We start from the raw sequence: 224,694 nt of genomic DNA, 5'->3' as shown, positions 1-224,694 counted from the left end.
TGCTCATCGGCTTCGACGACATCGCCGAGGCTCGCCGCTCGAGCCCGTCGCTGTCGACGATCGCGCTGTCTCGGGACGGCCTCGCAGCGAACGCGCTCGAGCTTCTCAGCGAGCAGTTGGAGGGCAAGCACGGCGAGCGTCCAGCGCGGCACCGTCGCACCGGATTCGAACTGAAGATCCGCGAGAGCACCTCGCCCGCCTTATGCGGAGAGCGACGAATCGTCAGCCCTCAGCGGACGACAGCCAGACGCAAGAACGGCTGAACCCCCGAAACTGGGAACTCAGCCGTTCTTCCTGTCTTGCGACATCTCACGGTGGACCTAAGGGGATTCGAACCCCTGACCTCCTCGATGCGAACGAGGCGCGCTACCAACTGCGCCATAGGCCCGTGAACCTCCGTTAGATTATCACGATCTTCGAGGTCCGATTCGCCATTGGCTCAGCCGGCGGCTCGACGAGCGAGCATCTGACGGACGTGGTCCTCGATCTCTGCGTCGTCGACGAATCCCATGCGGGAGTAAGGAGAATCCGCCGCTGCCGGCGTTTCCCGCGGCGCGAGTCGGACCGGTTCCGCGGGTGCCATGCTCGCGGCGCGCTCGCGCAGCTCGGCGAGGCGCTCCGCACGTCGCAGCTCCTGGGTGGCCTCGATCTCGGCCCGCGCGACCTGCGCACGCGATCCGGCCAGCGAGGTGAGCGGTTCGGGCAGCGGCCTCGGAGTCCAGGACGCGGTGCCCTGATCGTGGAGCGGAGGCGACACTCGTGGCGCACTCGCTTCCGCGACGACGGCCGGTCGTCGCGCGGCGCGGGAGGCGACGCGCGCCATCCGCTGCAGGACGATCAAGGCTGCCAGCGCGAGAGCGCCGCCGACCCAGGCGAGCATCTGGACACCGGTCGTGACGATCTGCCATGCGCCGACACCGGCGACCGCCAGACCGATCAGCATCGCGATGAGGGCTGTCACGCGGACGCGACGCCGTGCGCGCGCCTGCTGCAGGGCGGGGTCGGCCTGCGCCGCGGCGAGTTCTTCGCGCAGGCGCACGAGTTCGGCGGCTTCCTTCTCGGACTGCACGCGTTTGGCGAGCTTCTGCTGCGCCAACGCGGTGCGGGCGTTGAGCTCGAGACGGACCTCGTCCGGCGTCTCACTCGTCTCGGCCAGTACCCGGAGCGCCTGATTCAGGCGAACGGCGTTCCGTTCGGCCGCGTTGTACTGGTAGCGTCCGCGCCAGCTGGGGAGCAGGTAGAGCATCCACAGGAGCACGGCGACGAGGACGATCACGCCCCCACTCAGCACCGGCCCATCCATACGCTCAACGGTAAGGGCACGCACCCCCGCGGCCGCGGAGTACGAGCGCGTGTCGCCTGCGAATCAGATGGACAGACGATCCGATGGCGGGATCGCCGCCGCATCCTGGGGGGCCTGCCCCTCGACCCACCGGGCGAGCACGCCGCGCGGTACGTCCTCCCTGGTCAGAGCGAATGCGTAGTGGTCGCGCCAGTCCCCGTCGATGTGGATGTACCTGCGGCGCAGTCCCTCGTAGCGGAAGCCCAGCTTCTGAACCACCCGCAGACTCGCCGCGTTCTCGGGCCGGATGCAGATCTCCATCCGATGCAGCCCGTACTCCATGAAGCTCGCATCCGTCGCGAGCGCGACCGCGGTCGGGGTGATGCCCTTGCCGGCGAACCGCTCGCTGACCCAGTAGCCGATCGTCGCCGAGCACAGCGATCCGCGCGAGACTCCCCAGATGTTGAGCTGGCCGGCGATCTCGCCGTCGTACAGCATGACGAACGGGTACCCGGCTCCGTCACGGTACTGCTGCAGCAGGCGTCGGATGCCCACGCGCATGTCGAACGACGCGGTGCCGTTCGGCACGGTCGCCTCCCAGCGCTGCAACCAGGAGCGATTGCTCAGCAGCTCCTGCTGCAGGGTGCGCGCGTCACGGGTGCGGACGAGTCGAAGTTCGACCTTGCCGTGCCGGTGCCCCGTCAGCAGTTCCATCGCACGTCTCGCTCCGCCGCCTAGAGGCGCTCGGCGAACTCCTTCAGCCACGGACGCAGGTCCGCGCCGAGGTCTTCACGGTCGGTCGCGAGCTGGACGATCGCCTTGATGTAGTCGACCCGATCACCGGTGTCGTACCGGCGACCGCGGAAGATCACGCCGACGACGCCCGGTCCGCCGGGACGCGTGGCCAGCTCCTGGAGAGCGTCGGTCAGCTGGATCTCGCCGCCCTTGCCCGGTTCGGTGTGCTCGAGGACGTCGAACACGCTCGCCGGGAGAACGTATCGTCCGATGATCGCCAGGTTGGACGGCGCGTCCTCCTGCGCGGGCTTCTCGACGAGATCCGTGACCCGCACCACGTCGTCGCGGTCGGTCGGCTCGACCGCGGCCGCGCCGTACATGTGGATACTGGCGGGGTCGACCTCCATCAGTGCGATGACGGCCGCGCCGGTGGCTTCGTGAACTTCGAGCATCGTGGTCAGCAGCGCGTCGCGCTCGTCGATCAGGTCGTCACCGAGCAGCACGGCGAACGAACTGTCGCCGACGTGCGTCTTGGCACGGAGGACCGCGTGGCCGAGCCCCTTGGGCTCGCCCTGACGGACGAAGTGGATGTCGGCCAGGTCGCTGGACTGCACGACGCGGGCGAGCCGCCCTGTGTCGCCCTTCTCCATCAGCTTGACCTCGAGTTCCGGCACGGAATCGAAGTGGTTGGAGATGGCGTTCTTATTGCGCCCGATGATCACCAGGATGTCGTCGATGCCCGCCGCCGCCGCCTCTTCCACGACGTACTGGATCGCCGGCTTGTCCACGACCGGCAGCATCTCCTTCGGCATCGCCTTCGTCGCGGGGAGGAAGCGGGTGCCCAGTCCGGCAGCCGGGATGACAGCCTTGATCATGTGTTTCGCCATTGGGCCAGCTTAGCGGGCACGCGCTGAAGGCCTTCCCTGGTCGGCCGTCTAGACTCGGGACCATGTCGACCGACATCGAGCACGCGAAACGCGCGCTGCGCGCCGAACTCCGCGAGCGACGTCAGCTCCTCTCCGATGCGCAACGGGCCGCTGCCGCATCCGCGATCGCCGACCGCCTGGACGAGCTCGTCGATCGGCTCGGCGCCCGCTCCATCTCCTGCTTCCTGTCGACGACCACCGAACCCGGCACTCGCGAGTTCGTCGAGCGGGCGGTACGGCGAGGCATCCGAGTCCTCCTTCCCGTGTCCCGAGCGGACGGCCTGCTGGACTGGGCCGTCGCGGACGACTCCCCCGACGTGGCCGAAGGTCTCTTCGGTCTGCCGGAGCCGACCGGCGAGGTGCTCGGCCCGATCGCGGTCAACGATGTGGACCTCATGATCATCCCCGCAGCCGCCATCGACGAGACCGGGATGCGGCTCGGCTGGGGTCGCGGCTACTTCGACAAGACCATCGGTTCCATGGAGAGATGCCCGCCGGTCTACGCGGTGATCTATGATTCCGAGGTACTCGAAACCCTTCCGCGGGAGGTGCACGACCAGCCCGTCACCGGCGTCGTGACCCCCACCCGGACACTCACGCTGTCGCCTGCGCGACGCTGATTCCAAGGAACAACCATGCCCACCTATGCCTATGCCTGCACGCGGTGCCGCCACCAGTTCGACGCCGTCCAGAGCTTCTCGGATGCCGCGCTCACGGTGTGCCCGGAGTGCGGCGGCGCCCTGCGCAAGCAGTACGGATCGATCGGCGTCACGTTCAACGGCTCCGGCTTCTATCGCACCGACTCGCGCAGCGGAAGTGGTGCGAAGTCGGAATCGTCGGCATCATCGAAGACGGAATCGTCGACGAGCGCCAAACCGGCACCCGCGACGGCACCGGCCTCGAGCTGAGGCCCGAACCGAAAAGGGGGGATCCTCGTGATCCAGGGATTCAAGGAGTTCATCACCAAGGGCAACGTCATCGACCTCGCGGTGGCGGTCGTCATCGGCGGTGCGTTCACCGCGATCGTCAACGCCGTGGTGTCGAGCATCATCAACCCGCTGGTGTCGCTCTTCTTCGAAGCAGACGCCGCCGGCAACTTCGGTCCGACCGTCACCAACATCTACGGCAACGAGGTGACGTTCCCGATCGGCGATCTCATCTCCGCGATCATCAGCTTCCTCGCCGTCGCCCTCGTGGTGTACTTCGTGTTCGTCCTGCCGATGAACCGCTACAAGGAGCACCAGGCCGCGAAGAACCCGGCCGTGGAAGAGGAGACTCTCCCGAGCGAGCAGGAGCTGCTCATCGAGATCCGCGACCTGCTGCGCAAGAACAACACCGTCTGACTTCCGGTGGCGAGCGGCGCGCGTCAGTAGTGCGGCGGGACGTCCTGCCGCAGACGCGCGTCGTTCGGGCCCTGGTCCTTCACCGGCGCGGCAGCCGCGGCATCCTTCGCCGCCACATCCGGGGACGGATCAGTGCCAGGCGCGGGCGTGAGCCGCGCACGCCGAGACCCTGCGACCCGCTCGACGCGCTGACGCGGCTGGTCAGCCATCGCCCCGCTCGATCGGCTGCGTGTCCAGGTCCACCCGCTGGGTGTCCGACGAGATGCCGAGCACCTCGGCGATGCGGTTCGCCGCGGTCGCAGGGTCGCTGTACAGGTCGAACGCGTGCACGCGGACGTAGTGCCATCCGAGACGCCGCAGCACATTCGGTCGCAACCGAAGCGACTCGCGCAGGGACTCCCCCCGCGACTCGGGGTCGGATTCGATGACCACGGCGCGGCCGTTGTGCTGTGCGACCAGCGGCAGCAGTCCGCGGTAGTCCACATCGACGGATGCCCCTGCTCGGCGCAACTCGCGGGCGAGCGCCAGAGTGAGCGGGTCGGCGAGGTCCTCCAGACGCGCCTCGCGGGACCGTCCCGCGAGCCCGCCCAGGATGGACATGAGGGTCGCGGCACCGTGCTCGAGCCGGCCGTCGTCGAAGGACGAGGGGCGGATCGAGGACACCAGGACCATCGAACGTCGCGCACGCGTCATTCCGACCGTCAGCAGACGCTCGCCATCCGGACGGGACAGGTCGCCGAAGTCACTGAGGACCCGGCCGTGCTTGGTGAGGCCGAACCCGAGCGAGAAGATCACTCGGTCGCGGCTCTCGGCCACGGACTCCTCGAGCGTCAGCACCGCGAACGGCTCGGCGGTGTCCCGCGACACGAAGGCGGTGACGTCGCTGCGACCGGCGAACGCGTTGGTGACCGCGGCTCGGACCCGCTCGGCATGCCGCGCGCTCGCGGTCACGACCATGAGCGATTCCGTCGGACGGTGGACCGCATGCTCGACGACGAGCGTCACGACACGGGACACCTCGGCATCCGGACTCTCGACCGCACCGGAGATCGGATCAGGTGCCCCGACGCCGCCCTCCACGTAGTCGACGGTGAGGCTGCCGCGTCCGAGGTACGAACCGGCCCAGGGCAGGGACTGGATCTCACCGCCGTAGAACGCGTCGTTGATCAGTTCGGCGAGATCCTCGCCGCCGGCACGGTAGCTGCGCGTCAGCGTGGCGACCGGCAGCAGCTCGGCCAGCCGCTCGAACACCGACACGGAGTCGAACGGAACCTCCGACTCCCACTCCTCCTCGCCCGCGACAGCGACACGGAACGGCGTGGGTCGCTGCGTGACGGGATCGCCGAACGCGACGACCTGACGGGCCCGGCGGATCGCCGGCGCCGCCTCGGCGAGGTTGATCGCCGCGGCATCCACCAGGAGCACTGCATCGAACTCGACGCTGTCCGGGATCTCGGGGACCTGATAGGGCGATGAGATCCAGGCGGGGGCGAGCACGGACATCAGGGTCGGCGCAGCACTGACGATCTCCGCGGTCGTCGGCACGCCCTGGGTGAGCGCGCGACGCAGGTTCTGCGACTCGGTCGGCTCGTCGACGATCGCGATCTTCCACTGGTTGGCCAGCTGCCAGGCCAGCAGCGGACCGGCCATGGCCGCGTGCGCCTCGTCCACGAGACGGAAGTCGCGCTCGAGACGATCGACGACCGCGGTGTTGGCGCCCAGCAGCGACCGATCATCCTGCAGCGACCGCTCCAGCAGCGACTGCCACCAGGCGAACTCGAGCTCGTCGGCGACCCTGTCCTCGGCGACGTGACGCACCGACAGCTCCGCCAGCAGCGGCGCGAGGCCGAGCCGGGCGAGATCATCGCGGATCGCGGCGCGCTCGACGAGGTTCTCGAACACGTCGGACTTCGCCGCGAGACCGGCGAGCGTGCGCACGAGACGTGCCAGCGGAAGGGTGGCCAGCGGTTCACGGCGTCCGAGCGCGGCATCCAGCTCGGCGAGCTCCGCCTGGACGCGCTGCCACGAGACGTAGACGTCGGACAGGCCCAGCGGGATCTCGGGTGCGACGCCTGCGTCGACGAAGCGCTGCCACTCGGTGCGCTGCTGCTGGATGCGCAGCAGAGCCTCGTGCATGTCGAGGATGTGCACACCGGGGCGGACATACTCCTTGGCGAGCTTCTTCAGCCGTCGCCGGTTAGCCCCGGACATGCCGGGTGCGTCGCGTCGCGAGCCGTGGGCCTGGATGAGCTCACCCAGCGGACGTTCGAAGACGGTCGGGCTGAACCGATCGAGGGAGTCGCGCATGCCTTGCAGGAGCCGCAGGTACTCCCCCAGTTCGTCGATCGTGGCGAACGGGCGCATCCGCGTCTGCGCGATGAGCTCGTATCCGCGCTCGAGCAGCGCCGGCACGCTCGTAGAGCTCAGGCGCCCTGCCAGATCATGGGCGCCGCGTGCCGCCTCGGTGGTCTCGAACGTCACGCCGTACCAGGGCGAATCATCCGGGCCGAAGCGGAACTCGCCGAGACGCGCCGCCTGCACGAGCTTCCCGGCCGCCGCGCTGCGGTCGCCGGCGAGTCGGGCGAGCGCATCCGTGCCGAGGCGCGCCGTGGTCGACGGAGGGTGCTCGAGGGAGGCGAGTCGGGTGAGCTGCCTGGTCGCGTCGAGGACCGACGCCCCGGTACCGGCGACCGGGCTCGTGAGGGCGTGCCGATAATCGCGCAGCACCGTGCGCAGGCGCACCAGAGCGTCGTCGACCTCGCCTGCCTTGGGCGCGACCGCCTTCTCGTTGCGACCGATGGCGTGCACGAGATCGCGACGGATCGAGGCGGGACTGACGGCGAGGCTGTCGAGCCCGATGCCGTTCAGGCGATGGCGGACGCCATCGAGCGTGGAGCGCCGCGCGGAGACCACGAGGACGCGCTTGCCCGCACGGATCAGTTCGCCGAGCGCGTTGATGACGGTCTGGGTGCCACCGGTGCCCGGCAGGGTCGCGATCGCCATGGACTGGCCGGCCGCGATGCGGGCCAGCACGGCTTCCTGCTCGGAATCGGCATCCAGCAGGAGATTGTCCGAGGCGGGCGCCCGATCGTCCGGGCTCGTCACGGGGGGAACAGGGCGTTCGGCCGTGAAGCGTTCGCGGTCGTCGACGTGACCGGCGAGCGCGTTGAGCACGGGGTGGTCGAGGTTGCGGCTGTCGGCCGCCATGGCCGATGCGACGTCGGCGAACACCGACACGACAAGTCGCGGCTGCACCGAGAACGTGTCGATCGAGCGGGTGAGCGCCCGAAGGCTGTCGATCACCGGCTGCGGCTTGAAGATGCCACCGTCGTAGGCCAGCGCTGCGAGTGCATCCGAGTCGATCGTGATGCCGAAGTGCTCGCGCGCGATCCGCACCAGCTGCGGGTTGACCGAGAACGACCCCTGGAGCTTGAGCTCGAAGTCGGAGTGGTGACGGCGGATGGCGAGCGGCCGGAGCAGCACGGGCGCCGAGAACGGGACACCGCCGATCCGCCAGCCGGCGAGTCCGACGGCGAGGTGCACGGCCTCGATGCCGCGGACCGTGCGCAGTTCGGTGTGCTTGGCGGTGATCCGCTCGGCGGCCAGTCGTGCCGTGCGCAGACCCACCTCGTCGCGGAAGAGGTTGGACAGCAGCGTGGACCGCCCGGTGATGAACTGCGGAAGACTCCCCGGATGCGCCTTGGAGATGTCGATCCCGCCCTCGACGGTGTCGTGGTAGCGCACCAGCGGCGATGGTCCGCCGAGGTCGGCGGCTTCCGCTCTGAGGCGCGCACGCTCGGCGTCGGCGGCATGCGGTAGATCGACGCCGGTCGACGACTCGCCCAGCGCGCCGAGCGTCACTGCGGCCGTCGTCTCCGCGTCATCCGCAGACTTGTCCGTTCGTCGCCACACATATCACAGACTAGGCGCCGGGCGGCAGGAGATCCGGTATGCCAGGCGGGTTTGCGTCGGATTGGTGGTCCGAGATCCCGATCGGATGCCGTGGCCACTCGCTCTGCACAGCCGACGCAACCGTTCCCGTTGTCCCCGATCCCGGCTTTCCGCGACCGGCACCGCGGCGGGAGCGAGCAGGATGGAGCCATGGACTTCCGCTACGACTTCGTGCCGACTCCGCTGGGCGACGCCCTCGTCGTGTTCTCCGACGACGGCGTCGTGAGCTTCGACCTCTCCGAGGGGCAGGACCCGACCGTCCCCTGGCTGCTGGAGGGCGTCGCCCGGCGGCTGAACGCCGTTCCCGACCACGACCCCGGTGCAGCCGATGAGCTCGCCCATCTCGTCTCGGACTACTTCGACGGCACACCGATCCGCTTCGACGAGCACGTCCGGCTGGACTGGCGGCTCATCGACGGCTTCCATCGGGACGCCCTGCAGACGATCTGCGAGATCCCCTGGGGTCAGACGCTCGCGTACGGCGAGGTGGCCGTCCTCGCCGGCAGTCCCGGTGCGGCGCGTGCCGTGGGCACCGCGTGCCGCCTGACTCCGTTCTCGATCATCGTTCCCGTGCACCGCGTCGTGCGCTCGGACGGATCGCCGGGTCAGTACGGTGCGCATCCCGAGCACAAGCGCTACCTCATCGATCTCGAGACCTCGGCCGTCCCGGCCTCCACCGCGTGACGAGGACCCCGGCCGGTAGGCGGCCGGGGTCCTCGTCCACGTCCCCCGCACGGGCGTGTCAGTTCATACAGCTGTTCAGTGCTCGACCGCCTTCTCCGCGCCGAAGCCCGTGAGCGAACGGACGTCCATCTCGGCAGCCAGTGCGCGCGACTCGACGCCCCGCGACGTAATCGTTCCGAGCCAGCCGAGCAGGAACCCGAGCGGGATCGACACGATGCCCGGGTTGTTCAACGGCCAGATCGCGATGTCGATCGACGGGATCATCGCGGTCTCGGATCCCGAGAACACCGGCGACAGCACGATCAGCAGGATCGCCGATCCCAGACCGCCGTACATGCTCCACACCGCACCGCGGGTGTTGAACCGGCGCCAGAAGAGCGAATACAGGATCGTCGGCAGGTTCGCCGACGCCGCGACGGCGAACGCAAGAGCCACCAGGAACGCGATGTTCTGGCCCTGAGCCCCGATGCCGCCGAGGATCGCCAGGATGCCGATCACCACCACCGTGCGACGCGCGACCTTCACCTCGGCGTTCGGGTCGGCGTCGACCGGCGTCCCGTCCGCCTTCTTGCGACCCTTCTGGATGACGTTCGCGTAGATGTCGTGCGCGAACGACGCTGCGGCCGTGATGGTGAGGCCCGCGACGACTGCGAGAATCGTCGCGAAGGCGACGGCGGAGATGAAGCCGAGAAGCAGCGGACCGCCGAGCCGCTCCGCCAGCAGCGGCGCAGCCGAGTTCACGCCACCGGGAGCGGCCGCGATCACCTCGGGCCCGACGAGGGCTCCGGCGCCGTAGCCCAGGATGAGCGTCAGCAGGTAGAAGCCGCCGATCAGCCAGATCGCCCACACGACGGAGCGACGCGCCTCCTTCGCGGTCGGCACGGTGTAGAACCGCATCAGCACGTGCGGCAGGCCCGCAGTGCCCAGGACCAGCGCCAGTCCGAGAGACAGGAAGTCCCAGGGGTTGGCGCCGTACTGCAGTCCCGGTGCGAGGATCGCATCGCCCTGTGGCGACGCCTCCACGGCCGATTCCAGCAGCGTGTTCAGGCTGAAGCCGTTGAGCGCGAGCACCCAGATCGCCATGGCCAGAGCACCGGCGATGAGAAGGACCGCCTTGACGATCTGCACCCACGTCGTGCCCTTCATCCCGCCGATGAGGACGTAGACGATCATCAGCGCGCCGACGACGGCGATCACGAGTGACTGCCCGATCCTGGCGTCGATGCCCAGCAGGAGCGACACGAGGCCGCCCGCGCCGGCCATCTGCGCCAGCAGGTAGAAGAAGCACACCGCCAGCGTCGTGATCGCCGCTGCCATCCGGACCGGACGCTGCTTCAGCCGGAACGAGAGCACGTCGGCCATCGTGAACTTGCCGGTGTTCCGCATCAGCTCGGCGACGAGCAGCAGAGCGACGAGCCAGGCGACGAGGAACCCGATGGAGTAGAGGAATCCGTCGTAGCCGTTGACCGCGATGGCGCCGCAGATCCCCAGGAAGGATGCCGCGGACAGGTAATCCCCTGCGATCGCGAAGCCGTTCTGCGGTCCGGTGAAAGAGCGTCCGGCGGCGTAATAGTCCGCCGCCGTCTTGTTGTTGCGACTCGCACGGATGACGATGAACAGCGTCACCGCGACGAAAGCAGCGAAGATCGAGATGTTGAGAATGGGATTGTTCGCCGCGGCCGGCGCGGTCTCGAAGGGAAGGATATTCACGACTGCGCCTGCACCTTCTCAAGTTCGTCACGGATTTCGGCCGCGACGGGATCCAGACGTTTATTCGCGAACGCGACGTAGGCCATCGTGATCGCGAACGTCGACACGAATTGTCCGAGTCCGAACAGCAGACCGATGGTGATGTCTCCCCATACGCGCTGCCCCATGAATTCCGGGGCGAAAGCCGCGAGAAGCACGTAAACGAAATACCAGATCAGGAAGAGGGCGGCGAGCGGGAAGATGAACGACCGCTGCGTGCGTTTGAGACCTTGGAACTTCGGCGATTCCACGACGGCGATGTAGTCGATGGGTCCGGCCGATTCTGGGGGGATCCGGTCAGTCATGGGGCCTCCTTGCCACATGGGGAAACCCACACGGAGGCATCCGCGCGGGTGGTAGGGTCGACGCTACGAAACGGGGCACGGAGCCGTCACCCCCGAAAGTAGGTATCCCCCCAGTGTCGACCGAGACCGATGCGGAGCTCGTCGCGCAGGCCGTGCGCGAGCTGGCCAGGCGTACGCGCTTTCCCGTCGCGTTCGGCGGATTGATCGAGGACGGCGAAGTGTCCGTGACGAGCATCGTCGGCAACCGCACCCACGCACTCGAAGGACTGCGGGTGCGTCCGGAGCGCGGGCTGGGCGGCCGTGCCATGACCGAGCAGCGGCCGCGGATGACCAGCGACTACCGCACGTCGCAGCAGATCACGCATGACTACGACGGCTTCGTCCTCGGCGAAGGACTGCGCACGCTCCTCGCGATCCCGATCGTCGTGGACGGCCGATCGCGCGGCGTGCTGTACGCGGGGGCATGGGAGCAGTCCCCGGTCGGCGGCGTGACGACCGCGCCGGCGATGAGCGTTGCGGACGCGATCAGCACCGAACTGCGTATCCGCGACGAGGTCGGTCGCCGACTGCAATCGATGACGCCGCCGCGGAACGGGTTCTCCTCGTCGCACCGCGAAGAGCTTCGCGAGAGCTTCGCCGAGCTGCGCAGCATCTCCGCCTCCGTCGCGGACGAGGAGCTGCGGTCGCGGCTGAGCGATCTGGAGAAGCGGTTGCTCCACATCGCCGGTGAGGCCGTCCCGACCACGACCGGTCCGATTCCTCGTGTGCATCTGTCACCGCGCGAAACCGACGTGCTCGCGTGCGCGGCCCTAGGGGCGACGAATGCCGAGATCGCCACGCAGCTCGGATTGCGTGAAGGCACCGTGAAGGCCTATCTCGGTACCGCGATGTCGAAGCTCGACGCATCGACGCGTCATGCCGCCGTGGCACGGGCACGGCGTATGGGCCTGCTGCCCTGAAAAGCGCGATTCCTTGTCATCGGGTATTGCGCTCAATACACTGAACAAATGGCCCGACGAATTGTGCATCAGCTGGTTGACGACATCGATGGAACGCTTCTCGAGGTGGGCGAAGGAGAGACCGTTCATTTCTCTTTCAACGGCATCTCGTACGAAATCGACCTGACGACGGAGAATGCAGAGGAACTGCGTTCGGTTCTCGAACCTTATATCGCCGCGGGCCGGCGGTCGTCGGTCGGAGGTGCCGCGCGCTCCGGCGCCACGCGCAAGCGCGCCGGCGCGAAGAATTCCGACACCGCGGCGATCCGCGAATGGGCGAATTCGAACGGGCACAAGGTGTCCGAACGCGGGCGAATCCCCGAGACGGTGCTCGAGGCGTACCGCGCCGCGCACTGATCCCGGCGGCGGCGGGAGACTGCTTCCATGCCCCGCCGCTGTTCCCCTGCGAAGGACCCGAGGCGACGCTACGCGGACGGCGCGGCGTGCGCGCCCTCCGTCGCCCAGGGTTCGTCCCGCAGCGTGATCTCATCCGTCATGTCGCGCAGGAATCGCGTCACCACCTCGCGCTCCGCCGGAGTGAGGCGCGCGGCCGCATTGAACCTCTTCGCCTGCTGACGCCCCACGGTCTCCATCGCCGCCCTGTGGGTCTCCGGAGTGATGGTGATCGCCAGAGCGCGACGGTCGGTCGGGTGCGACGAGCGCACGATGTGCCCGCCCCGCTCCAGGCGATCCAGCAGCTTGGTCGTCGAGGCGCTCGAGATCGACAGATGCTGGGCGATGCCGCCCGGCGTCGCGATCACATCGCGGTGCGTGCACACGATGAGGTAGTGCAACGCACGCATGTCCGTCTCGTTGAGCTGCATGAAGCGTCGCGACGCCTCGGAGAGCCGCTGCTCCGCCTCGCGCAGCGAACCGAGCGCCTTCATGATGCCCGTGATCTGCCGCACGTCGTCCGCCGAGACGCCGGAGCGATCGACGAGCATCTGCCGGGGGTCGGACGAATCCACGTCGTAGATCGCGGAGTTGTCCATGCCGTCGCGATTCGCCGGCGAGGCGTGAGCAGGCGCTTCGCCGGTGCCGTTCGCGTGATCTTCCATGGACACCTCGCTACTTTACACCCGGAGATTCTTCATGCTAGCTTTATTTCTCGCTAAGCTAGCAATAAACACGACTAAGGAGAGGACCCGGTATGGAGCTCGTGACTCTCCTCGCCGAAGACGGCACCGCCATCGGCACCGCGCCGAAGGACGCCGTGCACTCCGACGCCACACCGCTGCATCTCGCCTTCTCCTGCTACCTTTTCGACCGAGACGGACGGTTGCTGGTCACCCGTCGGGCTCTTTCGAAGCGCACCTGGCCAGGCGTCTGGACGAACAGCTTCTGCGGACATCCGCGACCCGACGAGAACATGCTCGACGCGGTCGTGCGGCGCGGAACGGAGGAGCTCGGAGCCCGTCCGGTCGAGGTCGTCAGCGTCCTTCCCGCATTCCGCTACCGCGCGATCGACGCGAGCGGCACCGTCGAGCACGAGCTGTGCCCGGTCCACGTGGCGGTGGTCGACGATGCGATCGCACCGGATCCCGCAGAGGTGATGGAGTGGGCGTGGGTGCGACCGGCCGATCTGCGCGACGCCGTCGCGAACGCTCCCTTCGCCTTCAGCCCCTGGCTGCGGGAGCAGTTGCCGCTCCTGCACGAAGCCGGAAGGATCTGAGGATGACGGCAACCATGGTCCGCGAGGACCTTCACGCCCGGATCGAATCGAGGGTGCGCAGCGTGTTCGACGATCGCATCGCTCGAGCAGCACCGTACGGCGCGGAGTACATCGATCTGTGGCGCGCGTCAGCGGAGCAGGTTCTGGGCGGCAAGCTCCTGCGCCCCCGCCTGCTGGTCGCCATGCACGATGCCCTGCTCGACCACGATGGGCTGCTCGACACGGACACCACCCCGTCCCGCGCACACCTCGACACCGTCGTCGGGATCGCCGCGGCGGTCGAGATCCTGCACTACGCGTTCCTGCTGCACGACGACGTCATCGATGGCGACGCGCAGCGACGAGGCAGACCGAATCTCATCGGCGCCCTGCGCGAGGGTCGCTCGGAGCTCGATTCGAGAGCGGCTCAGCACTGGGCGAGCACGGGTGCGATCCTGATGGGCGATCTGCTGCTGTCCGTCGTCCACCGGATGTTCGCGCTGGCCGATCTCGACGAGACCGTTCGAATCCGGCTGCTTGATCTGTTGGATCACACCGTCAGCGAGACCGTCGCCGGCGAGTACGCCGACGTCGCGCTGAGCGATCGGGTGGTCGCACCGGACCTGCCGACGATCCTCACGATGACGGCGCGCAAGACCGCGACCTACACGTTCGAGTTCCCGCTCCGTGTTGCTGCGGTACTGGCCGGCGCCGCACCCGAGACCGAGATCGCGCTCTCGGCGATCGGACAGCACCTCGGAGTCGCCTTCCAGCTGCAGGACGACGCACTGTCGGTGTTCGGAGACGCCGTCGAGCACGGCAAGGAGCCGTACTCCGATCTCCGCGAGGGCAAGGAGACCGTGCTGATCGCGTACGCCAGGCTGACCAGCGCCTGGAGCTCGATCGAGCCGCGCTTCGGCGATGCGACGCTCTCGACGGACGAAGGGGCCGCGATCAGGGAACAGCTGCGGCAGTGCGGTGCGGACGCGTTCGTGCAGCAGCTCATCGACGAACAGCTCGCCGCGGCGCGGACGGCGATCCTGGCCGACGCCGCTCCCCTGCCTGCTGCGGCACGCGACACTCTCCTTGCGCTCGTGGGCCGCATCGAAGGGCGCCTGTCGTGAATGCGGCAGCGCCGGAAGAGGACGCTTCGGCCCTCGCCCGCTTCACCCGGACGGCCGAGAGCGCGACGACCGGCGTCATCCGGACGTACTCGACCTCCTTCGGCCTCGCGACCCGGCTGCTCGGACGCCGCCACCGTCAGCACATCCGCAACGTCTACGCCATGGTGCGCATCGCCGACGAGATCGTCGACGGCGTCGCCGGCGAGGCCGGCCTCGATGAGTCGGCTCAGCGCGCGGCGCTGGACGCCTACGCCGACGACACCCATCGCGCCATGCGCACGGGGTACAGCAGCAACATCGTGCTGCACGCGTTCGCGCGCACGGCCGCGCGCTGCCGCATCGGCGAGGATCTGACCGAACCGTTCTTCGCGTCCATGCGCACCGATGCGACGTCCGCGCCCGAAACGGGCGACGGCGTACGAGCGTACAGCCCCGAGGCGCACGCGCAGTACGTGTACGGCTCGGCCGAGGTCGTCGGACTGATGTGCCTGCGCGTCTTCCTGCGCGACGCGCAACCGTCCGATGCCGATCTCGGTCGATTGGAGGCGGGCGCCCGCCAGCTCGGCGCCGCTTTCCAGAACGTCAACTTCCTCCGCGACCTCGCCGACGACACCGAACGGCTTCAGCGGGGGTATCTCAGCGGGACGGGGCGGCTGACGGACGAAGGGCGGGACGAGTGGGTCCGCACGGTCCGCGCCCAGCTGGAGGATGCCCGCGCCTCGATTCCGCTGCTGCCCCGTGACGCACGCGCCGCGGTCCGCAGTGCACTCGCGCTGTTCGAAGCCCTCACGGCACGCGTCGCCCGCACTCCCGCGGCGACCCTGTACGAGCGGCGTGTCCGCGTGCCGGATCCGATCAAGATCCTGCTGGCCGTGCGTTCCGTTCTCGTGACATGGATGGAGCCGCGCCGATGAGCCGGGCGATCGTCATCGGCGCAGGCGTGGCGGGTCTGGCCACCGCAGGGCTGCTGGCGCGCGACGGCTACCGGGTCACGGTACTCGAACGCAACGGCCGCACCGGGGGTCGCGCGGGAACGCTCGACCGGGACGGCTTCCGGTTCGACACCGGTCCGTCGTGGTACCTCATGCCGGGCGTCTTCGACCACTTCTTCGAGCTGATGGGCACGACCACGGCCGAACAGCTCGACCTCGTCACCCTGGACCCCGCCTATCGGGTCTTCTCGGAGCCGGACGCCGACGGAGCGGCACCGTCCGTCACGGTCCCCGCCGGCGTCGACCGCGTCCGCGCGCTCTTCGAAGAACTCGAACCCGGCGCCGGGGCGAGGCTCGACGAGTACCTGTCCTCCGCGGCTGACGCGAACGAGATGGCGGTGCGCCGCTTCCTCTACAACCCGTTCACGCGACTGTCCGAGCTCGCGTCCGCCGACGTGCTGCGCCGACTGCCGCGACTCGCGACCCTGCTGACCCGACGGCTGGATGCCTTCGCCGCTCGGCGGTTCCGGCATCCGGTGATCCGTCAGATCCTCGGCTACCCCGCCGTGTTCCTGGGAACGGATCCCCGAAGCGCGCCCGCGATGTATCACCTCATGAGCACGCTCGATCTCGACGAAGGCGTGCAGTATCCGCAGGGCGGCTTCTGGCGCATCACCGAGCGCATCCGGGCTCTGGCGGAGGAGGCCGGCGTCGAAGTGGTCACGGACGCCGAGGTGACCTCGATCCTCACCGAGCCGTCCGCCGGTCGCGAGCGAGCGTACGGCGTTCGCTGGCGCGACAGCGCCGGAGCCGAGCACCTCGAACTCGCCGATCTCGTGGTGTCCGCCGCTGACCTCCACCACACCGAGACCCGGCTGCTGCCGGAGCGGCTGCAGAGCTACCCTGAGCGCTGGTGGCGTCGCCGAACGAGCGGCCCCGGCGCCGTGATCGTCATGCTGGGCGTGCGCGGATCGCTGCCCGCTCTGCCCCACCACTCCCTGTTCTTCGCCCGGGACTGGGATACGAACTTCGACGCGATCTTCGGCGATGCGCCGCGCATCCCCGAGACCGCGTCGCTGTATGTCTGCAGGCCCTCAGCGACCGATCCGGGTGTGGCCCCGGCCGATCACGAGAACCTCTTCGTCCTGATCCCCGTGCCGGCGGACGTGGAGATCGGATCCGGCGGCGCCGACGGCACGGGCTCGCCGCCGGTCGAACGAGCCGCGGATGCCGCGATCGACGTGATCTCGCGATGGGCGGGAATCGACGATCTCCGGGACCGCATCGTCGTGCGCGAGACGCTCGGGCCGGCCGACTTCGCGCACGACTACCACTCCTGGCGCGGCGGGATGCTGGGACCGGCGCACATCCTCTCGCAGAGCGCGATGTTCCGCGCGCAGAACGTCTCTCGCAAGGTCGACGGCCTGTACTACGCGGGCGCGACCGTGGCCCCTGGCGTGGGTGTCCCCATGTGCCTGATCAGCGCCGAGCTCGTGCTGAAGCGAGTACGGGGCGACCACAGCTCCGGCCCGATCGCACCCGTGCCCGCGCCGGCGAGGGAGGTGCGCTGATGGGGATCGTCTACCTCCTCGCCCTGTTCGCGAGCCTCGGCTGCATCCTGCTGGTCGATCGGCGCTTCCGCCTGTTCTTCTGGAAGGATGCCGTTTCGGCACTGGTCGTGACCCTCGCAGGTCTCGCGTTCTTCCTGATCTGGGATGCCGCCGGCATCGCGCTCGGGATCTTCCTCCGCGGCGACAGCCCCCTGGCCACCGGCATCCTGCTCGCCCCTGAACTGCCGCTCGAGGAACCCGTCTTCCTCGTGTTCCTGGTGGTCTGCACGATGGTGCTGTACACGGGCGCGGCCCGGCTGCTCGAGCGCCCACGAGCGGAGGATTCCGCATGACGTACGCGGTGCTGTCGCTGATCTTCCTCGGCCTCGCCGTCGTCCTGGCCGCGGTGGCGGTGCTCATCGGCCACCGACGGCCCCGATTGCGGGCAGTCGGACTGTGCATGGCGGTTCTGCTGCTGCTCACGGCGATCTTCGACACCGTCATGATCGGTGTCGGCTTCTTCACCTACACCGACGCGCATCTGCTCGGCGCACGGATCGGGCTCGCGCCCGTCGAGGACTTCGCGTATCCGATCGCCGGCGCCGTGCTGCTGCCGTCGATCTGGGTGGCGCTGCGCGCGCGTCGCGATTCCCGCGCCTCACGGAGCGAGGCGGATCGATGAACGCCGTCCGCACCCTTCTGGTGGCCTCACGACCCATCAGCTGGATCAACACGGCCTTCCCGTTCGGCGCCGCCTACCTGCTGACGACCCGCGAGATCGATCTGGTGTTCGTCATCGGTGTGCTCTACTTCCTCGTGCCGTACAACCTCGCCATGTACGGCATCAACGACGTGTTCGACTACGCGTCGGACCTGGCGAACCCGAGAAAGGGCGGTATCGAGGGCGCGCTGCTGCCCCCACGGCTGCATCGCGCCACCCTGTGGACCGCCGCGGCGACCAACGTGCCGTTCCTCGTCTATCTGTTCGCCGCAGGCAACGCGGCATCCGCCGCCTGGCTCGCTGTGAGCGTCTTCGCCGTGGTCGCCTACTCGGCGCCGCCGATGCGCTTCAAAGAGCGGCCGGTGCTCGATTCGATCACGTCGAGCACGCACTTCGTGAGTCCGGCGCTCGTCGGCCTCGCGATCGGCGGCGCGGTGATCTCCGTCGACCTCGTGCTCCTCATGCTCGCGTTCTTCCTGTGGGGCATGGCGGCGCATGCGTTCGGTGCCGTGCAGGACATCGTCCCCGACCGGGAGGCGGGAATCGGTTCGGTCGCCACCGTGCTCGGCGCCACCGTCACCGTCCGGCTCTCGATCATCCTGTGGCTGGCAGCCGGCGCGGCCGTTCTGCCGACCGGATGGCCGGCGGCGCTCTCCGCCGTGCTCGTGATCCCGTACATCGTCAACGCCGCGCCGTGGTGGAACGCGACCGATGACACCGCGGCATCCACCAACCGCGCCTGGCGGCGCTTCATCGCTCTGAACTACGCGGCCGGTTTCCTCGCAACTCTGGTCCTCATCCTCGCCTGGCTGGGCTGAGGCGACCCGACGCCTCCCCCGCGACTTCTTCGAAAGGCTTCTCATGTCCCGCACGACCGACCCTGCACCGGCGACCCGCGCCCGTGTCCGCAAGCGCTCATGGGCGCGCGTCCTCATCCCCGTCGCGCTGATCCTGGTGTGGCTCGTGGGTGCGTCGCTCGGCGGCCCGCTGTTCGGGAAGGTCGACGAGGTCTCCTCCAACGACCAGACCAGCTACCTCCCGGCGAGCGCGGACGCGACCGCCGTGCAGCAGCTGCTCGGCGAGTTCAACGACACCGATGCGATCCCCGCCATCGCCGTGTTCGTCGGCGAGGACGAGCTGTCGGACGCGGATGTGGAGCAGATCTCGGATGCCGTGGCCGCTGCGCCGGAGGTGGAAGGCGTCGGCGACGACGTCTCCCCCGCACTCGTGTCCGAGGACGGGCTCGCCGCTCAGGCGTTCATCCCCGTGCTGAGCGAAGCGGATCTCGGTGAGACGGTGACCGCTCTCGAGACCGAGCTCCAGGAGGCGGCGCCGGACGGCGTCACCGTCTACCTGACGGGACCAGCAGGTTTCAGTGCGGACCTCGTCGCGGGCTTCGCCGGCATCGACGGCCTTCTTCTCGGCGTCGCGCTGCTCGCCGTTCTGGTCATCCTCGTCCTCGTCTACCGCTCCTTCCTCCTGCCCGTCGTCGTGCTCGCGACGAGCCTGTTCGCCCTGTGCGTCGCGCTGCTCACCGTCTGGTGGCTCGCCAAGGCGGAGATCCTGCTGCTGAGCGGGCAGACCCAGGGCATCCTCTTCATCCTCGTGATCGGCGCCGCCACCGACTACGCCCTGCTGTTCGTGGCGCGTTTCCGCGAAGAGCTGCGGTCGACCAAGGACACCGGCACCGCGGTGCTCGGAGCCTGGAAGGGATCCTTCGAGCCGATCCTCGCCTCGGGCGGGACCGTGATCGCCGGGCTCCTGTGCCTGCTGCTCAGCGACCTCAAGTCGAACAGCACCCTGGGACCGGTCGCCTCGATCGGGATCGTGTTCGCGATGCTCTCCGCGCTGACCCTGTTGCCGTCGCTCCTGCTGCTGTTCGGGCGAGCGGCGTTCTGGCCGCGCCGACCCGCGTTCGAGCCGGAGGTCGTCGCCGCGGAGAACGGGATGCCCCGGACGGGACTGTGGGTCCGTCTCGCCGGCCTCATCAGCCGTCGACCGCGAGTCATCTGGATCGTCACGACGCTGGTGCTGATGGCAGGAGCGCTCGGCGTGACGCAGCTGAATGCCTCCGGCGTCCCCCAGTCCGACCTCGTGCTCGGCTCCTCGCAGGCCCGCGACGGCCAGAAAGTGCTCGGTGAGCATTTCCCCGGCGGATCGGGGAGCCCGGCGTATGTCGTCGTGGCGGAGGATTCGCTGCAGGATGCCGCGGACATCCTGCTCGGGAACGACGGTGTCGAGTCGGTCTCGGTGACATCGGCCGATTCCCCGAGCGGCTCCGCCCCGGTCACCGAGGACGGCATCCAGGCCGTCGGCGCACCTGGCACGCCGACGCCGGAGCCCACGACCGTGGACGGTGATGTGCTTCTGCAGGCGACGCTGTCGGATGCCGCAGATTCGGATGCCGCGGCATCCACGGTCCGAGAGCTGCGCACCGAGCTCGACGGCCTGGGTGCCCAGGTCGGCGGCGTCACGGCGACGGCGATCGACACGAACGATGCGTCCATCCACGACCGCAACCTCATCATCCCCGTGATCCTCGTCGTGATCATGCTGATCCTCATGCTGCTGCTGCGCTCGATCCTGGCTCCGGTGCTGCTGATCCTCACCACGGTGCTGTCCTTCGGCACCGCGCTGGGGGTCTCGGCGCTCGTTTTCAACGGAATCTTCGACTTCCCCGGCGCCGACCCCGCCGTGCCCCTGTACGGATTCGTGTTCCTCGTCGCCCTCGGGATCGACTACAACATCTTCCTGATGACGCGCGTGCGCGAGGAGTCCGTGAAGCACGGAACGCGCGACGGAATCCTGCGGGGCCTGGCGATCACCGGCGGAGTGATCACCTCAGCAGGACTCGTGCTGGCGGCGACGTTCGCCGCGCTGTCGGTGATCCCCATCCTGTTCCTGGTGCAGTTGGCGTTCATCGTCGCGTTCGGCGTGCTGCTGGACACCTTCGTCGTCCGATCGCTCCTCGTCCCCGCCCTGGCCTACGACATCGGGCGCGCGATCTGGTGGCCGTCGAAGCTCGGGCGCGGCGAGCGCTGAGCAGGATCAGACGGTCCGCACATCCGACGCGGTTCGATGGTGCGCTGTGCGCACCTCGAAACATCGCCGAAACGGCGATGACCCGCCTTCGCAAAGCGAGCAGGACAGGATGGTCGGCATCCACCAGGAATGATGGCCCGTGTGGGTGACGCGGGCCGAGGACGACCGGAGCCGCCATGCCCCACCCCACCCGCCGCGTCGCCCTGCTGCACCTGCGCACGCGCCGCCCCTATGCGGCCCGCTACCAGGCCGAGCTGGATGCGCTGAACACCGCCGCGGCCGAGACCGTCGCCGGGCTGGGGTGGGAGCCGCTCCTGGTGCCGACCGCCGAGCTGCCGACGGCGCGGACGCACGCGGCCGCCCGGTGGGCGGACCTCATCGTGCTGATGGGCGGGGAGGACGTCGATCCGCGCTTGTACGGCACCCGCGTGGACTACCCCGGCTCGGGGCATCACGAGCCGCGAACCGACAGCACGCACATCGCCGTCGTCCTGGAGGCGATGCAGCGCCACAAGCCGGTGCTGGGCATCTGCCGCGGGATGCAGGTGATCAACGTCGCCCTCGGCGGGACTCTCATCCAGCATCTGCCGACCTCGGACCGGCATCGCGGCTCGGTCGCGACCGATCCCTTCGTGCGCTCCCGTGTGCGTCTGGTGGCGGACACGGATCTCGAGGCGGACGTGGATGCCTCGCGATCCGTGCTCTGCACGCACCATCAGGCGATCGACGTGCTCGGCGCCGGATTGCGGATCGCCGCACGAGCTGCGGATGGTGTCGCGGAGGCCGTCGTGCACGATTCGGCACCGATCACGGGTGTGCAATGGCATCCGGAGCATCCCTCGGCGGCGGCTCTGCAGCTCACCCCTCTGCTGCGCCGACTCGAGCGGCAGGCGCAGCGCGCACCCGCACGCGCGGGCCGATGAGCGGCCGCCTGCGATAACGTTCAGGAATGCAACACAGACGCCGCCGCGCTTCATGACCGCGGTCGACATCGTCGGCACGATCGGCGAACTGATCTCGTGGATCGGCATCATCGCCGGAATACCGCTGGCGATCATCGGACTCATGATCCGCGTGGCCGAAGGCTCCTACGCGCCTGTGAGCGTCACGATCGTGGACGGGATCGACGACCACCAGTTCGCGCTGTGGAGCACGGGTGGACGCACCTGCTCGCGGGTCCTCAGCCTGCATGAGCAGATCGCGAGATCCGAAGAGACATCGGTCATCGGCTATGTGTCGACGCGGGACCCGGAGCGCATGCGGCTCGACAGACGCTCGCCCGCTGTGCGCATCTGCTTCGTCCTGGCGGCCGTGATGCTGTCGGCGGCGGTGATCGGCTTCGCAGCCTCGCTCCTGCCGCTCGTCGCGTGACGGGTCGCCCGTTTCGCACGTTTGACCTCGTTTTATCACGTTCATGCATGTTCCTGGGCTAGCCTGGGAGCATGCACACGACTCGCCCCGGTATCGACGTCCCCGACCGCCGAGGGCGCACCGGCCTCGACCAGCAAGGACGGGAGCTCGACCGCAACCCGGACGTCGTGATCCGCGATGTCGAGCTCGTCTCCGACGGATGGCATGTCCTCCGCCGCACCACGATGGATTACCGGCGACGAGACGGAAGCTGGTCGACGCTTCAGCGCGAGACCTACGATCGGGGCGACGGCGCGACGATCCTGCTCCACGACGACGCCCGTTCCACGGTTCTGCTGACCCGGCAGTTCCGGTTCCCCGCCTACGTCAACGAGCATGCGGACGGCATGCTCGTCGAGACCGCCGCCGGATTGCTGGATGACGACGATCCCGTGACTGCGATCCGACGCGAGGTCGCCGAGGAGCTCGGCGTCGACGTCGGACCGGTGCGGCACGTGTTCACGGCCTACATGAGTCCCGGTTCGGTCACCGAGAAGGTGCACTTCTACGCGGGCGCGTACACGCCCGGCGACCGGACCGGCGACGGGGGCGGCGTCGTCGCGGAAGGCGAGGACATCGAGGTCGTCGAGCTGCACCTCGATGACGCGCTCACGATGATCCGTGACGGACGCATCGTCGACGGCAAGACCATCATGCTGCTGCAGTGGTGGGCGCTCGAACGCGGCTAGTGCTCGCACAACCGAAAAGCAAGCCCCTCCTGCACTCCAGGCATCGAGTCCTACCGTGCGATCAGAGCGACGGCGACGAGACGACGGGATGCCGATGCCTGCAGACGAGACGGAACGCGCGTCGATGCGCACGGCGTTCTGGGCATGGGCCGCGATCACGTTCGGGGGCCTCGCCGCCATGATCTGCCTGCCGCTGATGGGGAGGTGAGCCGAGTGCGCTATCTCCGCAGCACGAGCCTGAGCCTCGTCTTCCTCGCGATCTTCGCACTCGCGCTGATCGGCCAGTCGGTGACCGGATTCCTCTACAACAACGAGGAGCTCACCCATCACGGACAGCCGACGATCTCGTACGGCGAGTTCATCACTTCCTCCGAGTTCATCGTCGACGTCGCCGAGAACTGGCAATCCGAATTCCTGCAGTTCTTCCTCTTCATCCTCGCCACGATCTGGCTGATCCAGGTGGGGTCGCCTGAGTCGAAGAAGGCCGGCGACGAAGGGGTCGGCACGGACGAGGAGCAGCTGATCGACCAGCACGCGGAGGCGGACTCGCCCGCGTGGGCGAAGGTCCGAGGCGCTCGACTGTGGCTCTACTCGAACTCCCTGCTCCTGGTGATGGGGACCATTTTCGTCCTCTCGTGGTTCGCGCAGTCGCTGGCGGGACACATTGTCGCGAACGAGGAGAACGCGATGCACGGGATGCCGCCGGAGACCTGGCTCGATTACGTGGCATCCTCCGAGTTCTGGAACCGCACTCTGCAGAACTGGCAGTCCGAGTTCCTCGCGGTCGGCGCTATGGTGGCGTTCTCCATCTACCTGCGCCAGCGTGGGTCGGGTGAGTCCAAACCCGTCGGCGTCCCGCATCACGTCAGCAGCGTCGAGTCCGATTAGTCATCGGGATCGCGCATCGGCGTCGCCTGGCGGAGCGTCTTGCGCATGAAGACCTGCGAGGTCCCGTCCCCCTGATCCACCGTCTCGGTCACGCGATACCCGCAGGACTCGTACAGCCTCAGATTCGCCTCACTCAGACTGCCGGTGAAGAGCTCGGCCTCCGGCGCCCGCGAATCCCGCTCCGCCGCCTCGAGCAGAGTGCGTCCGATCCCCTCGCCCTGCAGGTCCGGAGCTATCGCGATCCGCCCGATGAGCAGCAGGTCCGCCGTTTCCCGCACACGGATCGCCCCGACCAGCCGCGGACCCACCCGAGCCACCCAGCCCTTCGCCTCGGCGAGTTCGGCGCGCACCTCATCGAGCGTCTGGGTCAGCGGCGGCATGTCCGCCGTACCGTAGATCAGGGCCTCGGAGACGAATGCGGCGCGCTGGATCGTCAGCACCTCGCCGGCGTCTTCGGGCGTGATGCGTGCCACGTCGATGTCCATGCACGCAGGATACGTGCAGTCGGGTTCGGCGCCGGAGGGGGTTGATCGGCGCCGACCGAGGCCGCTAGGTCCTGGGGCGCCCTGACAGGGCGTTCCAGACCCGATGCGCACGGCCTAGCCTGGTGAGAACGGCGAACTCCGCCATAGGAAGGGACGCGATGAACCTCACCGACCTGCTCCAGGCGCTCGACACCGGCCAGACGATCGTCGGCGGCTCGAGCCTGCACGAGGTGATGCACGAGACGAGCCAGGAGGCCCTGCGCATCAGCGCCGAACTCAACGGCCGGTACCACGAGCCCGCCCGGGTGCGAGAGCTGCTGTCGGAACTGATCGGATCCCCCGTGGACGAGTCCGTGACGCTCTTTCCCCCGTTCTCCACCGACTTCGGCAAGAACATCACGCTCGGCAAGCGGATCTTCATCAACTCGGGATGCCGATTCCAGGACCAGGGCGGCATTCGCATCGGCGACGACTGCCTGATCGGGCACAACACCGTGCTCGCCACCCTCAATCACGACCTCGACCCGGCCAAGCGGGCGGATCTGCACCCCGCGCCGATCGTGATCGGGCGCAACGTCTGGATCGGCGCGAACGTGACCGTGCTCCCGGGCATCACGATCGGCGACAACGCTGTCGTGGCCGCGGCATCCGTCGTCACCAGGGATGTCCCCCGCGACGCCGTCGTCGTCGGCTCCCCCGCACGCGTCGTCCGAACGATCACGACCGGAGAGCGGGACTTACCTTGACCGCGCCGGCGATCTAATCTGACACACATGTGCCGCAACATCATCCCCCTGAACAACCTGGAACCGCCGGCGACCGACGAAGAATGCCACGACGCCGCCCTGCAGTTCGTGCGCAAGATCTCCGGTACGAATGCGCCGTCACGGGCGAACCAGGACGTGTTCGATCGTGCGGTTCAGGAGATCGCGCGATCGGCACGGCTGCTCCTGGACGGCCTCGTGACCACGGCCCCACCGAAGAATCGGGAGGAGCAGAAGCAGAAGCGGCAGGCACGCTCGGCCGAGAGGTACGAGGCGATCCGCGTCTTCCAGCAGGCCAAGCGCGCTTCACGGACCGACGACGGACCGGTCGAGAAGCGGATCGAAGGCGCTGCGTCGACGGGACGTCACGCCTGAGGCGGCTGCCCCGACGCGGTCGGCATCACCGCAGACCGGTGGCCTCGATCCGGAACCCGGGCATGCCGTACTCGATTGACCTCGTCCACGCCGGCGAGAGACCGCGTACCTCCGCATGCGCGAGCTCGTGCAGCTCGCTCCCCATCGATGGTGCCCCTGGAGGGACTCGAACCCCCAACCGTTTGCTTAGGACGCAACTGCTCTTCCATTGAGCTACAGAGGCTGGCCCGACCAGTCTACCCAGCCTCTCGAGCGCTCCTCACGCGGCGAGTGCGAGGTACGGCTCCCACCGCGGATCGCTGCGCTCCGTGCCGCGCACCGTCCAAGCGGTGTTGTGCGGCGGGCGCGGCGTGAACCGCAGCTGCCACCCCATCTCCTGCGGAGTGCGGTCGCTCTTGACGTTGTTGCAGCGCAGGCAGCAGGCGACCAGGTTCTCCCAGGAGTCCGCTCCCCCGCGCGACCGCGGCAGGATGTGGTCGATCGTGGACGCCGCTTTGCCGCAGTACCCGCAGCGGTGCGCATCGCGTCGCAGGACCCCGCGCCGGGTCACCGGCACCCGTCTGCTGGAGGGGACGCGGACGTAGCGGCTCAGAATGATGACGACCGGGCGATCGAAGCGGCCGTGGCTCGCCCAGACGGGGTCCCCCTCGACGTGTTCGATGACGGTCGCCTTCTCGTTCATCACGAGCACGAGCGCTCGTTTGAAGGACACCACCGCGAGTGGCTCGTATCCGGCGTTCAGGACCAGTGTGCGCATCATCATCCTCTCGATACGCCGGGACGGCTTCCCGGCACTCTCGACTCACACGAGGCCGCGCGGGCGGAGGAATTCTGCTCACAGGGACGAGAAAAGGCGCTGTCTCTAGAGACAGCGCCTTTCGCGCACGGCTGCACCGTGGCATCCCTGCGGGCAATGCCGAAGCACCAGAAGGCCGAGCGCATCCATGGTTCGGATGCTCGGTATTCGGTCCATCAGCGACTCCCGCCTGTGCGACAACGGGATCAGGCTAACCCATCCGGCTGTGTACCGGCGAAAACGGCCGGTGAACAGCGCGGGGCGTGTCGACGACGGATCAGGCCGGAGCGCCGTTCGCGTTCAGCCATCCGATCGGCTCGACCAGGCTGCCGCCGATGCGCACCTCGAAGTGCAGGTGCTCGCCGCGGGACTGACCGGTGTTGCCCATGAACCCGATCAGCTGGCCGGCCTGGACCGTCTGGCCCACCTGCACCTGGCGCGATCCGTAGATCATGTGGCCGTACAGCGTGGAGACCTGCTGGCCGCCGAGCACGTGATCGATCACGACGCCGACGCCGTAGCCGAAGTAGCTGTCGCTCGAGATGCGGATCTTCCCGGCTGCGGCCGCGTAGATCGGCGTTCCGCTGTCGCCGACCATGTCGGCGCCGTTGTGGCTGCCGCCCAGTGTGCGGCTGACGTAATAGCTGCCGCCGACCGGGTTGCGGACCTCGCCGGACCCCGGCGCGACCAGGGCCACTCCGGCGGTGCTGTATCCGCCGCCGGTGTTGCGGGACGACGCTGCCGCCTTCGCGGCGGCCTCGGCGCGGGCTGCTGCGGCCGCTGCGGCCTTCTTCTGCGCGATCTCCTCGGGCGTTGTGGCCGAGTAGTTACCGCGGTTTATCGGGGCCGCCGTGGCCTCGGATGCGACGACGAGCGACTGCGCGTCGTCCACCGCGATCTGCTGAAGGGTGGTCGCGGCTTCGGTCGTGGGCGTCGTCGACGCGTACGCCGGCAGCGCGACAGCTGCGACCAGGGCGCCGACGGCGCCGAAGATGGCGATCGAGCGCATCGACTTCTTCACGGACAGCTTGCGCCCGCTTCGAGCCACGCCGCGACGGGCGGGGGCGCGATCTTCAGATGTCTTCTCGGGCGATTGGATGTCTGTGGCCAAGATCAGTGATCCTCCTGCGCCTCGGCGCTCGGGTTGCGCTGGCTCGTCGGCACTCTGCTATCGGGGCACGTGTAGCTTCGGGCACTGTGCGATCGTCTCCCGCGAAGACGACGAGCCGGTGAGGCGATCTTCGCGGTCATCGCCTGCGGGCTTCCTTCGCGGGCGACTTGACCGAGGTTACCGGAAGATAACGATTCTGTCACCCTGCGAACCTGGCAATCCTCCGAAGGCGGGCTCGACCGCATCCGCAGGCCGCAGGATCAGGCCTCGTCACGCACCAGGAAGATGTGCGACGCGAGCTCGACCGGCAGTTCGAGTCCCTCTTCATTGCCGTCCATCTGGATCAGCACGTAGCCCTCGTTGTACCGGTAGGTGCCGTGCGCACCGGGGACGACACCGGCTTCACGCAGCTGCTGGAGCAGCTCGGGGTCGACCTGCGCGGGCTCGGCGAGACGGCGAACCGTGCCGTCGGTCGATTCCTCCGCGGCATTCAGCTTCTGCACGAGTCCGATCACGCCCTCGTCGAACGTGCGCGCGGGGACGTCGCCGAGCTGGTCGAGCCCGGGGATCGGGTTGCCGTAGGGCGACTCGGTCGGGTGCCCGAGCAACTCGACCAGCCGGCGCTCGACCTGCTCACTCATGACGTGCTCCCACCGGCACGCCTCGTCGTGCACGTACGCCCAGTCGAGGCCGATCACGTCGGACAGGAGGCGCTCGGCGAGCCGATGCTTGCGCATCACGTCGACGGCCTTGCGACGACCGGCATCCGTCAGCTCGAGCGTGCGGTCCTCCGACACGACGACGAGCCCATCGCGCTCCATGCGGCCGACCGTCTGCGACACCGTGGGACCGGAGTGGCCCAGGCGCTCGGAGATGCGAGCGCGCAACGGCACGATGTTCTCCTCCTCGAGCTCGAGGATGGTGCGGAGGTACATCTCCGTGGTGTCGATAAGGTCGGTCATCTGCCCCTCCGAAAGTTCTTAGGCAAGCCTACATTCCCAATCGATGATCGGCCCCGTCACGGGGCGAAACCGCCGACGACCGCGGGCCTAGAATCGACGCATGGCGATCGAGATTCCCCGTGACCTCCTGCCCGTCGACGGCCGCTTCGGCTGCGGTCCGTCCAAGGTGCGCCCCGCGCAGCTGGAGGCGCTCGTCGCATCCGGTTCTTCGATCCTGGGCACCTCGCACCGGCAGGCGCCCGTGAAGAACCTCGTCGGAGGCGTCCGCGAGCAGCTCGCCGAGCTGTTCCGCCTGCCGGACGGCTACGAGATCATCCTCGGCAACGGCGGCTCGACGGCGTTCTGGGACGCTGCGGCGTTCGGACTGATCCAGAACCGCTCCCAGAATCTCGTCTTCGGCGAGTTCGGCGGGAAGTTCGCCAAGGCAGCGGCCGCACCGTGGCTCGAGGCTCCCGATGTCCGCAACGCCGAGCCGGGGTCGCGCACCTCCACCGAGGTCGTCGACGGCGTCGACGTATACGCCTGGCCGCACAACGAGACCTCGACCGGCGTCTCCGCCCCCGTCGAGCGGGTCGCCGCCGATGGCGCCCTCACCGTCATCGATGCCACCAGTGCGGCCGGCGGCATCGACTTCGACGTCGCACAGGCCGACGTGTACTACTTCGCCCCGCAGAAGAACCTCGGATCGGACGGCGGACTGTGGTTCGCCGCGGTCTCCCCCGCCGCGATCGAGCGGATCGAGAGCATCGCGGCATCCGATCGCTACATCCCGGAGTTCCTCAGTCTGAAGAACGCCGTCGACAACTCGCGACTGAATCAGACGCTCAACACCCCGGCGCTGACGACACTGCACCTGCTGCACAGCCAGCTGGAGTGGATCAACGGCAACGGCGGTCTCGCGTGGGCCGGCGCCCGCACGGCGGAGTCCTCCCAGGCGCTGTACGACTGGGCCGAGGCGTCGGCTGTCGCGACGCCGTACGTGGCCGAAGCCGCCCACCGCTCCCCCGTGGTCGCCACGATCGACTTCGATGACAGCGTCGACGCGGCCGCCGTCGCGAAGACGCTGCGGGCGAACGGCATCGTCGACACCGAGCCGTACCGCAAGCTCGGCCGCAACCAGCTGCGCGTCGCGACGTTCGTCTCGATCGAGCCCGACGACGTCCGTCAGCTCATCCGCTCGATCGACTACGTGCTCGCGCACTCCGAGGCGTAGAGCCCGCAGGACGCCGAACTGCCCCGCATCTCATCCGAGAGGCGGGGCAGTCGCGTTCAGGCGGGAGGCTCGGAATCACTCCTCGTCGTGGGAGTCCTCGTCGTCGGAGTCCTCGTCGTCGGAGTCCTCGTCGTCGGAGTCCTCGTCGTCGGAGTCCTCGTCGTCGGAGTCCTCGTCCTCGTTCTCGGAGTCCTCGTCCTCTTCGTCGGAGTCCTCCGCGACAGCGGAGTCATCGAGTTCGTCGATGTCGACGCCGTCGAGGTCGCCGGCGTGCAGCCGGGGCGACACGACGTCGTCCTCGTCCTCATCGTCGCCGTCGAAGTCGTCGTCGGACTCCGAATCCTCGTCCGCGTCGACGTCCTCTTCGGCGTCGTCGTCCAGCGGCGCATCGGATGCCTCCGCGGCGGCCTGCTCGGCGAGCTCGGCCTGATGCGCCCGGTACTCGGCGAGGCGCTCTGCCCACGGCACCCAGTCCGGTGCGAGCAGTGCGCCATCCCCGGGAAGCAGTTCGACCTCGAGCACCGTCGGCTCCGCGTCGTCGACGGCCGCGACCGTCACGGTCCAGAACCAGCCGGGGTAACCGCCGAGGCGGTTCTCGAAGCGCAGGGACACCGAGCCGTCCTCCTCGACCGCGTGACCCGCGGCCGGGCCGATGGTCGACGGGGCGGTGATCTCGTGCAGCGCGGCGAGCGCGAGATCACGCGCGTCGATCAGACGCGCATCGGGCTCAGGCGTCGAGGTCATCAGCCACCTTGCGCAGCACTGCCGCGATCTTGCGACCGTGGCTCGAAGAGGGATAGCGGCCGCGACGGAGGTCGCCGCCGATGCTGTCGAGAAGCTTCACGAGGTCTTCGACGATGATCGCCATGTCGTCGGCCGGCTTCCGCTTCGCCTTGGCGAGGCTCGTCGGCGCCTCCAGCACGCGCACCGAGAGCGCCTGCAGTCCTCGTTTGCCGTCGGCCACGCCGAACTCGACGCGACTTCCGGTCTTCACGGCGGTGCCCGCTGGCAGGGCGGAGGCGTGCAGGAAGACGTCCTGGCCGTCATCGCTGGCGATGAAGCCGAACCCCTTCTCGTCGTCGTAGAACCTGACCTTGCCGGTGGGCATGGAGAACCTCACTGTGTTGCGGACCGAATGACTCGGGTGCGCCCACGCGCACCTGCCTCGATCCTACCGGGGAACGAGGGACTAGGCTGAGACGGATGAGCACGCAGAACTCCGGATCGGACGTCCCGGTCCGCGCGGTGGATCGGATCCTCGCCTTCACCGCGCTCGCGCTGGCCGCGCTCTCCGTCATCTGCTTCTTCGCGATCATCATCGGCACCGCGGTCGGGATGCATCACGAGGACTTCGCGACGGGCCTGTGGCCCTTCGTCGCCGGTGTTCCGCAATGGGGTCTGCCGATCGCGTTCGTGCTCATCATCACGCTGCTCATCATGAGCTTCGTCCGCAAGGGTCGCGCACACAAGCGCTCCTGACCATGAGCACTCATGCCCGCCCTCTCGCCGTGTGGCTGGCCGCCGCCTCGGACGCGGATCTGGAGCGGCTGTTCGCCGGCCGCGGCGTGCGCCCGGACGCCGCCTGGAACGACTTCTTCGACGCGGCCGAGGCCCTGCTCGATCCGGCATCCGTCGAGCGAGCGGTCTCGACGCTCCCCCGCCAGGACGCCGCGGCACTCGCACGCGTCGTCGCCGGCGAGGATGCCGGCGAGAGTCGCGGCCGTCTCCTCGCGCTCGCTCTGATCGACGCGGACGGTCTGCCCTACCCACCGGTCACCGAGTCGGTCGCCGGCCGTGCCCCGATCGCGTCGACGGGCGGGAATGATCCGGTCGCCTCATCGGATGACGCGACGGCCCGGGCGGCCGAACAGGCTTTCGCGACGGTCGCGCGCTTCGCCGATCTGCTCCTGGCCGCGCGGGAAGGGCCATTGGCCCTGCTCGCGACCGGGGTGCTCGCCGCCGGAGAGAAGAAGCGGCTCGCCGAGCTCGGGATCGATGCAGACGACGCCGACGAACTGCGTGCGATCGCCGCCGCCGCGGCGCTCGTGCGCACCCAGGATCGACGCGTCCTCCCCACCGCCGACGCAGAGCACTGGCTCCAGCTCCCGTTCGCCGATCGGTGGACCCGACTGGCCGCCGCCTTCCGTGCGGCGCTGCCCATCGGCATCCGTTCGGGAGACGGATGGCTCGCACCTGGGGACTGGAGCAGCGCCTATCCATGGGATCCGGCCTGGCCGGCCCACGCTCAGCACCTGCATCGTCGTGCTCGTCTGCTCGGTCTGATCGCGGACGACGACACCGAGCCGACCTGGTCCGCCCGCCTGCGGCAGGGGCAGGACGCCGATGCCGAGCCGCTCGCGCGGTTCGTCCCCGTCGAAGTCGACAGGGTGTTCCTGCAGAACGATCTCACCGCGATCGCCCCCGGCCCGCTCCTGCCTGCGCTCGACGTCCGCCTGCGCGGCCTGGTGGAGCGGGACTCCGCGCAGTCCTCGTCGTACCGCTTCACGGCCGAATCCCTCACGCGCGGACTCGTCGAGGGCGAGACCGAGGCCTCGATCGTCGAGTTCCTCACGGCGCTGTCGCTGACCGGGCTGCCGCAACCGCTGGCCTACCTCGTGTCCCAGACCGCGCAGCGGCACGGTCTGGTCAGGGTCTGGGCATCCGAGCACGGTACGACCGTGACGAGCGCAGACGCCCACCTCATCGAGACCATGGGCGTCGACCGCAGCCTCCGGCCGCTCGCGCTCACACCGGAGGACGGCATGCTGACCTCACGGGTGCGCGCCGACACGGTCTACTGGGCGCTCGTCGACGCCCGCTATCCCGCGACCCTCGTCGACCAGGACGGCACCCCGGTCTCGACGCGACGCGCCCCCGCGGCCGTCGGCGATCCCGCACCGAGCGGCCCTGGCTTCGCGACTCTGATCGCGCGCTTGCGCGAGCATCAGGGGCCGGATGCCGACGCGGCCTGGCTCGACCGCGAGCTCGAAGCCGCCGTCCGTCAACGCGCGGTGGTGGTCGTCGAGGTCGGAATGCCGGACGGCTCGTCACGCGAGTTGACCCTGGAGGCCAGCGGGCTCGGCGGCGGACGGCTGCGCGGTCGCGACCGCGCCGCCGACGTCGAGCGCACACTCCCGGTGTCCAGCATCCGATCCGCGCGGATCGTGGATGCGACCGGATAGCATCGCCGCGCCGCGCGAGGCGGGGCGCAGTAGACTGGACAGCTATGTCTGATGGCCCACTGATCGTCCAGAGCGATCGCACCGTCCTGCTCGAGGTCGCGCACCCGGATGCCGAGAGCGCCCGCCACGAGCTGGCCATCTTCACCGAGCTCGAGCGCGCGCCGGAGCACATCCACACCTATCGCATCACCCGGCTCGGCCTGTGGAACGCCCGCGCCGCCGGCCACAGCGCCGATGACATGCTGGAGACGCTCGATCGGTGGTCCCGGTTCCCTGTCCCGCCGTCGGTCGCCGTCGATCTCAAGGAGACGGTAGGCCGATACGGGCGTCTCACGATCGAACGCGACGAGGAGGGGACCCTCATCCTGCGCTCGATCGACCCGGCCGTGCTCACTCAGGTCGCGAACAACAAGCGCATCCAGCCTCTGCTGGTCGGCCACCCGGCCCCTGACACGTACGTCGTCGACGCGTGGGCGCGCGGCCAGATCAAGCAGGAGCTGCTGAAGATCGGCTGGCCGGCGGAGGACCTCGCCGGCTACACCCCAGGGACACCGCACGAGATCGATCTCGACGAGGACGGCTGGCACATCCGCCCGTACCAGCAGGATGCCGTCGACGCGTTCTCGAAGGACGGCTCGGGTGTCGTGGTGCTGCCCTGCGGCGCCGGCAAGACCATCGTGGGCGCTGGCGCCATGGCCGCGACCAAGACCACGACCCTGATCCTCGTGACCAACACCGTCTCGGCCCGGCAGTGGCGCGACGAGCTGCTCAAGCGCACGTCGCTCACGCCGGAGGAGATCGGCGAGTACTCCGGTCAGGCGAAGGAGGTCAAGCCCGTCACGATCGCGACGTACCAGATCCTGACCGCCAAGCGGAAAGGTCAGTACGCGCACCTCGCGCTGCTGGATGCTCTGGACTGGGGCCTCATCATCTACGACGAGGTCCATCTCCTTCCGGCGCCCGTGTTCAAGCTGACGGCAGACCTGCAGGCGCGCCGCCGCATCGGCCTGACCGCGACGCTCGTCCGCGAGGACGGCCGGGAGGGCGATGTGTTCAGCCTGATCGGACCCAAGCGCTTCGACGCACCGTGGAAGCAGATCGAGGCGCAGGGCTTCATCTCGCCCGCCGCCTGCTACGAGGTGCGCGTCGATCTGCCGCCGAGCGACCGGCTCGAATACGCGGCCGCCACCGACGACGACCGCTACCGGCTGGCCGCGTCGGCGCCCGCGAAGATCGATGCGGTGCGGGAGCTGATCGCCAAGCATCCTGGCGAGCAGATCCTCGTCATCGGTCAGTACCTCGACCAGCTCGAGACGCTGTCCGAGGCGCTGAACGCCCCGCAGATCACCGGCGCCACCCCGGTCGACGAGCGCGAGGAGCTCTACCGCGCGTTCCGCGAGGGCGACATCTCTCTCCTCGTGGTCTCCAAGGTGGCCAACTTCTCGATCGACCTGCCGGAGGCATCCGTCGCGATCCAGGTGTCCGGATCGTTCGGCTCGCGACAGGAGGAGGCGCAGCGTCTCGGGCGACTCCTGCGGCCCAAGCAGTCCGGGCACACCGCGAGCTTCTACACACTCATCGCGCGCGACACGGTCGATCAGGACTACGCGCAGAACCGCCAGCGGTTCCTCGCGGAGCAGGGCTACAGCTATACGATCCTCGACGCTGACGAGCTCGCCGCGGCATAGTCACTGCGCGCCATTCCGCGAATGGTCAGCCACGGCATGGGTTGAGTCACCATAATGGGGGCATGACTGATGCGCGCATCCTGGTCGTCGATGACGAGCCGAACATCCGCGACCTGCTGTCCACGGGTCTGAGCTTCGCCGGTTTCCAGGTGAAGACCGTCGGGAACGGAGCCGCCACGATCTCGGCGGTCCTCGAGGAGGAGCCCGACCTCATCATCCTCGACGTCATGCTTCCCGACATGAACGGCTTCAGCGTCACCAAGAGGCTGCGCGGCGCCGGATTCACCGCGCCGATCCTGTTCCTCACCGCCAAGGACGACACCCAGGACAAGATCGAGGGTCTCAACGCGGGCGGCGACGACTACGTCACCAAGCCGTTCGCCCTGGACGAGATCGTCGCACGCGCGCAGGCCATCCTCCGCCGCACGATGCAGGCCGACGAGGAGTCGATCATCCGCGCCGGTGAGCTGTCGATGGACCAGGACACGCACGACGTCTACGTCGGCAAGGTCCCGATCGAGCTCAGCCCGACCGAGTTCAAGCTGCTCCGCTACCTCATGCTCAATCCGAACCGTGTGCTGTCGAAGGCGCAGATCCTCGATCACGTCTGGGAGTACGACTTCAACGGGGATGCCGGGATCGTGGAGAGCTACATCTCCTACCTGCGCCGCAAGATCGACCCGCACACCGAGGAATCCCTCATCCAGACCAAGCGCGGCTTCGGCTACATGCTGAAGGTCGGCGGCAAGTCCGCCTGACCCGACCGTCGCACGCCGTTCACGGGAGGGACCGCATGGCGAACAAGCCCGACGCGGTCACCACCTGGTGGCGGCGGATCAGTCTGCGGGCCAAGGTCACCGGCGTCACCGTCGCGGTGCTGGCGCTCGGCCTGCTGGTCGCCGGCATCGGCACGGTCCCGATCATGCGCGTGGCGTTGATCAGCAACATCAATGTCCAGCTGGGCCAGTTGGCCAGCACCAGCATGATCGAACGGTTCTTCACCGTCACGTCGGACGGGAACGGGGGGCTCGTCCTCACCGAGCGGGAGGATGCCGTCCGCAGCGAGGCCTTCGTCGCCTTCTACGACGCCGGTGGCGCCTTCATCGCTCAGGCCGGCGGGGCTCAGGATGCCGTTGCACCCGACTTCCCGGAGACCTATCCGCTCACCGAAGCCAAGGCCGACGAAGAGACCATCCCGCTGGTGCTGACGGGCGTCGACGGGAAGACCCCGTTCCACGGCGCGGTGAGCACCAAGCCGGGACCCGACGGTCTCGTCTACGTGCAGTACGTCGCGATGCCCCTCGAGGAGGTCGACCGGATCATCGGTCTCTACCTCGGCGTCTACACGACCGTCGCACTGTTCACGATCCTCATCGCCGCGCTGCTGATCCGCGGACTGGTCACGCTGACTTTCCGTCGCCTCGGCCATGTCGAGACGACGGCGATGGCGATCGCCGCCGGCGACTTCGGCCAGCGCATGACGGATCTCGAACCGACCACCGAGGTCGGCAGGCTCAACCTCGCGATCAACACGATGCTCGATCGTCTGGATCGTTCCATCGCGGACCGCGACCGGACCGTGCAGCACATGCGCCGATTCATCGGCGACGCCAGCCACGAGCTGCGGACGCCGCTGGTGAGCGTCCGCGGCTACGCGGAGCTCTACCGGATGGGCGCCATCCGCGGCGAGGAGGACACGGCACGGGCGATGGAGCGCATCGAGAAGGAGGCGATCCGGATGGGCGTCCTCGTCGAGGACCTGCTCGCCCTCGCCCGTCTCGACGAGGAGCGCGAACCGGAGATCTCCCCGCTGGACCTGCGCCCGATCGCGCGGGATGCCGCGCTGGATGTCCGTGCCGCAGCCCCCGGCCGGACGGTCACCGTCGTCGACACGACCGCCGACCGGCCGCCGCTCAGACCCCCGACCGGCACGGTGCCCATCGAACCGCACCGTCCACCGCAGGCTCCGCGCGGTCGCGCAGGCGCGACGCTGGCACGACTGCGTCGACGCCCCAGGACGCCGCAGTCGGAGCCGGTCCCCGAGATCGATTTCAGCGAGGTCATCGACAACCCGGTGAGCACTCCGCCGATCGTGCTCGGCGAGGAGAACAAGGTCCGCCAGGTCGTGGCGAATCTGCTCGGCAACGCCCGTCGGTTCTCGAACGAGGAGTCTCCGATCGAGATCATCGTCGGCGCCGACCGCGCGGCCGGCGTCGGCACGATCGCGATCGCCGATCACGGCGAGGGCGTGCCGGAGCAGATCAGGGAGCAGATCTTCCAGCGGTTCTGGCGCGCCGACACGTCGCGGGCTCGTGAAACAGGCGGCTCCGGCCTGGGCCTGGCGATCGTCGCCTCCATCGTCGATGCGCTGCACGGCTCCGTCTCGGTCTCGGAGACTCCCGGCGGCGGTGCGACCTTCACCGTGACGCTGCCGCTCGCACCGGCCCGCGCCATCCCCGAGCACCTGCTCCAGGACACGCAGCCGATCGAACCGCTCGAGCTCTGACGCCACCCGGCCCTGCACTTCTCCTGCACCGATCCGCACGTGGCCCCGCGTCTCCACGGATGCCGTGGATGCCGTATCCCCGGCGGACGGTGTGATCCGCTGCGCTCCTATTCTCGAAGCTCCCGGCGGGCGACGTCGGGCCACGAGAGGAGTCCTCATGTCCGTCTTCAGCGTCGACACCGAAGCCGTCAACGCCGCCACCGCAGCCGCGCGCGGCACGGTCGAGCGCCTGCAGGCCGAATCGGCCGCACTGGCCGCTCAACTGACCCAGCTGCAGTCCTCCTGGACGGGCAACGCCTCGGCGGCGTTCCAGTCCTGCGGAGAGCAGTGGCGTGCTGCTCAGTTGCACGTCGAGCAGGTGCTCGCCTCGATCAGCGTCGCGCTCGGCGCCGCATCCCGCAACTACGACGATGCGGACGCCTACTCCGCGAGCCTGTTCCGCTGATCCCCCGCCGCGGAACGCAGAAACGCCCCGGCCGAAGCCGGGGCGTTTCTGTGTGCGATGGGTTGGACTCAGAAGTCCATGCCGCCCGACGGGTCGCCGACCGGAGCCGGGTTCTTCTCGGGCTTGTCGGCGACGACGGCCTCGGTCGTGAGGAACAGGCCCGCGATCGACGCCGCGTTCTGCAGAGCCGAACGCGTCACCTTGGCCGGGTCGATGATGCCCGCTGCGAACATGTCGACGTACTCGCCCGTGGCCGCGTTGAGGCCCTGGCCGATCGGCAGCTCCGCGACCTTCGCCGCGACGACACCGGGCTCGAGGCCGGCGTTCAGGGCGATCTGCTTCAGCGGAGCCGAGATCGCGACGCGGACGATGTTCGCACCGGTCGACTCGTCACCGTCGAGCTCGAGAGCGTCGAGGGCCTTGGTGCCTGCCTGGATGAGCGCGACGCCACCACCGGGGACGATGCCCTCTTCCACAGCTGCCTTCGCGTTGCGGACGGCGTCCTCGATGCGGTGCTTGCGCTCCTTGAGCTCGACCTCGGTCGCAGCGCCCGCCTTGATGACGGCGACGCCACCGGCGAGCTTCGCCAGGCGCTCCTGCAGCTTCTCGCGGTCGTAGTCGCTGTCGGTGTTGTCGATCTCGCGACGGATCTGGGTCACGCGACCCTCGATGGCGTCAGCCTCGCCGGCGCCCTCGATGATCGTGGTCTCATCCTTGGTGATGATGACCTTGCGCGCACGGCCGAGCAGATCCAGCGTCGTGTTCTCGAGCTTGAGACCGACCTCTTCGGTGATGACCTGACCACCGGTGAGGATCGCGATGTCCTGCAGCTGCGCCTTGCGGCGGTCGCCGAAGCCGGGAGCCTTGACGGCAGCCGACTTGAAGATGCCGCGGATCTTGTTGAGCACGAGAGTCGCGAGCGCCTCGCCCTCGACGTCCTCGGCGATGATGACGAGCTCCTTGCCGTCCTGGATGACCTTGTCGACCACCGGGAGCAGGTCCTTGATGTTCGAGATCTTCGAGTTGGCGATGAGGATGTAGGGCTCCTCGAACACGGCTTCCTGGCGGTCGGGGTCCGTGACGAAGTAGGGGTTGATGTAGCCCTTGTCGAAGCGCATGCCCTCGGTGAGCTCGAGCTCGGTGCCGAAGGTCTGCGACTCCTCGACGGTGACGACGCCCTCCTTGCCGACCTTGTCGATCGCCTCGGCGATCAACTCGCCGATCGAGGCGTCAGCGGCGGAGATGGACGCGGTGGCCGCGATCTCCTCCTTGGACTCGATCTCCTTGGCGCTGGAGAGCAGCTCTTCGGTGATGGCCGCGACGGCCTTCTCGATGCCCTTCTTCAGTGAGATCGGGTCTGCGCCGGCTGCGACGTTGCGCAGGCCTTCGCGGACGAGCGCCTGAGCGAGCACGGTCGCGGTGGTTGTTCCGTCACCGGCGACGTCATCGGTCTTCTTGGCGACCTCCTTGACGAGCTCCGCGCCGATCTTCTCGTACGGGTCGTCCAGCTCGATCTCCTTGGCGATCGAGACGCCGTCGTTCGTGATCGTGGGTGCGCCCCACTTCTTCTCGAGTACGACGTTGCGACCGCGCGGGCCGAGGGTCACCTTGACAGCGTCGGCGAGGATGTTCAGGCCGCGCTCGAGACCGCGACGGGCCTCCTCATCGAAAGCGATGATCTTTGCCATGAGTTTTGTCGTCCCTCCTGGACGTATACGTTCGGTTTAGCACTCAGAGTGATCGAGTGCTAACGCCCATTCTGGCACTCGACCCCATCGAGTGCAAGCCGCGTACGCCACGGGAGAAACAGTCGCCGGTCGGAGGCTGCCGGCGCTCGTCGGCGGCCTACTCGGCGGGTGCCTCTTCCACGCGATCGAGACCGATCACGACCGTCAACTGGGCCTGTCCGGTGTCGTTCATCGCGGCGTAGTAGTCGCTCTGCTCCACCGCCGCGCCGCCGATGAGATCGGCCAGCGCGAGCGCGGCCTCCTCATCCGCCGCGTCGATGTAGTAGATCGTCGTCTCGGGGAAATCGTCGGCGTTCCCGTCCGTGGCCAGGACGAGGTCAGCAGTGAATCCGGCGTTGATCAGTTCGTCGCGCATCTGATCGTCGAGGCCGTCGTCCGGCGTGGCGTTGAGGATGAGGACCGAGTAGGAGGTGTCCAGGACCGCGGTCTCCTGCGGAGTGGGTGCCACGGTCTCCTGCGTCTCGGGGACCAGCGCGATGCGTCCCATGACGACGAGCGAGATGAAGATCCCGACCACGAGCAGGACGAGGGCGGCGACGACGGACCAGAGCAGGACCATCCAGCCGTTGCCTCCGGGATTCTCGGCGCGGTGCGCGCCTACACGTCCGGATGTGCGGGGGACGTCGTCGAATCGATCACGAACGGGCTTGGACACCCCTCGATGCTATGGCATGCATCTCGGCGTCCTCATCGGAGACGTCCAGGATGCGGGTGTCGCCCGATCTCAGCCGACGAAGCCCTGCATCCGCGCACTGCGCTGCACCCCGCGGGCATCACGGATCCGCCGGAGGCGCCTGACCAGCAGAGGGTCGTGCTCGAGCGCCTGCTCGGTGTCGATGAGGCGCCACAGCAGCTGGTAGTAGCGCGCCGGGCTCATCCCGAGCTGCGTGCGGATCGCTTCTTCCTTCGATCCGCTGTGCCTCGGCCAGGAGACCTCGAGCGCGAGAATCGCGCGGTCGCGGTCCGTCAGATCTCCGAGCATGCCCGAAGCCTACGCCGCGCGCCGCGGCAATCAGGGGAGCCACTCCCAGCGCGCTTGCAGCCCGCACGCGCCGATCCGCTCCCGGACGCGAGAGAATGGTTCACGACTCAGGAGGTCCGATGTCCTACAGCGTGAACAAGTCAGACGCCGAGTGGCGTGCAGAGCTCAGCGATCAGCAGTACGCGGTGCTGCGCCAGGCGGCGACCGAACGGGCCTGGACGGGCGAGCTGCTCGACGAAGCCCGCGCAGGCCTCTACACCTGCGGTGCGTGCGGTGCGGAGCTGTTCCGGAGCGGCACCAAGTTCGATTCCGGCTGCGGCTGGCCGAGCTTCTACGAGTCCATCCGCCCTGAGGCGGTCGAGCTCATCGAGGACACCACCCTCGGCATGGTGCGCACGGAGGTGCGCTGCGCGAACTGCGGATCGCACCTGGGCCACGTCTTCCCCGACGGATTCGGCACACCGACGGGCGACCGGTACTGCATGAACTCGCTCGCCCTGAACTTCTCCCCCGAGACTCCAGAGGCACCGCAGGCGTGAGCGCACTCGACGCGGTCCGCGCTCGGCAGTCCTGGTCGAAGGTCACAGACGAGGCCCCGACCCGTGAGCAGCTGCTGCCGCTCGTCGCGGCTGCAGGGCGCGTGGCGGATCACTCGTCGTTGCGCCCATGGCGGCTCATCGAGCTGCGCGGTGCGGACCGCGAACGACTCGGTACGGCGATCGCAAAAGCGGAGGGCGACAAGCATCCGTCGTCGAAGCCGTTGCGCGCCTCGCTGCTCATCGCGATCGTCGCCAGCTACCGCAACAGCGACAAGGTCCCCCGCTGGGAGCAGGAGGCCGTCGCCTCCGGCGTCGCCCACACGCTGAGCCTGCTGCTCGACGAGGCGGGCTGGGGCGTCATCTGGCGCACCGGGCATTACACGCGGTCGAAGGCGGTCGCGAAGGCGCACGGGCTCAAGAAGAACGAAGAACTGCTGGGCTGGCTCTACGTCGGCGGCAAGCCCGAGAAGAAGCCTGGGCGCCGCAAGCCCGTGGACGCCAGGGCCCTGCTGACCCGGATGCCGCAGAAGAAGTCGAAGAAGTAGCCGACCTTCAGCGCCGGCGCGGACGGATCACAGCGACGAGGACGCTCGCCACCGCGACGGCGACCATCGCCACCGTCTGCCAGAGCGACGGCCCTGCCTCGGCGGGCCAGACGGCATCGATGATCACGGCCGTGATGAGCTGACCGAGCACGGACCCGAGCCCCAGCAGCAGGACGCCGGTCTGCGCGACCAGTCGTGCACCGAGGAAGATGTAGACGACGCCCAGCAGTCCGCCGAGGTACACCCATGGCTCGGTGGGCAGGGACGCGGGTGGCCCGTTGACGATCACGCTGATGCCGGCGGCGAGCGCGAGCACGACGGTCCCTGCGATGAAGCTCATCGTGGTGGCGATCACCGGCGACCCGACGCGCTGCGCGAGCCGGCCGTTCGCCGCCTGCTGCCATGCGATGCCGATGCCCGCGGCGAAGGGCAGGATCAGCATCCACAGCGGCGCCGAGGCGAGCACGTCACCGCCCAGCGAGATGCCTACCGCGACCAGAGCGAGCGCTCCCCCGGCGACGCGCCCCATGGTGACGGCGACCACCCCGGCCGGACCGAAGCCGATGCGGTCGAGGATCAGGCTGTGCAGCGTCTGCCCGGCCACCACGCCGACTGTGAACAGGGACACCCCGAGGACGGCTGCGGTCAGTCCCTGTGTGGTGACGGTCAACGCGCCGCACGCGCCGCCCAGCAGCATCCACGGCGGGATGCCGCCCGACCGAACGCCGCGCCACAATCGCACCATTCCGGCTCGCCCGGAGGGCACCACCCCGACCAGGACGACCAGCAGCAGCAGACCGGACCCGAACGAGACGAGGCCTGCGACGACGCCGTCTTCGAGACGGACGCCGAGGACGCCGTTGATGCGCGCCTGGACGGCGGTCATCGCTCCGATCGCGACCGCGCCTCCGATCGCCGCGAAGGCGGGCAGCTGGCGGGTCGTGGGCACCGTGCCACGCTACCCGAACCGGTCCGCACCGGATGTCCGTGGTCAGGACTACTCTGGCCGCATGTGCGCAAGCTACGGACTCGATCCTCGATTCACCGACGCCGAGCTGCTGGCCGAGGCGGATGCCGACATCCTCGACGGGCTGCGCGAGTGGGCGCAGCGCAACGCCGGTGAGACGCTGCGTCCGACCGGCAAGAACCTGCGCAACCTCAATCCGATCGTGCTCCCCATCGACGGCGAGGCGACGCTGGAGCCCGCGTGGTGGGGGTTCCTCGTGAACGGCGGGCCGGCGAAGTTCCCGTCGATCAACACGCGCTCCGAGCGTCTGCAGGATCAGCCTGGCAAGGCTCGTTCCCGCGCGATCGTCCCGGCGACGGGCTGGTTCGAACTGCGCAAGCCCGACCGGGTGTGGCACGAGTTCGGTCTCGACAGCGGTGCCCTGTTCGGCATGGCGGCGGTCACGCAGCGGGGCCGCACGACGGACGGCCAGTGGTTCACGTGCTTCTCGATCGTCATGCGCCCCGCCCCCGAGCACCTGGCCGGGATCCATGATCGGATGCCAGTGCTGATCCCGACCGACCACGCACGCGATTGGCTGCTGGCCGAGGGCGGCCGCGATGTGATCGACGATGCGCTGGCGGCCGCGGCTTCCCTGGACGGGCGGGTCGTCGCGACCCCGCGCGCCAACGACAAGGGCGCGGCGGAGAAGCTGTTCTGATGGATGACGAAACCCTGCTGGCCGCGGCGACGGCCCGGGTCGACGAGCTGCCCGGCGCCGGTCTCGAGCATCCGTTCGGCCCGGAGTGGGATGTCTTCAAGGTCCGTGGAAAGGTCTTCATGCTGCAGACGCAGTACTCCGGCCGGGCGATGGTGACGGTGAAGTCGCACCCCGAGGATGCCGAGGCGCTCTGCGCGACCTTCGCCGACATCGCGCCTGGCTACCACGTGAACAAGAAGCACTGGATCTCGGTGACACCGGGTCCGTCGCTCGAGCCGGGACTCATCGAAGAGCTGGTGACCGAGTCGTACCGGTTGGTGGTGGCGAAGCTGCCGCGCGCGCAGCGCCCCGTCGATCCCGACGTGTTCGGCGTCGCCTCACCTCACCAGGCGTAGGCCTCCGGAGCCTGGCCGCCAGGACCGGGGAAGATCTCATCGAGCGCACGGAGGTCGTCCTCGCTCAACGCGATGTCGAGGGCCGCGACGGCCGACTCCAGCTGCGCGACGGTGCGGGGACCGATGATGGGTCCCGTCACGCCGGGCTGATGCAGCAGCCACGCCAGCCCGAGAGCCGCCGGCTTCCAGCCCCGCTCGTGGGCGAAGCGCTCGTATGCGTCGACCTGATCCTGATGCGAGGCACGGAGCTCGGCTGCGCGCCCGGTGTTCGAGCGGGCGTTCGCGTCGGTGGATCCTCCGCTGAGCAGTCCGCCGCCGAGCGGCGACCACGGCAGGACGCCGAGCCCGTAGTGGCGAGCGGCAGGGAGGACCTCGAGCTCGATCATGCGCTGCGTGAGGTTGTACAGGGACTGCTCGCTGACCAGACCGAGGAAGTGCCGCTGCTTCGCGATCTCGTTGGCCTGCGCGATGTTCCAGGCGGCGAAGTTGGAGCTGCCCGTGTAGACGACCTCGCCGCGGGCGACCAGGATCTCCATGGCCTGCCACATCTCCTCCCACGGGATGTGACGGTCGATGTGGTGGAACTGGTAGAGGTCGATGCGGTCGGTCTGCAGTCGACGCAGCGACCCGATCGCCTCGCGGCGCACCTGCCAGGCGGACGCTCCGCGGGCGTTGACGACATCGCCGTCGTCCGTGGGCGCCACCATCGGCGAGTGGACCTTCGTGGCGAGGACGATGTCGTCGCGCACACCCGGACGTGCGGCGAACCAGCGTCCGATGATCTCCTCGGTCGCGCCGCGTCCGCCGCTGCCGCCGTATGCGTTGGCGGTGTCGAAGAAGTTCACGCCGAGCTCGACCGCGCGATCCATGATCGCGAACGACTCCTCCTCCGACGTGCGGTCGCCGAAGTTCATGGTTCCGAGGACGATGCGCGAGACCTGCGTGCCGGTGCGTCCGAGAGAGGTGTAGTCCATGCGTGCCATCCTGACACGGACGAACGGGCCGAGGGCGGATCGGAGCCGACTGCGGGGTTCGAACCCGCGACATCCTGTTTACAAGACAGGTGCTCTACCAGCTGAGCTAAGTCGGCATGCGGCGTCTGGAACGCCGCTCCAGAGATTCTAAGGCACCCCGCTGAACCCCCGTGTCGCGGACGTCGGAGGCCGGAGGCAGACTGGTGTCGTGTCCGCACGCCTGCCCATCCGCCGCATCGAATCGCACCCGCTGTCGCCAGCGCCGCTCGACGACTGGCCTGCGACGATCCCCGCCGTCGCACAGGTGCTGGCCGGCGGCTGGGACCTCGGTCCCGCGACCGTGATCACCGGGGAGAACGGCAGCGGTAAATCCACGCTCGTCGAAGCCATCGCGATCGCCTACGGCCTCAACGCGGAGGGCGGCTCCACCGGCGCCATGCACTCGACCCGCACCACCGAGTCGACGCTGGGCGAGCATCTCCAGCTCGTCCGCGACGGCGGAGCTCCTCGACACGGGTTCTTCCTGCGCGCCGAGACGATGCACGGCTTCTACTCGTACCTCGAAGAGGTCGGCGTCGGCGGGCCGCTGCACACCAGGAGCCACGGCGAGTCGTTCCTCGACCTCGTCGCCGAACGCGAACGCATCCGCGGGCTCTGGCTCCTGGACGAACCCGAATCGGCGCTGTCCGTGCCCGGATGCCTCGCCCTGATGGGGCAGCTGCTCGACTTCGTGGCCGGCGGTTCGCAGGTGATCCTGTCCACCCACTCGCCGGTCCTGGCTGCGTTCCCCGGCGCCGATCGGTACGAGCTGGGCGAGTGGGGCATCCGACGTTCGGAGTACGACGATCTGGATCTCGTCCGCACGTGGCGCGGATTCCTCGACTCCCCCGAACGCTATCTCCGGCACCTGCGCTGACCGCTGCGGCGGCGGTCAGCCGCGGTCACTCCGCCGGCGTGGTCGGCGTCGGAGTGGCCGTCTCGACGGCCTCGTAGTAGGCGTCGCTGGAGACGGTGAGCACGAACTGCGAGAACTCCGCCGGGTCCTTCAGCGATCCGACGTACGCCTGGCCGTTCACGACGACCATCGGGGCTGCGCTCAGCGCGAGATCCTCCGACCCCGGCAGCGGGCCTTCGAGTGCGCGAGCCGTGGCGTTCTTCGCCCAGGACACGAAGTCCTCGTCCTCGATGCACGCGCGGACCTTCTTGCCCGCGTCGACACCGACCGCGCCGGCCAGATCAGCCAGTTCGACGTTGGAACGGCCGTCGCTGTCGACCTCGGGCTGTCCGACGAGGAGCTCGTGGTTGAACGCGTAGAACTGTGCAGGCGAGTACTCCGCGACGCAGGCGGCGGCCGCAGCGGCACGCAGCGAGTACTTCGTGCCGTTCGAGTTGGCCGTGAGCAGCGACACCGGGTGGTACGTGACGGTGGCCGCGCCCTCGGTGATCCATCCGGTCAGCTGAAGAGCGTTGGCGCGCTCGAACTCGCCGGCGCCCGGGGACAGGTAGTCGACGTAGATGTGGATGTCGACGGCGCCGGCCTCGGTGGGCTCCGGCGTCGGGGTCGCCTCTTCGCCGGCCTCGCTCGGTTCGGCGGTCGGGGTCGCAGGGATCTCGGCGCTGGCGACCATGGCGCCCGTGATCTCGTCGACGACGATTCCGTCGTCGTCGAGGCCGGCCGGGTTCATCGCCGGCTCGGACACGGACGAGGTCACGGCCATGGCGACCGCGGTGCCGACCGCGCCGACGGCGACGACCGCCACCAGCCCGATGATGATCCGACGCACGATGCGCGCGCGGGACTGCTTGGCGTTGACCTGCTGTGCCTTCTCCCGGACCGCCTCGCGGGTATTGCGGGGGGTGGGGACGTTCGGCGTTTCGTCGCTCGACATCGTTCCTCTTGAAAGTCTGCAGGGGACGGGTTCCCCCGATGGCCGCTCCGAAGAGCAGCGCTGGTGTAGATGCTAACGAGGCAGGCTGGGAAATACCCAGATGCGGCAAGTCATGCCATACTGAACTCGGCCCAAAGGTGGGCCACGGCGGGTGTACCCCGCCGCTTCCATCACAACGGATCGTCCGGCACGTACCTGCCGGTGAAGGAGAAATGCAATGGCAACCGTCACTTTCGATGACGCCACCCGCCTGTACCCCGGCGGAACCCGCCCCGCTGTCGACAAGCTCAACCTCGAGGTGGGAGACGGCGAGTTCCTCGTCCTGGTCGGCCCCTCCGGTTGCGGTAAGTCCACGTCGCTGCGCATGCTCGCAGGCCTCGAAGAGGTCAACGCCGGCCGCATCCTCATCGGCGACCGCGACGTCACAGACGTCCCGCCGAAGGACCGCGACATCGCGATGGTCTTCCAGAACTACGCGCTGTACCCGCACATGACCGTCGCCGAGAACATGGGCTTCGCGCTCAAGATCGCCGGCGTCGGCAAGGAAGAGCGCGCCGCTCGCGTGCTCGAGGCCGCCAAGCTCCTCGACCTCGAGGACTACCTGACCCGCAAGCCGAAGGCCCTCTCGGGTGGTCAGCGTCAGCGCGTCGCCATGGGTCGCGCCATCGTGCGTCAGCCCCAGGTGTTCCTCATGGACGAGCCGCTGTCGAACCTCGACGCCAAGCTCCGCGTCCAGACTCGTACGCAGATCGCGTCGCTGCAGCGTCGCCTGGGCGTCACGACGGTCTACGTCACGCACGACCAGACCGAGGCTCTGACCATGGGTGACCGCATCGCGGTCCTCAAGGACGGCATCCTGCAGCAGGTCGGCACGCCGCGCGACCTGTACGAGAAGCCGAACAACGTCTTCGTCGCCGGCTTCATCGGCTCCCCCGCCATGAACCTGTTCCCGGCGGACCTCGCCGAGGGCGGCGTGCGCTTCGGTTCCGAGGTCGTCCCGCTCGACCGCGACACGGTCGGCCGTGCACACGGCAGCCAGGTCATGGTCGGCGTCCGCCCCGAGGACATCACCGTCGGCCCCGCCGACGGCAAGGGCATCCCGGTCACGGTGGACCTCGTCGAGGAGCTCGGCGCTGACGGCTACCTGTACGGCCACACCGAGATCAACGGCAAGCGCTCCGACATCGTCGCTCGCGTCGACGGCCGCAGCCACCCGAACGCCGGCGAGACCGTCACGCTGGCCGCGAACCCGGGCCACGTGCACGCGTTCGACCTCGAGTCCGGTGAGCGTCTGAACGACAAGCCGATCGTCTCCGCGGCGTAAGTTCGCCACACACGCGGCGCGGGCTGACCTCATGGTCGCCCGCGCCGCGTCGTTTTCCCATCCGTACGAGACCGCAGCGAGGACAGGCATGCAGGACGCTCTGCGAATCACCGCGAGCGCGGTGGACCCCGGGTTGCTGGGGCTGCCTTGGTCGGTACCGCTGGGGAAGTGGCCGTCCGAGCACATCGTCTCGCTTCCCAAGGGCCTCTCCCGGCACCTGGTCCGCTTCGCCGACCTCTCCGGCCGCGTCGTCGCCGTGAAGGAGACCACGGCGGAGATGGCGCGACGCGAGTACGAGATGCTGGGCAGCCTCGCCAAGCTCGACGTCCCCTGCGTGGCGAGGGTGGCCGTGATCGACGGCCGAACCGATGCCGCAGGCACCGCACTGCCCGCGGCCCTCGTCACCTCGCATCTGCGCTTCTCGATGCCGTACCGCGCACTGTTCACCCGGGTGTTACGCCCTGACACGGCGACCCGCCTGGTCGACGCGCTCGCGCTGCTGCTCGTCCGGCTGCACAACGTCGGCTTCTACTGGGGTGATGTGTCGCTGTCGAACACCCTGTTCCGCCGGGATGCGGGTGCTTTCGCCGCCTACCTCGTGGATGCCGAGACTGGCGAACTGCACGAGGAGGGTCTCACCGACGGCCAGCGAGCTTACGATCTCGATCTGGCGCGCACCAACATCGCCGGCGAGATCATGGACCTCGCCGCCGGCGGGCGACTCGAGCACGGCGTCGATGCCGTCGCCATCGCGGACGGCATCGTGTCGTCCTACCGCTCGCTGTGGGAGGCCCTCACGGCTCACGAGTCGTTCTCCGCCAACGAGACCTGGCGTATCACGGAGCGCGTCGAGCGGCTGAACGCGCTCGGCTTCGACATCGACGAGATGTCGATGTCGACCACGGCCGACGGAACACTGGTGGAGATCCAGCCGAAGGTCGTCGACGCAGGGCACCACCAGCGCCGGCTCATCCGCCTCACCGGCCTCGATGTCGAGGAGAACCAGGCACGCCGCCTGCTGAACGATCTCGACGAGTTCCGGGCCCGCTCGACGAAGCAGTGGGCCGACGAGGAGATGTACGCGCACGAATGGCTCACGCGCGTCTTCGAACCCGTCGTCCGCGCGATCCCCTACGACCTGCGGGCGAAGCTCGAGCCTGCCGAGGTGTTCCACCAGGTGCTGGAGCACCGCTGGTACCTGTCGCAGGCGCAGGGCCGATCCGTGCCGCTGGCGGAGGTGCTGACGAGCTACATCAACGAAGTGCTGCGACACCGTCGCGACGAGGCGACGATCATGGGGCCGCCCACCGAGACGATGGCGATCCCCGTGGTCACCGACGCCGTGCCCGTGTCCGACGACACCGCTGCGCTCGACTGGCGCGACCTCGTCTGACGGGTCGGCGGTTCCGCGAACGATGCGTTCGCAGGGAGTGGCTGCATGCCCCGAGCGGACGTGGGGTCAGTAGCCGACGGTGAAGCGCTCCCGGTGGTGGTTGCCCTGCTCGATCTCGTCGACGACGGCGATCGCGAAGTCCGCACCGGAGATGAACGATTGGCCTTCGGCGTCCCGTACGAGGACGTCGCCGCCGTCGCGGTACCGCCCGGTGCGCTCGCCCTCGGCCCAGGGCCCGAAGACCTCGGCCGGGTGGATGAAGAACCAGTCCAGGCCGGCATCCGAGTCCTCCAGCAGGGCCAGCGAGTCGATGCCGACCTGCGCCTCGTGCCGGTACTCCTCGGGGAAGTCCTGATCGAACAGCCGAGGCCCGCCAGGGGCGACCAGGCTCCCGCCTGCTCCCCCGATGACTCCGAGACGCGTGGGCGAACCTTCGAGTTTCGCGACGAGTCCGCGCAGGGCGTCCAGCACTGCATCTGCCATATCGCCGCGGGGCGAAAGGGCGGACACCACGGCATCCGCGCCGTAGAAGACATCGCCGAGAGCATCCAGATCGAGGACCGAGCCCTGGACGGCCAGCGCCCCGTCGACGGGGTTCTCCGGCGTCGCGCGGGACACCGAGATGACCTCGTGCCCCCGACTGACGGCTTCCTGCACGATGTGACGACCGGCGTAGCCGGTCCCTCCGATGACGACGATGCGGGCCATGCGGTTTCTCCCTACTTCAGCGCGTTGCGGACGGTGGACACCTGATAGAGGGCGACAGACGTCGCGATCCCGGCGTTCAGCGACTCGGTGGCGGTCGAGATCGGAATCGAGACGATCTGATCGCACGTCTCGGTGACCAGGCGCGACAGCCCCTTGCCTTCGGACCCGACGACGATCACGACAGGACGATCGGCGAGCTCCAGCTGCGGCAGCGAGACGTCGCCGTCACCGTCGAGGCCGAGAACGAACACGCCCTGCTTCTTGAACTCCTTGAGCTGGGTCGTGAGGTTCGTCGCCAGCGCCACGGGGATGCGCGCCGCCGCGCCAGCGCTGGTCTTCCAGGCTGCCGAGTTGACCCCGGCGGATCGGCGCTGCGGAAGAACGATCCCGTGGCCTCCGAACGCGGCCGTGGAGCGGATGATCGCGCCGAGGTTGCGCGGATCGGTCACACCGTCCAGTGCGACGAACAGCGGAACCTCGTCGCGAGCGATCACCTGCTCGAGCAGGTCCTGCGGGTGCGCGTACTCGTACGGCGGCACCTTCAGCGCGACGCCCTGGTGCACGCCGTCGAAGCCGGCCATGCGGTCCAGCTCCTGACGCGTGACCTCGAGCATCGGGATGTCGCGGTTCTTCGCGATCGCGAGCATCTCCTTGACGCGATCGTCCATCTCCACGCGCTGCGCGATGTACAGCGCGGTCGCGGGGATCTTCGTGCGCAGAGCCTCGAGCACGGAGTTGCGCCCGGTGACCGTCTCGGTATCTGCCGTGTTGTCCTTGGACCGGGCGGAGCGGTTCGGGTTGCCGCCGGTCGTCTGGCGCTTGCCCGCGACGCCTGGACGGCCCTTCCCACCCGACGCGGCGTAGCGCTCGGCCGCTGCCTTGCGCTTGCCCGCGACGTGCCACGAGCGGTCCTCCGCCTTCGGTGTCGGTCCGCGGCCCTCGAGCGCCTTGCGCCCGAGTCCACCGGTGCCCTTGGTCGGGCCCTTCTTCTTGCCCTTGCCCGCTGAGGGGTTGCCTGGCTTAGCCATCGATACTCCAATGTGTTCCGTCCGGAGTGTCCTCCAGAGTGATGCCTGCGGCCGCGATCGCATCGCGGATGCGATCCGCGGCGGCCCAATCCTTGTCAGCGCGCGCCTGCGCCCGCTGGTCGATCATCGTTCGCACGAGCGCGTCGAGGGCGGATGCGTCGGCATCCGATTCAGCTCCTCGCCACTCGGGCGACAGGGGATTGATCCCCAGTACGTCCGTCATCCGGATGACGTCGCCCACGTCGCGCGATGCCCGTGCGAGCTCGCCGGCGTCCAGAAGGGCGTTGCCGGAACGGATCGCCCCGTGGATGACCGCGAGCGCTCGAGGAACGGAGAGGTCGTCGTCCATGGCCTCGATGAACTCGTCCGGCAGCATCTCGTCCGTTGCGGCCGACGCCGGCTCGATCAGGCGCAGCGCCCGTTCGAGGAACGTCCTGATCCGCCCGAGTGCCGCCTCGGCCTCTGCCCATGACGACTCCGTCAGGTCGAGGCTGGATCGATAGTGCGCGGCGGCGAGCGCGTACCGCACCACGAGCGGATCGTGCGCGGCGAGCACGTCTGAGGCGAGCGTGAAGTTGCCCAGCGACTTCGACATCTTCTGCCCGTCCACCGTCACGAGACCGTTGTGGACCCAGTACCGCGCGAACCCGTCGCCGGCGGCGGTCGACTGCGCCAGTTCGTTCTCGTGGTGCGGGAAGCGCAGATCGAGCCCGCCGCCGTGGATGTCGAACTCGGTGCCGAGGTAGCGGCGCGACATGGCGGAGCACTCGATGTGCCAGCCGGGCCTGCCCTGACCCCAGGGGGAGTTCCAGACGGCGTCGGCCGGCTCCTCGGGCTTGGCGCCCTTCCAGAGGGCGAAGTCCTGCGGAGTGCGCTTCCCTCTCGGGTCGGCGTCCGCGGCCGCCTCCATGGCGTCGACGCTCTGGCGCGTCAGCTCGCCGTAGGCGGGCCACGAGCGCACGTCGAAGTACACGTCACCCGAATCGTCACCGGCCGCGTAGGCGTGGCCGCGCTCGATCAGAGCCTGGATCAGCTCCTGCATCTGCGGGATCGAGCCGGTCGCACGCGGCTCATAGGTGGGTGCGAGGATCCCGACGCCGGCGTATGCGGCGGTGAACTCCTGCTCCATCCGGTAGGCCAGCGACCACCAGGGCTCGGCATCCGTGCCGTTCGCGAGCACCTTGTCGTCGATGTCGGTGACATTGCGCACGAGCGTGACCCGCCCAAGGCTGTACTGCAGCCAGCGGCGCAGCAGGTCGAAGCTCAGCGCGGCGCGCACGTGCCCGATGTGAGGGCCGGACTGCACCGTGGGTCCGCACACGTACATCGTGATGTTCTCGGGATCGAGAGGCACGAAGTCGCGCAGCTGCTGTGCGCGGGTGTCGTAGAGGCGGAGTGTCACCGCACCAGCCTACCGGGCGGTGCTGTACAGCCGCCCGGCCCGCAGGCCGGCCGGTCGCCGTTCAGGATGCCGGGACGAGGAGCGCGATCGCCGTGACCGAGATGCCCTCGCCACGACCGGAGAAGCCGAGCCCGTCCGTGGTCGTCGCGGAGACCGTCACGCGCGCTCCCCCGAGCGCATCCGACAGCGCCTGCTCGGCCTCGATCCGCCGCGCGCTGAACCGCGGACGATTGCCCTGGAACTGCACGGCGACGTTCCCGATCCGCCAGCCGGCATCGGTGACCAGGTCCAGCGTGCGGGCCAGGAACACGTCGGCGTGCGCTCCGGCGTACTCCGGATGCGAGGTTCCGAAGAGCTGTCCGATGTCGCCCAGACCGGCCGCGCCCAACAGGGCGTCGACGATCGCATGCGCGACGGCGTCGCCGTCGGAATGCCCGGACAGGGCCGGCTCCCCCGGCCACTCCAGCCCCGCGAGTCGGAGATCGCCGTCGCCGCCGAACGCGTGCACGTCGGTTCCGATCCCGACCACTGGGATGATCGGGACGGGTGCCGCGGCCGTCGCGCCGCTCAGCAGATGCCGAGCGCGCTCGAGATCCGCCGGGGTCGTGATCTTGAAGGCGCGCTCCGATCCGCGGATGTGACGCACCCGATGGCCTGCCGCTGCGAAGAGCGCGGCATCATCGGTGTACTCGGTCCCGGAGGCGAGCGCCGTCGCGTAGGCGGCCTCGAGCGGCAGCCGGGGAAACCCCTGCGGCGTCTGCGCTGCCGCGAGCTCCGCACGGTCCACCGCCTCGACGATCGACGTCTCGTCGACGCGCTTGAGCGTGTCGACGACCGCCAGCACGGGGATCGCCCCGGTGTCAGCGCCGACCGCGCGCGCGACCCCATCGATCTGGGACGGCGGCGTCAAAGCACGCGCAGCGTCGTGCACCAGCACGCGGGTGACATCGCCCCACAGCGCCCCGAGACCCGCCGCGACGGAGAGCTGTCGGGTCTCGCCACCCGTGACCACTCTGCCGAGGTCGACGCGATCGCCTGCGGCGGCGAGCAGCTCGCTCTCGGCTTCGCCCTCGAACCCGGCAGGCGCGACCACGATCACCTGCATCGGCGCGGCCGCGAAGACGCCGTCCAGTGCGTGGCGCAGGATCGAGCGCTCGTCGATGCCGACCAGCGCCTTGGGCGCTCCCGCGCCGAGGCGTGTGCCGGATCCCGCGGCGACGACGATGAGGGCGGTGTCGGGTACGGGCAGCACAGTCACGCTCTCACGTTACCGGCGGAGACGAGAAAAGGCGGATGCCGAAGCATCCGCCTTCTCCCACAAGTCATCCATTCAGGAGGCGAGCACTTCGTCGAGGAGTGCGCCCGCCTTGTCCTCGTCGATCTTCTCGGCGAGCGCGAGCTCGGAGATGAGGATCTGACGCGCCTTGGCGAGCATGCGCTTCTCCCCCGCGGACAGGCCGCGGTCCTGATCGCGGCGCCACAGGTCGCGCACGACCTCGCTGACCTTGATCACGTCGCCGGAAGCGAGCTTCTCGAGGTTCGCCTTGTAGCGGCGCGACCAGTTGGTCGGCTCCTCGGTGAACGGGGCGCGCAGCACCTCGAACACGTGGTCGAGCCCCTCTTTGCCGATCACGTCGCGGACCCCGACGAGGTCGACGTTCTCGGCGGGGACCTCGATGATCAGATCCCCCTGCGTGACGTTGAGCTTCAGATACTTCTTCGTCTCGCCCTTGATGATACGGTCCTTGACCTCGATGATCGTCGCGGCTCCGTGGTGCGGATAGACGACGGTCTCGCCAACCTCAAAAAGCATAAAAGCGTGTCCTTTCGGCAACCTCCAGGATACCACAGGCGACATGCAGTAAGGTTCGCGCCGCATCGTCCCGACGGCCGCCTCCGCGTACGCATAGAATGGACGTGCATTTCCCGCCGCATCTCAGGAGGACCCGTGAAATCGCGCCTTGTTGCGTCTGTCGTTCTCAGCGCTGTCGTGCTGACGGGTGCGACGGGGTGCACCTTCATCACCCCCCAGGCGAGCACCATCGCCTACTCCGCTTCCGACGGCGTGAACGTCGGAGACTCCTCCGGCCCCGTCGCGATCCGCAACGCGATGATCATCGCCGACGAGAGCGGTGAGCTGGGCAACCTGGTCGCCGCGTTCATCAACCCGACTGACGAGGACCTCGTCGTGTCGGTCGAGCTCCCGGGCCTCGACCCCGTCGAGATCGATGTCCCCGCCGGCGCGACGGTGAGCCTCGGCGCCGACGAGGAGCCGCTGCTGCTCGACAGCGCCGAATCCGATGAGGATCTGACGTTCGCTCCCGGATCGACGGTCAAGGTCTTCTTCCAGTCCGGCGACGGGACCGGCGCCGCCGTCAACGTGCCCGTCCTGGACGGCGCCCTGCCCTACTACTCCGACCTCGTGCCGCAGCCCGTCGAGGAGGAGATCGTCCTCGACGACGAGGTCACCGTCCCCACCGAGACGCCGGTTCCCACCGAGACTCCGCACGACTCCGGCTCCGAAGAGCACTGATCTCGGCACCCTGACGACGAAGAAGGCCGGTCTCCGCATCGCGGGGACCGGCCTTCTTCCGTGTCCGTCAGCCCTCGAAACGGTAGCCGAGCCCACGGACGGTCACGAGCATCGCCGGCTCCGACGGGTTCTCCTCGATGCGCGAGCGGATGCGCTTGATGTGGACGTCGAGCGTCTTCGTGTCGCCGAAGTAGTCGCTGCCCCAGACGCGATCGATCAGCTGTCCGCGCGTGAGCACGCGACCGGAGTTGCGCATGAGGACCTCGAGCAGTTCGAATTCCTTCAGCGGCATGTTGATCTGCTCACCCGCGACGCTCACGGTGTGCCGATCGATGTCGAGGCTCACGCGTCCGCCGTCCAGGACGCGCTCGTCGAGCTCGCTCTCGGCCTGCACGACCCGGCGCAGCACGGCGCGCATGCGCGCGAGCAACTCGCGCGACGAGTAGGGCTTGGTGATGTAGTCGTCGGCGCCGAGTTCGAGTCCGACGACGATGTCCACTTCGGAATCCTTCGCCGTCAGCATGATGATCGGCACCGCGGACGACGACCGGATCTGCCGGCAGACCTCGGTCCCCGGCATCCCTGGGAGCATGAGGTCGAGCAGGACGATGTCCGCGCCGCGCTCGCGGAACGCGTTCAGCGCGCCGGGTCCGTCTTCGGCGATCTCGACCTCATAGCCCTCCCGGCGAAGCAGGTAGGCGAGCGGATCGGCGAGGTCGGGTTCGTCCTCGACGAGAAGGATGCGGGTCATACGCTCTCTCCGGTTCGTGCGCGGGCCGTCTTCGCGGCCTTCTTCATGCGCTTCTTCTTGGTCTTGCTGGTGACGTCGTCGGGCTCGGGGGCGTCGATCCGCGGAAGGCGGATGGTGAAAGTCGATCCTCGCCCGGGGCGCGACCACACCCGCACCTCGCCGCCGTGTCGATGAATCGCGTGCTTGACGATCGATAGACCGAGGCCGGTTCCGCCGGTGCGCCGGGAGCGGGCTTCATCGGCGCGGTAGAAGCGCTCGAAGATCCGCTCGCGGTCCGATTCCGAGATGCCGATCCCCTGATCGGACACCGCGATCTCGACGACGCCGTCGTCCGCGCGAACACCGACGCCGACGCGCGATCCACGCGGCGAGTAGACGATGGCATTGGCGATCAGGTTGCCGACCGCCTCGATGAGGATCTGACCGTCGCCGCGCACCCAGACGTCGCGATCCCCGCCGCGGGCGAGCTCCACGCCGGCGGAGTCCGCCTGGACGGCGTGCGCCTCGATCGAGGCCGCGACGACCTCGTCGATCGCGACGTTCGCGACGTCGGCCAGGCCATCGGCGGCCTGCAGTCGCGACAGGCTCATGATGCGGCCGGTCAGCTGTCCCAGGCGCGTCGCCTCCGCCGAGATGCGGCTCGCGAAGACGCGGACCTGCGCCGGGTCGTCGGCGGCCGATTCGATGGCTTCCGCCAGCAGGCTCACGGAGGCGACGGGCGTCTTGAGCTCATGGCTGGTGTTCGCCACGAAGTCCCGTCGCATCTGGTCGAGGCGCTCCTGCTCCGTGACGTCGCGGATGACGAGGAGAGTCAGTCGGGCGCCGACGGCGCTGGCGCGGGCGGAGACCAGGCGCGGATCCAGGGTCGTGCCGCTGCGGCTGATGCGCATCGTCTCGGTCTCGGACGCCCCGGTGGAGCGGACCGTGCGCACCAGCTGGCGCAGCTCCTGGTTGTCGAGCGTCGAACCGCTGACGATGCCGAAGAGTCCCGCGGCATGCGACGTCGCGAGCACCAGGCCTGATGCGTCCACGACGCAGGCGGCGTCCTCCATGCTCAAGAGGACGTCGGTGGTCCCGGGGGGAATCGTCGCCGACGTCTCCGCCTCCGCCTCTGCCCGTGCGCGGTACGCGAGCAGGATCAGGCCGCAGATGCCCGCACCGATCAGCACACCGATGGCGAGGGCGAGCAGCGCGATCTGCGGCGTGGTCATAAGGCAAGCGTAGAGTGCGTTCACCACGGCTTCGGCGGGTTTCCGCGCCAGTGCGGGGCCGGGGGAACTACTATTCACGTTCTGGGCACCATTCGTTAACCTTCGACGAACACAATCGCTTCGGGCCCGCACGAGGCGCTGCGCCCACCGATCGGCCGTACCACGCCGCTGAGACCCGAAAGGTTGCGCCGCACATGCGCGAAGTCTTCCACCAGTCCCTCGAGGACCTGCAGTCCCGCCTCGTGGAGATCGCCGATCTCGTCACGGTGTCGATCGACAAGGCGACGCGGGCATTCGCGACCAGCGACGTCGGTCTCGCCGAAGAGGTCATCGCCGATGACGCCAAGATCGACGAACTCGCCGTCGCCCTCGACGAGCAGGCCATCGAGATCCTCGCCCGTCAGCAGCCCGTCGCCCGCGACCTGCGCATCGTCGTCACGGCCCTGCGCGTGAGCGCGTCGCTGGAGCGGATGGGCGACATGAGCGAGCACATCGCTCAGCTCGCCCGTCTGCGCTTCCCCGAGCGCGCGATCCCGAAGGGGCTCAAGGGCACGTTCACGAAGATGGGCGAGCTGGACGTCGAGATCTCGCGCACGCTCAGCGAGCTCCTGCGCACGCAGGACCTGCGCTTCGCCGATGCCATCCGCAACGCGGACGACGACGTCGATGAACTGCACGCCAGCGTGTTCGAGAAGGTCCTCAGCGACAACTGGAAGGGCGAGGCGCATGCGACGGTCGACGCCACGCTCGCCAGCCGCTACCACGAGCGCTTCGCCGACCACGCCGTGGCCGTCGCCAAGAAGGTCGTCTACCTGTCCACCGGCGACTGGGCCGTCCAGGAGGCGGACATCGCGCTGGCGCTGGAGGCGCAGGAGGCCGAGCAGCAGGAGCTCGGGCACGCCTGACCCGTTCATGACGAAGGCCGGATGCTGCGACAGCATCCGGCCTTCGTCATGAGGTCCTACTTCTTGCCCTGCGCGGCGACCGCGGCGGCACCGGCGGCTGCGGCCTCGGGGTCGAGGTAGCGTCCGGGACCGGTGGGGACGTTGTTCTCGTCGAGCTCGTACACCAGCGGGATGCCGGTGGGGATGTTGAGCTCGGCGATGTCGTCATCGCTGATGCCTTCGAGGTGCTTGACGAGACCGCGCAGCGAGTTGCCGTGCGCCGTGACGAGGACGGTCTTGCCCGCTTCGAGGTCGGGAACGATCGCGCTCTCCCAATAGGGCAGCAGGCGGTCGATCACGAGCTTGAGCGACTCGGTGCGCGGCACTTCACCGTCGATGCCCGCGTACCGCGGGTCGTTCACCTGACTGAACTCGCTGTCGTCGTCGAGCACGGGCGGGGGAACGTCGAACGACCGACGCCACAGCTGGAACTGCTCGGGACCGAACTGCTCGAGGGTCTGGGCCTTGTCCTTGCCCTGGAGCTCACCGTAGTGGCGCTCGTTCAGACGCCAGGAGCGGGTCACCGGGATCCACAGGCGGTCGGCGGCGTCCAGGGCGATGTTCGCCGTCTGGATCGCCCGGCTCAGCAGCGAGGTGTGCAGCACGTCGGGGAGGATGCCGGCCTCGGCGAGCAGCTCGCCACCGCGGCGGGCCTCGGCCTCGCCCTGAGCGTTCAGGCGGACATCCACCCATCCGGTGAACAGGTTCAGTTCATTCCATTCGCTCCGGCCGTGGCGGAGCAGGATCAGGGTGCGCGTCATGATTCCAGCTTATCGAGAGCCCTGCCAGGATTGACCCATGGCGTCATCTCCGCTCGGCAGACCGACGCGCGGCACCACCGGCACGAACCGACTGCGGCGCAATGATCGGTGGATCGCCGCATCGACGGCGTTGCGCACCGCGGATGACCCGCTCGTCGTGGATCTCGGCTACGGCGCGAGCGGCGTCACGGCTTTCGAGCTCGCAGCTCGCCTCATGCGCGTGCGTCCGGATGCCGAGGTGCTCGGTCTCGAGCTCGACCCGGAGCGCGTGGCCACCGCCCGCGCGCAGCTCGCGGAGGTCCGCGCGGGCCGGACGCCCTTCGACTCCGGCATCCGCGTCGACTTCGCGCGCGGAGGGTTCGAGGTGCCGGTCGGCGGCGGCCGCCGCCCCGCGGTCATCCGGGCCATGAACGTCCTGCGTCAGTACGACGAATCCGATGTTCCGGATGCCTGGCGCACGGTGGCCGCCCGCCTGGCGCCCGGCGGGCTGTTCGTGGAGGGCACGTGCGACGAGGTCGGCCGGATCGCGAGCTGGGTGGACGTCACCGCGGACGCGGATCCTGTGCGCTTCACGATCTCCCTGCGACTGGCCGAACTCGAGCGTCCGAGCATCGTCGCGGAGCGGCTGCCGAAGGCGCTGATCCATCGGAACGTGCCTGGCGAGCGCGTGCACGATCTGCTCGTCGGCCTCGACCGGGAATGGGACAGCGCCGCTCCCCTGTCGACCTTCGGCGCGACGCAGCGGTTCATCGCCGCGGCGGCCGCACTGAAGGCGCAGGGATGGCCCGTACTCGGTGGTCGCACGCGGTGGCGGCTGGGAGAGCTCACGGTGCCGTGGTCGGCGGTCGCGCCGCACTGACGGCGCGCGCCTCAGCGGCGGCGGGACAGACGCGTGAGCTTGGGCACGTCGACGGTGGCACCCGCGTCCGCCGGCACGATCACCTGCTGCGCCGCCGCGATGTCCACCCCGTCGGCACGGACGATCAGGTTGCCTTCCGGCGCGCGGCGGGACAGGATCGCCAGCGCGATCGGTCCGTCCTCGTGGTGGCGTGCGACGGAGGTCACCCGGCCCACCTCGGCATCCCCCGCGAACACCGGGGAACCGGGTGCGGGCAGCACGTCGTCGCTGCCGTCCAGCTGCAACGAGGCGAGACGACGCGGCGGGTGGCCGAGGTTGTGCACCTTCGCGACCGTCTCCTGCCCTCGGTAGCAGCCCTTGTTCAAGTGCACGGCACTGCGGATCCAGTCGGTCTCGTGCGGCAGCGAGCGCTCATCGACCTCGGCGGCCCACCGTGGGCGCCAGGCGGCGATCCGCAGCGCCTCGGCTGCCAGCAGGCCGGCGGCGTCGACCGATTCGGCGACGGATGCAGCGGCATCCGCCTCGACGATCGCCACGCGCCACGCGTATCCGGCGGCAGGGTGGTCGGCGACGTGGGCGTACTGGTGCCCGCCCGCCTGCACGTGCTCCCACGGGTCGGCCCAGAGGAGGGAACCGGCGAGCGCCGTCTCGGCGGCACCACCGGCGAAGAAGCCCAGCAGGGCGCGATCGGGGTGCGCTTCGAGCGTCACGCGCGAACGGAACACCATGCGCGCGAGCCAGCTCAGCAGCGCGTCGGCATCCGCAGCGTCGACGATGAGCCACGCCGAGGATCCGTCGTCGACGATGCCGGCCGCATGCTCGACGTGCCCCTGCGGATCGAGGATCAGCAGCTCGCTGCTCTCCCCCGGTGCCAGACGCGTCGTCGCCTGCGAGGTGAAGGAATCGAGCCAGGTCAACCGGTCGAGGCCGGCGACCTCTATGACCGTGCGGTCGCCGAGCAGCACGACGGCGTCACCCGCCACCAGCCGCCGCTGCTCGCGCATCGGTTCGCCGTAGTGCGCGACGACCCCGTCATCCAGGACGGCGCCCGGCAACTCGGCGAAGCCGGTCATACCTTGGCCAGACGGGCGGAGGCGTGGGAGCCGAGTTCGGATCCGAGCGCGGCGATGTCCCATGCCCAGAGCAGATGCCCGTCGACCAGACCGTACATGCGGGTCGCGGCGGCGTAGTCCTTGCCACCGGCTCCTCGTACAATCGCATCGGTCGCGATGTCGATCCGTGGGCCTGCGATCTCACCCAGATACAGTTCGAGCGCGCCGTCGGAGTGCGCGATCGACACCTCGAGCGGGAAACCGCCGGAGGGGGCTCGCAGCAGCTCCACGTCGTCGACGGTTCGGGCGGGAGCGTCCTCGAGCGGCGGCAGCAGCGCAGGACCCGCGTCGGCCGGGCCGGCGGGACGGGCGATGCGCCAGAAACCGGACTCGGCGACCAGGGGGATCGATTCCTCGCCCTCGGCGCGCGCGAGCCACCCGGTCGCGGCGTAGTTCAGGTAGGGCCCGCCGTCGTGGCTGAAGCTCACGCGGTGCGTGAACTCGCCCTCGAAGCGGTCATCGCCCGCGGTGTAGTCGATGACCCCGGTGCCCTCCCAGACACCGAGCAGCCACGACAGCGGCGCGAGATCGGCGGGGAGGTCTGTCGGCAGCTCGAGCACGATCGATCAGCGCTGGCCGCGGAACAGGTTCCGCAGGACGACTCCGGAGACGAACACGATCGCGAGGCTCGCGAGGCCGAGCAGACCGATGAAGAAGAGCTCGAGCGCGAAAAGATCCATACCGCCACTCTACCCCGCTGCCGCGATGGCGGCGAGGCCGAGACCGACCGAGATGACGCCCATGAGCAGCAGCGCGCCCATGATGCTCGCCGATACCCGAACGATGAATCCGTGCGTGCGCCCGTAGCCCAGCTGCACGGCGAACGCGAGGAGCACGACGGCCCCGAAAGCCACCAGCAGTGCAGGCATCCGCCAGGGCTCGGCGACGAAGATGCCGATCGCGACGGACGCCAGCAGCGCGAAGGACCAGACGATGATCATCCCGGTGAAGGCGTTACGAGGAGCCAGGGCGGGTTCGGACATGTCCTCATTCTCCCCCATCCGTCCTGTCCGCGTCATGCGCGCCGCCCTCATCGGTATCATGGGCGCACGGCGTCGCTCGCGATCGTCGTCAAGGGCGACGATCTCGACGCCCGAAAGGACGCTGCGTGGCCCTGCTTCTTGTTCTGACATCCGCTCCGACCGCGGAGTCGGTCCTGCCCGCCCTCGACCTGCTCAGTCATCGCGTCCGCCAGATCCCCGCAGAACCGGCCCAGCTCGTGTCCGCACCCGAGAGCGACATCGTCATCGTCGACGGCAGGAACGATCTCGCCGGCGCCAAGTCGTTGTGCAAGCTGCTGCGCACGACCGGGCAGGACGCACCCCTGCTGCTGGTGGTCACCGAGGGCGGAATGAGCGCCGTCTCCGGGGACTGGGGCATCGACGACGTGCTCCTGTCGACCGCCGGTCCGGCCGAGGCCGACGCCCGCATCCGGCTCGCGATCGCCCGCAGCGAGGAGAAGGCCGAACCCGCACGCGTGCAGGCCTCCGGCGTCACGATCGACGAGCAGTCCTACTCCGCGAAGCTGCACGGTCGCCCGCTGGATCTGACCTACAAGGAGTTCCAGCTCCTGCACTTCCTCGCCACCCACCCTTCGCGGGTCTTCACCCGCGAGCAGCTGCTCAGCGAGGTCTGGGGGTACGACTACTTCGGCGGTACCCGCACGGTGGACGTGCATGTGCGTCGCCTGCGCGCCAAGCTCGGCGACGCGGAGCAGATCATCGGAACCGTGCGCAACGTCGGCTACCGGTTCAACATCTACGAGGATGACCAGCTCGCCGGCGCCCGCTGACGCGACACAGTTCACACGCGCGTCACCTGGCGATGCTTAGATGAATCCCATGATGGATCCCTCACTCGCCGATGCCGGTCTCGGAGACGCCGAGGACGACGACTTCGACGCGCTCGGTTTCGAGGACGCCCAACTGCCCGATCACCGCTACCTGGACCGCGAACTGAGCTGGCTCGCCTTCAACCAGCGGGTGCTCGAGCTGGCCGAGGACCCCACGCTGCCCGAGCTCGAGCGCGCGAACTTCCTCGCGATCTTCGCCAGCAACCTCGATGAGTTCTTCATGGTGCGCGTCGCCGGCCTCAAGCGCCGCATCCTGACCGGGCTCGCGGTGCCGACCAACGTCGGACGCGCACCGTCCGACGTGCTGTCGGACATCTCGCGGGAAGCGCACGCCCTGCAGCTGCGGCACGCGGCCGTGTGGACGGACTCGGTCCGCCCCGCTCTGGCGGATGCCGGCATCGAGATCTCGGACTGGAGCGAGCTGACCCCCGGCGAACGCGACGCGCTGGGCGAGTACTTCCAGGCGCAGGTGTTCCCGGTGCTCATGCCGCTCGCGGTGGACCCTGCGCATCCGTTCCCCTACATCTCCGGCCTCTCCCTGAACCTCGCGATCCGGATCCGCAACGCCCGCACAGGGCGTCAGGAGTTCGCGCGACTCAAGGTGCCGCCCATGCTCCCGCGCTTCGTCGAGGTCCCAGGGTCCGGCGAGATCAAGCGCTTCCTGCGCCTGGAGGAGCTCATCGCGAACCACCTCGGCGATCTGTTCCCCGGCATGGAGGTCCTCGACCACCATGCGTTCCGCCTCACGCGCAACGAGGACGTGGAGATCGAGGAGGACGAGAGCGAGAACCTCATCCAGGCACTCGAGGCCGAGCTGCTGCGTCGTCGCTTCGGTCCGCCGATCCGCCTCGAGATCACCGACGACATGGACGAGCTCACGCTCGATCTCCTGGTGAAGGAACTCGACATCACCGATCAGGAGGTCTACCGCCTCCCCGGTCCGCTCGACCTGCGCGGCCTGTTCGATCTCAGCCGCATCCAGCGCCCCGACCTGCGCTACCCGCCGCATCTGCCGACGACGGCGCTGGCCTTCCAGCCGGGCGACAACAACGAGCGCCGGGACATCTTCACCAGCATCCGCAAGCGCGACGTGCTCGTGCACCACCCCTACGAGTCCTTCGCGACGAGCGTGCAGGCGTTCCTCGAGCAGGCCGCGCGCGACCCGCACGTGCTCGCCATCAAGCAGACCCTGTACCGCACCTCGGGCGACAGCCCGGTGGTGCAGGCGCTCATCGACGCGGCCGAGGCGGGCAAGCAGGTTCTGGCCCTGGTCGAGGTCAAGGCCCGGTTCGACGAGGCCAACAACATCGTGTGGGCGCGCAAGCTCGAGAAGGCCGGCGTCCACGTCGTCTACGGCCTGGTCGGGCTGAAGACCCACTGCAAGCTCGCTCTCGTCATCCGCGAGGAGGACGGGATGCTGCGGCACTACTCCCACGTCGGAACCGGCAACTACAACCCGAAGACCAGTCGCATCTACGAGGACTTCGGGCTGTTCACGGCCGACCCGCAGGTCGGCAAGGACCTCACGCGCCTGTTCAACGAGCTCAGCGGATACGCGATCGAGAAGAAGTTCAAGCGCCTGCTCGTCGCCCCGCTCCACCTGCGCAAGGGGCTGCTCCGTCAGATCGACCACGAACGCCAGAACGCGCTCGACGGCAAGCCGGCGCACATCCGCATCAAGGTCAACTCCATGGTCGACGAGCAGATCATCGACGCGCTGTACCGCGCGAGTGCGGCTGGAGTGAAGGTCGACGTGTGGGTGCGCGGCATCTGCAGCCTCCGCACCGATCTGCCCGGCGTCACGGAGAACATCACGGTCCGCAGCATCCTGGGCCGCTACCTCGAGCATTCGCGCATCTTCGCGTTCCACAACGACGGCGACCCGCAGGTGCACATCGGCAGCGCCGACATGATGCACCGCAATCTCGACCGTCGCGTGGAAGCCCTGGTGCGCGTCGTCGACCCGGCCCACGTGGAGGAGCTCATCGCCTTCTTCGACCAGGCCATGGACGACGGAACGAACTCCTGGCACCTCGGCGAGGGCGGCGTCTGGGTGCGCCACACCGTGGACGGCGCTGGCAAGCCGCTCATCGACCTGCAGGATAAGACCATGAGCCAGATCCGCAGGCGGCGTCGCAGCCGTTCGGTGCGATGACCGTTCGCTCGACCAGGGGCGAGGCGACCGAGGTCGTGCGCGACGACAAGGCCGTGTACGCGGCCGGCGCGGTCGTGTGGCGGCTGGTCGACGCGAAGCTGCGCATCCTGCTGATCCACCGGACGAAGTACCGCGACGTCACGCTGCCCAAGGGCAAGGTCGACCCGGGCGAGATGCTCGCCGAGACGGCCGTGCGGGAGGTGCACGAGGAGACCGGCATCCGCGTCAGCCTCGGGGTGCCGGTCGGCGTGAGCCGCTACTTCATGCGCCCGAAGCGCCAGAAGGTCGTGCACTACTGGGCCGCGCAGGCGACCGAAGAGGCGATCCGCCGGTCGACCTTCGTGCCGAACAGCGAGATCGCCGCGATCGAATGGGTCAGCCTCAAGAAGGCGCGCGCCCAGCTGAGCTATCCGGTCGACATCGAGATCCTCGACGCGTTCGAGACGCTCGTCGGCGACGGTGTGCTGCACACGTTCCCGGTGATCGCGCTGCGTCACGCCAAGGCCGTGTCGCGGTCGGAATGGGACGGTCCCGATGCCGGGCGTCCGCTCACCGAACGCGGCAAGCGCCAGGCGAAGGCGATCGTTTCTCCGCTGCGCGCGTTCGGCGTGCGCAAGATCGTCACGAGCGACGCCGTGCGGTGCGTGCAGACGGTGGCGCCGCTCGCGAAGGCGCTGGAGCGCGTCCCGGTCGAGACGCCTCGACTCAGCCAGGATGCCTGGGAGGACGGGTTCTCCGATGTCCGAGCCGTGATCGGCAAGCGCGTGCGCGCCCGCAAGCCCGCGGTCGTGTGCAGCCACGGACCGGTGCTTCCCGACATCCTCACCGAGATCGCTCTCGCGACGGGGACGCTGCGCGGCTCGTACGTGTCCAGCGCTTCAGCGCTCGACGTGGCGGCCTTCTCCGTCGTCCACCTGTCCGCGACGAACCCGGGCTCCGGCATCATCGCGATCGAGACGCACGTCCCGACGGTCTGACGGGCACGGCACCCGTGGGAGCGCACCCCAGAGGGTTGCCGCTCGTTCACCTCTCGTTTACCTGCGCGGGAGAGTCTCGTTAACCGTCACCCCTAGCGTCACTGTGTGCCCTGCACCGGGCCCCACCCATCAACGATCGAAGGATCCACAGTGAAGATCTCCCGAATCGCACGTATCGGCGCCGTCGGCGCCGTCGCCGCCCTTGCTCTCGTCGGCTGCGCCGCGAACGAAGCACCCGCCGGCGGCTCTTCCGAAGAGCCCTCCGAGTCGACGCTCTCCGGCACGCTGGACGCGACCGGCGCCTCCTCGCAGACCGCGGCCCAGGAGGCCTGGGTCGCCGCCTTCCAGACCGCGAACCCCGACGTCACGATCAACTACGAGCCCACCGGCTCCGGCACGGGTCGCGAGAACTTCCTCGCCGGTGCGAGCAACTTCATCGGCTCGGACCGCGCGTTCAACGCCGAGGAGATCGCCGCGGGCGGCTTCGGCACCTGCGCGTCCGACGCCATCGTCGAGATCCCGGTCTACATCTCGCCGGTCGCCGTCGCCTTCAACCTCGAGGGCATCGACTCGCTGAACCTGGATGCGGCCACGATCGCCGGCATCTTCGCCGGCACGATCACCAACTGGAACTCCGAGGCGATCGCGACGCTCAACCCGGACGCCACGCTGCCGGACCTCGCGATCACCCCCGTGCACCGTTCGGACCCGTCCGGCACGCAGGAGACGTTCGCGAACTACCTCTCGGCCACCGCGCCGGAGATCTGGACCTACGAGGTCTCGGACGAGTGGCCGATCCAGGGCGGCGAGGCCGCACAGGGCACGTCGGGCGTCGTCCAGGCCATCACCTCGGGCAACGGCACGATCGGCTTCGCCGACGCCTCGCAGATCGGCGACCTCGGTCAGGTCCACGTCGGTGTCAACGGCGAGTTCGTCGCCTACTCGGCCGAGGCCGCCTCGCAGCTCGTCGAGGGCGCTGCCCTCGAGGAGGGACGCACCGAGGGCGACCTCGCCTTCGACGTCGACCCGGCGTCCGCCGCTGACGGCGCCTACCCGATCGCGCTGGTCAGCTACCTGATCGGCTGCGAGGAGTACGAGGACGAGAACGTCGCGACGCTCGTCAAGGAGTACTTCACCTACGTCGCCAGCGCCGAGGGCCAGGACGCCGCCGCCGAGAACGCCGGCAACGCCCCCATCTCGGACGGCCTTCGCGAGAAGGTCAACGCCGCGATCGACCTCATCCAGGTCGGCTGATCAGCCTCTTGGCTGAACGCTGACGCCGGTGCCCCCGCGTCCTGAACGGACGCGGGGGCATCGGCGGGTCCAGCACCGCTTCTTCCAACAGCCCGAAACAGGGAGACCATGAGCACGACCGAGCAGGCCCCCGTCGTCACCACGACGGCGACGGAACCACCCGCCCCGATCAAGGCCAAGCAGCGGCTCGGCGACCGCGTCTTCTCCGGCACCGCGCTCGGCGCCGGCATCATCATCCTCATCGTCCTCGCGGCGGTCGCCACATTCCTGATCATCCAGAGCATCCCGGCCTTCGAGCCGGACACCTCGGACAACCACATCCTGCGCGGTGAGTCGTTCTGGACCTATGTGTGGCCGCTCGTCTTCGGCACGCTGTGGGCGTCGTTCATGGCGCTGGTCATGGCCGCCCCGATCGCCATCGGCATCGCGCTGTTCATCTCGCACTACGCTCCGCGTCGGCTCGCCTCCGTCCTGGGCTATCTCATCGACCTGCTGGCCGCCGTCCCCTCGGTCGTCTTCGGACTCTGGGGCGGCCTCGTGCTCGCGCCACTGGTACAGCCCGTCTACGCATGGCTGAACGAGAACGCCGGCTGGATCCCGTTCTTCGGCGGCCAGGTGTCCCCGACGGGCCGCACCATCCTCACCGCCGCCCTCGTGCTCGCCGTGATGATCATCCCGATCATGACCGCCATCTGCCGCGAGGTCTTCCTGCAGACTCCCAAGCTCCACGAGGAGGCGGCGCTCGCGCTCGGTTCCACCCGCTGGGAGATGGTCCGCATGGCGGTGCTCCCGTTCGCCCGCGGCGGCATGGTCTCCGCGGCCATGCTGGCGCTCGGTCGCGCGCTGGGCGAGACGATGGCCGTGACCATGGTGCTGTCGCCGTCCGCCGTCGTGAGCTTCCTCGTGCTCACTTCCACCAACCCGACGCCGATCCCCGCGAACATCGCACTCGCGTTCCCCGAAGCGCACGACACGGGCGTCAACACGCTCATCGCGACCGGACTGATCCTGTTCGTCGTGACCTTCGCCGTCAATGCGCTGGCGCGCTGGATCGTCGCCCGCCGTGCCGAGTTCTCCGGAGCGAACTGACATGACCGTCCTCACCGCCCCCGCTCCGTCGGCCGCACTCACCTCGGGCAAGCTCCCGAAGTGGGCTCCGTGGGCTCTGCTCGCCGGATGCCTGGTCGTCGCCTTCGCCGTGTTCGGCGTCGCCTCCATCGGCGCGGACATCGCCGACTTCAACATCGCCGGAGCCGTGGTCGTCGGCATCGTGCTCTACATGGTGCTCATCACCGTGATCTCCTCGATCGCCGAGAGCCGGCGCAAGGCCGTCGACCGGTTGATGACGGCACTCGTGGCCACGGCTTTCGTCATCGCGCTCCTTCCTCTCATCTCGGTGCTGTGGACGGTGGTCGCCAACGGCCTCGCCCGGTTCGACGCCGAGTTCTTCTCCTACTCGATGCGCAACGTCGTCGGCGAGGGCGGCGGCATCGTGCACGCCATCTGGGGCACGGTCCTGATCACGCTCACCGCGGCCGTCATCTCGGTGCCCATCGGCCTGATGACCTCGATCTACCTCGTCGAGTACGGGCGGGGCCGGATCGCCAAGGGCATCACGTTCTTCGTCGACGTGATGACCGGCATCCCGTCGATCGTCGCCGGTCTGTTCATCTACGCGGTGTTCGCGCTGGTCCTGGGACCCGGCATCTCGATGGGTTTCATGGGTGCGCTCGCGCTGGCCGTGCTGATGACCCCTGTCGTGGTGCGAGGCAGCGAGGAGCTGCTGCGCATCGTCCCGAACGAGCTGCGCGAAGCGGCCTACGCGCTCGGTGTGCCGAAGTGGCTGACGATCCTCAAGGTCGTGCTTCCGACATCGATCGCGGGCATCACGACGTCGATCATGCTCTCGATCTCGCGCGTGATCGGTGAGACCGCCCCGCTGCTGCTGACCGCCGGCTTCACCCTGAGCCTGAACACCAACCTCTTCAGCGGTCAGATGATGACGCTTCCGGTGTTCGCCTACAACCAGTACATGAACCAGGGCACGAACCCCGAAGCCGCCCTGGACCGCGCGTGGGCGTCCGCACTCACGCTCATCCTGATCGTCATGGTCCTGAACCTGCTCGCGCGCCTGATCGCGAAGTGGTTCGCCCCGAAGACCTCCGGCCGCTGAGCCGCAACCCGAAGGAACTGAAGTGTCCAAGAGCATCGAAGTCAACGACCTCAACGTCTATTACGGCGACTTCCTCGCTGTGGAGGGCGTCTCCCTCGACATCCAGCCGCGCAGCGTCACCGCCTTCATCGGCCCGTCCGGTTGCGGCAAGTCCACCTTCCTGCGCACCCTGAACCGCATGCACGAGGTCATCCCCGGCGCGCGCGTGCAGGGCGAGGTGCTGCTGGACGGCAAGGATCTGTACGCCCCCGGCGTCGACCCCGTCCTCGTGCGCCGCCAGGTGGGAATGGTGTTCCAGCGTCCGAACCCGTTCCCGACGATGTCGATCAAGGAGAACGTGCTCGCGGGCGTGAAGCTGAACAACAAGCGCATCTCCAAGAGCGAGGCCGATGACCTCGTCGAGAAGTCCCTCACCGGCGCCAACCTCTGGAACGAGGTCAAGGACCGTCTCGACCGCCCGGGCTCCGGCCTGTCCGGCGGGCAGCAGCAGCGTCTGTGCATCGCCCGCGCGATCGCGGTCTCGCCCGAGGTGCTCCTGATGGACGAGCCGTGCTCCGCGCTCGACCCGATCTCGACCTACGCGATCGAGGAGCTCATCGGCGAACTGAAGAACGAGTTCACGATCGTGATCGTGACGCACAACATGCAGCAGGCATCGCGTGTGTCCGACAAGACCGCGTTCTTCAACATCGCCGGCACCGGCAAGCCGGGCAAGCTGATCGAGTACGACGACACGACGTCGATCTTCACGACGCCGACCGTCCAGGCCACCGAGGACTACGTCTCCGGCCGCTTCGGGTGATCTGAGGCCTTCGGTTCGGCCGGCCGCGTGCCCAATTCCGGATGCTGCGGTGATCGAGCGGCGTGTCGCACCTGCGGCACGCCGCTTTCGCGTTCGACCGTCTGGGATTCAACACATCGCACTCGCCCTGCACAATCTGGAAATCTGAGAAGTTATCCACGGATGCCGTGATTCCGACGATTCCGGGTCGAGCACGCGGCACCCTCGAGAGATGTCATTCGTCCATGCCGCCACCGCGCTGCGAACTATCGGACCCGTCGCCCGCACTCACGAACTCCGCGCGCGTGGCGTGACCCAGCGCGAGATCGCCCGCGCAGCGGCCACCGGCGAGATCCGACGAGTGCGTCAAGGCGTCTACGCCCTCGCGGACGCCTCGGACGCCATGATCCATGCCGCCGAGCACGGCGGCGCACCGGCTTGCCAGGAGGCGGGCCGTCTGCACAGCCTCTGGGTCCTCGACACGGGCGATGAGAAGAACGCGCCGTTCCACCTCTGGCTCGGCACAGCGGGAGACCGACGTCCCTGCGGTCGTCGCGGGTGCTCGGACGTCACGGTGCACTGGGATGCGGGCACCGTCGCGCTCGGGCGTCTGCCGCCCGTCGAGAACGTCCTCCTGCAGATCGCTGTCTGCGCGGGCGAAGAGGCGTTCTTCGTCGCGCTCGAATCGGGGCTTCGGCAAAGCCGCCTGTCCGCTCGGGCCCTCGATTGGCTGGGGTGGCGATTGCCGACCTCGATGCGCCGGCTCTTGGCGTTCGCTCGATCCGATGCCGACAGCGGGTTGGAGTCGCTCGTGCGCCTGCGACTTCACCGCGTGGGCATCGCCGTGCGCACGCAGGTGCAGATCGACGGCGTCGGCGAGGTGGACTTCGTCATCGGCGACCGCCTGATCGTCGAGGCCGATGGCAAGGAGAATCATGACGACACGGAGAAGGCCCGGGAGGGCGGTTCACGCCGTCACAAGGACCTGCTCCGCGATGCCCGCGCCGCAGCTCTCGGCTATGAGACTCTTCGATTCGACTACGCGATGATCGTCCACGATTGGCCCACCGTGGAAGCCGCGATCCTGGCGAAGGTCGCGGCCGGCGCGCATCTGCGGGCGTGATCCGCGCGCGGCGCGCTCGTCGGTGTGTCGAATTCCGGACGGCACGGTCGCCGCGCGGCGTGTCGTCGCCGGAACGGCGAGCGACACGTGTCAGCGTCCGGAACTCGGAACGGGACAGCGCCGGTCAGTCGCGCGGAGACAGCAGGTAGCGGTTCAGTTCGGCCGTGAACTCGCGGTCGGCGGCGATCCGACGTCCGTCGATCGCCGTGACCGGTGCGGCCAGACGAACGCTCGACACCAGCCACGCGGCATCCGCCTTCGCCAGGTCGGATGCCGGCACCTGCACGTAGTCCGTGGTGAATCCCTGCGCGGCGAGGTGGTCGTAGACGCTCAGCTGCGTGGTGCCGTGCAGGATGCCACCGTTGGGCGCCGGCGTCACGAACCGGTCGCCGAAGCGCAGGATCAGCGACGCGGTCGGAGCCTCGAGCACGAAGCCGTCGGTGGACAGGAAGATCGCGTCGTCGGCTCCGCGGCGGGCGGCTTCGCGCAGTGCCGCCATGTTCACGGCGTACGAGAGCGTCTTGGCGCCCAGCAGCAACCACGGCGCACGCTCCGCGGCGCCCAGGTCGTAACCGCGATCGAGCGTCACGACGCGGACGCCCTCCGTCCGCACCCAGGAGAAGTCGGATGCCGGCGCCGCCGTCACCCAGGCCGTCGGCGTCGGGCCGTGCTCCACCCCGCGGCTGAGGATGAGCTTGATGACCGCCTCGCCGGGAGGGCATGCTGCCGCGGCGACGCGCACGGCCTGCCGCCACTGCGCGATGTTCGGAGCAGGCAGATCGCACAGCTGTGCGGAATGCGCGAGCCGATGCAGGTGCGGCACCAGCTCCTGCGGGTGCGAGTCGATGACACCGATCGACTCGAAGACGCCGTCGCCGCGCTGGGTGCTGAGCTCACCGACACTGAGCGCAGGTGCCGCGGCATCCACCTCGGTGAATGTGTCGGAGTAGTCGGCACGCTCCTCGGAGGCCGGAACGGGATCGATGATCAGAGCGAAACGCCGGGTCATGGATCGACTCTACGGCCGTTCCCTCGGGAATACCCTCCACGCCGTCGCGTTACAATGGATTGGCCGGGCCGCATAACCCCGGGCTCCAAATTCTGCCGCTGCGAGCGGCCTTCCGCCGAGAGGCGTTCTTGCGGCCCGGTCTTCTCATATCCGGACACGACCGGCCAGCGCGGTCAGGTCAGGATGCCGGCGCGCCACGCGCTGGCGCACGCCGTGAGGTCCCTGGCATAGGTGCTCAACCGCAGAGCCCGCGTCGTCAGTTCGCTGGCCCGCTCCGTCTCCGTCGTCTCGTAGTCATCAGCGACGTGCGTGGCGCCGGACGCGTGAACGCGGCAGAACGCCGCGGCCCGTTCGAGCGCGATCGCGAAGTCGCCGCGGAACGCGCCGCGCAGGATCTCGTCGATCACGACGACCAGTTCCTCCGGCGACGCGGGTGCCGGTGCGCCCGCGACGAGCGTGTCGACCGTCGCGAGTTCGACGCGGCCGCGCTCATAGAGCAGCGCGACGGTCTGCGGATCGTTGTGGATGGCCAGCTGGAGGAGATAGAGCCGCCAGAGCGCGCCAGGCAGCGAGACCGCAGGCGCGGCCGACCAGAGCTCCGCGATCTCGTCGATGCCGTGGTCGGCCGTGAAGGCGATCAGCCGCTCGGTGCTCTCGCCGCTCTCATCCGCCCGTGCGCGGGCGATCAGGGCGGATGCCGTGGCGTGCGCGATGCGCGCCTTCTCTGCCGCTCCGGATGTCCCGGCGATGTTGTCGAAGGATGCGGAGGGGCGGCGGACCGGCCGACGGAATTCGGACATCACTCCAGGCTAGTCGGGATCAGGGTCCCCGGATCAGCCGTTCTCAGGCGGTCGGGATGACGATGACGGGATCCGTCGTCGGTGCGCCGGTCGGCGATCCGCCGGCCTCCTCGACGGTGACGGCGATCGCATCGCCCGCCTGCATCTCGCCGTCGAGCAGCGCCGTGCTCGTGCCGCCCTCGACATCGAAGACCCCGGCCGAGACCGGAGCGTCCTCGCGGACGAACCACAGCTCATAGGTCAGGTCGTCGTCCAACGGCTCGAGGCCATCGGTCACCAGAACCGCTTCCCCGAGCGACGCGGACCAGTGTGCGGTCGCGACACCGCCCGATTCGAGCTCGACGGTGGCCTCCTGGGCATCGGGAGCGTTCTCGATCTGCTCCAGCGCCACCACGGATGCCGGTCGCTGCAGCTGGCCGATGACCACGGCTGCTCCGGCACCGATGCCCACGATGAGCACGAGGCAGGCGGCGAGGGCGAACAGCATGCGCGACCGGCGACGCGGCGTGCGCTCGTGCGCGGGCTCCGTCGGTGATGCACCCATCGGCGGCGCAACCGGCGGTAACTCCGACGCTCCGTCGTCCGCCGGTATGCCCTGCGGCGTCTTCGCGATCAGGGCGAGCAGATCGCCGCGAACCGATGCCGGCGGCTCAACCTGGGGGGCGGTCGCCGCCAGGAAGGCTGCCGCATCGGCATCCGTGTCGGCGAGCTGTCGCCACTCGGGATGCGCGCGCAGCGCTTCGGCGTAGCGGCGCTCGTCCTCAGCGGACAGAGCGTTCAGCGCATGCCCTGCCGACAGTTCGGCGAATTCCTTCTCGTTCATGCGATCACCCCCATCTCGCTTCGCAGGCGCGTGAGCCCGTCTCTCATCCGTGTCTTTATCGTCCCCAGCGGCGTCGCGGTGAGGACCGCGATCTCGCTCTGACTGTAACCGCCGTAGTAGGCCAGGACGAGCGCCTCGCGCTGCGGCTCGGAGAGCGTCCCCAGGGCCGCGACCACGCGCTGTCCGTCCATGCTCAGTTCGACCTGCTCGGCGACACTGTCATGCGCGACTCCCAGATCCCGGATCCCCGCCTTCACGTCCCGGTCGGCGCTCGCCTGCGACGCGCGCACTCTGTCGACCGCTCGCCGGTGGGCGATGGTGAGGACCCATGTTCTTCCCTGCCCCTTGTTCGGAGCGAACCGCGCAGCGGATTGCCAGACCTCCAGGAACACCTCCTGGAGCACCTCCTCGCTCTGCGAGCGGTTGACCAGCACGCGCAGGATCAGACCGAACACGCGAGACGACAGCATGTCGTAGAGCTCGGCGAAGGCCTGCTGGTCTCCCCCGGCGACGCGAACGAGGAGGTCGGCGGCGAGATCTCCCGCCGAACCGTCCTCCGGCACGTCCACGCCGTCGATGACCATCTCCATAAGCATGCCGTATCCACCTCCTCTCGCTCGCATCCGGGGCCGCTCTCGTGCAGACTCACCCGAACGTGAACGAATAGACCTCGACGCCGGCCGGCACCTCGACCGTGATGACTCCGCGGTCGATGTCGTCCTGCTTCACGACCTCGTAGGAGCGCGGCGTGCCATCGACGGTGACGGTGCGTTCGGTGCCGTCGGCATCCTGGACGACGATCTCGCCCGTCCCGGCGAGCACCATGCGGACTTCGGATGCCTCGTAGTCGAGCCGGATCGTGCCGGTGGACTCCTCCGGCGTCGCGTACTGCGTCTCGACGTTCCAGGTGCCCTCCAGCGCGAAGGTGTCCTCCGGCTGCTCGTCGGGGAACTCGAACGTCGACACGCCGGCCCCGTAGCGATCCGCACCTGCGTAGTTGACGTCCTTCGACGACCCGAGGAACGTCTCGCGGGTGGTCGCGCCGACATCCGGAGTCGTGTCCTCGATGTCCGTCGGCTCCGGGAGTGCGACCCCGGGGTCGGCCTTCTCGAGCAGCTCGCGGATCAGCTTCTCCGTCGCGGCGTAGTTGCCCTCGCCGAACGAGATGTGTCGTACGACACCCTCGGCGTCGATCAGGTAGTGCGCCGGCCAGTACCGGTTGCGGTAGTTCGTCCAGGTCGACAGGTTGTTGTCGAGTGCGACGGGGTACTCGATGCCGAAGTCGGCGATGCCTGCGGCGACGTTGCCCGGATCCTTCTCGAACGCGTACTCCGGCGAGTGCACCCCGATGACCTGCAGCCCGGCATCCTCGTAGGCCTTGTCCCACGCCACCACGTGCGGGATGGAACGCTGGCAGTTGATGCACGAGTACGCCCAGAAGTCGACGAGCACGACCTGCCCGCGGAGGTCCGCGAGATCGACGGCGGCGCCGTCCGGCGTGTTCATCCACTCCTGGATGCCCCGGATCGACGGCGCGGTACCGCAGGATTCGAGCTCTTCGGCGCCGTTGGTGCAGTTGTCCAGCTCGCGGTTCTCGTCGGTGACGAGTCCGCCGAGGTCCAGCGCGTCGGCCTGCTCCTCTGCGAGGTCCTGCTGCAGCCCGGCAGTGTAGTCCGGCAGCAGGCGCTGCAGCATCTGCGGAACGTTGAAGATGAGACCGACGGCGAGCGCGATCATCGCGATTCCGGCGGCGATGCGCAGACCGCGCTCACGGCTGCGGAAGGCCTTGATCCGCTCGATGAGTCCGCGTCCCGCGAGCGCGAATGCCAGGAGCGGGATGGCCACGCCGATGGCGAAGGAGACCGTCAGCAGCACTGTGCCGATGCCGATCTGCCCGGTGGAGCCGGCGACGATGATCGCCGCGAGCACCGGCCCGGCGCACGGGACGAAGACGGCACCCAGGGCGAGACCCACCCCGAATCCGCTGCCGCGGTTCTGGACTTCCTTCTTCGGCAGCCACTGGAAGGGCTTCTCGAGCAGCTGCTCGAACTTCGGGATGAGAAGCCCGACGCCGATGAGAATCAGCACGGCGATGCCGACCCATCGGATGATGTCCTGCGGGAGGTTGAGCAGCCCGAGGATCAGAGATCCGACCAGCGTCACGAGGCTGAAGCTCAGCACGAGTCCGGCGATCACGAAGTAGGGGCGACTGCGCCGTGCAGGGAGGAAATCTCCCCCGCCCTCGAACTTCGCCGACTGCGCTCCTCCCGTGAGGAAGATGACCGGCAGCACCGGCAGGATGCACGGTGAGATCCCCGTGATGAGGCCGCCGAGCAGCCCGATGATGATGAGGTCCATTTCCTCGCCTTCCGTCGCGGGTACTTCGGCTCCGACCCCGCGATCGGATTGGCTCGAGAAAAACTTCCGATCCGTCCCATCCGATCCGGCGGAGGCTCCGAAGAAGCTGTGACGCCGCGGGAAGGCCGCGGCACCGATCTCCGGAGGTAGAGAGATGTTCAGCACCAAGAAGAAGATGACCGCAGCACTGTCGCTCGGCTTCGCCAGCGTTCTCGTGCTGGCAGGCTGTTCCATGAGCAGCGACACGGCGGAGGAGCCGACCGAAAGCGCCCCCGAAACCTCGGAGGAGACGACGGCGCCCGAGACGATGGACCCGGCCGCCAACCTCGTCGGTCCCGGCTGCGAGGCATATGCCGAGGCCGTTCCGGAGGGCGACGGATCGATCCAGGGCATGTCGCAGGACCCGGTCGCCGTGGCCGCCTCGAACAACCCGCTGCTCAAGACGCTCGTCGCAGCCGTGAGCGGCCAGCTCAACCCCGACGTGAACCTCGTCGACACGCTCAACGGCGACGAGTTCACGGTGTTCGCGCCGGTGGACGACGCGTTCGCCGCGATCGATCCCGCGACCATCGAGGCGCTCAAGACGGACTCGGCCACGCTGTCGTCGATCCTGACGTACCACGTGGTCCCCGGTCAGATCGAGCCGGCCGACATCGCGGGTACGCACACCACCGTCCAGGGTGCCGACCTCGAGGTCACCGGCGAGGGCGACATGTGGATGGTCAACGACGCCAACGTCGTCTGCGGCGGCGTCCAGACCGCGAACGCGACCGTGTACCTGATCGACGCGGTCCTCATGCCCCCGACTCAGTGAGCCGGGGCCGCGCCGCCTTCGGGGGAGGAACGGCGCGGCATCAGTCGCATGGGGATGCGCTGAACAACGAAGGGCCGTCGGCGAGCTGTGTCACCGACGGCCCTTCGCCGCGCCCCTAGACTAGGAAGACGGGCCTCTAGCTCAGTTGGCAGAGCATCGGACTTTTAATCCGCGGGTCGTGGGTTCGAGCCCCACGGGGCCCACCGTATTCCGGCGCGTAGACGTGGTGTCTGCGCCCGGCCTAAAGTCGTCCCCATGGGACTGTTGACCTTCAGTATGAACGTGACCCTCGACGGGTGCGTGGATCATCAGGAGGGGATCGCGGATGACGAGACCCACGCGTTCTTCACCCGCCTCATGGACGAGGCCGGGGCGATGCTCTGGGGCCGTATCACCTACGAGCTGATGGAGAGCGCCTGGCCGGCGATCGCCCGCGGTGATCAAGAGGCACCACCGTCGCTGCGCGAGTGGGCGATCAAGCTCGAGGCGAAGCCGAAGTACGTGGTGTCGTCGACGCGATCGGATTTCCCGTGGGCCAACAGCCATCTCATCGACGGCGACCTGCGGACCGCCGTGCAGGACCTCAAGGATGCGAACCCCGATGGGGTGCTCCTCGGCAGCGGTGCACTGGCGACCGAACTCGACCGGATGGACCTGATCGACGACTACCGATTCCTCGTCCACCCCCGCATCGCCGGCCACGGCCCGACCCTGTATGAACGCGGACTGTTGAGCACACGACGACTCGAGCTCGTCTCCGCCCGTCCCCTGCACAGCGGCGTCGTCATCATGCATCACCGTCGCGCGCTCTGAGCCGGTATCACGCTCGGCGCGGAGACGCGACCCCCTCGCACATCACCGCACCCTGAGCTTTCGTGGACGTGTCCCTGACGGACATCCGATTCCCCGAAAGGATGCAGTGATGACGAATCTCACAGACGCCTCGGTCGCGTTTCTGGCGACGGACGGATTCGAGGACAGCGAACTGACCAGCCCGTGGAAGGCGGTGACCGGTGCGGGAGCATCCGCGACCATGGTCTCCCCGAAGCCCGATGACATCACAGGGAAGCACGGGCACGTGCAGACGGTCGACGTCCCGGCGGCGGATGCCTCGGCCGATGCCTTCGATGCGCTCGTGCTCCCCGGCGGTGTCGTCAACGCCGACCATCTGCGCATGGACGCGGACTCGATCGCCTTCGCCCGGGCGTTCTTCGAGCAGCACAAGCCCGTGGGCGTCATCTGCCACGGCGCGTGGATCCTGATCGAGGCGGGCGTCGTCGACGGGCGGACGATCACGAGCTATCCGAGCCTCGCGACCGACCTGCGCAACGCCGGCGCGGCCTGGGTCGATCAGGAGGTCGTCGTCGACCACGGCCTGGTGTCCAGCCGGACGCCGGACGACCTGCCGGCGTTCAACACCAAGGTGATCGAGGAGATCGGCGAAGGCATCCACCGCGCCCAGCACGCCTGACCTCCGCGGAGCATCACCCTCTCGCCCGGTGCCGGCGCACCGCCGCACGGTTCGCGCAGCGCACGGAGCAGAACCTCTGCCGACCGTTGCGCGTGATGTCGACCACGACGTTCGTGCACGGCTCGGCCGCGCAGCGCCCGAGCCGGTGCATCCCTCTCGTGACCAGATGCAGAGACGTCCCGACGCTGATGACCGCCCTCAACACGAACGGCAGTGAGTCATCGGCATCCCGATAGTGCAGGTGCCAGCCCTCCCCGTCGTGATCCGTCAGCCGCGGATACGCGGCCGCCTGGGCCATCTGGGCGTTCAGCAGCGCGGCCCTGCGGTCGGGGGCCGGCTCGTCGACGATCTCCAGCCAGTCGTCGATCACATCGCGTACGGCGGCGTGATCGTTCGGCGCTGGTGGGAAGACCATCGTCATCCCCCTCTCTCGGGTGCGCCGTTCGATTCCGGCACGATCCGGCGGCCAGTCGTCGGCCAGGGATGCCGCGAGCAGAACCGCGTACTCGCCGTAAGGGTTGAGATGCATAAGAGCATTACATCACGATGGGCTCATGACCTCTCTGCACACGCACCCGATTCCGCGGCCGGACGTCGCGCGCGGCCACGAGCACGGCTGGATCACCGAGTCCCAGCACGCGACGAGCGAGGGGCTCGTCGCCTACGTCCGATGCGCCGGCTGCGGCGCGCGGCGCGTCGACCTCCGGCGCAGCGCGGCGAGACCGCCCGAGGCCATGACCGGCGTCGTGGAAGCTCGCTAGCGTGGAGGCGTGACGCCAGATCCCCATGACCCAGCCTCGATTGCCGGGTTCGTCGACGCCGCCGGTTGCGGCGTCGTCGCGACCGTGTCCCCCGACGGCGAACCCGAAGCGGCGCTGGTCGGCCTCGCCTCGCTGGAGGACGGCACCCTGATCTTCAACACGCGCGAGACCGCCCGCAAGGTGGAGAATCTGCGGGCGAACCGACGCGTGGCGGTCGTGATCGGCATCGAGGGCGATGTGAGCGTCCAGGTCGAGGGCGACGCCGCCATCGCGGAGGACGACGGGCTCCTGCTCCACGGTCAGGCCTATCAGCACCGCTTCCCGGAGTCGCGCGCGCTCGCGGACGGATTCCTGGTGGTCGTGGTGCGCCCCGACTGGGTGCGCGTCTACGACGCCTCTCATTCGCCCGCCGTCGTCCACGAAGCGAGCTGGTGATCCTCAGCGCGGCACGTCGATGACGCGTGACTCACCGGAGCCCACCAGCTGCCAGGCACCGGACGACCATGCCGCGATATCGGCCGCGAGCACCGGCAGATCCGCAGTCGGCACCCACACCTCGAACTCCGCGGCCGCCCCGTAGCGCGTATCGCCGAGCTTCGCCCGACGCGATGCCGCCCAGTCGCGCAGCAGATTGTCGAATCGGCCGGCGTCGCCGTGAGCAACGGTGACCGTCGCGTGCGAGAGCGGCATCCGATCCAGCACGACTGCGGCATCCAAGGCCTCAGACACTGCGGACGAGTACGCGCGGACAAGACCTCCGGCGCCCAGCTTGATCCCACCGAAGTAACGCGTCACGACCGCCACGACGTCTGTCAGGTCGCGGCGTCGGAGGACCTCCAGCATCGGGACGCCTGCCGTTCCGGACGGCTCTCCGTCGTCGGAGGACCTCGCCCTGTCCCCCAGCACTCCGGTGACCTGCGCGGAGCAGTTGTGCCGTGCATCCCAGAATCGCTTCCTGATCCCTGCGACGACCGCATCCGCCGCCTCTGGCGATGCGACGGGCACGATGTGCGCGATGAACCGCGACTTTCTGATCACGAGTTCGTGCTCGACAGCGGAGGCGACGGTCGACGGATACCGCGTCATGCGGTCAGCTCAGCAAGTCTGCGCACGGTCCGCAGATTGCGCGCCGTGCCGGACACGCCGAGCGCGCGGTCGAAGACGGCCGTGGTGAGCCTGGTGCCCTGGACACCGGAGGCGTAGTCGATCCAGAGGTCCTGTCCGATCAGCACCAACCGCTCCCCCGGCACGAGACGCGCCTCGAGCGCCTCGACCGCTCCGGTCGCCGGTGCACCGGCGAGGAACATCGCGTGCACGTACTTGTCGACGCCGTCACCGAACGGCTGCGCCTCGAGCGACGCGCCCAGTTCGTCGTGCGTGCGCGCGATCACGGGCGTGTCCACCCCGAACTCGGTCGCGATCACCCTGCCGACGAGCGCGCAGGATGCCGCGGCATCCGCAGGTGAATCGCAGACGATGTTCCCGCTCGCGATGTAGGTGCTCACGCCCGTGAGGTCGGTCTCCTCCGCCAGCACGTCGCGCAGCCGAGCCATCGGCACACGGTTGCGCCCCGAGACGTTCACCGCCCGCAGCAGCAGGACGCTTCGCGTCACGACTGCGCGTCTTCGATCAGCTCCGCGCCGGCGTGCGCCAGCTCCGCGAGCGCCGCGGCGCTCGTGTCAACATCGACGCCCGCGACCAGGCCGGTGAGGATGCGCACGTGCACGCCGTGGGCGATCGCATCGGACGCGGTCGCGCGCACGCAGTGATCGGTCGCGATCCCGACGACGTCGGCCGTCAGCACACCGTGCGCCGTCAGTATTCCGGCGACGCTCTCGCCGTCGTCCGACACGCCCTCGAACATCGAGTACGCGGGTTTTCCCTGTCCCTTGCGCACGTGATGGGTCACGGCATCCGCGACGAACAACGGGTCGTATTCCGCGCCGGCGGTGCCCGCGACGCAGTGCACCGGCCAGGAGTCGACGTAGTCGGGCTCGGCGGCGAAATGGCCGCCGTTGTCCCCGTCGGGATCATGCCAGTCGCGCGACGCGATGATGACGTCGTACTCGTCCGCCCGTGCCGCGAGCAGGGCCGAAACCGCGGCAGCCACGGCATCCCCGCCGGCGACGGCGAGCGCACCGCCCTCGGTGAAGTCGTTCTGCACATCGACGATGAGAAGAGCCCTGGTCATGCTTCGAGCGTACGCCGACGGCCCCGGACCTGCACAGGTCACGGGGCCGCCTGGGTGCTCATTCGTAGGTGTAGAAGCCCTCGCCCGTGGCGATGCCGAGCTTGCCCTTGTCGATGTAGTCCTCCTTGAGCCACGCGGCGATCTGCTGCTGGTGCTCGTCGCCGTTCACGGAGATGTTGTACGGGGTGGTGAGACCGATGATGTCCAGGATCTGGAACGGCCCCTTCGGGGCACCGGTCGCGATGCGCCACACCTTGTCGATGTCCGCGGGCTCCGCGTATCCGCCGAAGGCGAGATCCTGCGCGGCGCTGAGGAACGGCACGAGCAGCGAGTTGAGCAGCCAGCCCGGCTTCTCCTTGTGGATCGGGATCGGCACCATGCCGATCTCCGCGGCGAACTCGATCAGGGTGTCGAAGACGACCGGGTCGGTGTCGGTCGTGGCCATGACCTCGCCGGTGTTGAACTTCCACACCTGGTTGGCGAAGTGCAGGCCGATGAACCGGGTCGGACGTCCGGTGTAGTCCTTCAGGGCGCTCAGCGGCAGCGTGGACGAGTTCGACGCGAAGATCGTCTTCTCCGGCGCGACGGCCGCGAGCTTCTCATAGGTCTGCTGCTTGATCTCGAGCACCTCCGGCACGGCCTCGATGACGAGGTCGGCGTCGGCCACGGCATCCGCGAGGTCCGCGGAGTAGCGGATGCGCTCGAGAGCCTGCTCGCCCTTGCCTTCGGCTGCGCCTTCGACGCCGTCGGCGCGGTAGGTCTGCACCAGATGCAGGAAGCGCTCCTTCGCTTTCGCGAGCGCCTCGTCGCTGATGTCGTACGCGGTCACCTGGAATCCGCTGTAGGCCGTCTGGAACGCGATCTGCGATCCCAGAACGCCCGTACCCAGCACAGTGACATTCGTGATGTCGGTCATTGCCGTTCCTTCCCTTCCTGTTCCGCGCGGGGTTGGGCGCGGAAGCCTGTGACGATCTGTTCGATCTGCCGCCGCAGCTGCGCGGCGTCAGCCGCCGTGTGCGGCTGGAATGCGAGGCGGGCGATCGCGAGGTGGACGACGGCGAAGATCGCACGCGCTGCGGCCTCCGCATCGTCGACTGCGGCGGGAGCGGCGCCCGCCTCGGACCGCTCCACCCCCTGGCCAGCACGCAGCAGCGCCGCGAGTCCGGCCTCGAACTCGGCCACGAGGGCGAGGCCTTCCGCACGGAACCGCTCCGCCGCGCCACCGAACATCAGCTCCCGCTGGTACGCGGTGCTGTTCTCCGGGTGCTCCTGAGCCCAGGTGATCACCGGTGCGACGAAGGCCGCTACCGCCGTGACGACGCCCGATGAACCCGCCGCGTTGCGGGTTCCCTCATCGACGGCCGCACGGTAGCGCTCGTTGTAGACCATGAGGAGGATCTCCCCCTTGGTCGCGGCGTAGCGGAACAGGGTACCCGCGGCCACATCGGCTCGCTCGGAGATCTCCTGCGTCGTCACGGCGGCGAAACCGCGCTCCTCGAAGAGCTCGGATGCCGCGGCGACGATGCGGGACTGCTTCGCCTGCATGTTGCGGTCGCGTCGGCCGGTCATTTCGCCTCCTCAGTACGGACTTTCCTCATTAATGAGTGTACTCCGTTTTGCATTGATCGGCACACGAAAAGACCCCGTTCCCTCCGAGGAGGGAACGGGGTCCTGTTCTGGAGCCGCCTGTCAGAATCGAACTGACGACCTTTTCATTACGAGTGAAATGCTCTGCCGACTGAGCTAAGGCGGCGTGCGCTGCGAACAGCGGCACGATCAACGATCTTACCCTGTCGATGGGCCTACTGCGAAATCACTCGCAGTGCAGACCGTCCTCCGGCACGACGTCTTCGAGCAGGAAAGCCTCCACGGCGTCGTCGACGCAGCTGTTGCCCTTGTTGTAGCCCGTGTGCCCCTCGCCGACGCGGGTGATGAGGACACCTTCTTCGAGCTGCTCGGCGAGCGCTTCGGACCACTCGTACGGCGTCGCCGGGTCGTTCGTGGTTCCGACGACCAGGATGGGACCGGCGCCCTCGGCGTGGATCTCTTCGCGCGTTCCGGTGGGCGGGTACGGCCATACCGAGCAGGAGTCGGGTCCGGACCAGTACGGCGCGACCGTCGGCGCCTTCTCAGCCAGCAGCTTTTCGGCCGCCGCCTCGGCATCCGGGTCGTCCTCGACCGGGTAGTCCATGCAGTTGTACGCGCGGAACGCCTCGCTGGAGTTGTCGATGTAGACGCCCTCCTCGCGACCGTTGTAGAAGTCGGCCAGCACGAACATCGTGTACGGATCGCCCTGGAGCGCCTCCGTGAGCGCCTGGGTGAGCGCCGGCCAGCTGTCCTGGGAGTACAGTGCCGCGATGATGCCCGTCATCATCGAGTCGGCCCCCATCTTCCGACCGTCGCCGTTCGCGAGGGGACTGCGGTCGGCGGACGCCAGCAGCGCGCCGAGATCGGCCATCGCGTCGTCGACGGATCCGCTGAACGGGCACTCTCCCGAATCCAGGCAGGACTGCATGTAGGCGCGCAGTGCGGACTCGAAGCCGATGCCCTGTGTGGTGCTCACCTCGAGGCCCGGTGTGGACGGATCGATCGCGCCGTCCAGCACGAGACGCCCGGCCTTGTCCGGGTACAGCTCGGCGTAGGTCGCGCCGAGGAACGTGCCATACGAGTAGCCGAGATAGTTCAGCTCCTTGTCGCCGAGCACGGCGCGCAGCAGGTCCATATCGCGAGCCGAGTTGATGGTGGTGATGTACGGCAGGATCCCGCCGCTGTTCGACTCGCAGGCGTCAGCGAAGGCCTGATGCGCACCGAGGAGCTCGTTCTCCCACTCCACCGTGCCTCGCGGCGCCGAGGGGATGTCGTAGAGGTACTTGTCCATGTTCGCCGCATCGAAGCACGACACCGCGGTCGAGTCGCCGACGCCACGCGGATCGAACCCGATCACGTCGTAGTTCTCGATCAGGTCGGCACCGACCGCGTAGTCGAGGCTGTCGCGGATGAGATCGACACCACTGGCGCCAGGGCCACCCGGGTTGGTCAGCAAGGATCCGAGCGCCGCACCCGTGGCCTGACTGCGCACGACGGACAGTTCGATCGTCTGGCCGGATGCCGGGTTCTCCCAGTCCAGCGGAGCCGTGACGTACGTGCAGTCGAAGCCGCCCCCGCACTGCTCCCAGGTCAGCTCCTGACCGTAGAACGGCAGGAGCTCAGCGGAGACGCCCTCCGTGTCGGGCGCCTTCGTCGTGGAGGGGCGCGGGGCCGCCCCCTCAGGGATGGCCGCGTACAAGCATCCGGACAGGATGAGGGATGCTGCGGCGAGCGCCGCCGTCGCAGCGGCGATGCGCCGCAGGCGAGAAGTCATTCGAGTGGTCACGGTTTCCTCCCGCTCGCGACGGTCACGAGCAAGCTCTCCAAGGCCAGGAGCGCCGCGACGTTGCGCTCCAGCGATTCCCTGGTCTCGGTCAGGTGGTCCAGCACGACCAGCGTACGTGCCACCGGCCAGTCGGCGGCGAGCGCGCTGAGTTCGGGCTTCAGCTCACGGTTGATCAGATCATCGCTCCGCCCGAACTGCAGCATGACCACGTCGCGGTACATCGACTGAAGGTCGGTGAGGACCCTGTCGATCCCATCGCGCAGGCTGCGCGTGGCGCGCTTGCGCTGATCATCCTCGAGCGCGGAGATCTGCGCGCGCAGTGCCGGGGGCACCGCCTGTCCTTCGGCGACGCCGACCGTGCGCAGCAGGGACGCGCGCTCGGCCTCATCCCGCTCCAGCGTGAGGGCCTTCGCATCCTCGGTCGCGACCTGGATGATCGTGCCGGCGACGTCGACCGCGTCGCGCACTCCGCGCACGCCGAGCACCGACCGCAGCGTGTCGTCCCGCCGTCGGCGCGCGGCGTCATCGGTCGCGAGCCGCTGGGCCATGCCGATGTGCCGTTGCGCGTGCCGGGCCGCCTGCTCTGCGGTGACCTCGTCGACGCCGGTGCGCTGGGTGATCAGACGCGCGACATCGGCGACGTCGGGCTCGCGCAGCCGCAGCGCGCGCACCCGCGAGCGGATCGTCGGCAGCAGATCGGCCTCGCTCGGCGCGCAGAGCACCCAGACCGTGCGCTCCGGCGGTTCCTCGAGGGCTTTGAGCAGCACGTTGGAGGTGCGCTCGACCATGCGGTCGGCATCCTCCACGACGATCACGCGATACCGTCCGGTCGACGGCGCGAAGTAGGACCGCTCGACGAGTGCGCGCGCCTCGGCGATGGTGATGATGACCTTGTCGGTGCGCAGCGCGGTCACGTCGGGGTGCGTACCGGCGAGGACCTGCCGCATGGTGTGCTCGTCGTCCGGTCCGTTCGCGATGAGGGCTGCGGCGAACGCGTACGCCAGGGTCGAGCGGCCGGAGCCCGGTGGCCCGGTGATGAGCCAGGCGTGCGACATCGACGCCGGGTCGGATGCCGCGGTGCGCAGCGTGTCGACGGCGGCATCCTGCCCCCATACGTCCGCCCACGGGAAGGGGGCGACGGGGGCGGTGGTCATTGGTCCAGCCTAACGGCCGCCACCGACGCCGCTCGCGGGTTCAGCGGGCGGCCAGCAGGTCCGTCACGCGGTCGCGGACGGTCCGGGCGATCCCGTCCGGGGTGTCCGCGGCATTCACGACGAGGAAACGGGCCGGCTCTGCGACCGCCAGCGCCAGGAAGGCGGCGCGCACGCGCACGTGGAAATCGAGCTTCTCCGCTTCGAGCCGATCGAACGGCTTGTCTGCGGCGTCGAGTCGGGTCCGCGCGATCTGCGGGTCGAGATCGAGCAGGACCGTCAGATCGGGAAGCGCACCCTCCGTGGCCCAGAGCGAGAGATCACGGACCTCCGCCGCATCGAGCACGCGGCCCGCGCCCTGGTAGGCGACCGACGAATCCAGGTAGCGGTCCTGGATGACGATGTCGCCGCGTTCGAGCGCCGGACCGACGACCGTCGCGACATGGTGTGCGCGATCCGCCGCGTACAGCAGCGCCTCGGCCCGAGGGGCGATGTCGCCGCGATGATGCAGGACGATGTCGCGGATCAGCTGCCCGACCTCGCTGCCGCCCGGCTCCCTGGTGCGCAGCACCGTGCGACCAGCGTCCCGCAACCAGGATTCGAGCAGGTCCGACTGGGTCGTCTTGCCCGCACCGTCACCGCCCTCGAGCGTGATCCAGAGCCCGTCTCCGCCGGTCACGCCTTCGCCTTCGCCGCGGCGTTGGCGGCGCGCGTCGCCGCGGCCTTCTTGGCGGCGGCCGAACGGGCGGCGGCCTTCTCGGCATCCGTCTTCGCCGCTGTCGCCGTCGTCTTCTTGCCTGACTTGGCTGCGGTCTTCTTCGCCGCAGGCTTGGCTGCGGTCTTCTTGGCCGGGGCCTTCTTCGCCGGCGCCTTCTTCGCCGGCGCCTTCTTCGCACCGCGCTTGACCGGGCCCTTGGCGCGCTTGTCCGCGAGCATCTGCACGGCGATCTCGTGCGTGATGTCCTGCACCTGCTGACCCCGAGGGATGGTGACGTTCGTCTCGCCGTCGGTCACGTAGGCACCGAAGCGGCCGTCGCGGATGCGGATCGGCTTGCCGCTGACCGGGTCGGCCTCGAACTCGGCGAGCGCGCTGGAGGCACGACGCGAACCGGCACCGTACTTCGGCTGGGCGTAGATCTCCAGGGCCTGTTCGAGCGTGACGTCGAAGATCTGCGATTCGCTCTCCAGCGAGCGCGAGTCCGTGCCCTTCTTCAGGTACGGCCCGAACCGACCGTTCTGCGCGGTGATCTCGTCGCCGGATTCGGGGTCGGTACCGACGACGCGCGGCAGGCTCAGCAGCTGCAGAGCCGTGTCGAGGTCGATGGTGTCGACGGACATCGAACGGAACAGCGACGCCGTACGGGGCTTGGGGGCAGCGTCCTTCTTCGCGCCGCGCTTGGGCTTCGCGGTCTCGACGACCTCGCCCGTGGTCTCATCGACGGCGGCATCGTCCGCGACAGGGTCGTTCTCCTGGACGTACGGGCCGAAGCGGCCGTCCTTGACCACGACGACCTTGCCGTTCTCCGGGTTCTCTCCCAGCACGCGGTCACCGGCGACGGGCGCATCGATGAGCTCCTGCGCCTTCTCGGCGGTCAGCTCGTCGGGTGCGAGGTCCTCCGGCACATTCACGATGCGCGGCTTGGCATCGGGCTCGGCCGGGTTCGCCACCTCGAGGTACGGCCCGTACTTGCCGAACCGGAGCGTCGCCGTGTCGGTGATCCGCGTCGAGTTCAGCGCCCGTGCATCGATCTCGCCGAGGTTGTCGACGACCTGACGCAGACCGACCTGAGCCTCGGAACCGAAGTAGAACTCCTTCAGCCATTCGACGCGGTTCTGCTCGCCGCGTGCGATGGCATCCAGGTCGTCCTCGAGCGCGGCCGTGAAGTCGTAGTCGATGAGGTCGGCGAAGTGCTCTTCGAGCAGGCGCACGACGCTGAACGCGAGCCATGTCGGCACGAGCGCCTGGCCGCGCTTGGTCGCGTAGCCCCGATCGATCACCGTGCCGATGATGCTCGCGAACGTCGAGGGGCGGCCGATGCCGTGCTCCTCGAGCGCCTTGACGAGCGAGGCCTCCGTGTAGCGCGGCTTCGGCGTGGTGCGGTGCCCCTTGGCCTCGGCATCCGACATGCCCAGCTCGTCGCCGACGGCGACGGCGGGAAGCGACTGGTTCTCGGCCGCGTCCTGGGAGTTGCGCTTCTCGTCGCGGCCCTCTTCATAGGCCTCGAGGAAGCCCTTGAAGGTGTACACCGTGCCGGACGCCGTGAACTCGGCGAGCTGTCCTTCGGCCTGGACGGCGATCGTGACGGTGGTCGTCTCGTACTTCGCATCGGCCATCTGGCTGGCGACCGTGCGCTTCCAGATCAGGTCGTAGACGCGAAGCTCTTCGCGGTCGAGCTGGGACGACACGGATGCCGGGGTGCGGAAGGTCTCCCCCGACGGGCGGATCGCCTCGTGCGCCTCCTGGGCGTTCTTGCTCTTCGACTTGTAGACGCGGGGCTTCAACGGCACCGCACTGTCGCCGTACAGCGAGACCGCCTGACTCCGCGCCGCCTGCACCGCCTGGGTGCTCAGCGCCGTGGAGTCGGTGCGCATATAAGTGATGTACCCCTTCTCGTACAGGCGCTGGGCGACGCTCATCGCCTGCTTGGCGCTCATCGAGAGCTTGCGTCCGGCCTCCTGCTGCAGAGTCGAGGTGGTGAAGGGCGCATACGGGCTGCGCGTGCCCGGCTTTGCCTCGACCTTGGTGACGGTGCCGGTGCCTGCGGCGTCGACGGCGAGCGCGAGCTTGTGCGCCTGCTTCTCGTCGAGGACGACCACGGCCTTCTTGAGCTTTCCCAGGTCGTCGAAGTCGGTTCCGCGTGCGAGCTGACCGCCGTCGACGCGCACGAGCCGGACGCGGAACGCGCTCCCGGCGGCGGCGGATGCCTCGACATCCCAGTAGTCTGCGGACACGAACGCCATGCGGTCGCGCTCGCGGTCGACGATCATCCGGGTCGCAGCGGACTGCACGCGGCCGGCGGACAGACCGGACTTCACCTTGTACCAGAGCACCGGCGAGACGTCCCAGCCGTACAGACGGTCGAGGATGCGGCGGGTCTCCTGGGCGTCGACGAGCGCGAGATCGAGCTCGCGGGTGTTGCCGATGGCCGCCTGGATCGCGTCCTTGGTGATCTCGTGGAAGACCATGCGCTTGACGGGGACCTTCGGCTTGAGGGTCTCCAGCAGGTGCCAGGCGATCGCCTCGCCTTCGCGGTCCTCATCAGTGGCGAGGAGGAGCTCGTCCGCGGCCTTGAGCGCACGCTTGAGTTCGGCGACGGTCTTCGACTTGCGGTCGGAGACGACGTAGTACGGGTCGAACCCGTTCTCGATGTCGATCGAGTACTTCCCGTACGCCTGCTTGTCGGCGGCGGGGATGTCCTTCTTGTCCGCGAGATCGCGGATGTGCCCGACGGAGCTGAGCACTTCGTACCCATCGCCGAGGTAGCCCTGGATCGACCGCATCTTCGTCGGCGACTCGACGATGACGAGCTTCTTGCCTTCAGCCAAGGGTGCGTCCTTTCTTCGAAGCACACCATACACACCGCTTTTCGGATGTGGTTCACAGCGGCTGTGTGGAATCGACCGTCAGAATCCCTCGGGTGGCCCGGCGCGGGCTCGGGAGACGGCTGCGAGTCCAGCGTACTTCGCCTGGACCGTCACCGTCGCCACGAGCCCTGTGAGCTCGCACTGCGCGAGCTCCGCGCCGGATGCGGCAGCGACCCGTGCCGCCAGTGCACACGGGCTGTCGGGTGCCGGGACCGCGCCCGAAGCCGCATCCGCCGCAGCGAGCGCCGCGGCATCGGCAGCACCGGCGGCCCGCTGCGCGGTCACCGCCGCGCCGCCGACCGCCGCGAGACCGAACGTGAGGGTCGCCGCGACCGCCAGGACACCGGCCGCGATGCTCGACCCGGCCATCACAGTCCCCCGGCCAGCGCGCAGCTGGATGCCTGCACGGGGATGGAGATGATGCGGCCCACCCGAACGTCGGAGTGCACGGTGACGCATGCGAGATCGGCCTGCATCCCGGTACTGACGCTCGCGCCGTCCACGGCGCGTGCGACGACGGCCGACGCTGCTGCCGCGGACTCGCCGCGACCGAGTAGACGGGCGGCGTCGGCCGCGGCATCCTGAAGCGTCACCTGCCTGGCGGCCGCACCGAGCGCCGAGACCCCGAGCAGCAGCACCACGAGGACGGCGGGAAGCGCGACCGCCAGCTCAGCCGCGACGGAGCCTTCGTCTCGCGACCGACGCCTGCTCATCAGGACACCGTCAGCGCCCGGCGGACGAGGTCCGTCAGGATGCCGCGCACCTCATCGGAGCGCATGATGACGACCAGCAACCCGGCGAACGCCACGGCGGCCATCGTCGTGATCGCGTACTCGGCCGTGGCTGCCCCTGACTCGTCGGCGAACAGTCTGGCCGCTCTGCCTCTGGTCAGTGCGGGAAGTGTCTCGTTGGTGTTCATGGTGTTCCTCTCTTCTTCGTTCTTCTTCTCGGTGTGGATCGTCGGACGACCCGGGGTCACAGCAGGGGCAGCGGTGTCGAGGCGAGCACGCTCAGCAGAAGCGGTGCGACTCCGAGCAGCAGGAACGCAGGGAGCGTGCAGACGCCGAGCGGGATCAGTAGACGACTGGACAGCTTGGCCGCCTTGAGCCGACCGGCGATGCGCGCATCCTGACGTTCCTGTGCGGATGACGCGCGCAGGAGCTCGATCGCCGGCACGCCCGCCGCTCGTGAGAGCTCGAGCACCCCGTCGATGCGAGCGGACCGCCCTCCCCCGCCGGACGGGCTGTCGTCGGCGAGCCGCAGCGCCCGCTCGATGGAGACACCGCCGGAGAGCGCGACCGCGACGAGTTCGGTGCGGATGCCAGGGGTGCTCCCGTCCGGCTGCGCGGCGCGCACGAGGCGCGCGGTCCACACCCGGGCGGTCAGGACGAGGAGCAGGCCTCCGACGACGCACGCGATGCCGATCGGCTGCGTCGTGATCACGGTGAGCGTGTCGAACCCCAGAGCGAAGCCGAGCAGGAGCCCGAACGGAGGCATCCACAGCAGGAGCCGCGCAGTGCCGGCTGGTTCGGCCAGCGCGATGCGCACGTCATCCGCCGCGGATGCCGCGTCCTGCAGCGCTTCCGCGAGCGACCGCAGGACGTCGGCGAGCGGAGCGCCGACGTGCGCGGCGATCTCCCACGCGGCCGCGACGTCCCGCCACGCCCCACCCTCGGTCTCGATCGCGCCCGGCAGCGCCTCGCCGCCGTCACATCGTTCGATGACGCGCTCGGCGCGCGCGTCGCCCGTCGAGGCGAGATGCCGCCAGGCCGCGACCGGGGCCGCGCCGGCCTGCAGCAGAACGGCGAGCATCCGCACGGTCACCGCGGCGTGCGCCGCCGACGCGCCGGCATCGGGCGCCTTCGGGCGCGTGAGGATCACCACGGGGTCACCTCCCGGATGCCGAGCCGCTCCGCGACGAGCTCGAACCGTCCCGCGCTCTCGATGCGGCGCACGCCGTCGGCGCCGCGTGCCAGATGCAGCACGATCGTGAACGCGCTGACGACCTGTCGGGCGAGCGCTGTCGCATCCATGCCGGCCAGCGCCCCGAGCGCCTCGAGCCGAGCGGGCACGTCTGCCAGCCCCGACGCGTGCAGGGTGCCTGCGCCGCCGTCGTGCCCGGTGTTCAACGCGGTCAGCAGCTCGCGCACCTCTTCGCCTCGGCATTCGCCGACGATGAGCCGGTCGGGCCGCATCCGCAGGGACTCGCGCACGAGCCGTGCCAGGGTGATACCCCCTGCTCCTTCGAGATTCGCCTGCCGCGCCTCCAACGCGACGTGGTGCGGATGCCGCGGTCGCAACTCGGCGACGTCCTCGATCGTGACGATCCGATCGTGCGCGGGCGCGGTCGACAACAGGGCGCTCAGCAGGGTCGTCTTCCCCGTGCCCGTGCCGCCGGTGATCAGGATGTTGGCGCGCCGGGCGACGAGGTCCTCCAACCAGCGCCGGCGGCGATCATCGAAGCAGCCGAGAGCCTCGAGGGCCGGGAGGTCTCCCGCGTGCACGCGCGGGATCCGGATCGACACAGCCGTGCCGGCCGTGGAGACGGGCGCGAGCACGGCGTGGACGCGGATGCCGTGCTCGAGGCGGACGTCGACGCACGGCGATCGGTCGTCGAGATGGCGTCCGCCGAGCCCGACCAGGGCGACGGCGAGGTCGCGCACTTCGCGTTCGGATGCTCTCCACCCGGGTACCGGTTCCGATCCGCGCCCTCGATCGATGAACAGCCCGTCCGCGCCGTTGACGAAGACATCCGTGACCGACTCGTCGGCGCAGTGCACCGCGAGCGGACCGAACGCGGGATCGATCACGCCGGCGTCGGGCGCTGTTCCGGTGCTCTGCGGAACGATCACGAACGGGGTGGCCATGGCTCGACGCTAGGAGCCGCCGAGGATGCCGCAGGGGTGCGATCCCGCGATCGGTGCACAAGATCGTCGCGCCCTGGGCCGGTGCAGGGCGGGTTGTCGCGGGCGTGGAATCCGTCCGGGAGACGAAAGGGGGCGGCACCTCACGGGGGGAATGAGATGCCGCCCACGACGCACCCCGATCGGGGGATGGAGGGCACGCCAAGGCCGGAATGAGAATTCGGCTGACGTCGAGTGTACGCAACGCCACCGTGCGGACAAAACCGGCGTGATTACCGACTTTCGGCAGTACTCGGCGTCCAAGGCCCGCACTAGATTCGCCGTGTCACGGTCGTGTGCCCTGCACGACCACGTCCCGCCGCAAAGGAGCGCGTGCATGAGCAGCCAGATCGATCATCTCCTCGACGAGACACGTCGGTTCCCGCCGTCGGCCGAGTTCACCGCTGATGCAATCGCAGGCCCGGAGCTCTACGAGCGTGCGGGTGAGGACCGCGAGGCGTTCTGGAGCGAGCAGGCCCGCGATCTGCTGCATTGGCACACCCCGTTCACACAGGTGCTCGACTGGTCGAACCCGCCGTTCGCGAAGTGGTTCGGCGACGGCGCGCTGAACGTCGCGTACAACTGCCTCGACCGGCACGTCGAAGCAGGCAACGGCGACCGCGTCGCCTTGTTGTGGGAGGGTGAGCCCGGCGACTCCCGTCAGATCACGTACGCGGAGCTGACCGAAGAGGTCAAGCGCACCGCGAACGTCCTCTCCGATCTCGGCGTCGGCCACGGGGACCGTGTGGCGATCTATCTGCCGATGATCCCCGAGGCGGTCGTGTCCATGCTCGCGATCGCGCGCCTGGGCGCGATCCATTCGGTCGTATTCGGCGGCTTCAGTGCCGACAGTCTCCGCTCGCGCATCGACGACGCCGGTGCGAAGCTCGTCATCACCGCGGACGGCGGGTACCGCAAGGGCCGGGTGTCCGCCCTGAAGCCCGCGGTGGATCAGGCGCTCGGCGACCGGGGCGACGGAGAGCAGAAGACCGTCGAGCACGTCCTCGTCGTCCGCCGAGGCGAGAACGAGGTGGACTGGGTCGACGGCCGCGACATCTGGTGGCACGACGCGGTGCCCGCGGCATCCGCAGAGCACATCGCCGAGCCCTTCCCCGCGGAGAACCCGCTGTTCATCCTGTACACCTCGGGTACGACGGGAAAGCCCAAGGGCATCCTGCACACGTCCGGCGGATACCTCACCCAGGCCGCCTACACGCACAGGAACGTGTTCGACCTGCACCCGGAGACGGACGTCTACTGGTGCACCGCCGACATCGGATGGATCACCGGGCACAGCTACGTGACTTACGGGCCGCTCGCCAACGGCGCCACCCAGGTGCTCTACGAGGGCACACCGGACACGCCGCATCCCGGTCGCTGGTGGGAGATCATCGAGAAGTACGGCGTCACGATCTTCTACACCGCGCCGACCGCGATCCGCTCGTTCATGAAGACGGGTCGGAGCATCCCGAAGAAGTTCGACCTGTCGAGCCTCCGGCTGCTGGGCTCGGTCGGCGAACCCATCAACCCCGAGGCATGGATCTGGTACCGCGACGTCATCGGCGCGGGTAAGGCCCCGATCGTCGACACGTGGTGGCAGACCGAGACCGGAGCGATCATGGTCTCGCCGCTTCCCGGCATCACGGCGACCAAACCGGGGTCGGCGCAGGTGCCCCTCCCCGGAATCTCGATCGACGTGGTCGATGAGTCCGGCGCAGAGGTCGGCAACGGCAACGGCGGCCTGCTGGTCGTCACCGAGCCATGGCCCAGCATGCTGCGCGGCATCTGGGGCGACCCCGAGCGCTACGTCGAGACCTACTGGGAGAAGTTCGCCGAGCAGGGCTACTACTTCGCCGGTGACGGCGCTCGCCTGGACGAGGACGGCGACCTCTGGCTGCTCGGCCGAGTGGACGACGTGATGAACGTCTCCGGCCATCGTCTGTCGACCGCGGAGATCGAGTCCTCCCTCGTCGCCCACGAAGCCACGGCCGAAGCCGCCGTCGTGGGCGCCGCGGACGAGACCACCGGCCAGGCCGTGGTGGCCTTCGTGATCCTGAAGGAGAGCTTCCTCGCGGAGCACACCCCCGAGGGCCTCGCGCAGCAACTGCGACTGTGGGTGGGCGAGCAGATCGGTGCGATCGCGCGTCCCCGTGACGTGTACATCGTCGGCGAGCTGCCCAAGACCCGCTCGGGGAAGATCATGCGGCGCCTGCTGCGCGACGTCGCCGAGGGGCGCGAGGTCGGCGACACGACGACGCTGGCCGATACGGCCGTGATGAGCATCATCTCGGCGCAGGTCAAGTAGCCCCTGAACGCCGAAGGCCTCCTCCCTGTCCGGGGAGGAGGCCTTCGCGTTTCGACGCGGAGGCGTCAGGCGAGGATGAAGGTGACCTCGACCTCGACCGGGCTGTCCAACGGCAGCACAGGAACGCCGACGGCCGCACGCGCGTGCCGTCCGGCATCCCCGAAGATCTCGCCGAGGATCTCGCTGGCGCCGTTGATGACGCCGGGCTGGCCGGTGAACGACGGATCGGATGCCACGAATCCGCCGACCCGCAGCACACCGGCGATCCTCTCGAGGCCACCCGCGGCGTCCGCGGCGGCAGCCAGGGCATTCAGTGCGCACGTGCGGGCGTACTCCTTGGCGTCGTCCGCCGACACACCGGCGCCGACCTTGCCCGTGGCGGGCAGAGCGCCGGCCGTGAACGGCAACTGACCGGAGGTGTGGACGAGGTCGCCGTGCACGACCGCCGGGACATAAGCGGCGACGGGTGCGGCGACGGCGGGCAGCTCGATCCCGAGCTCAGCCAGACGGGATGCCACGCTCACGCGGCACCGCCTTCGAACTGCCGCGCGGCCTGCTCCGCCGCGGCGAGGCCTGCGCTGTTCGCCCCGTCTCCGGCCGTGGGTCGCTTGAAATAGGCGACGAGCCCACCCTCGGGCCCCTGGACGACCTGCACCAGCTCCCACCCCTGCTTGCCCCAGTTGTTGAGGATCGCAGCGGTGTTGTGGATCAACAGCGGCGTGGTGAGATATTCCCACGTGGTCATGGCACTCCTGCACGTCGGCGACGCAGCGGCCGCGGCCCGCGTCGAGGTGGTTTTTCAGGGAAATCCCCTACCATCTAGCGTATGCCTCAGAACAACCGCACGCTGAAGGGTGTGCTCGGCGGCCTCGTCGGCCTGGTCGGCCTCAGCCTCGTCGCCGGCGTCCTCGTCTCGGCGACCGTGACCCCTGCGATCGCGATGACCGGGCTCGCCGGGTCTGCGGCCATCGACCTCTTCGAGGACCTGCCCAACGACTTCCAGCCCGATGCGCCGATGGAACCGACGACGATCTGGGCGTCGAACGCCGACGGCACCCCCTCCAAGCTGGCCTCGTTCTACGACCAGAACCGCATCCCGGTCACGTACGAGCAGGTCGCGCCGATCCTGTACGACTCGATCCTCTCCAGTGAGGACAAGTCGTTCTACGAGCACGGTGGCATCAACATCGGCGCGACGGCCAAGGCGCTCATCGACTACGCCAAGGGCACGTCGAGCCGCGGTGCGTCGACGATCAGCCAGCAGTACGTGAAGAACGTCCTCGTGCAACGCTGCGAGAAGAACACCTCGCCGAGCGAGGAGAACTACGCGGAGAAGCTGCAGGACTGCTGGAACCAGGCGACCAACGCCTCCGGCGCCGACGGCATGAAGCGCAAGCTCCAGGAGATGCGCTACGCGATCCAGGTCGAGAAGGACTTCTCGAAGAACGACATCCTGCTCGGTTACCTGAACCTCGCGAACTTCGGCGGCACGACGTACGGGATCGAGGCCGCTTCCCGCTACTACTTCAACACGTCCGCCGCTGCCCTGACCATCAACCAGGCCGCGACGCTCGCCGGCATGGTGCAGAACCCGAACTCCTACCGGATCGACCGCCCCGAGGGCTCGATGACCGACACCGAGGGCAATGCGATCAACAGTCGCGCCGACGGGTACGCCGAAACCCTCGTGCGCCGCAACTATGTGCTGCAGCGCCTGCTCGACGACGGCAAGATCACCCAGGAGCAGTACGACGCCACGTACGCCGAGCCGATCACACCCGTGATCACCCCCGCCACGCAGGGGTGCGCCGAGGCTGGCAAGAGCGCGTACTTCTGCCAGTACGTGAAGTCGATCATCCAGAACGACGAGGCGTTCGGCAAGGACGCGGCCGAGCGCCGCGACACGTTGCAGCGCGGCGGCCTGGACATCTACACCACGCTGAATCTCGACATGCAGCGGACGGCGATCGAGACCATGGTCGACAACGTCCCCGCCGCGAAGGAGGGCATCAATGTCGGCGCCGTCGGCGTCCAGGTCGAGGCGGGCACCGGTCGTATCCTCGCCCTGACGCAGAACACCGACTTCAACGAGACCTCGAATGCCGCCCCCGGGTCCGGCTTGTCGGCGCAGGTGTATGCGGCCGACGTCAATCACGGCAGCTCGACCGGCTTCAACGTCGGATCGACGTACAAGCTGTTCACCCTGCTGGACTGGCTCGAGAAGGGGCACTCGGTCAACGAGGTGCTCGATGGCAAGTTGAAGACCTTCACCCCGTTCACCATCTGCGGCGACACGGTCCCGAACAGCGCGAAGATCAACAACTCCGGCAAGGTCTCCGGCTACACCGGGACGGTCATGAAGTTCACGAGCGCGTCGCTGAACACCGGCTACCTGGCAATGGCGCAGCAGCTCGACCTGTGCGACATCAACAAGATGGCCGAGCGCCTCGGGGTGACGCTCGGCAACGGCAAGCCGGTCACCACGGACAACTTCCCCGGTGACGTCATCGGCTCCAAGGCGATCGCGCCCCTGTCGATGGCGAGCGCGTATGCGACCGTCGCCAACAAGGGCATCTACTGCCCCCCGCGTGCGATCGACCGCATCGTGAAGCAGGACGGCACCGAGATGGGTCTGCCGGCGTCGACGTGCGAACAGGTGATCTCCCCCGAGGTCGCCGCGACCGCAGCCTACGCGCTGCGCGGCGTGATGTACGGCGGCACCGGTGGCGCGGCCAATCCGGGTGACGGCGTCCCCGTGATCGGCAAGACGGGTACGCACGAGGCCACTCAGACGATGATGATCGAGTCCAGCTCCAAGGTCACGACGGCCGTGTGGGTCGGAAACGCCAGCGGGAATGCATCCCTGCGGGCGCACGGCTTGAGCAGCAAGCGTTTTTACATCGCCGAGGACATGCAACGCGCGGCGAACCGCATCTTCGGCGGAGACTCGTTCCCGGAGCCGGATCGCAACCTCACCCGTCAGGTTCTCAAGGACCTGCCCGACGTCGTCGGCAAGACCATAGCGGACGCGACAGCGACGCTCGAGAATGCCGGTTTCACGGTCGCCGTCGGTCCGCCGGTCGACAGCAACCTGGGCACCGACCTCGTCGCAGCGCAGTCCCCTGGCGCCGGCAAGGTCGCGGGCGGCGTGACCGTCACGATCTCGCCGAGCAACGGCCAGGGCACCACGGTGCCCAACGTCGTCGGCCAGAAGGCGAGCAAGGCGCAGGCCGACCTGGCCAGCGCCGGGCTGAGCAACATCACCTGGGACGCCTCCTGCGCACAGCCGAACGCCGACGTCGAATCGACCACCCCGGCTGCCGGCACCGCGACGAATCGCAGTGCGGTCATCTCGGTCGTCTGCAAGGCCGCAGAAGGCAACGGAAACGGCAACGACGGCTGATGACGAAATCCTCGTCGGCGCACCCGGCCCTCATCGCGCTCGGCGCGGTGGGGGCCGTCGGCGCCGCGGCCGCGGTCTGGGGCATCGGCATCGAACGCTACCTGTTCACGGTGCGCAACGTGACCACGCAGGCGCTCCCGGTGGGGTCGGCGCCGATCCGCGTGCTGCACGTCTCCGACGCGCACATGGCTCCGTGGCAGCACCGCAAACAGGACTGGCTCGCCTCGCTGGCCGATCTCGAACCGGACCTGGTGATCAACACGGGCGACAACCTGGGCCACCGCGAAGGGCTCGACGGCATCCGTCGCGCCTTCGCGCCCCTGGCCGGCATCCCCGGCGTCTTCGTGCACGGGTCCAACGACGTGCACGCGCCATCCCCCCGCAATCCGCTGAAGTACTTCACCGGCCCCTCAGCGCACGGTGGTGCGCCCGAGTACCTCGACACGGCGGCGATGGACAGCTACTTCACCCACGAGCTCGGTTGGGCGAACCTCAACAACACGGCGGCGCGCCTGACCGTGGCCGGAGCGGACATCGATCTCATCGGCGTCAGCGACGCGCATCGTGACTGGGATCGCCTGGATGCCCTCCCCGACGCGATGGCCGCGCTCGGTCCGCGCGCCGACGCCGCCGCACTGCTCGGCGTGACCCATGCCCCCTATCAGCGGGTGCTGAACGCATACGTCGAGCTCGGCACCGACGCGATCTTCGGTGGGCACACCCACGGCGGCCAGGTGTGCCTGCCCGGCTTCGGCGCTCTCGTCGCGAACTGCGACATCCCGTTGAAGCAGGCCAAGGGCCTGAGCACGTGGAGCCGTGGCGAGCGCACCGTGCCGCTGAACGTCAGCGCCGGGTGCGGCCACTCGATCTACGCACCTGTGCGCTTCGCCTGCCGGCCGGAGGCGACGCTGCTGACCCTCACGGCCAGGACCTGACCCGGATGCGCCGCCGATTCGGTCTGACGCGAGATTCGTTGTAGACTCGAACGGTTGTCAAACGGGGTGTGGCGCAGCTTGGTAGCGCGCTTCGTTCGGGACGAAGAGGCCGCAGGTTCAAATCCTGTCACCCCGACAATACGAGAGGGCCCGCCGCAAGGTGGGCCCTCTCGCGTATCACGACACTGGAGATCTGATGGCCCTCACTCGCCTCGTCGCCTTCGACCTCGACGACACGCTGGCCCCGTCGAAGGGCGCGATCGATCCGCGCATCGCCGACCTGCTGCGGGCCCTGCTGCGCACCGTCGAGGTCGCCATCATCTCCGGCGGCAACGAGGACCAGTTCCGCACCCAGGTCCTCGCACAGCTGGGAGATGCGGATGCCGCAGAACTCGGCCGTCTGCATCTGCTCCCCACGTGCGGCACCCGCTATCTCCGTCACGACGGCACGGACTTCGTGCCGGTGTACGCTCATGATCTCGCCCCGGAGGAGAAGGACGCGGCGCTCACTGCTCTGCGGGAAGAGGCGGAGCGCCTCGGGCTCTGGGAGTCCGAGCCCTGGGGCGACATCCTCGAAGACCGCGGGTCGCAGGTCACCTTCTCCGCACTCGGCCAGCGTGCGCCGCGGGAGGCCAAGCACTCCTGGGATCCGACGGGCGAGAAGCGCCTGGCGCTGCGCGATGCCGTGGCTGCGCGCCTGCCGTCTCTCGAAGTCCGCGCCGGTGGTTCGACCTCGATCGACATCACCCGCGCCGGGATCGACAAGGCCTACGGCATGTCGGCGCTGACCGAGCACACCGGCATCCCGCTGTCGGACATGCTCTTCTACGGCGACCGTCTGGATGCCGGAGGCAACGACTACCCGGTCCTCGCGCTCGGCGTGCGGTCGATCGCGGTGGAGGATTGGCAGGACACGGCAGACAAGTTGGACGAGCTTCTGCCGACGCTGTAGCCCTCCGGGAGCGGCAACGCGCCCTACTATGGCGTCATGGACGCGCTCTCACTCGTCATCCTCGTGGCCGCCGTCGCCAGCGCGGCGTGCTGGGTGCTCTCCCTCGTCACCCGTGACACCTCGTGGGTCGACCGCGCGTGGTCGATCGTTCCGGTGATCTACGTCTGGATCTTCGCCGTCGACGCACTGGCGTCAGGTGTCGATGCGACGCGTCTGGTGGTCATGGCCGTGCTCGTCACAGCATGGGGCATCCGGCTCACGTTCAACTTCGCCCGCAAGGGCGGCTACAGCGGCACCGAGGACTACCGCTGGGCGATCCTACGCGGCCGCCTGCCCGCCTGGCTGTTCCAGGTGTTCAATCTGCTGTTCATCGTCGGCTTCCAGATGACGCTGCTCGTCCTGATCACCCTCCCCGCGGACATCGCCCTGCGCCACCCGGCACCGTTCAGCGGATGGGATGCCGCCTTCACCGGCCTGTTCCTCGCCTTGCTGGTCGGCGAGACGGTCGCCGACCAGCAGCAGTGGGACTTCCACCAGCGCAAGAAGGCCGCCGGCGGCTCGCTCGGCGACGGTTTCCTCACCGCCGGACTGTTCCGCTACAGCCGCCACCCGAACTTCTTCTTCGAGCAGGCTCAGTGGTGGGTGTTCTATGCGATCGGCGCGTCGGCCGCCGTGGCATCCGGTGCGGGATTCGTGGGCGGCGCGCTCAACGCATCGATCGTCGGACCGGTGCTGCTGACCGCCCTGTTCATCGGCTCGACCATCTTCACCGAGTCCATATCGGCCTCGCGCCACCCCGCGTACGCGGACTACCGTCGGCGGACGTCGATGATCGTGCCGTGGCCGCCACGCGAGCGGGCCGTCGCACGGTGAACGAGGGTAGGGTGGCGCTCGCTCAGCGAACGGAGTGGCTCGCCTCCGCACCGACGCCGGCGACGGGAACCAGGCGCTGCAGCTGAGTGACGTGACCCGGTTCGAGCTCCGCGAGCGAGGAGACGCCGAGCAGACGCATCGTCCGCTCGATCTCCGTGCGCAGGATCGCGATCGTGCGGTCGACGCCCTGTCGCCCACCGGCCATGAGGCCGTACAGGTAAGCCCGACCGATCAGCGTGAAGTCGGCTCCGAGCGCGACCGAGGCGACGATGTCGGCGCCGTTCATGATGCCGGTGTCGATCATCACCGTGAAGTCCTCCCCCACCGCCTGGCGCACCTTCGGCAGCAGGTGGAACGGGATCGGAGCACGGTCGAGCTGACGTCCGCCGTGGTTCGAGAGCACGACGCCGTCGACGCCGGCATCCCGCAGCCGGATCGAGTCCTCCACGTTCTGGACGCCCTTGATGACGATCTTGCCGGGCCACAGGTCGCGGATCACTGCGAGGTCGTCGTAGCTGATGGTCGGGTCCATGGCGGCATCCAGCAGCTCGCCGACGGTGCCGCCCGTGGTGCTGAGCGAGGCGAACTCGAGCTTGGGCGTCGTGAGGAAGTCGTACCACCACCACGGCCGCGGGATGGCGTTGATGATCGTGCCGAGCGTCAGCTGCGGCGGGATCGAGAAGCCGTTGCGCTTGTCGCGGAGGCGGGCGCCGGCGACGGGCGTGTCGACGGTGAACTGCAGCGTGTCGAAGCCGGCGGCGGCGGCGCGGCGGGTCAGCTCGTAGGAGATCTCCCTGTCGCGCATCACGTAGAGCTGGAACCAGTTGCGCCCGTGCGGGTTGGCGGCCTTGACGCCCTCGATCGACGTCGTGCCGAGCGTGGAGAGCGTGAACGGGATGCCGGCCGCGGCGGCGGCGCCTGCCCCGGCCTCCTCCCCCTCGGTCTGCATCAGTCGGGTGAAGCCGGTGGGCGCGATACCGAACGGCAGCGCAGACGGGCCGCCGAGGATCTGAAGGGACGTGTCGACCTCCGGAGCCGGCTTGAGAATGCCGGGGTGGAACTCGACGTCCTCGAACGCCTGACGGGCGCGCGACAGCGACAGCTCACCCTCGGCGGCGCCGTCGGTGTAGTCGAAGGCCGCCTTCGGCGTGCGACGCTTGGCGATCGTCCGGAGATCGGCGATCGTCAGAGCCGCGTCCAGGCGGCGCTTGCGCCCGTCGAGCTCCGGCTTCTTGAACTTCATCAGGTCGAGGATCTCGACCGGGTTGGGCAGCTGACGCTTGACCATCATGGTCCTTTCGGTGGGCTCAGGGGCGGGCGGCCGCGACACGGGTCAGTCCCGCGGCCGTGTAGTAACCGGTGATGTGGGTCTTCAGGAGGGTGCGCGCATGCTCGCCGTCACCGGCGTCGATCGCCGCCACGATGGCGTGATGCTCGGCGCGCAGACGCTCGGCCATCGCCGACCAGTCGGCGATCCCGGTGACGCCGGCCTGCACATAGGACTCGATCGCCGTCCGCAGCCCGGCCATCATCGCGGCGATCACGACGTTGCCGGATGCCTCAGCGAGCGCGAGGTGAAGCTGCGCGTCCAGCGCGAGGAACTCGGCCGGCGTCAGCGCGACGGCGTCCATGGCGGCGAGGACCCGGTGCGCCTCCGCGGTGTCCCGGTCGGCGTCGGCTGCGAGAGCGGTGGCCACGGCATCCTCGAGGACGAGACGGGTCTTGACGACGTCCGCGAGGGGGAAGCCCTGCGCGGCCACCTGGAGGCGCAGCAGAGCCGACATGCCCCCGGTGGGCGTGGCGATGACGATGGCCCCGGACTGCGGCCCCGAGCCGGTCGCCGTACGGATCAGGCCCATCACCTCGAGGACGCGGAGGGCCTCGCGGACGCTGGAGCGCCCGACGCCGAGGTCGGCCGCCAGCTCGCGCTCCGAGGGAAGGCGGTCTCCTGGGCCGAGGCGGCCGTCCAGCAGATCGCCCTCGATGTGTTCGAGCACGGTGCGCCAGGCGCGTGGTGCTGCCTCCGGCATCCGATCCTCCTGTGGTCTGACCACAGAGTAACCGACTGTGGTCAGACCACGCAAGCGGCGCCCAGTCCTCGCTCAGCCCAGGCGTCCGCCGGACTCCTCGAGATAGCAGTGGCCGCACAGTGACTCGTAGGTGACGACGTCGACGGGTGCCGAACCGCTCGCGCCCTCGTCGATCGCCACCTGGTCGCCGTCGAAGACGAAGCGCCCGTTGATCACCCGGCCGTTGAAGACGGCCTTGCGCCCGCAACGGCAGATCGTCTTGAGCTCCTCCAGGGAGTGCGCGATCGCCAGCAGGCGGGCGGAGCCGGGGAACGCATGCGTGCGGAAGTCGTTCCGAATGCCGTACGCCATCACCGGGATGCCGTCGACCACGGCGATCCGGAACAGATCGTCCACCTGCTCGGGGGTGAGGAACTGCGCCTCATCGATCAGCAGGCAGGCGACGTCGGCCGGATGCTCGGACGGGATGAGCCCATCGTCGTCGTGCTGCCGCATCCGATCGCGTTCGCGCAGGAACAGGTCGCGCGCGCCGTCCTGCGCACCGATCAAGAAGTCGACCTCACGCGTGACGCCGAGCCTGCTCTCGATCTGGTCGGCGCCCTTGGTGTCGATCTCTGGTTTCGCGAGCAGCACGTGCTGCCCGCGCTCCTCGTAGTTGTACGCGGCCTGCAGGAGCGACGTGGACTTGCCCGAGTTCATCGCGCCGTAGCGGAAGTAGAGCTTCGCCACGGTCGTCCGTCAGCGGTTGATGCCGAGGGCGGTGGCGGTGGATGCCATCGACCGCTCGGCGATCGCGGCATCCTCGTTGAGCTTCGCGCCGTACGTCGGGATCAGGTCCTTCAGCGTCGGCTCCCAGGTCGGGTACTCCTCCGGGAAGCACTTCTGCAGCAGCTCCAGCATGATCGGCACGGCCGTCGAAGCGCCAGGAGAGGCACCGAGGAGACCGGCGATCGAGCCGTCGGCGGCCGAGACGACCTCGGTGCCGAACTGCAGGATGCCGCCCTTCTTCGGATCCTTCTTCATGACCTGAGCGCGCTGACCGGCCTGGATCAGCGTCCAGTCCTCGTCCTTCGCCGTCGGCATGAACACCCGCAGGCTGTCGACCTTCTTGCGGTGGTTCTTGGCCAGTTCGCCGACCAGGTAGGTGATGAGATCCGGATTCGCGAGCGCGACCCGCAGCATCGGCCAGAGGTTGTGCGTGCGGACCTGGCCGACGATGTCGAACCACGAACCGTTCTTGAGGAACTTCGGACTGAACGTGGCGAACGGTCCGAACAGGAGTGACTCCTCGCCGTCGACCACGCGGGTGTCGAGGTGCGGCACCGACATCGGCGGGGCGCCGACGGATGCCTGCGAGTACACCTTCGCCTTGTGCTGCGCGACGACCTTCGGGTTGGTCGTCTTCAGGAACTGTCCGCCGATCGGGAAGACGCCGTAACCCTTGATCTCGGGAATGCCGGAGCGCTGCAGCAGCTTGAGCGCCCAGCCGCCGGCACCGACGAAGACGAAACGCGCCTTCACCTCGCTGGGAGTGAGGCCGAGGGCGGTGCGGTACTTGACCAGCCAGGTGCCGTCCTTCTGGCGCTTGAGGCTGCGCACCTCCTGATTGGTGCGCAGGTCGACGCCGCTGGAGGTGAGGTGGTCGAAGAGCTGATGGGTGAGCGCACCGAAATCGACGTCGGTGCCGGCCGGCACGCGGGTCGCCGCGAACGGCTCGCCCTTGCGACGCTTCTGCATCAGCAGCGGTGCCCAGGTGTTGATGACGCGGGAGTCCTCGCTGTACTCGATGCCTTCGAACAGCGGCTGCTCCTTGAGCACCTCGTAGCGCTCCTTGAGGTACGCGACGTCCTTCTCTCCTCGGACGAACGTCATGTGCGGCGTGGCGTTGATGAACGTCGACGGCTCGTCGAGCACACCCCGATCGACCAGCGAGGACCAGAACTGGCGGCTCTGCTGGAACTGCTCGTTGATCGACACCGCCTTGGCGGGGTCGAGCGGACCGTCCGGGTTCTTCGGCATGTAGTTGAGCTCGCAGAGGGCGGCGTGCCCCGTTCCCGCATTGTTCCACGGGTTCGAGCTCTCCTGCGCCACATCGCTCAGCCGCTCGAAGGCGATGATCTTCCAGTCCGGCTGCAGTTCGTGCAGCAGCGTACCGAGGGTGGCGCTCATGATGCCGCCACCGATGAGGACGACGTCGACGGATTCAGTCACCCGTACAGTCTAGTTCGCCCCGGCACGCCCCCTGACCGGGCGCCGACCCGCCGCACCGATCAAACGGCGACGGCGAGGCGCTCGGCGACGATCTCGGCGATCTGCACGGCGTTCAGGGCCGCGCCCTTGCGCAGGTTGTCATTGCTGATGAACAGCACGAGACCCTTGCCCTCCGGTGCGGACTGGTCGGCACGGATGCGGCCGACGAAGCTCGGGTCCTTGCCGGCCGCGTGCAGCGGCGTCGGCACCTCCTCGAGCGCGACGCCGGGGGCCGCGGACAGCACCTCGGTCGCACGCTGCGGGGAGATCTCGCCGGCGAACTCGGCGTGGATCGACAGCGAGTGGCCGGTGAAGACCGGAACGCGGACGCACGTGCCCGCGACGCGGAGTTCGGGGAGCTCGAGGATCTTGCGGCTCTCGTTGCGGAGCTTCTTCTCCTCGTCCGTCTCGTTCTGACCGTCGTCGACGAGGTTGCCGGCGAACGGGATCACGTCGAACGCGATGGGAGCGACGTACTTCTCGGGCTCCGGGAAGTCGACAGCGGATCCGTCGTGCACGAGACGCAGCGTGTCGCCCTGGGCGAGCACGCCCTCGACCTGTCCGAGCAGCTCCTGGGCGCCGGCGAGGCCGGAACCGGAGACGGCCTGGTAGGTGGACACGATGAGGCGTTCGAGGCCTGCCTCGGCGTGCAGCGCCTTGAGCGCCGGCATCGCGGCCATCGTGGTGCAGTTCGGGTTGGCGATGATGCCCTTGGGGCGCTCGTCGATCGCGTGCGGGTTGACCTCGCTGACCACGAGCGGGACCTCGGGGTCGTTGCGCCACGCGCTGGAGTTGTCGATCACGACGGCTCCGGCCTCGGCGAAGCGAGGCGCGTAGGCGCGGCTGGCCGTCGCTCCGGCCGAGAACAGCGCGATCTCGACACCCGCGGGGTCGGCGGTCTCGACGTCCTCGGCGATGACGGTCACGCCGCCGAACTCGATCGCACTGCCCGCAGAGCGTGCCGACGAGAACAGCCGCAGCTCGCGGATCGGGAACGACCGCTCGCTGAGAATCTCGCGCATGACGGTGCCCACCTGGCCGGTGGCGCCGACGATGGCGACGGAGAATCCTGAGTCGGAGATGCGGGTCATGGGGCTTTCCTCGGGCTGATGCAGAACTGCAGGCGAGGCGCTCGGCACGGCGTCGGAGTGCGGATGCCGCGCCTGGCGCCGATGTCAGGGTTTCGGCGAGTCTACCGTGCCCGTGAGGGCACCGGCGCCCGCGAGACGCGCATTGCTGTGCGACGCTCGGCTCGTGCGGTCGTGTCTCACCCCACGAGCCGAGTCTCGCGATATCGAGAGGGACTCAGCGACCGGTGCCGGCGTGCACGGTCGCCTCGATCTCGTTGTCGAGACCGTAGACCGTGTGCACCGCACGCGCTGCTTCGGCGAGCTCGTCGCCACGCAGGACGACGGAGATGCGGATCTCGGAGGTGGAGATCATCTCGATGTTCACGCCGGCGATCGACAGCGCCTCGAAGAGCTTCGCCGAGACGCCGGAATGAGTGCGCATCCCTGCGCCGACGACCGACAGCTTGCCGATCTGGTCGTCGTGCACGAGGCTCTCGAATCCGATGTCGGCCTGCTCTCCCGCGAGCGCCTTGAGGGCCGCCGCGGCATCCGCCTTGGGAAGCGTGAACGAGATGTCCGTGCGGCCAGTGGACGCCGCAGACACGTTCTGCACGATCATGTCGACGTTCGCGCCGGACTTGGCGACGATCTGGAAGATCTCTGCGGCCTTCCCCGGCACATCGGGGACGCCGATGATCGTGATCTTGGCCTGGCTGAGGTCGGTGGCGACGCCCGCGACGATCGGTTCTTCCATGACTTCTCCCTCAGATTCGCGGGGGTTGAGCATCCCCTGACCAAGAACATAGGTGCCTTCCGCCGAGGAGAACGACGAACGGGCGTGGATGAGCACGCCGTGGCGGCGAGCGTACTCGACGGCTCGGATGTACAGGACCTTGGCGCCGTTCGCGGCGAGCTCGAGCATCTCCTCGCTGGAGACGTGGTCGAGCTTGCGCGCCTTCGGGATGACGCGCGGGTCGGCGGTGAAGATGCCGTCGACATCGCTGTAGATCTCGCAGACGTCGGCGTCGAGAGCGGCCGCCATCGCGACGGCCGTGGTGTCCGACCCGCCCCTGCCGAGGGTCGTGATGTCCTGCGTGTCGTCGTTGAGCCCCTGGAACCCGGCGACGATGACGATCGCGCCCTCGTCCAGCGCCTCGCGCACGCGCCTGGGATTGACCTCGACGATGCGTGCGGAACCGTACGTGTCATCGGTGCGCATGCCGGCCTGCGGCCCGGTGTAGGAGCGAGCCTCGAATCCCATCGAGTGGATGGCCATCGCCAGAAGCGCCATCGAGATGCGCTCACCGCTGGAGAGCAGCATGTCCATTTCGCGCGGCGCCGGGATGGGTGCCACTTCGGCCGCCAGATCCAGCAGCTCGTCTGTGGTGTCGCCCATCGCGCTCACGGCGACCACGACATCATGCCCGGCACGACGGGTGTCGACGATGCGCTTGGCGACGCGCTTGATGCTCTCTGCGTCGGCGACAGACGAGCCGCCGTACTTCTGCACGATGAGGGCCACGGAACACTCCCAGGGATGTCGGGCGGATCCGCCCACCGCACATTCTACTTTCGGGGCGCATGCCGTGACGCGCATGTGACGCGCGCGGTCAGGGAGTGGACGGCGGTGCCGGTGTCACGGTAGGAGCGGAGCGAAGACGACCACCGGTCGCCGCGAACCAGCATCCGATGATCACCAGGGGGAACCCGATCAGCAGTCCCGGGGTGATGGGCTCGGACAGCACGATCGCGCCGAGGATGATCGCGACGATCGGGTTGACGTAGGTGAACAGCGGCGCACGGACCGGGCCCACCTCACGGATCAGCGCGAAGAAAGCGAGGAAGGCGATCGCCGTGCAGATGACCGCGAGGGCCAGCAATGCTGCGGTCGCCTCGAACGTCGGCACCTCCCGCTGCGTCGCGAGGGCGATCGGCAGATAGAGGATCCCGATGGCGAGCAGCGCGAGCGTGATCGTCCCGAGCGAGGGGACGTCCCCGAGCTTGCGCGCGATGATGAACGGCGCGATCGCGTACAGCACGGCCACCAGGAGCACCTCGCCGGCGGCGATCAGATCGCCGGAGGCCAGACCCGGGCCGGCGACCACGATCGCGACACCCGCGAAGCCGACGAGCAGTCCGCCGAGGCGCACGGGTTTCAGCACGGTGCGATCGCCTCCGCCGAGCGCGATCAGAGCCGCGAACAAGGGCACCGTCGCGACCAGAAGGCCCGTCGGCCCGGAGTGCAGCGTCTGTTCGGCGTGACCGAGCAGGACGAATGGACCGCCCATCTCGACGAGGCCGAACGCGAGCACCCACGGCCACTTCTTCAGAGCGGGACGCAGGGCGCCGCTGCGGATGGCGAACGGGAGCAGGAGGAGCGCCGCGATGAGCGTGCGTCCCGCGACGATCGCCGGCGGCGTGTAGGACTCCACGGCGATGCGGATGAGCAGGTACGGCACGCCCCAGAGCAGCGCCATCGCGCCGAACAGGAGCCACCCGCGTCGGCTGACCGCGGAGTGCGCGTTCACCGGGTCACCCCCGCGCCCGCGGTCACAGCGTGCGACGCCCTTCGAAGGCGCGACCCAGAGTGACCTCGTCCGCGTACTCCAGGTCCCCGCCGACGGGAAGCCCCGAGGCCAGACGGGAAACCGTGATCTGCATGGTCGTGAGCAGCCGGCTGAGGTAACTCGCGGTCGCCTCGCCCTCGAGGTTCGGGTTCGTGGCGAGGATCACCTCCTGCACCGTGCCGTCCGCGAGTCGGGTCATGAGCTGCGCGATGCGCAGATCGTCCGGACCGACGCCGGCGATCGGGCTGATCGCACCGCCCAGCACGTGGTACAGACCGCGGAACTCGCGCGTGCGCTCGATCGCGGCGACGTCTTTCGCGTCCTCGACGACGCAGATGAGTGCGGCGTTGCGACGCGGGTCGCGACAGATGCTGCAGCGGTCCTGCTCGGAGACGTTGCCGCAGACCTCGCAGAACCGCACGCGCGCGCGCACCTCCGTGAGCAGCTCGGACAGCCGCGCGACGTCGAACGACGGCGTCTGCAGAATGTGGAACGCGATGCGCTGGGCGGACTTCGGACCGATGCCGGGAAGGCGGCCGAACTCGTCGATGAGCTCCTGGACGATGCCGTCGTACATCAGCTGAACCTCGCAGCGGTCGGGGGCTCGTACGGCTCTTCGCGCACGAAGGTGGCGCCCAGTACCTGGCGGATCACGGCTTCGCCGTACCGCTGGATGCCGTCCGGGGCCGCGGAGCGTGCGGTGACGACGGGTGCCTGCGGTGCAGGTCGTGCCGACGCCGGAGCGTCGATCACCGCGGCAGCGGGTGCCGTGGAGGACGGAGCGGACGCCGGAGCCGGCCGGTATCCGCTCGGGCCCGGCTCATCCGACGGGTCGTATGGCGGCTCGTCCTCGTCCGGAGCGTCATCATCATCCGGCAACGGCGGCTCGTCCTCCGAGACGCGACCGTCGACCGGCGGACGCGGAGCGGACGCCGCGGACTCGACCTCGGCCGGTTCCTCGTCGACGGGAAGCGGAGTCTGCGGCGCCTCGTTCCCCTTCGGAATCGGCGCCACCGCCCATTCCGTCACAGGCGATGAGGATAACGCGCTCGGCCGAGGACTCCGATCGGATTCCGGTGCCGACGGCGTCGAAGCGGCGGGTGCTGGTGGCTTCCCGGCGGGCAGCGGTGCCGGCTTGTACTTCACCTTCACGCCGAGCTCCTGCTCGATCGCGGTGCGCAGGTGGTCGGACGGACCTGGGCCGGGTGTCGGGCCCTTGAACTGCGTGACCTCCTGCGGACTCGCGAAGCCCAGCGTGAGCACGTCGGTGGACGCCTCGTAGCCGAGAGGCTGGATCGCGGTCACCATCAGCCACGCACCACGACTGATGGTCTCGAGACGCTTCAACACGGCTGGCCAGGCGGAGCGGATGCGCTCGAAGTCCACCGGTCCCGATTCCGCCGGTGCTGTCGGCTCGCTCTCGGCTGCCGTCGGGCTCGCCGGCGTCGCGAGCGGAGCGGACAGCGACGCTTCCGCGGCCGGAGCGGCCTCCGCAGCCGGAGCGGGGGAAACGGCAGGCGCGGTGGCAACCGGCGCGGGCGCCGAATCCGGCGCGGGCGACGCACCGGGAGCGGACGTTGTCGGCGACGGGGTCCGTACGGACTCAGGGGTCTCGACGGGGACGCGTTTCGCCTCGCCTGCGGCTCGCTCGACGAGCGGAGAAGAAGGCGCGGCCTGCGCAGCGGCAGCCGGCGCCGGCTGCGCAGCGGGAGCTGAAGCGGGCACCGCCGGAGCCGTAGCAGCAGGGGCCGCACCAGCGGGTATCGTGCCGACGGGCGCACCCGACGCGACCGGTGCGAGCACGCGGGCGATCATCAGCTCGAGGTGCAGGCGCGGCGAGGTGGCACCCGACATGTCGTCGAGGGCGGCGCTCACGAGGTCGGCGGTGTGCGAGAGGCGCGCCTGCCCGAACGACGCGGCCTGCGTCTGCATCCGCTGCATCTCGTCGGACGGGATGCCGCGGAGCACCGCGGACGCCCCCGCCCCGACCGCGGCGATCACGATGAGGTCGCGCAGCCGCTCGAGCAGGTCGTCGACGAAGCGGCGCGGGTCCTGGCCGGTCTGCACGACACGATCGACCGCGGGGAACGCGGCAGCCGCATCGCCGGCCGCCAGTGCATCGACGATCTCGTCCAGCAGCGCGGCGTGCGTGTAGCCGAGCAGCGCGACAGCGCGCTCGTAGGCGACGTGGTCTCCGTCGGAGCCGGCGATGAGCTGGTCGAGCAGCGACAGCGTGTCACGCGGCGAACCGCCACCGGCGCGCACCACGAGGGGCAGCACGCCCTGTTCGACCTGCACGCCCTCTTCGGCGCACAGCTTCTGGACGTACTCGAGCATCGCGGCCGGGGGCACGAGCCGGAACGGATAGTGGTGGGTGCGCGAGCGGATCGTGCCGAGCACCTTCTCGGGTTCGGTGGTCGCGAAGATGAACTTGACGTGCGCCGGCGGTTCCTCCACGAGCTTGAGCAGCGCGTTGAATCCCTGCGGCGTCACCATGTGCGCCTCGTCGAGGATGAAGATCTTGAAGCGGTCGCGGCTCGGGGCGAAGGTGGCGCGTTCGCGCAGATCACGGGCATCGTCGACACCGTTGTGGCTCGCGGCGTCGATCTCGACGACATCCAGCGAACCGCCGCCGTTGCGCGACAGCTCGACGCAGCTGGGGCAGACGCCGCACGGCGTGTCCGTCGGGCCCTCGGCGCAGTTCAGGCAGCGGGCGAGGATGCGGGCCGAAGTCGTCTTCCCGCAGCCGCGCGGACCGGAGAACAGATAGGCGTGCCCGACACGATCGCCCCGCAGAGCCGTCATGAGCGGCTCGGTCACCTGCGACTGCCCGATCATCTCCGCGAAGTTCTCGGGCCGATAACGGCGATAAAGGGCTGTGGTCACCCGTCCAGCCTACGGCGTGCCGCCGACATCGAGATCTCAGTCCGGGAAGCCGGTGATCACCGGGATCGCGCTCGTGACGACGGGCACGGATGCGGACATCAGAGTGCCGTCGTCGCGCCGTGCGTCGGCGAACTGACGCAGGGTCGGCCGGCCGGGGATGACGGGCCCCTGCCCGTCCAGGGCCGCCACGGCGTCCTGCCCCTCCGACGCCGTGTACGCCGCGCCTCGAACCGTGAACTCGACCGGATCTCCCGACCGGACGTGCACGCGCAGCTCGTCCCGCGTCACCGTGACCTGCAGCGTCGTTCCCTGCCACTGCAGGGGGTACGACAGCGACGGCCAGTCCGTAGGCAGCCGAGGGTCGAAGCTCAGCTCTCCGCCATGATCGCGCATGCCGCCGAATCCGCTCACGAGCGCCGTCCACACACCGCCCGCCGACGCCACGTGCACGCCATCAGCCGCATTGTGGTGGAGGTCGCCGAGGTCGACGAACAGCGAATGCTCGAAGTACTCCCTGGCGAGGTCCTGGTACCCGACCTCGGCCGCGAGGATCGATTGGACCACCGCGGACAGCGTCGAATCGCCCGTCGTCAGCGGGTCGTAGTACTGGAAGTCCGCGAGCTTCTCCTCCGCGGTGAAATGGTTGCCCTGCAGGAACAGGGCCAGCACGACATCGGCCTGCTTGAGCACCTGGAACCGGTAGATCACCAGCGGGTGGAAGTGCAGCAGCAGCGGCCGCTGGTCGTCAGGCGTGTGCGCGAGATCCCAGACCTCCCGCTCGAGGAACAGCGAATCCTGCGGATGGATGCCGAGGCTGTCGCTGAACGGGATGTACATGGCGTCGGCGGCCTGCTCCCACGCATCCGCCTCCCCGGCATCCAGCCCCGTGCGTTCCACGAGCGCGTCGAACGCGCGCGGGTCGCTGGCGGCGAGCTCGCGCACCACGCGCGAAGCCAGGCGCAGGTTGAAGCGGGCCATGACGTTCGTGAAGAGGTTGTCGTTGACGACGGTGGTGTACTCGTCCGGTCCGGTGACGCCGTGGATGTGGAACGTCGCGTCGCCGTTCGTCCCGCGCCAGAACCCGAGCGTGGCCCAGAGCCGGGCCGTCTCGACGGCGATGTCCACGCCTTCGCGGTGCAGGAAGTCCACGTCGCCCGTGGCGCGGACGTACTTCCCGAGCGCGAAGCTGACGTCGGCGTTGATGTGGTACTGCGCCGTTCCGGCCGCGTAGTAGGCGGACGCCTCTTCGCCGTTGATCGTGCGCCAGGGGAACAGCGCGCCGGCCTCGTTCAACTGCGCGGCGCGGCGACGGGCGGCCGGCAGCATAAGCACGCGTGCGCGCAGGGCGTTGCGCGCCCACTGCGGTGACGTGTACGTCAGGAACGGCAGGACGTAGATCTCGGTGTCCCAGAAGTAGTGGCCGCTGTAGCCCGAGCCGGAGACGCCCTTGGCCGGCACACCGGAGCCGTCGGCGCGCGCCGATGCCTGAGCGAGCTGGAACAGGCACCACCTGGTCGCCTGCTGCAGGGAATCCTGCCCCTCGATGCGCACGTCGCTGCGCTCCCAGAACGCGTCCAGCCACGCGGACTGCGCCCGCCACTGCTCGTCGACGCCTTCGACCGCGACCCTGTCGAGGGAACGGCGGCAGCGGTCGACGAGCTCCCGCGCGGGGACGCCGCGCGACGTGTGATAGCTCACGAGCTTCGTGATGCGGATCGGGATGCCGGCCTTCGCCTGCACGCGGAACACGTTCTTGGCGATGTCCGGTTCGCACAGCTGCCGGGCGCTGTAGTCGTTGTCCGTCTCGATCACGTGATCGGCGACCACCGCGGCCGTCATGCCGGACTCCGTGACCTCGTACGACAGCGCGGAGCGCAGGCCGTCCTGCCAGTACTCGACCGGTTGCAGCACACGCTCGGCGATCTTCTCGGCCCGACGCGGATCGAAGCCGGCCTTCTGCGCGGCGGGCGGCGTCCCGCCGTACACGTTGCCGCCGTCCTGGCGGTTGATGATCTGGCAGCTGATCGTGACCGGGGCATCCGAGTTCTCGACCGTCACCTCGAGCCGCAGGATGGCGAGATGGCGCTCCTCGAAGCTGACCATGCGCTCGTCACGCATCCGGACGCGCTTGCCGGACGGTGTCTCCCAGACCAGATCCCTGGTCAGGATGCCGGTGCGCATGTCGAGCGATCGCGAGTACTCCCGCACGTCCGCCTCGTCGAACGAGATGGGCTCGTCGTCCACGTACACGCGCATGACCTTGGCGTCCGGTGCGTTGATGATCGTCTGTCCGACCTCGGCGAAACCGTACGCCTGCTCCGCGTGGCGGATCGGCCAGGTCTCGTGCAGACCGTTGATGAAGGTGCCGTGCTCATGCGCGCCGCGTCCTTCGATGTGGTTGCCTCGCAGGCCGAGGTAGCCGTTCCCGATGGCGAACAGCGTCTCGGAGACGCCGTCCTCGGTGTAGCGCGTCTCGACCAGACGCCACGGGTCGACGGGGAAGCGGTCACGATCGATCATGCGGTCTCCGAGGTGCTCGTCGGGAGAAGTCGGGCAAGGTCATCGACGATACAGGTGGCGCCGGACGCCCGCAGCACGTCGGGTCCCGCGCCGCGGTCAACGCCGACGACGGTCGCGAACCCGGCGGCGGACGCGGAGGCGACACCGGCCACGGCGTCCTCGACGGCGGCTCCCGTGACGACGTCGATTCCGAGAGCCGTGGCACCGGCGGCGAACATGTCTGCGGAGGGCTTGGAGGCGAGCGCGTCGCGCTCGGCCACGACGCCGTCCACGACGACCTCGAAGAAGTCACGCAGACCGGCGCTGCCGAGCACCTCCTCCGCGTTCTTGGAGCTCGACACGACGCCCATGCGGATGCCGGCGTCCCTCAGCTGCTCGAGCAGCGCGAGCGAGCCGGGGTACGGTGCGATCCCTTCCGCACGGAGGGATGCCGAGAAGGCGGCGTTCTTGCGATTGCCGATACCGCAGATCGTCTCGGCTTCCGGCGGATCGTCGACCGCGCCCCACGGGATCTCGACGTTGCGGCTGCGCAGCAGGCTCGCCACGCCGTCGTAGCGCTTCTTGCCGTCGACGTAGGCGAAATAGTCGTCGTCCGTGTAGGCGGGTTCGATTCCCCAGCGGTCGAAGACCTCGTCGAACACCGCTTGCCATGCGCGCATGTGCACTTCGGCGGTCGGCGTCAGGACGCCGTCGAGGTCGAACAGCACACCGGACATGGTGCGCAGGTCGGGCAGAGTGTCGGACACGCGGGCCTCCAAAGAAGCATCCGAGGGGGTTCGGGCCGGCACCTCCCTGTGCCTCTGCCAGCGTAATGGGCCGACGGCGTCGGACGCTACGTGCGGCGCCGCCTCACGCCAGGCTCAGCGCCTGTCGTGCGATCTCGAGCTCCTCGTTCGTGGGGACGACCAGCACCTCGATCGCCGACTCGGCCGTGGAGATGCGTCGGATGCCCGGGCGGCGCTGTTCGTTGGCCGCGCCGTCGATCTCCAGCCCCAGGAACCCGAACGTCGACAGCGCCTCCGCGCGCACCCGCGCGGCGTTCTCGCCGACGCCGGCGGTGAAGGAGATGACGTCCACTCCCCCGAGCTGGGCGACGTACGCACCGACATAGGCGCGCAGGCGGTGGATGTACACATCGAACGCGAGCGTCGCCGCACCATCCCCGGCATCGACCCCCGCGAGGATGTCTCGCATGTCGCTGCGACCGGCCAGCCCCAGCAGCCCGCTGCGCTTGTTCAGGAGCGCGTCGAGATCGTCGGTGCTCATGCCGGCGCGGCGGGCGAGATGCAGCAGCACCGCAGGGTCGAGGTCGCCCGAACGGGTGCCCATCACGAGACCCTCGAGCGGCGTCATGCCCATCGACGTCTCCACGGAGCGCCCGCCGTCGATCGCGGTCATCGACACCCCGTTGCCGAGGTGCAGCACGATCTGCCGCAGATCGGAGAGGGGACGGTCGAGGAACGCCGCGGCCTGTTCGGAGACGAACTTGTGGCTGGTGCCGTGGAAGCCGTATCGACGCACGCGGTGCCGTTCGGCGACGGTCTTCTCGATCGCGTAGGTGTAGGCGGCCGGCGGCAGCGTCTGGTGGAACGCGGTGTCGAACACGGCGATGTGCGGGACGTTCCCGAACGCGCGACGACCGGCCCGGATGCCGGCGACGGCTCCCGGGTTGTGCAACGGCGCGAGTTCGGACAGGTCCTCGATGTTGATCTCGACGAGATCGTCGATCGGCGTCGGCGCGAAGAAGCGTGCGCCGCCGTGCACGACACGGTGTCCGACAGCGACCGGTGGGTTCTCCTCCAGCTGCGGCCCGTGCTCGGCGAACTGCTCGAGCATCACCCGGAACGCCTCGTCATGGTCGGCGATGCGCCGCTCGCTGCGGTGCTTCTCGTCGAGGACCGTCGGCGCGGCCGAGCCGTCGGAGAGGCGGCGAACGGCGTGCGTCACATCGCCGGCATCCTGTCCGATGCGCTCGATCAGCCCCTCGCCGAGCGGAAGCTCGCGGTCCATGTCCATCAGGCTGTACTTCAGGGACGATGAGCCGCTGTTGACGACGAGGACGACGCTCATTCGGGGGCTCCCTGGGCTTGGATCGCCGTGATCGCGACGGTGTTCACGATGTCCTCCACCAGAGCCCCTCGGCTCAGATCGTTGATCGGCTTGTTCAGCCCCTGCAGGACGGGGCCGATCGCCACAGCACCGGCCGAACGCTGTACGGCCTTGTAGGTGTTGTTGCCGGTGTTCAGGTCGGGGAAGACGAAGACGGTCGCGCGACCGGCGACATCCGATTCCGGCAGCTTGGCCTTCGCGACCGCCGCGTCGGCGGCCGCGTCGTACTGGATCGGTCCTTCGACCAGGAGCTCCGGCGCCCGCTCTCGGACGAGGGCGGTGGCTTCGCGCACCTTGTCGACGTCGGCACCCGAGCCGGACTCACCGGTCGAGTACGACAGCATGGCCACCCGAGGATCGATGCCGAACTGCCGGGCCGTCTGCGCCGAGGAGATCGCGATGTCGGCCAGTTGCGCGCTGGTCGGATCGGGGATCACCGCGCAGTCGCCGTACACGAGCACGCGGTCCGAGAGCGCCATGAGGAACACGCTCGAGACGACGTCGACACCGGGTCGGGTCTTGATGATCTCGAAGGACGGGCGGATCGTGTGCGCCGTCGTGTGCGCGGCGCCGGAGACCATGCCGTCGGCGAGTCCGAGATGCACCATCATCGTGCCGAAGTACGACACATCCGTGACCGTGTCCGCTGCCTGCGCCAGAGTCACGCCCTTGTGCGCACGCAGACGAGCGTACTCATCGGCGAACCGCTCGACGTGCTCGGGGTCCGTGGTGCTGATGACGGCGGCCGCGGAGATGTCGATGCCGAGCTCGACCGCCCTGGCCCTGATCGCGGTCTCCTCGCCCAGGATCGTCAGGTCGGCGACATCCCTGGCCAGCAGGGTGGCCGCTGCTCGCAGGATGCGGTCGTCCCCGCCTTCGGGCAGCACGATGCGCTTGCGGTCCGAGCGCGCCCGTTCGATGAGCGCGTACTCGAACATGAGCGGCGTGACGACGGTCGCCTCGGCCAGACCCAGCAGCCGCGTCAGCTCGCTGATGTCGACGTGCGTCTGGAAGAGTCCGAGAGCAGTGTCGTAGCGCCGTCGGGAGTCCGCGGCCAGGCGTCCTCGTGCGCCCATCACGCGAACGGCCGTCTCGTAGGTGCCGAGATCGGTCGCGATGATCGGCACCCGCGAGGCCAGCCCGTCCAGGAGCTTCTCGATCGATTCCGGCAGCGGGAACGGGCCGTTCAGGACGATGCCGGCGATCGACGGGAACGTCCCGGCCGCGTCGGCGAGCAGCGCGGCCAGCAGCACCTCTGTGCGATCGGCCGGGATGATGACGACCGCGTCGGCGGTGAGCCGCGGCAGCACGTTCACCATCGACATCCCGGCCACGACGACGCTCAGCGCCTCCCGGGAGAGCAGGTCGTCGTCACCCTTGACCAGGCGCCCGTCGACCGCCGTCAGGATGCCGCGGATGGACGGTGCCACCAGCGACCGGTCCTCGGGAATCGCCCACACCGGCGTCGCATCGGACTGTACGGCGTGCACCGCGTCGATCGTCTCGGCGGCGGCATCCGGATCGGCGCGGTTCACGATCACGGCGAACAGCTCGGCCCGCTCCGCGGCGAGCTCGGCGAGCGCGAGCGCTGCGAGCTGGCTGACCGCCGCAGGCGTGCGCGCGGTCGTCGTGCCCAGCTGCTCGGCACGATGCTGCTGGTCACGACCGGAGAGCACGAGCAGCACCGGTGCGGCGAGGTTCGCCGCGATGCGGGCGTTGTAGCCGAGCTCCGCCGGACTTCCGACGTCCGTGTAGTCGCTTCCGATGATCACCACGGCGTCGCACTGCGCCTCGACGGCCTTGAAGCGGGCGATGATCGTCGACAGGGCCCGGTCGGGGTCGGCGCGGACGTCGTCGTAGGTGACGCCGACGCAGTCCTCGTAGTCGAGATGCACGCCGTCGTGGGCGAGCAGCAGCTCGAGGACGTAGTCGCGTTCCTCCGCCGAGCGCGCGATCGGGCGGAACACGCCGACGCGCGGCGTCACGCGCATGAGCGCGTCGAGAACCCCGAGGGCGATCGTGGATTTCCCGGTGTGTCCCTCGGCCGACGTGATGTAGATGCTCCGTGCCACGAGCCCAGCCTACGTCGGCGCGATCGCCCGTGGCCGGTCGCGGGCCGGAGAAGTTCAGCGACCGGCGTCGCAGGCGCCGGACAGCGCCTCGACCACGGCCTCGGCATCCGATTGGAACCGGGCATAGTGCTGCGGATCGCTGTTGATCTGCACCCGATTGATCGCGAGCGACGGTTCCATGTCCTGCCAGCCGCTCAGCCGCGCGAGCCGCCCGAAGAACAGGGTGGCGGAGGATGCCGGATCCAGCCGCTGTTCGACGCTCCCCCACCATTCCTGCTGCTGGAACAGTCCGATGCTGGTCGTCCGGGAGCCGTCCGGATTCGTGACGCCGGACGTCTCCCAGTCGCCGTACTCGAGCGCTCGGAGCGAACTCTCCCCCATGGCCGCCATGACGCCGATGACCTGCGCATCGCGGTCCAGACCGCGTCCTCGCGCCGTGAGCACGATCGTCGCGGCGTTCTCGAGCTGCTCCCCCTGCCAGCCTTCGATCCCGGCGGCCGGGAAGCTCGCTGGCTCGGATGCGCAGACCGGTGCCTGCGCGGTCGTCATCGGCAGCAGCACGGCCAGCGCAGCGACGGCCGCGACGGCACCGGTGCCGATGAGCACTCGACGCAGCAGCAGCCGACGCCGCAGTCGTCGGGCGGCGCGTGCACGTGCGCCGGGCCTGCGGCGGGCGCGGCGCCGTTTCGCCGGTCGTCGTTTCGCCGTCGCGCTCCGACGCGTGCTCACGCCCGCCGCCCCGGCGATCGTCCGACGAAGACGGCGATGCCACCGCCGACCGCGCCGAACAGATGCGCCTGCCACGAGACGCCTTCGGCCGCGCCGAAGACGCCGAGGAACATGGCCGTCCCGTACAGCGCGATCACGACGAGGGCGATCATGGCGTAGCCGATCCGATGCGCCACCCGACCTGGCGCGAGCACCCGGAGCGCGACGTACCCGAAGTAGCCGAACACGAGGACGGAGGCTCCGACTGTGAGCGTCCCCGGGGCGTTCAGCAACCACGTCCCCGCTCCGCCGACCACGGCGATGATCGCAGTCACGAGCCAGAACCGGGCAGCGCCCTCGATCGCGACGAGACAGCCGAGCACGAAGAACGGCAGCGAATTGGCGATCAGATGCGCCCAGCTCGCGTGCAGCAGCGGGCTGAGCACGACGCCTCCGAGCCCGGAGATGTCCCAGGAGCGGAGACCGAAGCCGGTGAAGGAACCGGGCAGCACGGCATCCGCGAGCTGGATCGCCCACATCAGCGCCAGCATGATCACCGGCGACGCGAACCGGCGCACGACGCTCGGTCTGGTGGGTGTCGCAGGCGTGGTCACACCCCGATCCTGTCAGGGCAGACCAGAAGGATGCTGAGAAGGGCGCGAACCCAAAGAAAAGACCCTCCGCGCACCCGACAGAGCCCGGTTACCCTTGCTACGTTTCCGTCCTGGGGGAATTGGCCTGGATGCCGTCACGCGGAGGGCTTGGAACAGTCTACCCGGCTTCGGCGGGTGCTTTCGCCCTCGCCCACCTCGCCGGCGTGTGCGGGCCGTCCCAGACCTGGATGACGCCCCAGAGAGCCGCGGTGATCGGTACGGCCAGGACCGCGCCGACGATGCCGCCCAGCACCGTACCGACGGTCAACGCCACGAGGATCACGAAGGCGTGCAGTTTCATGGAACGGCCCATGAGAACCGGCTGGAGGAAGTTGCCCTCCAGCTGATTGACGAGCACGACGACGCCGACGACGATCAGCGCGACGACCCAGCCGTTCGCGACGAGGGCGACGAGAGCCGCCAGAATGCCGGCGACCGTGGCGCCGACGATGGGGATGAACGCCAGCAGGAACACGAGCACGGCCAGCGGGATCGCGAGCGGCACCTGCAGGATGAGCAGACCGATGAGGATGCCGATCGCATCCACCGCGGCCACCGTGGCGGTGCCGCGTACATAGGAACCGAGCGTGCTGACCGTCTTGTCGCCGATGCGGCGAGCGCGCTGGTAGTCCTCACCGCGGAACGGGCGGAGCAGGAACTCCCACATCTGCGGGCCGTCCTTGAGGAAGAAGAACAGGATCGTCACCATGAGCACGAAGCCGGTGACGAAGTTGGCGACGGCGCTGACGCCGGCGAGCGCCCCGGATCCGAACTGGGCGCTCGTGACGAAATCGGTGAGCGTCGCGAGCCACTCGTCGACCTGCTCGGGCTGCAGGAACTCGAACGGCAGCGTCTGCGACCAGGCGATCAGATGCTGGACGCCCTCCTCCGCCTGCGCGTACAGCTCGTCCCATTGATCGCGGACCGCCCAGACGATCAGCCAGCCCAGCAGGCTCAGGATGACGACGATCGCCAGCAGGGTGATCAGCGTCGCGAGCACCGAGGGCACGCCGCGTCTGCGCATCCCGTTCATGACCGGGGTGAACGCGCAGGCGAGGATCAGCGCGATCATGAGCGGAATCGTCACGAGCGTGAGCTGCTGGATCGCGAAGATGATCCCGGCGGCGAGCACCACGACGACGATGATCTGGACGGCACGGATGCCCAGCTTCCCGAAGCCGTCGGCCCACAGGCTCCACGGCGCCCGAGTGGCCTTCAGCTCGACGTCCTGCGACTCCAGTCGGACGCGCTGCGGATCATTGCGGAACAGTCCCATGCCCTCGAGGCTAACCGCACTCGAGTGCGAACCACCAGGACTGCCTGCCGTTCACCGGTACACGCACGCCCCGGGAGGGTTACGATCGGTTCACACCCGATGAGGGGTGCACCGCAGGGCGAGAGGGGACGCATGCATCAGGACGCATCCGCCATGACGGCTGAGCGATTCGCGGAGCAGACCTCTGCCATCCTCGCCTCGGTCGGCAGGGTCATCGACGGCAAGGCGGATGCCGTGCGCAGCGCGTTGGTGTGCCTGCTCGCCGAGGGGCACCTGCTGATCGAGGACGTCCCCGGCGTCGGCAAGACCATGCTCGCCCGCGCGCTCGCCGCGAGCGTGGACGCGACGGTGCGACGCATCCAGTTCACCCCCGATCTGCTGCCCGGCGACGTCACCGGCGTGAGCGTCTACAACCCGGTCGATCGGGAGTTCGAGTTCAAGCAGGGCGCCGTGTTCGCCCACATCGTCATCGCGGACGAGATCAACCGTTCCTCCCCCAAGACGCAGTCGGCATTGCTGGAGGCCATGGAAGAGCAGCAGGTCACGGTCGACGGGCGCACGCACCCGCTTCCCAACCCGTTCCTCGTCGTCGCCACGCAGAACCCTCTCGAGATGGAGGGCACGTACGCGCTTCCCGAGGCGCAGCGCGACCGTTTCATGATGCGGATCTCGATGGGCTACCCGGATGCCGCCGCGGAAGCGCTGATGCTCCGTCAACGGGACACCGTGAATCCGCTCGCGGCGATCCGGCCCGTCCTGGGCGCCGAAGAGGTGCGCGCCCTCATCGAGGCCGCTCGTGCCGTGCATGTCGCGCCGAGCATCGAGGAGTACGCGGTCGCGCTGGCGCAGGCAACCAGGTCCGACCCCAGCCTTCATCTCGGCGCGAGCCCCCGCGCCACCCTGCAGCTCGTGCGTGCGGCGAAGGTCTGGGCGGCGCTCGATGCCCGCGAGTTCGTGATCCCCGATGACCTCACCGCGCTGCTCGTCCCCGTGTTCGCGCACCGGCTGCTGCCCGCGCGCGGCGTGCATCGCGCCGGCGCGCAGCCCGTCGAAGCCGCCCTCGCGCAGATCATCGATCGGGTGCGCGTACCCGTGGCGACCCGCATCTGAGCAGACCACGATGTCCGAACCCCGTCGACGCCCCCTCACCGCCCGCGGGGCGGGTGCCCTGGTGCTCGGTGTACTGTTCGCGATCGCGGCGAACGTCGTCTCGGCGCCGATCCTGATCTACGTCGCGGTCCTGCTGTTCGCCGTCACTGCTCTGGCCGTCGTCGTCGTCCACATGCCGCGGCGCAGCGGCACCGTCACCCGACAGATCTCCACCGACCTGCTCACCGTCGGCGAGGAATCCCGCATCACCGTGCGCTTCGCGCTGCGTTCGCTGCGCATCCCGCACGGCCGCTGGCGCGATGTGCTCCCGGATGCAGTGACCGGCGACGCGGCCGGCGAGTACCCGCCGGACACCGGGGTTCTGCGGTATCCGATCACCGGGGTGCGACGCGGGATCTGGCCCGTCGGGCCGCTCATCCTGCGCACCGTCGATCCATTCGGACTCGCGCAACGCGAGCAGGCGTTCGGCGAGACCAGGACGGTCACCGTGGTTCCCGAGGTCATACCTCTTGCGCCGCTCGCGGCGCACTGGGGCGCGGCTGGCGGCACGGCGCACACCGCGTCGAGCCGACTGGGCCAGGGCAGCGACAACCTCTCACCGCGTCACTACGTGTCCGGCGACTCCATGCGGCGCATCCACTGGCGCGCGACCGCGCACCGCGGCGAGCTGATGGTCCGTCAGGAGGAAGAGGAGTCCAACCCGGACGCGGTCGTCGTGATCGACCGCGCAGCCGGCCGGTGGGCCCGTGCGGACCGCGGAGTCGATGCGGCGTTCGAAGCAGCCGTATCGGCGTGCGCTTCGATCTCGCTGCACCTCGCCGGCGAAGGCTACAGCGTCGACGTCGTCGACAGCACCGGAGCTTCGATCGGCACGCTGCGCGGCCATGAGGACGAGCGCGACGAGCTCCTCGTCGCGCTCGCGATGATCACACCGCGTGGCGAAGGCCGAGACCTGGCGACCATCGTGGGCGGCACGCCCCCCGGCCCGCTCGTGCTCATCACCGGGCGAATCCCGGCCGACGATCGGGCGGCGCTGCATCACGGCGGGGCCGCCGTCCCGATCCTGCTCGCCACCGCCCCGGCGCCTGACCTCCTCGCAGCGGCATCCGCGGCCGGCTGGACCGGGGCCGTGCTCACGGACGACATCTCCGGTTCCTGGGAGCAGGCGCTGCCGGAGCGGATGATCACGGGAGGCGGCCGTGTCCCGCGTTGACGCGCCGACCGGCGCCTGGGCGGTGGACCTCGAGCCCAGCAGGGAGGGGATCGTCGGCCGCTCGCTGCTGGCCGCGTTCGCGGCGCTCGTCGCGCTGTGGCCGTACGTGCCGGTGGTGCAGGCCGGCCGGTGGAGTCTGATCGCGGGGACGCTGATCTTCATCGTGACCCTCATCGGCGCGATCGTCCGCGTGCTCATGGCGGATCGGTCGGCGCTCACCCGAACGCTGACGACGGTGGCGGTCCAGACCGGCGCATCCGTGATCCTGCTGACGGCCATGCTGCTGCCGCAGACCGCGCTGCTGGGCATCGTCCCGACGCCGGCCACCGTATCGGCGTTCTCCGAGCTGTTCGTGCAGGCCGGCGTCGAGGTCTACAACGGGTCGGCACCGCTCGAGGACACCCTGGCGCTGCGCACCGTGATCGGCACCGCGTTCGCCGCGGTCATCGTCCTCGTCGATCAGCTGGTGGCTCACCGCAGGGCGCTGATCGTCCTCGTGCTCGTCACGGTGGTGGGTGCCCTGCCGATGATCATCACCCTGGGCGACGCGAACGTGGTCTGGTTCGTCGCCCTTGCGGCGCTGATCCTGATGCTGCTTCGCAGCAGCGCGGGGAACGATCGCCACTCCGCACGGCGCGCCTCGGTCGCCGTCATGGCCGGTGTCGGGGTCGGCGCTATCGCGCTCACCGTCGTCGTGGCGCCGAATCTGCCCGTCTCGGCGTCGTGGACGGTGCCCGGCTCCGGCGTCACCATCGACGCCTCGCTGCGGCTGGGCGACGACCTGCGGCGACCGAACCCCACCCAGGTGATGTCGCTCGCCACGTCGGCCGAGACCGCGCCCTACCTGCGCATCGCCACCCTGTCGCGGTTCAACGGCGAAGTGTGGCGACCGGACCGCGAGGCGACGCAGTCGCTGTCGAGCGGCTTCGGCGACCCGGAATGGAACGACGAGCTCGCCGGCGACGACCGCCAGACCTCGATCCGCGTGCTCGCGCTCTCGAGCGATCGTCTTCCCGTCCCCTACCCCGCCGAGCGCCTGGTCGGCGTCTCGACGGGGTGGGAGGTCATGACGTCCAACCGCACGGTGGTGTCGGACGTGGCCGACGCGTCGGGGCGCGACTACACCGTCACCTCGGCGGTCGTGCGGCCCACGTTCGAGCAGATCACGGCGGTGCCGGCATCCGGCGGCGGTCTGTCGGCCGACGACCTCACCGATCTGCCCGAGATCATCGGTCGACTCGCGACGGAGGTCACCGCGGACTCCGCGACCGACTACGAGAAGCTGATCGCGCTGCAGAACTGGTTCCGCAGCGAGTTCGAATACTCCGTCGACACCCCGGTCGAGGAGGATTTCGATGGCACGGGCGCCGAAGCCGTCGCCGCGTTCCTGGAGGTTCGATCCGGATACTGCGTCCATTTCGCCGGCGCGTTCTCGCTGATGGCCAAGACTCTCGGGATGCCGGTGCGCGTCGTCGTGGGGTACCTGCCCGGTGAACTCACGGAGGAGACGCGCGGCGAGGAGAAGGTCTACGCCGTCATGAGCGATCAGCTGCACGCCTGGCCGGAGGTGCACTTCGACGGGATCGGCTGGGTGCCGTTCGAGCCCACCGCGACGCTCGGGACACCGACGGCCTTCGCGCGCGGCGCGACCACGGGCGGGACGGGATCGGATCCGGGGCAGACGCCGACACCGACCACCGCGCCGTCGGTCGCGCCGTCCGATGCTCCGACGATCGCGCCGGAGAACCCCGACGAAGCCCTCGGAGGCGAGGTGGTCAGGCAGCGACTCGATCCGACGCCGGTGCTGCTGACCGTCGCCGGAGCGGCGGTCGCGCTGCTGCTGCCGTTCCTGGCCAGGATCGTCCGCCGCGCGGCACGGGCCCGACGCGCATCCCGCGGCGACGCGGCGAGCGCGTGGCTGGAACTGCGCGACACGATGGTCGACCTCGGGCTGAATCCGTCCGACGCGCAGAGTCCGCGGGTGCGGGCACGGCTGCTCGCCTCCGAACGCCAGGTGGATGCCGCGTCGCTCGAGGCGCTGGTGCGCGCGATCGAGTACATCAGCTATGCGTCCACGGCATCCCGGCCCCCGGGCCGGAGCGTCGAGGACCTCGCGGTTCCCCTGCACCGCGTCCTCGGGGAGCTGCGTGCGTCCGTCGATGCGCGCAGACGGCTCGTCGCGACGTTCGCACCGCGATCGCTGTTCGTGCAGCGTACGCAGGTGTCTCCGGTCGAAGCCTGAGTTCAGCCCGCCGAAGATATCGGGAGCGTGGCTCCGGCGTGATCGGCGCATACGAGAGCGCCGCAGTCCTCACAGACGACCTGCTGGACACGGCACGAGGGATCGGGACAGTTCGCGGTGCGCTTGGTGAGCGCGTGACAGCCGACGCACTCCCCGATGACAGCGGCGTGGTCCGAGAAGTCGACGGACCCCCGGCCGTCGAAGACGTACAGCGAGCCATCCCACAGGCCGTCGTCTCCGTAGGTCTCGCCGTAGCGGACGATCCCGCCCTCGAGCTGGTAGACCTCACCGAAGCCGCGGGCCGCCATGAGGCTCGACAGCACCTCGCAGCGGATCCCGCCGGTGCAATACGTGACGACGGGCTTGCCCTTCAGGTCGTCGTAGGCGCCGGAGTCCAGCAGCCGGACGAAGTCGCGCGTCGTCGCCACGTCGGGCACGACAGCGCCCCGGAATCGTCCGATCTGCGCCTCGAGGGCGTTGCGCCCGTCGAGGAACACGACATCGTCGCGCTCGGCGATGAGTTCGTGGAGCGCCTCGGGACTCAGCCGCGTGCCACCACCGACGACTCCGTCGGCGGTGACCTGCAGCTCTCCCGGCGCTCCGAAGGAGACGATCTCGTCGCGCACCTTCACGCTGAGCTTGGGGAAGTCGATACTGTGACCGCTCTCGTCCATCCCGGTTCCCTCGCTCCACTTGATGTCGACGTTCTTGAACGGCGCGTACGAACGGAACGACCGCGCCCACTTCTTGAGCGCCGGCAGATCGCCCCCGAGCGTGCCGTTGATGCCGTCCTTCGAGATGATGACGCGGCCGCGGAGGCTCAGTGCCTCGCCGAGGTCGCGCTGCCACAGCCGGATCGCCTCGGGGTCGGCCAACGGCGTGAACACGTAGAACAGGACGATCTTGGGAGTTGCCACTCCAAGATTTTAGGCGCCGTCCCTGGCTCTGACCCGCGAGACGTACTTTGTGGAGTGAGACTTGGTCGCCCTGGCTAGGTGTCACCCCGCAGAGCACGTCTCGCGGAACAGTGGGGCGACCGGGCGTGGTCACGCGGGCGCGGGCGATCGGATAAGATGGACAGGTTGTTCCCTGGTGACGTGTCCGAGCGGCCGAAGGAGCACGCTTGGAAAGCGTGTGTTGTGCAAGCAACCGCGGGTTCGAATCCCGCCGTCACCGCCAAAACGCCGAAGGCCTCACGAAGTGGGGCCTTCGGCGTTTTCACGTGACGTCTGGCACCTCGACAATCAGGGCCCCTCGACGCCAGAGGCTCCGCGCGGCGCCGCCTGTGGTTCAGCCCGTCGACGCCGCGAACCTGACCCCGTACATGCACGACCCCTCCGGGCTCGGCAGACGCTGCATCCCCATCCGGTCGTAGAACGCACCGGCGGCGGTGTTCTCCGGGTTCATGCCGAGGTGCAGCCCCGGAACACCCCGGCGGCGCAGCTCTGCGAACAGGGTCTCGATGAGACGTCGTCCGACGCCCTGCCCCTGTGTCTCGGGGAGGAGGTCGATGTGCAGGTGCGCGGGGTACTCGCCCACGTGCGGCTCGCGTCCCGGCGCTCGACCGTAGGCGTAGTCGATCATCTTCTCTTCGCGCGTCTGCGGGTCCATCGACTTCGGGAAGCGATCGGTGTAGCGCGGCCACCATTCGTCGCGGAACCACTGCTCGAAGACCTCTGTGTCATCGGTGGCGACGATGTAGCCGATCACGCGCGAGTCGTCCGATTCGACCACCCAGCACAGGTCGGGGTGCCGCTCGGCATACGGCACCGCGAACAGCAGACCCCACAGCTCGTCGTCCGAGAACATCCCGGTCGCATCGCCGCCCGAGTCCGCAGTCTTGACGCAGACGTCGAGCAGCCCGTTGCGGTCCTCGGTGCGGTACGGGCGGATGTGTGCCACGGCGGACTCCTCTGTGCGCAGGCGGCCGTCCGGAGCGACGGCGGATTCCACCCTATCCGGCGCAGATGCCCTCGACGTCATCGTCCGCGGCCGTGCCGATCGTGGGGACGTCGCCGCGCACCCACGGCATCAGCACGGCAGCGATCAGCAACGCGGCGGATGCCCCGACCAGGGCGCCGCCGACCGTGTCCGTGAGCCAGTGCACGGCCAGCACTGTTCGCGAGAGCGCCATCGTGAGCACCCACAGCACCCCCAGCGCGTACATCCACAAGCGCGGGAACAGCACGCACAGCACCACGGCGATCGTCGCCGCGTTCGCCGTGTGCCCGGAGGGATACGATCCGTAATCGCTCAGCACGAGCATGTCTTCAGGGCGCGCACGCCCGAAAAGCTGCTTGAGCAGCTGCACGAGCACGGCGCTGGCGGCGAAGGCGGCGAGCGCGAACACCGCCGAACGCCAGCGTTTCGCGAGCAGCAGCCCGATGGCGACGACCGCGGGGACGACGAGGATGGCGATCCATCCGCCGCCGATGCGGTTCATCACATGCGCCAGAGTGATGAGCGCCTCAGGCGCGACGTCCACCATGAGGTCGTGCCACCAGCTGTCCAGCGCATACGGCTCGGCGGCCCCCTCGTCGATCGTGAGGTACGCGCCCAGGGCGATCGCCGCCAGAAGCGTGCCGAGTCCCCACCACAGGTAATGCCGTCTCATCCGCCCATTCTGCCGTGCGACGCCGAGGAAGCCGGCATCCGGCTCAGGGGTTCAGCATCCCGACGCTCCGCGGCCGCACGATCAGCCAGAGCGACAGGATGCCGATGGCTGCGCATCCGACCATGACCGATGCCATGGTCGTCGCCGTGATCGCTCCGCCGCCGGCGATGAGGAACACGACCGGGGAGATGATCGCCGCGACGCCGTTGTTGCTGGCGCCCAGGATGGATGCCGCGGTGCCCGCCGCCTTCCCGTGCCGGTCGAGCGCGAGCACCTGAACGCACGGGAATGTGAATCCGCAGGCGGTCATGAACAGGAACAGCGGGATCACGGTCCCCCACAGCCCGAGTCCGAGCTGGTCCGTGACGATGATCGCCAGCCCGGAGAGCAGCGCAGCCGACGTCGAGAACGCGAGCACCCACTGCGGCCCGAACCGGGCGGCCAGCCGCGAGGCCGTCTGCACGCCGAGCACCAGACCGAGCGAGTTCGCCGCGAACAGCCAGCCGTACTGCTGCGCATCCAGCCCGTGCGTCTGCTGGAACAGGAACGAGGATGCCGAGAGGTACGAGAAGAGCCCGGAGAACGTCATGCCGCCGATGATCAACACGCCGATGAACACGCGGTCCGAGAAGACGCTCCTGTAGCGCTGCAGCACCGTGGACGAGCCGCGATCGTGACGACGCTCCTTCGGCAGCGTCTCGGGGATCAGGAACAGTCCGCAGACGAGCATCGCGGAGCCGTAGCAGGCCAGGACCACGAAGATCCCCCGCCAGTCCATGACCGCGAGCAGTGCGGATCCGAGCAGCGGTGCGACCACCGGTGCGACGCCCGAGACGAGCGCGAGGCGCGACAGCATCACGACGAGGCGTCGCCCGCCGAACAGGTCGCGCACGATCGCCATCGCGACGACCCCACCCGCTGCCGCGCCGATGCCCATGAAGACACGTGCGGTCCCGAGCAGTATCAGGTCGGGCGCGAGAGCGGCGGCCAGGCTGGCGACCACGTGCAGCGCGGTCACGGAGATCAGCGGCACACGTCGGCCGACCTTGTCGCTCAGCGGACCGACCACGAGCTGGCCGATCGCGAACCCGATCATCGTACCGGTGAGCGTCAGCTGGATCGCCGCCGCCGTGGTCTGGAAGTCGCTCTCCAGCAGCGGGAACGCGGGAAGGTAGAGGTCGATCGTGAACGGCCCGAGGGCGGTCAGAGTTCCGAGCAGGATGATGTAGACGGTGCGGCGTGCGGTCGAGATCGCATCGCCCGGATGGAGCATGATGGGCGCGGTCGCCGGGTTGGGGCCGAGCGTGCGGATGGCGCCGGTGGGTGCCGAGGTGCGGATGCTGCCGGTGATCGTGCGGATCGTTCCGCTGGGTGTGCGATCGGATGCCGGAGCGGGAGATGTGTCAGGGTTCGTATGCGGCGTGCTGGTTTCGTGGCGGGGTGAGTCGGTCAAGGGAGCTTCCGGGGCGCGGGTGGTCGAATCGATTCGAGTGAATCGATTCGACCATGTTACTCCCCGCCGTCGCCCGGCATCAGCGCGCGATACGCGTCAGCGCCTGCTCCAGGTCGGCGATGAGATCGCGCACATCCTCGATTCCGACCGAGAGCCGCACGACGTTCTCGGGCACCGCGAGCGCGGTCCCTCGCACCGACGCGTGCGTCATCTCCGACGGATAGCCGATCAGCGACTCGACGCCTCCGAGCGACTCGGCGAGCTGGAACACCTCGGTGCTCTCAGCGAAGGCACGAGCCGCACCGGGCCCCGCGGTCAGCGCGAGCGACAGCATCCCGCCGAAGCCGGTCATCTGTCGGGCGGCGGTCTCGTGTCCCGGGTGCGTGGCGAGGCCGGGGTAGTACACCGTCTCGAACTCCGCACGCCCGGCCGCCCACTCGGCGATCGCCTGAGCGTTCTCGCTGTGCTGGCGCACACGGACCGCGAGCGTCTTGATGCCGCGCGTCGTGAGCCAGGCATCCAGCGGAGCCGACACGGCACCGACGGCGAACTGCTGGAACTTGACCGGCTCGTAGAAGCGATCGTCGCCGAACACCACCGCGCCGCCGAGCACGTCGGAGTGCCCGCCGAGGTACTTGGTCGTCGAGTGCACGACGAGGTCGGCGCCCAGTCCGAGCGGCTGCTGCAGGGCAGGCGAGGCGAACGTGTTGTCCACGACGACGATGGCCCCGCCCGCGTGCGCGATCTCGACGATCGCGGCGATGTCGACGATCTTGAGCAACGGGTTGCTGGGCGTCTCCACCCAGATGATCCTGGTCTCCGGGCGCAGAGCGGCGCGGATCGCGTCGGCATCCTCGAGGGCGACGATCGTCGTCTCGATCCCCCACGGGGCGAGCACGGTGGTCAGCAGACGGTAGGTGCCGCCGTAGACGTCGTTGCCCAGGATGACGTGGTCGCCGGGCTTCAGCAGCCCGCGAAGCAGCGCGTCCTCCGCTGCGAGCCCGGAGGCGAACGACAGCGCGGCCGAGCCGCCCTCGAGAGCCGCGAGCTGGGTCTCCAGCGCGCTGCGGGTCGGGTTGCCCGCCCGGTTGTACTCGTACCCCTCGCGGAACCCGCCGATGCCGTCCTGCACATGCGTGGAGGCCTGGTAGATCGGCGGGATGATCGCCCCCGTCCGCGGATCGGCTGTCTGACCTGCATGGATGGCGCGGGTGGCGAAGGAGTGCTCGGACATGGTCACAGCCTACGTCCGTCGCTCCCTCGCCACCCGCGCCTGTTACACGGCGTCGCGGCGGGCCGGCTATCCCTTGGTGGACCCCGCCAGCAGACCGCGCACAAAGTAGCGCTGCAAGGCGAAGAACACGATCAGCGGAACGATGATCGACACGAACGCCCCGGCCGTGAGCAGGTACCAGCCCTCACCGCGTCCGGTGATCTCGGCGAGCACCTTCGTGATCGGCGAGGCCGCACCATCGGCGAACACGAGGGCGACGAGCAGGTCGTTCCAGACCCACAGGAACTGGAAGATCGCCACCGACGCGATAGCCGGCATGGTCAGCGGCAGCACGATGCGGAAGAAGATCTGCCCGCGCGATGCGCCGTCCACCCTCGCCGCCTCGATGATCTCGCCGGGGATCTCGGACATGAAGTTGTGCAGCAGGTAGATCGCCAGCGGCAGGGCGAACATCGTGTGCGCGATCCAGACCTGCGCGTAGCCCTGCGACGCGTCGATCGACTCGGTGACCTGGATCCCGAAGAGGTTGATGCCCTTCGAGAACGAGGTCAGCAGCGGCACCAGCGCCATCTGGATCGGTACGATCTGCAGCGCGAACACGAAGATGAACAGCGCGTTGCGGCCCTTGAAGTCGATCCATGCGAACGCGTATGCCGCCATCGCCGCGATCATCAGCGGGATCAGCGTGGCAGGGATCGTGATCGCGATCGAGTTGACGAACGACTGCAGGATGGTCAGCTGCGTCGTACCGGACTGCAGCACCTCGACGTAGTTCTCGAACGTGAACTGCGGGTCGGCGAAGATCGTCCACCACCCGGAGGTGTTGATGTCGTCGCGCGGCCGGAACGAGGAGATGAACAACCCGAGCGTCGGGATCGTCCAGAGGACGGCGATGACGATCGACGCGATGGTCGCCCACGGCCGACTCAGCCGCTTGCGTGTGCGCCCTGCCGATGCCTCGAACCTGCCGCCCGTCGTGATCGCGCGGGTGCTGTTCGGATCGGTCTTCACGGTGTCGCTCATCGGATCTCCCGCTGCTTCTTGATCTGGCGCGCGTTGTAGATGACGATCGGCAGCACCAGGATGAACAGGATGACCGACAGCGCGGCGCTGCGTCCCGCCTCGAACTTGGAGAACTGCGTGTACATCTCGTTCGCGAGCACGCTCGTGCCGTAGTTTCCTGCCGTCATGGTGCGGACGATGTCGAAGACCTTCAGCGAGGCGATCGAGATGGTCGTGAGCACGACGATGAGTGCCGGGCGGATCGCGGGGACCGTGACCGACCAGAACCGCTGCCAGGCGTTGGCCCCGTCGAGCTCGGCCGCCTCGAGGAGTTCTGCCGGCACGCCCTTGATGGAGGCCGAGAGCACGACCATGGCGAATCCGGTCTGCACCCAGATGAGCACGACGATGAGGAACAGGTTGTTCCATGGCTCGTTCAGCAGCCACTGCTGCGGTTCGCCGCCGAACCAGACGACGATCTGGTTCAGCAGGCCGATCTGCTCGAACTCGGGTCCGCGGTACGCGTACATGAACCGCCAGATGATGCTGGCGCCGACGAACGAGATCGCCATCGGCATGAACACCAGGATCTTGTAGATCTTCTCGCCCCTGGTCCGGTCGATGAAGACCGCATAGGCGAGGCCGACCAGGGTCGACACGATGGGAACGATGAGCACCCACACGATCGTGTTGACGACCGCCGTGATCCCATCCGACTGCGTGAAGATCCAGACGTAGTTGTTCAGGCCGATGAAGTTGTCGCCGCTCGAGTTCCAGAACGAGGCGTACACGGTCTGGATCGACGGGAGGATGAGGCCGACCAGCAGGAGGAGAACGGCCGGAGCCATGAACGCGACCAGCTGGATCAGATACCCGGCGCCGTCACGTGAGCGGTAGTCGAGCAGGAAGAACAACGCACCGACGACGACGGCGACACCCATCGCCCAGTACCAGGAGTTGAAGAACCACATCACCGCGAACGGGACGATGAGGCACATCGCGAGGCGGATCCACGTGTACATCGCGCCCTTGCGCGGTGCGACGTCGACCAGGAGCAGGATCACCGCCACCACGACGGCGAACGCGATCACGACCACCACGGCCTGCAGGACGGGCGGAAGCGACCCGACCCATCTGAAGAATTCTGTCGCGTTCACGCAGTCCCCTTTTCATGACGCGAGGTGTGAAGGCGTGGGCGACTGCGCGCACGCCGGAGGGTGGGAGGGCCGCCTCCGTCGGAAAGCGGAGGCGGCCCGTGCAGGCGATTACTCGCTCGGCCAGCCGGTCTCGATCTGCTCGAGCACGGCGTCGGTCGGGTCGCCGTTGATCCAGGCGACCATGCCCTTCCAGAATGTTCCGGCGCCGACGGCACCGGGCATCAGGTCGCTGGCGTCGAAGCGGAACGTCGTCTCCTCGTCCTGCAGGATCTTGATGGTCTCCTGAAGGATCGGATCCTGAGCGCTCTCGGGGTCGAGCCCGCTGTTGGCGGAGACGACACCGCCGAGGCTGACCCGGTTGTTGGCCCACTCCGGGCTGGACAGGTACTCGAGCACCTGCTGCGTCGCCTCGGAGTCGCTGAACGCGCCGACGATCTCGCCACCACCGGTCACCGTGGTCTCGCCCTCGGCCTCACCGGGAAGGATGAACGCCCACACGTCGCCGTCCTCGGCGACCTTCGTGCCCTCCGGGTAGAAGCCGGAGAGGAACGATGCCTGGTGCGTCAGCGCGCACTTGCCCTCGGCCAGTGCCGGAGCCACGTCACCGAACGCCGTCGAGTTGATCGAGCGGACGTCGCCGAAACCGGCGTTGACGTAGCTCGGGTTCAGCAGGATCTCGCCGACCGAGTCGAACGCCGTCTTGATCTGCGGGTCCGTGAAGGGAACCTCGCCCGCCGCCCACTGGTCGTACACGTCCGTACCGGCCTGGCGCAGGACGTAGTCCTCGATCCAGTCCGTACCCGGCCAACCGGTCGCGGTGCCGGACTCGAAGCCGGCGCACCAGGGCGCAGCGCCCGACGTGGACTGGATCGTCGCGGTGAGCGCGTTCAGCTCGTCGAGCGTCTTGGGGACCTCGACGCCCCACTCCGCGAACTTCGCCGGCGAGTACCAGATCCAGCCCTTGACGCTCGCCATGAGCGGTGCGCCGTAGAACGTGTCGTCGACGGTGCCGTAGTTCACCCAGTCCTCGGACCAGTACTCATTGGCGTTCTCCACCACGGCCTCGGGCGCAGGCTTGAGGAAGTCCCGCGACGCGAAGTCCGCCATCAGACCCGGCTGCGGGAAGATCGCGATGTCCGGCGGGTTGCCGCCCTGCGCGCGCGTGCCGAGCTGCGTCTCGAAGTCCTGGCTGCCCTCGTACTTGATGTCGATGCCGGTCTCCTCTTCGAAGTCCGCCCAGGACTCCTGAAGCAGTTCGGCCTCCGCGTCCACGATCGTTCCGTAGATCGTGACGGTCTCGCCGTCGACGTCACCGCCTCCGCCTCCCCCGGTCGGCGCCCCCGGTGCGCCGCATCCCGCGAGCGCGATGCCCGCCACGCCCAACAGGGCCAGCGGCGCGATCAGCCTCTTGCGCTGCGAAAGAGTCATGTGATTTCTCCTCCTCGAGTTCACGTCCCCACAGAAGAATCGACCGTCTCGTCCGCGGCCGAATCGGGAACCGATTCCAGGCCAACCTACTTGCCCGAGCATGCCAGGCACAATGGCGAATCATCACAACCCGACAACCTTTTGCTCTGGGGCGCCGAAGCCCATGGGAGCGCTCCCGCGCGAATCACCTGGAACCGGTTCCGTTTCGTGCTCCGCGAGACTATCCTCGACCTCGTGCGCTCTGAGGCGCGCGGGTGTCGAGGAGGACGCATGAGCACGATCGCGGATGTCGCGGCGAGAGCCGGGGTGTCCAAGGCGACCGCGAGTCGGGCTCTGAGCGGTCGCGGTTACGTCTCAGATGAAACACGCCAACGGGTGGTGGATGCCGCGCAGGAGCTGTCGTACGTCGCCCATTCCTCCGCGACGAGCCTCGCCACCGGCCGCACGGGCACGATCGCGGTGATCGTGCCGACCCTCGACCGCTGGTTCTTCACCGAGCTCGTCGCCGGCATCCAGGAGTCGCTGCTCGACGGTGACCTCGATCTCGCGCTGTACGACATCCGCGAGGGGAGCCGGACCCGCGAACGCGTCTTCGAGGAGATCCTCCCCCGGCGCCGGTTCGACGGTCTGATCGCCGCGGGCATCCAGCCGAGTGCGCAGGAGCTCGAGAGACTGCTCCGGCTCGACCGAGCGCTCGTCGGCGTCGGCCCGTACAGTGAGGGGGCCAGCGCCGTCTCGATCGACGACATGAGCGTCGCGCGCATCGCGACGGAGCATCTGCTGGATCTCGGTCACACCGACATCGCGTTCGTCGGCACTGTGGAATCCGGCGACGGCAGCATCGGCGATCAACGGCGCTTCACCGGGTACCGCGACGCGATGGCGGCCGCCGGGACCGAGCCCCGTGTCGCGTTCGCGCAGTCGTCGATGTCGAGCGGCTACGCCGCCGCGGTCGATCTGCTCGGAGACCGGCGATCCCGCCCGACCGCGGTCGTCGGCGTGTGCGACGAGGCGGCGATCGGCACCATCATCGCCGCCCGCCGGCTCGGTATCGCGGTGCCGTCGCAGCTGAGCGTCATCGGCATCGACGACCATCGGGACGCCGAGATGTTCGCACTCACCACGATCCGTCAGCGCCCGCGCGATCAGGGCCGTGTGGCCGTTCGTCTGCTGCTCGCGCAGCTGACCGGAGCGGATGCCGGGATCGAGCATGTGGCCGCGGCCTCCGTCCTCGTGATGCGCAACTCGACGGCCGCACCGGCATCCTGAGCCGTCGCGCACGCACGCAGAAAGGCCCCGGGCGAACCCGGGGCCTTTCGAAGCGTTCAGACGCAGTGATTACTTGAGGGTAACCGTGGCGCCTGCCTCTTCCAGAGCAGCCTTGGCCTTCTCGGCGGTCTCCTTGTTGGCGCCCTCAAGGACGGCCTTCGGAGCGCCGTCGACGACAGCCTTGGCCTCGCCGAGGCCCAGCGAGGTGAGCTCGCGGACGGTCTTGATGACCTGGATCTTCTTGTCGCCAGCGGCCTCGAGGATGACGTCGAAGGAGTCCTTCTCTTCCTCAGCCTCAGCAGCGCCTGCGCCACCCGCGGCACCCGCGACGGCGACGGGAGCAGCAGCGGTGACCTCGAACTTCTCCTCGAACGCCTTGACGAAGTCGTTGAGCTCGACGAGGGTCAGGCCGGCGAACTGCTCGAGCAGCTCCTCAGTGGTGAGCTTAGCCATGATGTATCTCCTAATAGATGGGGTTTGTTGACGAGAACACCGGTCGCTTACGCGGCCTCGGCGGTCTCCAGCTTTTCGCGAAGCGCGTCGATGGTGGCGGCAGCCTTGCCCATCGTCGCCTTCATCATGCCCGCAGCCTTCGCCAGCAGAACCTCACGGCTCTCGAGGGAGGCGTACTTGTTGACCTCGTCGGCGGAGAGCGCGTTGCCCTCGAAGATGCCGGCCTTGATCACGAGAAGCGGGTTGGCCTTGGCGAAGTCACGAAGAGCCTTGGCAGTGGCGACGAAGTCGCCGTGCACGAACGCGACAGCCGACGGACCGTTGAGGTCGTCGTCCAGCGCGGTGATGCCAGCCTTGTTGGCGGCGATCTTGGTCAGCGTGTTCTTCACCACGGCGTACTCAGCGTCCTGACGGATGCTGTTGCGCAGCTCCTTGAGCTGGGCAACCGTCAGACCGCGGTACTCGGTCAGCAGAACGGCGGACGAGTTCTCGAATGACTTCGTGAGCTCGGCGACCGATGCATCCTTCTGCGCCATGGTCACTCCTTGGTGTGTACGAGGCGCCTCACGGCGGTGAGGCGCCGACCTCGACCTTCACGGCAACAAAAAAGCTCCGGCGCAAGCGCACGGAGCTGAATCAGATCGTGTCCTGCGCGGGCCCCTGCATTGCAGTGCTTCGATCGCCGTGCTCGCGCACGACGATGACCAGCGGTCTTCGGTTACGACAAGGATACCCGGGACGAGGCGTCCGGCCAAATCGAGGTCATCTCCGATCCGCCGCGCGACCCGCGTGGCCGGCGAGCGCGTCCGCGGCGCGCACGAGAGTGAGATGCGAGAGCGCCTGCGGCGTGTTCCCCGCCTGCCGCCGCTCGTGCGGGTCGTACTCCTCCGACAGCAGTCCAACGTCGCTCGCGAACGCGCACAGTCTCGTCATGAGCGACTCGGCATCCGCGGTCCGGCCACTCGCCGCGTACTGCTCGACGAGCCAGAAGCTGCACGCCAGGAACGGATGCTCGTCGCCCGGCAGCCCATCGACTCCGGTGGCGGCTCGATAGCGCAGCAGCAGCCCGTCGCGCATCAACGTGTCCTCCATGCGCGCGACGGTGCGCAGCATCCGTTCATCGTTCGCCGCGCAGAATCCGACCTGCGCAAGCACGAGCAGCGAGGCATCCACCTCGTCCGTCTCGTAGTGCTGGACGAAGTGGCCGTCCGCGTGCACGCCGCGGTCCTCGATCTCCGCGCGCAGAGCGTCGCGCGTGCCGATCCATTTCTCCACGTCGCCGGTCATCCCGTGCTCCAGGACCGCCCTCACGCCGCGATCCATCGCGGCCCACATCATGACCCTCGAGTGGGTGAACCATCGTGGTTCGCCGCGGATCTCCCAGATGCCGTTGTCGGGGCGACCGGCCCCCGCGATCACGCGTTCGATGAGGGCACGCTGCAGCGGCCAGGAGAACTCCGTCTCCTCGACACCGGCCAGGCGCGCGGCCTCAAGCGCCACCAGCACCTCGCCGATCACATCCCCCTGATACTGCGACACCGCACCGTTGCCGATGCGGACGGGCGCTGCGCCCGCGTAGCCCGGAAAGGACGTCAGCTCACGTTCTGCCAGATCGCGTTCGCCCGCGATGCCGTACATGATCTGCACCTCGTGCGGCTCTCCCGCGATGGCGCGGAGCAGCCAGCGCCGCCAGTGCTCTGCCTCGCGCAGGAAGCCGTGCGTGATGAGCACCTCCAGCGTCAGCGCGGCATCCCGCAGCCAGACGTATCGGTAGTCCCAGTTGCGGGAGCCACCGAAGTCCTCGGGCAGCGAGGTCGTCGCGGCCGCGATGATGCCACCGGTGTCCCGGTGGGTGAGGGCCCTCAGCGTGAGCAGTGAACGCGTCACGGCGCCTCGATGCTCGCCCTGATGCTGGATGCGGCTCGCCCACCCCTGCCACCACGAGCGCGTGACCTCCAGCGCGCGATCGACGTCGATCGGTTCTGGTGTCCGCAGGGACGACTCGAACCAGCTGAGCACGAGATCGACGGTCTCGCCCTGTGCGACCGTGAACGCTCCGGTGTGAACGTGATCGCTCGCGTTCAAGCGCACGCCGCGGATGACCACGGCATCCGGCCCAGCGGTCGCCCACAGCGCCGGCTTCGCCGCGGTCCCGATCTGCCGTACCCATGGCAACGCTCGCGCATAGTCGAAATGCAGTCGCAGCTCGGTCTCCATGTCGACCAAGCCCTCGATCCCGACGACACGACGCACGAGGTGGACGCGCTCGTCGTGCAGCGCGAGGAACTCCTGCACCTCGGCCACGCCGTCCCCCGATTCCCACCGGCTGACGAGGATGAACGTGTCCGGCAGGTACGAACGGGTCACCCGTGCCCGTCCCGAGGAGGGGCGCAGGCTCCAGCATCCGTGCGCCGGGTCACCGAGGAGAGCACCGAAGACGGAGGCCGAGTCGAACCGGGGAACGCACAGCCAGTCGATGCTGCCCTCCTTCGAGACCAGAGCGGCCGTCCGGCAGTCGCTGAGAAGCGCGTAGTCCTCGATCGGTGCGGGCATGGGGCCTGATTCTGGCATGCGCGGCCGGGGCCGGCAACGGTCTGGCGCCGGGCTCCGGCGACGTCTACTGTCGGGCTCATGCACGAGGAAACCGCAGCGGACACCGCCGCGCTCGAGGAAGTGACGCTCGTCATCTTCGGCGCCTGCGGCGATCTCAGCTCCCGACTGCTGCTGCCGGCACTCGGGCAGCTGCTCGCCCTGGAGCCGGCGCGCAGGATCAGCCTGCTCGGCGCCGATCGCGAGGACTGGACGGACGAGCAACTCCGCGACGTCGTCGCAGCTTCCTTCGCGACGGCGGATGCCGCCTCTGCCGTCGAGCAGTTGTCGATCGGGTATCGGCGGTGCGACCTGATGGAGCCGGATCAGATCCGCGCCCTGCTGAGCCAGGTCCCGCGAGGATCGGCGCTGTACTTCGCCGTACCGCCATCGGTCGCGGCCGGCGCCTGCGCGAAGCTCACCGCCGACGACATCCCCGCCGACACGATGCTCGTGCTGGAGAAGCCGTTCGGGACGGACGAGACCAGCGCCGCGGCTCTCAATGCGACCCTGGCGCGGCTGGTCCCGGAACACCAGGTGTTCCGCGTCGACCATTTCCTGGGCCGCTCGACGACGCTCAACATGCTCGGCGCTCGCTTCGCGAACCGCCTGCTGGCGCCGGTGTGGTCCGCCGAGCACGTCGAGTCCGTCTCGATCGTCTTCGATGAAAGCCTGGGCCTGGAGGGGCGTGCGGGGTACTACGACGGCGCAGGGGCCATGGACGACATGATCCAGAGTCATCTCCTGCAGGTGCTCGCCGTCCTCGCCATGGAGGAACCGGCGGCGCTCGACGAGATCGACTTCCGTGAAGCGACCACCGCGGTGCTCAGAGCGACCCGGGTGTGGAACGACGATCCGGTGACGGCATCGCGGCGGGCCCGCTACACGGCCGGGACGGTGGGCACCGCGTCGATGCCGTCCTACGTCGACGAGCCGGGCGTCGATCCGGCTCGAGGCACCGAGACGCTCGCCGAGGCGACCTTCGAGGTGCGCAATGCCCGGTGGGCCGGGGTCCCCTTCACGCTGCGCTCCGGCAAGGCCATCGGCGACCCCCGACAGGTCGTGTCCGTCCGCTTCCGTCCGGTCCGGCACCTGCCGTCGGGGTTCACGGGCACCGCCGACGGCGCAGAGCTGCGCTTCTGGCTCGGACCGGATCGAATGGACCTGGAGATCAACGTCAACGGCGCCGAGGACCCGCTCGAGCTCGAACGGGCGACGCTGTCGACCGAGTTCGGAGAAGGAGCGCTGCGCGCGTACGCCGAGGTCCTTTCCAGCATCCTGGACGGCGATCCGATGCTGGCAGTGCGCGGAGACGCTGCCGAACAGAGCTGGCGGATCATCGATCCGATCGCCCGAGCGTGGGCGAGCGACGCGGTTCCGCTGGAGGAGTACGCGGCTGGATCATCCGGCCCGGCGCACTGGGCCTCATCGCACTGACGCCGCGACGGTGGGTCTGGCAGGCGGCGTCGCCCGTCGGGGTTATGGTCTATTGGTGACCCCCGAACTCCAAGCACGCATCATCGCGGATTCCCGCGATCGCGTCGCCTGGCTTCGCGCGAGGGCCCGCGGCATCACGGCGACCGACGTCGCCGGCCTCTCCGGTGACAAGTCGATCACCCGCGCAGCCGATGCCAAGCTCGGCGGCGGTGCCCGCTTCGGCGGCAACGCCTACACCGACCACGGCCGGCGGCGAGAGCCCGAGATCGCGGCCTGGGTGGCGGCGACGCACGGCATCCAGCCTTCATCGGCTTTGTTCCGGGCCGAGCTCGAGCATCGCCATCTGGCCACGCCGGACGGGATCATGGAGGATGCCGCGGGCCGCGTCACGCTCGCCGAGATCAAGACGACCAACAAGGACTGGCGAACGATCCCGCGGACGTACCTGCGACAGGTGTGGTGGCAACAGCATGTCCTCGGCGCCGAGCGCACCCTCTTCGTCTGGGAGGAGCACGATCAGTTCCGCCCCATCCACGATGAACCGCGCTGCGTATGGATCGACCGGGACGACAAGGAGATCGGGCGGCTCGTGCACATGGCGACGCGTCTGATCGACGAGCTCTACCACCGCACCACGGGCCAGCAGCCGCCGACGCGAGTGGCTCCGTCGGGTGACCGGCGTGACGCGCTACGCGAGCGGGACATGTTCCGCGCCCTCGCCCTGTCCGACTGACCGCTCAGCGCGCGAGCACCCGCATCGCCTCGGCCGCGATCTCGGCCGCGATCGCATCGAGCAGCACCGAGCGCAGGTTCCACTGCTGCCAGTAGAGCGGAACCCGGATCGGCTTCCCACCCAGCGGCCGCAGCGGGGTCGCCGAGTCACCTTCCGGCTCCTGCAGCGTCGGGACCATGCCCCAGCCGAGGCCGAGCCTGACGGCCTGCGCGTAATCGTAGGACGCCGGCACGTAGTGTCGCGGGATCCCGAGCTCGTCCACTCCCTGGGACGCGAGCCAGGTGTGCTGAAGCGAATCACGGCGATCGAAGTCCACGAAGGGAGCGCGTCTGAGCGCCGCCCGGGTGACGCCGTCGGGAAACCAGCGCCGGAAGAACTCGGGCGTCGCCATGGCGTCGTACGTGAGCACGCCCAGCGGCGCGACCGTGCATCCGGCGACTGGGGTGTCCTCTGAAGTGACCGCCGCCATCACCGTCCCGGATTCGAGCAGTCTGGCCGTGAAGTTCTGGTCGTCTCGGTGGAGGTCGAAATCGATCAGTCGTTCGCTCGCCAGACGCGCCAAGGGCGGGAGGAACCACGTGGCCATCGAGTCCGCGTTGACGGCCAGCGGGACCACCACTCTGGCCTGCGCCGCGTCATCGAGTCCCAACCCGGCCAGAGCGTCGTGCTCGATGAGCGCAACCTGACGAGCGAGGCGTACGACGGCCTCCCCCGCCGCCGTGGCGGTCGCGGGACGTCCTCGTATGATGAGCACCCGCCCGATCTGCTCCTCAAGGCTCTTCAACCGCTGGCTGACCGCCGAGGGCGTCACGTTGAGCGCCCGCGCCGCCTGATCGAGACTGCCCGTGTCGACGATCGCCGCGACGGTCGAGGCCGCATCCAACGGAATTCTGGTCACATAAGCCACCCTAATGCTGCGTGAACGATCATCGCTGTACCTAACTCGATCAGCGCCTTAGCGTGGAAGCATGATCTCCATCCTCGCCGGCCTCGGCCTCGGCCTGTCCCTCATCGTCGCGATCGGCGCGCAGAACGTCTTCGTGCTGCGCCAGGGCATCCGCCGCGAGCACGTCCTCGCGGTGGTCGTCATCTGCGCCGCCTCGGATGCCGTGCTGATCGCTGCAGGTGTGGCCGGTCTGGGCTTCCTCGTCGAGGGGGCACCGTGGCTCCTCACCGTGGCGCGTTGGCTGGGTGCCACGTTCCTGCTGGGATACGGAATGCTGGCAGCTCGTCGGGCGTGGCGCGGCACAGGTGCGACACTCGATCCGGCCCAGGAAGACACGATCGAGTCCGAGACGCGCCCGTCCGAGCAGCTGGTCGGCACCGGACCGAGCCGCGTGGCCACGGCCGATGTCACCACGCGAACGCGCTCCGTCGTACCGGTCATCCTCACGGCACTGGCGCTCACGTGGCTCAACCCGCACGTCTACCTCGACACCGTGCTGATGCTGGGCTCCATCGCGGCCACCTACGGTGATTCCCGCTGGCTGTTCGCCGCCGGCGCCATCACGGCCAGCTGCCTGTGGTTCACCGCACTCGGTTTCGGCGCGCGCTACCTCGGACGCTGGCTGCGGACGCCACGCGCCTGGCGAATCCTCGACGCGGTGATCGCAGTCGTCATGGTGGCCATCGCCATCGGCCTCATCCTGCCCGCCCTCCCGAGCTGACGCGGGCCGGGCGACCCCCGCGTCAGAAAGCCGAGTCGATCTCGGCGCGCCTCGCGGCGACGATCGCGCGGATGGCGTCGTCGGGCAGCGGTGCTCCCGGCTGGAACCTGATGGTGCCCTTCCCACCCACGTGCTGTGCGAGTTGCGTCGCCAGCGCGCTCACCACGGAAGCGCTGAAGGGGTAAAGCCCGACGTGTGCCTTCGCCTTCTTGACCGAGATGAGGGGACGGCCACGGTATGTGAGCGCCGGCATGCCATAGCCGACGCCTTGCTCGGCATCGGGCACGACGTCGCGCGCGATCTCGTACACGCGACCGATCGCAGCGCGGTCGTCGTCACCGAGAGAGGCCAGATAGTCGTCGACGGTGCCCATGGGACCATCCTGGCAGCGTGGGCGCACGGGGCGCGAGCACCTAACGCAAAAGAGGCCACCCCAGCACTGGGGTGGCCTCTTTCATAAAAGAAGTCCGGCGGTGTCCTACTCTCCCACAGGGTCCCCCCTGCAGTACCATCGGCGCTGTGAGGCTTAGCTTCCGGGTTCGGAATGTAACCGGGCGTTTCCCTCACGCTATGGCCGCCGAAACACTATTGATGTTTCAATCAAACCTAAAGACACACGTGGTGCCTGTAGGGTTCTCGACCGTACATCGAGAACCACAAAGTGGACGCGTAGCATCAAATCAAGCCAGTGTTGATTCGAGGTGTTATCAAGTCATCGGCTTATTAGTACCAGTCAGCTGCATGCGTTGCCGCACTTCCACATCTGGCCTATCAACCCAGTAGTCTGGCTGGGAGCCTCTCACCCGAAGGTATGGAAGTCTCATCTTGAGGCCGGCTTCCCGCTTAGATGCTTTCAGCGGTTATCCATCCCGAACGTAGCTAATCAGCGGTGCTCCTGGCGGAACAACTGACACACCAGAGGTTCGTCCAACCCGGTCCTCTCGTACTAGGGTCAGATCCTCTCAAACTTCCTACGCGCGCAGCGGATAGGGACCGAACTGTCTCACGACGTTCTAAACCCAGCTCGCGTACCGCTTTAATGGGCGAACAGCCCAACCCTTGGGACCTACTCCAGCCCCAGGATGCGACGAGCCGACATCGAGGTGCCAAACCATGCCGTCGATATGGACTCTTGGGCAAGATCAGCCTGTTATCCCCGAGGTACCTTTTATCCGTTGAGCGACAGCGCTTCCACAAGCCACTGCCGGATCACTAGTCCCGACTTTCGTCCCTGCTCGACCTGTCAGTCTCACAGTCAAGCTCCCTTGTGCACTTACACTCGACACCTGATTGCCAACCAGGTTGAGGGAACCTTTGGGCGCCTCCGTTACTTTTTGGGAGGCAACCGCCCCAGTTAAACTACCCACCAGGCACTGTCCCTGAACCGGATTACGGTCCGAAGTTAGATATCCAGAGTGACCAGAGTGGTATTTCAACAATGACTCCACATGAACTGGCGTCCACGCTTCAAAGTCTCCCACCTATCCTACACAAGCCACACCGAACACCAATACCAAGCTGTAGTAAAGGTCACGGGGTCTTTCCGTCCTGCTGCGCGTAACGAGCATCTTTACTCGTAATGCAATTTCGCCGAGTTCGCGGTTGAGACAGTTGGGAAGTCGTTACGCCATTCGTGCAGGTCGGAACTTACCCGACAAGGAATTTCGCTACCTTAGGATGGTTATAGTTACCACCGCCGTTTACTGGGGCTTAAATTCTCAGCTTCGCCTTGCGGCTAACCGGTCCTCTTAACCTTCCAGCACCGGGCAGGCGTCAGTCCGTATACATCGTCTTGCGACTTAGCACGGACCTGTGTTTTTAATAAACAGTCGCTACCCACTAGTCTCTGCGGCCTCCAAACGCTTTCGGAGCAAGTCCTAATACGTCGAAGGCCCCCCTTCTCCCGAAGTTACGGGGGCATTTTGCCGAGTTCCTTAACCACGATTCTCTCGATCTCCTTGGTATTCTCTACCTGACCACCTGAGTCGGTTTGGGGTACGGGCGGCTAGAACCTCGCGTCGATGCTTTTCTTGGCAGCATAGGATCATCCACTTTTTATCCGCATCGTGTCTCAGCCTATGTGAGAGACGGATTTGCCTATCTCTCGGCCTACGCACTTGCACCAGGACAACCATCGCCTGGCTTGGACTACCTTCCTGCGTCACACCTGTTAATACGCTAGCCGCACCAGAACGGGGTCGTACGCTAGGCCCAGAGCGTCACCCCGAAGGGATCAGTCACTGGGATTCAGATACTTAGCACTACTGGATTAGCTTGGGCGGTTCTTCGCCGGTACGGGAATATCAACCCGTTGTCCATCGACTACGCCTGTCGGCCTCGCCTTAGGTCCCGACTTACCCAGGGAAGATTAGCTTGACCCTGGAACCCTTGGTCTTTCGGAGGACGTGTTTCTCACACGTCATTCGCTACTCATGCCTGCATTCTCACTCGTGTAGCCTCCACGGCTGGTTCACACCGCCGCTTCGCTGGCCACACGACGCTCTCCTACCCATCAATACGGCTGGACCACGAAGGCCTACCAAAAATATCAATGCCACAACTTCGGTGGCGTGCTTGAGCCCCGTTACATTGTCGGCGCGGAATCACTTGACCAGTGAGCTATTACGCACTCTTTCAAGGGTGGCTGCTTCTAAGCCAACCTCCTGGTTGTCTAAGCAACTCCACATCCTTTCCCACTTAGCACGCGCTTAGGGACCTTAGATGGTGGTCTGGGTTGTTTCCCTCTCGACTATGAAGCTTATCCCCCACAGTCTCACTGCTGCGCTCTCACTTACCGGCATTCGGAGTTTGGCTGACGTCAGTAACCTTGTAGGGCCCATCGGCCATCCAGTAGCTCTACCTCCGGCAAGAAACACGCAACGCTGCACCTAAATGCATTTCGGAGAGAACCAGCTATCACGAAGTTTGATTGGCCTTTCACCCCTATCCACAGCTCATCCCCTCAGTTTTCAACCTAAGTGGGTTCGGTCCTCCACGACGTCTTACCGTCGCTTCAACCTGGCCATGGATAGATCACTTCGCTTCGGGTCTAGGACATGCGACTGAATCGCCCTATTCAGACTCGCTTTCGCTACGGCTACCCCACACGGGTTAACCTCGCCACATATCGCTAACTCGCAGGCTCATTCTTCAAAAGGCACGCTGTCACCCCTACTAAGGAGGCTCCAACGGTTTGTAAGCAAACGGTTTCAGGTACTATTTCACTCCCCTCCCGGGGTACTTTTCACCTTTCCCTCACGGTACTTGTCCGCTATCGGTCATCTGGGAGTATTTAGGCTTATCAGGTGGTCCTGACAGATTCACACGGGATTTCACGGGCCCCGTGCTACTTGGGATACTCTCCACGCCAGAACACATGTTTCGACTACGGGGCTGGCACCCACTATGGCCCGCCTTTCAAGACGGTTCGTCTACACGCTTCTGTAACGCCACCAATTCGGCAGAACTGGTAGGAAAGTCCCACAACCCCGAACATGCAACTCCTGCCGGATATCACACACACTCGGTTTAGCCTCATCCGCTTTCGCTCGCCACTACTCACGGAATCACATGTTGTTTTCTCTTCCTGTGGGTACTGAGATGTTTCACTTCCCCACGTTCCCTCTACCCGCCCTATATATTCAGACGGGAGTCACTAGGTCGGCACGCCGCCCAGCGGGGTTTCCCCATTCGGACACCCTCGGATCAAAACTTGCTTATCAGTTCCCCGAGGCTTATCGCAGATTGCTACGTCCTTCTTCGGCTCCAGATGCCAAGGCATCCACCGTTTGCTCTTAAAGACTTGAAATCACATGAGTTCGAATCGTCAAAAAATTGACTAATGATCTTTAAGATCATCTTCATGAACCAACCCGAAGGTCGGTCCAAAGATGCTCGCGTCCACTGTGTAGTTCTCAAAGTACGGGCGGTACCCCTCACCACCTCCCCAACCGGAGAGACAACAAGAGGCCCAGAGGATTCAGACAAAACGTCTGGCCCCTCAGGACCCAACAGCGTGCAGACACCAAACCCGCCGGCTCCCCCGTTCCAACAACCCCGAAGAGCTGCGTACTAGCAGAAACCAGCCTCGCTGGCGTCATGTCAAATGTTCCACCCATGAGCTCCCAGCGAAGAACGAACGTCTTCGATCTGGGTTCTGGACACCCCAAGAGGTGTCAGATGCTCCTTAGAAAGGAGGTGATCCAGCCGCACCTTCCGGTACGGCTACCTTGTTACGACTTAGTCCTAATTACCGATCCCACCTTCGACGGCTCCCTCCACAAGGGTTAGGCCACCGGCTTCAGGTGTTACCGACTTTCATGACTTGACGGGCGGTGTGTACAAGACCCGGGAACGTATTCACCGCAGCGTTGCTGATCTGCGATTACTAGCGACTCCGACTTCATGAGGTCGAGTTGCAGACCTCAATCCGAACTGGGACCGGCTTTTTGGGATTCGCTCCACCTTACGGTATCGCAGCCCTTTGTACCGGCCATTGTAGCATGCGTGAAGCCCAAGACATAAGGGGCATGATGATTTGACGTCATCCCCACCTTCCTCCGAGTTGACCCCGGCAGTATCCCATGAGTTCCCACCATTACGTGCTGGCAACATAGAACGAGGGTTGCGCTCGTTGCGGGACTTAACCCAACATCTCACGACACGAGCTGACGACAACCATGCACCACCTGTTCACGAGTGTCCAAAGAGTTGACCATTTCTGGCCCGTTCTCGTGTATGTCAAGCCTTGGTAAGGTTCTTCGCGTTGCATCGAATTAATCCGCATGCTCCGCCGCTTGTGCGGGTCCCCGTCAATTCCTTTGAGTTTTAGCCTTGCGGCCGTACTCCCCAGGCGGGGAACTTAATGCGTTAGCTGCGTCACGGAATCCGTGGAAAGGACCCCACAACTAGTTCCCAACGTTTACGGGGTGGACTACCAGGGTATCTAAGCCTGTTTGCTCCCCACCCTTTCGCTCCTCAGCGTCAGTTACGGCCCAGAGATCTGCCTTCGCCATCGGTGTTCCTCCTGATATCTGCGCATTCCACCGCTACACCAGGAATTCCAATCTCCCCTACCGCACTCTAGTCTGCCCGTACCCACTGCAGGCTGGAGGTTGAGCCTCCAGTTTTCACAGCAGACGCGACAGACCGCCTACGAGCTCTTTACGCCCAATAATTCCGGATAACGCTTGCGCCCTACGTATTACCGCGGCTGCTGGCACGTAGTTAGCCGGCGCTTTTTCTGCAGGTACCGTCACTCTCGCTTCTTCCCTGCTAAAAGAGGTTTACAACCCGAAGGCCGTCATCCCTCACGCGGCGTTGCTGCATCAGGCTTTCGCCCATTGTGCAATATTCCCCACTGCTGCCTCCCGTAGGAGTCTGGGCCGTGTCTCAGTCCCAGTGTGGCCGGTCACCCTCTCAGGCCGGCTACCCGTCGACGCCTTGGTGAGCCATTACCTCACCAACAAGCTGATAGGCCGCGAGCCCATCCCAGACCGAAAAATCTTTCCAGACGTTGACCATGCGATCACGTCTCATATCCAGTATTAGACGCCGTTTCCAGCGCTTATCCCAGAGTCCGGGGCAGGTTGCTCACGTGTTACTCACCCGTTCGCCACTGATCCACAAGAGCAAGCTCCTGCTTCACCGTTCGACTTGCATGTGTTAAGCACGCCGCCAGCGTTCATCCTGAGCCAGGATCAAACTCTCCGTAAAAAAGAAATGCATACCCACACGGGGAAAACCATGCAGGCAGCGAGTTTGAAACTGACCAAAGAGACAAAATCAACTGACTTCATCCGAATGCCAACCCCCAACAAAGAAGGTTGGTCTTTGATCCAAAGGAATTCTCACCCCCACAAAAGTGGAGACGAGGATAATTTGGCATTTGACAAGTGCACGCTGTTGAGTTCTCAAGGATCAGACGCTCCCCCGACCCAGCCTCACGACCAGGCCCGAAGGGCAACTTCTCTATCTTATCCGTCCCGCTCGGCCTGTCAAATCGACACGCCGGAAGGCCGGAACCAGAGGTGATGAACCGAAGCACTGAAGGCTTCGAGACAACTTCTCTAGCTTATCCGTTTCGCGGAGGCTGTCAAATCGGCGCTTTCGGATCGAAGATCCGCTGCGCAGCCGGTAGACCGCGTACCACGAGGTGGATCCCCCATCCTAGACGCGAACGTCCGCACTCTCAAGTGAGAGAAGGATCGGGGGTGGTTCTCCGCTTGAGGGGGGTGAGGCTCTCGGCCTTTCCGCTTCCCTGTGGGGCGAACAAGTAATAACTTACGCGGGATCCGGGGGACGGGCAAATCCAGGCCCTCCCATGGCGTGTCGCGCTGGTTTCCGCGGAACCCCGGCATCCGCTCACGCCTCGCCGGCGGCAGGTCGCGGGTACGACGAAGGGCCCCCGCCGCAGCGGGGGCCCTTCGAAGAAACGAGTCGTCGACTCAGATGGCGTTGACGTCCAGCGGGATGCCGGGGCCGAACGTGGTCGAGACCGCACCCTTCTGGATGTAGCGGCCCTTCGAGCTCGACGGCTTCAGACGCACGATCTCCTCGAGAGCCGCATCGATGTTCTCGTTGAGCTGCTCGGTGGTGAACGACGCCTTGCCGACGACGAAGTGCACGTTGGCGTGCTTGTCGACGCGGAACTCGATCTTTCCGCCCTTGATGTCCTCGACGGCCTTGGCCGGGTTCGGGGTCACCGTGCCGGTCTTCGGGTTCGGCATCAGGCCACGCGGACCCAGCACCTTTCCGAGACGACCGACCTGTCCCATGAGCTCGGGCGTGGAGACGGCTGCATCGAAGTTGGTCCACCCGTCGGCGACCTTCTGGATGAGCTCGGCGCCGCCGACCTCGTCGGCGCCGGCCGCGATCGCCGCTTCGGCCGCGGGGCCGGTGGCGAACACGATGACGCGAGCGGTCTTACCGGTGCCGTGCGGGAGGATGACGGTGCCGCGCACCATCTGGTCCGCCTTGCGCGGGTCGACGGACAGCTTCAGCGCGACCTCGACGGTCGAGTCGAACTTCGCCGAGCCGGTCTCCTTGGCCAGGGCGACAGCCTCAGCGGGAGTGTAGAAACGGTCTGCCTCGATCTTCTCGACGGCAGCCTTGTAAGCCTTGGACTTGGTAGCCATGATTATTCTCCTCAGCCCTCGACCGTGATGCCCATGGAGCGGGCGGTGCCGGCGATGATCTTCGAGGCTGCCTCGATGTCGTTCGCGTTCAGGTCAGCCTGCTTGGTCTCGGCGATCTGACGGACCTGGTCCTTGGTGATCTTCGCGACCTTGACCGTGTGCGGCGTCGACGAGCCCTTCGGCACACCGGCTGCCTTCTTGATGAGCTCCGCAGCCGGCGGGGTCTTCAGGATGAACGTGAAGCTGCGGTCCTCGTAGACGGTGATCTCCACGGGGATGACGTTGCCGCGCTGCGACTCGGTCGCGGCGTTGTACGCCTTGCAGAACTCCATGATGTTGACGCCATGCTGACCGAGCGCGGGGCCGATCGGCGGCGCCGGGTTGGCTGCACCGGCGTTGATCTGAAGCTTGATCAGGCCGGTCACCTTCTTCTTCGGTGCCATTCTCTTTCCTTTCATCGAATCGGATGCCGAGGCATCCGCTTCTCCCACGGGCCCGGCATCTCCGGGTCGTGGTCGTCTGCGCGCACGCCGAAGCGGCACACAAACCAGCCAAGTCTACCTGATCGGATCGCGTGCCGTGCTCACGCGCTGTCAGCCGAGTAGAGTGCGGTGATCCGCTCCCCCAGCATCCGCAGCGCGGCACGCACCTCTGGCGGCTCGACGACTTCGGCGGCGCCGGTCCAGCCCGCCAGTTGCTCTGCCAGTGCTTCGACGGTGTGCGCACTCACCTCGACACGGGCGGCACCTTCGGCATCCGGTGTCCCTATCCTCGCCTGCACGCCGAAGCGATCGCACAGCGCCCGGACCGCCCAGGGCTGAACCCGCACCACGGCGCGCACCGTCCCGCGCATGTCTTCGACGCGCTGGACCATTTCCGACCACGCGCGACCGCTGTCGAAGCCCGCCGGCGCCGCGCCTCGAAGGGGAAGGGTCTGCAGTGCGCGAATCCGATCGATCCGGTAAGTCCGCACTCGTCTTTGGTCGGCCGTTCCGTCATCGAGCGGAGACCCCGCGAGCAGATACCACGTCGATCCGCGGCTGCCGACGACGAGCGGGACGGTGTCGGTCTCCGACGGGCCGTGCGATCCGTCGTATTCGATCCGCACCTGTCGCATCCGCGCGATCGCGCGCTGGAGCTGCGCGAGCGTCGCCGCTGTCGCGTGGTCGCCCGCTTCTCCCCACGGCACGTCCCGCACCGTCGCCGCCGCCACACGCTGGACACCGTCCCGGAACGGCTCAGGGACCGCGCGGACGAACTTGCGAATCGCGGCGACGCGCTCCGGGTCGGTTCCGGCGCTCTGCGCGATCGCGATCAGCAATGCGGTCGCCTCGCCCTCGGTGAGCCCGGTCAGGTCGGTGCGCGCGCCGCCGATCAGACGCCAGCCGCCTCCACGTCCTCGAGTCGGGTAGATCGGGATGCCGGACATCGCGAGAGCCTCGAGATCACGACGGGCAGTAGGCACGGAGACCTCGAGTTCGGCCGCCAGCTCGGCGGCGGTGATCTGCGGGCGTCCCTGCAGCAGCAGCAGCGCCTGGATCAAACGGTCGGCACGGATCGGAACTCTCTTTCTGAAGTGATCAGTTGATGATCACTTCACCGTCGAGCATAGAAGAAACCCCCACGAACAAGGAGAAGGACAGATGTTCCGAGGACTCGCCAATCTCAATCTCGTCGCCGAGGACATGCCGACCGCCGTCGACTGGTACAGCACCGTGTTCGAGTCGGCGCCGTACTTCGTTCGGCCGGAGCAGGGGCCCGCGCAGTACGCCGAATGGCGGTTCGGCGACGACGAGGACGAATTCGCTCTCATGGATGCTCGATTCCGCCCCGCACTCGCGCAGCCGGGCGGTGCACTGGTCAGCATGCATGTCGATGACATCAGGGCGAGCGTCGATCGCCTGATCGGACTCGGCGCGACGACATTCGATCCGGTCACGCAGCGCGGTGAAGGCTGGTGGTCGGCATCGGTCAGCGATCCGTTCGGCAATCTGCTCGGACTGATCCAGAGCCCGCACTGGGCAGCGCGCCACGCCGGCTGACCGGCATCCGCCCGCATACGAGAACGGCCGCCCGATCGGGGCGGCCGTTCTCGCGAAAGCTGGCGTCAGAGCATCTTCGTGACCTGGTCGAAGCTGAGCTCGACCGGGGTCTCGCGCTCGAAGAGGGAGACGAGCACCGTGAGCTTGCCGCTCTCGGGCTTGATCTCGCTGATCGAACCGGGAAGACCCGCGAACGAGCCCTCCTTGATCGTGATGGTCTCGCCGATCTCGAAGTCGACCTCTGCCGCGACCGGACGCGCGACGGCGACACCGCCCTTGGACTGGACGTTCTTCGCGGTCGGGATGTCCTTGACCTCGACGAGCGACTTCAGCATGTTGAAGGCCTCTTCGAAACGCAGCGGAGTCGGGTTGTGGGCGTTGCCCACGAAGCCGGTGACGCCGGGCGTGTGGCGGACGACCGACCAGGTGTCCTCGTTGAGCTCCATCCGCACCAGCACGTAGCCGGGGATGCGCACGCGGGTGACCATCTTGCGCTGGCCGTTCTTGATCTCGACGACGTCCTCCATCGGGACCTCGACCTGGTAGATGTCGTCCTCGACCTCGAGCGTCGACTTGCGCTGCTCGATGTTGGCCTTCACCTTGCGCTCGAAACCGGCGTAGGAGTGGATGACGTACCACTTGCCCGGGAGCATCCGCAGATCCAGACGGAACTCCTCGTAGGGGTCCGCCTCCTCGTCGCCGTTCACGTCGGGGCCGTCATAGGGAGCGACCTCGTCGGCTGCGTCGGCTTCGCGATCCGCGGCCTCCTCGGCCACCGAGTCGTTGAGGACTTCGGCGGCGGCTTCGGATTCGGCCGCTTCGTCCAGGTTGAGAGCGTCGTTCACGATCGCGTCCGCCTCCGGGTCGTTGATGTCGATGTCGTCCTCCGTGCCGTCCTCATCCTGTTCCTCGTCGCCGCCCTCGATGTGCAGTGCGACGTGCTCGGCCGGAGCGACCGAGAGCTCCTCGGCGGAGAGGACGTTGCCCTCCTGCGCCTCGTCGTCCTCGCTGGACTGCTCCGCGGCGGTCGCCCAGTCGGCGTCGTCGGAATATCGTTCAGACACGTTGTTTCTTTCCATTCACTGCGGCGCTAGCCGCGGGATTGGGGCTCTTACTGCGGAACCCCGAAGACCTGAGCCGTCAGCCACGAGAAGGCGGTGTCCAGACCGTAGACGAAGGCCATCACGATCACCACGAAGACGAGGACGACGAGCGTGAACTTGACCAGTTCCTTGCGGGTCGGAGTGACGACCTTGCGGAGCTCGCCGATGACCTGACGGAAGAACAGCGCGATGCGGCCGAAGAAGCCGAGCTTCTTGACCCGGGCTGCGCCGCCTGCCGCGACGACCTCGCCGCGCGGTTCGTCCTGATCCATCCTGAATGTACCTTTCGTGTGCCAGCGTGGCGCTGACGCGCAGGGCGGACAGGAATCGAACCTGCAACCTGCGGTTTTGGAGACCGCTGCTCTGCCAATTGAGCTACCGCCCTAGAGACCGTGTGGCCTCTGGATCCGCATCGCTCCTGCACCCTCGGGCACGGCGAAACAATGCAGACAACTGCCTCACCAGTGTAGGGCATCCCGCGGGCCCCGGCGAACCGAGGGCCCCCTGTTAGGCTCGTCAGTCGGTTGAGGGAGGGCGCTGTGCACGGGGGGATCCAGCAGTTCCAGGTCGATCTGCGCGGCGTCGTCGATCTGCTGAGCAGGCATATCTACTCCAGTCCTCGCGTGTATCTGCGCGAGCTCCTGCAGAACGCGAGAGACGCCATCACGGCGCGCTCCGAGGTCGACGGAGCCGGCGGTACCATCCGCATCACTCCGCTCACCGAGGCATCCGGCGAGTTCGTGCTGCGCGATGACGGCGTGGGGTTGAACGCCACGGAAGTGGCCGAGCTGCTGGCGACCGTCGGACGCAGCTCCAAGCGCGACATCTTCGACCTCCCCCGCAGCGACTACCTCGGCCAGTTCGGCATCGGCCTGCTCAGCTGCTTCATGGTCGCCGACACGATCGTCATCCGCTCGCGCAGCGCGCGCGGCGGTGCGAGCGTGGAGTGGACCGGCAGCGCCGACGGCACCTTCCAGGTCGCCGAGCTCGCCGAGGAGCTTCCGATCGGCACGAGCGTCCACCTGCGCCCTCGGTTCGATGCCGACGACCTGCTTCGCCCCGGCGCCGTGCGCGAGCTGGCGACCGTGTTCGGCGAGTTCCTGCCGGTCCGCGTCGTGCTGGAAGCGCCGGGCGGCGACGTCGACATCACCCGCCCCGCACCGTTCCTGGATGCCACCGACGACCCGGAAGCCGCAGCGCAGTACGGCAGGGATCTGCTCGGAGCGTCGCCGCTGGATGTGATCGAGCTGGCTGAGCCGGCCACCGGAACGCGTGGACTCGCGTACGTGCTGCCGTTCGCCCCTCCCCCCGGATCCCGCCAGGCCACTCGGATGTACCTCGGCAGGATGCTGCTCTCCGAGCGGGCGGACGACGTCCTCCCCGAGTGGGCGTTCTTCGTGAGAGCGGTCGTCGACTCGACCGGCCTCGCCCCGACGGCGAGCCGTGAGTCCCTCGTCGAGGACGCCGCTCTCGATCGCGTCCGGGAGCAGCTCGGAGCCGGGATCCGGCGCTGGATCCTCGAGCTCGGTCTGCGTGAGCCGCATCGCCTGGCGCAGTTCGTCGCGATCCACGAGGTCGGGCTCAAGTCCTTGGTGCGCCACGACGAGGAGCTGGCCGCGTTCATCACGCGCTGGCTGACGGTCGAGACCACGCACGGCAGCATGCGCGTCGGAGACCTCGTGGAGCGCTACTCGCATCTGCGGTATGCGCGGACCGTCGACGAGTTCCGTCAGGTCGCCGGCATCTCGCCGCACTCCGAAGTGCTCGTCAACGGCGGGTACCTGTACGACGCCGACCTCGTCCGGATGCTGCCAGAGCTGTACCCGCACGTGACCGTAGAGCAGGTCGACGTCACGGGCGAGCTCGATCGGCTCGACCCTCCACCGCTGGACGATCGGGCCGCCGCCGTCGCCCTGGAGGACCGCGCGGGCGCGGTCCTCCAGGCATCCGACTGCTCGGTGGTCGTCCGTGCGATCGACCGCCCGGAGTTGCCAGGGCTGTACGTCGCCGACCCCGCGGTGCTGCGATCGCTGGACCGCGGCCGCACGAAGGGCATCGCCGGCGCACTGTGGGGCGGCGTTCTCGCGCGCATCGACGACACCCTCTCGGCGGGTCGGGAGGACGATCCGAGCGTGCGCCTGTGCCTGAACTGGTCCAATCGGGTCGTCCGCTCGCTCACCGGCGTCCGGGACGAGGCCGTCTTCGCCCGCACCGTCCAGCTGCTCTATGTCCAGGCATTGCTGGCAGGGCATCATCCGCTCACGGATGCCGACCGCACGCTCATGACCACCGCGCTCGCGGATCTCGTCTCGCTCTCCGCCGGGCTCGACGTCGACACCGTCGACGACGCCCGCTGATCGCCCCACCGCAGAAGGGTCCCCCATGGCACGTCCGAAGAAGCAGTTCCAGCAGCTCGTCGAGGAGATCGATCGCACTCCATGGGGCCCTGCCGAGCAGGCCATGGTGGCGCAGGCGGTCGCGCTGGCGCAGGAGATCGGCGACGAGCAGCTGGAGTATCAGGCCAGGATGCGCCAGACCGCTTCGGCGAACATGGGCGGCGCCACCGACGTCATGCTGAACTCGTTCGCGTGGTGCCTGGCTCATCACGACGCCGACCCGACGCGGTTCCCCGCCGACATCGACAACGGCGGCGCCGACCTGATGTGGCAGTTCAAATGGATGGCGTCGGCCCTGCGTTCGTCCCCCGCATTCTCGCAGGAGCAGATCGCGGCTGTACTCGACGACATGGAGACGCACTACCGCACGGCCGGTCTCGGCATGAGCGGTGTGCTCACCGCACGCTTCGAGGACGCCTGGGATGCCGGTCGCATCGAGGATGCCGAGCGACTGCGCGTCCAGTTGGAGGCGACTCCCCGCGACGAGCACAGCCACTGCGACGCCTGCAGCCGAAGCCAGATCGCCGGCTTCTTCGTCGACACGGATCGCGACGCGGAGGCCATCCGTCTCGTCGAGGAGATGATCGAGGGCGGCTTCTCCTGCGGCGAGGAGCCGGAACACGCGCTCTCGCGCGTGCTGCTGCCGTATCTGCGCGCCGGCCGACTCGATGAGGCCAAGACGGCGCATCTGCGCAGCTATCGGCTGGCCAAGGACAACCCGGACAACCTCACGATCATCGCGAACAACGTCGTGTTCTGCGCCGTGAGCGGCAACGAGGCTCGAGCGCTGTCGCTCGTCGAGCGTCACCTGCCCTGGCTCGCGCACGACGGACTGAACGTGGACGCCCACTTCACGGCCCTCGGTGCGTTCGCCTTCGCGCTGGACCGCGTCACGGCCGCGGGCCACGGCGAGACTCCGGTGCGCGGTGCGGAGGCCGCGGCGCTGCTGCCGTTCTTCGGCCCGCACGAGGGCGTCTGGTCGGCCGCCGCGCTGTCGGCCGCCTGCTGGGCGGCTGCCGAGCGCATCGGGGCGGAGTTCGACGCCCGAGACGGCGGCGACGCGCACGCCGAGCGGCTGCGCCGGTTGCGCGGCCTCGCCGATACCGCGTTCGACGTCCCGATCCGATCGGACGTCTTCGTCGAGCCGCTGTCGACGGCGTTCCCCGCCGACGCGGACGCATGGTTCGATCGCGTGGTCGAGCTCGCCGACTACGGCGCGGAGGCCGAGACGCTGAGCGCCCTGCCGCATGCTTTCGACGTGACGGATGCGGTCAAGCTGGCGCGCCTGCAGTCGGTGCGCATCGCCGTCCTCGTCGCCACGGACCGCGAGGACGAGGCGCTGGCACTGCTGCCCGAGCGGATCGCGGCGCTGCGCGCCGCAGGCGATGAAGCCCAGGCGGATCTGGAGGAGCGCGTCGGCCTCGCCACGTTCGGCGCATCCGGGGCCGCGGATGTGGCAGCGCTCGAACGCGAGCTGGCCGACGACGCCGCGCTGCCGCCGCGGTCCCGCGGAGATCTGGCGATCAGCCGCGCCTCGCAGCTGCTGAAGGCGGAGGATCACGCCGCCGCGCTCGATCTCGCCGAGCGGGCGCACCGTGGATTCGCCGAGGCGGAGGACACCCGCCTCGTGCATGCGACGAGCCTGCTCGCGGTCTTCGCGCTGCTGCAGAGCGAGCACCTCGAACGCGCCGTCGGGCACCTGGACCGCCTTCTCGCCGAAGAGGACCTCGGGACCGGCCACCGTGCTCGCGCCCTCGAGATCCGCGCCCGCATCCGTGGCGGCCAGGGCGAGTTCGCCGCCGGCGCGACGGACGCCGACGAGGCCTGCCGGCTCCTCGCAGGGATCGGCGCCGACAGCAGCCTGGCCGCGAGCCACATGCTCGCCGGAGCGCTGTGGGAGGACGCCGGCGACGCCGACAAGGCCGTGACGCGCTACCGGACCGCCGCGCACCTCGTCGGCCGGGAGGGCGGCGATCTGTCCGGCATCGACTTCCGGCTCGCGCGCGCGATGCTCGCCGCCGATGATGCGGCGGAAGCCGCCGAGCTGTTCGGTGACGTGCTGCGCCGCGAGGAGGAGGCCGAGGTGCCGGCCGGATCACGCGCGGCCACCGTGATGATGCTCGCGCGTTCGCTGGCCTCGTCGGGAGAATTCGGACAGGCGGTCGGCGCCTTCGGCTACGCGGCCGAGCTCTATGGCGCCGCCGAGGAAGGCGCCGATCAGGCTCTGGCCCTGAGCGAGCAGGCGAAGATCCTCGCGCGCTTCGACGAGCACGACGACGCGATCGATCTGCTCGAAACGGCCGCCGAGATCGTGCGCAGGACGCCGGATGCCGCCGGAGCGGTCACCGAGGTGCTGCACAACCTGGGTCAGGCGTACGCCGGACAGCAGGATGAGCGCTCGTTCGCCCTGTTCGATGAGGTCGCCGCGCTGGCGACCGAGCACGAGGCAGGATGGCTACTGGCGGATGTCACCGACTCGCGTGCTCGCGCCTTCGCGGGTCTCGGCAGGGTGGACGAGGCCGTCTCCGCCGCGCTGACCGCCGCGGACGGATTCGTCGCGCTCGGCGATGCGGGCGCCGCCGGAGGATCCGAGCTGTTCGCCGCCCGTGTGCTCGCGGGCGGCGACCGCGGCGAGGACGCCGTCGCGATCTACCGCACGGTGATCGAGCACGCCGCCGAGATCCCGCCCCTGCGGCAGGTGGCCGCACTCGAGCTCGGCGACGTGCTCGAAGGGCTGGGCCGCACCGACGACGCCGCCCAGGCACGCGCGATCGCGGAGGCCTGAACCTCCGCGATCGCGTCGACGGCAGCGGGAGCAGATCCCGCCGGAGAACCGGTCAGCTCATCGGGATGACCGCGTACAGCAGCCAGGTGAGCAGGAATCCGGCGATGCCGAGCACGGTGGTGAGCGGCGTCCAGGTGCGCAGGCCGTCCTTCACGGACAGTCCGAGATAGCGCGTGACGACCCAGAAGCCGGAGTCGTTCACGTGGCTGAGGCCGAGGGCGCCGTAGCCGATCGCGATGGCGACGAGTGCGATGTGGATCGTGTCGAGTCCGAGCACGGCGACCGTCGGCAGCAGCAGTCCAGCCGTCGTCGTGATCGCCACGGTGGCCGATCCCTGTGCCGCACGCATGATGAGCGAGATGAGGAAGGCGGCCAGCAGCAGCGGCATCCCGGTTCCCGCGAGCACCTCGGCGACGGCGCCGCCGATGCCGGTCTCGGTGAGGATGCGGCCGAAGGCACCGCCCGCGCCGGTGATGAGGATGATCACTGCTGCGCTGGGCAGCGCCGATTCCATGACCTCGCCGAGCTTCGCACCCGACCAGCCGCGGCGCACGCCGAGCAGGAACATCGCGGCGGCGATCGCCACCATGAGGGCGAAGATCGGCTGGCCGATCATCGAGAGGAACCCGTTCCAGAACGTGCCGGCTTCGAACGCCGGGGCGACGGTCGTGCCGAGCATGATGAGCACGAGCGGAAGCAGGATGATCGTCAGCACCGTGTATGCGCTCGGCGCCTTCTCCCCCTCGCGCAGCCCGCTGTTGGGTGATGCTTCGTCGGAGCCGAAGCGGTCGAACATCTCCTTGGTCGCCTCGATCATCGCGAACTCGCGTCGGTTGATGACCTTCGACACCAGGTAGGAGAGCACGGCCAGCGGGATCGAGATGAGCAGCGAGAAGATCAACACCCATCCGATGTCGGCGCCCAGGATGGTCGCACCGCCGACGATGCCGGGGTGCGGTGGGACAGCGACGTGAACCGCCAGCATGATGCCGGCCACCGGCAGCCCGAAGGTGATCGGGTTGAGCCCGGCGATCTTCGAGAACGCGAAGATGATCGGCACGAGGATGATGAACCCGGCATCGAAGAACACCGGGATGGCGAGGATGCCGGCGGCCGCCACGAGGGCGATGCCGACGCGCTTGGGGCCGAGCCACGACGTGAACCTGCCCGCCAGCGATTCGGCGCCGCCGGACAGCTCGATGATCTTGCCGAGCATCGAGCCGAGCGCGACGAGCACCGCCACGGAGCCGAGCGTGCCGCCGACTCCGGCGATGATCGCCTGGATGATGCCGAGCTGCTCCGGACTGGTGTCCGTCGCGGGGATCGTGGTCATCGGCAGTCCGGCCGCGAGGCCGACCACGATGGACACCAGGATGAGGGCGTAGAACGCCTGCATCTTGAAGCGGATGATCAGCAGGAGCAGCAGCGCGAGGCCTGCCACTCCGATCGCGATCAGAGCGGGAAGAGGGAGCGTCATCGAATCTCTTCTTTCCGGCGCGCACGCCGTACGGTTCGGGTCAGGACAGGCGTTCGGGGGCGATCACGCGGATCACTGCTGAGTCGTCGTGGGCACCGAGGCCCTGCGCCTCGCCGAGCAGGAAGAGTTGCTCGGCGGCGGCTGCGACGGGGGTGGACAGGTGCGCCCGGCGTGCGGCGTCGCCGACGATGCCGAGGTCCTTGACGAAGATGTCCAGCCGGCTGAGCACCTCTGCACCCTCCTCCTCGTACGCCTGCAGCGCGCGAGGACCGCGGTTGCCGAGCATGAACGAGTTCGCAGCTCCGGCGGTCAGCGCCTCGAGCGTCTTCTCACGGTCGAGCCCCAGGGCATCGGCGAGGGCGAGCGCCTCGGCCGCGGCGGCGATGTGCACGCCGCACAGGAGCTGGTTGACGGTCTTGAGCGCCTGCCCGTCGCCGGGGCGCTCCCCCACTATCGAGAGCGTCGATGCGAGTTGCTCGAGGATCGGGCGGGCGATCTCCAGAGCATCCGGAGTCGCACCGACGACGATGAGAAGGTCGCCGTCGCCCGCGCGCACCGGCCCGCCGGAGAGCGGGGCGTCCACGAGATGCGCTCCGTGCTCGGCGAGGCGGGAGGCGGTGTCGGCGATGCCTTCGGTGCCCACGGTGCTGGTGAGGATCACGACGGCTCCCTCGGCGAGGTGCGACGCGAGTCCGCTCTCGCCGAAGAGCAGGGCATCCAGCTGGGCGCCGGTGCGCACGGCCACGAGCACCGCCTGCGCATCGGCGACGGCCTCGGCCGCGGAGGATGCCGCGGCGACACCCTGCTCAGCGGCCAGCGCGACGCGCTCCGCAGCGATGTCGAACCCGCGGACGGTGAAGCGTTCAGCCAGGCGGGTCGCCATGGGAAGCCCCATGGCTCCGAGCCCGATGACGGCGGCGGTGGTGGTCATCTCGGTACCTTTCAGATGGATCAGTCGTCCGCCAGCGTCGAGACGACGCGGGCGAGGGAGTCTGCGACGCCGACGTTGCCGGCGAAGACGATGTACGGGATGCCGACTGCTGGGCCGGTCTCGGGCTGCCAGAGCGACACGATGCCGGGAAGCATCGGGCCGAGGACGGTCGCCCTGCGGATCTCCAGCGCCTCGCTCGCGACGTCGCTGGAGGTGATGCCGCCCTTCGCGATCACGAATCGGGGCGGGGCGATCTCGAGCACGCGGCGGACCAGCTCGACGACTCCGCTGGAGACCTGCCTGGCGATCTCGAGGCTCGCGTCGCCGGTGGCCCCCGTCACGAGTTCGCGCGTGGTGTGGACGATGACGGTACCCGATTCGAGCGCCTCGGCGACGGTGCGCGACCGGGCGTCCAGATGCGCCTCGCGGCGGTCGTCGATGAGGCTGCGGACGTCGAGTTCTACAGTCGCGGTCCCGGGCCTGGCGCGTCGGAGTTCGTCCAGCTGCTGCGTCGTGAGCGGAACGTGGCTGCCCACGACGACCAGTCCGCCTCGGTGATGGGCGAACGGGATGTCCGCGGCGTCCACCGGTCGTGCGATCTCCTGACCGATGTGAGCGCGCACGTACGGCGGGCCGACGCGCAGCAGGACGCCGCGGTCGCCGAGCGCGTTCAGAGCGAGCGCCACGACGCGCATGTCGGATTCCTCGACGACGTCGACGGCGACGACGGTGCCGGTCGGCAGATCGCGCAGGAACGACGTGACGGCGTCGACTCCGGATCGGATGATCCCGATCGTGAGGGCCGCGACTTCGCCGGCGGGGATGCGGCCGTCGGTCTTCTCGGCGACCCAGTCGCGCAGGTCGGACGAGGAGAATCCGAAGCTCGCATCCTTCGCGAACGGTGTCTCGCCGACCGGTGTGGCCTCGCCGTCGACGACCCAGTAGTGCACGGAGTCGATCGTGATGCGGCCGGCCTCGGGGAACGCCGGTACGAGGAGCGTCAGCTCGGGTGCTTTCGCGCCATGCGCTGCGATCGCCGCCGCGAGCACATCAGTCTCGAGCGGGAAGTGGCCGCGCAGCGTCGAATCGCTGCGCGACACGAAGGTCACCTGACGTCCGGCGGCCTCCGCCGCGGCGAGGGCGACCGCGACGACCTCCCGGTTCCGTCGGGCCGCGGTGTCCTCGTCGAGTGAGCGGGTGTTCGTGAGGACGTACACGGCTGCAGCGCCGGTCGCGAAGGCGCCGTCGAGGTCTTCGCGCTCCCATCGGGTGAGGACGGGAAGGTGCGCGACCGACTGCGTGCCGGTCGGATCGTCATCCAGCACGACCAGGACGTTCCGAGGATCGCGCGCGTTCGCGACGGTCGCGGCATCGACCGCGACGGGGGCCGGCAGGGGCGCGAGCAGCGCGTCGATGTCCAAGGGAACTCCTTCGTCCGGGGTGCTATCCGATATCAGATAACGACCATACGCCTCGATCGGCGCGCACGCAAACCACCGAGGCGGGAGGGTCAGGCGCCCTGGACGTAGTGCAGCAGGTCCTCGCGCGTCTGGCGCATATGGCTCGCCATCGCCTCGCGCGCTGCCGCCGCCGACCGCGTCCGCATCGCCTCGAGCACCGCCTCGTGCTCGACGAGCGCGTGCTCGCGGATCTCGAACACCGCGCTGGTCTCACTGCGCGACTCCTGCAGCATGGCCGTGAGCGGGCGGACCGATGCGACCAGGATGCGGTTGTCCGCGGCCTGGAAGATCACGTCGTGGAAGGCGAGGTCGGCGTCGACGAAGCCGGGGACGTCGCCGTTGGCGTGCGCCGACCGCATCCGCTCGAGCGCGTCCTCGAGGGCACGGATGTGCTCCTCGCTGCTGCGCGGCGCGGCCAGCTCGGCGGCTCCGGTCTCGAACATCACCCGCATGTCCAGGAGATCGAGCGCTGCGCGACGCCGGGCTCCCCCGCTGCGCGAATAGCGCACGACCGCCTCCAGGCCCGTCCACTCGTCGACGGGGGCGATGCGATGGCGACTGCCGGGTACGGGCACGATGACCCCCTGCGCCTGCAGCAGACGGACTCCCTCACGCAGCGTCAGGCGCGAGACGCCGAGGCCGTCGGCGAGGTCCCCTTCCGGCGGCAGCGGCTCGCCGGCGACGAGCCGCCCAGCGATGATCTCGTCGAGCAGTCCCTCGACCACGGCCTGCGTGCGGGTGACGCGCTCAGCCTTCACGGCGCTCCTCGTTGCGGACATGGCACATGCCTCAACGGTAGCGCGGGGTCGAGTGCGTCGCGCGAAACGTACGTTGCGGGTGAGACGTGGCCTGCCTGGCCACGTCTCACCCCGCAAACCACGCGTCGCGAACTACGCGACGCGGATGAGCTTCTTGTTCACGAACTCATCGGCGGCCAGCAGACCCAGTTCGCGCGACGTGCCGCTGCGCTTCACGCCGCCGAACGGCAGCTCCGGGCTGTCCGCGAGCACCAGGTTGACGTAGACCATGCCCGCCTCGATCGCGTTCGCGACGCGCTCGGCCTGCTCGGCATCCGTCGTGAACACGTAGGAGCCGAGCCCGAACGAGGTGTCGTTCGCGAGCGCGACCGCGGCGTCCTCATCGGCGACCCGGTACACGACACCGGCCGGTCCGAACAGCTCCTCGCGGTAGACGTCCATCTCGTCGGTCACGTCGGCGAGCAGCGTGGGTGCGAAGAATGCGCCGTCGCGTGTGCCGCCGGTCAGCACGGTCGCGCCCTGCGCGACTGCCGTGTCGATCTGCTCCTGCAGCCGCTCGGCCGCGGCGAGCGACGACAGCGGTCCGAGAACCGTGTCCTCGTTCGTCGGGTCCTCCGCCTTCACGGCGGCCAGCGCCGCCGTGAACTTCGCGGCGAACTCCTCGTAGAGCGCGTCGACGACGATGAACCGCTTGGCGCCGTTGCACGACTGGCCGTTGTTGTCGATGCGCGCGTCGACGGCCGCCTGCACCACGGCATCCAAGTCGTCCGTCGACAGCACGATGAACGGGTCCGATCCGCCGAGCTCGAGCGCGACCTTCTTCAGGTTGCGCCCGGCCACCTCGGCGACTGCCGCGCCGGCGCGCTCCGAGCCGGTGATCGAGACCCCCTGGATGCGCGGATCGGCGATGATGGTCGCCGCCTGCTCGTTCGTGGCGTAGACGTTCACGTACCCGCCGTCGGGCAGACCGGCATCCCGATGGATCGCCTCCAGGAAGGCCGCCGACTCCGGGCACTGCGGAGCATGCTTGAGGATGATCGTGTTGCCGATCGCGAGGTTCGGCGCGGCGAAGCGCGCGACCTGATACGCGGGGAAATTCCACGGCATGATCCCCAGCAGTGCACCCAGCGGTGCGCGACGCACGACCGCTGACCCCTCCCCCAGGATGTCGATCGACTGGTCGGCCGTGATCCGATCGATGTTGTCGGCGTAGAACTCGATGATGTCCGCGGCGAAGTCGACCTCGCCGACGGCCGCCGCGATCGGCTTGCCCATCTCGCGCACGATGATCGCGGCGAACTCGTCGCGGCGTTCGCGGTGCAGTTCGGCGATGCGGCGGATGACGGCGGCGCGGTCGGCCGGCGTCGACGCCCCCCAGACCTTCGCCGCCGCGGCGGCGCGGGCCACGGCATCCTCGATCTGCGCGTCGGTGGCTGTGTCGTATTCGGCGACGGTCTCGCCGGTGGCCGGGTTGATGACGGCGTACTCGGTCATGATGCGTCCTCTCAGTTCGGGATCAGCGTGTACTTCGTGGACAGGTACTCGTGGATGCCTTCGAGGCCGCCCTCGCGACCGACACCCGACTGCTTCACACCGCCGAACGGAGCGGCGGCGTTGGAGACGACGCCGACGTTCAGCCCCATCATGCCGGTGTCGAGGGCGTCGATCATCCGGTGCCCCCTGGCGAGGTCCTCGGTGAACACGTACGAGACCAACCCGTATTCGGTGTCGTTGGCGAGGCGGACGGCCTCCTCCTCGGTGTCGAACGTCGCGATCGCCAGGACGGGACCGAAGATCTCCTCCCGGAGGATGTCGCTGCCCGCGGCGACATCCGTGATCACGGTGGGCTCGTAGAAGGTCCCTTCCCCCTCGACCGCGTTGCCACCGGCGAGCACCCTGGCTCCGCGGGACACGGCGTCGCCGACTAGCTCGGATGCCTTGGCGACCGCGTTCTCGTCGATGAGCGGTCCGATCGCGACGCCCTCCTCGGTGCCGCGGCCGATCTTCATGGCCTTGACCCGCTCCGCCACCCGGTCGGCGAACTCCTCCGCCACGGCCGAGTGCACGATGAAGCGGTTCGCGGCTGTGCAGGCCTGCCCGATGTTGCGGAACTTCGCCGCCATCGCCCCGTCGACCGCCTTGTCGAGATCGGCGTCCTCGAAGACCACGAAGGGTGCGTTGCCGCCGAGTTCCATCGACACCCGGAGCACGCCTTCGGCCGCCTGGGCGATGAGCTTGCGGCCGACCTCGGTCGACCCGGTGAACGACAGCTTGCGCAGCCGGGGGTCGGCGATGATCGGGGCCGAGACCTTGGACGACGACGTCGTCTGCACGACGTTCACGACGCCGGCCGGGAGCCCTGCCTCCTCGAGCATCTTCGTGAAGAAGATCGTGGTGAGAGGCGTCAGTGCCGGGGGCTTGATGACCACGGTGCACCCGGCGGCGAGCGCTGGCGCGATCTTGCGCGTCGCCATCGCGAACGGGAAGTTCCACGGGGTCACGAAGAACGACGGACCGACGGGCCGCTGGGAGACGACCATGCGGCCGGTGCCCTCCGGGTTGATGCCGTACCGACCGGAGATCCGCACGGCCTCTTCGCTGAACCACCGCAGGAACTCGCCGCCGTAGACGACCTCGCCGCGGGCCTCCGCGAGCGGCTTGCCCATCTCGAGGGTCATCAGCAGCGCGAGGTCCTCCTTGTGCACCTGCACCAGGTCGAACGCGCGGCGCAGGATGTCGCTGCGGGTGCGCGGCGGCGTCGCGGCCCAGGCCTCCTGCGCGGCGACGGCCGCATCCAGGGCGCGGATGCCGTCCTCCGGTGTCGCGTCGGCGATCGATCGGATCACGGCGTTGGTGGCGGGGTCGTGCACGTCGAAGGTGCGGCCACCCGAGGCATCCTGCCATTTCCCGTCGATGTACAGGCCGGTCGGGACGCTGTCCAGCAGCGCCTGCTCGTTCGGGGCGAGGGAAGCGGTCATTGTCATCTCTCTTTCTCAGCTCGTCGGTCGGTTCAGCGTCGGCGCAGGCTCGGCGGTGCGTCCATGGCGAGCTTCTCGCCGCGGAAGAAGGCCGGACGCCGGATGGCGTTCCAGATCATGATCACGATGCCGACCCCGATGATGCTCACCCCGAGCACGAACACGAGGCCGACGCCGCCGATGCTGGATCCGCTGCCGTAGGCGGGGTCGATCGAGTCGATCAGCGTGGTGACGAACAGCACCGCGAGGATCAGCCCGCCCACGAGGGGGAACAGCAGCGTGAAGAAGAAGCTGCGCGCCGAGTCGAACCACTGCTTGCGGAAGTACCAGACGCACGCGAACGCGGTGAGCCCGTAGTAGAAGCAGATCATCATCCCCAGCGACAGGATCGTGTCGGTGAGCACGTTCTCGCTCACCAGACGCATGACGGCGTAGAACACGCTGGCCACGACGGCCGAGACGATCGTTGCGTAGCCGGGGGTGAAGAAGCGGGGGCTGACGCGGGCGAACTTCTTAGGCAGTGCGCCGTAGTGCCCCATCGCCAGGAGCGTCCTGGCCGGTCCGACGGCCGTGGACTGCAGCGATGCCGCCGAGCTCGAGAGCACCGCGAGGGACACGAGGAACGCGAGCGGCCCGAGCACGGGGTCGGAGAGCGCGAAGAACACGTTCGCCGAGATGCCCTCGTTCGCCAGCCCCAGCTCACCCGTGCCGACGCCGGCGAACATCATCAGGCCGATCGAGAGCAGCAGGTAGAGGGTCACGACGACGATCACGGTCACCAGGGCGGCACGTCCCGGAGTCTTCTCCGGATTCTTGGTCTCCTCGTTCATGGTCAGGACGACGTCCCAGCCCCAGAAGATGAAGATCGACAGCGACAGGCCAGCGGCGAACGCGCTGAACGTCGGCACCTCGAGCGGGTTGAACCACGACCACGAGAAGGCGGTCGGATCGGGCGCGTCGCCCTGCACGGTCTTGACGATCGCGACGACCGCGAAGACGACGAGCACCGCGACCTGGAAGCCCACCAGGACGTATTGGAACTTCTGCGTGGTCTGCATGTCGCGGTACGACACGAGCGTGGCACCCAGCATGAACAGCAGGCAGACCGCCACGTTGATGAAGGGGTTGAACGCGAGATCCGCGATGCCGGGGTTGCCGGTCAACTGCGAGATCAGCAGGAAGAGGAACTCCACCGCGATACCGGCGAGATTGGACAGCACGATCACGGTGGCGGCGATCAGCCCCCAGCCGGTCATCCAGCCGATCCACGGGCCGAACGCGCGAACTCCCCAGGTGAACGACGTGCCGGAGTCGGGCATGACGCGGTTGAGCTCGCGGTAGCCGAACGCGGTCAGCAGCATCGGGATGAACCCGACGAGGATGATCGCCGGCACCTGGGTGCCGACCTCGGCGACGGTCGGACCCAGCGACGCGGTGAGCGTGTAGGCCGGTGCGATCGTCGAGACGCCGATGACGACGGCGCCGACCACGCCGACCGCCCCGGCTCGGAGCCCCTTCTGCGAGATGCCCGTCGTGACGGTGGATTCGGGCCCCATCGCCCGATCAGTACTGGCCATCAGCGGTCTCCTGCTTCGGCGCGCGTGCGCGGGACGACGATCATGGGAACGGGCAGCTCGTGCAGCATCTTCGCCGCCGTCGAGCCGAGGAACAGACGCCGCGGCTGCGCGAGTCGCGACGAGCCGACCAGGATGAGCTCGCCGGGGAGCCAGTCCAGGCGGGCGACGGCATCCTCGACGCTGTCACCTGCCGGCTGCTCGATCGTGGTCGCGATCGCAGCAGGCACGGCAGCGGCGGCCTTCTCGAGGACCGACTCGGCATGCCCGTCCCGGACGACGCGGATCGCCGCGGTGTCGAGCCCCGGCGGCACGTCGAACGACATGAGCGAGACGAGGCGCAACGGGGCGCCGGCATCCGTCGCGACGGCTGCCGCCTCGTCGAGAAGCGCGTCGGCGCCCGGTCGGATGCCGACGGCGGCCGTCACCCGAGGGATCACGTGGTCGTCCTGCTCGGCGAAGCCCGCCGGAGCGAGCGCGACGGGGATGGTCGACGAATGCAGCAGCTCGGAGGCGACGCTGCCCAGGCGGTGCCGTCCGAACAGCCCGCCGCCCGCGGCGCCGACGACGATGATCCTGGCGTCGAACTCCTCACCGGCTGCGACCAGCCCCGCGGCGAACGACTCGGCGAAGCGCACGTGGCCGGTCCGGGTCACGTCGGAGGGCAGTGTCGCCGCGGCATCCGCGAGCCACTGCCGCGCCTGAGCCCTGATGTGGTCGGCGTACGCGCGCTCGGGTGCGACCGCGGCGTTCCGGGTGCCCTCGTGGGGCAGGACCATCACGAGGTGCACGCGGGCGTCCAGGCTGCGCGCCAGGCGGGCGCCGAGAGCCGCGGCATCCGCTCCGGCATCCGTCGCGGTGTATCCGACGACGATCGAGCCGGCCATCAGTCGGCCTCGGCCGGGACGGTGCGGCTCGCATCGACGATGTTCGCCGCCACCAGGCGACCCATGCGGATCGCGCCGTCGACGTGCTGATAGCCGGCGCCTGCCATGTCGCTGCAGGCGAAGTGGATGGGACCGACCGCGGTGCGCAGGTCCGCGCCGTAGCGGTGCAGTCCACCGAGATCGAAGCTGGCCGCGTACGCTCCGCGGGTCCACTCCTCGCTCCCCCAGTCGCTCTCGTAGTAGACGACGGGATTCTTGGCCTCTGGGCCGTAGTAGTGCGAGAGCGATTCGAGGATGCGCTCCTTGCGCTCCTCGGCGCTGAGTTCGAAGACGCCGTCCGCGTTGCGGTCGGACACGAAACCGACCAGCGTGCCCCGTTCGTCGCCGTGGTTCGTGTTGTCGTAGGCCTCGTGCGACAGCTCGTACGGGCTGAACGCGGTGCCGGAGAGGCCGTCCTCACGCCAGAACGGACGGTCGTAGACGGCATGCACCTTGATCACGAAGCCCATCGAGAGGTGCTGGTGCAGCTGATGCTGGCGACGAGGCAGCGGCGGGACGAACGAGATGCGGTTGTACAAGATGGGGGCGTGCGCGAGGATCGCGAATCGTGCGCGCACGGTGTGCTCGTCGGTGGTCGCGACCACTCCGGCCGGACCCCATTCGAGGCCGCGCACCGGCTGGTTCAGCAGCACGTCGTCGCCGAGGCGCTCTGCGAGCAGCAGCGGCACCTGCTGCAGTCCTCCCGCGACCCGCTTGTCGAGGATGAAGTCGGCATCGACGAGGTTCGAATACGACCCGGCGGATGCCGCCATCAGCAGGGACTGCAGCAGCGAGAAGGCGTGCGTCGGCTTGGTGAGCATGGCCGAGCCCGTCGCGAACGCGAGGTTGCGCACCGCTTCGTCGTCATCGGTCTGCGCGCGCAGCCAGGCGTCCCAGGAGATCTCGTCCCACTCCTGCGCGTTCGGATGCTCCCACGGACGGTCGGGGTCGATCTCGGCGACCATCGCGTCCAGACGGTCGGTGATCTCGGCGATCACCCGTTCGGTCTCGGCCGACACCGGGAACATCTCCCCCGTGAAGCGATGGGCGACGCCGTCGTGTCCGACGTAGATGCTGTCGCCGTCGCGGTAGCGGCTGAACGTCTCCAGGCCCAGTTCGGCGATCGTGTCGATGAGCGCATCCTGGTCGGGCGAGACCCACTGGCCGCCGATCTCCAGCATCGCCCCGTCGATCACATCGGTCCACAGGCGCCCGCCGACCCGGTCGCGCGCCTCGAGGACGGCGACGGACAGACCGGCCTTGCGCAGGTCGTTGGCCGCCGTGAGCCCGGCGGCTCCGGCGCCGACGATGACGACGTCGCGTGAGATCTCGGCCATGGGTGCAGCTCCTTCGTTGCTAATACTCGGATGCGTGTCGTGGATGGGTCCTGGTGGACGCGGTGCAAGTGCCGGCCGCAGCTCGAAATCCCCCGATCCGAGCCGCGACCGGACGTTCTAGGCCGCCGCGAGCGCCTCGGCGATGATGTCGAGGCCCTCGTTCAGCAGGTCGTCGCCGATCGCGAGCGGCGGGAGGAAGCGGATCACGTTGCCGTAGGTGCCGCAGGTGAGGACGATGACGCCCTTCGCGATCGCCGCCTTCGCGACGGCCGCGGTGAGGGCGGCATCCGGCGCGTTGGTCGAGGGATCCACGAACTCGGCCGCGATCATCGCGCCGTGGCCGCGGATGTCTCCGATGCGGGCATCGCTCTGCTGGATCTCTGCGAGCCGCGCCTTCAGGATGTCGCCGATCTCTCTGGCGCGCTCGATCACACCGTCGTTCTCGAAGACGTCGATCGCGGCGAGAGCCGCCGCGCACGCGATCGGGTTGCCGCCGTAGGTGCCGCCGAGGCCGCCGGAGTGCGAGGCATCCATGATGTCGGCCCGGCCGGTGACCGCCGCCAGCGGAAGCCCGCCGGCGATGCCCTTCGCCGTCGTGATCAGGTCGGGCTCGATACCGAACAGTTCGCTCGCGAACATCGCACCGGTACGGGCGAACCCGGTCTGCACCTCGTCAGCGATGAAGACGACGCCGTTGGCCCGGCACCAGTCGACGATCGCGGGGAGGAACCCGTCGGCGGGGACGATGAAGCCGCCCTCGCCCTGGATCGGCTCGATGATGACCGCGGCCAGGTTGTCGGCGCCGATCTGCTTCTCGAGCTGGGTGATCGCGCGGGCCGCGGCCTCGGCGCCCGAGAGTCCGTCGCGGAACGGATACGACGCGGTGGCGCGGTACACCTCAGGAGCGAATGGGCCGAAGCCGCTCTTGTACGGCATCGCCTTGGCGGTCAGTGCCATGGTCAGGTTGGTGCGGCCGTGGTACCCGTGGTCGAAGGCCACGACGGCCTGGCGCCCCGTGTGCTTGCGGGCGATCTTGATCGCGTTCTCGACGGCCTCGGCTCCCGAGTTGAACAGCGCGGTCTTCTTGGCGAAGGAACCGGGAGTCAGCCGGTTCAAGGCCTCGGCGACGGCGACGTACGACTCGTACGGCGAGATCATGAAGCAGGTGTGGGTGAACTGCGCGGCCTGTGCGGCGACCGCCGCGGCGATCTTCGGGTGCGCGTTGCCCACCGTGGTGACGGCGATCCCGCTGCCGAGGTCGATCAGGGAGTTGCCGTCGGCGTCGACGACGACGCCGCCGCCCGCCGCGACCGCCGCGACGGGGATGGTGTGACCGACTCCGGCCGGCACGGCCTCCGCCTTGCGCGCCAGGAGTTCGGCCGATCGGGGGCCGGGCAGTTCGGTGACCAGACGTCGCTCCTGCGGGAGTCCTGGGCCGCCGAGGGGAAGGGCATCGGTTGCGGTGTCGAGAAGGGCCATGCCGCGAGCGTAGGCTCGCCGGCCGGACACGCGCACTCGCCGCTCTGTACAATCTGTCTCAGATATTCGCCGTCGTGTACAGAGGAGTGCGTGTGGACCAACCGACGCTGCGTGCGCTCCTGCGCCGCGACGATCTCGGATTGCGACTCGTCTCCGACGAGCGGATGCTGGCGCAGGACGCCCTGGACCTCCCGCTGCGCTGGGTGCACTCGTCCGACCTCGTCGATCCGACGCCCTTCCTCGCCGACGAACTGGCGCTGTTGACCACCGGAGCACAGTTCGACGACGACAGCGGCGTCCGCGCGTACGTCAGACGCCTGCACGAACGCGGAGTCGTCGGGCTCGGCTTCGGCACGGAGGTGCATCGCTCCGGCATCCCGGACGAGCTGATCATCGCTTGCCGCGAGCTGCGGATGCCGCTGTTCGAGGTGCCGTACGACACCCCCTTCATCGCAGTGGCCCGCGCGCATTCGGAGGCGATCGCCGCGCAGGCCTACGCCCGCCGGACCTGGGCGCTGGACACGCAGCGAGCCCTCGCGGTGGCGGCGCTGCGTCCACGCGGCCTGTTCGCGACGCTGTCCGAGCTCGCGCGGCGCCTGGAGCGCTGGGTGGGCATGTTCGATGCCGCGGGGGTGCTCGTGCACGAGCATCCGGCCGGTCGACTGTCGGAGGAGGATGCCGCGGCGCTCGCGCATCGGGCGACCGACCTGATCGCGCGCGGCGGGCAGGCCGGACAGTCCCTGACGCTGGGTCCCGAGGCGTACACGCTGTTCACGCTCGGACGCAGCGGGCACCTGCGCGGCGTCATCGCCATCGCGACGGCTGCCCTGGATGCCGAAGCCCGGGCGGTCGTGACATCCGTGATCGCGATGGCCGGCCTGGCCCTGGAGCAGAACGAGCAGTACGCCCGCAGTCGTCGCCGGCTGCGGGCGCAGGTGCTGGCGTCGCTCCTGCTCGATGATCCGACGCTGGCCCGTCACGTGCTCGGCTCGCTGCCGCAGGCCCCGATGGTCGTCGCCGTCGCGGACCCGGATGCACCGGTCGAAGCGCTGGAGGAGTGGTGGGATCGGCAGCGCGCCGACGCGGGCACCGCCGTGTTCGTCGCGTCATCGGAGGACGGCGTCGTGATGTGCGTCTCCGCTGCGGATGCCGGGCTCTTCGACGAGGTCTCCGAACGGTTCGGCATGCGTCTGGGCGTCTCCGAGCCGGATTCCTACGCCGCGTTCTCGCGTGCGCACGCACAGGCGACCGCCGCGCTGCGCCACGGTGGCTCCGGCGCCGTCCGCTACACGGACACCGTCGCGTCGAGCATCCTGTCGGCCTTCGCGACGGACGAGGCACGCCTGGTCGCCGAATCGCGGCTGGCGCCGCTGCGTGCGCACGAGGGTCTGGAGGAGGCGCTGCGCGTCTGGCTCGAGCACGACGCGCGCTTCGAGCAGGCGGCTGCGGCCCTCGGCATCCATCGGCACACGCTGCGCGCACGCATCGCGCAGGCCTCAGCGCTGCTCGGCGCCGATCTGTCGGCGTTTCCGGCGCGGGCCGAGCTGTGGGCGGCGCTGCAGACCGCGCGCTGAGCGCTCGCGCTATGCGCGAGCGCGCGCGGCGATCACCGGTATGCAGCCGCAGATCATGCTGAGGACACCGGCGACGACGAGCACCACGCCGAGCGGCCAGAGGACCTCCATCGAGAACGCGCCGTACGACAACGCCTCCAGCGAGTCGGCGACTCCGTCGGGGAACTCCAGAATGCTCCCGCCGTCGCCGAACAGCCACAGACCGATGCCGAGCGTCGTCGCCCCGAGACCGACGAAGACGAAGGCCGTCGCCCAACGTCGCGCACCCCCGTCGACGCGTTCGAGGTGAGAACCCCATGCGGCGATCTGCGGCGCACGGATCGAGAGCACCGGCATCACGACGATCAGCACGACACCCAGGGGGATGCACATGCCGATCATGTAGCCGGCGAGCGGCACCAGGAACAGCTGGGCGACGACGCCCTCGCTCCACCAGTAGTGGAATCCGCCGTTCTGCACCGCGGCATCCTCGATCGTCCGTCGCACGCCGGGGAAGGCCACGGCGATCGCCTGCGCGACGCCGATCGGGATGGCGACGAAAGCCGGCGCGATGAAGCAGGCCGTGAGCAGCCGCAGGAGGACATGACCGATCGACGCCGCACGCTTCCACGCCATCTCGAGCATGCACCAGCCGGAGTACAGGCCGGGGGCGATGAAGGCGAAGTTGCCGCCGGAGCCGTCGCCTGCGGCATCCGCGAAGGTGGTGAACACCCCGCACACGCCGACGCCGACCGCGAGGACGAGGACGATCAGGTCCACCCCGCTGACGAGCGAACGCAGTTCGGTCCGCAACGCGTGCGGATCCGGCGTCTCGGCGTCCTTCGACATCGTGTCTCCTCGCTCGGGCGTCATCACCCGTAAGGCTACCGAGGGGCGTGCGCCTCGAGGAACTCGTACACATCCGTCGTGTCGACGCCGGGGAAGGCCCCGGTGGGCAGTGTCGCGAGCAGGGTCCGCGGCGTCTTGACGTTCGGCCAGGACTGTTCGCGCCAGCGCTGCTCGAGTTCGGCCGGGGCCCGGCGGCAGCACACCTCGACCGAGTGCTTCGAGACCCCGCGGTGCGGAGTGTCCCGCCCGACGAAACACTTCGTGTCGTCGAAGCGCACGCCGACGCTGACCGAGTGCAGTCCTTCACTGGAGGCCTCCACCCGCGCCGTGCACCAGTACGTGCCGTTTCCGGTGTCGGTGTACTGGTAGTACGGGTTGAACCGGTCATCCTCGTCGAACACGACACGGCTCGTCCACCGCCGGCAGCACATCTGGCCCTCGATCGCCCCGAGGCGGTCGGTAGGGAAGTTCACGTCGTCGTTCTCGTACGCCTTCGTGATCGTGCCCGACTCGTGCACCTTGAGGAAGTGCACCGGGATGTCGAGATGCCGGGTGGCCAGGTTCGTGAACCGGTGGGCGGCCGTCTCGTACGACACGGAGTAGGCATCCCGCAGGTCCTCGATGGAGATCTCCCTGCGGGACTTGGCCTCGCGCAGGGCCGGCACGACGTGCGCCTCCGGGATGAGCAGCGCCCCGGTGAGGTAGTTGGTCTCGACGCGCTGCCGCAGGAACTCGGCGTAGCTGCGCGGTTCGGCGTGGCCGAGGATGCGGCTGGACAGCGCCTGCAGCACGGCGGTGCGCGCGTCTCCCTTGGCCTGGACCTGTGCGGACAGATACAGCCGGCCGTGCGCGAGGTCGGCGACGCTGCGGGTCGTCTGGGGAAGATCGGAGGCGTAGTGCAGCGTGAACCCCAGATGCGCGGCGATCTCCGACGCGGTGCGCTGTGTGAGCGGGCCACCGGGGTGGTCGACGGCCGCCAGGATCTCGGCCGCCTTCGCCTCGAGATCGGCGAAGTGGTTGTCCTGACGGCGCATGAGGTCGCGCAGCTCCACGTTGGCGCGCCGCGCCTCCTCAGGAGTGGCCGCCCGCTCGTCCCGCAAGCGGTCGATCTCGCCGTGCAGGGCGAGGAGCGCCTTCAGGGCATCCGTGGGGACGCTCTTCGCGATCCGGAACGGCGCGATGCCGAGCGCCTGGAAGGTCTGCCCCTTCATCGCGCGCTCCAGCGAGATCTCCAGGGCGCTGCGCTCATCCAGCGGTTCGCCCTCGAGCAGCGCGTCGATGCTCGTGCCGAGCGCGCGGGCGATCGCCTGCAGCAGGGTGAGCTTCGGTTCGCGTTTGCCGGTCTCGATCATGGACAGCTGGCTGGGCGCGCGGTCGACCGCTGCGGCGAGCGCTTCCAGGGTCATCCCTCGGGAGCCGCGCAGTTGTCTGATGCGTCGTCCGATCGTGAGGGCGTCGGTGTCTTCTTCGAGCTGCGCCGGGGTCATGCGGGGATTCTGTCACGAAAACAGAAATACGGACGAATTTCTCCTCTGCAACGGCCATCAGCATCCGGAATCTTCACTCAGAGTGGATGCCAAGCCACCCGATCCAACGGAGGAGAGAGACATGACGAACACCACGCCGACCGGACTGCGAGCCGGTGACCAGGTTCAGACCGCGGCCGAGCTCCAGGAGATCTGGGACACCGATCCCCGCTGGGACGGCATCGAACGCACGTACAGCGCCGAGGACGTCATCCGCATCCGCGGCTCGGTCAGGGAGGAGTCCACACTCGCCCACCGCGGAGCAGAGAACCTCTGGAACCTCCTGCACACCGAGGAGTACGTCCGGGCCCTCGGCGCCTACACCGGCGGGCAGGCCGTGCAGCAGGTGCGCGCCGGCCTCAAGGCGATCTACCTCTCCGGCTGGCAGGTCGCCGCCGACGGCAACCTCGCCGGGCAGACGTACCCCGACCAGTCGCTGTACCCCGCGAACTCGGTGCCCTCCGTCGTCCGCCGCATCAACAACGCGCTGCTGCGTCAGGACCAGCTCGAGCACGCCGAGGGGAACATCACGCAGGACTGGCTCGCTCCGATCGTCGCGGATGCCGAGGCCGGCTTCGGCGGACCGCTGAACGCGTACGAGCTGGCGCAGTCGCTGATCCAGTCCGGCGCCGCGGGCATCCACTGGGAGGACCAGCTGGCCAGCGAGAAGAAGTGCGGGCACCTCGGCGGAAAGGTGCTGGTGCCGACGCAGCAGCACATCCGGACCCTGAACGCCGCCCGCCTCGCGGCCGACGTCGCCGGGGTCCCCACCGTCATCATCGCCCGCACGGATGCCCTCGCCGCCGACCTGCTCACCAGCGACGTCGACGAGCGCGACCAGCGGTTCACCACCGGCGAGCGCACCTCCGAGGGGTTCTACCGGATCCGCCCTGGCATCGAATCGGTCATCAGCCGCGGACTCGCGTTCGCGCCGTACGCCGATCTCCTGTGGGTCGAGACCGGTGAGCCGGACATCGCCCTCGCCCGCGAGTTCGCCTCCGCCGTCCACGCGAAGTTCCCCGGCAAGCTGCTCGCGTACAACTGCTCCCCCAGCTTCAACTGGCGCCGTCACCTCTCGGATGCCGAGATCGCGACGTTCCAGCAGGAGCTGGCCGAGCTGGGCTACCGGTTCCAGTTCATCACCCTGGCCGGCTTCCACGCATTGAACCACTCGATGTTCGACCTCGCCCGCGGCTACGCCGAGCGCGCCATGAGCGCGTACGTCGACCTGCAGGAGGCCGAGTTCGCCGCCGAGACATCCGGATACACCGCCACCAGGCACCAGCGCGAGGCCGGCACCGGGTACTTCGACGTCATCTCGACCGCGCTCAACCCCGACAGCGCGACGCTCGCCCTCGCCGGCTCCACCGAGACGGCGCAGTTCCACTGACCCCGGGGCGGACGGGGTCCACCACCTCAGCGCACCCGATGTCCGGGTTGATGCGGGTCTCAACCGCATGAACCCGCACCAACCCGGACACGCCACCCGGCTCGACGACGAAAAGGACACAGATCATGACCATTCCCACTGCTCCCCCGACCGCACCGACCGAGACCCTGCTGGGGCCGGCGATCCAGATCACGGGCCCGATGCGCGACCGTTACGACGAGATCCTCACGCCGGATGCCACAGCTTTCCTCACCGAGCTGCACCACCGCTTCGCCCACCGCCGTCACGACCGGCTCGCCGATCGGATGCGGCGCCGCTTCGAGATCGGCAACGGCCACGACCCTCGGTTCCGCGACGACACCGCCCACATCCGGGAGGATGCCGAGTGGCAGGTCGCCGGTGCCGGACCGGGGCTCGAGGACCGCCGGGTCGAGATCACGGGTCCGACCGATCCGAAGATGACGATCAACGCTCTCAACTCCGGCGCGCGGGTCTGGCTCGCCGACCAGGAGGACGCCACGAGCCCCACCTGGGCGAACGTCATCGGCGGGCAGTTGTCGCTGCGCGACGCGATCCGCGGCGAACTCTCGTACACGAGCCCGGAGGGCAAGGAGTACCGCGTCACCGCTGAGCACACGCCGACGATCGTCATGCGTCCGCGGGGCTGGCACCTCACCGAGAAGCATCTGACGTTCATCGACCGCTCGGGTCGCTCGATGGCGGCATCCGGCTCGCTGGTCGATTTCGGCCTCTACTTCCTGCACAACGCGCAGGCGCTGATCGATGCGGGGCGCGGGCCGTACTTCTACATCGCCAAGCTGGAATCCAGCGAGGAGGCGAAGCTCTGGGACGACATCTTCACCTTCAGCGAGGAGTACGCGGGACTCGCGCACGGCACGATCAGGGCCACGGTGCTGATCGAGACGCTGCCGGCGGCATTCGAGATGGACGAGATCCTGTTCGAGCTGCGCGACCACTGCGCAGGCCTCAACGCCGGGCGCTGGGACTACATCTTCTCGATCATCAAGAACTACCGCGGGCGCGGGGCCCGGTTCGTCCTCCCCGACCGCAGCGAGGTCACCATGACCGTGCCGTTCATGCGGGCGTACACCGATCTGCTCGTGCAGACATGCCACAAGCGCGGCGCCTTCGCGATCGGCGGCATGAGCGCGTTCATTCCCAACCGCCGCGACCCCGAGGTCACCGCGCGGGCGATCGAGAAGGTGTCCGCCGACAAGCGGCGCGAGGCCGGCGACGGATTCGACGGGACCTGGGTGGCGCACCCGGACCTGATCCCGACGGCGCAGGCCGAGTTCGACGCCGTGCTCGGCGCCCGCCCGAACCAGGTCGACCGGCAGCGTCCGGACGTCCACGTGCGGCCGGAGGATCTGCTCGACCTGCACATCGGGCGACCGATCACCGCGCAGGGGGTGCACGACAACGTCTCCGTGGCGATCCGCTACATCGAGGCGTGGTTGCGCGGGCTCGGCGCCGTCGCGATCGACAACCTGATGGAGGATGCCGCGACGGCCGAGATCTCCCGTTCGCAGGTGTGGCAGTGGATCCACCAGGACCGCGCCACGGAGGACGGAACGCCCATCACGGTGGAGTACGTCGAGACGATCATCTCCGAGGTGCTGGCCGAGACCGACCGCCGCGACGGCGACCGCTTCGCCGACGCGGCCGACGTGTTCCGCGAGGTCGCACTCGGCACGGAATTCCCCGCATTCCTGACGCTCGGCGCGTACAGCAGGTACCTCGTCGAGACCGACTGACCACGGGATTCGCGGGGCCCTTTGCGACTCGGAGTCGGAAAGGGCCCCGCAGTGCGCCCGCTCGCAACCCCACCTGTGGAAAGTCCCCCCGCGCCCCGGCCGCATCGGCGTACGCTCCCCACCATGTCCAGCATCGCCAGCACCTACAAGGAGGCGATCCACGGCCGTCGGATCGCCTCCCTCGTCCTCAGCATCGCGACGATCGTGATGTCGCTCGGCATCCTCGCGATGTTCATCGCGCAGCCGGCCATCTTCCTCAGCATGGGCACGTTGGGGCTCTCCCCGGCGGAGGCCGCGCTCATCGACTCGCTCGCCTCCCTGCCCCTGCTGCCCATCGCGGCGCTGGCCCTGCTCATCCGGATGCCGAAGCGCGACGCCGCCGGCGCGTCCGTGCGCACCGCGCCCCTGACGTTCGGAATCGTCGCGGCCTGTCTCTGTGCCGCGTGCTTCCTGTACCCGCAGGCGCTCATGCTGATGTCCGCGGTGTTCTTCCTCGTCGGCGTTCTGACCTCGACCCCCGTATGAGTGCGGTCATCGCGCTTCACCGGGCTCGGCATCCAATCGTGCGCGGATCTCGGGGTCGAGTACGAGATCCGCCGCCCCCAGCGCCTCATCCAGCTGAGCGACGCTCGACGCCCCGATCACCGGGATCACCGGGACGTCCCCTCCCAGCAGCCAGGCGAGTGCGACCTGGTTCGCCGTCGCCCCGATGTCGGCGGCGACTTCGTGCAGCAGCGCTCGACGGGCGTGACTCGTGGGGTGGTCCACACCGCCCCACAACGGCTTGTCCGTGCGGGCGATCGCGCCCTGATGCAACGGCGAATACACCGTGACGGCGAGCAGCGGCCGCTCGGGCGTCCCCGTCGAGGCCGCGTAGTCGAGCAGACCAGGGGTGACGAAGTTGTTGCGTCCGAATCGCGGTGCCGGCTGCAGGTAGCTGTGCTGCTGCTGGACCGCGCCGTACGGCGCGATTCCTTGACGACGCGCCTCCTCTCTCGCCTCGACGACGCGCCACGTGGCGACGTTCGAGATGCCGGAGATGCCGATCAGACCCTCCTGCTGCAACGCGCCGAACGCGCCGACCGTCTCGGCGATGTCGACGTCGCGGTCGTCGACGTGTCCGTACAGGACGTCGATGTGCGAGACGCCGAGGTGCCGGGCGCTCTCCGGAGCCTGTCGGCGGATGACCTCCGCGGACAGCCCCTCGTAGTTCGTCGGCGGCGTGGTCGACAGCGGCTTCATCTGGTCCTTCTGTGCGGCTCCGACCTTCGTCGCGATGCGGACGGAGTCGCGGCCCCGCCGTTCGCGCAGCCACGCGCCGAGGAGATCCTCGCTGTCGCGACCGGTGCCCCCGGACCAGACGCTGTAGTTGTTCGCGGTGTCGATGAACGTGCCGCCGGCCTCGACGAAGCGGTCGAGGATCGCGCGCGACGTGGCCGGATCGGTGCGCGTGCCGAAGTTCATCGCGCCGAGGCACAGGGTGGAGACCTCGAAGGAGGTGGTTCCATCGGAGAGGGTGCGGTACTGCATCGGTGGTCCTTTCGTGTGCGTGACTTCACGCTAGGGATCATCCGGTCCGGTTGTACACTCCAATCACGATGCAGAACACCAGACCAATACTCGCGTGGGAGACGCTGCTCGAACTCGCCGCCGTTCCCGGCCCGCGCGCGACCTTGCGGGACCGGCTGGAGACGGCGCTGCGGCGGGCGATCGACGACGGGACGTTGCCGCTCGGGTCCGCACTGCCGCCGAGTCGCGCGCTCGCGGAGACGCTCGGCGTCTCGCGGTGGGTCGTCACCGAGGTCTACGGCCAGTTGGTCGCCGAGGGCGTTCTCGACGCGAGGACCGGATCCGCGACGACCGTCGCCGTCACGGCGCCGACACATACCCCGGGCCGTGGCCCGCGGTCGACGCCGGCCGTGACCACGCCACCGCGTTTCGATCTGCGGCCGGGACTGCCCGATCTTCGCGGCATCCCCCGCGCCCGGTGGGCTGCGGCGCTGCGGGCCGCACTGACCGAGCTTCCCGACCAGGCCTTCGCCGCGGACCACGGTCGCGGTCACGACGCCGCGCGGGAGACGCTCGTCACCTATCTCGCGCGCTCGCGGCGGGTGGCCGCGAGCGCGGGCGACGTCGTGATCACGCACGGGGCCACGGACGGCATGCGACAGCTGGCGCGCGAGCTGCACCGCCGCGGGCATCGTCATCTGCTCGTCGAGGACCCCAGTTGGCCGCGACTGCGCGACGTCGCGGAGGAGAGCGGGCTGACGGTCGTCAGTGTGCCGGTCGACGCGGACGGCATCGACGCCACGGCGCTCGAAGCGGCGGCGAGCGCGACGGGAGCACGTGCAGCCCTGCTGACGCCGGCCCACCAGTTCCCGCTCGGCGCTGCTCTGTCTCCGCAGCGACGCGAGCAGATCGTGTCCTGGGCGCGTTGTGCTGATGCCGTCCTCATCGAGGACGACTACGACGCCGAGTTCCGCTACGACCGCCGCCCCGTCGCCGCGCTTCAGCGCCTCGCCCCGGATCGTGTCGTCCTGATCGGTTCGCTGTCGAAGTCCGTCGCCCCCGGCATCGGGCTCGGTTGGATGGTGCTGCCACCGGGTTTCGAACTGACGACGGCCACGGGCATCCCGTCGCTCATCGATCAGGCGGCGCTCGCGCACTTCGTCACCCACGGCGACCTGGAGCGGCACCTGCGCCGCTCCCGTATGCGGTTCCGACATCGACGGGGTCGACTCCTCGACGCGCTCGACCGGGAGCTGGAGGACCTGCGCCGCACCCTCGGCGGCCTCGAGGTCACCGGGATCGCTGCCGGCATGCATCTCGTCCTGTCCCTGCCGCCCGGGATGGATGCCGCGGACGTCACAGGCCGGGCATCCGCGCATTCGCTCGCCCTGGTTCCGCTGCGTCGGTATGTGCTCGAGCGACCGAGGCCCGAGGCCCTCGTACTGGGTTATGGCGACCTCGACGACGCGCTGGTCGACGAGGCCGCCGCGCTCCTGGCCGGTGTGCTGCGCGCTGCCGCGGCGGCGTGAGCCGCGGCGCGCATCGGCGTACCCTGAAGGCATGAGGGACACGTGGGAGGGCGTCGCGCTCGAGTTCCTGCAGCACAACGCGAAGGGACCGCGTCTTCTGGCCGTCGCCGGTGCCGCGCACGACCGTTCCCGGCGCGCCGCCGACGCCCTCGCGTTCGCGCTCGAATCGCGGGGCGAAGCCGTCGAGCGACTGGACACCGACGACGTCGACGCGTCCCGCCTGCGCGAGCGGATCGTCACCCCCTTCCGTGCGGACCGCGCGCGAGATCGTGTACTCGTCCTGTCAGGACCGGAACGGCTGTTTGCCGACGACGTGCGCGTGATGTGGCACTTCACGCTCTGGAACTCCGCCGGCGACGAGCCGACGCACCCGGATGCCTCCTCGCTCGTCGACATGACGGATCCGACGGCGCCGCGTCGCCGCTACGCCGATTCGTGCGGCACCGCCGAGTGCTGCAGCGACTGACGCGCACGGAATCCCCCGCCCGAGTAGCATTCAGAGCGTGACCGAACGCGCTCCTGTATCCCGCAAGCTGTCCGCCATCGCCGAGTCCGCGACCCTCAAGGTGGACGCCAAGGCCAAGGCTCTGAAGGCCGAAGGCAAGCCGATCATCTCGTACGCCGCCGGTGAGCCGGACTTCGCGACGCCGCAGTTCATCGTGGATGCCGCGGCGGAGGCGCTCGCCGATCCTGCGAGCTATCGCTACACCCCCGCGCCCGGCCTGCCGGCGCTTCGCGAGGCCGTCGCCGCGAAGACGCTGCGCGACTCCGGCCTTGCGGTCTCTCCCTCTCAGGTCATCGTCACCAACGGCGGAAAGCAGTCGGTGTACCAGGCCTTCCAGGCCGTCGTGAATCCGGGCGACGAGGTGCTGCTGCCCGCACCGTACTGGACGACCTACCCCGAGGCGATCCGTCTCGCCGACGGCGTCCCGGTGGAGGTGTTCGCCGGGTCCGATCAGGACTACAAGGTCACCGTGGAGCAGCTCGAGGCCGCTCGCACCGAACGCACGACCGTGCTCGTGTTCGTCTCGCCGTCCAACCCGACCGGCTCGGTGTACACGCCTGAGGAGACCGCCGCGATCGGCGAATGGGCCGTCGAGCACGGCATCTGGATCATCTCCGACGAGATCTACCAGAACCTCACGTACGAGGGCACGAAGGCGATCTCGATCGTCGAGGCCGTTCCGGAGGCCGCGAACCAGACGATCCTCGTGAACGGAGTCGCCAAGACCTACGCCATGACCGGTTGGCGCGTCGGCTGGATGGTCGGCCCCGCCGATGCGATCAAGGTCGCCGGCAACCTGCAGTCCCACCTCTCGAGCAACGTGAACAATGTGGCGCAGAAGGCCGCGATCGCGGCGCTGAACGGGCCGCAGACCGAGGCCGAGCAGTTCCGTGAGGCGTTCGACCGTCGCCGTCGGCTCATCGTCGCCGAGCTGTCGAAGATCGACGGTGTCAAGGTGCCGAACCCGCTGGGCGCGTTCTACGTCTACCCCGACGTGCAGGGGCTGCTGAACCGCACGTGGGGTGGAGTCACCCCGACGACCACGCTCGAGCTCGCCGACCTCATCCTCGAGCAGGCCGAGGTCGCCGTGGTTCCGGGTGAGGCGTTCGGGCCGTCCGGCTACCTGCGTCTGTCGTACGCGCTCGGCGACGACCAGTTGCTCGAGGGCGTCCAGCGGCTGCAGCGCCTGTTCGCCTCCTGACCCACTCCCGCACCGAGACCTCTCGGTGACGTCGAGACCCCGTCGTATTCGCGCGAATACGACGGGGTCTCGCAGTTACGACGGGGTCTCGACGTGGCCGGGGGCCGGGCCGGCTGCGGCTGTCAGTCCTCGAACCCGATCAGCCAGCGGATGCCGTAGCGATCCACGACCTGGCCGTCGCAGTCGCCCCACGGACGCTTCTGCAGCGGATCGGCGATCCTGCCGCCATCGGCGAGCGCGTCGAACCAGCGCGTGAGGGTGCCCGGTTCCGCGGCACCGAGGAGCGAGAAGCTCGCCCCGACGATGTGGACGGCATCCTCGTCCGGTCCGGCATCCGCCGCGCGCAGCTCGACGGGGCCGGTCAGCTCGCCGTGCGCGATCGCATCGTCCGGACCGTCGACGCGGCTGAACTGGGCGTACGTGAACAACGACAGCTCACCGCCGAACACACCCCGGTAGAACGTCAGCGCTTCGGCGGCGTTTCCGGGGAAGAACAGGTACGGCACGAGTCCGGGCATGCACGCGAGCCTACGCCCGTGGCGGCCTCGCCGCGACGCCTCCGGCTCAGAGGTCGACGCCGACGAGCACCGGCTCCGGCTGCAGGAGCAGACCGAACTCCGCGTGCACTCGGCTGGAGATGTACCGAGCCAGTTCGGCGATCTCTCCGGCGGTCGCTCCGCCGCGGTTGGTGAGCGCCAGCGCGTGCTTCGTGGACACGCCTGCCCGCGACCGCGGCAGCCGGAATCCCTTGGAGATCCCGGCGTGCTCGATGAGCCACGCCGCGGACACCTTGACCTCGCTCGGCGTCGACGCGATCGGAGGAACCGTCCCGTCGTAGGCGCCGAGCGGGATGACGGTCACGGCATCCAGATCCGGAGCGACCGGCCACCGCGGGCATTCCGGCGGGAGCGCCCGAGCGACGGATTCGGGCACGATCGCGTTCTGGAAGAACGATCCGGCACTGGCCGTGTCCGGATCCTCCGGATTCAGCAGCATCCCCTTCGCGGCACGCGTCGCCAGGATCCGCTCGCGCACCCAGCCGAGCGGCACGGGCTCTTCGCCCTGCAGCGCGAGTGCGCGGCGCAGCTGCTCGCCGCGGACGATGCGTCCGGCATCCCCCACGTCTGCGAGATCCAGCGTGACCGACAGGATGACCGCACGACGCAGCGGCACTCCCCCGTGGTGGTGCTTGAGCACCGAGGTCCGGAAGCCCAGACCGAGTTCGGATGCCTGCGCCACCGTCACCTCACCGGTCGCCTCGTCGATCCACTCGACCTCGACGAGCGTCTCCTGGATCTCCTGGCCGTAGGCTCCGACGTTCTGCACCGGCGCGGCGCCGACGGTTCCGGGGATGCCGCTCATCGCCTCGATACCGGCGAGACCGTTCTCGACCGTGTAGGCGACCAGCGCATCCCAGTCGTGTCCGGCCTGGACGCGCACGCGGGCGCGGCCGGGATGCGGGGACTCGAGCCGCTCGACACCGGTCGTCAGCACGCGGATCACGGTGCCCTCGAACGGCTCGTCCCCGACGAACAGGTTGGAACCGCCGCCGAGCACGAACCACTCGTCGCCGCGCGACCAGGTGTCCCGCAGTGCGTCGACGAGCTCGGCGGTGGTTCGGGCCTCCAGCATCCGTTCCGGAGCCGCGCCGGTCCGCAGCGTCGTGAGCTCGGAGAGCGCGATCGGTGAGACCTCGCGCATCAGATCGCGATGCGCAGCTGCGCCTTGCCGAGGACCGTGGTGTCGCCGAAGGTCACCTTGAGGTCGATGCGAGCGCTGGATTCGTCGACCGCGCCGACCGTGGCGAGGACGTGCACGTCGGCACCGTCGACGGGGTCGACCACGACGGGCTTGGTGAACCGCACACCGTACTCGGTGATCGCGGCAGACGAGCCGAGTGCCGAGACCACGACCGAGGAGGCGATGCCCATCGTCAGCATCCCGTGCGCGAGGACGCCGGGGAGCCCGACGGACTCGGCGACGTCGTCGCGGTAGTGGATCGGGTTGAAATCGCCGGATGCACCCGCGTAGCGGACCAGTGACTCGCGCGTGAGGTGGATGTCGCGCTCGGCGATGACATCTCCGACAGTGAACGACATCATTCCCCCGCTCCGACCAGCAGCACGCTGGTCGCCGTCACGACGTGCACGCCGTCGGCATCCGTGATCTCGGCCTCGCTCGTGATCATGGCGTTGCCCCCGACCGTTCGGATGCCGGTGACCTTCAGGCGTCCGCTCAGCTCGTCACCCGCGACGATCGGCCGCGAATACGCGAAGCGCTGCTCGGCGTGGATCGTGCGCGACAGCTCGATGCCGGACTCCGGCTCGCCGAGCAGCTGCTGCAGCGTCTGGTCCTGGATGACCATCGCGAACGTGGGTGGGGCGACGACGTCGGCGTAGCCGAGCGCGCGGGCGGCGTCCACGTCGGTGTGCAGCGGAGCGTCGGCGAAGACGGCGCGGGCGAACTCGCGCACCTTCTCGCGACCGACGAGGTACGGGGCCGTCGGCGGGAACTCCCGGCCGACAAGTTCGGTGTTGACTGGCACTCCTCGATCCTACCGGCCGCCCCCGACCGGCTCCCTGTCACCGGCCGGGGAAAGCCGCTCAGGCGGCCCGGGCGGCCAGGGCCGACCCGAGCATCACCAGGCGCATGCTGCGCTCGGCGGCATCCCGCAGCAGCGCTTCGCCCTGCTGCACGGCCTGCTCGAGCGGCATCGGCACGGTGAGGATCGAGGCGATCGCGCTGATGCCGATGTCGTGCACGGCCGGAGCGCCTTCGCCGAGCGACCCTGCGATCCCGAGGACGGGCACGCCCGCGATGCGGGCACGCATCGCGACCTCGGCCGGCACCTTGCCGCGCGGCGTCTGGAAGTCGATGGCGCCCTCTGCCGTGATGACGAGATCGGCCGTCGCGAGCAGGTCATCCAGATTCCGCGGCAGCAGGTCGCCGTCCAGGAGCACTTCGAAGCGCGGCGCCAGGCGCGCGCCGAGCACGGCCCCCAGCCCGGCGCCCAGACCGCCGGAGGCACCGGTGCCCGGTCCCGTGCGGACATCCATCGTCGCCCCGTGCGGACCGAAGCGTTCGAGGATGCCCGCCCAGACATCCAGCGCCACCGACAGCTGCTCCACGTCGGCGGGCGAGGCGCCCTTCTGCGGCCCGAACACGCGTGCCACACCTCGAGGTCCGCACAGGACGTTGTGGATGTTGCAGGCCAGGACGATCTCGACCTCCGCGGCGCGCGGGTGCAGGCCGCTGAGATCCAGCGCGACCGCGTCGACCAGCTGCCGCCCGCCGCGCGGCAGCGGCCGGCCGTCCCCATCGAGGATGCGGACGCCCAGTGCGTCGAGGGCTCCGGCTCCGCCATCGCTGGTGCCGGAGTCGCCGCAGCCGACGATGATCCGCTCGGCTCCGCCGTCGAGGGCGGCCGCGATCAGCTGCCCCACACCGAAGGTGGTCGTCGCGCCTGGGTCACGACGGTCACGCGGGACCAGCCGGAGTCCGGCCGCCGTCGCCATCTCGACCACGGCGGTGCCGCGTGCTGCCCCGCCGAGGCGAGCGTAGTGCGCATCGACGGCATCGCCGACCGGCCCGACGACGCGGACCGGGACGAGCTCACCGCCGGTCGCGGCGGCCAGCGCTGCGGCGGTGCCCTCTCCGCCGTCGGGGATCGGGAACTCGTCGACCTGGACGCCGGGGATGACCCGGCGCACGCCGGATGCGATGGCTCGCGCGACCGCCTCGGCATCGAGGCTCTCCTTGAATCCGCTGGGGGCGACGAGGACGCGCTGCGGGATGTGGATGGACATGGGTTCTCCTTCAGTGTCATGACCCGATTACGGGTACGACGAACGTCAGTGGGGTGGTCGGAGGTACGAGCGGGTGGGATGCGGCGGTCCGCGGTGCTCAGCGCAGCAGCGGCATCCCCATCGCCGGCCAGATCCAGAACGAGAAGCAGACGATCAGGAGGAGCATCGCCGGTGCGAGGACCGCCGAGAGGGAGCGGAGGTCGCGCGGGTGGAATCCGCCGGGGGCGAGTTCGGGGTCCGCGAACATCGCGACCGGCTTCGCCGAGCTCGGCAGCGTGTGGCAGAAGCCCGCGGCCGCCGTCGAGGCGAAGGCCGCGGCGGCCGGGTCGACGCCGAGCCCCGGTGCGAGGGAGATGACGATCGGGATGATCGCGGCGGATCGCGCCGAGCGCGAGGGGATCATCAGGTGCGCACCGAGCGACACTGCGATCACGGCGAGTGCGAACACGACCCCTGCCGACGAACCGAGAGTCGCCATCGGGCCCAGGGCCCAGGTACCGAGCCAGTCGGCGGCGCCGGTCGTGGTCAGGGCTGAAGCGAGCGAGAGCGTGGCGGCGAGGAACAGCAGCAGCGCCCACGGCACCTTCTTCACCGCGGCGGGCAGCGTGATGCAGCCGATCCTCGGCGACACGACGACGATCGCCCCGAACAGGGCGACGAGTGCGGGCGAGATGTGGTGCGCCCCCTCGGTGCACCACAGGGCGACGACGCCGACGAGCAGCAGGCCGGCACGGCGTTCGATCGCGGTGAGCGGGCCGTCGATCGGGGTGGGAGCGGAGCGGACGAGGTCCGTCATGACGTTCGGGATGCCGCGGCTGCGCTCCGCGGCCGTCGTGAACCGCAGCAGCACGATCTCGCACGCGAGGTGGGAGGACACGATCGCGAGCGGCAGACCGAACCACAGCCAGTCGAGGAACCCGAAGCCCTGACCGACGACGGACTCCAGCAGCTGCGACGTGATCACATGTGCGCCAGCGCCGAGGAGCGATCCGACCGCCGACAGCAGGATCACCGTGGGGAAGAGCAGCGAGAGCGCCCTGACGAGCATCGGCCTGTCGGCCAGGGTCGCGGCGAGCGCCGCGAACACGGGCAGCGCCAGCGCTGCGCGGCCGGAGGTCGCCGGGACGGCGAAGGTCGTGATCGTCAGAGCGAAGGTCGTGAGGTGGAACAGGGCACGCGGCGTACGAGCCCGACGCAGGAGGTGGGCCGTGCCCCGCAGTGCGAGCCCGGACGAGCTGACTCCGGCGGCGATGATGAACGCGCACAGCAGCAGCCAGATCGTCTCGTCTCCCAGGGAGGCGAAGAAGTCCTCGGCGGGCAGAACGCCGATCGCGATGAGCAGGACGGCCGCGAGGAAGGCCACGAGCGTGTCGTCCAACGACGTGCAGATCCAGGCCCACACGGCGAGGAGGAAGACCGAGATCGTGGCGGCGATCGGCAGCGTGGGTGCGCCTGAACCCGCCGGTGCCATGACGGCGGCGAGGACGAGCGCGACGACGACGGCCGCGACGGCTCCGAGTCCGATCAGGCTCCGCAGGCGGACTCGATCGCGCGGCGCACGCGGGGGACGCATCGGTCCGGCCTGGGGCGGCGGCGGACCGAACCGCTCCGGGGGACGCGTGGAGTAGGTGACGCGCACGGGTGCGGTGTTCATTGGAACCGGTATCCCGCGCCGCGGACGGTCTCGATATGCTCGGCGCCGATCTTGCCACGGAGGGCCCGCACGTACACGTCGACCACGTTGGAGGCCGGATCGAAGTCCATCCCCCAGACCTGTCCGATCAGCTGGTCCCGCGTGAGGACCTGTCCAGGATGCTGGAGGAACACCTCGAGCAGCGAGAACTCCCGGGCGGTGAGGTCGGCGGATTCGTCGCCCACCGTCACCCGGCGCGTGCGGATGTCCGCGGTGACGTCGCCGTGCGAGAGGACGGCGCCGGCGACCCGCTGCTCGCCGTCGCCGATGCGCAGCTTCACCCTGGCCAGGAGCTCGGCGAACTGGAACGGCTTGGTCACATAGTCGTTCGCGCCGCTCTCGAGCCCCCGGACGGTGTCGATCACGGAGTCGCGTGCGGTGAGGATGATGACCGGCGCGGAGATGCCTTCGCCGCGCAGATGCGAGAGGACCGTGAACCCGTCGATCCCCTGCAACCCGATGTCGAGCAGCATCAGGTCGAACTGCCGGGTGCGGGCGAGGATGAGCGCGCTCTCTCCGTCGGTCGCCTCTGATGTCTCGTAGCCGGCGGCGCGCAGACCCCGGCGGACGAAGGAGGTGATGTGGGGGTCGTCTTCGACGATGAGGATGTGGCGCATGTCACGCCTCCTTCGCGAGAGTGCTGTCGAGCGGGATGATGGGGTCGGCGCTGTTCGGGGCGGGGATGTCGAGACCGAACGTGGCCCCTTCGCCCAGCGTGCTGTCGACCCACGCCGAGCCGCCGTGCGCGTCGGTGATCGCACGGACGATGGCGAGTCCGAGTCCGGAGCCGCGTCTGGCCGCGGTTCCGTCCGCGGTGGTGCCGCGCACGAAGCGTTCGAAGATGCGCTCCGCATCGGCCGGGGCGACTCCCGGGCCCTCGTCCTGCACCCACAGCCGCAGCATCCGGTCCGGACCTGAGCCCTGGAAACGGGAGCCGATGCGGATGCGGTCCCCCGGCTCGGTGATCTGCACGGCGTTGGCGGCCAGCTGCAGCACGGCCTGCGTGATGCGCTGCGGATCCAGGCGCGCCTGCCCCTCGGCGACCTCCATCAGCTGCCAGCGCCTGTCGCCCAGCGCCTGCGCCTTCGCCTCGATGTCGAGGGTGAGCGACGCGATGTCGCACCCTGCCACGCGGACGAAGTCCGGCTGCTCCGCACGGGCGAGCACCAGCAGATCGGTGACGATGCGACTCATCCGGTCCAGTTCGCCGCTGACCAGGCGCAGCGTCTCGCGGCGCTCGACGGGGTCGTCACTGAGCAGCTCGAGGTGGCCGCGGACGATCGTGATCGGAGTGCGCAGTTCGTGCCCTGCATCGTCGACGAAGCGCTGCTGCGTGGCGTAGACGCCTTCCAGTCGGTCGAGCATCTGGTTGAACGTGGTCGCGACAGCGGCGATGTCGTCGTTGCCCTCCACCGGCACGCGCGCCGTGAGATCGTGCTCGCTGATCTCGCGTGCCACGCGGTGCACTTCCCTGACCGGAGCGAGGATCTGACCGGCGACGAGCCAGGCGACGCCGGAGCTGAGCAGCAGCCCGGCGAACGCCACCCAGGCGATCGTGATGACGGACTGGTCCACTGCGGCGCTCTGCGCTTCGGTGAACTGCATCACCAGCAGCGACCCCTCGGTGTCGCCCGCGGTGAAGTCCACGCGTCCCCACCGCAGGGGGCCAGCCTCTGAGGAGGACACGGTTCCGGATTTCGCCGTGCTGCTGAGGAGCCGGGCCGCGAGTGCCTCGCCGCCCGCGAACCCCATGGTCGTCTCGCCCTCGACGAGGCCGTTGGCCAGCGCCACGGGGGCGCCGTCGACGGCACCGACGATGACCTCGCCCGCGTGCACGGACTGGCGGCCGAGGTAGTCGGCCAGCAGCGCGTCGGCGGACGTGAAGTCGCTCGCCGACTGATCCAGGAACCGATGGAACTCGAGCGCCTCCTGTTCGACGTCCGCATTGGCGGACTGCGCGATGTCGGCGAGAAAGATGCTTCGACCGATGAGTCCCACCGCGAGCAGGGTGACGACCGTGCTCGCGATGATCCAGGCCGTGATGCGCCAGCGCGCCGGCAGGGCGCGGATCCGCTTCCGAGGAGCGGGCGGTGGCTCCGCCGGCGTCTCGCTCCGGGCCTCCGGCCGCGGGGATGGCGTCGCGACGACGGGGATGGGCGCCGTCGTCGCGTCGGTGGTCGCGTCAGTCATCGCCTGCGTCGTCTCCGTCATCGTCGCCGTCGTTGTCGCCGTCGTCTCCGTCATCGTCACCTGTGCCGTCGTCGCCGTCATCGTCCTGGACGCTCTGGCCGGAACCCCCGCCGTCGTCTCCCGCTCCGTCATCGCCGATGTCGTCGGCATCGTCATCGCCCTCGGCGGGCGGTGCGACCGGCGGAACCGGAGTGGCGGGCGCCGGCGTCGGCGTGGGCGTGGCGAAGTCGACGACGACCGACTCCTGTGGCAGTTGCGGGGCGCCTGGTGCCTGCGCCAAAGCGACGCTCCCCGCAGCGAACACGATGGGCAGAGAGATCAGGAGGCCGGGGATGAGGATGCGTCGTGAGAAGGTCATGACCCCATGGTGTCGGCCGTTCGTGAGGCGGATATGAGGTGCGGATAAGCGTTTCTTCACTTTCGGCATCCGCCGCTCCCCCGACCGGTGCTCTGAGCGCCTGCGGCCGCGGATCGCGCCTGTGTCCGGTACGTCGCAATAGTACCGAGGTCTTGACGAGCACCATTGTTTTGTGATGCGATGTGATCGGTTGTTGCGCGATATCTGCAAAATCAATCACAGATGATGAGGATGACGATGAAGTTGAACTCTGCACGCACGCGACGGCGAGTGACCGCTGTCGGCCTCGCAGCGGTCCTGGCAGCCACGGGAATCGGCTTCACCGCCGTTCCGGCCGTGGCCGCTGCACCTGCGGCCGCTGCGGCTTCCGCCCCGACCCCGATCGTCCCGAAACCCGTGTCCGCCCAGGTCGGAGTCGATGCGAACGGCACCCCCCTCGGCGCGATCACCGGCGTGAGCCAGAAGGGATCCGCCGTGACGCTCAGCGCCGAGCACGGCTCGCTTCGGGTCACTTTCCTGGAAGACGGGACTTTCCGCATCGAAGCCGACCCATCGGGCGACTTCACGGACCCGGCGAACACCTCGCAGAACGACCCGGCCCGCAGCGCGAACATCGTCGTCGGCACCGACTCGTTCGGCGGGGCAGCGGTCACGGTGACGGAGGGCGACAGCATCCGGATCGCATCGAAGTCGGCGGTGGTGACGATCGACCGCGCGACGTCGACGATCGCCGCCGCGCGTGCGGACGGCACCGTGCTGTTCGCCGAATCCGCCCCGATCTCCTTCGGCGCGACGACGGCGACCCAGCACCTCTCGGCCCAGGACGGCGAGCAGTTCCTCGGCGGCGGCATGCAGAACGGCCGCAGCATCCACACCGGATCGGTCATCAACATCGCGTCCAGCTACGACTGGGACGACGGCGGCAACCCGAATGCGGTGCCGTACTACATGACGTCGCAGGGCTACGGGGTCCTGCGCAACACCTTCGCCCCCGGCACTTATGACTTCAAGAACGGCACCACCACTCACCAGGAGCGCCGTTTCGACGCGTACTACTTCGTCGGGGACTACGGGCAGGCGCTCGAGTCGTACACGCAGCTGACCGGTCGCCCCCTGCTGCCTCCGATCTACGCCCTGGAATACGGCGATGCCGACTGCTACAACCGGTCCAATCCCACCTATCAGGGCGCCCGCACGCCGTCGAAGCTGACCACCCCGCAGTCCCTCGATGTGGCGAAGGGTTTCGTCGAGAACGACATGCCCGCCGGATGGATGCTGGTCAACGACGGCTACGGCTGCGAGTACCAGGAGCTCCCGGAGACCGTCGCCGCCATCGAAGCGGAGACCGGGCTGAAGACGGGACTGTGGACCCAGCGCTCGCTGACGGAGCAGGAGTACGAGGTGGGTGAGGCCGGCATCCGCCTGCGCAAGCTCGATGTGGCCTGGGTCGGCGAGGGCTACCGTCTCGCGCTGACCGGCTGCGAAGCCGCCCACCAGGGGATCGAGGACCACTCGGATGCCCGCGGCACGTCTCTCATGGTGGAGGGCTGGGCGGGGTCGCAGCGGTGCGGCATGCAGTGGACCGGCGACCACACCGGGAGTCTGGACGCAGTCCGGTGGCAGATCTCGGCGCTCACCGGCGCCGGCAACTCGGGCCTGGCCTTCACGACCGGAGACGTCGACGGCATCTTCGGGGGCTCCGCGGAGAGCTACGTGCGCGACCTGCAGTGGAAGGCTTTCGCCCCGGCCCTGTACTCCATGAGCGGTTGGGCCCCGGTCGACAAGCGGCCGTGGCTGTACGGCGAGGAGGCCACGGCGATCAATCGTTCGTACCTGCAGCTGCGCCAGCAGCTCCTGCCGTACATCTACACGCTCGCGCAGCAGTCGCACAGCACCGGCATGCCGATGATGCGCTCGCTCGCACTGAACTACCCGCAGGACGCCGGGTCCTACAGCGTCGAGGCGAACAATGAGTTCATGCTCGGTGACGACTACCTCGTCGCACCGGTGTTCACGCAGACGACGGTGCGCAACGGGATCTATCTGCCCGCGGGCACTCAATGGGTCGACTACTGGACCGGCCGGCTCTACGAGGGCGGTCAGGTCGTCAACGGCCATGCCGCCCCGCTCGACAGGCTGCCCGTCTTCGTCCGCGCCGGCGCCGTGGTGCCGCAGGGCATCGTCGCTCGCAATTCGGCCGTGACTGCGGAGGATGCACCGATCACCCTCTCCGTGTACCCGCAGGGCGACAGCACGTTCACCCTGTACGAGGACGACAAGACCACGCGAGCGCATGCCGCCGGCGACTCGAGCACCCAGACCTTCTCCGTCCAGGCGCCCTCAGCGGGCAAGAAGGGCTCCGTGACGGTGACCATCGGACAGCGGGAGGGCTCCTACGAAGGCAAGGCCGACGCGCGTCCCTACGTGATCGAGGCGCACACCGGTTCCGCCCCGAAGAACGTCGTGGTGGACGGCAAGCGTCTGACCGAGGCATCCTCGCTCGACGCACTCGCCGGGCTCGAATCCGGCTGGTTCTTCGACGGCGCCGATGCCGGCGGTGTGATCACCGTCAAGCTGGCGCCCGTGAAGTCCGCATCGACCACGCAGGTGGAGCTCACCGCGACCAGCGCCGTGGGCGGGCGTGACGCCGATGCGTCGGCGGCGGAGGTATCGGTCGAAGTGGAGGAGCGGATCTTCCAGGGCGACACGACCACGGTCACGGCGACCTTCCGCAACACCGGGACGAAGAAGAAGGAGGACGTCGTCCTCGTCCCGACCGCTCCGGAGGGTTGGAAGCTCCTGTCGTCGACCGGCGACCGGGTCCCGCTCGTCGAGGCAGGCGGTTCGGCGACGGCGAGCTTCGTGTTCGAGGTTCCCGAGGGCACCGCCGGAGGCCTGCAGACCGTGTCGATCGAGGCTTCGTACTCCTCGCAGAAGGCGAAGAGCACGGCGTCCGGAGCCAACCAGCTGTACGTCGCCTACGGCTCTCTGGCCGGTGCGTACAACGCGGATGCCGTCACGTCGATCGACGCGGCGAAGGCCGGCGACTTCGACGGGGGCGGCGCGACGTTCTCGGCCGAAGCGCTGGCTCGCGCCGGGGTCTCACCGGGGACGACGGTGGCGGTCGGTGACGGTGATGCAGCGATCTCGTACACCTGGCCCGCCCCGGCAGGCGCAGCGGATTCCGTCGCACCGGCCGGGCAGACGATCGCGCTGCGGGGCACCGGCACCCATCTGGCGGTGCTCGCGTCAGCCGCATCCGGAGGTGGTGTGACCCCGAAGTTCGAGCTGCACTACACGGATGGCACCGTTTCGACGCAGGGCGTCTTCTTCCCGAACTGGCTGCCGCAGGCATCCGGTCTGGGCGGTGCCACTCTGGCGATCCGATCGCTCGGGCGCAACAGCGCGTCCAACCCCGACGTGTACGAGTACACGACATCGCCCTACCAGGTGTACTCGAACCTGATCCGACTGAATCCGGCCAAGGAGCTCGCCTACGTCGTCCTGCCGACCGAGAGCCGCGTCAAGATCTTCGACTGGAAGGTCGTCGACCAGCCCTTGCCGCCCGCACCGTCCGGAACCATCGGGGCAGCCGAGCTGCCGTGGCTGAGTGCGACGAACGGATGGGGCGTCATCGGCAAGAACGTCGCGAACAAGGATGAGGCGACGTCGCCCGATGCACCGCTCGCGATCAACTACACCGATCCGGCGACCGGCACCCAGCCCCGCTACGAGACCGGACTCGGCGTGCATGCTCAGTCGAAGATCACGTATTACCTCGGTGGCGCGTGCAGCTCCTTCACCGCCGAGGTGGGTCTGGAGGCCGGCTTCGCCGGGAACGTGATCTTCAAGGTCGACGGGGATGACGTGAACCTGTACCAGTCGCGCACGTTCACTCCGGGCTTCGCTCCCGAGAAGGTGAACGTGGATCTGGCCGGTGTGCAGTACGTCGACCTGGTGGTCGAGGCGCCGGGCAGCATCAACGGCGCGCACGGCGTGTGGGGCGAAGCCGCCTTCCACTGCGAGTAGCGCGAATCAGCACAAGAGGTCGGCCCACCCGGGCCGGCCTCTTCTGCGGTCAGCGCCTGCGGCCGCGGATCGCCTTGAGCGACATCTGCACGGCGATCACGACGAGATACACCGCGAAGAGGATGTTGCCGGCGAGCGGATCCATCAGCGTCGCCAGCCACGCGCCGAGAGCCGTGGTCGTACAGGCCGCGACGCCGATCGTGATGGCCGCCGTGAGGTCGACGTTGCGGTGCCGGAGATTGCCGACCGTGCCGGAGATCGCGGTCGGGATCATCATGAGCAGCGAGGTCCCCTTGGCCACGAGGTCGCTCGTGCCGAACGCCAGCATCAGCACCGGAACCACGACGACGCCTCCGCCGACACCGATCAGTCCGGACAGGATGCCGGTGCCCACACCGACCAGCACGAGCGCGATGCCTGATATCCAGGACAGCTCGAAGGCGGCGTCCCGAGACGGGATCACGACGAACAGGCTGATGATGACGACGACCAGGAAGGCGACGAAGCCCCACCGCAGAGCGGTCTGCGAGATGCGCTGCAGCAGGCGGGTTCCGATCTGCGCGCCGACGACCGCTCCGGCGGCCAGGATGATCGCGGGGATCCAGGCCACCGAGCCGTGCACCGCGTACGAGATCACTCCGACGGCGGCCGTGGGGACGATCGCGGCGAGCGACGTGCCGGCCGCCAGTCGCTGATCGAATCGGAGCAGCAGGACCAGCAGCGGCACGATGACGGTTCCCCCGCCGACGCCGAACAGACCCGAGAGGAGCCCCGCCAGCAGACCGATGACGATGAAGGACATGTATGCCCTGGGCTCGCGTCGGATCCGGGCGTCAGTCACTCATCCACCCTACTCCGCGGTCGCGGACGGCCCCGCCGTCAGAGCACGCGAGCGACGGCGAGCAGGTGGGCGCTGAAGTCGCGGATGCCGGGTTCCGCGCTCGTCGCCCGTGCCAGCGCCAGGGCGGCATCGGTCAGGTCGGTGCGGTCGACGGGCACGCCCTCCAGGGCGAGTCCGGACGGTCCTTCGACGCCGTGCACGGCCAGCACCTCGAGCCCGGCATCCGTCACCTCTTCGCCGAGCTCCTCAGCCGTGTGGAAGTGCCCGGCCGGGAACCGGTCGCCCGGCCGCGGCGTCCCCTGTTCCCAGAGCGCGCGCATCATGGGATCCGGACGGACGGGACGGCCGAGCACGTTCGCGCCGAAGGCGACGAAACGGGACAGCGCGGCCGCGAAGACGAAGCCGCCTGCCCGAGTGACGCGGCCCGCCTCGCGCAGCGCCTGCAGACGCTCGCTGCGCGCGGCGAGGTGGTAGAGAGGGCCGAGCAGAAGTACGGCGTCGAAGGAGCCGTCGGCGAACGACAGGCTGCGCGCGTCACCGAGGTGCGCCTCGATCCCGGATGCCGAGGCCGCTGCCACGTGCTCTGGGACGGGATCGATGAGGACGACGTCGAGGCCGCGCTCGCGCAGGGCGCGGGCGTGGGCACCGGTCCCTCCCCCGACGTCCAGGATGCGACCGGCGCTGATGTGCTCGGCGATCAGCTCCTGCGTCCGCCGATGCTCGAGCGGCCCCTGCGCCGATCGCGTCGTCAGCCGGGCATCCTCGTCGAACAGCCCGCCGTAGTAGGCGCGCAATCGCTCGTCGATCTCCGTCTGGTCCGGCATGTCCGCTCCTCGTCTCCGTGAGGAGCATCCTTCCACGGCATCCGCCGGGAAACGACGAAGCCCGCCGTCCCTGACGGGATGGCGGGCTTCGTGCGCAAGCGGATGCTTACTCGGACTTCTCCTCGGCAGCGGCCTCGGCGGGAGCCTCTTCGGCCGGAGCCTCGGTGGTCTCCTCGACGACCTCTTCAGCCGGAGCCTCTTCGGCCTTCTCGGCCTTCGGAGCCTTCTCGGCCTTCGGAGCAGCCTTGGCAGCCTTCTTCTTGGGCGTGACGGGCTCGAGGACGAGCTCGATCACGGCCATCGGGGCGTTGTCGCCCTTGCGGTTGCCGACCTTGGTGATGCGCGTGTAGCCACCCTCGCGGTCCGCGACGAGCGGTGCGATCTCGGTGAACAGCTCGTGCACGACGGACTTGTCGCCGATGACCGACAGCACCCGACGACGGGCGTGCAGGTCGCCGCGCTTGGCGAACGTGATCAGGCGCTCAGCGAGCGGACGCAGGCGCTTGGCCTTGGTCTCGGTCGTCTTGATCGACTTGTGGGTGAACAGAGCGGCCGCGAGGTTGGCAAGCAGCAGGCGCTCGTGTGCGGGGCCGCCTCCGAGGCGGGGACCCTTGGTGGGCTTAGGCATATTCGTCTAACTCCTGGTCAGAATTTCGGGAAGGTCAGAAGGACTCGTCTTCGCTGCCGCCGTAGAAGTGGGCGCCGTCGAAACCGGGCACCGAATCCTTGAGCGACAGACCGAGCGAGATGAGCTTGTCGCGCACCTCGTCGACCGACTTCTGGCCGAAGTTGCGGATGTTCATGAGCTGCGTCTCCGAGAGGGCGACGAGCTCGGACACCGTGTTGATGCCCTCGCGCTTGAGGCAGTTGTACGAGCGCACGGACAGGTCGAGGTCCTCGATCGGCATCGACAGTTCGCTGGAGGCGACGGCCTCCACCGGCGCCGGACCGATCTCGATGCCCTCGGCCTCGACGTTCAGCTCGCGGGCGAGGCCGAACAGCTCGGTGAGGGTCTTGGCAGCCGAGGCGACGGCGTCGCGGGGGCTGATGGAGGACTTGGTCTCGACATCCAGGACGAGCTTGTCGAAGTCGGTGCGCTCACCCGCACGGGTGGCGTCGACGCGGTAGCTGACCTTGAGGACCGGCGAGTAGATCGAGTCGATCGGGATCTGACCGGCCTCGGCGTACTCGTTGCGGTTCTGCGTGGCCGACACGTAGCCGCGGCCGCGCTCGATGGTGAGCTCCAGCTCGAACTTCGCGGTGTCGTTCAGGGTCGCGATGACGAGCTCGGGGTTGTGCACCTCGACACCGGCCGGGGCCGAGATGTCGGCTGCGGTGACCTCACCGGCGCCGGTCTTGCGCAGGTACGCGGTGATGGGCTCGTCACGCTCGCTGGAGACGACCAGCTGCTTGATGTTGAGGATGATCTCGGTGACATCCTCCTTCACGCCGGGGATGGTGCTGAACTCGTGCAGCACGCCGTCGATGCGGATGCTGGTGACAGCAGCGCCGGGGATCGACGAGAGCAGGCTGCGACGCAGCGCGTTGCCGATGGTGTAGCCGAAACCGGGCTCGAGCGGCTCGATGATGAACCGGCTCCGGTTCTCGACGATCTTTTCCTCGGTCAGTGTGGGACGCTGTGCGATGAGCACTGTGTGTTCCTTTCGATCACATGCCCGCTATATGACATGTGGTGGGTGAGGTTCTTGAGTTGTGGAAACCTGCGGCGAGGATGCCGGCCCCGTGACGGGACCGGCATCCTCGAACGAAATCAGACGCGACGGCGCTTCGGCGGACGGCAGCCGTTGTGAGCCTGGGGCGTGACGTCCTGGATCGAACCCACCTCGAGGCCTGCGGCCTGCAGCGAGCGGATCGCGGTCTCGCGGCCCGAACCCGGACCCTTCACGAAGACGTCGACCTTCTTGACACCGTGCTCCTGAGCCTGGCGCGCAGCCGACTCAGCGGCCATGCCGGCCGCGTACGGGGTCGACTTGCGGGAGCCCTTGAAGCCCACGCCACCGGAGGATGCCCAGCTGATGACAGCGCCGGACGGGTCGGTGATCGAAACGATCGTGTTGTTGAACGTCGACTTGATGTGGGCCTGGCCCAGCGCGATGTTCTTCTTTTCCTTGCGGCGCGGCTTGCGCGCGGCGGCCTTGGGTGCAGCCATGAAAGTTTTCTCCTATTCCCTGGCCGCTGCTTAGCGGGCCTTCTTCTTACCGGCGACGGTGCGCTTCGGGCCCTTGCGGGTACGGGCGTTGGTCTTGGTGCGCTGACCGCGGACCGGAAGGCCACGACGGTGGCGGATGCCCTCGTAGGAACCGATCTCGACCTTGCGGCGGATGTCTGCGGCGACCTCGCGGCGCAGGTCACCCTCCACCTTGTAGTTGCCTTCGATGTAGTCGCGGAGTGCGATGAGCTGGTCGTCGCTCAGGTCCTTCACGCGGATCGACTCGTCGATCTCGGTGGCCTTGAGGATCTCGACCGAGCGGGTACGGCCAACGCCGTAGATGTACGTAAGTGCGATCACCACGCGCTTATCGCGCGGGATGTCAACGCCGGCAAGACGTGCCATGCGAATCTCCTGAATTGTGGTGGAGGTGTGGAGCAGGATCGGTGCCCGGGCCTCCGCCCCGAGGTGTCCCCCACCGGAGTGGGTTCTGATCCTGCCTTTGTGTATTGAATTGTGGAGTCAGATCGGCGAGCTCAGCCCTGGCGCTGCTTGTGGCGCGGGTTGCTCTTGCAGATCACCATGACGCGGCCGTGGCGGCGGATCACCTTGCAGTGATCGCAGATGGGCTTGACGCTGGGGTTGACCTTCATTGTGTTTCCTGTTCGCTGTCTTCACCGGGCAGGCGTGAATGCCTGGGGTGTTACTTCTCGACCGATCAGCGGTAGCGGTAGACGATGCGGCCGCGGGTCAGGTCGTAGGGGCTGAGCTCCACGACCACGCGGTCCTCGGGGATGATGCGGATGTAGTTCTGCCGCATCTTTCCGGAGATCGTTGCAAGGACCTTGTGTCCGTTGGTGAGCTCGACGCGGAACATCGCGTTGGGCAGCGCCTCGGACACGACGCCCTCGATTTCGATGACACCGTCTTTCTTAGCCATAAACTCGCTGACGCTTCTGCAGATCGGCCGATCTGCGGTGGATGGATGGGTTGGATGCGCACCATAGCCGGACACGCCGAACTAGGCGCAAAGCACCAAAGATCAATATTAGACGACGGCGGCGCATCCGGCAAATGGGATGCGCCGCCGTCGTGTCGATCCGGGGTGCGGGTTCCTGCCCGGCTCAGCCGAGGATCTCGGCGAAGCGCGTCTGGATGTCCGCGTTGCTGATGCGCTCACCGTCGATCGCGACGGTCGGTGTGCCGACTCGACCCGTCTCGGGGTCGGCCGGGGTGTTCGCGACCTGGTCGACGGCGTACTTCATGTAGGTGCCGTCGTTGATGCAATCGGCGGCCGCGCCGGCGCCCGCCTGCTCGGCGAACCCGACGAGCTGCTCGTCCGTGAGACCCGCGCTTCCCTCTTCGGGCTGGTTCTCGAAGAGCAGGTTGAAGTAGTCCAGGGCTGCGTCCGGCGCCTCGGCGGCGACGCAGTACATCGAGCTGGCAGCGCGCGAGGAGAACTCGGTCCCCTGCGAGGCCTGGTCCAGGATCGAGATCGGGTGGATGTTCAGCGTGATCTCGTCGTTCGCCGCGGCATCCTGGAGCGCAGCGCCGTACGCGCTCTCGAAGTCGCCGCAGATGGGGCACATGAAGTCGACGTAGGTGTCGATCGTCGTCTCGCCCTCACCGAACGAGATCGCACCGGTTTCGCCGTTGACGATGCCGGCCGTCTCCGGAGCCGCGCCGGGTGCGGTGGCCTGGTTGTTCAGGAACACGACGAGTCCGCCGAGGACCACCAGGACGACGACCACAGCGGCCGAGATCCAGATGGCGAACCAGTTGGTCTTGCCCTGTGCTGCTGCCATTGCTTTCCCGTTCTCTCACGACTCGCGCGATCGCGCGGCCCTACTTCGAAGTCCTCCGGCGCGCACAGCGCCACCGACAATCCTGCCGCCCCATCCTATGCGCCCGTTGTGAGCGCCCTACGCGACCCTGCGCGCCCTTCCCACCCGCCGCCCCTTCCCCGCCCTCCACCCTCCGCCTCCAGTCCGCGTGCGAAAAACCATTTGGTGCGCGAGAAACCACCACCGCGGTGGTTTCTCGCTTTCGGAGTGATTTCTCGCCCTGGAGCACTCGCCCTGCACAGTCGACGGCCGATACGGCTTCATCCACTGAACGCGGGATCGCCCTGTCCGACGGGGCACGATGTACGCATGCCGCAGCTCCTTGTCGACCGCGCTTCGATGTCCTCTCCTCTGCCGTTGATGACGGCAGCCGAGGCCAGGATGCTGGGGCACGATCCCTCCGCGCCCCAGTGGCACCGTGTGCGGCGTGGCATCTACGTGAACCGGGTCGCCTTCGACAAGTTGCCCCCATGGCGCAAGTACGCGGTGCGTGTGCACGCGTTCGTCCGGCTGCATCCTGACGCCGTGCTGTGTCTGGAATCCGCAGCCGTGCTCCTCGGCCTTCCGCTGTCCGATGAACCGCGCGACATCCACGTGTACGACCCTGATCGAAGCGCATCTCGGCGTTTCGGCGACGTGTGCGTGCACACGAGTTCGGATCCGCGCGAAGTGATTCAGGTGGGCGGGGTCTTCGTCACCGGGATGCTCGACACGACTGTCGATCTCGCTCGGGTGCTGCCGCCTGCCTTCGCTCTCGCTGTGGTGGACGCGGCGATCGCGCCCGCGCAAGGCGGCACGCTCACGTCCGAGCTGCTGCAGCACCATGCGTCCGCGCAGCAGAATCAGCGCGGTGTCGCCCAATTGCGCTGGCTGTGGGCACACGCGGATCCTCGCTCGGAATCAACGGGCGAGAGCATCAGCCGCGCGGTGATCGAATGGTGCGGCTTCCCGACCCCCGTGCTGCAGATCACGTTCCACTATGACGGCTGCACGGATCGCGTCGACTTCCTGTTCGAGGCCACGAAGACCATCGGGGAATCGGACGGGTGGGTCAAGTACAAGATGCAGAAGGATCCCCAACGTGCGACCGAGCTTCTCAAAGAGGAGAAACGTCGCGAAGACCGTCTGCGCCGCCGCGGCCATCCCTTCGCGCGCTGGGAGTTGCGGGACGTGCTTCGCGTGACGCCGCTGGGTGATGCCCTGCATGCGGCATCCGTCCGCCGCGTTCGGCCGAGCCAAGCGGGAATGTTGGCGACGCTGCGCGATAGACGACGCCAGGCGCGCGGATCACTCCGCTAGGCGTGGAGGTCGCCACTCGCAGGAGTCGAGAAGTCACTTCACGCGCGAGAAACCGTGTTTGGCATGGTTTATGGTTTGTCGCCGAATCGGCCGAGCACGCGCGGCTACGCGAAGGGCGTGGGGGTCACGCCGAAAGGCGCGAGGCCCGCGGCACCGCCATCCACCGCGGTCAGCACCCAGATGCCGTCGGCATGCACCGCGACGCTGTGTTCCCAGTGCGAGCCGTCGCTGCCGTCGATCGTGGAGACGGTCCAGTCGTCATCCTCCACGAACGTCGCCTCGCCGCCGGCGGTCACCATCGGCTCGATGGCGAGCACGAGACCGGGCTTGACCTCGGCGCCAACATCCGGCGTCCGGTAGTTGAAGACGCTGGGTGCCTCGTGCATCTTGCGTCCGATGCCGTGGCCGACGTACTCGCGCAGGATGCCGTACTCCCCCTGCGCCTCGATGTAGTCCTGGATGGCCGCGCCGATGTCGCCGAGGTGACGCGCGGACGCCATCGCGGCGATGCCGGCCCACATGGACCCCTCCGCCACGCGCGAAAGCTCTTCACGCGCGGCGACCAGCTCGGGGCGGGTCGGGTCGGGGATGACGAACGTCCGAGCACTGTCGCCGTTCCAGCCCTGGAACTGCGCTCCGCTGTCCACGGAGACGATGTCGCCCGGCTCGAGCACGCGCTCTCCGGGGATGCCGTGCACGACCTGCTCGTTCACGGAGATGCAGGTGGTGTGCCGGTAGCCGCGGACGAGTTTGAAGTTCGACTCCGCGCCGCGGGCGAGCACGGCGGCGGAGGCAGCGGCATCCACCGATGCGGTCGTCGCGCCTGGTCGGATGGCCGCAGCCGCCGCGTCCAGGGACGCCGCGGTGATGAGGCCGGGTTCGACCATCGCGCGCAGCTGCGCGGGGGTCTTGTAGATCGAGCGGCGAAACACGCTCAGACCGTCACGCGCAGGCCGCGGGCGTCCAGCGCCGCGAAGATGCGCTCGGTGATCTCGTCGAGCGAGCCGACACCGTCGATGCGGTCGACGATGCCACGGTCCGAGTAGGTCTCCAGGATCGGAGCGGTCTCGTGCTCGTAGATGTCCAGGCGGTGCGCGATGGCCTCGGCGGTGTCATCCGAGCGGCCCTGCTCCGCCGCACGCAGCTGCAGACGAGCGATGCTCTCCTCGCGCGGAACATCCAGCAGGATCACCGCGGCCAGCGCCTCGCCGCGTGCGGAGAGGAACTCCTCCAGGTGCGCGACCTGGGCGGCGTTGCGTGGATACCCGTCCAGAAGGAAGCCGTTCGCGGCGTCGTCCTGCGACAGCCTGTCGCGCACGATCTCGCTCGTCAGCTCGTCAGGGACGAGGTCGCCGCGGTCGAGGATCTCCGTGACCTGCGCACCCAGCGGGGTGCCGTTCTTGATGTTGGCACGGAAGATGTCGCCGGTGGAGATGACCGGGATGCCGAAGGACTCGGCGATGCGAACACCCTGCGTGCCCTTGCCGGAGCCCTGCGGGCCGACGATGAGGAGACGTGCGGATGCTGTCATCGGAGGAGCCCTTCGTAATGGCGCTGCTGAAGCTGAGCGTCGATCTGCTTGACCGTCTCGAGACCCACACCGACGATGATGAGGATCGACGCGCCACCGAACGGGAAGTTCTGGTTCGCGCCGACGGTGGCCAGGGCCACCAGCGGGATGAGGGCGATCAGGCCCAGGTAGATGGAACCGGGGAACGTGATGCGCGTCAGCACGTAGTCGAGGTACTCGGCCGTCGGACGCCCCGCACGGATGCCGGGGATGAACCCGCCGTACTTCTTCATGTTGTCGGCGACCTCGACGGGGTTGAACGTGATCGCGACGTAGAAGTACGTGAAACCGATGATGAGCAGGAAGTACACCAGCATGTACAGCGGGTGGTCACCGGTCGTGAAGTACTGCGAGACCCAGGTGACCCACGCGGCCGGCTCGCTGCCGTCCTGCGGCGTGTTGAACTGCGCGATGAGCATCGGGATGTACAGCAGCGACGACGCGAAGATCACCGGGATCACACCGGCCATGTTCACCTTGATCGGGATGTACGTGTTCGTCCCGCCGTAGGTGCGACGTCCGACCATGCGCTTGGCGTACTGCACGGGGATGCGGCGCTGCGACTGCTCGACGAAGACGACGAGCGCCATCACGATGATGCCGACCGCGAGCACGAGGAGGAACACCTCGAAGCCCTTGCTCTCCCAGATCAGCCACATGGCGGACGGGAAGGTCGCCGCGATCGACGTGAAGATCAGCAGGGACATGCCGTTGCCGATGCCGCGCTCGGTGACGAGCTCGGCGAACCACATGATGAGGCCGGTGCCGGCGGTCATCGTGATGATCATCAGCAGCTGCGCCCACCACACGTCGTTGGTCAGCAGGTTCTGGCAGGCCGCAATGTCGGTGGTGCCGAAGAGCTGCCCGCTGCGTGCCACGGTGACGAGCGTCGTCGACTGCAGCAGCGCGAGGGCGATCGTGAGGTAGCGGGTGTACTGGGTGAGCTTCGCCTGTCCAGCCTGACCTTCCTTGTGAAGGGTCTCGAAGTGCGGGATGACGACGCGCAGCAGCTGGGTGATGATCGTCGCCGTGATGTACGGCATCACACCCAGCGCGAAGATCGACAGCTGGAGCAGCGCTCCGCCCGAGAAGAGGTTGACAAGGCTGAGCAGCCCCTCGGTGCCGGACGTGAGTGCGAGGCACTGCTCGACGTTCGGGAAGTTCACGAACGGAGCCGGGATGTGCGAGCCGAACCGGTAGAGGGCGATGATCGCCAGGGTGAAACCGATCTTCCGACGCAGGTCGGGCGTGCGGAAGATCCGCGCAATGGCGCTAAACAAGGGATTTCCTCCAGAAAGGTCGCCGTCGACACAGCTGACGGCCGAAAGACCAGAGTAACGCACAGAGGGGCCGGAGAATTCTCCGACCCCTCTGAACTGTGGTTACTTGACGGAACCGCCGGCCGCCACGATCTTCTGCTCGGCAGAACCCGAGACCTTGTCGACCGAGACGGTGAGCTTCACCGCGATGTCCCCGTTGCCGAGGACCTTGACCTTCTCGTTCTTGCGAACGGCACCCTTGGCGACCAGGTCGCTGACGGTGACGTCTCCACCCTTGGGGTAGAGCTCGGCGAGCTTCTCCAGGTTCACGACCTGGTACTCGACGCGGAACGGGTTCTTGAATCCGCGCAGCTTCGGGGTGCGCATGTGCAGCGGCATCTGCCCACCCTCGAATCCGACGCGGACGGTGTTGCGGGCCTTGGTGCCCTTCGTGCCACGACCGGCCGTCTTGCCCTTGGAGCCCTCACCGCGACCGACACGGGTCTTCGCGGTGTTGGCGCCGGGGACCGGACGCAGGTGGTGCACCTTCAGAACGCCGGGACGCGTGGTCTCGGCATCCTTCTTGGCAGCAGGCTTCTTGGCGGCCGGCTTCTTGGCCGCCGTCGCCTTCTTCGGGGCCTCAGCCTTCGAAGCGGCAGCCTTGGGGGCAGCCTTCTTCGGAGCCTTCTCAGCCTCGACGGCTTCGTTCTTCTCAGCCATTAGTCGATCTCCTCAACCTTGACGAGGTGGGCGACGGTCCGGACGTAACCGCGCGTCTGCGCGTCGTCGGGGCGGACGGTGGTGTCACCGATCCGCTTCAGACCGAGGCTGCGCAGCGTGTCACGCTGGTTCTGCTTCTCGCTCACCTTGGACTTGATCTGCGTGACCTTGAGGCGCGCAGCCATCAGGCACCTACCTTCTGCGCTGCGGCCGCCTCGGCCTCCGCGCGGACGAGACGCGCCGGGGCGACCTGGTCGAACTCGAGGCCACGACGCGCGGCGACCGCACGGGGCTCCTCGAGCTGCTTCAGGGCAGCCACCGTCGCGTGCACGATGTTGATCGTGTTCGACGAGCCGAGCGACTTCGACAGCACGTCGTGGATGCCGGCGCACTCGAGCACGGCGCGGACCGGACCACCGGCGATGACACCGGTACCGGCAGCGGCCGGGCGGAGCAGCACGACACCGGCCGCGGCCTCACCCTGCACGGGGTGCGGGATGGACTTCGCGACGCGGGGGACGCGGAAGAAGTTGCGCTTGGCCTCTTCGACACCCTTCGAGATGGCCAGGGGCACCTCGCGGGCCTTGCCGTAGCCGACGCCGACCAGACCGTTGCCGTCACCGACGACCACGAGGGCGGTGAAGCTGAAGCGACGTCCACCCTTCACGACCTTGGAGACGCGGTTGATGGTGACGACGCGCTCGAGGAACTGGTTGTCCCCACGGTCGCGCGAGTTGCGGTCACGGCCACCCTGGTTGCGGTCACGACCGCCGCGGCGGCCTTCGCGCTGCGGCTCGGCCTGCGTGGTGCCTGCGGCCGTCTCGGAAGTGGCAGCTGCCGCTTCGGTCACTTCGTTCTCCTTGTTGTCACTCACAGTGCCAGCCCCCCTTCACGGGCGCCATCGGCGATCGCCGCGACACGACCTGCGTAGCGGTTGCCGCCACGGTCGAACACGGCCTCGGTGAAACCGGCGGCCTTCGCACGCTCGGCGAGCAGCTCGCCGACCTTGCGGGCCTTGGCGGTCTTGTCACCTTCGAAGCCACGGACGTCGGTCTCGAGCGTGGATGCCGAGGCGACGGTGTGCCCCTTGCTGTCGTCGACCAGCTGCACGAAGACGTGGCGTGCCGAACGGTTCACGACGAGGCGCGGACGCAGCTCGGTGCCGACGATCTTCTTGCGAAGACGGGCGTGACGACGCGCGCGGGCGTCAGACTTTGACTTGAGAGCCATGGTTACTTACCACTCTTTCCGGCCTTGCGACGCACGACCTCGCCCGCGTAGCGGACACCCTTGCCCTTGTACGGCTCGGGCTTGCGGATCTTGCGGATGTTCGCGGCTGCCTCGCCGACAGCCTGCTTGTCGATGCCACTGACCGTGAGCTTGTTGTTGCCCTCGACCGTCAGGGTGATTCCGGCGGGCGGGTCGATCAGGACCGGGTGCGAGAAGCCGAGGGCGAACTCGACCGAGCTGCCCTTCTGCTGCACGCGGTATCCGGTGCCGACGACCTCGAGGCCCTTGGTGTAGCCCTGGGTGACGCCGATGATGTTGTTGTTGATGAGCGTGCGGGTCAGGCCGTGAAGCGACCGCGACTCGCGCTCGTCGTCGGGGCGAGTGACCAGAACCTGGTTCTCCTCGACCGCGACCTCGATGGGGCTGGCGACCGTCAGGGTGAGCTCACCCTTGGGGCCCTTCACCGCGACCTCACGGCCGTCGACCGAAATGGTCACGCCCGCGGGGATCTCGATGGGAAGTCGTCCAATACGCGACATTTCGTATCACCACACGTAGGCGAGAACTTCTCCGCCCACGCCCTTCTGCTCTGCCTGACGGTCGGTGAGAAGACCGGAGGAGGTGGACAGGATGGCCACGCCGAGTCCGCCGAGGACCTTCGGCAGCTCCGTGGACTTCGCGTAGACGCGGAGGCCGGGCTTCGAGACGCGCTTGATGCCGGCGATGGAGCGCTCACGGTTCGGACCGTACTTGAGCGACAGCGTGAGGTTCTTGCCGACGCGGGCGTCGGTGACCTCCCAGCCGGAGATGTAGCCCTCCTGCTGGAGGATCTCGGCGATGTGCGTCTTCAGCTTGCTCGACGGGAGCGTCACGGAGTCGTGGTGCGCCGAGTTCGCGTTGCGCAGACGGGTCAGCATGTCTGCGACCGGGTCTGTCATTGTCATTGTGTTCTTCTTTCAGTCATGAGGTTCCGGCTGCCGTTACACGACAGACGGCCTGCGATGAGCACGCAATCTTCAATTGTACGGCACGCGGGGAGGGCCGCCTGACGGCGTCCCTCCCCGCGTCACCGCATCACGCCTGGGCGTCTTCGGACTTGAAGGGGAAGCCGAGGTGGCGCAGAAGTGCGCGGCCCTCGTCGTCCGTCTTCGCCGTCGTCACCACGGTGATGTCGAAGCCGCGAACGCGGTCGATCTTGTCCTGATCGATCTCGTGGAACACGCTCTGCTCCTGGAGACCGAAGGTGTAGTTGCCGTTGCCGTCGAACTGCTTGGCCGAGAGACCGCGGAAGTCGCGGATACGGGGCAGCGCGAGCGAGACCAGGCGGTCGATGAACTCCCACGCACGGTCGCCACGGAGGGTGACGTGCGCACCGATGGCCTGGCCCTCGCGCAGCTTGAACTGCGCGATGGACTTGCGGGCCTTCGTGACGATCGGCTTCTGGCCGGTGATCTTGGTGAGGTCGTCGACCGCACCATCGATCACCTTGCTGTCGCGAGCCGCCTCACCGACACCGGTGTTGACGACGACCTTGACGATGCCGGGGATCTGCATCACATTCTGGTAGCCGAACTCCTCCTGCAGCTTCTGCTGGATTTCGGCCTTGTACTTCTGCTTCAGGCGCGGCTGGATCTTGCCAGCCGGCGCGGCAGTGTCGGTGCTCATCAGAGGTCCTTACCTGACTTCTTCGCGTAACGCACACGGACGGTGCGCTTCACGCCGTCCTTGGTCTGCTCCTCGACGCGGTGGCCGACGCGGGTCGGCTTCTTGGTCGAGGGGTCGATGACCTGGACGTTGGAGATGTGGATGGGAGCCTCGATGGTCTCGATGCCGCCCGTCTTCGTGCCGCGCTGCGTCTGGCCGACGCGCGTGTGCTTGGTGACGTAGTTGACGCCCTCGACGATGACGCGGTTCTCGGCCACGAGGACCTCGAGAACCTTGCCCTGCTTGCCGCGGTCGCCGCCCTTGTCCTGCTTGCGGCCCGTGATGACCTGAACCAGGTCGCCCTTCTTGATGTTCGCCATGATCAAATGACCTCCGGGGCGAGCGAGACGATCTTCATGAACTTCTTGTCGCGAAGCTCACGGCCGACCGGTCCGAAGATACGGGTGCCGCGGGGCTCCCCGTCGTTCTTCAGGATGACGGCGGCGTTCTCGTCGAACTTGATGTACGAGCCGTCGGGACGGCGCGTCTCCTTCTTGGTGCGGACGATGACCGCCTTGACGACGTCGCCCTTCTTGACGTTGCCGCCCGGGATCGCGTCCTTGACGGTCGCGACGATGGTGTCACCGAGGCCGGCGTAACGGCGGCGCGAGCCACCGAGAACGCGGATGGTGAGCAGTTCCTTCGCGCCGGTGTTGTCGGCGACCTTGAGGCGGGACTCCTGCTGAATCACTTGGCCTTCTCCAGAATCTCAACCAGACGCCAGCGCTTGGTGGCGCTGAGCGGCCGGGTCTCGTTGATGAGGACCAGGTCGCCGATGCCGGCGGTGTTGCCCTCGTCGTGCGCCTTCACCTTGGAGGTGCGGCGGATGACCTTGCCGTACAGCGGGTGCTTCACGCGGTCCTCGACCTCGACGACGATGGTCTTGTCCATCTTGTCGCTGACGACGTAGCCGCGGCGGGACTTGCGGTAACCGCGAGCGTCCGCGTCGCGCACGTCGTGCTCGCCGTGCTCCACGGTGTCCGCCTTGACGGCAGCCTTCTTCTCAGCCATTACTCGGCCTCCTCCTTGGGCGCCTCAGCCGAATCGGCCTTCTTCGCCTTTGCCTTGGACGCCTTCTTGGCCGGAGCCTCGACCGGAGCGGGCGTCGCACGGATGCCCAGCTCGCGCTCGCGGATCACGGTGTACAGGCGCGCGATGTCGCGCTTGACGGCGCGGATGCGGCCGTGGCTCTCCAGCTGGCCGGTGGCCGACTGGAAACGGAGGTTGAACAGCTCCTCCTTGGCCTTACGCAGCTCCTCGACGAGGCGCTGGTCTTCGAACGTGTCGAGCTCGCTGGGAGCGAGCTCCTTGGTGCCGATCGCCATTACGCGTCGCCCTCCTCGCGCTTGATGATGCGTGCCTTGAGAGGCAGCTTGTGGATAGCACGGGTCAGTGCTTCGCGAGCGAGCTGCTCGCTGACGCCGGCGACCTCGAAGAGGACGCGACCCGGCTTGACGTTGGCGACCCACCACTCGGGGGAACCCTTACCGGAACCCATGCGGGTTTCGGCCGGCTTCTTGGTGAGCGGACGGTCGGGGTAGATGTTGATCCACACCTTGCCACCGCGCTTGATGTGACGGGTCATCGCGATACGAGCGGACTCGATCTGACGGTTCGTCACATACGCGGGGGTGAGGGCCTGGATACCGTACTCGCCGAAGGAGACCTTCGTGCCGCCGGTTGCCTGGCCGCTGCGCCCCGGGTGGTGCTGCTTGCGGAACTTGACCTTACGGGGAATAAGCATCAGGCAGACGCTCCTTCTGCGACGGGGGCCTCGTTGCGAGGGCCACGGCGACGGTCGCCACCGCGGTCGTCACGACCGCGCGACTTGGGCGCGTTGGCCTGCTCGCGAGCGAGTTCCTTGTTGGTGAGGTCACCCTTGTAGATCCAGACCTTCACGCCGATGCGGCCGAAGGTGGTCTTGGCCTCGTAGAAGCCGTAGTCGATGTTCGCGCGCAGCGTGTGCAGCGGCACACGACCCTCGCGGTAGAACTCCGACCGGCTCATCTCGGCGCCGCCGAGACGGCCCGAGACCTGGATGCGGATGCCCTTGGCGCCGGCGCGCTGAGCGCCCTGCAGACCCTTGCGCATCGCACGACGGAACGCCACACGAGCAGACAGCTGCTCGGCGATGCCCTGCGCGACGAGCTGAGCGTCGGCCTCGGGGTTCTTGACCTCGAGGATGTTCAGCTGGATCTGCTTGCCGGTGAGCTTCTCGAGGTCGCCGCGGATGCGCTCGGCCTCGGCACCACGACGACCGATGACGATTCCGGGACGCGCGGTGTGGATGTCCACACGCACGCGGTCACGGGTCCGCTCGATCTCGATGTTGCTGACGCCGGCACGGTCCAGCTGCGTCTTCAGCAGGTTACGGATCTTGATGTCCTCGGCGACGTAGTCCGCGTAGCGCTGACCCGGCTTCGTCGAGTCAGAGAACCAGCGCGAGACGTGGTCGGTGGTGATACCGAGGCGGAAGCCGTACGGGTTTACCTTCTGTCCCATTACTTGCTCGCCTTCTTCTTGCTGTCACCCTCGGCCGCGGCAGCGACCTCCGGCGTCGAGAGCACGACCGTGATGTGGCTCGTGCGCTTCTTGATCTGGAAAGCGCGACCCTGTGCACGGGGGCGGAAACGCTTGAGCGTCGTGCCCTCGTCGACGTAGGCGTTCGCCACGTACAGGTCCTGCTCGTCGAGGTACTCGCCGTCGCGATCCGCCTTCACCTGCGCGTTGGCCATGGCCGACGCGACAAGCTTGTAGATCGGCTCACTGGCGCTCTGCGGTGCGAACTTCAGGATCGCGAGAGCTTCCTGGGCCTGCTTGCCCTTGATGAGCGCGACGACACGACGAGCCTTCTGAGGGGTCACGCGGATGTGTCGCACGCGTGCGATGGACTCCACCATTTCTCTCTCCTCTATCGCCCCCGCGTCAGCGGCGGCGGCCCTTCTTGTCGTCCTTCACGTGGCCGCGGAAGGTGCGGGTGGGCGCGAACTCGCCCAGCTTGTGACCGACCATGGTCTCGGTCACGAACACAGGGATGTGCTTGCGACCGTCGTGGACGGCGATGGTGTGTCCCAGCATGGCGGGGATGATCATCGAGCGTCGCGACCAGGTCTTGATGACGTTCTTCGTGCCGGCTTCGTTCTGCACGACCACCTTGCGAAGCAGGTGCTCGTCGACGAAGGGGCCCTTCTTAAGACTGCGAGGCATCTTCTCTTACTCCTACTTACGCTTCTTGCCGGCGTTACGACGACGCACGATGTACTTGTCGCTTTCCTTGTTGGCGTGGCGGGTGCGACCCTCAGCCTGACCCCAAGGAGTGACGGGGTGACGTCCACCGGACGTCTTGCCCTCACCACCACCGTGCGGGTGGTCGACCGGGTTCATGGCGACACCGCGCACGGTCGGGCGGACGCCCTTCCAGCGCTTGCGGCCGGCCTTGCCCCAGTTGATGTTGGACTGCTCGGCGTTGCCGACCTCGCCGATGGTGGCGCGGCAGCGGGCGTCGACGTTGCGGATCTCGCCCGACGGCAGACGGAGCTGCGCGTAGGGACCGTCCTTGGCGACGAGACGCACCGAGGTGCCGGCCGAGCGAGCCAGCTTCGCGCCGCCGCCGGGGCGGAGCTCGATCGCGTGGATCACGGTACCGGTGGGGATGTTCTTCAGCGGCAGGTTGTTGCCCGGCTTGATGTCAGCCGATGCACCCGACTCGATGATGTCGCCCTGGCTCAGCTTGTTCGGCGCGAGAATGTAGCGCTTCTCGCCGTCGAAGTAGTGCAGCAGTGCGATACGTGCGGTGCGGTTGGGGTCGTACTCGATGTGAGCGACCTTGGCGTTCACGCCGTCCTTGTCATTGCGACGGAAGTCGATGACACGGTACTGGCGCTTGTGGCCACCACCGATGTGACGGGTCGTGATGCGGCCCTGGTTGTTGCGGCCACCGGTCTTCGACAGGGGACGCAGCAGCGACTTCTCGGGCGTCGATCGAGTGATCTCGGCGAAGTCGGCCACCGACGAACCGCGACGACCCGGGGTCGTGGGCTTGTACTTGCGAATAGCCATGATTGTCCTTATCCCCCGGATCAGCCGATTGCCGTGAAGATGTCGATGGTGCCCGACTTCAGGGTGACGATGGCGCGCTTGGTGTCCTTGCGCTTGCCGGTGCCGAAGCGGGTGCGACGGGCCTTGCCGACGCGGTTGATCGTGTTGACCGCTGCGACCTTGACGTCGAAGATCTTCTCGATGGCGAGCTTGATCTCAGTCTTGGAGGCGCGCGGGTCCACGAGGAACGTGTACTTTCCCTCGTCGATGAGCGAGTAGCTCTTCTCGGACACGACCGGCTTCAGGATGATGTCGCGCGGGTCCTTGTTGAGAGCGGTCGTCAGGACGGTTGCCTGCTCGGTCATGCCGAGACCTCCTCGGTTGCGCCGGTCTTCGAAGCGATGAACGCCTCGAGTGCGGCCTTGGTGAAGACGATGTCGTCGGAGACGAGCACGTCGTAGGCGTTGAGCTGGTCGTAGGTGAGCCAGTGCACGTTCGGCAGGTTGCGAACGGACTTGAGCGTCACCTCGTCGTCACGCTGCGTGACGACCAGGACGTTCTTCGGGCCGGCGACCTGGGCGAGCAGGCTCGCGGCGGTCTTGGTCGAAGGAGCGGAGTCGATGCCGAAGGTCTCGACTGCGTGCAGACGCTCGCCGCGGAAGCGGTCGCTCAGCGCGCCCAGCAGGGCGGCGGCGATCATCTTCTTGGGGGTGCGCTGCGCGTAGTTGCGCGGCTTCGGACCGTGGACGATGCCACCACCGGTCATGTGCGGCGCGCGGATGGAGCCCTGACGAGCGTTACCCGTGCCCTTCTGCTTGAAGGGCTTGCGGCCTGCACCGGAGACCTCACCGCGACGCTTGGTCGAGTGGGTGCCCTGACGCGCAGCGGCGAGCTGTGCGACGACGACCTGGTGGATGAGCGGAATGTTCGTCTTGACGTCGAAGAGCTCGGCGGGCAGCTCGATGGAGCCGGCCTTCTTGCCGTCGGCCTTCAGGACGTCGAGCGCGAGAGTCGAGTCAGCCATGATCAGGCACCCTTCACTGCGTTGCGGACGTAGACGACGCGGCCACGCGCACCGGGGACGGCGCCCTTGACGAGCATGAGTCCCTTCTCGGCGTCGATGGCGTGCACCGTGAGGTTCAGGACGGTCACGCGCTCGCCACCCATACGGCCGGCCATGCGCATGCCCTTGAAGACGCGGCTCGGGGTCGACGATGCGCCGATGGAGCCGGGCTTGCGGTGGTTGCGGTGTGCACCGTGCGATGCCGAGACGCCCTTGAAGTTGTGGCGCTTCATGACACCCGCGGTGCCCTTGCCCTTGCTGGTGCCGACGACGTCGACCAGCTGGCCCGCCTCGAAGAGACCATCCACCGTGAGCTCCTGGCCGAGCGCGTAGTCAGCGGCATCGGCGGTGCGGATCTCGGTGACGTGGCGGCGCGGCGTGACGCCGGCAGCCTCGAAGTGAGCGGTGAGGGGCTTGTTGACCTTGCGGGGGTCGATCTGGCCCGCGGCGATCTGAACGGCGTTGTAGCCATCCTTCTCGGGGGTGCGGACCTGCGTGACCACGTTGGGTGCGAGCTCGATGACGGTGACGGGAACGATCTTGCCGTTCTCATCCCACACCTGCGTCATGCCGAGCTTGGTGCCCAGCAGTCCCTTGGAAATCTTTGCGTTGATGTCAGCCATGTCGATCCTCAGAGCTTGATCTCGATGTTGACGTCAGCCGGCAGGTCGAGACGCATCAGCGAGTCGACGGCCTTGGGCGTCGGGTCGACGATGTCGATCAGACGCTTGTGGGTGCGCATCTCGAAGTGCTCGCGGCTGTCCTTGTACTTGTGGGGCGACCGGATGACGCACACGACGTTCTTCTCGGTCGGAAGCGGCACGGGGCCGACGACGGTCGCGCCCGCACGGGTCACGGTGTCGACGATCTTGCGTGCCGACGTGTCGATGACCTCGTGGTCATACGACTTCAGGCGAATGCGGATCTTCTGTCCCGCCATTTGTCTGCTCACTCTCTTTAAGCGTCTTACCGTCCTGGGCCGGGTGACCCAGGGGCATTGGACGCACGATGACGCTGTTCACGCCTCGGCACTCGAAGGACTCCGGGGAGCCGATCTGCGCACCACTGTTCTTCTGTCAGTCCGCACGCCTCGCGGCGCACGGCAGAACCTCTCAGCAGAGGTGTCGGGGATGTTCTGCTACCCGCGGCCTAGAACCCTGCTGTCTCGTTTCGAGACGCCGTCTATGCACTGCCCTGGTAGTGATCCGCGAGGCACGCATAGCGCACCCCTGGAATGTGGAACTCATCTATTGTGCCATGGGTGATTTCGGTTCCGCAAACCCGGGCGTGTCGCGCTTGCGTCCGGGGACCGTCGGCGTGCTGCGGAGGCAGCGGAAAGGGGGTCTCTCCGTGAAGAGAGGCCCCCTTTCGGAACGCTGTTCTACTCGTTGCCGACGGCCTTGTCCGCGCCGTCGCGGATCTCATCGATCTTGTCCGCCGCCCCCGGCGCGAGCTTCTTCGCGAAGTCGGCGACCCCGTCGAGCACCTTGTCGCTGATGTCCTCGGCCTGCTCGCTCTTGACGGCCTCGGCGATCTTGTCCTTGTGCTCCTCGTACAGGTCCTTGCCCTTGTCTACGGCACCGTTGATCGAGTTCTCGATTCCCATGGCATCCCTCTCGGTCTCGTGCCGGCGCCCTCGCGCCGACGCTCCCATTCTGTCGGCCCGACCGGCCGAGTGGAAGACTCCGGGACCACGAAAGCGGGGCCGGGCCCGAAGGCCCGACCCCGCTTCGCGAGTAAGAGAAGGTACTTACTTGATGATCTTCGTGACCGTACCGGCGCCCACGGTGCGTCCACCCTCACGGATGGCGAAGCCGAGGCCCTCCTCCATGGCGATCGGCTGGATCAGCGCGACCGTCATGTCGGTGGTGTCGCCGGGCATGACCATCTCGGTGCCCTCGGGCAGCGAGATGACGCCGGTGACGTCGGTGGTGCGGAAGTAGAACTGCGGGCGGTAGTTCGTGTAGAACGGGTTGTGACGGCCACCCTCGTCCTTGGACAGGATGTACGCGGTGCCCTCGAAGTCGGTGTGCGGCGTGACCGAACCCGGCTTGACGACGACCTGACCGCGCTCGACGTCCTCACGCTTGAGGCCACGGAGCAGCAGACCGCAGTTCTCGCCGGCCCACGCCTCGTCGAGCTGCTTGTGGAACATCTCGATACCCGTGACCGTGGTCTTCTGCGTTGGGCGGATGCCGACGATCTCGACCTCGGAGTTGATGGCCAGCGTGCCACGCTCGGCGCGACCCGTGACGACGGTTCCACGACCGGTGATCGTGAAGACGTCCTCGACGGGCATCAGGAACGGCTTGTCCTTGTCGCGCACCGGGTCCGGAACGTTCGCGTCGACGGCGTCCATGAGGTCGAGGATCGACTGGACCCACTTCTCGTCACCCTCGAGCGCCTTCAGGCCCGAGACGCGGACGACAGGAGCGTCCTCTGCGAAGCCCTGCGAGGCGAGCAGCTCGGAGACCTCGAGCTCGACGAGCTCCAGGATCTCCTCGTCGTCGACCATGTCGCTCTTGTTCAGCGCGACGAGCAGGTACGGCACGCCGACCTGCTTGGCGAGCAGGACGTGCTCACGCGTCTGAGCCATCGGGCCGTCGGTGGCGGCGACCACGAGGATCGCGCCGTCCATCTGCGCAGCACCGGTGATCATGTTCTTGATGTAGTCAGCGTGACCAGGAGCGTCGACGTGCGCGTAGTGGCGCTTCGGCGTCTCGTACTCGACGTGCGAGATGTTGATCGTGATACCGCGCTGACGCTCCTCGGGAGCGGAGTCGATCGACGCGAAGTCGCGCTGAACGTTGGTCGCCGACGGGTACTTGTCGGCAAGAACCTTCGAGATCGCTGCGGTGAGCGTGGTCTTGCCGTGGTCGACGTGACCGATCGTTCCGATGTTCACGTGCGGCTTGGTCCGCTCGAACTTGGCCTTGGCCACTGGGTCCTCCTCAGGACGTTCGTGTAGAGATTGCCGGGCACTGGTTTGTGACCGGTTCTCTACGGGGTTTGATTCTCAGTTTAGTAGAGAGAGCGTTATGAAGTTGTGTGATGTCCGGGGAGGCCTTGGGCCTCCCCGGACGAGGGCTTATTCGCCCTTGGTCTTCTGGACGATCTCGTCGGCCACGGCCCGCGGGACCTCGGCGTACGAGTGGAACTCCATCGAGTAGACGGCGCGACCGGAGGTCTTCGAACGCAGGTCGCCGATGTAGCCGAACATCTCGGACAGCGGAACCTGAGCACGCACGACCTTCACGCCTGCGGCATCCTCCATCGACTGGATCTGGCCACGACGCGAGTTCAGGTCACCGATGACGTCGCCCATGTACTCCTCGGGAGTACGGACCTCGACGGCCATCAGCGGCTCGAGCAGCACGGGGTTCGCGCGGCGGATGGCCTCCTTGAAGCCCATCGAGCCTGCGATCTTGAACGCCATCTCCGAGGAGTCGACGTCGTGCGACGCGCCATCGAGCAGGATCGCCTTCACGCCCACCATCGGGTAGCCGGCCAGCGCACCGGCCGCCATGGCGTCCTGGAAGCCCTGGTCGGTCGGCGAGATGTACTCGCGCGGGATGCGACCACCGGTGACCTTGTTCTCGAACTCGTACGTCTTGTCCGAGTCCAGCTCGAGAGGCTCGATCGTGAACTGGATCTTCGCGAACTGACCCGATCCACCGGTCTGCTTCTTGTGCGTGTAGTCGTACTTCTCGACGGCCTTCTTGATCGTCTCGCGGTACGCCACCTGCGGCTTGCCGACGTTCGCCTCGACGCGGAACTCGCGCTTCATGCGGTCGACGAGGATGTCCAGGTGCAGCTCGCCCATGCCCTTGATGGTCGTCTGACCGGTCTCGGGGTTGAGCTCCGTGCGGAAGGTCGGGTCCTCTTCGGCGAGCTTCTGGATCGCGAGACCCAGCTTCTCCTGGTCGGCCTTCGTCTTCGGCTCGATCGCGACCTCGATCACCGGCTCCGGGAACGTCATCGACTCGAGGACGACCGGGGCGTTGATGTCGGCCAGGGTGTCACCGGTGGTGGTGTCCTTCAGACCGATGACGGCGTAGATGTTGCCGGCGGTCAGCGAGTCGACCGGGTTCTCCTTGTTGGCGTGCATCTGGAAGATCTTCCCGATGCGCTCCTTCTTGCCCTTGGTCGAGTTGATGACCGCGGAGCCGGAGTCCAGGTGTCCCGAGTACACGCGCACGTAGGTCAGGCGACCGAAGAACGGGTGCACGGCGACCTTGAACGCGAGAGCCGAGAACGGGTCCTTCGCGTCGGGGTGACGCTCGATGACCTTCTCCTCGTCCTTCGGGTCGTGCGCCTCGATGGCGCCGACGTCGAGGGGGTTGGGGAGGTAGTCGACGACCGCATCCAGCATCGGCTGGACACCGCGGTTCTTGAACGCGGAACCGCACAGCACCGGGTAGATCTCGCTGGCGACCACGAGCTTGCGGATCGCGCCCTTGATCTCGGCGACCGTGAGCTCCTCGCCACCGAAGAACTTCTCCAGCAGCGCGTCGTCGGTCTCGGCGACCGTCTCGAGCAGGGTCTGACGATACTCGTCGGCCTTGTCCTTGAGGTCGGCCGGGATCTCCTGGATCTCGTACGACGCGCCCATGGTCACGTCACCCTTGGCATCGCCGGGCCAGACCAGTGCGCGCATCTCGACGAGGTCGATGACGCCGACGAAGTCGTTCTCGGCACCGATCGGCAGCTGGATGACCAGCGGCTTCGCGCCCAGGCGGTTGACGATGGTGTCGACCGTGAAGTAGAAGTCCGCGCCCAGCTTGTCCATCTTGTTGACGAAGCAGATGCGGGGGACGTTGTACTTGTCGGCCTGACGCCACACGGTCTCGGACTGGGGCTCGACGCCCTCCTTGCCGTCGAAGACGGCGACGGCACCGTCGAGGACGCGGAGCGAGCGCTCCACCTCGACCGTGAAGTCCACGTGACCGGGGGTGTCGATGATGTTGATCTGGTTCTTGTTCCAGAAGCAGGTCACGGCGGCAGACGTGATCGTGATGCCGCGCTCCTTCTCCTGCTCCATCCAGTCGGTGGTCGAGGCGCCGTCGTGCGTCTCGCCCAGCTTGTGGTTGACGCCCGTGTAGAACAGGATGCGCTCGGTCGTGGTGGTCTTGCCGGCATCGATGTGCGCCATGATGCCGATGTTGCGGACCTTGCTCAGGTCGGTGAGCACGTCTTGTGCCACAGGAGTGTCCTTATCTTTCTTGCAGGGATGCTGCGAGGAGAGGGAGGGTGCCCGCCTCCGGCGCGTGGCCGGAGGCGGGCGAAGCTGTTACCAGCGGTAGTGAGCGAACGCGCGGTTCGACTCGGCCATCTTGTGCGTGTCCTCACGGCGCTTGACCGCGGCACCGAGACCGTTCGAGGCGTCCAGGATCTCGTTCTGCAGACGCTCGGTCATCGTCTTCTCACGACGACCCTTCGCGTAGCTGACGAGCCAGCGCAGCGCGAGGGTGTTCGCGCGGTGCGGCTTGACTTCGACCGGAACCTGGTAGGTCGAGCCACCGACGCGGCGGCTGCGGACCTCCAGGGTGGGGCGCACGTTGTCGAGCGCCTTCTTGAGCGTGGCGACAGCGTCCTCACCGTTCTTGGCGTGGACGCCGGCGAGAGCGCCGTACACGATCGACTCGGCGAGCGACTTCTTGCCGTCGACGAGGATCTTGTTCACGAGCGACGTGACGATCGGAGCGCCGTATACCGGGTCGTTGACGACGGGGCGCTTGGGGGCGGGACCCTTACGAGGCATCTAACTCAACCCTTCTTCGCGCCGTAGCGGGAACGAGCCTGCTTACGGTTCTTGACTGCCTGGGTGTCCAGGGCGCCACGGACGATCTTGTAACGCACACCGGGGAGGTCCTTCACACGACCGCCGCGCACGAGCACCAGCGAGTGCTCCTGCAGGTTGTGGCCCTCACCGGGGATGTACGCGGTGACCTCGGTACCGTTGCGCAGCTTCACACGAGCGACCTTGCGCATCGCCGAGTTCGGCTTCTTGGGGGTGGTGGTGTAGACGCGGGTGCAGACCCCGGCCTGCTGCGGGTTCGACTTCAGGGCGGGCGCCTTGGTCTTGGTGACCTTGGGCGAACGACCCTTGCGAACCAACTGCTGAATGGTTGGCACGTTCTCTCCTAGTAGTGCTGCACGGTGACAGCGCGATGGATTCACATCAGACCCACCGGCACGCCGGAATCGACGCGCTTTTGGTGTGGTGGGTATGCCGTGGGGGCTGACCGGTATGGACCGGAGCCCGTGTGCAGGCACGCCGAGACGTGCACACACCTGATCAAGTGTAATGCCGCGTCACATACCCGGTCAAATGAGGGCGTGTGCTACCGCCTCCCGACCAGTGCCAGCGCGGGTGAGTACCCTATGAGATGTGGAGCGCTCACTGGAGACGCAGGTCGACCAGGCCGTCGAGGCCTGGTTGCGCTGGGTGCCGCGCTGGGAGCCGGCCACCCATCGCGGACGCGTCGCGCCGTGCCGGCGCTGCCTCGGCTCCCCCATCCTCTCAGCGGTCGGCATCGGCGGCAACGTTCCGCACGGCGTCCAGCACGGGCTGTCCACGCGCATCAAGACGATCGTGGATCACGCCGTCGCCGACTACACCGCGCACAATCTGCCCATGCTCCAGCGCGAGCTCGATCAGCAGTCCGCGCGCAATCGTGCACGCAGCTACCGCCCAAGCGAGGACCTCGCGCCGGAATTCGAGGGGATGCCGCTGGACCCCGATCCCGTCCCCGGCGCCCCCTTCCTCTTCACGATCGCAGGGCTGGCCGACGAGGAGAGCGCCGAGCTGCCCCCGCTGCCGCCGCTGAGCGACGAGGCCAAGGCCGCGCTGCGCCAGGAGGTCACGCTCGCCGACGAGTACGCGAACATGGTGGGGCGGGAGATCTGCGGCATCCTGCTCCGGCACCGGCTCGCCGTCCAGGCGGCCATCTCGCAGTACGTCGAGCCGCAGATCGAGGCGATGCTCGAGGAGCTGACGCGTTCTCTGGATGCTCCGTTCGATCCGGACGGACTCTGACCTACTCTTCTTCCTCCCACGGCCAGGTCGGATGCTGGGCCAGTGTGCGTCGCAGGGCGACGCCGCCCCAGGCCGCGACCGCGGCGGCCAGCAGGACCACAGCACTCGCCCCGCCCGTCACCAGATCGCCGGCGACCGCCAGCGCAGTGACGGGATCCCCAGCGACCACCAGGGCGCACAGAGCCACCGCGACCAGATGCGACAGTGCGGTCGCCAGCGCGGTCACCCACACCGAACGGTAGAGCGGCCTGGCGATGCGCACCGCGGCCCACTCGACGCCGGCGAAGACCGCGACACCGACGGCCATGCCGACGATGCCGGGTCCCTGCCCCAGCCCTGGGACCGTGATGATGTCGGCATCCGTCGCGAAGCTCAGCGCCCCGAGGCCCACGATCGCGAGCGCGAAGAAGCTGACCGTCGACAGCACCAGCGCCAGGACAGCCGAAACCCCCGCGGACTCGGGCCCGCGGGGGTTCGGCGTGTTGGTGTTCGTGGTCTACCTCGGCAGCGTCGGGCCGGCCTCGAGCGTGCGCTCGTACTCGCGCTGCGCCTCGGCGTTCAGCTCGGTCTTGCGGGCGCCGCTGCGGGCCACCCATGCACCGAACCAGATGGTGAGCTCGCGGCCGAGCACGAAGGCCGCGATCGCGAGCGGCGAGAACAGCTGCTCGTTGACCAGTTCGGCCCCCTGCGAGGCCGTGATCATCCAGAACGGCGCCTCGAACAGCTGACCGAGGATGTAACCGAAGTAGGACGCGACGCCGACCAGCAGCCCGAAGATCACCCAGCGACCCCAGGGCCCGCGGTTGATGATCGCGCCCAGCAGCCAGAAGGACAGGAAGAACACGACCACCGGCGTCCAGAAGCCCCAGGTCGTCAGGGGCGCGAGGGCCGCGTCGCCGATGTTGTCGGCGATGACCTCGCCGCTGATCGCCCCGATCGCAAGCACGACGCCGAGGAACAGCACCGCGAACACGAGCGTCGCCAGCAGGCCGATGAGGCCGGCGGTGCCGCGGTTGCCGCGGTCGCGCGGCGGCTCCGGGGCCTGCACGAAGATCGGCTGCATGGCGGCCGGCGCTGCGGCCGCCACGACGACCGGCTCGGACGGCAGGACGTGCGTCTCGGCATCGCGCGGCTCGTCGTACACGGACGTGACGGACGTCGGCGCGTCCGCGACGATGTTCGAACGATCGTCGATGGCTGTGGTCGCCGCGGCTGCCGCGGCGATCTCGGCAGACGTGTCGTCGTCCGCCGTTTCGGAGGGAGTCGGGGTCGCGACGACGGGCGTCTCGCCGCCGGCGATGCCGTCGCGCGCCGCCGGAGTGCCCTCGGGAAGGCTCGAGAACGTCCCGGGGTGCGCCTTCTCCATCTCCTCGAACGCGGCGAGGTCAGGGTCGACGGCTGGCTCGGACGCGGCGTCGGGTTCGGTCGGCTCGTGCCGCGCGGCAGGAACATCGGCACCCGCTGCGGCGGCCTCATCGAGACCGGCCCGGGCGCTGTCGACGACGTCGTTGACGTCTTTCGGCTTCTCTGGCTGGGGAACCTCGGGGTCACTCATGGGGGCGCCTCTCGTCGGATATGTGCACTGCGAGGGTATCGCCGCTCATGCGAGCGCTCCGGGAGGCGTGCCGACGTGTCGACAGGTCAGGGCACGAGCTCGCGCAGACCATTGCCGACGATCTCGACGACAGCGGGCCCCGCAGGGAACGCGAACCACAGGAGCACGCCGACGACGCCCGCGCACAGCACGCCGACGAACCAGCTGAACGCCAGATTGCGCCCTCCCACCCGTGCCATGTGATCACGGTACGTCCGGCCGCACTGGGCGGCGGGGATTGAAACGCCGGGCGGGCGGCGTGCGCCGGGTCCCACGCGGCGAGCGTGTCCGGGTTCGTGCGGGTTCCGCAGGCGTCCATCCACCACAACCCGGACACGCAAGGATGCGATCTGCAAGGATCGCTCGGGGCACAGCCACCGATCGGCGCTCGGGCAGGGCGTTCACAACTCCTCATCGACGGCGACGATCGGGGACGCCGCAGCCGCACATGCCCGACTTTCCGGGGCACGCGGCCGGGCGCGTGCCGATCAATGCGGAGTTACGAACCGGCCGCGCCGCCCGGGACCTGCACTCCGGGCAGCGCCCACGCGCTGAACGCCGGGCCGTCCGCGCGCAGGACCACTGCGCCGTCGGATGCCTCTGCGAGCACCGCTTCGCCGAACAACGCCTCGGCTTCGGCTGCGGCCACCGAGGATGCGGGAAGCACGAGCTCCGCGTCGTCGCGCGTCGCGAGCACGAGTACCGATTCATCCGCCGATTCGCGCACGAACACCACCGTCCCATCATCGACGTGCAGCCACCGTAGGCCGCCCGTCGCGAGAACGGGGTGATCGCGACGCAGGCCGATCAGTGACCGGTACAGGTCGAGGCGCGATGCCACCTCGGGGTCGCTCTCACTCCCCCACGGCATCGGCGTACGGCTCGATTCGCCATCCGCGCCGATGAGGCCGAACTCGTCCCCGGCGAACACGACGGGCACGCCCGGCAGCGTCATCGACAGGCCAACGGCGACCGGGATGGTCCCTTCGGCGGCGTTCGTCGCGAAGCGGGCCGTGTCGTGCGTGTCCAGCGGCTGCATGTTGCCCAGCCGCACCCGCCACGGGATGCCGGCGGTGAATCGCGTCACGGCATCGACGAAATCGCGCGCCGTGTACCTCGGGATGCCCCCGAGCGGCTGCGTGAAGAACCACGGTTCGGTCGTGACCGTCCCGTCCCATTCCGCATACGGCATACCGGCCGGCTCACTCAGCCATCCCCACAGCGGACGCGTGAACGACGGGTAGGTCATCGCACCGTGCCAGCCGTCGCCCTGCAGATCGCTCGCGGCGTCGTTCGTCGACTCGCCCAGCAGGATGGCGTCCGGATTGACCCGCCGCACCGCCTCGGCGAACAGGGTGCGCACTTCGGCGTTGAGATCGACGGCGCCCAGGCGCCCCGTCATGTTCGCCACGTCGATGCGCCACCCGTCGATGCCGAACGGCGGTTTCAGCCACTTCGCGACGATCGAGTCCTCGTTCGTCACGAAGCGCCTGCGCAGTTCCTCGCTCGACCAGTCGAACTTCGGCAGCGAGCTGTGACCGAGCCAGGACTCGTACGCGGTGTTCTCGGCATCCGTGAAGTAGTAGAACTCCTCCTCGATCGCGCCGGGGGTGCCGTAGGCGGCCCGGAACCACTCGTGCCGGTCGCCGGAGTGGTTGCTCGTGAGATCGCCGATCACCCGGATGCCGCGCGCGTGCGCAGCCTCGATCAGCTCGATGTACGCCGCCTCGCCGCCGAGCAGCGGGTCGATCCTGTCGAAGCTCGACGCGTCGTAGCGGTGGTTCGACGCCGCAGGGAAGATCGGCGTGAGATAGAGCAGGTTCACCCCGAGCGACACGAGGTGGTCGAGGCACTCGGTGATCCCCGGGAGATCACCGCCGTAGAACTGTCGTCCACGGCCCGGCGAGACCGGGTCGACCGGGTCGTCCCAGGATGCCGGGATCGCCCAGTCCGGCGAGGCATGCTCATCGGCCTGCGCCGACCGCGCGAACCGGTCGGGGAACACCTGATACATCACGCTGTCGTGCAGCCATGACGGCGGCGCTGGACGCGCGACGAGAGCGAAATCGTCGTCGTCGCGGGTCTCGATCCGGTGCAGACCCGTCTGATTGAGCCATTCGATGCCGCCGTCGGCATGCAGCAGCACGAACCGGTATCCGTGCCGCGGGTTGCGCACCGTGATCGGAGCCTCCCACCACTCCCAGCCGTCCGCGAGGCCCAGCCGGACGGCGTCCGTCCACTCCGGTTCGTGGTCGGGATTGGAGCGGGTGCGCACGGCATCCAGCGGTCCGTATCCGAGCGGAACCCGCAGCCGAACCGTCACCACCTCGCCCAGGTCCGGCGCATCGTGCGAGACGTACAGCGGGGACCCGTCGTGGTGCGGCAGCATTCTCAGCCCTTCGTGGCTCCGGCGGTCAGGCCGCCCACGATGTACTTCTGCAGGAACAGGAAGAGGATCATGACGGGGATCGCGGCCATGACCGCACCCGCCGAGAACGCCGACCAGTCCGCATATCGCGGGTTCGAGACGAGCTTAGTGAGACCCACGACGAGCGTCTGCTGCTCCGGGTCGATCAGGATGACGCTGGCGATCACGTACTCGTTGACCGTGCCGATGAATGACAGCAGACCGACGACCGCCAGGATCGGGGCGACCAGGCGCAGGATGATCGTGAAGAAGATGCGCGCGTGACCGGCACCGTCGATGCGGGCCGCTTCGTCGAGCTCCTTGGGGATCGTGTTGAAGAACCCGTACATGAGGTAGGTGTTCACACCGAGCGCGCCGCCGAGGTACACGAGGATCAGGCCGGTGTGGGTGTTGAGCCCGATCGCGGGGAACCAGTCCCCCAGGGTCGACATCAGCAGGAAGATCGCGACCACGGCCAACAGCTGCGGGAACATCTGCACGACGACGATCGTGACGAGTCCGACGCGACGACCCGCGAAGCGCATGCGCGAGAACGCATAGGCGGCGCAGGCGCCGATGAAGACCGTGACGAGCCCGGTCACGACGGCGATGAGCAGCGTGTTCAGGAACCACTGCGGATACGGGTTCTGCGGATCCGTGAGGATGCGCACGTAGCTGTCGATGCCGATCGCGGAGAACAGCTGGTTGGAGCCCGTTAGGGTGCCATTCGGGTTCAGGGATGCCGAGAACACGTACAGCAG

General features: G+C 68.2%; 227 protein-coding genes, 8 tRNA genes, 3 rRNA genes and 1 other RNA gene (2 of these 239 running past the window's edge). 79 read left to right on the top strand and 160 right to left on the bottom strand.

Annotated elements, in window-relative coordinates; all coding sequences use genetic code 11:
• Nucleotides 1–263 carry the final stretch of a LacI family DNA-binding transcriptional regulator gene (locus OED01_RS04500; RefSeq protein WP_264157182.1) on the top strand. The gene continues 808 nt to the left of window position 1, outside the view, so the window shows 263 of its 1,071 coding nt (coding positions 809–1,071); the start codon falls outside the window, past its left edge; it ends in the stop codon at nucleotides 261–263.
• 52 nt (nucleotides 264–315) lie between these two features.
• Here OED01_RS04500 and OED01_RS04495 read toward each other — a convergent pair.
• From OED01_RS04495 to galU, 4 genes are all read right to left on the bottom strand, one after another.
• Nucleotides 316–388: transfer RNA gene (locus tag OED01_RS04495), tRNA-Ala, on the bottom strand.
• Nucleotides 389–439: 51 nt separating this feature from the next.
• On the bottom strand, nucleotides 440–1,291 hold the full coding sequence (locus OED01_RS04490; RefSeq protein ID WP_264157181.1) for a hypothetical protein: 852 nt from the start codon (nucleotides 1,289–1,291) through the stop codon (nucleotides 440–442).
• A 75-nt stretch (nucleotides 1,292–1,366) separates the two neighbouring features.
• Nucleotides 1,367–1,996 (bottom strand): GNAT family N-acetyltransferase, encoded by a 630-nt coding sequence (locus tag OED01_RS04485; protein ID WP_264157180.1) that lies wholly within the window; start codon nucleotides 1,994–1,996, stop codon nucleotides 1,367–1,369.
• Between the two features lie 20 nt (nucleotides 1,997–2,016).
• Nucleotides 2,017–2,904, bottom strand: a complete 888-nt coding sequence (gene galU / locus OED01_RS04480) for a UTP--glucose-1-phosphate uridylyltransferase GalU (protein WP_264157179.1) — start codon at nucleotides 2,902–2,904, stop codon at nucleotides 2,017–2,019.
• A 62-nt stretch (nucleotides 2,905–2,966) separates the two neighbouring features.
• On the opposite strand from galU, the gene OED01_RS04475 reads away from it, so the two are divergent.
• Genes OED01_RS04475 through mscL form a run of 3 tightly spaced genes read left to right on the top strand, consistent with a single transcriptional unit; the run spans nucleotide 2,967 to nucleotide 4,286 of the window.
• Complete coding sequence (locus tag OED01_RS04475) at nucleotides 2,967–3,563, top strand: 5-formyltetrahydrofolate cyclo-ligase (RefSeq protein ID WP_264157178.1); 597 nt, start codon at nucleotides 2,967–2,969, stop codon at nucleotides 3,561–3,563.
• Between the two features lie 15 nt (nucleotides 3,564–3,578).
• Nucleotides 3,579–3,851, top strand: coding sequence for an FmdB family zinc ribbon protein (locus tag OED01_RS04470; protein WP_264157177.1), 273 nt, complete (start codon nucleotides 3,579–3,581; stop codon nucleotides 3,849–3,851).
• A 27-nt stretch (nucleotides 3,852–3,878) separates the two neighbouring features.
• Entirely contained in the window at nucleotides 3,879–4,286 is a 408-nt protein-coding gene (gene mscL, locus OED01_RS04465) for a large conductance mechanosensitive channel protein MscL (RefSeq protein ID WP_264157176.1), read from the top strand.
• 23 nt (nucleotides 4,287–4,309) lie between these two features.
• Here mscL and OED01_RS04460 read toward each other — a convergent pair whose 3' ends face one another.
• Nucleotides 4,310–4,495 carry a hypothetical protein gene (locus tag OED01_RS04460; RefSeq protein ID WP_264157175.1) on the bottom strand — a complete coding sequence of 62 codons (186 nt, stop codon included), beginning with the start codon at nucleotides 4,493–4,495 and terminating at the stop codon, nucleotides 4,310–4,312.
• Entirely contained in the window at nucleotides 4,488–8,198 is a 3,711-nt protein-coding gene (locus tag OED01_RS04455) for an AAA family ATPase (protein WP_413231607.1), read from the bottom strand. The genes OED01_RS04460 and OED01_RS04455 overlap by 8 nt, the downstream gene beginning before the upstream one ends.
• A gap of 189 nt (nucleotides 8,199–8,387) precedes the next feature.
• On the opposite strand from OED01_RS04455, the gene OED01_RS04450 reads away from it, so the two are divergent.
• The gene (locus tag OED01_RS04450; protein ID WP_264157174.1) at nucleotides 8,388–8,921 is read left to right on the top strand and encodes a methylated-DNA--[protein]-cysteine S-methyltransferase; all 534 of its coding nucleotides are present in this window, start codon (nucleotides 8,388–8,390) and stop codon (nucleotides 8,919–8,921) included.
• Nucleotides 8,922–8,996: 75 nt separating this feature from the next.
• Here OED01_RS04450 and OED01_RS04445 read toward each other — a convergent pair whose 3' ends face one another.
• The gene (locus tag OED01_RS04445) at nucleotides 8,997–10,625 is read right to left on the bottom strand and encodes a solute symporter family protein (RefSeq protein WP_413231624.1); all 1,629 of its coding nucleotides are present in this window, start codon (nucleotides 10,623–10,625) and stop codon (nucleotides 8,997–8,999) included.
• A 2-nt stretch (nucleotides 10,626–10,627) separates the two neighbouring features.
• Nucleotides 10,628–10,975, bottom strand: coding sequence for a DUF485 domain-containing protein (locus tag OED01_RS04440; RefSeq protein ID WP_264157172.1), 348 nt, complete (start codon nucleotides 10,973–10,975; stop codon nucleotides 10,628–10,630).
• Between the two features lie 113 nt (nucleotides 10,976–11,088).
• On the opposite strand from OED01_RS04440, the gene OED01_RS04435 reads away from it, so the two are divergent.
• Together OED01_RS04435 and OED01_RS04430 are read left to right on the top strand one after the other, a co-directional pair.
• The gene (locus tag OED01_RS04435) at nucleotides 11,089–11,934 is read left to right on the top strand and encodes a LuxR C-terminal-related transcriptional regulator (RefSeq protein ID WP_264157171.1); all 846 of its coding nucleotides are present in this window, start codon (nucleotides 11,089–11,091) and stop codon (nucleotides 11,932–11,934) included.
• 48 nt (nucleotides 11,935–11,982) lie between these two features.
• On the top strand, nucleotides 11,983–12,330 hold the full coding sequence (locus OED01_RS04430; RefSeq protein WP_264157170.1) for a histone-like nucleoid-structuring protein Lsr2: 348 nt from the start codon (nucleotides 11,983–11,985) through the stop codon (nucleotides 12,328–12,330).
• Nucleotides 12,331–12,398: 68 nt separating this feature from the next.
• Here the strand turns inward: OED01_RS04430 and OED01_RS04425 are convergent, their stop codons facing one another.
• Nucleotides 12,399–12,965, bottom strand: coding sequence for a MarR family winged helix-turn-helix transcriptional regulator (locus OED01_RS04425; protein WP_264157911.1), 567 nt, complete (start codon nucleotides 12,963–12,965; stop codon nucleotides 12,399–12,401).
• Between the two features lie 158 nt (nucleotides 12,966–13,123).
• Here OED01_RS04425 and idi point away from each other — a divergent pair, with 158 nt between their 5' ends.
• From idi to OED01_RS04365, 12 genes are all read left to right on the top strand, one after another.
• A complete protein-coding gene (gene idi / locus OED01_RS04420) occupies nucleotides 13,124–13,645 on the top strand; it encodes an isopentenyl-diphosphate Delta-isomerase (protein ID WP_264157169.1) in 522 nt (173 codons plus the stop codon).
• Nucleotides 13,646–13,647: 2 nt separating this feature from the next.
• Nucleotides 13,648–14,748, top strand: coding sequence for a polyprenyl synthetase family protein (locus tag OED01_RS04415; protein ID WP_264157168.1), 1,101 nt, complete (start codon nucleotides 13,648–13,650; stop codon nucleotides 14,746–14,748).
• The gene (locus tag OED01_RS04410; protein ID WP_264157167.1) at nucleotides 14,745–15,662 is read left to right on the top strand and encodes a phytoene/squalene synthase family protein; all 918 of its coding nucleotides are present in this window, start codon (nucleotides 14,745–14,747) and stop codon (nucleotides 15,660–15,662) included. The genes OED01_RS04415 and OED01_RS04410 overlap by 4 nt, the downstream gene beginning before the upstream one ends.
• Nucleotides 15,659–17,251: a phytoene desaturase family protein gene (crtI, locus tag OED01_RS04405; RefSeq protein ID WP_264157166.1), complete on the top strand. Its 1,593-nt coding sequence runs from the start codon at nucleotides 15,659–15,661 to the stop codon at nucleotides 17,249–17,251. Before OED01_RS04410 ends, crtI begins: the two co-directional genes overlap by 4 nt.
• Entirely contained in the window at nucleotides 17,251–17,583 is a 333-nt protein-coding gene (locus OED01_RS04400) for a lycopene cyclase domain-containing protein (RefSeq protein WP_264157165.1), read from the top strand. The genes crtI and OED01_RS04400 overlap by 1 nt, the downstream gene beginning before the upstream one ends.
• Entirely contained in the window at nucleotides 17,580–17,912 is a 333-nt protein-coding gene (locus tag OED01_RS04395) for a lycopene cyclase domain-containing protein (protein ID WP_264157164.1), read from the top strand. The genes OED01_RS04400 and OED01_RS04395 overlap by 4 nt, the downstream gene beginning before the upstream one ends.
• On the top strand, nucleotides 17,909–18,769 hold the full coding sequence (locus tag OED01_RS04390; RefSeq protein WP_264157163.1) for a prenyltransferase: 861 nt from the start codon (nucleotides 17,909–17,911) through the stop codon (nucleotides 18,767–18,769). Before OED01_RS04395 ends, OED01_RS04390 begins: the two co-directional genes overlap by 4 nt.
• Nucleotides 18,770–18,812: 43 nt before the next feature.
• The gene (locus OED01_RS04385; protein WP_264157162.1) at nucleotides 18,813–20,993 is read left to right on the top strand and encodes an MMPL family transporter; all 2,181 of its coding nucleotides are present in this window, start codon (nucleotides 18,813–18,815) and stop codon (nucleotides 20,991–20,993) included.
• 176 nt (nucleotides 20,994–21,169) lie between these two features.
• The gene (locus OED01_RS04380) at nucleotides 21,170–21,916 is read left to right on the top strand and encodes a gamma-glutamyl-gamma-aminobutyrate hydrolase family protein (RefSeq protein ID WP_264157161.1); all 747 of its coding nucleotides are present in this window, start codon (nucleotides 21,170–21,172) and stop codon (nucleotides 21,914–21,916) included.
• A 52-nt stretch (nucleotides 21,917–21,968) separates the two neighbouring features.
• Nucleotides 21,969–22,364: a hypothetical protein gene (locus OED01_RS04375; protein ID WP_264157160.1), complete on the top strand. Its 396-nt coding sequence runs from the start codon at nucleotides 21,969–21,971 to the stop codon at nucleotides 22,362–22,364.
• A gap of 71 nt (nucleotides 22,365–22,435) precedes the next feature.
• Nucleotides 22,436–23,092 carry an NUDIX domain-containing protein gene (locus OED01_RS04370; protein ID WP_264157159.1) on the top strand — a complete coding sequence of 219 codons (657 nt, stop codon included), beginning with the start codon at nucleotides 22,436–22,438 and terminating at the stop codon, nucleotides 23,090–23,092.
• A gap of 204 nt (nucleotides 23,093–23,296) precedes the next feature.
• A complete protein-coding gene (locus tag OED01_RS04365; protein WP_318841130.1) occupies nucleotides 23,297–23,980 on the top strand; it encodes a DUF6766 family protein in 684 nt (227 codons plus the stop codon).
• Here OED01_RS04365 and OED01_RS04360 read toward each other — a convergent pair.
• Nucleotides 23,977–24,465, bottom strand: a complete 489-nt coding sequence (locus tag OED01_RS04360; RefSeq protein WP_264157158.1) for a GNAT family N-acetyltransferase — start codon at nucleotides 24,463–24,465, stop codon at nucleotides 23,977–23,979. The two genes, OED01_RS04365 and OED01_RS04360, sit on opposite strands and share 4 nt — an antisense overlap.
• A 158-nt stretch (nucleotides 24,466–24,623) precedes the next feature.
• Between OED01_RS04360 and OED01_RS04355 the strand changes: the two genes are divergently transcribed.
• Nucleotides 24,624–25,211 (top strand): DapH/DapD/GlmU-related protein, encoded by a 588-nt coding sequence (locus OED01_RS04355; protein ID WP_264157157.1) that lies wholly within the window; start codon nucleotides 24,624–24,626, stop codon nucleotides 25,209–25,211.
• A 27-nt stretch (nucleotides 25,212–25,238) separates the two neighbouring features.
• Entirely contained in the window at nucleotides 25,239–25,604 is a 366-nt protein-coding gene (locus OED01_RS04350) for a DUF2277 domain-containing protein (protein ID WP_264157156.1), read from the top strand.
• Nucleotides 25,605–25,752: 148 nt separating this feature from the next.
• On the opposite strand, the gene OED01_RS04345 is transcribed toward OED01_RS04350, so the two are convergent.
• The 4 genes from OED01_RS04345 to OED01_RS04330 form a co-directional block, all read right to left on the bottom strand.
• Nucleotides 25,753–25,827, bottom strand: a tRNA-Arg gene (locus OED01_RS04345).
• 36 nt (nucleotides 25,828–25,863) lie between these two features.
• Nucleotides 25,864–26,361, bottom strand: a complete 498-nt coding sequence (locus OED01_RS04340) for an HNH endonuclease (RefSeq protein ID WP_264157155.1) — start codon at nucleotides 26,359–26,361, stop codon at nucleotides 25,864–25,866.
• A 316-nt stretch (nucleotides 26,362–26,677) separates the two neighbouring features.
• A complete protein-coding gene (locus OED01_RS04335; RefSeq protein WP_264157154.1) occupies nucleotides 26,678–27,409 on the bottom strand; it encodes a M23 family metallopeptidase in 732 nt (243 codons plus the stop codon).
• 362 nt (nucleotides 27,410–27,771) lie between these two features.
• Complete coding sequence (locus OED01_RS04330) at nucleotides 27,772–28,473, bottom strand: metal-dependent transcriptional regulator (RefSeq protein WP_264157153.1); 702 nt, start codon at nucleotides 28,471–28,473, stop codon at nucleotides 27,772–27,774.
• Between the two features lie 100 nt (nucleotides 28,474–28,573).
• On the opposite strand from OED01_RS04330, the gene serC reads away from it, so the two are divergent.
• Complete coding sequence (serC, locus tag OED01_RS04325; RefSeq protein WP_264157152.1) at nucleotides 28,574–29,686, top strand: phosphoserine transaminase; 1,113 nt, start codon at nucleotides 28,574–28,576, stop codon at nucleotides 29,684–29,686.
• A gap of 75 nt (nucleotides 29,687–29,761) precedes the next feature.
• Here serC and OED01_RS04320 read toward each other — a convergent pair whose 3' ends face one another.
• Nucleotides 29,762–30,430: a DUF3027 domain-containing protein gene (locus OED01_RS04320; RefSeq protein ID WP_264157151.1), complete on the bottom strand. Its 669-nt coding sequence runs from the start codon at nucleotides 30,428–30,430 to the stop codon at nucleotides 29,762–29,764.
• Complete coding sequence (locus OED01_RS04315) at nucleotides 30,414–30,794, bottom strand: cold-shock protein (RefSeq protein WP_264157150.1); 381 nt, start codon at nucleotides 30,792–30,794, stop codon at nucleotides 30,414–30,416. The genes OED01_RS04320 and OED01_RS04315 overlap by 17 nt, the downstream gene beginning before the upstream one ends.
• 95 nt (nucleotides 30,795–30,889) lie before the next feature.
• On the opposite strand from OED01_RS04315, the gene OED01_RS04310 reads away from it, so the two are divergent.
• The 6 genes from OED01_RS04310 to OED01_RS04285 all read left to right on the top strand — a co-directional run bounded on the left by OED01_RS04310 (nucleotide 30,890) and on the right by OED01_RS04285 (nucleotide 37,507).
• Complete coding sequence (locus OED01_RS04310; RefSeq protein ID WP_264157149.1) at nucleotides 30,890–31,165, top strand: multidrug ABC transporter ATPase; 276 nt, start codon at nucleotides 30,890–30,892, stop codon at nucleotides 31,163–31,165.
• Nucleotides 31,166–31,167: 2 nt separating this feature from the next.
• The gene (locus tag OED01_RS04305) at nucleotides 31,168–32,868 is read left to right on the top strand and encodes a helicase-associated domain-containing protein (RefSeq protein WP_264157148.1); all 1,701 of its coding nucleotides are present in this window, start codon (nucleotides 31,168–31,170) and stop codon (nucleotides 32,866–32,868) included.
• 44 nt (nucleotides 32,869–32,912) lie between these two features.
• Nucleotides 32,913–34,556, top strand: a complete 1,644-nt coding sequence (locus tag OED01_RS04300) for a DNA repair helicase XPB (protein WP_264157147.1) — start codon at nucleotides 32,913–32,915, stop codon at nucleotides 34,554–34,556.
• 62 nt (nucleotides 34,557–34,618) lie between these two features.
• Nucleotides 34,619–35,314, top strand: a complete 696-nt coding sequence (locus tag OED01_RS04295) for a response regulator transcription factor (RefSeq protein WP_120229555.1) — start codon at nucleotides 34,619–34,621, stop codon at nucleotides 35,312–35,314.
• Nucleotides 35,315–35,349: 35 nt separating this feature from the next.
• Nucleotides 35,350–37,062: a sensor histidine kinase gene (locus tag OED01_RS04290; RefSeq protein WP_264157146.1), complete on the top strand. Its 1,713-nt coding sequence runs from the start codon at nucleotides 35,350–35,352 to the stop codon at nucleotides 37,060–37,062.
• Between the two features lie 157 nt (nucleotides 37,063–37,219).
• Nucleotides 37,220–37,507, top strand: a complete 288-nt coding sequence (locus OED01_RS04285; protein ID WP_264157145.1) for a WXG100 family type VII secretion target — start codon at nucleotides 37,220–37,222, stop codon at nucleotides 37,505–37,507.
• Between the two features lie 68 nt (nucleotides 37,508–37,575).
• Here the strand turns inward: OED01_RS04285 and groL are convergent, their stop codons facing one another.
• The 3 genes from groL to OED01_RS04270 all read right to left on the bottom strand — a co-directional run bounded on the left by groL (nucleotide 37,576) and on the right by OED01_RS04270 (nucleotide 40,237).
• Nucleotides 37,576–39,195, bottom strand: a complete 1,620-nt coding sequence (gene groL, locus OED01_RS04280; RefSeq protein WP_264157144.1) for a chaperonin GroEL — start codon at nucleotides 39,193–39,195, stop codon at nucleotides 37,576–37,578.
• 157 nt (nucleotides 39,196–39,352) lie between these two features.
• Nucleotides 39,353–39,910: a LytR C-terminal domain-containing protein gene (locus OED01_RS04275; RefSeq protein ID WP_264157143.1), complete on the bottom strand. Its 558-nt coding sequence runs from the start codon at nucleotides 39,908–39,910 to the stop codon at nucleotides 39,353–39,355.
• A 69-nt stretch (nucleotides 39,911–39,979) separates the two neighbouring features.
• On the bottom strand, nucleotides 39,980–40,237 hold the full coding sequence (locus OED01_RS04270) for a DUF3263 domain-containing protein (protein WP_264157142.1): 258 nt from the start codon (nucleotides 40,235–40,237) through the stop codon (nucleotides 39,980–39,982).
• Between the two features lie 119 nt (nucleotides 40,238–40,356).
• Here OED01_RS04270 and msrB point away from each other — a divergent pair, with 119 nt between their 5' ends.
• Both msrB and OED01_RS04260 read left to right on the top strand, forming a co-directional pair.
• Nucleotides 40,357–40,776 carry a peptide-methionine (R)-S-oxide reductase MsrB gene (gene msrB, locus OED01_RS04265; protein WP_264157141.1) on the top strand — a complete coding sequence of 140 codons (420 nt, stop codon included), beginning with the start codon at nucleotides 40,357–40,359 and terminating at the stop codon, nucleotides 40,774–40,776.
• Nucleotides 40,773–41,321, top strand: a complete 549-nt coding sequence (locus OED01_RS04260) for a nitroreductase family protein (RefSeq protein ID WP_264157140.1) — start codon at nucleotides 40,773–40,775, stop codon at nucleotides 41,319–41,321. Before msrB ends, OED01_RS04260 begins: the two co-directional genes overlap by 4 nt.
• Nucleotides 41,322–41,328: 7 nt before the next feature.
• Here OED01_RS04260 and OED01_RS04255 read toward each other — a convergent pair whose 3' ends face one another.
• On the bottom strand, nucleotides 41,329–42,270 hold the full coding sequence (locus OED01_RS04255) for a DMT family transporter (protein WP_264157139.1): 942 nt from the start codon (nucleotides 42,268–42,270) through the stop codon (nucleotides 41,329–41,331).
• A gap of 61 nt (nucleotides 42,271–42,331) precedes the next feature.
• Between OED01_RS04255 and OED01_RS04250 the strand changes: the two genes are divergently transcribed.
• Nucleotides 42,332–42,988, top strand: a complete 657-nt coding sequence (locus tag OED01_RS04250; protein ID WP_264157138.1) for an SOS response-associated peptidase — start codon at nucleotides 42,332–42,334, stop codon at nucleotides 42,986–42,988.
• Nucleotides 42,988–43,383, top strand: coding sequence for an MmcQ/YjbR family DNA-binding protein (locus tag OED01_RS04245; RefSeq protein WP_264157137.1), 396 nt, complete (start codon nucleotides 42,988–42,990; stop codon nucleotides 43,381–43,383). Before OED01_RS04250 ends, OED01_RS04245 begins: the two co-directional genes overlap by 1 nt.
• Here OED01_RS04245 and OED01_RS04240 read toward each other — a convergent pair.
• Complete coding sequence (locus tag OED01_RS04240) at nucleotides 43,371–44,357, bottom strand: aldo/keto reductase (protein WP_264157136.1); 987 nt, start codon at nucleotides 44,355–44,357, stop codon at nucleotides 43,371–43,373. The genes OED01_RS04245 and OED01_RS04240 overlap by 13 nt on opposite strands.
• A 43-nt stretch (nucleotides 44,358–44,400) precedes the next feature.
• Nucleotides 44,401–44,473: transfer RNA gene (locus OED01_RS04235), tRNA-Thr, on the bottom strand.
• 92 nt (nucleotides 44,474–44,565) lie between these two features.
• Here OED01_RS04235 and OED01_RS04230 point away from each other — a divergent pair.
• Nucleotides 44,566–45,273 (top strand): AAA family ATPase, encoded by a 708-nt coding sequence (locus OED01_RS04230; RefSeq protein ID WP_264157135.1) that lies wholly within the window; start codon nucleotides 44,566–44,568, stop codon nucleotides 45,271–45,273.
• 25 nt (nucleotides 45,274–45,298) lie between these two features.
• Here the strand turns inward: OED01_RS04230 and OED01_RS04225 are convergent, their stop codons facing one another.
• Complete coding sequence (locus OED01_RS04225; protein ID WP_264157134.1) at nucleotides 45,299–46,246, bottom strand: DsbA family protein; 948 nt, start codon at nucleotides 46,244–46,246, stop codon at nucleotides 45,299–45,301.
• A gap of 217 nt (nucleotides 46,247–46,463) precedes the next feature.
• On the opposite strand from OED01_RS04225, the gene OED01_RS04220 reads away from it, so the two are divergent.
• Together OED01_RS04220 and OED01_RS04215 are read left to right on the top strand one after the other, a co-directional pair.
• Nucleotides 46,464–47,570: an ABC transporter ATP-binding protein gene (locus OED01_RS04220; protein ID WP_264157133.1), complete on the top strand. Its 1,107-nt coding sequence runs from the start codon at nucleotides 46,464–46,466 to the stop codon at nucleotides 47,568–47,570.
• A gap of 88 nt (nucleotides 47,571–47,658) precedes the next feature.
• Entirely contained in the window at nucleotides 47,659–48,963 is a 1,305-nt protein-coding gene (locus OED01_RS04215) for a DUF4032 domain-containing protein (protein ID WP_264157132.1), read from the top strand.
• A gap of 66 nt (nucleotides 48,964–49,029) precedes the next feature.
• On the opposite strand, the gene OED01_RS04210 is transcribed toward OED01_RS04215, so the two are convergent.
• The 5 genes from OED01_RS04210 to OED01_RS04190 form a co-directional block, all read right to left on the bottom strand.
• A complete protein-coding gene (locus OED01_RS04210) occupies nucleotides 49,030–49,671 on the bottom strand; it encodes an NAD(P)-dependent oxidoreductase (RefSeq protein ID WP_264157131.1) in 642 nt (213 codons plus the stop codon).
• A gap of 11 nt (nucleotides 49,672–49,682) precedes the next feature.
• Nucleotides 49,683–50,699 (bottom strand): 23S rRNA (guanosine(2251)-2'-O)-methyltransferase RlmB, encoded by a 1,017-nt coding sequence (gene rlmB, locus OED01_RS04205; RefSeq protein WP_264157130.1) that lies wholly within the window; start codon nucleotides 50,697–50,699, stop codon nucleotides 49,683–49,685.
• Complete coding sequence (gene cysS, locus OED01_RS04200; protein WP_264157129.1) at nucleotides 50,692–52,101, bottom strand: cysteine--tRNA ligase; 1,410 nt, start codon at nucleotides 52,099–52,101, stop codon at nucleotides 50,692–50,694. Before cysS ends, rlmB begins: the two co-directional genes overlap by 8 nt.
• A 61-nt stretch (nucleotides 52,102–52,162) precedes the next feature.
• Complete coding sequence (ispD, locus tag OED01_RS04195) at nucleotides 52,163–53,359, bottom strand: 2-C-methyl-D-erythritol 4-phosphate cytidylyltransferase (RefSeq protein ID WP_264157128.1); 1,197 nt, start codon at nucleotides 53,357–53,359, stop codon at nucleotides 52,163–52,165.
• A gap of 72 nt (nucleotides 53,360–53,431) precedes the next feature.
• Complete coding sequence (locus OED01_RS04190) at nucleotides 53,432–53,914, bottom strand: CarD family transcriptional regulator (RefSeq protein WP_264157127.1); 483 nt, start codon at nucleotides 53,912–53,914, stop codon at nucleotides 53,432–53,434.
• A gap of 135 nt (nucleotides 53,915–54,049) precedes the next feature.
• Between OED01_RS04190 and OED01_RS04185 the strand changes: the two genes are divergently transcribed.
• Entirely contained in the window at nucleotides 54,050–54,634 is a 585-nt protein-coding gene (locus OED01_RS04185) for a DNA modification methylase (protein ID WP_264157126.1), read from the top strand.
• 67 nt (nucleotides 54,635–54,701) lie between these two features.
• Here the strand turns inward: OED01_RS04185 and OED01_RS04180 are convergent, their stop codons facing one another.
• A complete protein-coding gene (locus OED01_RS04180) occupies nucleotides 54,702–55,385 on the bottom strand; it encodes a response regulator transcription factor (protein WP_264157125.1) in 684 nt (227 codons plus the stop codon).
• The gene (locus OED01_RS04175) at nucleotides 55,382–56,596 is read right to left on the bottom strand and encodes a sensor histidine kinase (protein WP_264157124.1); all 1,215 of its coding nucleotides are present in this window, start codon (nucleotides 56,594–56,596) and stop codon (nucleotides 55,382–55,384) included. Before OED01_RS04175 ends, OED01_RS04180 begins: the two co-directional genes overlap by 4 nt.
• Nucleotides 56,597–56,790: 194 nt before the next feature.
• Here OED01_RS04175 and phoU point away from each other — a divergent pair, with 194 nt between their 5' ends.
• Nucleotides 56,791–57,501, top strand: a complete 711-nt coding sequence (gene phoU / locus OED01_RS04170; protein ID WP_264157123.1) for a phosphate signaling complex protein PhoU — start codon at nucleotides 56,791–56,793, stop codon at nucleotides 57,499–57,501.
• Between the two features lie 56 nt (nucleotides 57,502–57,557).
• On the opposite strand, the gene OED01_RS04165 is transcribed toward phoU, so the two are convergent.
• Entirely contained in the window at nucleotides 57,558–58,301 is a 744-nt protein-coding gene (locus tag OED01_RS04165; protein WP_264157122.1) for a phosphoglyceromutase, read from the bottom strand.
• A 37-nt stretch (nucleotides 58,302–58,338) separates the two neighbouring features.
• Between OED01_RS04165 and OED01_RS04160 the strand changes: the two genes are divergently transcribed.
• A complete protein-coding gene (locus tag OED01_RS04160) occupies nucleotides 58,339–59,160 on the top strand; it encodes a class I SAM-dependent methyltransferase (protein WP_264157121.1) in 822 nt (273 codons plus the stop codon).
• A gap of 11 nt (nucleotides 59,161–59,171) precedes the next feature.
• On the opposite strand, the gene ygfZ is transcribed toward OED01_RS04160, so the two are convergent.
• The 3 genes from ygfZ to OED01_RS04145 form a co-directional block, all read right to left on the bottom strand.
• On the bottom strand, nucleotides 59,172–60,233 hold the full coding sequence (gene ygfZ, locus OED01_RS04155) for a CAF17-like 4Fe-4S cluster assembly/insertion protein YgfZ (RefSeq protein WP_264157120.1): 1,062 nt from the start codon (nucleotides 60,231–60,233) through the stop codon (nucleotides 59,172–59,174).
• Entirely contained in the window at nucleotides 60,230–60,832 is a 603-nt protein-coding gene (locus OED01_RS04150; RefSeq protein ID WP_264157119.1) for a heme-binding beta-barrel domain-containing protein, read from the bottom strand. The genes ygfZ and OED01_RS04150 overlap by 4 nt, the downstream gene beginning before the upstream one ends.
• A gap of 129 nt (nucleotides 60,833–60,961) precedes the next feature.
• A complete protein-coding gene (locus OED01_RS04145) occupies nucleotides 60,962–61,255 on the bottom strand; it encodes a hypothetical protein (protein WP_264157118.1) in 294 nt (97 codons plus the stop codon).
• A 125-nt stretch (nucleotides 61,256–61,380) separates the two neighbouring features.
• Here OED01_RS04145 and OED01_RS04140 point away from each other — a divergent pair, with 125 nt between their 5' ends.
• The 8 genes from OED01_RS04140 to OED01_RS04105 all read left to right on the top strand — a co-directional run bounded on the left by OED01_RS04140 (nucleotide 61,381) and on the right by OED01_RS04105 (nucleotide 70,587).
• Complete coding sequence (locus tag OED01_RS04140; protein WP_264157117.1) at nucleotides 61,381–62,064, top strand: winged helix-turn-helix transcriptional regulator; 684 nt, start codon at nucleotides 61,381–61,383, stop codon at nucleotides 62,062–62,064.
• 49 nt (nucleotides 62,065–62,113) lie between these two features.
• Nucleotides 62,114–64,279, top strand: coding sequence for an RNA degradosome polyphosphate kinase (locus OED01_RS04135; RefSeq protein ID WP_264157116.1), 2,166 nt, complete (start codon nucleotides 62,114–62,116; stop codon nucleotides 64,277–64,279).
• A complete protein-coding gene (locus OED01_RS04130) occupies nucleotides 64,276–65,256 on the top strand; it encodes an NUDIX hydrolase (protein WP_264157115.1) in 981 nt (326 codons plus the stop codon). Before OED01_RS04135 ends, OED01_RS04130 begins: the two co-directional genes overlap by 4 nt.
• Nucleotides 65,257–65,406: 150 nt before the next feature.
• A complete protein-coding gene (locus OED01_RS04125) occupies nucleotides 65,407–66,510 on the top strand; it encodes a phosphate ABC transporter substrate-binding protein PstS (protein WP_264157114.1) in 1,104 nt (367 codons plus the stop codon).
• Between the two features lie 108 nt (nucleotides 66,511–66,618).
• Nucleotides 66,619–67,599: a phosphate ABC transporter permease subunit PstC gene (gene pstC, locus OED01_RS04120; RefSeq protein WP_264157113.1), complete on the top strand. Its 981-nt coding sequence runs from the start codon at nucleotides 66,619–66,621 to the stop codon at nucleotides 67,597–67,599.
• A gap of 1 nt (nucleotide 67,600) precedes the next feature.
• Entirely contained in the window at nucleotides 67,601–68,683 is a 1,083-nt protein-coding gene (gene pstA, locus OED01_RS04115; protein WP_264157112.1) for a phosphate ABC transporter permease PstA, read from the top strand.
• 22 nt (nucleotides 68,684–68,705) lie between these two features.
• Nucleotides 68,706–69,485: a phosphate ABC transporter ATP-binding protein PstB gene (pstB, locus tag OED01_RS04110; RefSeq protein ID WP_264157111.1), complete on the top strand. Its 780-nt coding sequence runs from the start codon at nucleotides 68,706–68,708 to the stop codon at nucleotides 69,483–69,485.
• Between the two features lie 211 nt (nucleotides 69,486–69,696).
• Nucleotides 69,697–70,587, top strand: a complete 891-nt coding sequence (locus OED01_RS04105) for a type IV toxin-antitoxin system AbiEi family antitoxin domain-containing protein (protein WP_264157110.1) — start codon at nucleotides 69,697–69,699, stop codon at nucleotides 70,585–70,587.
• Between the two features lie 124 nt (nucleotides 70,588–70,711).
• Here the strand turns inward: OED01_RS04105 and OED01_RS04100 are convergent, their stop codons facing one another.
• The 5 genes from OED01_RS04100 to OED01_RS04080 all read right to left on the bottom strand — a co-directional run bounded on the left by OED01_RS04100 (nucleotide 70,712) and on the right by OED01_RS04080 (nucleotide 75,577).
• Nucleotides 70,712–71,596: an aminodeoxychorismate lyase gene (locus OED01_RS04100; protein ID WP_264157109.1), complete on the bottom strand. Its 885-nt coding sequence runs from the start codon at nucleotides 71,594–71,596 to the stop codon at nucleotides 70,712–70,714.
• 173 nt (nucleotides 71,597–71,769) lie between these two features.
• Nucleotides 71,770–72,396, bottom strand: coding sequence for a DNA-directed RNA polymerase subunit beta (locus tag OED01_RS04095; protein WP_264157108.1), 627 nt, complete (start codon nucleotides 72,394–72,396; stop codon nucleotides 71,770–71,772).
• A 43-nt stretch (nucleotides 72,397–72,439) separates the two neighbouring features.
• Entirely contained in the window at nucleotides 72,440–73,219 is a 780-nt protein-coding gene (locus OED01_RS04090) for an anti-sigma factor (protein ID WP_264157107.1), read from the bottom strand.
• Nucleotides 73,216–73,815: an ECF RNA polymerase sigma factor SigK gene (sigK, locus tag OED01_RS04085; protein WP_264157106.1), complete on the bottom strand. Its 600-nt coding sequence runs from the start codon at nucleotides 73,813–73,815 to the stop codon at nucleotides 73,216–73,218. The genes OED01_RS04090 and sigK overlap by 4 nt, the downstream gene beginning before the upstream one ends.
• A gap of 49 nt (nucleotides 73,816–73,864) precedes the next feature.
• A complete protein-coding gene (locus tag OED01_RS04080) occupies nucleotides 73,865–75,577 on the bottom strand; it encodes a cytochrome c biogenesis protein DipZ (RefSeq protein ID WP_264157105.1) in 1,713 nt (570 codons plus the stop codon).
• Nucleotides 75,578–75,731: 154 nt separating this feature from the next.
• Here OED01_RS04080 and OED01_RS04075 point away from each other — a divergent pair, with 154 nt between their 5' ends.
• The 4 genes from OED01_RS04075 (at nucleotide 75,732) to OED01_RS04060 (ending at nucleotide 77,862) form a co-directional block, all read left to right on the top strand.
• Nucleotides 75,732–76,391 (top strand): fasciclin domain-containing protein, encoded by a 660-nt coding sequence (locus OED01_RS04075; protein ID WP_264157104.1) that lies wholly within the window; start codon nucleotides 75,732–75,734, stop codon nucleotides 76,389–76,391.
• A 130-nt stretch (nucleotides 76,392–76,521) separates the two neighbouring features.
• A tRNA-Lys gene (locus tag OED01_RS04070) sits at nucleotides 76,522–76,594 on the top strand.
• Nucleotides 76,595–76,646: 52 nt separating this feature from the next.
• Nucleotides 76,647–77,204 (top strand): dihydrofolate reductase family protein, encoded by a 558-nt coding sequence (locus OED01_RS04065; RefSeq protein WP_264157103.1) that lies wholly within the window; start codon nucleotides 76,647–76,649, stop codon nucleotides 77,202–77,204.
• A 109-nt stretch (nucleotides 77,205–77,313) separates the two neighbouring features.
• Nucleotides 77,314–77,862, top strand: coding sequence for a type 1 glutamine amidotransferase domain-containing protein (locus OED01_RS04060; RefSeq protein ID WP_264157102.1), 549 nt, complete (start codon nucleotides 77,314–77,316; stop codon nucleotides 77,860–77,862).
• Between the two features lie 13 nt (nucleotides 77,863–77,875).
• Here the strand turns inward: OED01_RS04060 and OED01_RS04055 are convergent, their stop codons facing one another.
• The gene (locus OED01_RS04055; protein WP_264157101.1) at nucleotides 77,876–78,391 is read right to left on the bottom strand and encodes a CGNR zinc finger domain-containing protein; all 516 of its coding nucleotides are present in this window, start codon (nucleotides 78,389–78,391) and stop codon (nucleotides 77,876–77,878) included.
• Nucleotides 78,392–78,416: 25 nt separating this feature from the next.
• Here OED01_RS04055 and OED01_RS04050 point away from each other — a divergent pair, with 25 nt between their 5' ends.
• Both OED01_RS04050 and OED01_RS04045 read left to right on the top strand, forming a co-directional pair.
• Nucleotides 78,417–78,623: a hypothetical protein gene (locus OED01_RS04050; RefSeq protein WP_264157100.1), complete on the top strand. Its 207-nt coding sequence runs from the start codon at nucleotides 78,417–78,419 to the stop codon at nucleotides 78,621–78,623.
• Between the two features lie 9 nt (nucleotides 78,624–78,632).
• Nucleotides 78,633–79,058, top strand: coding sequence for a pyridoxamine 5'-phosphate oxidase family protein (locus OED01_RS04045; protein ID WP_264157099.1), 426 nt, complete (start codon nucleotides 78,633–78,635; stop codon nucleotides 79,056–79,058).
• 3 nt (nucleotides 79,059–79,061) lie between these two features.
• Here OED01_RS04045 and OED01_RS04040 read toward each other — a convergent pair whose 3' ends face one another.
• The 15 genes from OED01_RS04040 to OED01_RS03970 form a co-directional block, all read right to left on the bottom strand.
• Nucleotides 79,062–79,709, bottom strand: coding sequence for an IMPACT family protein (locus OED01_RS04040; RefSeq protein ID WP_264157098.1), 648 nt, complete (start codon nucleotides 79,707–79,709; stop codon nucleotides 79,062–79,064).
• Nucleotides 79,706–80,236 carry a DUF1697 domain-containing protein gene (locus tag OED01_RS04035; RefSeq protein ID WP_264157097.1) on the bottom strand — a complete coding sequence of 177 codons (531 nt, stop codon included), beginning with the start codon at nucleotides 80,234–80,236 and terminating at the stop codon, nucleotides 79,706–79,708. Before OED01_RS04035 ends, OED01_RS04040 begins: the two co-directional genes overlap by 4 nt.
• Complete coding sequence (locus OED01_RS04030) at nucleotides 80,233–80,814, bottom strand: isochorismatase family protein (RefSeq protein WP_264157096.1); 582 nt, start codon at nucleotides 80,812–80,814, stop codon at nucleotides 80,233–80,235. The genes OED01_RS04035 and OED01_RS04030 overlap by 4 nt, the downstream gene beginning before the upstream one ends.
• 58 nt (nucleotides 80,815–80,872) lie before the next feature.
• Nucleotides 80,873–81,730, bottom strand: a complete 858-nt coding sequence (locus OED01_RS04025; protein WP_264157095.1) for a 3-hydroxyacyl-CoA dehydrogenase — start codon at nucleotides 81,728–81,730, stop codon at nucleotides 80,873–80,875.
• On the bottom strand, nucleotides 81,727–82,383 hold the full coding sequence (locus OED01_RS04020; protein WP_264157094.1) for a TetR/AcrR family transcriptional regulator: 657 nt from the start codon (nucleotides 82,381–82,383) through the stop codon (nucleotides 81,727–81,729). Before OED01_RS04020 ends, OED01_RS04025 begins: the two co-directional genes overlap by 4 nt.
• 108 nt (nucleotides 82,384–82,491) lie before the next feature.
• Nucleotides 82,492–82,567: transfer RNA gene (locus OED01_RS04015), tRNA-Thr, on the bottom strand.
• 60 nt (nucleotides 82,568–82,627) lie between these two features.
• A complete protein-coding gene (locus OED01_RS04010; protein ID WP_264157909.1) occupies nucleotides 82,628–84,175 on the bottom strand; it encodes an alpha/beta hydrolase in 1,548 nt (515 codons plus the stop codon).
• 8 nt (nucleotides 84,176–84,183) lie between these two features.
• Nucleotides 84,184–85,341 carry a DNA polymerase III subunit delta' gene (locus OED01_RS04005; protein ID WP_264157093.1) on the bottom strand — a complete coding sequence of 386 codons (1,158 nt, stop codon included), beginning with the start codon at nucleotides 85,339–85,341 and terminating at the stop codon, nucleotides 84,184–84,186.
• A gap of 40 nt (nucleotides 85,342–85,381) precedes the next feature.
• Complete coding sequence (gene tmk / locus OED01_RS04000) at nucleotides 85,382–86,017, bottom strand: dTMP kinase (RefSeq protein WP_264157092.1); 636 nt, start codon at nucleotides 86,015–86,017, stop codon at nucleotides 85,382–85,384.
• Nucleotides 86,014–88,884 (bottom strand): type I DNA topoisomerase, encoded by a 2,871-nt coding sequence (topA, locus tag OED01_RS03995; protein ID WP_264157091.1) that lies wholly within the window; start codon nucleotides 88,882–88,884, stop codon nucleotides 86,014–86,016. Before topA ends, tmk begins: the two co-directional genes overlap by 4 nt.
• Nucleotides 88,885–88,962: 78 nt before the next feature.
• Nucleotides 88,963–89,292 carry an Rv3654c family TadE-like protein gene (locus tag OED01_RS03990; RefSeq protein WP_264157090.1) on the bottom strand — a complete coding sequence of 110 codons (330 nt, stop codon included), beginning with the start codon at nucleotides 89,290–89,292 and terminating at the stop codon, nucleotides 88,963–88,965.
• Complete coding sequence (locus tag OED01_RS03985) at nucleotides 89,292–89,636, bottom strand: TadE family type IV pilus minor pilin (RefSeq protein WP_264157089.1); 345 nt, start codon at nucleotides 89,634–89,636, stop codon at nucleotides 89,292–89,294. Before OED01_RS03985 ends, OED01_RS03990 begins: the two co-directional genes overlap by 1 nt.
• Nucleotides 89,636–89,842 (bottom strand): DUF4244 domain-containing protein, encoded by a 207-nt coding sequence (locus OED01_RS03980; RefSeq protein WP_264157088.1) that lies wholly within the window; start codon nucleotides 89,840–89,842, stop codon nucleotides 89,636–89,638. Before OED01_RS03980 ends, OED01_RS03985 begins: the two co-directional genes overlap by 1 nt.
• A gap of 56 nt (nucleotides 89,843–89,898) precedes the next feature.
• Nucleotides 89,899–90,807, bottom strand: a complete 909-nt coding sequence (locus tag OED01_RS03975; RefSeq protein ID WP_264157087.1) for a type II secretion system F family protein — start codon at nucleotides 90,805–90,807, stop codon at nucleotides 89,899–89,901.
• On the bottom strand, nucleotides 90,801–91,790 hold the full coding sequence (locus OED01_RS03970) for a TadA family conjugal transfer-associated ATPase (RefSeq protein WP_264157086.1): 990 nt from the start codon (nucleotides 91,788–91,790) through the stop codon (nucleotides 90,801–90,803). The genes OED01_RS03975 and OED01_RS03970 overlap by 7 nt, the downstream gene beginning before the upstream one ends.
• A gap of 373 nt (nucleotides 91,791–92,163) precedes the next feature.
• On the opposite strand from OED01_RS03970, the gene acs reads away from it, so the two are divergent.
• A complete protein-coding gene (acs, locus tag OED01_RS03965) occupies nucleotides 92,164–94,131 on the top strand; it encodes an acetate--CoA ligase (protein ID WP_264157085.1) in 1,968 nt (655 codons plus the stop codon).
• A gap of 65 nt (nucleotides 94,132–94,196) precedes the next feature.
• On the opposite strand, the gene OED01_RS03960 is transcribed toward acs, so the two are convergent.
• Nucleotides 94,197–94,655, bottom strand: a complete 459-nt coding sequence (locus tag OED01_RS03960) for a RidA family protein (RefSeq protein WP_264157084.1) — start codon at nucleotides 94,653–94,655, stop codon at nucleotides 94,197–94,199.
• Nucleotides 94,652–94,876, bottom strand: coding sequence for a DUF4177 domain-containing protein (locus tag OED01_RS03955; protein WP_264157083.1), 225 nt, complete (start codon nucleotides 94,874–94,876; stop codon nucleotides 94,652–94,654). Before OED01_RS03955 ends, OED01_RS03960 begins: the two co-directional genes overlap by 4 nt.
• A gap of 81 nt (nucleotides 94,877–94,957) precedes the next feature.
• On the opposite strand from OED01_RS03955, the gene OED01_RS03950 reads away from it, so the two are divergent.
• From OED01_RS03950 to OED01_RS03930, 5 genes are all read left to right on the top strand, one after another.
• Nucleotides 94,958–97,534, top strand: coding sequence for a transglycosylase domain-containing protein (locus OED01_RS03950; RefSeq protein ID WP_264157082.1), 2,577 nt, complete (start codon nucleotides 94,958–94,960; stop codon nucleotides 97,532–97,534).
• Nucleotides 97,534–98,469, top strand: a complete 936-nt coding sequence (locus OED01_RS03945) for a metallophosphoesterase (protein WP_264157081.1) — start codon at nucleotides 97,534–97,536, stop codon at nucleotides 98,467–98,469. The genes OED01_RS03950 and OED01_RS03945 overlap by 1 nt, the downstream gene beginning before the upstream one ends.
• 62 nt (nucleotides 98,470–98,531) lie before the next feature.
• Nucleotides 98,532–98,605: transfer RNA gene (locus tag OED01_RS03940), tRNA-Pro, on the top strand.
• Between the two features lie 60 nt (nucleotides 98,606–98,665).
• On the top strand, nucleotides 98,666–99,421 hold the full coding sequence (locus OED01_RS03935) for an HAD-IIB family hydrolase (RefSeq protein WP_264157080.1): 756 nt from the start codon (nucleotides 98,666–98,668) through the stop codon (nucleotides 99,419–99,421).
• A gap of 36 nt (nucleotides 99,422–99,457) precedes the next feature.
• Complete coding sequence (locus OED01_RS03930) at nucleotides 99,458–100,294, top strand: DUF1295 domain-containing protein (protein ID WP_264157079.1); 837 nt, start codon at nucleotides 99,458–99,460, stop codon at nucleotides 100,292–100,294.
• A 22-nt stretch (nucleotides 100,295–100,316) separates the two neighbouring features.
• Here the strand turns inward: OED01_RS03930 and OED01_RS03925 are convergent, their stop codons facing one another.
• The 17 genes from OED01_RS03925 to OED01_RS03845 all read right to left on the bottom strand — a co-directional run bounded on the left by OED01_RS03925 (nucleotide 100,317) and on the right by OED01_RS03845 (nucleotide 120,435).
• Nucleotides 100,317–101,582: an alpha-hydroxy acid oxidase gene (locus OED01_RS03925; protein WP_264157908.1), complete on the bottom strand. Its 1,266-nt coding sequence runs from the start codon at nucleotides 101,580–101,582 to the stop codon at nucleotides 100,317–100,319.
• A 19-nt stretch (nucleotides 101,583–101,601) separates the two neighbouring features.
• Nucleotides 101,602–102,324, bottom strand: a complete 723-nt coding sequence (locus tag OED01_RS03920; protein WP_264157078.1) for a FadR/GntR family transcriptional regulator — start codon at nucleotides 102,322–102,324, stop codon at nucleotides 101,602–101,604.
• Between the two features lie 72 nt (nucleotides 102,325–102,396).
• Nucleotides 102,397–103,053 (bottom strand): thymidine kinase, encoded by a 657-nt coding sequence (locus OED01_RS03915; protein ID WP_264157077.1) that lies wholly within the window; start codon nucleotides 103,051–103,053, stop codon nucleotides 102,397–102,399.
• 9 nt (nucleotides 103,054–103,062) lie between these two features.
• Entirely contained in the window at nucleotides 103,063–104,535 is a 1,473-nt protein-coding gene (locus OED01_RS03910; RefSeq protein ID WP_264157076.1) for a malate:quinone oxidoreductase, read from the bottom strand.
• Nucleotides 104,536–104,594: 59 nt separating this feature from the next.
• Nucleotides 104,595–105,665 (bottom strand): aspartate-semialdehyde dehydrogenase, encoded by a 1,071-nt coding sequence (locus OED01_RS03905; protein WP_264157075.1) that lies wholly within the window; start codon nucleotides 105,663–105,665, stop codon nucleotides 104,595–104,597.
• A gap of 214 nt (nucleotides 105,666–105,879) precedes the next feature.
• Nucleotides 105,880–107,166 carry an aspartate kinase gene (locus tag OED01_RS03900; RefSeq protein ID WP_264157074.1) on the bottom strand — a complete coding sequence of 429 codons (1,287 nt, stop codon included), beginning with the start codon at nucleotides 107,164–107,166 and terminating at the stop codon, nucleotides 105,880–105,882.
• Nucleotides 107,167–107,254: 88 nt separating this feature from the next.
• Nucleotides 107,255–108,172: a DMT family transporter gene (locus OED01_RS03895; protein WP_264157073.1), complete on the bottom strand. Its 918-nt coding sequence runs from the start codon at nucleotides 108,170–108,172 to the stop codon at nucleotides 107,255–107,257.
• Nucleotides 108,173–108,194: 22 nt separating this feature from the next.
• A complete protein-coding gene (gene recR / locus OED01_RS03890; RefSeq protein WP_264157072.1) occupies nucleotides 108,195–108,788 on the bottom strand; it encodes a recombination mediator RecR in 594 nt (197 codons plus the stop codon).
• On the bottom strand, nucleotides 108,788–111,097 hold the full coding sequence (locus OED01_RS03885; protein WP_264157071.1) for a DNA polymerase III subunit gamma and tau: 2,310 nt from the start codon (nucleotides 111,095–111,097) through the stop codon (nucleotides 108,788–108,790). The genes recR and OED01_RS03885 overlap by 1 nt, the downstream gene beginning before the upstream one ends.
• Nucleotides 111,098–111,133: 36 nt before the next feature.
• Nucleotides 111,134–113,617: a glycoside hydrolase family 65 protein gene (locus OED01_RS03880; protein WP_264157070.1), complete on the bottom strand. Its 2,484-nt coding sequence runs from the start codon at nucleotides 113,615–113,617 to the stop codon at nucleotides 111,134–111,136.
• Nucleotides 113,614–114,363, bottom strand: a complete 750-nt coding sequence (locus OED01_RS03875) for an HAD family hydrolase (RefSeq protein WP_264157069.1) — start codon at nucleotides 114,361–114,363, stop codon at nucleotides 113,614–113,616. The genes OED01_RS03880 and OED01_RS03875 overlap by 4 nt, the downstream gene beginning before the upstream one ends.
• 103 nt (nucleotides 114,364–114,466) lie before the next feature.
• A complete protein-coding gene (locus tag OED01_RS03870) occupies nucleotides 114,467–115,687 on the bottom strand; it encodes an acetate/propionate family kinase (RefSeq protein WP_264157068.1) in 1,221 nt (406 codons plus the stop codon).
• On the bottom strand, nucleotides 115,684–117,798 hold the full coding sequence (pta, locus tag OED01_RS03865) for a phosphate acetyltransferase (RefSeq protein ID WP_264157067.1): 2,115 nt from the start codon (nucleotides 117,796–117,798) through the stop codon (nucleotides 115,684–115,686). Before pta ends, OED01_RS03870 begins: the two co-directional genes overlap by 4 nt.
• Before the next feature lie 54 nt (nucleotides 117,799–117,852).
• Nucleotides 117,853–118,527 carry a hypothetical protein gene (locus tag OED01_RS03860; protein WP_264157066.1) on the bottom strand — a complete coding sequence of 225 codons (675 nt, stop codon included), beginning with the start codon at nucleotides 118,525–118,527 and terminating at the stop codon, nucleotides 117,853–117,855.
• Nucleotides 118,524–119,120: a rhomboid family intramembrane serine protease gene (locus tag OED01_RS03855; RefSeq protein ID WP_264157065.1), complete on the bottom strand. Its 597-nt coding sequence runs from the start codon at nucleotides 119,118–119,120 to the stop codon at nucleotides 118,524–118,526. The genes OED01_RS03860 and OED01_RS03855 overlap by 4 nt, the downstream gene beginning before the upstream one ends.
• A gap of 52 nt (nucleotides 119,121–119,172) precedes the next feature.
• Nucleotides 119,173–119,272, bottom strand: an RNA gene (gene ffs / locus OED01_RS03850) — signal recognition particle sRNA small type.
• A 5-nt stretch (nucleotides 119,273–119,277) separates the two neighbouring features.
• A complete protein-coding gene (locus tag OED01_RS03845; RefSeq protein WP_264157064.1) occupies nucleotides 119,278–120,435 on the bottom strand; it encodes an AI-2E family transporter in 1,158 nt (385 codons plus the stop codon).
• Between the two features lie 132 nt (nucleotides 120,436–120,567).
• On the opposite strand from OED01_RS03845, the gene OED01_RS03840 reads away from it, so the two are divergent.
• The 3 genes from OED01_RS03840 to OED01_RS03830 are packed head-to-tail and all read left to right on the top strand — an operon-like array spanning nucleotide 120,568 to nucleotide 125,000.
• On the top strand, nucleotides 120,568–121,545 hold the full coding sequence (locus tag OED01_RS03840) for an AAA family ATPase (protein ID WP_264157063.1): 978 nt from the start codon (nucleotides 120,568–120,570) through the stop codon (nucleotides 121,543–121,545).
• Between the two features lie 10 nt (nucleotides 121,546–121,555).
• Nucleotides 121,556–122,758 carry a DUF58 domain-containing protein gene (locus OED01_RS03835; RefSeq protein WP_264157062.1) on the top strand — a complete coding sequence of 401 codons (1,203 nt, stop codon included), beginning with the start codon at nucleotides 121,556–121,558 and terminating at the stop codon, nucleotides 122,756–122,758.
• Nucleotides 122,745–125,000, top strand: coding sequence for a transglutaminase TgpA family protein (locus OED01_RS03830; protein WP_264157061.1), 2,256 nt, complete (start codon nucleotides 122,745–122,747; stop codon nucleotides 124,998–125,000). Before OED01_RS03835 ends, OED01_RS03830 begins: the two co-directional genes overlap by 14 nt.
• A 2-nt stretch (nucleotides 125,001–125,002) precedes the next feature.
• On the opposite strand, the gene trhO is transcribed toward OED01_RS03830, so the two are convergent.
• Entirely contained in the window at nucleotides 125,003–125,917 is a 915-nt protein-coding gene (gene trhO, locus OED01_RS03825; RefSeq protein WP_264157060.1) for an oxygen-dependent tRNA uridine(34) hydroxylase TrhO, read from the bottom strand.
• Between the two features lie 174 nt (nucleotides 125,918–126,091).
• On the opposite strand from trhO, the gene OED01_RS03820 reads away from it, so the two are divergent.
• A tRNA-Ser gene (locus OED01_RS03820) sits at nucleotides 126,092–126,179 on the top strand.
• A gap of 111 nt (nucleotides 126,180–126,290) precedes the next feature.
• Here OED01_RS03820 and OED01_RS03815 read toward each other — a convergent pair.
• The 7 genes from OED01_RS03815 to OED01_RS03785 form a co-directional block, all read right to left on the bottom strand.
• A complete protein-coding gene (locus OED01_RS03815; RefSeq protein ID WP_264157059.1) occupies nucleotides 126,291–126,902 on the bottom strand; it encodes a GNAT family N-acetyltransferase in 612 nt (203 codons plus the stop codon).
• Nucleotides 126,903–126,954: 52 nt separating this feature from the next.
• Nucleotides 126,955–127,614 (bottom strand): phosphatase PAP2 family protein, encoded by a 660-nt coding sequence (locus OED01_RS03810; RefSeq protein WP_264157058.1) that lies wholly within the window; start codon nucleotides 127,612–127,614, stop codon nucleotides 126,955–126,957.
• Between the two features lie 43 nt (nucleotides 127,615–127,657).
• On the bottom strand, nucleotides 127,658–128,887 hold the full coding sequence (locus tag OED01_RS03805) for a multidrug effflux MFS transporter (RefSeq protein ID WP_264157907.1): 1,230 nt from the start codon (nucleotides 128,885–128,887) through the stop codon (nucleotides 127,658–127,660).
• Between the two features lie 259 nt (nucleotides 128,888–129,146).
• Nucleotides 129,147–130,301, bottom strand: a complete 1,155-nt coding sequence (locus OED01_RS03800; protein WP_264157057.1) for a cystathionine gamma-synthase — start codon at nucleotides 130,299–130,301, stop codon at nucleotides 129,147–129,149.
• 66 nt (nucleotides 130,302–130,367) lie between these two features.
• A complete protein-coding gene (locus tag OED01_RS03795) occupies nucleotides 130,368–131,324 on the bottom strand; it encodes a carbohydrate ABC transporter permease (protein WP_264157056.1) in 957 nt (318 codons plus the stop codon).
• Nucleotides 131,321–132,460, bottom strand: coding sequence for a carbohydrate ABC transporter permease (locus tag OED01_RS03790; protein ID WP_264157055.1), 1,140 nt, complete (start codon nucleotides 132,458–132,460; stop codon nucleotides 131,321–131,323). Before OED01_RS03790 ends, OED01_RS03795 begins: the two co-directional genes overlap by 4 nt.
• A 108-nt stretch (nucleotides 132,461–132,568) precedes the next feature.
• The gene (locus tag OED01_RS03785; RefSeq protein WP_264157054.1) at nucleotides 132,569–133,888 is read right to left on the bottom strand and encodes an ABC transporter substrate-binding protein; all 1,320 of its coding nucleotides are present in this window, start codon (nucleotides 133,886–133,888) and stop codon (nucleotides 132,569–132,571) included.
• A gap of 270 nt (nucleotides 133,889–134,158) precedes the next feature.
• Between OED01_RS03785 and OED01_RS03780 the strand changes: the two genes are divergently transcribed.
• Nucleotides 134,159–135,157: a LacI family DNA-binding transcriptional regulator gene (locus OED01_RS03780; RefSeq protein ID WP_264157053.1), complete on the top strand. Its 999-nt coding sequence runs from the start codon at nucleotides 134,159–134,161 to the stop codon at nucleotides 135,155–135,157.
• 69 nt (nucleotides 135,158–135,226) lie between these two features.
• On the opposite strand, the gene rplL is transcribed toward OED01_RS03780, so the two are convergent.
• From rplL to OED01_RS03765, 3 genes are all read right to left on the bottom strand, one after another.
• Nucleotides 135,227–135,610, bottom strand: a complete 384-nt coding sequence (gene rplL / locus OED01_RS03775) for a 50S ribosomal protein L7/L12 (protein ID WP_029261007.1) — start codon at nucleotides 135,608–135,610, stop codon at nucleotides 135,227–135,229.
• Between the two features lie 47 nt (nucleotides 135,611–135,657).
• The gene (rplJ, locus tag OED01_RS03770) at nucleotides 135,658–136,146 is read right to left on the bottom strand and encodes a 50S ribosomal protein L10 (RefSeq protein WP_264157052.1); all 489 of its coding nucleotides are present in this window, start codon (nucleotides 136,144–136,146) and stop codon (nucleotides 135,658–135,660) included.
• Between the two features lie 226 nt (nucleotides 136,147–136,372).
• Nucleotides 136,373–138,163 carry a glycoside hydrolase family 15 protein gene (locus OED01_RS03765; RefSeq protein ID WP_264157051.1) on the bottom strand — a complete coding sequence of 597 codons (1,791 nt, stop codon included), beginning with the start codon at nucleotides 138,161–138,163 and terminating at the stop codon, nucleotides 136,373–136,375.
• A 78-nt stretch (nucleotides 138,164–138,241) separates the two neighbouring features.
• On the opposite strand from OED01_RS03765, the gene OED01_RS03760 reads away from it, so the two are divergent.
• A complete protein-coding gene (locus OED01_RS03760) occupies nucleotides 138,242–139,636 on the top strand; it encodes a glucose-6-phosphate dehydrogenase (protein ID WP_264157050.1) in 1,395 nt (464 codons plus the stop codon).
• 55 nt (nucleotides 139,637–139,691) lie between these two features.
• Complete coding sequence (locus tag OED01_RS03755) at nucleotides 139,692–140,369, top strand: YqaJ viral recombinase family protein (protein ID WP_264157049.1); 678 nt, start codon at nucleotides 139,692–139,694, stop codon at nucleotides 140,367–140,369.
• Between the two features lie 4 nt (nucleotides 140,370–140,373).
• On the opposite strand, the gene OED01_RS03750 is transcribed toward OED01_RS03755, so the two are convergent.
• The gene (locus OED01_RS03750; protein WP_264157048.1) at nucleotides 140,374–141,267 is read right to left on the bottom strand and encodes a LysR family transcriptional regulator ArgP; all 894 of its coding nucleotides are present in this window, start codon (nucleotides 141,265–141,267) and stop codon (nucleotides 140,374–140,376) included.
• Nucleotides 141,268–141,337: 70 nt separating this feature from the next.
• Between OED01_RS03750 and lysE the strand changes: the two genes are divergently transcribed.
• The gene (gene lysE, locus OED01_RS03745) at nucleotides 141,338–142,036 is read left to right on the top strand and encodes an L-lysine exporter (RefSeq protein WP_264157047.1); all 699 of its coding nucleotides are present in this window, start codon (nucleotides 141,338–141,340) and stop codon (nucleotides 142,034–142,036) included.
• A 22-nt stretch (nucleotides 142,037–142,058) separates the two neighbouring features.
• Here the strand turns inward: lysE and OED01_RS03740 are convergent, their stop codons facing one another.
• The 7 genes from OED01_RS03740 to OED01_RS03710 form a co-directional block, all read right to left on the bottom strand.
• Nucleotides 142,059–142,409 carry an iron chaperone gene (locus OED01_RS03740; RefSeq protein ID WP_264157046.1) on the bottom strand — a complete coding sequence of 117 codons (351 nt, stop codon included), beginning with the start codon at nucleotides 142,407–142,409 and terminating at the stop codon, nucleotides 142,059–142,061.
• A 92-nt stretch (nucleotides 142,410–142,501) separates the two neighbouring features.
• Nucleotides 142,502–142,618, bottom strand: a 5S ribosomal RNA gene (gene rrf / locus OED01_RS03735).
• Nucleotides 142,619–142,739: 121 nt separating this feature from the next.
• A 23S ribosomal RNA gene (locus OED01_RS03730) occupies nucleotides 142,740–145,844 on the bottom strand.
• Between the two features lie 382 nt (nucleotides 145,845–146,226).
• A 16S ribosomal RNA gene (locus OED01_RS03725) occupies nucleotides 146,227–147,751 on the bottom strand.
• Together the 16S, 23S and 5S rRNA genes form the textbook arrangement of a ribosomal RNA operon.
• Nucleotides 147,752–148,482: 731 nt before the next feature.
• A complete protein-coding gene (rplA, locus tag OED01_RS03720) occupies nucleotides 148,483–149,172 on the bottom strand; it encodes a 50S ribosomal protein L1 (protein WP_264157045.1) in 690 nt (229 codons plus the stop codon).
• 11 nt (nucleotides 149,173–149,183) lie between these two features.
• Nucleotides 149,184–149,615: a 50S ribosomal protein L11 gene (gene rplK / locus OED01_RS03715; RefSeq protein WP_053097443.1), complete on the bottom strand. Its 432-nt coding sequence runs from the start codon at nucleotides 149,613–149,615 to the stop codon at nucleotides 149,184–149,186.
• A 140-nt stretch (nucleotides 149,616–149,755) separates the two neighbouring features.
• The gene (locus OED01_RS03710; protein WP_264157044.1) at nucleotides 149,756–150,715 is read right to left on the bottom strand and encodes a helix-turn-helix transcriptional regulator; all 960 of its coding nucleotides are present in this window, start codon (nucleotides 150,713–150,715) and stop codon (nucleotides 149,756–149,758) included.
• A gap of 100 nt (nucleotides 150,716–150,815) precedes the next feature.
• Here OED01_RS03710 and OED01_RS03705 point away from each other — a divergent pair, with 100 nt between their 5' ends.
• A complete protein-coding gene (locus OED01_RS03705; RefSeq protein WP_264157043.1) occupies nucleotides 150,816–151,214 on the top strand; it encodes a VOC family protein in 399 nt (132 codons plus the stop codon).
• Between the two features lie 65 nt (nucleotides 151,215–151,279).
• Here the strand turns inward: OED01_RS03705 and nusG are convergent, their stop codons facing one another.
• From nusG to OED01_RS03690, 3 genes are all read right to left on the bottom strand, one after another.
• The gene (nusG, locus tag OED01_RS03700) at nucleotides 151,280–152,278 is read right to left on the bottom strand and encodes a transcription termination/antitermination protein NusG (protein WP_264157042.1); all 999 of its coding nucleotides are present in this window, start codon (nucleotides 152,276–152,278) and stop codon (nucleotides 151,280–151,282) included.
• 47 nt (nucleotides 152,279–152,325) lie between these two features.
• Nucleotides 152,326–152,589: a preprotein translocase subunit SecE gene (gene secE, locus OED01_RS03695; protein ID WP_264157041.1), complete on the bottom strand. Its 264-nt coding sequence runs from the start codon at nucleotides 152,587–152,589 to the stop codon at nucleotides 152,326–152,328.
• 40 nt (nucleotides 152,590–152,629) lie between these two features.
• Nucleotides 152,630–152,702, bottom strand: a tRNA-Trp gene (locus OED01_RS03690).
• Between the two features lie 154 nt (nucleotides 152,703–152,856).
• Here OED01_RS03690 and OED01_RS03685 point away from each other — a divergent pair.
• Nucleotides 152,857–154,674: an HSP90 family protein gene (locus tag OED01_RS03685; RefSeq protein WP_264157040.1), complete on the top strand. Its 1,818-nt coding sequence runs from the start codon at nucleotides 152,857–152,859 to the stop codon at nucleotides 154,672–154,674.
• Between the two features lie 25 nt (nucleotides 154,675–154,699).
• Nucleotides 154,700–157,498: a hypothetical protein gene (locus OED01_RS03680; RefSeq protein WP_264157039.1), complete on the top strand. Its 2,799-nt coding sequence runs from the start codon at nucleotides 154,700–154,702 to the stop codon at nucleotides 157,496–157,498.
• A gap of 52 nt (nucleotides 157,499–157,550) precedes the next feature.
• On the opposite strand, the gene OED01_RS03675 is transcribed toward OED01_RS03680, so the two are convergent.
• The 10 genes from OED01_RS03675 to gabT form a co-directional block, all read right to left on the bottom strand.
• Nucleotides 157,551–158,975, bottom strand: coding sequence for a GntP family transporter (locus OED01_RS03675; RefSeq protein WP_264157038.1), 1,425 nt, complete (start codon nucleotides 158,973–158,975; stop codon nucleotides 157,551–157,553).
• A 40-nt stretch (nucleotides 158,976–159,015) separates the two neighbouring features.
• A complete protein-coding gene (locus tag OED01_RS03670; protein ID WP_264157037.1) occupies nucleotides 159,016–159,906 on the bottom strand; it encodes an NAD(P)-dependent oxidoreductase in 891 nt (296 codons plus the stop codon).
• Nucleotides 159,907–159,926: 20 nt separating this feature from the next.
• Nucleotides 159,927–161,327, bottom strand: a complete 1,401-nt coding sequence (locus OED01_RS03665) for a four-carbon acid sugar kinase family protein (RefSeq protein ID WP_264157036.1) — start codon at nucleotides 161,325–161,327, stop codon at nucleotides 159,927–159,929.
• An 89-nt stretch (nucleotides 161,328–161,416) separates the two neighbouring features.
• Nucleotides 161,417–162,145 carry a FadR/GntR family transcriptional regulator gene (locus OED01_RS03660; RefSeq protein WP_264157035.1) on the bottom strand — a complete coding sequence of 243 codons (729 nt, stop codon included), beginning with the start codon at nucleotides 162,143–162,145 and terminating at the stop codon, nucleotides 161,417–161,419.
• Nucleotides 162,146–162,256: 111 nt separating this feature from the next.
• Nucleotides 162,257–163,618, bottom strand: a complete 1,362-nt coding sequence (locus OED01_RS03655) for an aldehyde dehydrogenase family protein (RefSeq protein ID WP_264157034.1) — start codon at nucleotides 163,616–163,618, stop codon at nucleotides 162,257–162,259.
• Between the two features lie 11 nt (nucleotides 163,619–163,629).
• Nucleotides 163,630–165,108: an NAD-dependent succinate-semialdehyde dehydrogenase gene (locus tag OED01_RS03650; RefSeq protein ID WP_264157033.1), complete on the bottom strand. Its 1,479-nt coding sequence runs from the start codon at nucleotides 165,106–165,108 to the stop codon at nucleotides 163,630–163,632.
• A 26-nt stretch (nucleotides 165,109–165,134) separates the two neighbouring features.
• Nucleotides 165,135–166,679, bottom strand: coding sequence for an APC family permease (locus OED01_RS03645; protein WP_264157032.1), 1,545 nt, complete (start codon nucleotides 166,677–166,679; stop codon nucleotides 165,135–165,137).
• Nucleotides 166,679–167,563 carry a universal stress protein gene (locus OED01_RS03640; RefSeq protein ID WP_264157031.1) on the bottom strand — a complete coding sequence of 295 codons (885 nt, stop codon included), beginning with the start codon at nucleotides 167,561–167,563 and terminating at the stop codon, nucleotides 166,679–166,681. The genes OED01_RS03645 and OED01_RS03640 overlap by 1 nt, the downstream gene beginning before the upstream one ends.
• Nucleotides 167,563–168,939, bottom strand: coding sequence for a flavin monoamine oxidase family protein (locus OED01_RS03635; RefSeq protein WP_264157030.1), 1,377 nt, complete (start codon nucleotides 168,937–168,939; stop codon nucleotides 167,563–167,565). Before OED01_RS03635 ends, OED01_RS03640 begins: the two co-directional genes overlap by 1 nt.
• Nucleotides 168,940–169,056: 117 nt before the next feature.
• Nucleotides 169,057–170,418, bottom strand: a complete 1,362-nt coding sequence (gene gabT / locus OED01_RS03630; RefSeq protein WP_264157029.1) for a 4-aminobutyrate--2-oxoglutarate transaminase — start codon at nucleotides 170,416–170,418, stop codon at nucleotides 169,057–169,059.
• A 92-nt stretch (nucleotides 170,419–170,510) separates the two neighbouring features.
• Here gabT and OED01_RS03625 point away from each other — a divergent pair, with 92 nt between their 5' ends.
• Nucleotides 170,511–171,992: a PucR family transcriptional regulator gene (locus OED01_RS03625; protein ID WP_318841129.1), complete on the top strand. Its 1,482-nt coding sequence runs from the start codon at nucleotides 170,511–170,513 to the stop codon at nucleotides 171,990–171,992.
• A gap of 9 nt (nucleotides 171,993–172,001) precedes the next feature.
• On the opposite strand, the gene OED01_RS03620 is transcribed toward OED01_RS03625, so the two are convergent.
• Both OED01_RS03620 and OED01_RS03615 read right to left on the bottom strand, forming a co-directional pair.
• Nucleotides 172,002–172,820, bottom strand: a complete 819-nt coding sequence (locus tag OED01_RS03620) for a hypothetical protein (RefSeq protein WP_264157028.1) — start codon at nucleotides 172,818–172,820, stop codon at nucleotides 172,002–172,004.
• Nucleotides 172,821–172,855: 35 nt separating this feature from the next.
• Nucleotides 172,856–174,307, bottom strand: coding sequence for a helix-turn-helix transcriptional regulator (locus OED01_RS03615; protein WP_264157027.1), 1,452 nt, complete (start codon nucleotides 174,305–174,307; stop codon nucleotides 172,856–172,858).
• A 121-nt stretch (nucleotides 174,308–174,428) separates the two neighbouring features.
• On the opposite strand from OED01_RS03615, the gene aceA reads away from it, so the two are divergent.
• From aceA to OED01_RS03600, 3 genes are all read left to right on the top strand, one after another.
• Nucleotides 174,429–175,736, top strand: a complete 1,308-nt coding sequence (aceA, locus tag OED01_RS03610; RefSeq protein ID WP_264157026.1) for an isocitrate lyase — start codon at nucleotides 174,429–174,431, stop codon at nucleotides 175,734–175,736.
• A 125-nt stretch (nucleotides 175,737–175,861) separates the two neighbouring features.
• Complete coding sequence (gene aceB / locus OED01_RS03605; protein WP_264157025.1) at nucleotides 175,862–177,511, top strand: malate synthase A; 1,650 nt, start codon at nucleotides 175,862–175,864, stop codon at nucleotides 177,509–177,511.
• Between the two features lie 123 nt (nucleotides 177,512–177,634).
• On the top strand, nucleotides 177,635–178,036 hold the full coding sequence (locus tag OED01_RS03600) for a hypothetical protein (RefSeq protein ID WP_264157024.1): 402 nt from the start codon (nucleotides 177,635–177,637) through the stop codon (nucleotides 178,034–178,036).
• A 6-nt stretch (nucleotides 178,037–178,042) separates the two neighbouring features.
• Here OED01_RS03600 and OED01_RS03595 read toward each other — a convergent pair whose 3' ends face one another.
• The gene (locus tag OED01_RS03595; protein WP_264157023.1) at nucleotides 178,043–179,041 is read right to left on the bottom strand and encodes an aldo/keto reductase; all 999 of its coding nucleotides are present in this window, start codon (nucleotides 179,039–179,041) and stop codon (nucleotides 178,043–178,045) included.
• 68 nt (nucleotides 179,042–179,109) lie between these two features.
• Between OED01_RS03595 and pdxR the strand changes: the two genes are divergently transcribed.
• The 3 genes from pdxR to OED01_RS03580 are packed head-to-tail and all read left to right on the top strand — an operon-like array spanning nucleotide 179,110 to nucleotide 182,255.
• Nucleotides 179,110–180,549, top strand: a complete 1,440-nt coding sequence (pdxR, locus tag OED01_RS03590; protein ID WP_264157022.1) for a MocR-like pyridoxine biosynthesis transcription factor PdxR — start codon at nucleotides 179,110–179,112, stop codon at nucleotides 180,547–180,549.
• 31 nt (nucleotides 180,550–180,580) lie between these two features.
• Nucleotides 180,581–181,015, top strand: a complete 435-nt coding sequence (locus tag OED01_RS03585; RefSeq protein WP_264157021.1) for a hypothetical protein — start codon at nucleotides 180,581–180,583, stop codon at nucleotides 181,013–181,015.
• 37 nt (nucleotides 181,016–181,052) lie between these two features.
• Nucleotides 181,053–182,255: a pyridoxal phosphate-dependent aminotransferase gene (locus OED01_RS03580; protein ID WP_264157020.1), complete on the top strand. Its 1,203-nt coding sequence runs from the start codon at nucleotides 181,053–181,055 to the stop codon at nucleotides 182,253–182,255.
• A 122-nt stretch (nucleotides 182,256–182,377) separates the two neighbouring features.
• Here OED01_RS03580 and OED01_RS03575 read toward each other — a convergent pair whose 3' ends face one another.
• From OED01_RS03575 to OED01_RS03535, 9 genes are all read right to left on the bottom strand, one after another.
• The gene (locus OED01_RS03575; RefSeq protein ID WP_264157019.1) at nucleotides 182,378–182,773 is read right to left on the bottom strand and encodes a VOC family protein; all 396 of its coding nucleotides are present in this window, start codon (nucleotides 182,771–182,773) and stop codon (nucleotides 182,378–182,380) included.
• Between the two features lie 46 nt (nucleotides 182,774–182,819).
• Nucleotides 182,820–183,956 (bottom strand): UDP-N-acetylmuramate dehydrogenase, encoded by a 1,137-nt coding sequence (locus tag OED01_RS03570; protein ID WP_264157018.1) that lies wholly within the window; start codon nucleotides 183,954–183,956, stop codon nucleotides 182,820–182,822.
• Complete coding sequence (locus tag OED01_RS03565) at nucleotides 183,956–184,357, bottom strand: MaoC/PaaZ C-terminal domain-containing protein (protein ID WP_264157017.1); 402 nt, start codon at nucleotides 184,355–184,357, stop codon at nucleotides 183,956–183,958. Before OED01_RS03565 ends, OED01_RS03570 begins: the two co-directional genes overlap by 1 nt.
• Complete coding sequence (locus OED01_RS03560; RefSeq protein WP_264157016.1) at nucleotides 184,354–184,800, bottom strand: MaoC family dehydratase N-terminal domain-containing protein; 447 nt, start codon at nucleotides 184,798–184,800, stop codon at nucleotides 184,354–184,356. Before OED01_RS03560 ends, OED01_RS03565 begins: the two co-directional genes overlap by 4 nt.
• 58 nt (nucleotides 184,801–184,858) lie before the next feature.
• Nucleotides 184,859–186,061 (bottom strand): glycerate kinase family protein, encoded by a 1,203-nt coding sequence (locus tag OED01_RS03555; RefSeq protein WP_264157015.1) that lies wholly within the window; start codon nucleotides 186,059–186,061, stop codon nucleotides 184,859–184,861.
• 97 nt (nucleotides 186,062–186,158) lie between these two features.
• Nucleotides 186,159–187,715, bottom strand: a complete 1,557-nt coding sequence (locus OED01_RS03550) for an SLC13 family permease (RefSeq protein ID WP_264157014.1) — start codon at nucleotides 187,713–187,715, stop codon at nucleotides 186,159–186,161.
• A complete protein-coding gene (locus OED01_RS03545; protein WP_264157013.1) occupies nucleotides 187,712–188,371 on the bottom strand; it encodes a response regulator transcription factor in 660 nt (219 codons plus the stop codon). Before OED01_RS03545 ends, OED01_RS03550 begins: the two co-directional genes overlap by 4 nt.
• Nucleotide 188,372: 1 nt before the next feature.
• Entirely contained in the window at nucleotides 188,373–189,944 is a 1,572-nt protein-coding gene (locus OED01_RS03540; RefSeq protein ID WP_264157012.1) for a sensor histidine kinase, read from the bottom strand.
• Nucleotides 189,937–190,302 carry a hypothetical protein gene (locus OED01_RS03535; protein ID WP_264157011.1) on the bottom strand — a complete coding sequence of 122 codons (366 nt, stop codon included), beginning with the start codon at nucleotides 190,300–190,302 and terminating at the stop codon, nucleotides 189,937–189,939. Before OED01_RS03535 ends, OED01_RS03540 begins: the two co-directional genes overlap by 8 nt.
• 237 nt (nucleotides 190,303–190,539) lie before the next feature.
• Between OED01_RS03535 and OED01_RS03530 the strand changes: the two genes are divergently transcribed.
• Entirely contained in the window at nucleotides 190,540–194,331 is a 3,792-nt protein-coding gene (locus OED01_RS03530) for an NPCBM/NEW2 domain-containing protein (protein WP_264157010.1), read from the top strand.
• A gap of 49 nt (nucleotides 194,332–194,380) precedes the next feature.
• Here the strand turns inward: OED01_RS03530 and OED01_RS03525 are convergent, their stop codons facing one another.
• The 9 genes from OED01_RS03525 to OED01_RS03485 form a co-directional block, all read right to left on the bottom strand.
• The gene (locus tag OED01_RS03525) at nucleotides 194,381–195,133 is read right to left on the bottom strand and encodes a sulfite exporter TauE/SafE family protein (protein WP_264157905.1); all 753 of its coding nucleotides are present in this window, start codon (nucleotides 195,131–195,133) and stop codon (nucleotides 194,381–194,383) included.
• A 77-nt stretch (nucleotides 195,134–195,210) separates the two neighbouring features.
• Nucleotides 195,211–195,996 carry a class I SAM-dependent methyltransferase gene (locus OED01_RS03520; RefSeq protein ID WP_264157009.1) on the bottom strand — a complete coding sequence of 262 codons (786 nt, stop codon included), beginning with the start codon at nucleotides 195,994–195,996 and terminating at the stop codon, nucleotides 195,211–195,213.
• Between the two features lie 106 nt (nucleotides 195,997–196,102).
• Nucleotides 196,103–196,624 carry a 50S ribosomal protein L17 gene (rplQ, locus tag OED01_RS03515; protein WP_264157008.1) on the bottom strand — a complete coding sequence of 174 codons (522 nt, stop codon included), beginning with the start codon at nucleotides 196,622–196,624 and terminating at the stop codon, nucleotides 196,103–196,105.
• A gap of 34 nt (nucleotides 196,625–196,658) precedes the next feature.
• Nucleotides 196,659–197,648 (bottom strand): DNA-directed RNA polymerase subunit alpha, encoded by a 990-nt coding sequence (locus OED01_RS03510; RefSeq protein WP_264157007.1) that lies wholly within the window; start codon nucleotides 197,646–197,648, stop codon nucleotides 196,659–196,661.
• A gap of 119 nt (nucleotides 197,649–197,767) precedes the next feature.
• Nucleotides 197,768–198,166: a 30S ribosomal protein S11 gene (gene rpsK / locus OED01_RS03505; RefSeq protein ID WP_045249905.1), complete on the bottom strand. Its 399-nt coding sequence runs from the start codon at nucleotides 198,164–198,166 to the stop codon at nucleotides 197,768–197,770.
• A 30-nt stretch (nucleotides 198,167–198,196) separates the two neighbouring features.
• Nucleotides 198,197–198,571, bottom strand: coding sequence for a 30S ribosomal protein S13 (rpsM, locus tag OED01_RS03500; RefSeq protein WP_047524098.1), 375 nt, complete (start codon nucleotides 198,569–198,571; stop codon nucleotides 198,197–198,199).
• 131 nt (nucleotides 198,572–198,702) lie between these two features.
• Entirely contained in the window at nucleotides 198,703–198,819 is a 117-nt protein-coding gene (rpmJ, locus tag OED01_RS03495) for a 50S ribosomal protein L36 (protein ID WP_005050492.1), read from the bottom strand.
• Nucleotides 198,820–198,884: 65 nt separating this feature from the next.
• The gene (infA, locus tag OED01_RS03490; RefSeq protein ID WP_005050493.1) at nucleotides 198,885–199,106 is read right to left on the bottom strand and encodes a translation initiation factor IF-1; all 222 of its coding nucleotides are present in this window, start codon (nucleotides 199,104–199,106) and stop codon (nucleotides 198,885–198,887) included.
• 184 nt (nucleotides 199,107–199,290) lie between these two features.
• Nucleotides 199,291–199,971, bottom strand: a complete 681-nt coding sequence (locus OED01_RS03485) for a DsbA family protein (RefSeq protein WP_264157006.1) — start codon at nucleotides 199,969–199,971, stop codon at nucleotides 199,291–199,293.
• Between the two features lie 204 nt (nucleotides 199,972–200,175).
• Here OED01_RS03485 and OED01_RS03480 point away from each other — a divergent pair, with 204 nt between their 5' ends.
• Nucleotides 200,176–201,309: a hypothetical protein gene (locus OED01_RS03480; RefSeq protein ID WP_264157005.1), complete on the top strand. Its 1,134-nt coding sequence runs from the start codon at nucleotides 200,176–200,178 to the stop codon at nucleotides 201,307–201,309.
• Between the two features lie 104 nt (nucleotides 201,310–201,413).
• Here OED01_RS03480 and map read toward each other — a convergent pair whose 3' ends face one another.
• The 28 genes from map to rpsL form a co-directional block, all read right to left on the bottom strand.
• A complete protein-coding gene (gene map / locus OED01_RS03475) occupies nucleotides 201,414–202,241 on the bottom strand; it encodes a type I methionyl aminopeptidase (protein ID WP_264157004.1) in 828 nt (275 codons plus the stop codon).
• A 2-nt stretch (nucleotides 202,242–202,243) separates the two neighbouring features.
• Nucleotides 202,244–202,840 carry an adenylate kinase gene (locus OED01_RS03470; RefSeq protein ID WP_264157003.1) on the bottom strand — a complete coding sequence of 199 codons (597 nt, stop codon included), beginning with the start codon at nucleotides 202,838–202,840 and terminating at the stop codon, nucleotides 202,244–202,246.
• Nucleotides 202,837–204,159: a preprotein translocase subunit SecY gene (gene secY, locus OED01_RS03465; RefSeq protein WP_264157002.1), complete on the bottom strand. Its 1,323-nt coding sequence runs from the start codon at nucleotides 204,157–204,159 to the stop codon at nucleotides 202,837–202,839. Before secY ends, OED01_RS03470 begins: the two co-directional genes overlap by 4 nt.
• A 102-nt stretch (nucleotides 204,160–204,261) precedes the next feature.
• A complete protein-coding gene (rplO, locus tag OED01_RS03460; protein ID WP_264157001.1) occupies nucleotides 204,262–204,858 on the bottom strand; it encodes a 50S ribosomal protein L15 in 597 nt (198 codons plus the stop codon).
• Complete coding sequence (rpmD, locus tag OED01_RS03455) at nucleotides 204,858–205,043, bottom strand: 50S ribosomal protein L30 (protein ID WP_179432942.1); 186 nt, start codon at nucleotides 205,041–205,043, stop codon at nucleotides 204,858–204,860. Before rpmD ends, rplO begins: the two co-directional genes overlap by 1 nt.
• A complete protein-coding gene (gene rpsE / locus OED01_RS03450) occupies nucleotides 205,043–205,732 on the bottom strand; it encodes a 30S ribosomal protein S5 (RefSeq protein WP_413231603.1) in 690 nt (229 codons plus the stop codon). Before rpsE ends, rpmD begins: the two co-directional genes overlap by 1 nt.
• A complete protein-coding gene (gene rplR / locus OED01_RS03445) occupies nucleotides 205,729–206,088 on the bottom strand; it encodes a 50S ribosomal protein L18 (protein WP_264156999.1) in 360 nt (119 codons plus the stop codon). Before rplR ends, rpsE begins: the two co-directional genes overlap by 4 nt.
• Before the next feature lie 2 nt (nucleotides 206,089–206,090).
• Nucleotides 206,091–206,627: a 50S ribosomal protein L6 gene (rplF, locus tag OED01_RS03440; protein ID WP_264156998.1), complete on the bottom strand. Its 537-nt coding sequence runs from the start codon at nucleotides 206,625–206,627 to the stop codon at nucleotides 206,091–206,093.
• Between the two features lie 6 nt (nucleotides 206,628–206,633).
• Nucleotides 206,634–207,032, bottom strand: a complete 399-nt coding sequence (rpsH, locus tag OED01_RS03435) for a 30S ribosomal protein S8 (protein WP_264156997.1) — start codon at nucleotides 207,030–207,032, stop codon at nucleotides 206,634–206,636.
• 130 nt (nucleotides 207,033–207,162) lie between these two features.
• Nucleotides 207,163–207,753, bottom strand: a complete 591-nt coding sequence (gene rplE, locus OED01_RS03430; RefSeq protein ID WP_264156996.1) for a 50S ribosomal protein L5 — start codon at nucleotides 207,751–207,753, stop codon at nucleotides 207,163–207,165.
• Nucleotides 207,753–208,112, bottom strand: a complete 360-nt coding sequence (gene rplX, locus OED01_RS03425; protein ID WP_243229792.1) for a 50S ribosomal protein L24 — start codon at nucleotides 208,110–208,112, stop codon at nucleotides 207,753–207,755. Before rplX ends, rplE begins: the two co-directional genes overlap by 1 nt.
• 2 nt (nucleotides 208,113–208,114) lie before the next feature.
• A complete protein-coding gene (gene rplN / locus OED01_RS03420) occupies nucleotides 208,115–208,483 on the bottom strand; it encodes a 50S ribosomal protein L14 (RefSeq protein WP_025102399.1) in 369 nt (122 codons plus the stop codon).
• On the bottom strand, nucleotides 208,480–208,803 hold the full coding sequence (gene rpsQ, locus OED01_RS03415) for a 30S ribosomal protein S17 (protein WP_264156995.1): 324 nt from the start codon (nucleotides 208,801–208,803) through the stop codon (nucleotides 208,480–208,482). Before rpsQ ends, rplN begins: the two co-directional genes overlap by 4 nt.
• Complete coding sequence (rpmC, locus tag OED01_RS03410) at nucleotides 208,803–209,117, bottom strand: 50S ribosomal protein L29 (protein WP_264156994.1); 315 nt, start codon at nucleotides 209,115–209,117, stop codon at nucleotides 208,803–208,805. Before rpmC ends, rpsQ begins: the two co-directional genes overlap by 1 nt.
• Nucleotides 209,117–209,536: a 50S ribosomal protein L16 gene (rplP, locus tag OED01_RS03405; protein ID WP_264156993.1), complete on the bottom strand. Its 420-nt coding sequence runs from the start codon at nucleotides 209,534–209,536 to the stop codon at nucleotides 209,117–209,119. The genes rpmC and rplP overlap by 1 nt, the downstream gene beginning before the upstream one ends.
• Complete coding sequence (gene rpsC / locus OED01_RS03400; RefSeq protein ID WP_264156992.1) at nucleotides 209,536–210,294, bottom strand: 30S ribosomal protein S3; 759 nt, start codon at nucleotides 210,292–210,294, stop codon at nucleotides 209,536–209,538. Before rpsC ends, rplP begins: the two co-directional genes overlap by 1 nt.
• Complete coding sequence (gene rplV, locus OED01_RS03395) at nucleotides 210,294–210,692, bottom strand: 50S ribosomal protein L22 (protein WP_147037973.1); 399 nt, start codon at nucleotides 210,690–210,692, stop codon at nucleotides 210,294–210,296. The genes rpsC and rplV overlap by 1 nt, the downstream gene beginning before the upstream one ends.
• Before the next feature lie 25 nt (nucleotides 210,693–210,717).
• Complete coding sequence (rpsS, locus tag OED01_RS03390; RefSeq protein WP_018171448.1) at nucleotides 210,718–210,999, bottom strand: 30S ribosomal protein S19; 282 nt, start codon at nucleotides 210,997–210,999, stop codon at nucleotides 210,718–210,720.
• Nucleotides 211,000–211,011: 12 nt separating this feature from the next.
• On the bottom strand, nucleotides 211,012–211,851 hold the full coding sequence (rplB, locus tag OED01_RS03385) for a 50S ribosomal protein L2 (protein WP_264156991.1): 840 nt from the start codon (nucleotides 211,849–211,851) through the stop codon (nucleotides 211,012–211,014).
• A gap of 20 nt (nucleotides 211,852–211,871) precedes the next feature.
• Nucleotides 211,872–212,195, bottom strand: a complete 324-nt coding sequence (rplW, locus tag OED01_RS03380; RefSeq protein WP_264156990.1) for a 50S ribosomal protein L23 — start codon at nucleotides 212,193–212,195, stop codon at nucleotides 211,872–211,874.
• A complete protein-coding gene (rplD, locus tag OED01_RS03375; RefSeq protein WP_264156989.1) occupies nucleotides 212,192–212,854 on the bottom strand; it encodes a 50S ribosomal protein L4 in 663 nt (220 codons plus the stop codon). Before rplD ends, rplW begins: the two co-directional genes overlap by 4 nt.
• A 2-nt stretch (nucleotides 212,855–212,856) precedes the next feature.
• Nucleotides 212,857–213,516 (bottom strand): 50S ribosomal protein L3, encoded by a 660-nt coding sequence (gene rplC, locus OED01_RS03370; RefSeq protein WP_264156988.1) that lies wholly within the window; start codon nucleotides 213,514–213,516, stop codon nucleotides 212,857–212,859.
• An 8-nt stretch (nucleotides 213,517–213,524) separates the two neighbouring features.
• Complete coding sequence (rpsJ, locus tag OED01_RS03365) at nucleotides 213,525–213,833, bottom strand: 30S ribosomal protein S10 (protein WP_017201594.1); 309 nt, start codon at nucleotides 213,831–213,833, stop codon at nucleotides 213,525–213,527.
• Nucleotides 213,834–214,274: 441 nt separating this feature from the next.
• Nucleotides 214,275–214,499 (bottom strand): hypothetical protein, encoded by a 225-nt coding sequence (locus OED01_RS03360; protein ID WP_264156987.1) that lies wholly within the window; start codon nucleotides 214,497–214,499, stop codon nucleotides 214,275–214,277.
• Nucleotides 214,500–214,643: 144 nt separating this feature from the next.
• A complete protein-coding gene (tuf, locus tag OED01_RS03355) occupies nucleotides 214,644–215,834 on the bottom strand; it encodes an elongation factor Tu (RefSeq protein WP_264156986.1) in 1,191 nt (396 codons plus the stop codon).
• 147 nt (nucleotides 215,835–215,981) lie between these two features.
• Nucleotides 215,982–218,096, bottom strand: coding sequence for an elongation factor G (gene fusA, locus OED01_RS03350; protein WP_264156985.1), 2,115 nt, complete (start codon nucleotides 218,094–218,096; stop codon nucleotides 215,982–215,984).
• A gap of 87 nt (nucleotides 218,097–218,183) precedes the next feature.
• Nucleotides 218,184–218,654, bottom strand: coding sequence for a 30S ribosomal protein S7 (gene rpsG / locus OED01_RS03345; protein ID WP_264156984.1), 471 nt, complete (start codon nucleotides 218,652–218,654; stop codon nucleotides 218,184–218,186).
• Nucleotides 218,655–218,659: 5 nt separating this feature from the next.
• A complete protein-coding gene (rpsL, locus tag OED01_RS03340; protein ID WP_017201609.1) occupies nucleotides 218,660–219,028 on the bottom strand; it encodes a 30S ribosomal protein S12 in 369 nt (122 codons plus the stop codon).
• 256 nt (nucleotides 219,029–219,284) lie between these two features.
• Here rpsL and OED01_RS03335 point away from each other — a divergent pair, with 256 nt between their 5' ends.
• Nucleotides 219,285–219,932 (top strand): spermidine/putrescine ABC transporter substrate-binding protein, encoded by a 648-nt coding sequence (locus OED01_RS03335; protein WP_264156983.1) that lies wholly within the window; start codon nucleotides 219,285–219,287, stop codon nucleotides 219,930–219,932.
• A 1-nt stretch (nucleotide 219,933) separates the two neighbouring features.
• On the opposite strand, the gene OED01_RS03330 is transcribed toward OED01_RS03335, so the two are convergent.
• The 5 genes from OED01_RS03330 to OED01_RS03310 form a co-directional block, all read right to left on the bottom strand.
• Nucleotides 219,934–220,359 (bottom strand): hypothetical protein, encoded by a 426-nt coding sequence (locus OED01_RS03330; RefSeq protein ID WP_264156982.1) that lies wholly within the window; start codon nucleotides 220,357–220,359, stop codon nucleotides 219,934–219,936.
• 69 nt (nucleotides 220,360–220,428) lie between these two features.
• Nucleotides 220,429–221,487, bottom strand: coding sequence for a DMT family transporter (locus OED01_RS03325; RefSeq protein ID WP_264156981.1), 1,059 nt, complete (start codon nucleotides 221,485–221,487; stop codon nucleotides 220,429–220,431).
• Nucleotides 221,488–221,573: 86 nt separating this feature from the next.
• Nucleotides 221,574–221,726, bottom strand: a complete 153-nt coding sequence (locus OED01_RS03320; RefSeq protein WP_264156980.1) for a hypothetical protein — start codon at nucleotides 221,724–221,726, stop codon at nucleotides 221,574–221,576.
• A gap of 299 nt (nucleotides 221,727–222,025) precedes the next feature.
• On the bottom strand, nucleotides 222,026–223,915 hold the full coding sequence (locus OED01_RS03315; RefSeq protein ID WP_264156979.1) for a glycoside hydrolase family 13 protein: 1,890 nt from the start codon (nucleotides 223,913–223,915) through the stop codon (nucleotides 222,026–222,028).
• A 2-nt stretch (nucleotides 223,916–223,917) separates the two neighbouring features.
• On the bottom strand, nucleotides 223,918–224,694 hold the 3' portion of the coding sequence (locus OED01_RS03310) for a sugar ABC transporter permease (RefSeq protein WP_264156978.1). Its footprint extends 111 nt past the window's final position; 777 of the gene's 888 nt are visible here — the last part of the coding sequence; its start codon lies off the right edge, out of view — the gene reads right to left on this strand; the stop codon is at nucleotides 223,918–223,920.

This window comes from Microbacterium sp. M28, assembly GCF_025836995.1.
In the GTDB taxonomy this organism is placed as follows: domain Bacteria; phylum Actinomycetota; class Actinomycetes; order Actinomycetales; family Microbacteriaceae; genus Microbacterium.
The sequence above is the reverse complement of the archived record's forward strand: the minus strand, read 5'-3'. Positions and strand labels throughout refer to the sequence as shown.

Bases quoted from the DNA above. Each gene is read 5' to 3' on its own strand.
- OED01_RS04485 (WP_264157180.1), bottom strand. From the start codon at position 1,996: ATGGAACTGCTGACGGGGCACCGGCACGGCAAGGTCGAACTTCGACTC.
- galU (WP_264157179.1), bottom strand. From the start codon at position 2,904: ATGGCGAAACACATGATCAAGGCTGTCATCCCGGCTGCCGGACTGGGC.
- OED01_RS04475 (WP_264157178.1), top strand. From the start codon at position 2,967: ATGTCGACCGACATCGAGCACGCGAAACGCGCGCTGCGCGCCGAACTC.
- OED01_RS04470 (WP_264157177.1), top strand. From the start codon at position 3,579: ATGCCCACCTATGCCTATGCCTGCACGCGGTGCCGCCACCAGTTCGAC.
- OED01_RS04460 (WP_264157175.1), bottom strand. From the start codon at position 4,495: ATGGCTGACCAGCCGCGTCAGCGCGTCGAGCGGGTCGCAGGGTCTCGG.
- OED01_RS04450 (WP_264157174.1), top strand. From the start codon at position 8,388: ATGGACTTCCGCTACGACTTCGTGCCGACTCCGCTGGGCGACGCCCTC.
- OED01_RS04440 (WP_264157172.1), bottom strand. From the start codon at position 10,975: ATGACTGACCGGATCCCCCCAGAATCGGCCGGACCCATCGACTACATC.
- OED01_RS04430 (WP_264157170.1), top strand. From the start codon at position 11,983: ATGGCCCGACGAATTGTGCATCAGCTGGTTGACGACATCGATGGAACG.
- OED01_RS04425 (WP_264157911.1), bottom strand. From the start codon at position 12,965: ATGGACAACTCCGCGATCTACGACGTGGATTCGTCCGACCCCCGGCAG.
- idi (WP_264157169.1), top strand. From the start codon at position 13,124: ATGGAGCTCGTGACTCTCCTCGCCGAAGACGGCACCGCCATCGGCACC.
- OED01_RS04415 (WP_264157168.1), top strand. From the start codon at position 13,648: ATGACGGCAACCATGGTCCGCGAGGACCTTCACGCCCGGATCGAATCG.
- crtI (WP_264157166.1), top strand. From the start codon at position 15,659: ATGAGCCGGGCGATCGTCATCGGCGCAGGCGTGGCGGGTCTGGCCACC.
- OED01_RS04400 (WP_264157165.1), top strand. From the start codon at position 17,251: ATGGGGATCGTCTACCTCCTCGCCCTGTTCGCGAGCCTCGGCTGCATC.
- OED01_RS04395 (WP_264157164.1), top strand. From the start codon at position 17,580: ATGACGTACGCGGTGCTGTCGCTGATCTTCCTCGGCCTCGCCGTCGTC.
- OED01_RS04390 (WP_264157163.1), top strand. From the start codon at position 17,909: ATGAACGCCGTCCGCACCCTTCTGGTGGCCTCACGACCCATCAGCTGG.
- OED01_RS04385 (WP_264157162.1), top strand. From the start codon at position 18,813: ATGTCCCGCACGACCGACCCTGCACCGGCGACCCGCGCCCGTGTCCGC.
- OED01_RS04380 (WP_264157161.1), top strand. From the start codon at position 21,170: ATGCCCCACCCCACCCGCCGCGTCGCCCTGCTGCACCTGCGCACGCGC.
- OED01_RS04375 (WP_264157160.1), top strand. From the start codon at position 21,969: ATGACCGCGGTCGACATCGTCGGCACGATCGGCGAACTGATCTCGTGG.
- OED01_RS04370 (WP_264157159.1), top strand. From the start codon at position 22,436: ATGCACACGACTCGCCCCGGTATCGACGTCCCCGACCGCCGAGGGCGC.
- OED01_RS04360 (WP_264157158.1), bottom strand. From the start codon at position 24,465: ATGGACATCGACGTGGCACGCATCACGCCCGAAGACGCCGGCGAGGTG.
- OED01_RS04355 (WP_264157157.1), top strand. From the start codon at position 24,624: ATGAACCTCACCGACCTGCTCCAGGCGCTCGACACCGGCCAGACGATC.
- OED01_RS04350 (WP_264157156.1), top strand. From the start codon at position 25,239: ATGTGCCGCAACATCATCCCCCTGAACAACCTGGAACCGCCGGCGACC.
- OED01_RS04340 (WP_264157155.1), bottom strand. From the start codon at position 26,361: ATGCGCACACTGGTCCTGAACGCCGGATACGAGCCACTCGCGGTGGTG.
- OED01_RS04335 (WP_264157154.1), bottom strand. From the start codon at position 27,409: ATGCGCTCGATCGCCATCTTCGGCGCCGTCGGCGCCCTGGTCGCAGCT.
- OED01_RS04330 (WP_264157153.1), bottom strand. From the start codon at position 28,473: ATGACCGACCTTATCGACACCACGGAGATGTACCTCCGCACCATCCTC.
- serC (WP_264157152.1), top strand. From the start codon at position 28,574: ATGGCGATCGAGATTCCCCGTGACCTCCTGCCCGTCGACGGCCGCTTC.
- OED01_RS04320 (WP_264157151.1), bottom strand. From the start codon at position 30,430: ATGACCTCGACGCCTGAGCCCGATGCGCGTCTGATCGACGCGCGTGAT.
- OED01_RS04315 (WP_264157150.1), bottom strand. From the start codon at position 30,794: ATGCCCACCGGCAAGGTCAGGTTCTACGACGACGAGAAGGGGTTCGGC.
- OED01_RS04310 (WP_264157149.1), top strand. From the start codon at position 30,890: ATGAGCACGCAGAACTCCGGATCGGACGTCCCGGTCCGCGCGGTGGAT.
- OED01_RS04305 (WP_264157148.1), top strand. From the start codon at position 31,168: ATGAGCACTCATGCCCGCCCTCTCGCCGTGTGGCTGGCCGCCGCCTCG.
- OED01_RS04300 (WP_264157147.1), top strand. From the start codon at position 32,913: ATGTCTGATGGCCCACTGATCGTCCAGAGCGATCGCACCGTCCTGCTC.
- OED01_RS04295 (WP_120229555.1), top strand. From the start codon at position 34,619: ATGACTGATGCGCGCATCCTGGTCGTCGATGACGAGCCGAACATCCGC.
- OED01_RS04290 (WP_264157146.1), top strand. From the start codon at position 35,350: ATGGCGAACAAGCCCGACGCGGTCACCACCTGGTGGCGGCGGATCAGT.
- OED01_RS04285 (WP_264157145.1), top strand. From the start codon at position 37,220: ATGTCCGTCTTCAGCGTCGACACCGAAGCCGTCAACGCCGCCACCGCA.
- groL (WP_264157144.1), bottom strand. From the start codon at position 39,195: ATGGCAAAGATCATCGCTTTCGATGAGGAGGCCCGTCGCGGTCTCGAG.
- OED01_RS04270 (WP_264157142.1), bottom strand. From the start codon at position 40,237: ATGCTCGGAGATCTGACGGACCGCGACCGCGCGATTCTCGCGCTCGAG.
- msrB (WP_264157141.1), top strand. From the start codon at position 40,357: ATGTCCTACAGCGTGAACAAGTCAGACGCCGAGTGGCGTGCAGAGCTC.
- OED01_RS04250 (WP_264157138.1), top strand. From the start codon at position 42,332: ATGTGCGCAAGCTACGGACTCGATCCTCGATTCACCGACGCCGAGCTG.
- OED01_RS04245 (WP_264157137.1), top strand. From the start codon at position 42,988: ATGGATGACGAAACCCTGCTGGCCGCGGCGACGGCCCGGGTCGACGAG.
- OED01_RS04240 (WP_264157136.1), bottom strand. From the start codon at position 44,357: ATGGACTACACCTCTCTCGGACGCACCGGCACGCAGGTCTCGCGCATC.
- OED01_RS04225 (WP_264157134.1), bottom strand. From the start codon at position 46,246: ATGTCGAGCGACGAAACGCCGAACGTCCCCACCCCCCGCAATACCCGC.
- OED01_RS04220 (WP_264157133.1), top strand. From the start codon at position 46,464: ATGGCAACCGTCACTTTCGATGACGCCACCCGCCTGTACCCCGGCGGA.
- OED01_RS04215 (WP_264157132.1), top strand. From the start codon at position 47,659: ATGCAGGACGCTCTGCGAATCACCGCGAGCGCGGTGGACCCCGGGTTG.
- OED01_RS04210 (WP_264157131.1), bottom strand. From the start codon at position 49,671: ATGGCCCGCATCGTCGTCATCGGAGGGACCGGCTACGCCGGTCGTCAC.
- rlmB (WP_264157130.1), bottom strand. From the start codon at position 50,699: ATGGCTAAGCCAGGCAACCCCTCAGCGGGCAAGGGCAAGAAGAAGGGC.
- OED01_RS04190 (WP_264157127.1), bottom strand. From the start codon at position 53,914: ATGCTTTTTGAGGTTGGCGAGACCGTCGTCTATCCGCACCACGGAGCC.
- OED01_RS04180 (WP_264157125.1), bottom strand. From the start codon at position 55,385: ATGACCCGCATCCTTCTCGTCGAGGACGAACCCGACCTCGCCGATCCG.
- OED01_RS04175 (WP_264157124.1), bottom strand. From the start codon at position 56,596: ATGACCACGCCGCAGATCGCGCTGCTCGCCCTCGCCATCGGTGTGCTG.
- phoU (WP_264157123.1), top strand. From the start codon at position 56,791: ATGCGCGAAGTCTTCCACCAGTCCCTCGAGGACCTGCAGTCCCGCCTC.
- OED01_RS04165 (WP_264157122.1), bottom strand. From the start codon at position 58,301: ATGACGCGCACCCTGATCCTGCTCCGCCACGGCCGGAGCGAATGGAAT.
- OED01_RS04160 (WP_264157121.1), top strand. From the start codon at position 58,339: ATGGCGTCATCTCCGCTCGGCAGACCGACGCGCGGCACCACCGGCACG.
- ygfZ (WP_264157120.1), bottom strand. From the start codon at position 60,233: ATGACCGGCTTCGCCGAGTTGCCGGGCGCCGTCCTGGATGACGGGGTC.
- OED01_RS04145 (WP_264157118.1), bottom strand. From the start codon at position 61,255: ATGTCCGAACCCGCCCTGGCTCCTCGTAACGCCTTCACCGGGATGATC.
- OED01_RS04135 (WP_264157116.1), top strand. From the start codon at position 62,114: ATGATGGATCCCTCACTCGCCGATGCCGGTCTCGGAGACGCCGAGGAC.
- OED01_RS04130 (WP_264157115.1), top strand. From the start codon at position 64,276: ATGACCGTTCGCTCGACCAGGGGCGAGGCGACCGAGGTCGTGCGCGAC.
- pstC (WP_264157113.1), top strand. From the start codon at position 66,619: ATGAGCACGACCGAGCAGGCCCCCGTCGTCACCACGACGGCGACGGAA.
- pstA (WP_264157112.1), top strand. From the start codon at position 67,601: ATGACCGTCCTCACCGCCCCCGCTCCGTCGGCCGCACTCACCTCGGGC.
- OED01_RS04105 (WP_264157110.1), top strand. From the start codon at position 69,697: ATGTCATTCGTCCATGCCGCCACCGCGCTGCGAACTATCGGACCCGTC.
- OED01_RS04100 (WP_264157109.1), bottom strand. From the start codon at position 71,596: ATGACCCGGCGTTTCGCTCTGATCATCGATCCCGTTCCGGCCTCCGAG.
- OED01_RS04095 (WP_264157108.1), bottom strand. From the start codon at position 72,396: ATGTCCGAATTCCGTCGGCCGGTCCGCCGCCCCTCCGCATCCTTCGAC.
- OED01_RS04090 (WP_264157107.1), bottom strand. From the start codon at position 73,219: ATGAACGAGAAGGAATTCGCCGAACTGTCGGCAGGGCATGCGCTGAAC.
- sigK (WP_264157106.1), bottom strand. From the start codon at position 73,815: ATGCTTATGGAGATGGTCATCGACGGCGTGGACGTGCCGGAGGACGGT.
- OED01_RS04080 (WP_264157105.1), bottom strand. From the start codon at position 75,577: ATGGACCTCATCATCATCGGGCTGCTCGGCGGCCTCATCACGGGGATC.
- OED01_RS04075 (WP_264157104.1), top strand. From the start codon at position 75,732: ATGTTCAGCACCAAGAAGAAGATGACCGCAGCACTGTCGCTCGGCTTC.
- OED01_RS04065 (WP_264157103.1), top strand. From the start codon at position 76,647: ATGGGACTGTTGACCTTCAGTATGAACGTGACCCTCGACGGGTGCGTG.
- OED01_RS04060 (WP_264157102.1), top strand. From the start codon at position 77,314: ATGACGAATCTCACAGACGCCTCGGTCGCGTTTCTGGCGACGGACGGA.
- OED01_RS04055 (WP_264157101.1), bottom strand. From the start codon at position 78,391: ATGCATCTCAACCCTTACGGCGAGTACGCGGTTCTGCTCGCGGCATCC.
- OED01_RS04050 (WP_264157100.1), top strand. From the start codon at position 78,417: ATGACCTCTCTGCACACGCACCCGATTCCGCGGCCGGACGTCGCGCGC.
- OED01_RS04040 (WP_264157098.1), bottom strand. From the start codon at position 79,709: ATGACGCGGTATCCGTCGACCGTCGCCTCCGCTGTCGAGCACGAACTC.
- OED01_RS04030 (WP_264157096.1), bottom strand. From the start codon at position 80,814: ATGACCAGGGCTCTTCTCATCGTCGATGTGCAGAACGACTTCACCGAG.
- OED01_RS04025 (WP_264157095.1), bottom strand. From the start codon at position 81,730: ATGACCGACATCACGAATGTCACTGTGCTGGGTACGGGCGTTCTGGGA.
- OED01_RS04020 (WP_264157094.1), bottom strand. From the start codon at position 82,383: ATGACCGGCCGACGCGACCGCAACATGCAGGCGAAGCAGTCCCGCATC.
- OED01_RS04010 (WP_264157909.1), bottom strand. From the start codon at position 84,175: ATGACTTCTCGCCTGCGGCGCATCGCCGCTGCGACGGCGGCGCTCGCC.
- OED01_RS04005 (WP_264157093.1), bottom strand. From the start codon at position 85,341: ATGACCACCGCCCCCGTCGCCCCCTTCCCGTGGGCGGACGTATGGGGG.
- OED01_RS03990 (WP_264157090.1), bottom strand. From the start codon at position 89,292: ATGGCCGGGTCGAGCATCGCGGCCGGTGTCCTGGCGGTCGCGGCGACC.
- OED01_RS03985 (WP_264157089.1), bottom strand. From the start codon at position 89,636: ATGAGCAGGCGTCGGTCGCGAGACGAAGGCTCCGTCGCGGCTGAGCTG.
- OED01_RS03980 (WP_264157088.1), bottom strand. From the start codon at position 89,842: ATGAACACCAACGAGACACTTCCCGCACTGACCAGAGGCAGAGCGGCC.
- OED01_RS03970 (WP_264157086.1), bottom strand. From the start codon at position 91,790: ATGGCCACCCCGTTCGTGATCGTTCCGCAGAGCACCGGAACAGCGCCC.
- acs (WP_264157085.1), top strand. From the start codon at position 92,164: ATGAGCAGCCAGATCGATCATCTCCTCGACGAGACACGTCGGTTCCCG.
- OED01_RS03955 (WP_264157083.1), bottom strand. From the start codon at position 94,876: ATGACCACGTGGGAATATCTCACCACGCCGCTGTTGATCCACAACACC.
- OED01_RS03950 (WP_264157082.1), top strand. From the start codon at position 94,958: ATGCCTCAGAACAACCGCACGCTGAAGGGTGTGCTCGGCGGCCTCGTC.
- OED01_RS03945 (WP_264157081.1), top strand. From the start codon at position 97,534: ATGACGAAATCCTCGTCGGCGCACCCGGCCCTCATCGCGCTCGGCGCG.
- OED01_RS03935 (WP_264157080.1), top strand. From the start codon at position 98,666: ATGGCCCTCACTCGCCTCGTCGCCTTCGACCTCGACGACACGCTGGCC.
- OED01_RS03930 (WP_264157079.1), top strand. From the start codon at position 99,458: ATGGACGCGCTCTCACTCGTCATCCTCGTGGCCGCCGTCGCCAGCGCG.
- OED01_RS03925 (WP_264157908.1), bottom strand. From the start codon at position 101,582: ATGGTCAAGCGTCAGCTGCCCAACCCGGTCGAGATCCTCGACCTGATG.
- OED01_RS03920 (WP_264157078.1), bottom strand. From the start codon at position 102,324: ATGCCGGAGGCAGCACCACGCGCCTGGCGCACCGTGCTCGAACACATC.
- OED01_RS03905 (WP_264157075.1), bottom strand. From the start codon at position 105,665: ATGACCCGCATCTCCGACTCAGGATTCTCCGTCGCCATCGTCGGCGCC.
- recR (WP_264157072.1), bottom strand. From the start codon at position 108,788: ATGTACGACGGCATCGTCCAGGAGCTCATCGACGAGTTCGGCCGCCTT.
- OED01_RS03880 (WP_264157070.1), bottom strand. From the start codon at position 113,617: ATGATCGATCGTGACCGCTTCCCCGTCGACCCGTGGCGTCTGGTCGAG.
- OED01_RS03870 (WP_264157068.1), bottom strand. From the start codon at position 115,687: ATGAGCGTCGTCCTCGTCGTCAACAGCGGCTCATCGTCCCTGAAGTAC.
- OED01_RS03845 (WP_264157064.1), bottom strand. From the start codon at position 120,435: ATGGGACTGTTCCGCAATGATCCGCAGCGCGTCCGACTGGAGTCGCAG.
- OED01_RS03840 (WP_264157063.1), top strand. From the start codon at position 120,568: ATGCATCAGGACGCATCCGCCATGACGGCTGAGCGATTCGCGGAGCAG.
- OED01_RS03835 (WP_264157062.1), top strand. From the start codon at position 121,556: ATGTCCGAACCCCGTCGACGCCCCCTCACCGCCCGCGGGGCGGGTGCC.
- OED01_RS03810 (WP_264157058.1), bottom strand. From the start codon at position 127,614: ATGAGACGGCATTACCTGTGGTGGGGACTCGGCACGCTTCTGGCGGCG.
- OED01_RS03805 (WP_264157907.1), bottom strand. From the start codon at position 128,887: ATGCTCCATCCGGGCGATGCGATCTCGACCGCACGCCGCACCGTCTAC.
- OED01_RS03800 (WP_264157057.1), bottom strand. From the start codon at position 130,301: ATGTCCGAGCACTCCTTCGCCACCCGCGCCATCCATGCAGGTCAGACA.
- OED01_RS03795 (WP_264157056.1), bottom strand. From the start codon at position 131,324: ATGAGCGACACCGTGAAGACCGATCCGAACAGCACCCGCGCGATCACG.
- OED01_RS03785 (WP_264157054.1), bottom strand. From the start codon at position 133,888: ATGACTCTTTCGCAGCGCAAGAGGCTGATCGCGCCGCTGGCCCTGTTG.
- OED01_RS03780 (WP_264157053.1), top strand. From the start codon at position 134,159: ATGAGCACGATCGCGGATGTCGCGGCGAGAGCCGGGGTGTCCAAGGCG.
- rplL (WP_029261007.1), bottom strand. From the start codon at position 135,610: ATGGCTAAGCTCACCACTGAGGAGCTGCTCGAGCAGTTCGCCGGCCTG.
- rplJ (WP_264157052.1), bottom strand. From the start codon at position 136,146: ATGGCGCAGAAGGATGCATCGGTCGCCGAGCTCACGAAGTCATTCGAG.
- OED01_RS03765 (WP_264157051.1), bottom strand. From the start codon at position 138,163: ATGCCCGCACCGATCGAGGACTACGCGCTTCTCAGCGACTGCCGGACG.
- OED01_RS03760 (WP_264157050.1), top strand. From the start codon at position 138,242: ATGCACGAGGAAACCGCAGCGGACACCGCCGCGCTCGAGGAAGTGACG.
- lysE (WP_264157047.1), top strand. From the start codon at position 141,338: ATGATCTCCATCCTCGCCGGCCTCGGCCTCGGCCTGTCCCTCATCGTC.
- OED01_RS03740 (WP_264157046.1), bottom strand. From the start codon at position 142,409: ATGGGCACCGTCGACGACTATCTGGCCTCTCTCGGTGACGACGACCGC.
- rplA (WP_264157045.1), bottom strand. From the start codon at position 149,172: ATGGCTACCAAGTCCAAGGCTTACAAGGCTGCCGTCGAGAAGATCGAG.
- rplK (WP_053097443.1), bottom strand. From the start codon at position 149,615: ATGGCACCGAAGAAGAAGGTGACCGGCCTGATCAAGCTTCAGATCAAC.
- OED01_RS03705 (WP_264157043.1), top strand. From the start codon at position 150,816: ATGTTCCGAGGACTCGCCAATCTCAATCTCGTCGCCGAGGACATGCCG.
- secE (WP_264157041.1), bottom strand. From the start codon at position 152,589: ATGGATCAGGACGAACCGCGCGGCGAGGTCGTCGCGGCAGGCGGCGCA.
- OED01_RS03680 (WP_264157039.1), top strand. From the start codon at position 154,700: ATGGCACGTCCGAAGAAGCAGTTCCAGCAGCTCGTCGAGGAGATCGAT.
- OED01_RS03675 (WP_264157038.1), bottom strand. From the start codon at position 158,975: ATGACGCTCCCTCTTCCCGCTCTGATCGCGATCGGAGTGGCAGGCCTC.
- OED01_RS03670 (WP_264157037.1), bottom strand. From the start codon at position 159,906: ATGACCACCACCGCCGCCGTCATCGGGCTCGGAGCCATGGGGCTTCCC.
- OED01_RS03660 (WP_264157035.1), bottom strand. From the start codon at position 162,145: ATGTCCGCAACGAGGAGCGCCGTGAAGGCTGAGCGCGTCACCCGCACG.
- OED01_RS03655 (WP_264157034.1), bottom strand. From the start codon at position 163,618: ATGACCGAGTACGCCGTCATCAACCCGGCCACCGGCGAGACCGTCGCC.
- OED01_RS03650 (WP_264157033.1), bottom strand. From the start codon at position 165,108: ATGACAATGACCGCTTCCCTCGCCCCGAACGAGCAGGCGCTGCTGGAC.
- OED01_RS03645 (WP_264157032.1), bottom strand. From the start codon at position 166,679: ATGGCCAGTACTGATCGGGCGATGGGGCCCGAATCCACCGTCACGACG.
- OED01_RS03640 (WP_264157031.1), bottom strand. From the start codon at position 167,563: ATGGCCGGCTCGATCGTCGTCGGATACACCGCGACGGATGCCGGAGCG.
- OED01_RS03635 (WP_264157030.1), bottom strand. From the start codon at position 168,939: ATGGCCGAGATCTCACGCGACGTCGTCATCGTCGGCGCCGGAGCCGCC.
- gabT (WP_264157029.1), bottom strand. From the start codon at position 170,418: ATGGCCCTTCTCGACACCGCAACCGATGCCCTTCCCCTCGGCGGCCCA.
- OED01_RS03620 (WP_264157028.1), bottom strand. From the start codon at position 172,820: ATGTCGAAGGACGCCGAGACGCCGGATCCGCACGCGTTGCGGACCGAA.
- OED01_RS03615 (WP_264157027.1), bottom strand. From the start codon at position 174,307: ATGACCCCGGCGCAGCTCGAAGAAGACACCGACGCCCTCACGATCGGA.
- aceA (WP_264157026.1), top strand. From the start codon at position 174,429: ATGACGAACACCACGCCGACCGGACTGCGAGCCGGTGACCAGGTTCAG.
- aceB (WP_264157025.1), top strand. From the start codon at position 175,862: ATGACCATTCCCACTGCTCCCCCGACCGCACCGACCGAGACCCTGCTG.
- OED01_RS03600 (WP_264157024.1), top strand. From the start codon at position 177,635: ATGTCCAGCATCGCCAGCACCTACAAGGAGGCGATCCACGGCCGTCGG.
- OED01_RS03595 (WP_264157023.1), bottom strand. From the start codon at position 179,041: ATGCAGTACCGCACCCTCTCCGATGGAACCACCTCCTTCGAGGTCTCC.
- pdxR (WP_264157022.1), top strand. From the start codon at position 179,110: ATGCAGAACACCAGACCAATACTCGCGTGGGAGACGCTGCTCGAACTC.
- OED01_RS03585 (WP_264157021.1), top strand. From the start codon at position 180,581: ATGAGGGACACGTGGGAGGGCGTCGCGCTCGAGTTCCTGCAGCACAAC.
- OED01_RS03575 (WP_264157019.1), bottom strand. From the start codon at position 182,773: ATGCCCGGACTCGTGCCGTACCTGTTCTTCCCCGGAAACGCCGCCGAA.
- OED01_RS03570 (WP_264157018.1), bottom strand. From the start codon at position 183,956: ATGCGCGAGGTCTCACCGATCGCGCTCTCCGAGCTCACGACGCTGCGG.
- OED01_RS03565 (WP_264157017.1), bottom strand. From the start codon at position 184,357: ATGATGTCGTTCACTGTCGGAGATGTCATCGCCGAGCGCGACATCCAC.
- OED01_RS03555 (WP_264157015.1), bottom strand. From the start codon at position 186,061: ATGTCCATCCACATCCCGCAGCGCGTCCTCGTCGCCCCCAGCGGATTC.
- OED01_RS03550 (WP_264157014.1), bottom strand. From the start codon at position 187,715: ATGAACACCGCACCCGTGCGCGTCACCTACTCCACGCGTCCCCCGGAG.
- OED01_RS03545 (WP_264157013.1), bottom strand. From the start codon at position 188,371: ATGCGCCACATCCTCATCGTCGAAGACGACCCCCACATCACCTCCTTC.
- OED01_RS03540 (WP_264157012.1), bottom strand. From the start codon at position 189,944: ATGACTGACGCGACCACCGACGCGACGACGGCGCCCATCCCCGTCGTC.
- OED01_RS03535 (WP_264157011.1), bottom strand. From the start codon at position 190,302: ATGACCTTCTCACGACGCATCCTCATCCCCGGCCTCCTGATCTCTCTG.
- OED01_RS03530 (WP_264157010.1), top strand. From the start codon at position 190,540: ATGAAGTTGAACTCTGCACGCACGCGACGGCGAGTGACCGCTGTCGGC.
- OED01_RS03525 (WP_264157905.1), bottom strand. From the start codon at position 195,133: ATGTCCTTCATCGTCATCGGTCTGCTGGCGGGGCTCCTCTCGGGTCTG.
- OED01_RS03520 (WP_264157009.1), bottom strand. From the start codon at position 195,996: ATGCCGGACCAGACGGAGATCGACGAGCGATTGCGCGCCTACTACGGC.
- rplQ (WP_264157008.1), bottom strand. From the start codon at position 196,624: ATGCCTAAGCCCACCAAGGGTCCCCGCCTCGGAGGCGGCCCCGCACAC.
- rpsK (WP_045249905.1), bottom strand. From the start codon at position 198,166: ATGGCTGCACCCAAGGCCGCCGCGCGCAAGCCGCGCCGCAAGGAAAAG.
- rpsM (WP_047524098.1), bottom strand. From the start codon at position 198,571: ATGGCACGTCTTGCCGGCGTTGACATCCCGCGCGATAAGCGCGTGGTG.
- rpmJ (WP_005050492.1), bottom strand. From the start codon at position 198,819: ATGAAGGTCAACCCCAGCGTCAAGCCCATCTGCGATCACTGCAAGGTG.
- infA (WP_005050493.1), bottom strand. From the start codon at position 199,106: ATGGCTAAGAAAGACGGTGTCATCGAAATCGAGGGCGTCGTGTCCGAG.
- OED01_RS03485 (WP_264157006.1), bottom strand. From the start codon at position 199,971: ATGGCAGCAGCACAGGGCAAGACCAACTGGTTCGCCATCTGGATCTCG.
- OED01_RS03470 (WP_264157003.1), bottom strand. From the start codon at position 202,840: ATGACAGCATCCGCACGTCTCCTCATCGTCGGCCCGCAGGGCTCCGGC.
- rplO (WP_264157001.1), bottom strand. From the start codon at position 204,858: ATGGCTGAGAAGAACGAAGCCGTCGAGGCTGAGAAGGCTCCGAAGAAG.
- rpmD (WP_179432942.1), bottom strand. From the start codon at position 205,043: ATGGCTGCGCGCCTCAAGGTCACGCAGATCAAGTCCAAGGTGAGCGAG.
- rplR (WP_264156999.1), bottom strand. From the start codon at position 206,088: ATGGCTCTCAAGTCAAAGTCTGACGCCCGCGCGCGTCGTCACGCCCGT.
- rplF (WP_264156998.1), bottom strand. From the start codon at position 206,627: ATGTCGCGTATTGGACGACTTCCCATCGAGATCCCCGCGGGCGTGACC.
- rpsH (WP_264156997.1), bottom strand. From the start codon at position 207,032: ATGACAATGACAGACCCGGTCGCAGACATGCTGACCCGTCTGCGCAAC.
- rplE (WP_264156996.1), bottom strand. From the start codon at position 207,753: ATGAGCACCGACACTGCCGCGCCGGCTGGCAAGATCCAGCCGCGCCTG.
- rplX (WP_243229792.1), bottom strand. From the start codon at position 208,112: ATGGCGAACATCAAGAAGGGCGACCTGGTTCAGGTCATCACGGGCCGC.
- rpsQ (WP_264156995.1), bottom strand. From the start codon at position 208,803: ATGGCTGAGAAGAAGGCTGCCGTCAAGGCGGACACCGTGGAGCACGGC.
- rpmC (WP_264156994.1), bottom strand. From the start codon at position 209,117: ATGGCGATCGGCACCAAGGAGCTCGCTCCCAGCGAGCTCGACACGTTC.
- rplP (WP_264156993.1), bottom strand. From the start codon at position 209,536: ATGCTTATTCCCCGTAAGGTCAAGTTCCGCAAGCAGCACCACCCGGGG.
- rpsC (WP_264156992.1), bottom strand. From the start codon at position 210,294: ATGGGACAGAAGGTAAACCCGTACGGCTTCCGCCTCGGTATCACCACC.
- rplV (WP_147037973.1), bottom strand. From the start codon at position 210,692: ATGGTGGAGTCCATCGCACGCGTGCGACACATCCGCGTGACCCCTCAG.
- rpsS (WP_018171448.1), bottom strand. From the start codon at position 210,999: ATGCCTCGCAGTCTTAAGAAGGGCCCCTTCGTCGACGAGCACCTGCTT.
- rplB (WP_264156991.1), bottom strand. From the start codon at position 211,851: ATGGCTATTCGCAAGTACAAGCCCACGACCCCGGGTCGTCGCGGTTCG.
- rplW (WP_264156990.1), bottom strand. From the start codon at position 212,195: ATGACCGAGCAGGCAACCGTCCTGACGACCGCTCTCAACAAGGACCCG.
- rplD (WP_264156989.1), bottom strand. From the start codon at position 212,854: ATGGCTGACTCGACTCTCGCGCTCGACGTCCTGAAGGCCGACGGCAAG.
- rplC (WP_264156988.1), bottom strand. From the start codon at position 213,516: ATGGCTGACATCAACGCAAAGATTTCCAAGGGACTGCTGGGCACCAAG.
- rpsJ (WP_017201594.1), bottom strand. From the start codon at position 213,833: ATGGCGGGACAGAAGATCCGCATTCGCCTGAAGTCGTATGACCACGAG.
- OED01_RS03360 (WP_264156987.1), bottom strand. From the start codon at position 214,499: ATGGGAATCGAGAACTCGATCAACGGTGCCGTAGACAAGGGCAAGGAC.
- rpsG (WP_264156984.1), bottom strand. From the start codon at position 218,654: ATGCCTCGTAAGGGTCCCGCCCCCAAGCGCCCCGTCGTCAACGACCCG.
- OED01_RS03325 (WP_264156981.1), bottom strand. From the start codon at position 221,487: ATGAGTGACCCCGAGGTTCCCCAGCCAGAGAAGCCGAAAGACGTCAAC.
- OED01_RS03320 (WP_264156980.1), bottom strand. From the start codon at position 221,726: ATGGCACGGGTGGGAGGGCGCAATCTGGCGTTCAGCTGGTTCGTCGGC.
- OED01_RS03315 (WP_264156979.1), bottom strand. From the start codon at position 223,915: ATGCTGCCGCACCACGACGGGTCCCCGCTGTACGTCTCGCACGATGCG.